The organism is Parahaliea aestuarii (assembly GCF_008064635.1).
Taxonomy (GTDB): domain Bacteria; phylum Pseudomonadota; class Gammaproteobacteria; order Pseudomonadales; family Halieaceae; genus Parahaliea; species Parahaliea aestuarii.
This window is the reverse complement of the sequence record NZ_VRYZ01000002.1, coordinates 400,430-631,115: the sequence shown is the minus strand read 5'-3', so window position 1 is coordinate 631,115 and position 230,686 is coordinate 400,430. Positions and strand designations below refer to the sequence as shown.

Here is a 230,686-nt window from a genome sequence, read left to right as displayed (position 1 = left end):
GGTGCGTGAGGTGTTGGGGGGCTTGCCCATAGCCAGCCTCGGGCACAGTGATGAACTGCCCGATGCCGAGCCCCTGGCGCAGCTCTACGAGGCGGGCGCCGGCGAGCCGGACATGAGTGACTTCAGCGCGGGTGACACCTGCGCGGTCCTGTGGACGTCGGGAACGACCGGGCGCTCCAAGGGCGTTATGCAGAGCCACAATGTCTGGTTCGACGCAGTGATTTCCGCCAACAACCAGTTCGGCATGGAAGCCGGCGATGTCATCTACTCGGTGCTGCCGCTGTACAACTCTGCCGCCTGGGTCACCTCGGTGTTTCGCGCCATGCTGGCGGGGGTGCCGCTGGCGATGGACTCCGCCTTCTCGGTGACCACCTTCTGGGACCGGGTGGACTATTATCGCGCCACCCAGAGCTTTACCCTCGGCGCCATGCACATGTTCCTGTGGAATGCCCCGTCCCGGCCCGATGACGCCGACCACTGTCTGAAAAAGCTGATGGCCGTGCCCATGCCACCGCAACTGGCTGGCCCCTTCAGTGAGCGCTTCGGTGTCGAGCTGATGCCCCAGGGGCTTGGCCAGAGCGAGGCCTTCACGGTGATCAACCAGGATGAGTGCGACCGCAGCGCGGTGCCCCCGGGCAGTTGCGGCACCCCGGTGTCGCGGGTGGAGGTGCGCCTGGTGGATGACGAGGGTCACGATGTCGCTGTCGGTGAGCAGGGTGAGCTGTGGGTCAGGCCGCGCCAGCCCCACTGCATTTTCAATGGCTATTTCGACGATCCCGAGGCCACCGCCGCCGCCTATAGCGGGGAGTGGTACCGCACCGGCGACCTGGCCCGGCGCGACGAGGCGGGCTACTACTACTTCTGCGATCGCAAGAAAGACGCCGTGCGCTACAAGGGGCGCAATATTTCCACCTTCGAAGTGGAGATGGCGGTGCGCAAGCATCCGGCCATTGCCGACTGCGCCGCCTACGGCATCCCCAGCGATGAACTGGAGGCCGAGAGCGAGATCAAGCTGGACGTCATCCTGAAGCCTGGCGAAAGCCTGGAACCGGCGACACTGGCGCGTTTTGTCAACGACAATGCCCCCTACTTTTTCGTGCCCCGCTATATTGAAACGGTAAAGCAGTTGCCCTATACACCTACCAACAAGGTGCAGAAGTTCCGCCTGCGGGAGCGGGGCCTTACCCCCCAAACGTGGGATGCGCGGGCCGCAGGGTTTGAAGTAAAACGATAGTTAGTGGCGGCATTCCGCCGCCCGATTCAACCGCCGCAAGGCTAGTACACAGAGGAGCAAGGCCGGACGCAATATCCAGAACATAACAAGGAGCGGTATCGCTGAACGGAACAGCAGATCGACGAAGTACGTTTCCAAACCCCAGAATAAAAGCATTGGAGCAACACTATGTCATATCTCGGTCGTAGTACCCGTAGCACCCTGACCCCTCTTGCCGCAGCCCTGACCCTGGCCGGCGCGAGCCAATCCCCCATCGCCCTCGGTCAGGAACTCATGCTGGAGGAAATCGTGGTCACCGCCCAGCGGCGCCAGACCATGTTGCAGGATACGCCCATCGCGGTAACTGCCTTCAACTCGGAAAAGATCGCCGACCTCGGCATTTACGACATTTCTGATATCGGTGGCATGGCGCCAAACACCAATATCCAGAAGCAACCCTCGTCCAACTCCAATATGTCCATCTATATCCGCGGGGTGGGCAGCGGCGAGACTTCGCTGATGGTGGACCCGAAAACCAGTTTCTACCTCGACGGCGTGTACATGAGTAAAACCGTGGGCGCGGTGTTCGACATCGTCGACCTCGAGAGCGTGGAGGTATTGCGCGGGCCCCAGGGTACGCTGTTCGGTCGCAACAGCACCGGCGGCGCCCTGAACGTGACCACGGTCAAGCCCGCAGGGGAGTTCGGTTTCAGGGTGGAGGGCAACTACGGTAACGACGGTTACCAGCGTGCCTCAGTGTCAGTCGATACACCGAAGATAGGTATGATGTCGGCGAAAATCTCCGGCATGACCATGCAGTATGACGGTTGGGCTGACAATGATTTCCCCGGTGGTGAAAGCGATCTGGGCAGCGAGGATAACGACGCCTACCGCATCGCCCTTCGCTTTGAGCCGACCGACAGCCTGACCGTCGATTACAGTTACGATCGCACCAAGAACGAAGGGGTTCCCACGCCCTTCCAGATCAGCAAGGTCAAGGACAGCATCTACAACGGCTTTACCACCACGCCCTTTCCCTACACCTTCCTGGGCGGCGAACTCTACCAGCAAATGGCCGCCTCGGTCGGCGACCCCGACAAGCGCCGGGAAGACTACACCCTCGACGGGGTGAGCAAGGAGTGGCTGGACGTGACCGGCCACACGCTGACCGTGAACTGGGAACTCGACCCCTTCACCATCAAGTACATCTTCGCCAACCGCGAAACCAGCTCGGGTTATGATTCCACCGACCTCGATGGCGGTGCCCTGACCGCTCGCGACCTGTTCTACGGTGGCGGCATGGAAGTTCCGACCCCGGGCTTTCACGCCACCATCGATGAGGGGTCGATCGACCTGACTACCAATGAGTTGCAACTGATTGGCGATGCTTTCGACGATCGCCTGCAGTACACCGTGGGTTACTACCAGTACCGGGAAGAGATCTACCAGAGCAACCCGCAGACCTTCTCCCTGCCGATCCAGTTCCTGCTCGGCGGCGCGCTCGATGGCGCCTATGCCGCGGCAGGCTTTTGCCCGGAAATTCCGGGTGTTGGACCGGTGTGCCAGGGCAGCCAGCGTCTGCCCCTGCCGTTCCCGTCTCCCGGCGCCGACCCCAACCTGAACGGCCAGGTGGACTTTATCTATGGCCAGACCACCGAATCCTGGGCGGTCTACAGCCAGGCGACCTTTTCCTTTACCGACAATCTCGACCTGACCGCCGGTGTTCGCTACACCGAGGATGACCGCGAGGGCTTCCTGTTCAACGAGAGCATCGGACAGAGCTCCTTCGACGAGCGCTTCACCAACGACGGTACCTGGGACAATGTCAGCTACCTGTTGACCCTGAACTACGCCGTTGCCGAAACGGTGAATGTCTACGGCACTTATTCCACCGGCTATAACAGCGGCGGCTTCAACTCGCGGGCCTCGACCCTCAGCGCCTGGGAAGATCCCTTCGATGAAGAGGAGCTGTTCTCCTACGAGCTGGGCATCAAGTCCGACTGGTTTGACAGCCGGGTGCGGTTGAACGCAGCCCTGTTCTACAACGACTACCAGGACATCCAGGTGGCCCAGTTCGAGGCCGGTTCCGGTGGGGCTTCCAGCCGGATTGTGAACGCCGGCGAGGCCACCTACCAGGGGCTCGAGATCGAGCTCACGGCACTTCTTACCCAGGGCCTGCTGATGGAGCTGACCTACGGTTACCTCGACGCCGAGTTCGACGAGTACCTGGCGCGCAATCCGGCCACTGACAGGGAGGAAGATATCTCCGATGTCACCAGCGTGACCCGGGCGCCGGAAAACAGCGGCAGTCTCGGTTTGCAGTATGACTTCGAGCCATTCAGCTGGGGCGCCCTGTCGGCCCGGGTCGATGCGGTTTACACCGACGGCTTTACTTTTCATCCCTTCCAGAACCAGTTCGACAGCGCCGATGACCGCACTATCGTCAATGCGCGGGTGAGTCTCAAGGACATCGCACTCGGCGACAGCGGCAACCTGCGGGTCGCCGCCTGGGTCAAGAACGCAACGGATGAAGAGTACCGGGAGTGGGGTATCGACTTCGCAACCCTGGGCTTTGCCGGCAACACCTACGGGCGGCCACGTACCTACGGCGTGGACGTGATCTACGAGTTCCGCTAGGCCGGCACCCGCAGGGCCGGCCCTCAGCTGTGCCGGCCCAGTCCACCCTGCGCATCGCGGCCCGCTGTATCGGGGCCGCGCTCTGCGGGGCTTGCCATGGCCCCGGCGAAGTGAATCGGGGTGCGACTACGCCTTTCAGGCGTGAAATCTCACCCATTCGACCGCTTTGTACATTGACCCTTCCGCTAATCATGACAATACTGTGTGGGCATAGAATGACCCGATAAATGGATTTTATAACGGGCACAGGTTCGGGTGCCCGGCAAACGGTGGACAGGGGAAGGGAAATGGGTGAGCGTGTTCCGTCCGCTTTGGCGGCGCTGATGGTGTTGGCAGGGGTTGTGGTCTCCGCCACGGTGGAGGCGGCCCCTGTCTCGGTCGCGCGGGACCAGGCGCTGGAGTTTGCCGACCCCGCCATCGTCCGCATCGAGGTCCTGGCCTCCCAGAATAACAACGGTGACCCGGCGGCGCTGCTCGCGCCGTTTACAGCCCAGGGGGCCTGCCTCTCTTACACATTCGACGATGCCGGCGACCTGAGCCAGGAAGTCCGCCTGGCGCTGTTCGACGCCAACGATAACGTCCTCGGCCTGCCTATCGTGCAGATCGACAACGGCTACTACAGCACGGTGGACAGCAGTTGCAGCGAGCTGGTCAACGAGGCGCCGATCGCGGTGGACGACAATTTCGGTACCGATTACGTCGGCGCCAATGTCCTGGCCAATGATATTGACCCCGAGGGCGACCCCCTGGTGGCCAACCTGTTGACCGCGCCAACCGCAGGTAGCGTGGTGCTGAACTCCAACGGTACTTTTGTCTACACCCCGCCCGCTGGGTTCAGCGGCAATGTCACGTTCACCTACGAGGCCTTCGACGGCGTCAATATCAGCACCAGTCCGGGTATTGTGAGCCTTACCGTCGAGGCATCCAACGAGGCGCCGGTAGCGGTGGATGACAACCTCGGCACCGGGTTTGCGGGCGCCAATGTCCTGGCGAATGACACGGACCCCGACGGGGACAGCCTGAGCGCCGTGCTGGTGTCCGGGCCCGCCAATGGCACCCTGGTCCTGAGTCCGGACGGCACTGTCCAGTACACCCCCAACCCCGACTATTTTGGCAGCGACAGTTTTACCTACCTGGCCAGTGACGGCGAACTCGACAGTAACGTGGCCACGGTTACCCTGTCGGTGGAGGAGCCTCCGAACGCCGGGCCCCAGGCGGTGGATGACAACTTTGGTGCAGACTACCAGGGTCGCAATGTGCTGGAAAATGATCTCGACGCCAATGGCGATACGCTCTCCGCCATCCTCGAGACCCAGCCGGCGAATGGTGTTGCGGAACTGAACGCCAACGGCACCTTCACCTATACGCCGAATATTGGCTATACCGGCCCGGACAGCTTTACCTACCGCGCCAGCGACGGCGAGCTGGTGAGTGATGTCGCCACAGTGTCCCTGGTAGCGCAACTACCCGAGAACAACCTGCCGCCGATTGCCAGCGACGATGATTTCGAAGGCGACTACGAGAACGGCAACCTGTTGATCAATGACCAGGACCCGAACAACGACAACCTGATTGCCATCCTTGTCACACCCCCTGAAAACGGTGAGTTGCAGCTGAACCAGGACGGTACCTTCCGCTACCGCCCTTTTGCCGGCTATTCCGGCCCCGACTCATTTACCTACAAGGTGCGCGACCGCCCGCTGGACGATCCCGAGGGCCTGGAGTCCGCGCCCGCCCTGGTACGGCTGCAGGTGGATGCCAGCCGGCAGGCCGACGGCGGTGTGACCAACAAGGTGGATGCCGATGGCACCTCCGTGCTCGCCAATGCCTCGGCCAACGAATTGCGCACGTCCCGTCGTATCGATGAGTTGTGTCCGTCACTGCAACCGGGTAACGCCGGGCAGCAGGACCTGCTGCAGCTATGTACCAACCTGCGCGCCCAGGGCACCACCGCCAAACAGGCCCTGGATGCCTTGCGCGCCATAACCCCGGAGGAGCTGAGCGCTATCAGCAAGGCCTTCCGCGTTCTCTCTTTCTCGCGCTTCCGCAATATCGGGGCGCGTATTTCCCGGATGCGCGAGGGCCAGGCGAAGGGCATCAGTATTGCAGGGCTCAACGTGCGCACAGGGGATACCCTGGTCAGCGGAGCTGACCTTGAGAAGGCTCTTGCCGAGGGGCTGTCCGCCATGGGGCTGGGTGCCAGTGCGGATGAAGGCGGTGAAGATCTGCTGCGCGAATACAGCCGCCTGGGCCTGTTCGTTCGCGGCGACCTGAACTTTGGCGATCAGGACAGGACAGAACTGGAATCCGGCTTTGATTTTGATGCCCAGTCCCTCACCGTGGGTGCGGACTACCGCATCACCGACAACATCTTCGCCGGCGCTTCGGTGAGCGTTGGGCAGTCCGATGTCGAGTTCGCCGACAACGGTGGTGAGACGCGTACCGACAACTACTCGCTGGCGCTCTATGGCAGCCTGTATTCGGGTAACGGTTATGTCGACGGTATCGTCAGCTACGGCTGGTCGGATGTTGAGACCGAGCGCAATATCTTCTACACCGATTTCGGTGGCACCGTGGACCGGGTGGCGGAAGGCTCCTCCGACGGTGACGAGTACTACATCAGCTTCAATGCCGGCTACAACTTCAACTGGGGCGGGCTCAATGTCGACCCCCTGGTGCGCTTCTTTTACCTCGACGGTTCGGTGGATCCTTTCAGCGAGCGTGGAGCGGGGGGCTGGAACCTGGATATCGACGAGCAGGCCTACGAGTCCATGAGCGTCAGTGCCGGCGGCCAGGTCAGTTATACCTTCCTGCCGAGCTGGGGGGTGATTACCCCCTACCTGCGGGTCGAGTACACCCGTGAGTTCGAAGATTCCGCCGGTGGCGTGCGCTATCGTTTCGCCAACGACCCATTGGGGGAATTCAACGATACCAACGGTATGATGATTGAGGCAGACGACCCGGACACTGGCTACATGGTGTACGGCGCCGGGGTTGCCGCGCAGTTCATTCACGGCATCAGCGCCTTCATCAACTACCAGACCCTGGGTAGCTACGACAATCTCAGCGGCGAAATCATCTCCGTTGGCGCGCGCTGGGAAGCGCGTTTCTAGCCCGGGCGGCGAAGACGACCACAGGTAAAACAGTATGGCTTCACTGACACTTTCAGATTCCGCTTTCGGCACCCTCGGGCTGACTATCACCGAGGCAATCGACCTCGCGGATATCGCCCAGCAACTTACCAGCCTGCTGGGCATGACCTTCACCTTCGAAAGTCTGGATGTTTCTCTGGTCACACTCACCGGCCTCACCGCGACCGGTGTCGGTGCGCCCGGCAGTCGCCTGGCGGTTGGCGACTACGATGTGTTCCAGCCGTCGTCGGCGGTGTCGGGTTTCACCAATCTCGAACTGACCGCGGCGACGATTGCGAGCCACGGCACAGTCTACGAGGTCGGGTCGGGCGGGCTGTTGACGGGCGAGGACGACAGCCTCGGCTTCGCCTTCGGACCGGAAATCTCGGTGCTCGACTTTTCCCGCACCGGCAGTGCGGAAATTAACGTGCGCCTGGCAACGGTTGCGCCCTTCGATGACGGCAATACCCTGTATGGCGGCTATGAGCTGATCGGCAACAGCGGCGACAATGTTTTCACTGGCTACGACACCTTTGACCAGGGGGTCAGCTATTTCGGCAGCAACGTGTTCCGTGGCGGAGACGGCGAAGACGCTATATTCGGCGGCCTAGGCCAGGAGCTGATCGAAGGCGGCGCCGACGATGACCTGTTGTTCGGCATGCTCTACCTCGGTTCAGGCTTCAGTGAAGATGACCCCGGCGACCGGATCTTCGGGGATTTCGAAAACCCGGAACCCGGTGCCGAGGGCGGGGATGACCTCCTGTTCGGGGGGGCGGGGGACGATGTGCTCAACGGCGGCGCGGGCAATGACCTGCTGTTCGCCAGCGAAGGTGCCGACAGCCTCACCGGTGGCGCGGGGCGGGATCGCTTTGTGCTGGCGGAAAGTTACGACATCCGGACCGGTGTATTCGTACCCGATGGCGAGGGCGGTGAATTCGAAAGAACGGTTTTCACGGGTTTTGGTGTCGCCGACCCCGACAGCCCCAACCGTATCGAGGATTTCAGCGCGGACGACCTGGTGGTGGTATACGGCTTCAGTGAAATGCTGGAGGACTCCGGCACAATCTTCGATATCCAGTTCGGTATCAACGGCGACAACCAGGCAACGGTCAACCTGCTGGGTGAGGCCGAGGGACTGTTCGATTTCAACTACGCGCTGGTGGATATCAGTGCCTCTATTAGCGAGCAGGATGTGATCGTCGCCATCGATCAGCGCGACCAGACCAACAACGACATGGACCTGGATTTCCGCTGGGACAGCCTGGCGGAGGGCCGGGAAGGTGAGATTTCTTTCGAAATTGTCTACGAGACGGTTGCCGATTCGGCCAATTTCGGTGACGGCCTGCTTTACGACGAGTTCTACGATCTGCAACTGACCCCCTTCCTCGACAATGGTGTAAGAGGTGGGCAGGACAAGTTCGATCTGACCGCCTTTGAGCTCGGTGAAGACAATGAGGCCGCCATAGAGGATATTCTGTTTACCACCATCGATGAGTACGGCGCTTTCACGGTCGAGAGCTTTGAGGATCCTTCGGACGAGGCCATCACCGATTTCTTCTTCGACACGGAGGCGCAGGTAGACCGTGCACTGAGCGTTGAATGGCGGCCCTCGAGCTTCTTCGACAACGTCATCGCGGTGTATGTCGATGCCAACGCCGATGGCGATTTCCACCCGGACGACGACCTCTTTTTCGCGATTAATGGGGTCGAAGATGGCAATGGCTTTGCGTATGACCTGGGGCGTGAACTGACCAAGGAAGATCTCTATGCCGACGCCAGTGCAGATGGCACCGGTACCGGAATATTCATATTCAATGACGATCAGTACGATTTCTGGTTCAACGATGAAGCGCCCTTACCCATCTGATAGCGTCGTGCATCCAGTGCGGGTAGTGTCATCGCCAAATCCGTGAAAGATCGCGTCGAGAGAGGCGAAGTCGGGCGGGCCCTGCAATTGTGCAGGGCCTCGTTGCTTGTGGTGCTGGTTTTCAGCCTCGCCAGCAATCTGCTGTTGCTGACCCCTGCCTTCTACATGTTGCAGGTCTACGACCGGGTTATTCCCAGCGCCAGCCTGCCCACCCTGCTGATGCTGACCCTGGTGGCCCTGTTGCTGTTCGCCACGATCGGCGCCCTGGAGTGGGTGCGCTCGCAGATACTGAGCCGCGTGGGCGCGCGATTCGACACGCTGCTGGAAGATCGCGCCTTCGAAGTGTCCTTTCGTCAGGCGCTGTATACCTCGGGCCAGTCTGCCCAGGCCCGCGCCCTGTCCGATCTTTCCGTGTTGCGCCAGTACCTGTCGGGTTCTGCGTTGCTGGCGTTTTTTGACGCTCCCTGGCTTCCGGTCTACCTGCTGGTTATGTACTGGTTTCACCCCCTGTTCGGTCTGGTGGGGTTAATTTCGGCATTGGTGTTGTTGGCGCTGGCGGTGGTGAATGCCAGGCTGGGCCGGGATCAGCAGGCGGAAACGGGTGAGGAGTCGGCTTCGCTGGAAGCCTTTGTGCTGAAGAACCTGCGCAATGCCGAGGTGATCGAAGCCATGGGCATGCTGGGGGATATCCGCGCGCGCTGGCAGCGGCGCTACCGTGCGCTGCTAGCCACCCAGTTGTCCCGTGCCGGGCGTACCGGTGTGATTGCTTCGCTGGCGCGGACCTTCCGGCTGGCGGTGCAATCGCTGGTGCTGGGGCTGGGTGCCTACCTGGTGATCGAGCAGCGACTGACCCCGGGGATGATGATCGCCGGCTCCATCCTGCTGGGGCGCGCGCTGGCGCCGGTCGACCAGATGATCGCCGGTTGGCGTCACTTTGTGCAGGCGCGGCTTGCCTATCGGCGTTTTGAACGGCTGTTGCAGCAGATACCGCCCCTGCCGGCGCGTATGAGTCTGCCGGCTCCCAGCGGGCAGATCAGTGCGGAGAAGGTCTCCCTCGCGCCGCCCGGCACCCGCAACCTGGTACTGCGCAACCTTAATTTCCGTATTGAGGCCGGCGACAGCGTGGCGCTGATCGGCCCCAGCGGCTCCGGCAAGACCAGCCTGGCGCGGGCGGTCCTCGGTATCTGGCCGGTAACCGGGGGCAACCTGCGCCTGGACGGCGCCGATGTGTTCACCTGGAATCGCGACGAACTGGGCCCCCATGTGGGCTATCTGCCACAGGATGTGGAGTTGTTCGAGGGCTCGGTCAGTGAAAATATTGCCCGCTTCGGCACGGTCGATGCCAGCGCTGTGGTCGAGGCGGCGCGACAGGCCGGCGTGCACGAGGCCATTCTGAGTCTTCCCGGCGGCTACGATATGCAGATCGGGCCAGGGGGCAGCGCACTCTCCGCCGGTCAACGGCAGCGACTGGCGCTGGCGCGGGCCCTTTACGGCAATCCCTGCCTGCTGGTGCTGGATGAACCCAATTCCAATCTTGACGACCGCGGGGAACTGGCCCTGATTGAGGCGTTGAAGGCGCAGAAGGCGCGCGGCGCCACCGTGCTGGTGATCTCTCACCGCAGGACCATCCTGTCCGCCGTGGACAAGTTGATGGTACTGGGTAATGGCGGAATAACCCGCTTCGGGCCCAAGGGTGAAGTGCTGGAGGCGCTGCAGGCGATGGCGCGCAGCGGCCGGCGCGACGCGGCAGTGGCTGAATGAATACCGACGCCCGGGCCAGTGTTGAACTGGATACCTCCGATACCCGCTATCGGCGGATTGGCGCCGTCATTCTGTTTCTTGTGTTCGTGGTGTTTGGCGGCTGGGCGGCCTTTGCCCCCCTCGACAGCGCCGCACTGGCGCCGGGCGTGGTCACGGTCAAGAACTATCGCAAGACCCTGCAGCATCTGGAGGGGGGGATTGTCGATGACATCCTGGTCCGGGAGGGCGATGCGGTGAAGGCCGGGGATGCGCTCATCGTGCTGGATGCCACCCAGTATCGCGCCGAAAGTGAAGTGCTGCGTGGGCAGTACATCGCACTCAGGGCCCTGGAATCGCGTCTGCTGGCGGAGCGCGACGGCCTTGCGGAGGTGGTTTACGCGCCCGATTTTCTCGCCCTGGAGGACCCGCGCGTCGCCGCCGCCATGGCCAGCCAGGATGAAATATTCAATGCCAGAATGAGCGCCAATGCCGGCGAACGCCAGGTGCTGGAACAGCGGGTGGAGCAACTGCAGTCGCAGATCGCCGGGGTGGAGGCTGTGCGCGACAGCAATGCCAGGTTGCTCGCCTCCTATGAATCTGAAATGAAAGACCTGCAGAGCCTGCAGGAAAGGGGCTTCACCGGGAAACAGCGCCTGACTGAAGTGCAGCGGGCCTACGCCAGCCTGGTGGGCGAAAACGCCGAAGCGCTGTCGGAAATCGCCGCCAACCGCATCCGCATCGGCGAAACCCAGTTGCAGATCATCCAGCTGGAACGCTACCAGCGCAGCGAGGTGGTCGACGAACTGGAGGGAATCCAGTCGAAACTGTTCGATGTGAATGAGCGTCTGCGAGCGGTGGAGGACAAGGTGGCGAGGGCAGTAATTCGCGCGCCGGTCAGCGGTGTGGTACTCGGCATGACGGTGCACACCGTGGGCGGCGTTGTGCGTCCCGGCACACCGCTGATGGACATTGTGCCGGAACAGCAGCAGTTGATGGTGGACGCGCAGATTTCCCCCATGGATATCGATCGGGTGCAGACCGGCGTGCGCGCGCGAATTCGCTTCAGTGCCTTCAAAAGCGCCACTACCCCGATCGCCGAGGGCAATGTGGTGAGTATCTCGGCCGATCGCCTGGTCAATACCAGCAGCGGCGAACCCTACTACCTGGCCCAGGTAGAAGTGGATCCGGACAGCATGGCGCGCATGGCCGGCCTGAGGCTGGTGCCCGGTATGCCGGCGGAAGTGCTGATCAACACTGGTTCGCGCACGTTGTTGCAGTACCTGATGCAACCCGCCAGCAATGTGATGGCGCGCTCCTTCATCGAGGATTGATGTTCACTCCATCTGGTCGAACAGGCGCGCCACGGTTTCCCCCAGTACCTCGCCGCCCATACGCCTGCGTTGCAGGGGCGGGTTGTCGAAGCGACCGCGGCGGGCCAATGCCAGTGCTGCATCCACTGCCGCGGCGTCCAGGGCATCGGCCCGGGCCCCCACCGCGCGACCGGCATCGACCATGCGCCGCACCGTGTAGAACTGTTCCAGTCCACGTGGAATGACCAGCAGTGGCACACCCGCCAGCCAGGCCTGGGCCGTGGTGGTGTGGTTGCCCATGGTTATTGCCAGCTCCGCCTCCGAGAAGGCCTGGTCCAGGTCTACCGGGGTGTCGGAAAATACCACACCCGGCACCGCCGGGCGCAGGGCGGGGGGGAGTTCCGGGCTGTAAACCAGGACACGTGCCCCTTCACTGCCCAGCCGTTGCAACAGCAGTTGCAGGCCGGGAAAGGGCTGCAGATAAGCAAATACCCTGAAGCCGGCGCCGTCTGGCCACTGCGGGGCTGCACCGCTGCCGGCGGCTGCGCTGATGCCCAGGTAGGGGGGATGCGGGCGCGTACCAAAGGGGTCGATTTCCGGCAGGGTCATCAACAACTGCTGATCGGCCTGGGTGAACAACTCGGCGGGGTGCGCAATCGCCAGCGGTTGCGCGGCATTCACCAGTGCCGCCAGTCGGGCTTCGGCGGCGGCCAGGATCGCCGCATTGTCTGGGGTGTTGCGAATGCGCGGAAACAGGCCGAAGTAGGGCAGGTCGGCGCGGGGCAGGGTATAGCCATTGCCGACTATCCATTTCTGCCACTGCCCACCTAGGCTGGCAATCAGTGCGGTCGGGGCAAACTCGTAAATTACGGTATCCGGCTGGACGGTCTCGAACAGCGATTGCCAGCGTTCGACCAGCGGCGTCACCCGGGCGGCATCGCCCAGGCTGTGGAGCATGATCTGGGTAAAGGACATTTGCCGACCGTCCGGCGGGCGGCCCGGTGGGGCGGAGCGGGGGGCGTCAACGATGTCGATGTCGAGATCGGCGAACCATTGCCTGGCGCGTTCCCTGGCAGGTGCCGCCAGGGTGATGCGATGCCCCCTGCGGGCGCCCTCACGCAGCCAGGGCGACAGGTTGGCGAGATGGCCGCTGGCGCCTCCCAGTTCCCAGATGAGGAGAATATTGGCCAACGGGCCGCCGTCAGTCAGGGCTGGATGGCGATGGTCAGGCTCACGTTCACCCGGTATTCGTTTTCGCCGCCCGCCACGGGTACCGAGTCCGCCATTGCCATTTCACTCATCCGGTACATCGGCGCCGGCGACGGGCCGCCGTGAAAGCTCTGCTCCTGGATTTCCAGAATACGCCCGGTTTTTACCCCGGCCGCTTCGGCCAGAACCCGGGCCCGCGACAGGGCGTCGCGCATGGCCTGCTGGCGGGCCCGGTCAATGGCCGCGGCGGGGTCGGCGTTGCCGAGGGTGATCTGCCCGCCCTCATTGACGCCCTGCTGCACAGCGCTATCGAGCAACTTGCCCACCAGGTTGATATCGCGCACACGCACGGTGAGGCCGTTGCGCACCTGGTAGCCGACAATTCTCGGCCCCTGGTCATCGTCTCCCGAGCGCGGGTCGACCCTGGAGTAGCGCGGCGAGATATTGAACTGGCTGGTTTGCAGGTCTTTGTCAGCCACCCCCGCTTTGCGCATGGCGGCCATGACCTGGCGCATGGCCTCGGTATTCGCGGCCAGGGCTTCACTGGCGGTGTCGCCCTCGCGAGTGACGGTCAGCGACAGGGTCGCCATGTCGGGGGCCAGGGCCGCACTGCCCTCGCCGGTAACGTGGATGCGCCCGGTATCGCTTTCGTCCGCCAGCGCGGGGAGGGAGACCGCGGCAGCGCAACACAGCAGCCAGCCGGCCAGTACTACACGCAGAGACATATCGTTACCCCTTTGGCCCGAACAGGAACCACAGAATCAGGCCTACCACTGGCAGTACCAGGATGACAACGATCCAGAGCACCTTCTTCAGGGTGTCTGCGCCGGATTGCAGTACGTTGACAATGGCCCAGATGTCAGCGATCAGGATCAGCAGGCCGAGTATGCCGGATACCTCTATATTCATGGTGTTCTCCTGTGAGTCAATTGTTCATGCCAGCCGTACCGGCAAGATACCGGCGGCGGGGTCCTGTTCAACTATAGTGGGGATCGGTTGAACTACAAGGGCGGGTTCAGTCGTGGCTGACCTTGCCGCGCAGGTTTTTGACCTGCCCGCGCTGGGTCTTCTGGTCCATGCGGCGTTTCTGCGAGGAACGGGTCGGGCGGGTAGGGCGTCGCGCTCTGGGCACGTGATTGGCATTGCGTATCATCTCCGTCAGGCGCTCCAGGGCGTCGGCGCGGTTTTTCTCCTGGGTGCGGTGGCGCTGGGCCTTGATCACCACACAGCCATCGCTGCTGATGCGGCGGTCTGACAGGGCCAGCAGCCGCTCTTTCAGCGCCTCCGGCAGGGAGGACGCGCGAATGTCGAAGCGCAGGTGTATCGCGGATGACACCTTGTTCACATTCTGCCCGCCGGCCCCCTGGGCGCGGATGGCGCTCAACTCGATTTCTTCGTCCGGGACGGAGAGCCCCGGGGCAATGGCTAACAACACACTCTCCCGTTGCCGATAAATGACTTCGTCACGGCTGCCCGGCAGCAAAGGTCAGGTACTTCAACTGCTGCGCGTTGATGTCCGTGGCTGCGCCGCTGCCGCCGGGGGTGTTGTCGGCGCCCGCGGTCCACAGCGTGTAGGGGGATTTGACCCGGCCCCAGGCCGGACCTTCATAGCGGTAGGGCTGTTGCCAGGGATCCACTGGCAGCTTGTCGAGATAGCCGCCCTCCGGGAAATTCGCCGCCGGCTGATTACCCGAGGGCTGCTTGATCAACACCTGTAGCCCCTGCTCGGTGGTGGGGTATCCGCCGTTAACCTCGTAATAGCGCTCCAGGGCTTCGGAGAGGGTGGTGAGGTCCGCGACGATGGCGGCGGTGTGCTTTGCCGTGTTGCCAGTGAGGGGGAGACCGAGGTCTTCTTCCACCACCTGACGCGGCGTCTCGCTGCAAAAGACCAGGCGATCCTGCTGGTTGGGCACTGTGTTGACCTCACCTTCGAAATAGATAAAGTGGCGTCTGCCAGTGCTCTCGCCCCAGCGATCGAAATTCTCGTAGCGCCCACACAGGACTCCGGAAGGGTATTCAACCGCTTCTGAAATTTCCGTAGTGCCCTTGATGCCAAGGGCTGCGTTCACCGCCTCCTGTGCCTCCTGTACCGGGTCACTGCAGGCAACGAGCAGGGCGGCCAATGGAGCAGTGGTCAGCAAGTATTTCAACATAAAGCGATTCTCTAAGCAGTGTGATTCTGTGACAGACAGCGAAGCAGGAAATTCCCTGCGCCGTCAGTTGGGGAACTCGCGGCCAACGTGCAGTATGCGGGTCGCCAGTTGTACCTCCTTCAGGAACAACACCAGGGCGATAATCAGCAGCAGCAGCGCGAGGATAAACAGGCTGATCACCACTTCCGCAATGTGCAGATCCCACAGGTGGCCCACAAACAGGCTGACGATAACGCTACACACCAGTAAGCCCGAGGCGGTGCACATGCCGATGGACCAGTTGATCAGGTGGACCCGCCGCCAAAGGGTCCTGAGCTCAATGCGGATCATCGACAGCCGCGGCTCCTCCTTGATGGTGCTCACCCGGACTTCTACGATGCGGGCGCGGTCAACAATGCGCCCCAGTCGACCCGACATGACATTGAGAAAGCCGGCGATGCCGGCCAGCAAAAATACGGGGGCCACCGCCAGCTGGATGATGGAGGCAAGTAACTGAACTGAATTTTCCATTCAGTTATTGTGCAGCAGCTTCACGGGCTGTACCAGATGGGTGAGCTGAAAGCGCGCTCCTGGATGCTGGTGGGCAGATTGTCCGGCACCGGCTCGCCCAGCGCGGCCGCATCGCGGGTGCTCCAGCGCGGCGTGGGAATCTCCAGGACCCGCACATAGTAAAAGGCGCGCTCATCCGGGGAGAAATCCGGATCCTGCCAGAAAGCGGCGAGTTGCGGGCTGCCGATGCTGTTGCTGTAGTCGCCGCTGTTGGTATCGACGGTATCACCCACAGGTGACAACTGACCGCGAGCGTCCGGCTGCCGGTCGCCACTCCAGGCGACGTTGTGGATTCTTTCCTGCTGCCGCCCCTCCCTGTCTACCCAGCCCTTGATAATCTGCACCCGGTCCAGGTTGCCGCTGGCGGGATCGCGGGCGGCCCACACCATAAAGGTGGGCGCCCCGGCGGATTCCGGCGCGCCCTGCAGGGTGCTGCCCATTGGCTGCCCCTTGCGGTAGCCGATCTGCGCGAAGTCGGCGCTGCTGGCATCGTCGGCACTGAACTGCCAGCCGCCGAAGAAACGCAGCTTGATGCGCGGGCCGGTGGTGCCGTAGGTTTCCCGGCGCTGCATGGCGCCAAAGATCGCCTCGCGGGTGTTGTCCTCTGCCCAGACAGCCGCCAGCCCGCCGGAGCTGAACTCGCGGATAGCCTGGGTCTGGGCCTCTGACTGCCCCGGGTGGCCGTGCAGGCGCTGGCGGGGGCTATTCTCCACGGCGAATTTGCCACTGTAGTTGTATTCCTCGAGGCTGGCGGCGGCGTTGTGCGTATCGCTGTCACCGATAAAGCCGTAGGCAAAGGGGTTGCCCTTGCCCTGGCCGGCGAGTTCGATGCCATCCAGCAGGGCCTGGCGGGCATAGCTGCCGCGGCGGTGCTCCGGGCGCGCGCCCTCGGTCGACAGCAGGTAGTCCCACAGTTCGAAACCTGCAAACTCGTCGTTGGGCGACAGTTCGGGGTGAGTTTCAGAGGTGCCCTTGATCTGGGTGATTTCGTACAGCGGTTCGTTGCGCTGGCGACGCGCGGAATAGTCGGCAGTCAGATCTTCGCCGTCAAAGGTCTGCAGGGAGAACATCAGTCCGTCGCTGGCGTTGGCGTTGTGGGGAATGGCCAGCAGGGTGGCACCGGCCTGCCGCTGGCTGTCCATCCAGTCCCACAGGTGCTCGGGGTCACTGGAGTCCTGGGAGGACAGGGGAGTAGCCGGTATGGCCTTTGAGTCCTGGAATACCACCACCCGGTGCAGGTTGCGGGTCTGGGGGTTGGAGGTCCACTCGAAGGCGGGAAAGGTGGTGAATTCGCCCGGCCGGTAGTAAGCGTCGGCGGTGCTGACGATGTCCTGCCACACGTTGTGGTTGATCTCGGGGTTGTCGAGACTGGCGTCGCGCTTGCCCTGGCTGAAGCTTTGCAGAATCTCGCCGAAGGCGCCCATGGCCACGGCCGGATCGTCGGAGGTGATACGGGAGGCCAGCGGGTGCCGGCTCATCGGGCTGTTGGGGTCTTCCATCAGCTTGAATACGCCCATCCACTCGGCGTGGTCGGACACGGCGTAAAAATCCAGTGGGGCGGCGATCTTGAGGTCGGGGCCGCCGCCACCGCCGGGGATGGCCTCACCTCGCGCCCAGCGATAGGCATCGGCGGGGGAGGCCAGAGTGCCGTTGGTAAAGGCATCGAAAGAGTAGTTGGTGTGTACGTGGACGGCGCCGAAGTAGACCTGGGTGTTCTCCTGTCCAGGCTGTGCCTGGGTTGTTGCAGACAGCAGTGCAGCGGTGAGTGCCAGGTTCAGGCAGGTGGTGTTGGGGCATCGGGCAGTCATGGCGGAACCTCGCTGTAGTCGGCGTCGTTATTATGCCGACAGTATAACGGGAGTCGCCGGCCAGCGGGCTACCGGGTTTTCGCGTCGCAGCTTGCCTGGTGCCGGGGGCAGCTGGTGCAGCTGGATTTGACCGCCTGGCAGCCCGCCCGGTGGGACTCTATGTCGAGGCAGCGAAATTCGCAGGCCGCCAGGCTGCGATCCTGCAGCAGGCGGCAAAGTACGGCCAGCGACAGTTCCAGCTGGACGGTCCGCGGCGTTGGCGGCGAGTCAGTGTAGTTGTCGCGCGGCACGGCGGGCCTGCATGTCGATGACACCCGGCGGCGGGCTGGTCAATGGGGCCAGTTGCTCGCAGGCCTCCACGGCGCCAACCTCGTGGAGGCCGGCCGCCAGGCAGCGCTGCAGGGTGTCGATTGCGCCGTGGGCGCAGTCCGCCGCCTGGGTGAAGGCTCCCTTGTGCTGTAACAGGCGCCCCAGCAGCAGCGTGCTGTGGGTGAAACGGGTTATATCGTCGCGCTCCGGGCTGAGGCGCCCGCAGAGCAGGATTTCCGCGGTTTCCATGGCGCAGCCTGCCTGGCGGATGGCCGCCCCCTGCTGCCCCTGCCGTTCCAGTCGCAGGCCCTGCTCGTAGCATTGCAGCCAGGTGTAGAGGGCGGCTGCGGGGTCGTTGCACAGCCAGCGGCGGTGTCGCACACAGAGAAATGACAGTTTCATTATCGGACTCTTTATCAGGCTCATTGGCAAGTGTTCGATAAAGGTAATGAGAACGATTATCAATTACAAGCTCGAAGGCGAACTCTCTGCAGCTGGAGGCGGGTTGCGCCCTGAATCCTGTGGAATTTGCACTTGCCGGGAACTGTGGTACCGGAGGAGACTCCAAACTGTGTCACGACTGCCGGAGTCTACCCGCCCTTGACCCGCCTGCTTTCCATCGTCCTGTTACTCACCTCACTCGGAATGGTGACGGCTCCGGCTGCCTCGCCGGCCGCGGATTGGGACGGCGGCCTGAATGCGATTGGCCAGGAGAGCAGCAACGGCAGCGGTTCCGGGGACATACCCGCGCTGGACGCCCCGCGGTCGCGTCCGGCAGAGGCAAGAGTCTTTCTGCCGCCAACCGTGGCCCCGGCGCCATCGCTTCTCAAGCGCGCGCTGGCGTGCCCCAATATCCGCGCACCTCCTCTTTTCACCGCCTGATTGCGACCCGGCGGGCGACTGCCCGTCACCCGAGGTCCCGGGGCGCTCCCCACAGGAAGGCGCCGTACCGGTGACAAGCGATGAGAACAAGGTGAAAACAATGAAAGTACTCGAACTAAAGCCCGTGAATGCAGTGGACCACCTGGTGCACCCGGAAGAGTTTGCTGATATTGACTGGGACTCCTCCGCCCTGGAAATTTTTACTGATTTCCGCTTCCACAAGCCCCAGGTGATTTTCCAGGGCGTATCAGTTGACGAGGCCGATCGTCGCATGCGGCGGGCCCACGTCAAGCTGATGCTGGTGGTGGACGACCGCGATGAATTCGTCGGCACCGTCAGCGCCGCCGACCTGGAGGAGCAGAACCTGATGCAGCACACCTCCAGGGACCAGGCTCGCAAGGATTTGCGGGTGGTGGATGTCATGCAGCCGCGGGGGCGAATCCAGGCACTGGAGTTCTCCCTGATCGCCGGCGCCCGTATCCGCGATGTGGTGGAGACCCTGCGCCAGCGGGGGCAGCAGCACTGCCTGGTGGTGGATACCGACAATCATCATATTCGCGGTGTGATTTCCTCCAGCGATATCGCTCGCCGGCTGCACATGCCGATTGAAATTACCCGCCACAGCAGCTTTGTGGAGCTGTTCAACACTATCCGCCACTGAGCGGGCTTCCCGCTGCGGGCCGGTGGCCCGCAGCGGCAGTTCAGTGTTTCCGCAGCCTGTGCTAGCATTCGGCCCCCAATTCGCTCCTCCCGCGTATGCCCGCATGCGCGAGCGCGATCTCTTTGCAAGTACGACGGATCCTGCCATGCACATCGAACCGCCCTTCATCGCCCACACCCATGAGGTGTTCAACCAGTCCAACCCGCTGGAGGGCTACAACAGCTACCGCGGAGACAGCGCCCTGCAGGCGCTGGTGCGGCACCACGGCGCAGGCTGGGCCGAGGCCGAGCTGGATGCCCACGGCGCACGCTGTGGCAGTGCCGAGGTCTACGAGTGGGGCTTTCAGGCGAATGCCCACAAGCCCCAGTTTGCCTCCCACGATCGCCAGGGCCACCGGGTGGATCTGGTCAGGTACCACGAGTCCTACCACCGGCTGATGGCGCTGGGGCTGGAGGCGGGCCTGCACAGCAAGCCCTGGACCGACCCCGGTCCCGGCGCCCATGTGGCGCGCGCCGCCCAGTATTACCTGCAGGCCCAGGTGGAGTCCGGCCACGGCTGCCCGCTGACCATGACCTTCGCCTCCGTGCCGAGCCTGCGCCTGACGCCGAACATCGGCGAGGCCTGGCTGCCGAAGATCCTCAATCGCGCCTACGATCCGCGCAATGTCCCCCACACTGAAAAGCAGGCCCTCACCATCGGCATGGGCATGACCGAGAAGCAGGGCGGCTCCGATGTGCGTGCCAACACCACCCGCGCCACGCCGCTGGCGGCGGGCGGCCCCGGTGAGCTCTATGAACTGGTCGGCCACAAGTGGTTTACCTCGGCGCCCATGTGCGACGCTTTCCTGGTATTGGCGCAGGCGCCCGGCGGATTGAGCTGCTTCCTGGTGCCGCGCTGGTGCGAGGACGGTAGCAAGAACCCTATCCAGGTGCAGCGCCTGAAGGACAAGATGGGCAACGTGTCCAACGCCTCCTCGGAAATCGAGCTGCGCGGTGCACTGGGCTGGATGATCGGCGATGAGGGCAGAGGGGTGCCCGCCATCATCGAGATGGTGTCGATGACGCGTTTCGACTGCATGATTGGCTCCAGCGCCGCCCAGCGCCAGGGGGTCGCCCAGGCGGTCAATCACGCTGCCGGCCGCGCCGCCTTCGGCAATACCCTGATCGACCAGCCGCTGATGCGCAATGTGCTGGCGGATCTGCAACTGGAGGTGGAGGGCTCCCTGGCCCTGACCCTGAGGATGGGCGAGGCGCTGGACAAGAGCCTGGCCCCCGGCGGCAACGAACACGAAAAACTGCTGCTGCGCCTGGGCCTGCCAACCGGCAAGTACTGGATCTGCAAGCGCACGCCGTTGCATACCTACGAGGCCATGGAGTGCCTGGGCGGCAACGGCGTGACCGAAGATTTTATTATGGCCCGCCTGTACCGCGATGCCCCGATCAACGCCATCTGGGAGGGCTCGGGCAATGTGCAGGCGCTGGACATGCTGCGTGCCCTGAGCCGCAGTCCGGAGACGCTGGAAACCTGGTTTGTCGAGCTGGCCACTACCCGCGGCGACGACCCCAGGCTGGACGCCGCCGTGCAGAATCTGCAGGCGGAGTTTGCCGACCTGGATGACGTCGAATACCGTGCCCGCCAGATTGTCGACCAGCTGGCGCTGACCCTGCAGGCCAGCCTGCTGTTGCGCGCCGGCAATGCCGCCGTGGCGGATGCCTTTATCGCCTCGCGTTTCGGCGGCAGCTTCCAGCGTAATTTCGGCGGTCTGCCCCGCGGACTGGATATCGACACCCTGATCGAACGCGCCAACCCCCACAGCTGAATCGCTGGCGCATCCGGCTGGATTGGCTAAGCTGTTGGGAAGCGCGGCCTGCGGGGGCCGGGAACAATGGCAGCAGCGGGGGCGGACCGATGGCGGGCAAGTTTGAACTCAGGCAGGGTGACAGCGGCAAATACAGCTTCAACCTCAAGTCCGGCAATGGCCAGGTGATCCTCACCAGCCAGGCCTACGAATCCCACGACAGCGCCGTCAACGGCATCGAGTCGGTGCGCCGCAATGCCGTCGACGATGCCCGTTTCCTGCGCAAAACCGCCAGCGATGGTTCGCCCTTTTTCGTGCTGACGGCCAGCAATGGCCAGACCATTGGCAAAAGCCAGATGTATGCCAGTGAAAGCGCCATGGAAAATGGCATCGCCTCGATCAGATCTCACGCCCCGGAGGCCGCCCTCAACGACCTCACCCGGAAGGGTTAGAACCTTTCGTTGACGTGGTGCCAGGCAGCTGTGATCAGGTTTCCGGAATCGGAGTGAGCGGAGACCGTTGCAGCTAGACTGGTTGCCGGCTAAGCCGGCCATGGGTGAAAACTTGGGTGGTTGGCGATAGTATGGAAACAACAACAAGGCCTATGGGGTGGGTAATGGGGTTGAAGGGCTTGCTATACGGCATTGGTGGCTTCTGCCGTAGACTGACTGCGCCGCTATTCCTTGTGGCGGCAGGCAGCTGCCTGATGGCCGGCACTGCCTTAGCGCAGACCGCCCCCGATCCCGAGTCCAGCAGCGACCCGCTCAACCTTGATCCGCTGATCGGCGAGCAGTTCTGCGTCGAAACCATCTTCAGCAATGGCCCCCTCGGTACTACGGGTACCAACGAGACCGGTTACGGTCCCTACCTGGTCGTGGTGCTGGATCCGGGGATTACCGATACATCGTCGGAATTTGTGGACATCCCCCCGGATACTGAATTCGTGGGCGAGGTGGACGCCAGTGGCAACTTTGTCGACCCCCTGTCCGGCCAGACCATCACTGGCCTGGACCCGGGCGCTGAGGTTTACATCCTGCGTTACCCCGTCGGGTCAGTGAACCAGGGCGACCCAGGCCTCCCGCTCCAGGCCTGTGCCAGATTGCTGCCCGGCGTGGAAATCGGTGTGGATCTGAATGCGCTGATTATCCCGGGCTTCGAATTTGGCGACACTGCCACCGGCGACAATGGCGCCATTCTCGACCCCGCAGATCGTACCGAAGTCGTGGTGACTCCCCAGCTGGCGCGAGTGGAGAAAACCAACACCGCGCCGGAAGACGAGCGCCCGCCCGGCCCGAGCCACCCCTTTGACTATGTCTGGAGCGTGGACATCTCGGATCAAATTACGCTGGACAATGTCCAGCTGAGCGACACTCTGCCTGCCGATATTCAGTGGACCGGTGACCCCATCGACATCAATGCGCCCCTGGGTGTCGGTTGCAGTGTTACCAGCAACCCGAACCTGCCCGATATACCTGGCGGCACCGCCAGCGTGAGTTGCACCTCCGCCACTGGCTCCACCAGCACGGAGGATATTGTTGTCTCGGTGCCGGTGTATATCACCGATATCCTGTCGAAAACCACGGTCAACAGTCAGCAGCCCATCACCAATACAGTACAGGTGGCTTACGATTATAACGGCCAGCCCGTAGCACCCCAGACTGACACCAGCAATGTGCTGGCACTGAATGCGGCTATCCAGAAATCCGCGAGTGGCGGTGACCTGCCCGGCGACACGATCACCTACACCATCAATTTCCAGGTAACGGACTACGTGCAGGGCGCCAGCGCCTTCACCATTGAAGATGTGCTGCCCGATGGCATGTTGTTCACCGGCACTGTCAGCCTGCTGGTCGACGGCGCCCCGGTAGCGATAACCGAAGTGCAGTCCGACAATGATCCCGGACCGGGCGAAACCTCCCTGACCTGGGACATCACCGCCGCCAATGGTGGCAGCATTCCCGCCGGCGCCGACGGCGTGCTGGTCTACCAGGCGGAAATTCTGGATGCCTACGACAGCGGGGCGCCGGTGCTGGCCAGCGATACCCTCACCAACACCGCCGGCCTCGACTATGCACTGGTCGATGGCGGCAGCGGCGATAACCCCAGTGCCGCCGATGTCGATGTTCGTCGCAATCTCCCGGACAAGAGCGTCATCGACCCGCCACCAGGCACCGAGATCATGCCCGGGCAGGATGTGACCTTCCGCCTGGAAATGGCCATCCCCGCGGGCAACACTGCCAATGTGGTGCTGGCGGATTACCTGCCGCGGCCGGTGTTCGACGTGGTGGCCTTTCCTCCCACCGCTGTTATTCCCGCCGGCCCTGGAATCTACCAGCCCCCTGGCGGCTTGCCGCCACTGGTGACCAATGCAGCCACCAACTCGGTCAGTTTCGATTTCGGCGACATCGACCTGGATGCCCCCACCACGCTGGTCGTCGAGCTGACCGCGACCGTGACCGATGCCCCCTTTGCCGACAACCTCAGGCTGACCAATATCCTGTCGGTAAATTATGATGGCACCGCTGGCCCGGTGGAGGTGAGTGTCGAGGCCGCCGCCCTGTTCGTGGGCGCGCCCAAGCTGGAAATCACCAAAGGTGTGCTGGAGGCGGACAATCCGGGCGCGGAACTGGTGGACGCGCAGGGGAACGTGGTGACGCCGCCGCTGGATCCGTCGATCACGCTGGTGGATACCGATGCCCGCGGCGTCGATGCCTTCGATCAGGTGACCTACGTGCTGACGGTGGAAAACACCGGGGGCCAGAATGCCTTTAATGTCACACTGACCGACCCGGCCGTCGCCAATCTGAACTGCGCGACCGACGCGGCGTCGGTGCAGGTCACCGATGGCACCGGGGCACCGCTGACGGCGACCGGTGACCTGGCTACTGGCCTGGTTCTGAATGATCCATTGGCGGGCAACGATGACAACCCGGCCGGTGGCGGTGCTCCCTTTGGTCCTGATACCGCACTGGTTTCCTACACCTGTACTCTCGACGCCGCGGTGGAAATTGGCAGCGCTATCACCAACACGGCCAGCGTGACCTGGACGTCGACGTCCTCCAACACCAATCCCTTCCCCGTGGTGGAAGACAGCGCCACGCTGGAAATCGCCGAACCGGTGGTGGTGAAGACGGTGACGGGCGTGCGCCCCGGCTATGCGCCCGCCGGCACTCGCCTGGTGCAGGTCGGTGAGGTGGTGGACTATCAGCTGGAGATCACCGTGCCAGAAGGTGTGTCTTCCCAGGCCCTGTTGCAGGACCTGTTGAATTCAGGACTCTCAGTGGCAGACCGTGACGGCAATGCCGCCAGTATCGATGCCGCCGATATCAGCCTGACACTACCTGGCGCCAATTTCACCACGGACAGCCAGATCATTACCGTCACCAGTGAGGGCGGCAGTGCCACCGGAGCCAACCGGCGCCTGAACATCGACTTCGGTGATATCAGTAACTCCAACAACAGCAACGGCACGCCGGAAACAATAACCGTTGTCTACAGCGCAAAGGTCAGCAACTCGACCAACAACGTTAACGGCGAGCAGCGGCACAACCGCGCCGAGTGGTTCTGGGTGGAGACCCAGGGCAATGCTGATCCTTCCGACGATGTCACCCAGTCGGTCGTGGCGTTCGCCCCCAACGTAACCGTCGTGGAACCGCAACTGGCGGTGGACAAACAGTTGTCGGTGACCAGTGGCATTGGCGGAACGGTCACCACGGTGAGCATTGTCATCCAGCATACCGGCGCCTCTGCGGGCAATGCCTTTGACCTGCAGATGGATGACATCATGCCGGTCTTTACCGATGCCGGTGGCACCGATTACCGGCTGCTCGACCTGAATCCGGCTACGCTGGCCACCAGCGGTTCCTGTGCAGGTTTTACTGTCCTGCAGAATGATGTGGACGGACTGGATGTTACCCTGAGTGAGTTACCCTTGGGCCAGAGCTGCACGGTGACCTTCGATGTCACGGTCATCGACAATTTCCCCTCGGGTGCCCAGCTCAACAACTGCGCCAACCTGGCCTGGCAGAGTATGCCGGACGGCGATGCCTCGCTACCTCTCGACCAGCAGCCCATCGGTTTTGAGCGCACCGGGGATGTGCCGATCGGCGCCCCCAATCCCAACGGTCAACTGAACGACTACAACGCTCGCAATTGTGCGAGCTTCAAGGCGCTGGATGTCGGTATCGCCAAGACGGTCGTCGCCACCAACCAGTCCCAGACCGACAGCCTGGTGGACAGCCCGGACGGCAGCGAATCGCTGACCATAGGCGAGGTCGTGGATTACACCCTGATTACCACGGTCCCGAAAAACAGCAGCGCGGTGGAGTTCGATATCGTCGACCTGCTGCCCGCCACTGCAGTGGTGATGGAGTTTTATCCGGCTTCCGGCCCGACAGTATCCATCGATATCGGCGCCAATCTCTATGCCGATCTGGCGGGCACGATTCCGCTGGATTCCGCTGTGACCCCGGTCTTTGCCGATACCAATGGCGACGGCATCCCGGACAAAATGACCCTGTCCTGGCCGCTGGTGGTCAATATCGACAATACCGGCACGCTGGATGCCGATGACCAGATTCGGGTGACCCTGCGCGCACGGGTACTCGATCTTGCCGCCAACGCCAACGACGACCAGGCGGAGAACACCGGCCAGGTCAGCTACAAGGTGGACCCCGATCCCAGTACCCCGCGCAGCGTGTTCAGTGATACCTCGGCGGTAGATATCGCCGAGCCCCTGCTGCGGGTGGACAAAACTGCAGACCTCAGCACCGTCGAGTCCGGACAGACGGTGACCTACACCCTCCGTGTCAGTCACACCGGGGCTTCCAGGGTCGACGCCGAAGATGTCAGCCTCAGCGATGTGTTGCCCGACAAGATGACTTACGTGGTCGGCTCCTTCCAATTGGGCCAGTGCGCCGCCGCACCTACCAGTAGCAAGGACCCGAATGATCCGGCCAATACGGTGTTTGCCAGCTGGGACAGCTTCCCGCTGGGCGCGGTCTGCGACCTGGTGTTCCAGGCGCAAGTGGACCAGGATGCGCTGACCGGCGAGACGCTGACCAATACCGCGGACCTGGCCTGGACTTCGCTGTCGGCTGCCACCAGCAGTGGTGCCGCCTTCGATGAAAGCGGGGAGCGCGACTACAGCACCAGCGATCTCTGGGACGTGGTCGTCAGCCTGCCGGGGCTGGGCAAGGCCATCGTCAATACCAGCAGCGTCGATACACCCTTTACCCTGGGTGAGCCGGTCACCCAGCTCACCATCGGCGAGCAGGTCACCTTCTGGATCAGCGCCGATTTGCCCGACGCAACCACGCGCGCTGTCGTGGTCACTGACCAGTTCCCCGCCGATACGGCCCTGCGCGTGGATTCCACCCGGGTGGTGAGTATCGGCAGCGACCTGACGCTCAGCAGTGGCCTGGCGGTGGGCGATGCCGCCGTCTGCACGCCAGCGCTGCCCGCGGCGCCGACCCTCGAGTGTGCCTGGACAGTGGGTGATGTGGTGAACCTGCCGGACAACCGCCCGCCCCAGGATATTCAGGACCGGATCGTATTCGAAGTTGTGGCCACGGTACTCAATGATGCCCTGAACTCCGGTGCGCCGGGGCAGGACGACCAGGTGCCCAACACCGCGCTGCTCAGCAGCCCGGATGCCAACCTGACCGCAATCGCCAACTACGATATCGTGGCGCCCCTGTTGCAGGTCGACAAGTTCACCCAGAACGGCAGCAAGGCGCAGGCGGAACTGCCGGGCAATCTCCACGACTTTACCCTGCGCATCAGCCACCAGGCGAACTCCACGGCAACGGCGCGCCAACTCGTCATCGAGGACACCCTGGCGCCTGACCTGATCTGGCCCAACACGGTGCTGCCGGGCACCACCGCGGACTTCACCAGCACCTGTCCCAATACGGTGTTCGACAGCGCCAGCGGTTCTACCGTGACCTTTGTGATCGACAGCCTGCCGACAGGTGTCAGCAGTTGCGACATCGTCCTGCAGGACGTCGAACTGGTCAGCGGAGCGCCGGTGCCGGGGACCTACCCCAACAGCGTTGAATTGACCTGGTCCTCCATGGAGGCCGGCGCCGACGCAGATGCCCGCAGCGGCCTGAATGACAGCGAGGCGCGGCTGTTTACCGTGCAGAACACCGCGGTAGTCAAAGAGGTGGTGGCAACGTCGGTCGCCGATACCGGCACGTCCCAGGGGGATGGCAGCCTTCCCGATGCCACCATCGGCGAAATCGTCGAGTACTCCATTACCGCCTTCCTCACCAGGGGCACCACCTTTGGCGTAATCATGACCGATGAACTGCAGCGGGACGGCAACGGTATTCTCGAGTTTATTTCCGGTGAGCTGCTCTACGTGGGCAACAACCTGAGCTATACCGGAGTGCCGTTGCCGGCAACCTGCTTCAGCGCGGGCTCCCCCGGCGGCGCACCCTGTACCTCGCTGCCGCCCGGAGACGAGCTTACCGTGTCCCGCATTGAAGTCGACTTTGGCGACATAACCAACAACGGCGGCAATACGCCGGTCGATCCGAACACGCCTGTGGTACCCACGGAGGAAGATTCCATCGTGTTCCGCATGCTGGCCAGGGTCGCTGAAGACAGTGCGCCCACCAACCAGACGGGCGGCACGCTGGTGAACAATGTGACACTGGACTACCAGCTGGTATCGGGTAACCCCGGCATTCCGCGCACGGATTTTGCGCTGGTGGATGTGGTTGAGCCGATACTGGCGCTGGACAAGCAGTTCACTGATTTCAGCGACGGTGTGGCGACGGTCGAGCTGGTGGTGACCAACACCGGTACCGCGCCCGCCTATGACCTGGTGGTTGGCGATGACTTCGATGAGACCCTGTGGCAGGCGGGCGAGTTCAGCGCGGGGGTCGTGCCGCCGGGCTTTGCCTTCACCGCGGCGAGCAGCGCAGGCAGCACCCGTGTCGAGTTTGCGGTAGATGCCGCGGACCCCGCGGTTCCGACGGCGGAGCAGGTATTGCTGCCGGGCGAAAGCGTGACCATGACATTCACCGCCAAACCGGTCATTCCCTACACCCAGGGCAGCCTGCCGAACACCGCCACGGCCGAGGCCTCGTCGCGTCCTGGTCCCGTGCCGCCGATACCCGGGCCGGTGGAGCGTAGCGCCACTGTAGACGGTGCAGACGTGCTTGAGCTGCCGGTGTTGGCGCTGGAGAAGTCGGTGTCCGCAACCTCGGCGGTACCGGGCGATGTCCTCACCTATACTCTGACGCTCGCCAATACGGGTGACGCTGCCGCCACCAATGTGGTCGTGGAAGACACGCCGGATGCCAAGGGCGAATTCCAGGCGGGTTCCGTTGCCGCGACGGGGACCGTGGCGACGACGACGGTAGAGCTTGGCAATGGCAGCACTGATACCGGCGTACGGGTGACGGTGCCGAGCCTGGCGGCGGGGGAGACCCTGACGGTCACCTTTGATGTGCGGGTGCCCTTGCCCTACCCGGATGGCAGTGTGGCTGCCGGTGAACAGTTGCTGCTTAACCAGGCCAGTGCCGACAGCGATGAAACCGAGCCCCTGCAATCCGATGGCGACACCAGCACGCCCGACGTTGCCGACCCGACTTCGGTAGCCATCATCGCTGACCCGGTTATGGCGGTGCGCAAGGACGACCAGCGAGTGGGGGTACTGCCCGGCGAAACCATCACCTACCTCATCACCTACGGCAATGCGGGCGACCAGGATGCCAGCGGCGTGGTGGTGACCGAAACAGTGCCCCTGTACACGGTGTTCAATGCCGCCGCCAGTTCTCCCGGCTGGAGTTGTTCCGGCATCGCCCCGGGTTCCACCTGCAGCTTCAGCGTGGGCGATCTGGCCGGGGCCGCCACGGGGACGGTGAACTTTGCGGTGGACGTCGATGCTGTAGTGCCGTCCGGGGTCGATCGCATTGTCAATGAAGTCGCGGACGCAGAGGACGGAAATGAGTTCAATGCGCCGAACGATACGCCTTCCACGGCAGCAGCTACGGCGGTGACAATACTCGACCCGATCCGCACCGGCCCGCAGCTGCAGGTAGTGAAGGATGACGGGGGCATTTCGGTGGTGCCTGGTCAGGTGTATTTCTACCAGATCAACTTCTTCAATGCGGGCAACCAGAACGCGACCGGGGTGGAACTCAGCGAGACGGTGCCGATGTACACCACCTTTAACGCTGCGGCCAGCACGCCGGGCTGGAGCTGTCCCAATGGCAGTGGCCCCGGTACCCCCTGTACCCTGAATATCGGCGAGTTACGGACGGATCAGACGGGGGTAGCCCGCTTCGGCCTGCAGGTGATGTCACCGCTGCCCGCGGGTGTCGATCTCACCAGTAACACCGTGATTATCACCGACGACGGTGCCAATTCAGTACAACCGCTGAGTGACACTGACAGTGACGACACGCCTATCGTTGCTGTGCCGGACATGGTGATCGGGAAGGCGACAGACACCCGGCAGGCGCGCCCTGACGAAGTCATTGTCTATACCATCGATTACCGCAATGCCGGCAACCAGGATGCCACTGGTGTGATTGTGCGCGAGCTTGTGCCCCCCGGCTCGACCTTCAGTGAAGCGGACAGCCAGCCCACCGTGTGGAGCTGCGCCGACGGCGCCGGACCGGGCACCGTGTGTACGGTGGCGATCGGCGGCCTTGCCGCCGGGGCGGGCGGCAGCCTCACCTTCGCCCTGCGGGCCAGCGAGTCGCCGGAGATAGGGCGCATTCTGAATGTGGTGGAAATCAATAACGACGGCAGCAACGGTATTGACCCCACGCCGGGCAACAATATCGCCCGGGTTTCCACGCCCTTCCCCGTGCCAGGCATCCCCACGCTGACCCCCTGGCAGTTGCTGCTGAGCGCCCTGGCGCTGCTGGCACTCGGCGCCCACGCCATGCGTTACAGCGCGACCGCGCGGGGGCGTCGATAGCGTTGAGGGCCACCAGCCGGCTATACTGCCCGCCCGGCCAGTGGTCGGGCCGGGCTCTATGCCCGTTACAAGCCCCTGTCAACGCGAGGTCGATGTGAAACGCTTACCGCCACTGATGGTCCTTGTTGCAGCCGCTGTTCTGGCGGGCTGCGTCTCGGCCCCTGTGGAGCCTGTCGCCGGAGAGACTCCCAAAGCGCCCGCCTGCCCACCGGTTGTTGTCGAGGAGTGCCCGGTGTGTGACGCCAGGGCCTGTCCGGGGCCACCGGTGGTGGAAAAGATTGTGACGCGCACGGTGCCGGCACCGGCGCCGGCAGCGCCTGCCCGCGCCGGCAAACTGAACCTGCCGGTGTATGGCTCGGAAGAGTGGGCAACGGTGGAACCGCCGGGACTGAAGTTGCGCGCGCGCATGGATACCGGGGTGGATACCACGTCGCTGGATGTCAGCAACCTGCGCCAGTTCGAGAAAGACGGCCAGAGCTATGTGATGTTTGAACTGACCGCCGCCGAGGGGGAGGGCACCCTTGAAGTGGAAGCCGCGGTGGAACGCCGTGTCACTCTCAAGCGCCGCGACGGCGGCAGCGAGCGCCGTTACATCGTGCAACTGTGGCTCAGCGTCGGTGACAGCCGCTCCCTGATTGACGTGGCCATAGCCGAACGGGAAAACAGTGAGTTCCCCCTGCAGGTGGGCCGCAACTTCCTTACCGATGTCGCCATTGTCGATGTCGGCCAACGCTACCTGGCCAACTAGGATAAGCGCACGGTGATTGCCTCCAAACTCAAGATCGGCCTGGTGGCCGCCTTCCTCATCATCTTCGGGCTCGGCCTGACGCTCTACAAGGCGACCCGCCTCGGTTTACCGCTGCTGCCGGGCGAATCCCGGGAAGTGTGGACGATCGAGTCCAAGATCAGTTTCAAGCCCGCCTCGGGACCGGTGGAGGTGGATCTGAAAACGCCCCAGGCCCTCGGCGGCTGGGTGATGCTGGACGAGCATTTTGCCTCCTCCGGTTTCGGCTTTACGGTGGAAAACGAGGTGGGCCGCCGCGAGGCGCGCTGGACGCGGCAGACTCTGGAGCACCCCACCACCCTCTATTACAAAATTCAGGCCTACCGCGCCAATGCCGACAACCTGCCGGACTATCCGGTCCAACTGGAATCTCCGCCGCGCCTGCAGGCGGACCAGCTCACCGCCATGGAGCGCCTGGTGGAGTTGCTGCGTGAAAAGTCCACTGGGCCTGAAACCCTGGCCCGGCTGCTGATCCAGGACCTCAATCGCGATGAGCCCGACCCGGATACCGCCTTTCTGATCGACAGTTACTCAGGCTCCACCCAGCAACTGATGCTGGACGCCATGACCTTCGCCGGCGTCCCGGCTCATCTGGTGCGCGGTATTCAGCTGGAGGATGGCCGCCGCCGCCAGACCCTCAGCGCCATGCTCGAAATTCACGATGGCAAACGCTGGGTCCTGCTGGACCCGGTCAGCGGCGAGGCCGGCCTGCCGGATGATTTCCTGGTCTGGCAGCGCGGCCCCGGTACGGTGCTGCGGGTGGTCGGGGCGCGGGATTCGCGACTGGAGTTTGCCCTGGTCAGCAACAACCTGCCGGCCAAGGCCGTGGTGTCGATGGAGCAGCAGAGCGAGCAGTTCGCCCTGCTGGACTTTTCCATCTACGCGCTGCCGGTGGAACAGCAGGGCATCTTCAAGGGCCTGCTGCTGATACCGGTAGCGACCTTCGTGGTGGTGCTGCTGCGGCTGTTGATCGGGGTGAAAACGTCGGGCACCTTCATGCCGGTGCTGATTGCCCTGGCCTTTATGCAAACCACCCTGTGGGTGGGGCTGGCCATTTTCCTGGTGATTGTCAGCGTCGGCCTGTGGATACGCTCCTGGCTGTCCCACCTCAACCTGTTGCTGGTGGCGCGGGTGTCGGCGGTAATTATCGTGGTCATCCTGCTGATGGCCACCATGGCGGTCATCGCCTACAAGACGGGCATAGACCAGGCCCTCACAGTGACCTTCTTCCCCATCATCATCCTGTCCTGGACGGTGGAGCGGATGTCCATCCTGTGGGAGGAAGAGGGTGGACACGAGGTGCTGATGCAGGGCGGCGGCAGCCTGCTGGTGGCGGTGCTGGCCTACCTTGTGATGTCGATTCCGCTGGTCGCTCACCTGACCTTCAACTTCCCCGAGCTGCTGTTCAGCCTGCTGGGCGTGGTGTTGTTGCTGGGTAAATACACAGGTTACCGCCTGTCCGAGCTGTACCGCTTCCGCGAAATGGTGAAGCCCCAGTGATTCACCTGGTCTCCCCGCGCACATTGCGCAAGCTCGGCATTCTCGGCATGAACCGCCGCAACGTGGGCTATATCGGGCGCTGCAACGACCGCCGCAACTACCGCCTGGTCGATGACAAACTCCTCACCAAGCACGCCGCCCTGGATCGAGGTGTACCCACGCCAGAGCTTTATGGCGTGATTGAATACCAGTTCGAAATTAACGATATGGTCGAGGAACTGGTGGAACGCGAGAGCTTCGTGATCAAGCCGGTGCAGGGCTCCGGCGGCAAGGGCATCCTGGTGATCGTGGGGCGCGAGGGGCAGGGTTTTGTAAAGTCCTCCGGCGTGGTGATCGATGCCGATGCCCTGCGTCGCCACGCCTCCAATATTCTCGCCGGTCTCTACAGCCTCGGCGGTCGCAACGACCAGGCCATGATCGAGGCGTTGCTGGATTTTGACCCGGTGATGGCACCCTACAGCCACGAGGGTGTACCCGACATCCGGGTGATCGTTTACCGCGGTGTGCCGGTGATGGCCATGATCCGCTGCGCCACCCACGCCTCCGACGGCAAGGCCAACCTGCACCAGGGCGCAGTGGGGGTGGGCATCGATATCGGCAGCGGCCGGCCGGTGGCGGCGGTGCAACAGGGGCGCCTGGTCACCCATCACCCCGATACCGGCGCCCTGTTTACCGAGCTGAAAATCCCCCAGTGGCAGAAGATTCTCGAACTGGCGGCCGGTTGCGCCGAGATGTGCGGCCTCGGCTATCTCGGCGCGGACATCGTGCTGGACCGGGTGCGCGGCCCGATGTTGCTGGAATTGAATGCCCGTCCTGGCCTGTCCATCCAGGTGGCCAACCAGGAGGGACTTATCGGCCGCCTGAAAAAGGCCGATGTCATTGCCGATACCTGCCACACGGACGGCGAACGCATCGCCGCCGCCATGGAGGCCTTCAGCGTGGACCGCATGGTGCCGCTGGCAGAGCAGGCCGCCGCGCTGTAGCGGGCCTGCGTAGTTACCCGCGCTGTGAGGAGAGGTTGCCGCCGTCCACCACCAGCTCGGTGGCGGTGATATAGCTGGCCTCGTCTGACATCAGGAAGCGCACCGCCGTGGCCACTTCCCGCGGCTCACCCAATCGCCCCAGCAGAATGCGACGCTCGAAGGCTTCCTTCTGGCCGGGGGCGTGCTCCAGGCCGCTCAGCAGCATGGGGGTGGCAATCTGTCCCGGAGATACCGAATTGATGCGCACACCGTAGTTGGCGAGTTCGTCCGCCAGCGCGCGGTTCATCGCCAGCATGCCGCCCTTGGTGGCGCTGTAGGTGGGGTTGAGGGCGTTGCCCTGGGTGGCATTGATGGAGGCGATGCCGACGACGGCGCTGCCGGGGCTGGCCTTCAGGTCGTCCAGCATAGCCTGGATGATGAAGGGCTGGGCGCGCAGGTTGATGTCCAGCACGCGCTGCCAGGTTTCTTCGGTCAATTGCTCGATGGTGGAAACGCCACTGACGCCGGCGGCGTGCACCAGCCCGCCCAGGGTGCCGAGGGCATTGCGGCTGGCTTCCACGCCACTGCGGATGGCGTCGAGGTTGCCGACATCCACCGCCAGACCGAGGGTCTGCACACCGTGCTCTTGGGCAATTGCCTCTGCCAGTGCCTCTGCAGCACCGGCATCCAGATCCCAGATGGCGACCGGGCGACCGGCTTCCGCCAGCAATTCGGCGCAGGCGCGGCCGATGCCGGAGGCACCGCCGGTGATGATGACGGGGCTGAGAGGGCTGGGTTGAGTTGTGGCCATGTGGGTCTCCCTGGGGCGTCGGCGGGCGCGCCGCTGTGTTGGTTGCTGTTCGCTGTCGCTGCCAAGTTGGCGATGGCAGCGCATACTGGTCGCTCGCCAGTCTACCTGCGTGCAGGTAGGAGGCAAGTCCCGGCGGCAGAGGGGGAGAGTGAAGAGCGCCACTGGTTTATTTTTGTGCTATCCCCAGCCGCGCTGTCCAATCCCGCGGCGGACTGGGCTATAGTGTTGGCCGCTTTTTACTGCTGTGCAGGGAGTGTTGTAACAGATGGAGTCGCGGGAGGCAGGCAGGACAGGCGCGGGTGCTGGCCAGCCGGAAACCGGGGAAGCCGGAAAATCGACCGGCGGCGCAATCGCAACCCCGCCCCGCCTGCACATCCTCACCTACAACGTGCACAAGGGATACTGCGCCGGCAATCGCCGCTTTATGCTGCAATCCATGCGCGAGCGTATCAATGAGACCGGCGCCGACGTGGTCTTCCTGCAGGAAATTCACGGCTACGCCGAAAAAAGCGCACGCAAACGCCGCCGCGCCTCCTATCCCGACCAGCCCCATTTCGAGTACCTGGCGGACCAGGCCTGGCCCCACTTCGCCTACGGCTGCAACGCCATCTACCGCAAGGGCGATCACGGCAATGCGATACTCAGCATGTACCCCTTCACGCGCTGGGAGAACATCGACGTCGCCCTGTTCCCGCGCTCCTCGCGCAGTATCCTGCACGGCGTTATCGACGTGCCGCACTTCGACAAGCCGGTGCACGTACTGTGCGTCCACCTGGGCCTGCTTGAGCGCGAGCGCCGGGCCCAGATCCGCACACTGGTAGAGCGCATCGAGGAGCACGTGCCCCGGGACGAGCCGATGATCATTGCCGGCGATTTCAACGACTGGCGCATGCAGGCCGAGCGCCACCTGCGCAGTGATCTCGGCCTGACCGAGCTGTTTGTCCACATGACCGGTCGCCACGCCCGCACTTTTCCGGTGTGGGCGCCGGTGTTCCCGGTGGATCGCATCTACTACCGCGGTCTGCGCCCGGTTTCCTGCGCCTGTCTGGGGGAGGGGAGTTGGCGGGCGCTGTCGGACCACGCGGCACTGCTTGGTGAATTCGAGCTGGTTGGTGGCTAATCTGACAGTTGAAGAATGCGTGGGCCATAAATGCCTGCGGTGTAGCGTGTCAGGTGCCAGGAGTCCTTCCGGGACCGTCAGCGGCCCGGATGGCCGCTGAAGAGCCCCCATGGATGGGTTCACGGCGTGTCCCGGAAGGACTCCTGGTGCCGGGTGCGCGGCGGAATGTACTGACAAACTCACCTTGCAACCACAGCCGAATCGCGTATAGTCAGCGCCCTTCGCACCCGCTGACAGTGCCAGAGTCTCTTGTCAGCCTTCCCTTCCTGTAATTCGAGAACGTTGACTATGAGCTTCCAAGACCTCGGCCTGTCCGAGGCCCTGCTGCGTGCTATTGCCGATCAGGGCTACAACACACCTTCCCCCGTCCAGTCCAAGGCCATCCCCCAGGTGCTGGCCGGACGCGACGTCATGGCCGCCGCCCAGACCGGCACCGGCAAGACCGCCGCCTTTACCCTGCCCCTGTTGCAGAACCTGTCCGGCGGCGCGCGCGCTCCGAAACGCGGCTGCCGCGCCCTGGTGCTGACCCCCACCCGCGAGCTGGCTGCCCAGGTGCACGAAAATGTGACGGAATACAGCCGCTACCTCGATCTGCGCTCTGCCTGCGTGTTCGGCGGCGTGAAAATCAATCCCCAGATCGACCGCCTGTCGCGCGGTGTCGACGTGCTGGTGGCCACGCCCGGTCGCCTGCTGGACCTGCAGGGCCAGGGCGCGGTGGACTTCAGCGCGCTGGAAATCCTGGTACTGGACGAAGCCGATCGCATGCTCGATATGGGCTTTATCCACGACATCCGCCGGGTGGTGCGACTGCTGCCCGAAAAGCGCCAGACCCTGATGTTCTCCGCCACCTTCTCCGGCGAGATCACCCGCCTGGCAGGCGGTTACCTGAATAACCCGGTGAAGGTGGAAGTGTCCCCCGCCAATGCCACCGCCGACACCGTCGAGCAGTGGGTCTATCCGGTGGACAAGAAGCAAAAGCCGGCCCTGCTCAGCTACCTGGTCAAGGCCAACGACTGGAGCCAGGTACTGGTGTTTACCCGCACCAAGCACGGCGCCAACCGCCTAAGCCAGCAGCTGGAGAAGTCCGGTATTCCGGCCGCGGCCATTCATGGCAACAAGAGCCAGAATGCCCGCACCCGCGCCCTGGGCGATTTCAAGCTGGGCAAGGTGCAGGCCCTGGTGGCCACCGATATCGCCGCCCGCGGCCTGGATATCGAGCAGCTGCCCCAGGTGGTGAACTTCGACCTGCCCAATGTGGCCGAAGACTATGTGCACCGCATCGGTCGCACCGGCCGCGCCGGCGCAGCCGGTCGCGCCTACTCCCTGGTGAGTGCCGATGAGGCGGATTACCTGCGCGACATCGAAAAGCTGATTCGCCAGAATCTGCCGCGGGAGGAAGTGGAAGGCTTCGTGCCGGATCACACCGTTCCGGATACCCCGCCGGCGCCCACCGGTCCGCGCCAGCCCAATCGCGGCCGCCGCTCCGGTGGCGGTCGTCCGGGCCAGAACGGCAGCGGCCAGCAGGCCCGTCAGCGCAGTGGCAATGGCGGCAATGGTGGCAATAGCTCCGGCAACGGCAATGGCAACGGTCGCCGTCGCGGTGGCCGCGGTCGTAGTGGCGGCGCCAGTCAGGGCGGCAATCGCAGCGCCAGCTGATCGCGATCCGGCGCCACTGTTTTATTGCTGTCACATTGGTGCCGCATACTGCGGCACAATGATCATCACCGCCGCACAGTTTCTTTCGTTACAGGTGGCAGGTAAGCGCCTGCCTTGAGGTCGCTGTGGCCATTCCGGCAAAAAGTTGCCGCTGCCCCCGCCGCGGCGGAAGTACTGTTCCTGCACCACGCCCCCCAGCGCCGTGTTGACCCCCGCTACCTCTCCTGGTCCATCGACATTTCCGTTTTCGCCGGTGGCCTGTGGTGGGAGGGGGCCGGTCGCGCGCGCCGCGGTGTCGGTACCCTGCCGGTGTCGCCGCTGGCGCTGGACAACAAATCCCTGAATCGACTGACCGCCGCCCTGGGCCCTGCCTATCTGCGCATTGGCGGCTCCGAGGCCGATCGCATCCATTATTTTGCTGCGCCTCCCGGCGAGAAGGATGCGCTGGTGCTGACACAGTCCCAGTGGGATGCGCTGCAGGATTTTATCGCCCGCCACGACCTCGGCCTGATTTTCACCTGCAAATACGGCCTGTTCCGGCGCAGCGAACACGGCAGCTGGGACGGCTCCGAACTGGAGCGCCTGCTGCAGCACGCCCGCGATCGCGGGCAGCGCATTGACGTGTTCGAGCTGGGCAATGAACTGAATGCCTACTGGGCCTTCCACGGCCTGCGCGCCCAGCCCGGGGCGCGGCGTTTGGCGCAGGACTACGACCGTTTCGCCGCACTGGTGCGACAGTACTTTCCCGGGGCACGCATCTCCGGCCCCGGCAGCGCTTTCTGGCCGCGCCTTGGCGAGGCCTTTCGGCCTTTCACCCGTATTACGCCGCGCTTTCTCGCCAGCCTGCAGCAATCGCTGGATATCGTCGACTGGCACTACTATCCCTTCCAGAGTGAGCGCAGCCCCCTGCGTACCCGCAGCGCGCGCCTGGAGTCCATGCTCGACCCACGGGCGCTGGATGACTTCGCCCGCTACAGCGCCCAGCTGGCGCGACTGCGGGACCGCTTCCAGCCCGGGGCGGAACTGTGGACCGGTGAGACCGGCTCCGCCCAGTGCGGTGGCCAGCCCTTTCTGTCGGATCGCTGGGCATCGAGTTTCTGGTGGGCCGACCAGCTTGGCCAGGGCGCGGTGCAGGGGCAGCGGGTGATGGTGCGCCAGGCGCTTATTGGCGGCGACTACGGCATGATCGACCGGCTCACCTTCAAGCCGCGCCCGGACTACTGGGTGAGCTGGCTGTGGCGGCGCCTGATGGGGGAAAAAGTGCTGCGGGTGCAGAGTTCAGACCCCTACCTGCGAGCCTACCTGCACGACCGGCCGGGCGGGGAGGGGCGCACTTTGCTGTTGATCAACCTGCACAGCCAGGCCCTGCCGCTGCGTCTGCGCGGCTTCGGCGGGGTGGAGGGTTGTTACATGCTCAGCGCCAAGCACCCGGGGGCGCGCAAACTGAAGATTAACGGCGTGCGCCCGCGGCTGCGCAAGGGCAGCCTCAGCCTGGACGACTTCCCGCTGGCGCCGCTGCCGGCACAGCTGCCTCCCCTCAGCATCACCTTCTGCCTGCTGTAAGGACGCACTGTCCGATTCGGTATAGTGAACTGTCGGTTCCAAGACTTATTCGCCGCGACAGCCTCTGGTAGTCTTGCTGGCGACCCCACCATCTTCCAAATAATCACAAGCAGGAGCTGCCATGTCGCTGGACACCATCCCCTCCCTTCTCAATCACTGGGCCGATACCCGCCCGGATACGGTCTGGATGCGCACCCTGGAGGGGGGCAGCGCGCGCGAGTGGACCTGGACCCAGGCCCGGGACGAGGCGATGGCGGTGGCCGCTGCCCTGGAGGAGCGCTTTGGCAGCGGTGTGAGCATGGCCATTCTCGCGCCCAATGGTCCCCACTGGTTTCTCGCCGACATGGCCGTTATCGCCTCGGGTAACGTGACGGTGGGCCTGTTTACCACCCTGCCGCCGGATACCGCCGGTTATATTCTCGACTTTGCCGAAGTGAAGGTGGTGTTTGTCGGCGCGGCCGGCAACTGGGAGGCGGTGAGCACGGTGCTGCCCGAGGGTGTGGTGCTGGTGGCGCTGCCGGGGGTCGAGCTGGCGCAGGAGCACCTGAAATGGGAGGACCTGCTGGCCAGCGCCGCCGGCCGCCGGCCCGATTACCCCTGCCGGCCGGATGATTTGATGTCGCTGGTATTCACCTCCGGCACCACCGGCAAGCCCAAGGGGGTGATGCAGACCCACGAGAGCAATCTCATTCCCATTCGCCGCTTTACCACCACCTTTGGCGCCGAAGACGGCACCCGCTACTTTTCCTATCTGCCCCTGTCCCACATCGCCGAGCGCCAGATCGTGGAGTTCTCCTCCCTGGTAGTCTGTGGCGAAGTGACCTTTAACAGTGGCCTGGAGAACCTGCTGCCCGAGCTGCAGCAGACCCGCCCGCATATTTTCTTTGGCCCACCGCGGATCTGGGAGCAGTTCCAGCAGGCTGTGATCGGCAAGTTCGGTGGCCAGGCGGCGCTGGACGCGGCGCTGGCCGCCGACCGCGAGGGCACCGGCCAACTGGTGGTGCAAACCATGGGGCTGGACGAGGTGCGCTACTGCCTTACCGCCGCCGCGCCAACGCCGCCACCGCTGATTCACTGGTTCGGCGAGTTGGGCCTGACCCTGATGGAGGGCTTCGGCCAGACCGAAGCGATGGGCCTCATAGTCAGCGGGCACGACTCCCGGCGTATCGGCTCGGTGGGCAAACCCCTGCCCGGTGTCGAGTACCGCATCACCGATGAGGGCGAACTGGTGGTGCGCTCCGAGGGCAATACCCCCGGGTACTACAAGGATCCGGCGAAAACCGCGGAGCTGCTGCGCGATGGCTGGCTGCATACCGGCGACAAAGCGCGAGTGGACGAGGACGGCTTTATCTACATCACCGGCCGGGTGAAGGACTACTTCAAGACCATCCAGGGCAAGTTCGTGGCGCCGCCGCCCATCGAAGGCGCCTTCGCCAAAAACCCCCACACCGAACAGCAGTGCCTGCTGGGGCGGGGCTATTCGAAAACGGTGATGGTGGCCGTGGTCACCGAGGAGGCGAAGTCGCTGCCGCGGGAGGAGGTGGAGGCTTCGGTGCGCGACATGGTGGACAGCGTGAACGACACGGTGGAGCACCACGCCCGCATCGGCGCGGTGATTCTCAGCGGCGAGCCCTGGAACATCGACAATGGCATTCTCACCCCGACCATGAAAATCCGTCGCGACCAGGTGGAGGCGCGCTTTGGCGAACTGGCCGAAAAACTGGCGCGGCAGTCGGCGGAACAGAAGCAGCTGCTGATTCACTGGCAGGCGGATTGACGCGGTGCATATCTGGGTGGATGCGGACGCGTGCCCGGGGGCGATCAAGGAGATCCTGTTCCGCGCCGCCCAGCGCACCGGCATCGGCCTGACCTTGGTGGCCAACCACGCCATGCAGGTGCCGAAGGCGCCCAACATTCGCTTTGTGCAGGTGGAGCGGGGCTTCGATGTGGCGGACAACCTGATTGTCGAGCGCGCCGAGGAAGGTGATCTGGTGATCACCGCGGATATCCCGCTGGCGGCGGAAGTGGTGGCAAGGGGCGCCAGCGGCCTCAGCCCCCGGGGTGAGCGCTATACCGCCGACAACATCCGCGCCCGCCTCAATATGCGCGACTTTATGGCGACCCTGCGCGACACCGGTGTGGAAACCGGGGGCGCGCCGCCCCTCGGCCAGGCGGACCGGCAACGGTTTGCCAGCTGCCTGGATCAAATGCTGGCGCAAGCCTCCCCCTAGAACTCCCGGTCTTCAGGCCCCAGCCGTATCGGCGCTGTTGACTGCGACGCAGCCTGCTCTTCGTCGTCGTCACTGCTGTAGATTGCCGGCTCGGCCTCTTCCGGTACCAGGTCTCCCACTTCATCCTCCAGCCCCCGCGGGTCGAGGTCGAAAGCCGTTGGCGCGGCTTCCATGCCCGCGGCCGAGAAGGGAGTTTGCTCTTCCACGGTGATCTGGCGGCGGCGGGTGCACTGGTAGCCCACGTAGAGGGCGAACAGGGCGCACAGGGCCGAGGACGCCCAGAACAGGGCTACTGGCGACAGCGCGGTCATCAATTGCCCCAGCAGCAGGGGGGCCGCGGCGGCGCACAGGGCGTTCAACATCAGTACCGAGGTACCGATTTCCACAAATTCACTGCTGCTGGAGTTGTCCGCCGCCATCGCCAGAGAGATGGCGTACATGGGCATGGTACAGGCGCCAAACAGGAACACAGCCCCCAGATGCCACGGCGTGCCGACGGTGGCGGCCACTGCGGCGGCGGTGAGTGCGCCGAAAAGACAGAGAGACAGCATCACCCGGCGCCGGTCCACCCGGTCCGAGAGCCAGCCGATGGGGTACTGGAACAGGGCGCCGCCGGCGATGGTGACAGTGATGAACAGCGTCACATCCGACAGCGAGGCGCTGTAGCGCTGTGCGAAGACCGCCCCCAGTGACCAGAAGCCGCCGACTACCAGTCCGGACAGAATGGCCCCGGCGAAAGCCGAAGGGGAGCGCTGGTAGAGCAGGCTGAAGCGGATCCTCGTGGATTCCAGGGGCGCCGGCGCAAGACGGCTGGTCAGCCCCACGGGCACGATGGCGAGGGCCAGGAACACTGCCGCCAGCATGAAGGGGGTGGCCTCACTGACCGGGCCGACGTTAATCAGGCCCTGGCCCGCGGCCATCGACATCAGCACGATGAAGGTATAGATGGCCAGCACCTGGCCGCGGGACTCCGGGGTGGCCTGGTTGTTGAGCCAGCTTTCGATCACTGTGTACAGGCCGCAGATCATCGCGCCGGTAATAAAGCGCAGCACCAGCCATGCGCCCCAGCTGTCCAGCATTTCCAGCCCCAGCAGGGCGGTAATGAAGATGGCCGTCAGCACCGCGAAACTGCGGATGTGGCCCACCTTGGCGATGATGCGCGGAATGACCAGAGCGCCGCCCACAAAACCCAGGAAGTAGGCGGAGGCGCTCATGCCCACCTGGAATTCCGAGAAACCGATAATGGACCCGCGCAGGGGCAGCAGGGTGATCTGTATACCGTGGCCGATCAGCAGCAGAGCCGTGGAAATCAGCAGGGAGGTTACGGTCATCAGTGTGCGCATGGTGTATCGCCATCGGTTGCCGTGGATTCGGGACAGGGCCAAGGGTACTAGGAATTGCCCGCCAGACAAGGGAATTGCTGCAGCTGAATCGCTTTGGCGCAACAGGGATGCGACCCGGATGGCTTGCGCGCAGGCTCGCTCAACGTGAGCGGGTGGCGGCGACGCTGCGCTTTACCGCTTCCAGGTGGTCGGCAAAGTCATCGCCCTTGCGCAGGGCGAGTGTGGTGACCAGCACGTCGATGATGACCAGCTGGGCGATACGCGAGGTCATGGGGGTGTAGAGATCGGTGTCTTCGCCGCCCTCGACACCGAGCACCATGGAGCAGGCTTTCGCCAGCGGAGAGCCGGGACTGGTGAGGCCGATCACGGTGGCACCGCTGTCCCGCGCCAGTTGCGCGACTTCGGTAATTGCCCGGGTGCGGCCGGTGTAGGAAATGCACAGCAGGCAGTCTTCGGGCCGCAGGCTGGCGGTGAGCATGCGCTGGTTGATGATGTCGGTATGGGCCACCACCGGGGTATCGAAGCGCAGCAGTTTGTGCTGGGCGTCCAGCGCCACCGAGGCGGAGGCGCCGAGGCCGCACAGCGCAATGGCGCGGGCGCGGTCAAGGGCTTCCACCGCCTGTTCGAGGGCGCCGGTATCCAGGGAGTTGTGGGCACTGCTGAGACTGGCCGCGGTGGCCTCGAATATCTTGGCCGCGACATGACTGCCGGAGTCCCCGGGTTCGATGTCGCGGGCCATACTCGGTCGTGCGCGGGCCAGTTCGCCGGCCAGGCGTAATTTGAAATCAGGGAAGCCCCTGGCGCCCATGGCGCGGCAAAAGCGGTTGACGGTGGGTTCGCTCACCCCGACCGCCGCGGCGAGGCGGGCGATAGGGGTGTTCAGTACCGCCTCCGGCTCGCCGAGGATATGGTCAATCAACTTGCGCTCGGCCTTGCTGCGCCGGGCTTCCGCGTCGCGCATTTCCGCCATCAGGCTCATGTCTGCTGTTCCAGCTGTTCGTCAGTATCTTAAATGTAATAAAACAACATCATGGCGCGCAAGTTAAGTATCGGGTTTATTGCTCGCTGACGACAAATCGGGGAGGAGGTATATGCCGGTTCTGCATTAATTAGCTGATTTTTTATAATTACTCGCCTTCTTTCATCGCGGGCCCGGATTTTGCGGTGTCGGCCGTTCCCGGCTTGCCAGCCCGGCGGTGATGGTCTACAGTGTCAAAAATGTAATAAAACAACTTTTTGAGGTCGAGGCTGATATGCAGTCATCCGAGATGAGGGGCGTTCTCAAGCCCTGTCGCGTGCTGCCGGTGATTACCGTGCAGGATGTGGCGCAAACCGTGACCCTGTCGCGCACCCTGCTGGAGGCCGGGATGCCGGCGGTGGAGCTGACCCTGCGTACACCCGCAGCGCTGGAGGGCATTGCCGCCGTCAAGGCGGAAGTGCCGGGGCTGCTGATCGCTGCCGGTACCGTCACCAGCGGCACCGAGCTGGACAGGGCCATGGCGGCCGGGGCGGACTTTGCCGTCAGCCCGGGCCTGACCAGCAGCCTGCTGGAGGCGGCCAGGCAGAGTGGGGTGGGGCTGGTGCCCGGCGTGGCTTCGCCCTCGGACATCATGCTCGGCCTCGATTACGGCCTCGATACCTTCAAGCTCTTCCCCGCCGGCGCGCTCGGCGGGATTCCCATGCTCAAGGCGCTCGGTGGACCCTTTCCCCAGGTCAGTTTCTGCCCCACCGGCGGCCTCAGTCCCGATAACTTCCGCGACTACCTGGCCCTGCCCAATGTGATCTGCTGCGGCGGTTCCTGGATGGTGGCGCCGGAACTGGTGGCGTCAGGGCAGTGGGACCAGATAGCGACCCTGGCGGCGGACGCCATGGCCACCGACAACAACTGAGACGGAGAAACGACGATGGCACAACACGCGCCCATCCGCGTCGGCATCATGGGCTTCGGCCAGACCGGCCGCCAGATCTACGACCTGGCCTCGCGCAGCGAGGATGTGGAGGTCGTGGCGATTGCGGACATCGGCAATGCCGACATCCTGCACTACCTGCTGTGCTCCGAGGTCAATGAGCCCGAACGCCATACCCTCGAGGGCAACTTCCTCGTCAATCCGCGATTCCGTTCGCGCCTGCTGCGCATCGACCGGCCGGCGGAAATGCCCTGGGACATGTTCGGGGTGGACGCGGTGATCGACTCCACCGGCAAGTACCGCTCGATGGCGGAGATGCGGGACCACCTCGACAACGGCGCTCCGCGGGTGCTGCTGCGCACCCTGCCACTGGACGGTATCGACCGCATCGTAGTGCCGGGCATCAACGGCGACACAATCGACGCCGGGGATCGCATGATCTCGGCTGGCTCCGCCACTACCACGGCGCTGGCCCTGTTGCTGCACATCCTCTCCCAGCGTTTTGAAATCGAGTGCGGCAGTATGACCACCGTGCACGCCTATACCTCTGACCAGGCGCTGCAGGATTACGCCGGCTCCGATTTCCGCCGCAGCCGCTCGGCGGCGGAGAACATCATTCCCAACAGCCACGAGGCGGGGCAGTGGCTCGGCCATATCCTGCCGGCGATGGAGGGCAAGATCATCACCGCTGCGCTCAATGTGCCCATTCACGAGGGCTGCCTGCTGGATCTCAACCTGGTGGTGAAAGACCCTGCAGTGACGCCCGAAGCAATTAACCAGGCGGTGCGCGATGCCGCAGGCAGCTACCCCGGCGTGGTCGCCGTGGCGGAGGATCCGATCGTATCGTCCGATGTGATCGGCAACCCCCATTCCCTGCTGTTCGATGCCGTCGGTACCATCAAGGCCGGGGACCACACCATCAAGTGCCTCAGCTGGTACGAAAACCTGGGGCACGCCGCCCGTCTGCTGGACGTGGTACGCCTCTACGCCGAACTGGACCGCAAGCAGGAGGCCGCGTAAATGAAAGTCGCCATCAATGGTTTTGGCCGCATCGGCCGCTCGGTATTCCGCATCCTGGAAAACGTCGAGGGGGTGGATGTCGTCGCCATCAATGACCTGTTCGACCCCGACGCGTTGCGCTACCTGCTCAATTACGACACCGTCATGGGGCCCTTCGGCAAGAGCCTGAAGCTGGAGGACGGCCATTTCGTCACCCCCAAGAGCCGGGTCAAGCTGCTCAGCGAGCGCAATCCCGCCGACCTGCCCTGGGCCGAAATGGGCGTGGATGCCGTGGTGGAGTCCACCGGCGTATTTCGCAAGCGCACACAGCTGCAGCAGCACCTGGAAGCCGGTGCCAGTCGGGTGGTGCTCACCGTTCCCGCTGCCGACCCGGTGGATTACACCGTGGTACTGGGGGTGAACGAGGACGGGTTGACCGCCGATCACCGTATTATTTCCAATGCCAGCTGTACCACCAACTGCCTGGCGCCCATGGCGCGGGTATTGAATGACGCCTTTGGTATAGACGAGGGCGTGATCAATACCGTGCATGCCTACACCAATGACCAGCGCCTGGCCGATGTGCCCCACTCGGACTGGCGCCGCAGTCGCGCTGCCGCCGAGAACATCATTCCCACCTCCACCGGCGCCGCCAAGGCCGTGGGTGAGGTACTGCCGCAATTGCAGGGCAAATTGCACGGCATTGCCGCCCGGGTGCCGGTGCCGGACGGTTCGGTGGTGGATCTCTTCGTCAAGCTGGGCAGGTCCGTCAGTGTCGACGATGTACACCAGGTGGTGCGCGAGGCGGCCGTATCGGAGCGTCTCCGCGGTATTTTGCAGTTCAGCGACCAGCCGATCGTATCTTCCGATATCATCGGCAACTCGCACTCGTCGATCTACGATTCGGGCTTTAGCGCCGTGACTGGCGGACGCTACCTGCGGGTGCTTAACTGGTATGACAATGAATGGGGCTATTCCAGCCGCGTCTGTGACCTGCTCTCCCGGGTAGGTAGCTGGTAAAGGGAACCGGGTATGGGAACTGTAGAAACAGCAGTAGAAAGTGAAGAGGGGCGGGCGGATTACAGCGGCCTGCGCAGCAATGTCAGTTTTCTCGGCCGCCTGCTGGGCGAGACCATTGCCGACGCCGAGGGCGATGACTTTCTCGCCCTGATCGAGAAAATCCGCGGCCTGTCCAAAACCGCCCGGCTCGCCTCGGGTGATGACTCCAGCGTCGAGCGCGAAGAGCTGCTGGCGGTGTTGCGCAACCTCGACAACGCCCAGCTGGTGCCAGTGGCCCGCGCCTTCTGCCAGTTTCTCAACCTCGCCAATATCGCCGACCAGCACCACACGGTGTCGCGGCAGATGGATCCGCTGTTCTCTGCCTCGCGCGCCCTGTCTTCCACGCTGGCGGAGCTGACCGAAGAGGGTGTTTCGCGGGAGCAGCTGGTCGACACCATCGATAAACTGCGCATCGAACTGGTGCTCACCGCCCACCCCACCGAGATCATGCGCCGCACCCTGATCCACAAGCACACGGAGATCGGTCGCTGCCTGTCCCAGCTCGAACTGGGCGGCCTGACCGAGCGCGAACAGCAGCGCCTGCACACCCGGCTCAGGGAGCTGATCGCCCAGATCTGGTACGGCGACGATTTTCGCCTGCAGCGTCCGACCCCGGTGGACGAGGCCAAGTGGGGCTTCGCTGTAGTGGAGGACTCCCTGTGGCGGGCTGTACCCGAGTATTTGCGGCGTTTGGACAGCGCTCTGCAGGAGGCCTGCGGCCAGGGCCTGCCGCTGCAGGCGGCGCCGGTACAGTTTGTGTCCTGGATTGGCGGCGACCGCGACGGTAACCCCAATGTCACCCACGAGGTGACCGCCGAGGTGATGTGGCTGAGCCGCTGGCAGGCCACCGACCTCTATCTGAAGGATGTGGAACAGCTGGTGGAAGAGCTGTCCATGACCCACTGCAATGAACACCTGCGAGCCCTGTCCGGCGCTGCCCACGAGCCCTACCGGGCGGTGCTGCGAGAACTGCGCAGCGAACTGCGTGGGCATCTGGCGGCTATCGAAGCAGTGCTGGCCAATGGCGGCCGCGGCGACCTGGCGCCGCTGGATGAAGCAGCCCTTTGGAAACCCCTGAAGGCCTGCTACGACTCCATGCTCGAGTGCGGCATGGACGCCATTGCCAACGCCGGCCTGCTCGACCTGTTGCGCCGGGTGCGCTGTTTCGGCGTACACCTGGTGCGGCACGACATTCGCCAGGACAGCGCCCGCCACACCCAGGTGCTGTCGGAGCTGACCAGCTACCTCGGTCTCGGTGACTATGCCGAGTGGGATGAAAAAGCCCGCTGCGCCTTCCTGCTGCAGGAACTGTCCAGTCGCCGGCCGCTGATTCCTGTCCGCTGGCAGCCCTCGGAGGACGCCGCGGAAGTGCTGGCCACCTGCGAAGTGGTGGCGCGCCAGCCGCAAGATTCCCTGGGTGCCTACGTCATCTCCATGGCACGTCAGGCCTCGGACATTCTCGCTGTACACCTGTTGCTGCGGGAGACCGGCTGTCCCTTCGACCTGCCGGTAGCGCCACTGTTTGAAACCCTGGATGACCTGTCGCGGGCGCGGGAAGTGATCGCCAGCCTGCTGGATAACGCCTGGTATCGGGGCCATATCGATGGCCGCCTGATGGTGATGATCGGCTACTCGGACTCGGCCAAGGACGCCGGTGTGCTGGCCGCTTCCTGGGCCCAGTACCGGGCCCAGGAAGAATTGCTGGCTATCTGCGACGAGCACAGTGTGAAGCTGACCCTGTTCCACGGCCGTGGCGGTACCATCGGCCGCGGCGGCGCACCGGCCCACGCAGCGCTGCTGTCACAACCGCCGGGCTCGCTCGAGAATGGCCTGCGGGTGACCGAGCAGGGCGAGATGATTCGCGCCAAGCTGGGCTGGACCTCGCTGGCAGTGAAAACCCTGGCCACTTATACCACGGCCATCTGCCGCGCCAACCTGTCCACCCCGCCGGCGCCGAAACCCGAGTGGCGCGAAGTGATGGAGGCCCTGTCGGAGGACTCCTGTGAAGCCTATCGGGCGGTGGTGCGCGGCGAGCCGGAGTTTGTCCCCTACTTTCGCTACGCCACACCGGAGCAGGAACTGGCCGGCCTGCCGCTGGGCTCGCGTCCCGCGCGGCGGGCGAAGGGCGGCGGCATCGAGAGTCTGCGCGCCATTCCCTGGATATTCTCCTGGTCGCAGAACCGTTTGATGTTGCCGGCCTGGCTGGGCGCGGGCAAGGCGCTGCAAGCAGCCATTGATCGCGGGCAACGCGGGGTACTGGAGGAAATGGCGGCCAACTGGCCTTTTTTCGCCACTCGCCTGTCGATGCTGGAAATGGTGTTTGCCAAGGCCGATGTGGGTCTGTCCGCCCACTATGATGACTGCCTTGTGCCGCAGGAACTGCGCCCGATCGGCGAAGATCTGCGCATCCAGCTGGCCCACGACAACGCCACGGTGCTGGCCCTGCATGGAGTGGACGCGCCGCTGGAGGACTCACCCTGGATTCGCCAGTCCATCCAGTTGCGCAATATCTACACCGACCCTCTCAACGTGCTGCAGGCGGAACTTTTGCAGCGCCAGCGGGCCGAACCTGAAGCGCTGCTGGAACAGGCCATTATGGTGACCTTTGCCGGCATCGCTGCTGGCATGCGTAACACCGGCTAGCTTTCTTGACCGATGGCAGTGCGCCACCCACAATGATTAGACCTTCGCCGGCGCTGGCCTGCGGGGTATTAGAAAAAGCGCTTTTCCACAACGTGACCTCAAGAGGCCCGCAATCATGAAGAACCTGATCAAATCCTTTGCCGTTCTGCTGGCAGTGACCTTCGGGGCCGCCACCGCGCAGGCCGACAGCTACAGCGAGGCGAAGGCATCGTTCCAGAACGCCGGTGAAAGCGGAGAGTTCTTCAAATCCGCCTATGGTTATGCCCTGTTTCCCACCATTGGCAAAGGCGGCATCGGCATTGGCGGGGCCCACGGCAAGGGCAAGGTCTATGTGCACGGCAATGCGGTCGGCGAGTCCACCATGACCCAGGTCACAGTTGGCTTCCAGCTCGGTGGCCAGGCCTACAGCCAGATTATTTTCTTCGAGGACCAGCGCGCTTTTGAGCAGTTCACCTCCGGCAACTTTGAATTCAGCGCCCAGGCGACGGCCGTAGCCATCACCGCCGGTGTCTCCGCTGAAGCCAACACTGGTGGGGGCACCGCGGCGGGTGCCAGCGGCGGCAGCAATAATGCCCAGACCTCCCACGGTGGCTACCGCAAAGGCATGGCCATCTTCACCATCGCCAAGGGCGGCCTGATGTACGAAGCGGCGCTGGGCGGCCAGAAGTTTACCTACAAACCGCTGTAATTCCTCGCCCTTGGCGGCCGGGAAGATGGAATCCGCGATGGCGGATCAATCCCCCGGCCCTCCATGATCAACACGGCTGATTCGCCACCGGGTCGCCCCTGCGCCGGCGGGGCCATTTTGATTTTACTTCTGTAATCCCCCCCGTCCCCCTTCTCCCCGCGCAATTGATGATTTCGGCCTACTGTTCGTTACACGGTAGTAGGGTGGCTCGCGCTGCGCATAGCGCATTGTGCAGATCAATTGCATCGCCACCAGGGTCATCACAGGAGAATAATCATGTTGATCAACCGCTATCGGCGCGCCATCGCGCCGCTGCTCATCGGCGCTGCAGGCGTCGCCCAGGCCGCGCCGGCCACTGAACAGGACGTGCGGACGTTTATCGACCGCGCCGGGGAGCGCAGCGCCGAGCTCGCAGTAGAGAACACCCGGGCGGAGTGGGTGTTCCAGAATTTCATCACCCACGATACCCAGGCCATGGCCGTTGCTTCCAAGAAGGCCCTGACCGTCCTCGGCGGCGAGCAGGCCCGCCAGGCGCGCGACCATATGGCGGTGCAGGGTCTGTCCGATAAAACCAGACGCGACCTGGAACTGATTCGCCACGATGTGTCGGTGCCGTCTCCGGCCGACGACGCCAGTACGGCCGAACTGGTGGAAATTGGCGCCGAGCTGAAGAGTATCTACTCCACGGGCAAGTACTGTAACGCCGCAGGTGAGTGCAGCGTACTGCGGGACATGGAACTGCGCATGGCCAACAGCCGCGATGCCGACGAATTGCTGGAATTGTGGCAGGGCTGGCGCGAGGTGTCTCCGCCCATGCGCAAACGCTATGCCCGGCAGGTGGAACTGGCCAACCGGGGCGCGCAGGATCTCGGCTACAGGGACCTCGGCGACTACTGGCGCAGTCGCTATGACATGAGTGGCGACGCCTTTGCCGCCGATATGGAGCGCTACTGGCAGGAGGTGAAACCCCTGTACGAATCCCTGCAGTGCCACGTTCGCCACCGCCTGGAAGACTTCTATGGCGATGAAGTGATGCCCGACGACGGCACCATTCCGGCTCACCTGCTGGGCAATATGTGGGCCCAGGGCTGGGGCAACATCGAGGACGTGGTGATGGGGGGCGCCTGGGAAGCCCCCTACGATTTGACCGCCATTCTCGAACAGCGCGACATGGACGCCCTGGACATTGTGAAAATGGCCGAGAGCTACTTCACCTCGCTGGGACTGGAGCCGCTGCCGGAGACCTTCTGGGAGCGCTCCCTGTTCACCCGTCCCGAGGACCGCGATGTGGTCTGCCACGCCAGCGCCTGGAATGTGGACGCGGTGGACGACCTGCGCATCAAGATGTGTATCCAGCGTACCGGTGAAGAGGTGAGGGTGGTACACCACGAGCTGGGGCACAACTACTACCAGCGCGCCTACAATGATCTGCCCTATTTTTACCGGGGCTCTGCCAACCCCGGTTTTCACGAGGCAGTGGGTGACGCGATAGCCCTGTCGGTGACGCCGTCCTACCTGGTAAACATCGGCCTGCTGGAACAAGAGCCCGCCACCAGTGAAGAGAACACCATTGCCCAGCTGATGCAGCTGGCCCTGGATAAAGTGGCTTTTCTGCCCTTCGGCTACATCATGGACAAGTGGCGCTGGCAGGTTTTCTCCGGTGAGTTGAGCGAAGCCGAATACAACGACGCCTGGTGGCAGCTGCGCCGGGAATACCAGGGTATTTCCAGCCCGGTGGCACGCGATGACGATGCCTTCGACCCTGGCGCCAAGTACCACATCCCGGCCAATGTCTCCTACAGCCGCTACTTCCTCGCCCACCTGCTGCAGTTCCAGTTTCACCGTGAAATGTGTGAACAGGCCGGCTTCAAGGGGCCGCTCTACGCTTGCTCCGCCTATGGCAGCGAACAGGCGGGCAAGGCCCTGAATGCCATGCTCAGTGCCGGCAAAAGCCTGCCCTGGCAGCAGACGCTGGAGAATTTCACCGGTAGCGATGACGTCGATGTCTCCGCCATGATGGACTACTTTGCCCCGCTGAAGGCGTGGCTGGACGAGCAGAATCGCGATCGCCAGTGTGGCTGGCAGAGCTGACGCTACTTGCAAGTGATAATGTTTATCATTACTGTTCCGCTCCTGTTGAACTGTCATCTCAGGAGTGTCCGTCATGCCTTGTGTTCCATCCCTGTCCCGCCGCCCCCTGGCCGTCGCTCTGGCCTTGCTCGGGAGCCAGGCCGCTTTGGCCCAGGAAGCCACCACCGGGGAAGCGGCTGACCCGCCGGGCGGGGCGGGGCTGGAGGAGGTGGTGGTGACCGGCCAGTACACCATCTCCGAGCGTATCGACACCGCTACCGGCCTCGGCCTGACCCTGGCGGAAACGCCCCAGTCGGTCAGTGTGGTCACCGCCCAGCGCATCATCGACCAGGATCTGCGCTCCCTCACCGATGTGGTGAACAACGCCGCCGGGGTCTCCGCCCGCGCCCAGGACAGCAGCCGCTATACCTACTCTGCGCGTGGCTTCGCCATCGATAACTACCAGATCGACGGCATCCCCATCAGCTGGGAGCCGGGCGCCAACGCCGGTGAAACCCAGACCGACACCACCCTGTTCGAGCGGGTGGAAGTGGTGCGCGGCGCCACCGGCCTGTTGACCGGTGCCGGCAATCCCTCCGCCTCCATCAACCTGGTGCGCAAGCACGCCGACAGCCGCGAGCTGACTGGCTACACCACGGTCAGCGCCGGGCGCTGGAACGCCTACCGGGCCATGGCCGATGTCAGCAGCCCGTTGAACGACAGCGGTAGCCTGCGCGGGCGCGTGGTGGCCAACGTCGAGGAGAGCGATTCCTTCCGCGATTATGCGGGCGATGAAAAATCCGTGTTCTACGGGGTGGTGGAGGCCGACCTCGGCCATGCCACCCTGCTGCGCCTAGGCGGCAGCTACCAGGACAACTCGCCCACCGCCTCCACCTGGGGCGGCCTGCCCGCATGGCTGGGAGATGGCAGCAGGGCCGACTGGAGTCGCTCGAAAACCGTCGCCGCGCGCTGGGCGAACTGGTCCTCCACGGTGGAAAACTACTACCTGGACCTGGTGCACGACTTCGGCGCCGACTGGCGCGCCAAGCTGAGCGTCAACCACAACACCAACGCATCCGACCAACTGTTGCTGTACCTTTCCGGCGCGCCGGACCCGGTCACCGGCCTCGGTATGCGCGCTTCGCCACGCAAGGCGGAGACCGAGCGCGAACAGCTCAATATCAGCGCCCAGTTGAACGGCAGCTACGACCTGTTCGGCCGCGAGCACGAGGTGACCTTCGGCGCCATCGACAGCGAGCAGGACGAGACTGCCTTCTCTCATGCCCGCAGCAATATCGCCGATCCCGGCAATTTCTTTGAGTGGGATGGCCGCTACCCGCAACCCGACTGGGGTGTCAAAGGTCAGGATACCGACATGACCACTGAGCAGCGCGGCGTCTATGCGGCCACCCGCCTGTCCCTGGCTGACCCGCTCAAGTTGATTCTCGGCGCCCGGGTGGCTGACTGGGAGCAGAGCGGCACTACCTATGGTATTCCCGTGGACTACGGCGACAGCGGGGTGGTGGTGCCCTATGCCGGCGTGCTTTACGACCTGACCGAAAACCACCGGGTGTACGCCAGTTACACCGAGATCTTCCAGCCCCAGGCACAGCGTGATCGCTCCGGTGATTTTCTCGACCCGATCACCGGCAAAAGCTACGAGATTGGCCTGAAGAGCCAGTTCCTGGACGGCGCCCTGCAAACCACCCTGGCCCTGTTCGATGTGGAACAGGACAACCTGGCCCAGGCCGACGGCGTGAATATTGTGCCGGGCACCGACAACGAACAGGCCTACTACGGCGCCGAAGGCGCCACCAGCACGGGCTATGAACTGGAAGTTACCGGCCTGTTGGCGGAGGGCTGGGATATCAGCGCCAGCTACACTGACTTCGATGCCGAGGACGCCGACGGCGAGGAGGTGAACACCGACATGCCTCACAGGCTGTTCAAGGTATTCACCACCTACCGCTTTCCCGGCGACTGGAGCCGGCTGACGGTATCCGGCGGTGTGAACTGGCAGGACAGCAACTACACCGACACTTTCAACGTGGTGACCAATGCGCCGGAGCGGTTGGAGCAGGACGATTTCGCCCTGGTCAGCCTGATGCTGCGCTATGACTTCACCGATCGGCTGTCCGGCCAGCTCAATGTGCAGAATGCTCTCGACGAAACCTATTACAGCCAGATCGGTTTCTACCGGCAGCTGGAGTACGGTACGCCGCGGGACTACCGCCTGTCCTTCAACTACCGCTTCTGAACGACGACAGGGGGTGACGGGGACGGATGGACAGCGCGCAATACCGCGGCGGTGCCGACGATGTCACCAAGCCGTAAGCGTATCCTCCTGGCGTCTCACGGCGCCATGTCGACCACCGGCGTAAAGCCTCCGAAAATCATCCGCTTGCCGTCGAAGGGCATGGGGTTTTTCTCCGGGTCCATCCTCGGGTCCGGCTGGCCGCTTTCCATCATGCTGTGCATTTTCTGCATGGCGTGCTCGCGGGTGGCCTTGTCCGGCCACTCCACCCAGGAGAACACCACGGCCTCCTCTTCGGTGGCCTGGACGGCGCGGCGAAAGTCGGTCTGTTTGCCGTCGGGCACGTCGTCCTCCCAGCATTCGATCACACGCAGGGCGCCCCATTCGAGGAAAATGCTGTCCGCCGTTTCGGCGTGGTGGCTGAATTTTTCCCGGTTGGCCCTGGGTACTGCGATGACAAATCCGTCGATATAGCTCATTGCGCTGTCCTCCTCTGGACTGATGCGGTTTTAGCTACACTGTAGTCGTTCGCAGCGGTGACGGATCGACAGGCGGGGAAACGAATTTCAGAAAAAACGCAGGGGCATCACAGCGCCACCACCACGGCAATTGCGCAGAGCGTACTCGCCAACACCGTGCCCGCTGCCAGCGCCAGTGGATGGCGCCCCTCCACCAGGCGCGCCAGCAGGTCCCACCGCCCCATACGCAGGCCGTGCTCCACCAGCGGCACGATGTTGTGTTGCAATGCAGCGGGTACAAAGGAGGGCAGGACCCGGGGGCCGGTGTAAACCAGTACGTCGTCTATCGCCAGGAACCAGCCGCGGTAAAAAATGCGGGCGTCGCGAGCGGTGTGATACACATTGCGGTGATCCACCAGCAGCAAGCGGTCACCCAGCACGGCGATATGTCCGGTGCTGCTGCGCAGATAGAGCCAGAGGGCCAGCGAGGGGCCGCCGAGGAATAGTATCAGGGCTGCCAGCGTCGACGGCGCAACCTGCAACAAGACCGCCAGCACCAGCAGCAGGCAGCTTGCGGGCAGGTAGAGGCGGGCCAGGCGTCGCAGCTGTGCCTCGCGCTGCGGCGGTTTGGCGACCCAGCTGGCCTGGCTTGCGGCATGGTCGACAGGGTCCGCGCCGCGCAGGCTGTCGGGCTGGAAAGCCTGTTGCCGCATCCTGTGCAGCAGGGCCATGGCGGCGCAGGCGATGAACGCCAGCCACAGCAGGGCGTGCAGGGCAGAGGTGAGCGCGACGTGGCGCTGCAGTGCGCTGCTGCGTTCGGTGATCAGGGCCTGTAGCAGATCCGACTTGAGGGGTGCCTCGGCTTGCCCCTCGGCGCTGAAGCGCAGCAGCCCGGCGCGCCGGGGGTCGAGCACCAGCAGTTTTTCTCCCCAGACGATGACTTGCTCGGCGACGAAGCCCTGGGGTAGCGGCAATTCGCGCTCAAAGCCGAAGCGACGTTCAAACTGGTACAGGCCGCGCTCCTTCGAATCGGGATGCTGCAACACCACCCACCAGCGGCTACTGTTGGCGGCGAAGGTATGCACCTGTTCGTAGCCGGCCTCCAGTGCCTGTGGCGCCATCAGGAATATCTCGTCCAGTTGCCGACCGAGGGCATCGTTCTCGTAGCGCAGAATACTGAGGGCCGGGCCCTCGGTGCTGTCGGTGTAGAGCAGGCCATCCCGGGGCAGCAGGGTCGGGTGAGGGCGGAAGGTGTGATCGCTCTCTGCCACGACCTTGCCGGCGGCGTCGAGCTTGCGCAGTACCGAGGTTCCGGGCAAGGCCTGCAGCATCATGCCGCTGTAGGGGTGCAGGGCAAAACTGGCCGGCAGAGTATCCTGCGGCCCGTGGGGCAAACAGGACAGTGTCGGCAGATGGCAGCGAAACAGGCCCCTGTTGCTTCCAGGAGCTTCCTCGCTAGCCACGGTTTGCGCCAGCAGGAAGAGTTCTTCGCTTGCGCTTCCCGTGGCAACCGCTTCGACAGAGGCCAGCCCCAACCCGGCAAGCGGCAGGGATTGCACACCGACGCCGGCGCGGTCGTGCAGCAGCAGGCGATCCGCCAGTACCAGTGCGAGTCCGCCCCCCCCGAGAGGTGCCGCGGCCAGGGCGCCTGCCGGAGCTGGCGGAGGCTGCAGTATCCTGCCGGCGATGCCGGCAATGACCAGCAGGGCGAGGGCGGCGATGGCCGCGGCCAGGTAACGGCGGGACAGCCAGCGGGCGCGAGTGGGTCGCTCGCGCAATGCCGTGGTGACCCGGAAGGGGATCAGGGCGTAGAGATTGGGGCAGGCGGTGGACCCCGTTGCCGGGGTTGCCTGTGCGCGGGCCAGGCGGGCTTTGGCCTGGGCTTTCTGTTCCCCGGCGAGTTTGCGCTCCAGTGCCCTGGCGCGCAGGCGGGCCTGCGCCCTGCGCTGTTCGGCGTCCTCGGCCTCTGCCTCGGCACCGGCGTCGTCGCTGAGCAGCTGCGTGATGGCACCGATCAGGTTGAGTCGGTGGTAGAGGTCGGCTGCGGTTTTGCGGTCCAGGTTGTTGCGCAGAACCACCGGCGTGCCGGTGAAGCAGTCCTCCAGATAGGACTCGTCCTCGATACCCAGAATCTCGGCGAACTGGCGTTTCACCTTGTCCAGGTCGCGACCCGTCTGTATGTCCCCATCGAACGTGAGGTTGAATCGATGCACCTCGCGTCACCAGCCCCTGAAGTGGTTAATTATGGGCTGAAAATGTACGGACTTTTGCCCGGCTTGGCCAGCGTCAGGCCGTGCCGGGCAGGGTGGGCGGCACTTTTATTGTGCCGGGCGGTGCAACTCGGCAAAGGCGGCGCAGAGGCGGATGGTTTCCAGGCTGTTGGCCAGGTAGCGCGGCCCGGACTCCAGCCCGTCGATGATGGGGGCGAAGGTGGCCTCCACCTGCCGGGCATCATCCTCGGAACAGAAAGTGTCGAAATAGGCGGGCAACTGCCCCTTGCGCCAGCTGTCCACCCGCCCCAGCAGTTCGTCGAGGTGGTTGCCGACCCAGTCGAACAGGGCGTCGCGGGTCTCCGCATGGGCCATCTGGTTGTCCAGGATGTCGAAGATCTCGTTGTCCCGCAGGTCGGGGGAGAGGATGCGCTCGCGCATTGCTGCGGCAATCTCCGGGTCGGTGCTCCAGGCCATGGCCCCCAGCAGGTACTCCCGCAGCAGGGCGTTGTCGGAGGCCTGGAAGTGTTGCCACAGCAGGTCCGTGAAAGGCTTGCCGTGGGCTTCGACGCCAGCCAGCAGGGCGATGTAGCGAATGTTGGCATCGATGGCGTCGGGGTGCAGCTGTTCATCGCCGCCGAAACCGGTAAAGGCCTCGCCAGCAGCCACCAGGCGGGCGTGAATCTCTGTGTCATTGGCGCCGAGGCCCAGGGTCGACAGCAGCAGCATGCGGAACTGCTGCTGGTCGGGGTTCAATTCCGGCAGTGCTTCAAGGTCCGCCAGTACCGGGCGGTACCAGTCGCGAATGCGGGCCTCAAGGCCCTCGCGGTCAGCCCCGGTCAGTACGTGGTCCTTCAGTTTGTAGAGGTCGGCGCGCGGCGCGATGGCCACCCGCCAGGAACTGGCGCGGGTGAGGGGTCCGACGGTGTCCAGGTATTGATCCAGGGACAGGCTGCCGTTGTTAAGGGCCGCACTGAGACTGCCGGCGACGGAAATCTGCTCGCTGGTAGTGAGTTCGTCGAAGCGCTCCAGCAGTGCCTGCCACTGCTCGCCGGGCAGTGACCAGCGGTAGTAGCTGGCGCCGCCGGTATTCGGCAACACCGCTTGTGGGCACTGTTCGCTGTTCAGTTCCACACGCTGCTGCGCTTCCTTGAGCAGGAAGCACTGGCTGGTCTCGCCGTCGGCCTGGAGGGCGCTGACGCAGGCCGGCACAATCCAGCGCTGGTCGCTGGAGCCGGTGGAGCCGGCCGGCAGGTAGCGCTGCTGGCTGATGTCCAGCCGCGGCGCGCCGTCGCCGCAGTCCAGAGCGGCGTTCAGCATCGGCAGTCCGGGCTGCTCGATAAAGCTGCGAAAGGCCGCTTTGAGATCCTCGCTATCCACCTGGGGGTTGGCCTCGGCGATGGCGCCGATAAAGTCGTGGGCGGTGGTGTTGCCAAAGGCGAAGGCCTGCATGTAGTGGCGAATGCCGTCGCGGAAGGAGTCGCGGCCGAGGAAGGCCTCGAACATGGACAATACGCCGCCGCCCTTCTGGTAGGTAATGCCGTTGAAGGCGGAACCGATGTCCTCGTGGCGGGTAATGGGCTCGCGAATCTGGCGGGCGCTGGCCAGGCTGTCGTTGACCATCACGTTGGCGCTGCTGTTGAGCAGGGACTCGCGGTAGTGCTGATCCGGGTACAGGCTGTCCAGAATGATATAGGCGTTCCAGGTGGCGAAGGATTCATTCAGCCAGATGTCGTCCCACCACACCGGGGTCACCAGGTTGCCGAACCAGTGGTGGGCCAGTTCGTGGGCATGGGTGACGAAAAAGCCACGCTTCTGGCTTACCGGCGCGCTGTCGTCCAGCAGGATGAGTTGCTCGCGGTAGGTGATGGCGCCGGCATTTTCCATGGCGCCGGCGGAGAAGTCCGGCACCGCGATGATGTCGAGTTTGGCGTAGGGGTAGGGAGTGGCGAAATAGTCCTCCATCGCCGCCACGATCGGCGCTGTATGCGCCAGGGCGTAGCGGATTTCATCGCCCTTGCCCTTGGTGGTAATGCCGCGCAGTGGCAGCGGCTGCTCGCGCTGGCCGGTGGCGGGGATGGGGTCGAACTCGACCACGTCAAAAGGCCCCACCGCGAAGGCGATCAGGTAGGTGGGCAGGGGTTTGGTGGTGGCGTAGGTGATGGTCTTGCTGCCGTCGCCATTGTCCACGACGCGCCGTTCGGGCGTATTGGTGATGGCGCTGAAGTCAGCCGGTACCGTCAGCTGAATGTCGAAGGGCACCTTGAACACCGGTTCGTCGAAGGAGGGGAAGGCCAGCCGGGCCGAGGTGGCCTCGAACTGGGTGAAGGCGTAGCTCTCGCCGCCGCTCTCTACCTTGTACAGGCCCTCCAGGCTGGTATTGAAAGGGGCGCTGTAGCTGAACGCCAGGGTCGCCGCGCCGTCGATGGCCTGTGGGGCGCTCACCTTTACGGTGCCGGTGGGCAGGGCCTGCTCCCAGGTCAGCGGCAGTTCCCGGCCATCCGCGAGGATGGCCCTGGCACTGCTGATCTCGAGGCCGTTGCCGTGCATCCAGAAACTGTCCCGCTGCGCGACGTTGACATCGATCTGCACAGTACCGCTGAAACTTTCCCCGCGGGGGTCGATGTTCAGATGGAGGTCGTAGTGGCTGGGTTGTACCCAGTCCTGCGGCAGGCGCGCCGAGGGTGGCTCGCCCGGGTTGTCTGCCCCGGCGGTTCGGGGGGCGCTGGTGGCCGGACTTTGCGCCGCTTCCGGTTGCTGCGCCTGCTCGGGGCTACAGGCCATCAGCAGGGCGGCAGCGCACAGTGCCGCAGTCAGGCGGATGATCAGGTAGAAAGGTTTCATGTGCTTCCCTCGGTCTGGGAGGTCAGGGGAAGGGCGCAGCCGGATCGGCCGCGCCCGGGAAGTCAGGGGGTATCGGTCGCTACCGCCACGGCGGGCCTGGTGTCCAGCCCTTCCCATTTTTTCGCTTTCAGGCTGATCAGGGCAATGATGATGCCGATACCGATGCTGAACAGGCTGATCTGCAGGTAGAGGTTGGGCAGTTCCTCGACATTGTTGGGGTCGAAGTTGCCGGCCAGCAGGCCGGAGATGATATTGCCGATAGAGTAGGTCAGCACGAACACGCCCATCATCTGGCCGGCAAAGCGTTTCGGGGACAGTTTACTGACCGCCGACAGGGCAACCGGGCTCAGGCACAGTTCGCCAACGGTGTGCAGGAAGTAGGTGGTGATCAGCCAGTAGGGCGCCACTTTCAGGCCCTGGGCAGCATATTGGGCGGCGAAGAACATGATGATGAAGCCGCTGGCCATGATGATCAGGCCGACAGCGCACTTCATGCCGTAGGAGGGCGAGACCATGCGCTTGCCCAGGTTGATCCACAGGGCGGCGAAGAAGGGGGACAGGATCACGATGAACATGGGGTTCACGTTCTGGAACCATGAGGCCGGCAGCTCGAAGGAGCCGATCAGGCGGTCGGTGTAGTCGCGACCGAACAGGTTGAGGGAAGAGCCGGCCTGTTCAAAGCCGGACCAGAAACAGGCGGAGGCCACACACACCAGGAACAGGGCCCACAGGCGCCTTTTCTCCACGTCTGTCAGGTTGCCCAAAAAGTAGATGAAGCCGTAGTAGGCGAAGAAAATCAGGGTGAAGACGATGGCAGTGTACTGGGCCAGGGCCACGGCGTTAATGGCGATTGTCCCGCTCAGTGACAACCAGGTGACCACTGCCACGAGGGCTACCACGGCCCAGATGCCGGTCCAGGCCTTGCGTGCTCCCGCCGGTGACAGCGGCTCTTCGGGCTCCAGGCTGGCGCCACCGAGATTATCGATGGTGCGGCGATACTGGATCAGGCCGATGGCCATGCCCACGGCGGCGGCGCCGAAGCCCCAGTGCCAGCCCACGTTTTCGCCGAAATAGCCACAGATGGTGTAGCCCAGCACCGAGCCGATGTTGATGCCCATGTAATAGAGGGCGTAGCCGCCGTCGCGGCGCACATCGTCTTCGGAGTAGAGTTGCCCCACCAGGGCGCTGATATTGGGTTTCAACAGGCCGGTGCCCGAGGCCACCAGAATCAGGCCGATAAAGAAGGTGCTGCTGTTGGGGATGGCCAGCACGATGTGGCCGCACATGATGATGACGCCGCCCCAGAACACCGTGCGCTGGCCGCCCAGCAGGCGGTCGGCGATCCAGCCCCCGGGCAGGCCCAGGAAGTAGACCGAGCCGGTGTACAGGCCGTAGATGGCGGTGGCGGTGGCCACGGTGAAGGCCAGGCCTTCCTGCTGCAGGCTGGCGGTCATGAACAGCACCAGCAGGGCGCGCATGCCGTAGTAACTCATCCGCTCCCACATTTCAGTGAAGAAGAGGGTGGAAAGGCCTTTGGGGTGACCAAAGAAGCCGCTGTCTGAGAGATTGGACGCGGGGGTGGCCGCGGCGCTTGTCGCATCTGTCATGCTGTGACGTTCCTTATTGGGTGATGGGCCTGGCTTGTGGCCGGTGGCGTCATTATAGGGATTATCGCTATATGACGAAAAAGTGACCGCTGTCCTCAAATGGGGTGCAGGAATCTGTCGACTTTGCCGTGCCGCCGGGTGCCGTGCGCGCCGCGGGAATACTGGGTATCATAGCGCCCTCGCCGCAATCGGCGAAAGTTTGAGCAGAAGAGGGCGGGCAGCCTACCGGCGCCCGCACTCTTTTTCCGGCGCTCCATCCCCGCGCCTTTACCAGAAAAATAGCAGGATCCTATGAATAAATTCCTTCTGGCCCCGCTTGCCGCCGCCCTGTTGGTGGCCTGTAACGACAGCAACTCTCCTGCGCCCACTGCCAGCGCGCCACCGCCGGCTGCCGCCGTGCAGGCCGAACCGGCGGTGGCGCCGGAGGCTCCCGCCGAGGAGTTCCGCTATATCATCGACCGTTTCGCCGATATCCAGGTGCTGGCCTATCAGGTGCCGGGCTTTGAGAGCCTCGACCTGAAGCAGAAGGAACTGCTGTACTACCTGTACCAGGCTGCCTATGCCGGCCGCGACATCATGTGGGACCAGAATTATCGCCACAACCTGCGCATCCGCCGCACCCTGGAGGCGGTGGTGCGCAACTACGCCGGCGATCGCAATACCGAGGCGTTCAGGCAGTTCATGACCTACGCCAAGCAGGTGTGGTTCGCCAACGGGATTCACCACCACTACTCCACCCTGAAGTTCCAGCCCGAATTCAGCGAGGAGGACTTCGCCAGCTACGTGAATGCCGTGGCCGAGGCCGGTGAATTGCCCCTGCGTGAAGGCCAGGATGCGGCGGGCCTGATTGCGGAGCTCACCCCCGTCATCTTCGACCCGAACATTGCACCGAAAAAGGTGAATACCGCGGCTGACGTGGACAAGGTGGCCGCGTCGGCGGTGAACTTCTACGGCGAGGACGTGACCGAGCAGGAAGTGCGCGACTTCTACGCCGCCCAGTCCGCCGACGACGGCGACGAGCCGGTGTCCCACGGCCTCAACTCGCGGCTGGTCAAGGGAGCTGACGGCAAGCTGCAGGAGCAGGTATGGAAGGTGGGCGGCCTGTACGGCGAGGCCATCGAGCAGATTGTGGTGTGGCTGAACAAGGCCATTGCCGTGGCCGAGAACGACAAACAGCGCAGGGCCCTGGAGCTGCTGGTCAAGTACTACGAGACGGGCGACCTGCATACCTTTGACGAATACAGCATCGCCTGGGTGGAGGACGCCGACTCCCGCATCGATGTGGTGAACGGCTTTATCGAGGTCTACAACGACCCCATCGCCTATCGCGGATCCTATGAGTCCGTCGTGTCCTTCCGCGATGTGGAAACCAGCAAGCGCATCGCCGCCATCGGTGCCCAGGCCCAGTGGTTCGAGGACAACTCGCCGATCATGGACGAGCACAAGCGCGCCAACGTGAAAGGCATCCTCGGCAAGGCGATTACCGTGGTGGCTGAAAGCGGCGACGCATCGCCCAGTACCCCCATCGGTATCAACCTGCCCAACGCCAACTGGATTCGCGCCAACCACGGCTCCAAGTCGGTGAACCTGTCCAATATCGTGTCCGCCTACGATGCGGTGCCCAGCAAGGCCCTGCACGAGTTCGCCTGGGACCAGGCAGAGATCGATCGCGGCGAGAAATACAAGGTGGTCACCAGTGCGCTGCACACCGACATGCACGAGGTAATTGGCCACGCCTCCGGCAAGATCAACCCCGGTGTCGGCACGCCCAAGGAAACGCTGAAGCAGTACTCGTCCACTCTGGAGGAGGGGCGCGCGGACCTGGTGGCCCTGTATTACATGATGGATCCCAAGCTGGTGGAACTCGGCGTCATGCCCAACCTCGAAGCGGGCCAGTCAGAGTACGACGGCTATATCCGCAACGGCATCATGACCCAGCTGTACCGCCTCAAGCCGGGTGAGCTGATCGAGGAAGCCCACATGCGCAACCGCGCCATGGTGGCCCGCTGGGCGATGGACATGGGCAAAGAGGACAGTGTCATTGAGCGCCGGGTGCGCGATGGCAAGACCTACTTCGTGATCAACGACTACCAGGCCCTGCGGGACATCTTCGGTCAGCAACTGCGTGAATTGCAGCGCATCAAGTCCGAAGGGGACTTCGAGGCCATCCAGCACCTGGTGGAAAACTTCGGCACCCAGGTGGATCCGGAGCTGCACGCGGAAGTGCTGGAGCGTTTCGCCAAACTGGACGTGGCGCCCTACAAGGGCTTCGTCAATCCCTACCTGGAGCCGGTAGTGGAGGATGGCAAGATTGTCGATGTGACCATCAGTTACCCGGAGACCTTTGAGGAGCAGATGCTGTACTACGCCGAGCACTACTCCTTCCTGCCCACCGACAACGACTGACGGATCAGCGGTCGCCCTTTACCAGGTCGGCCGCTGTACGCCGCAACTCGGCGCAAAAGGTATCAATCGCGCCGGGCAGCGTCCGATCGCGAAGGCGCACAATGCCCGGTTGCGAGCGAATGGGCCGGGTGAAACTCACCGGCAGCAATTGCAGCTTGCCCTCCTCGATGCTGCGCCGGAAAACTGATTCGGTTCCCACTGACAGATAGTCGGTGCTGGCGATCAGGTCCAGCAGCAGGTGGTAATTGTCGCTGCGCACACCGACAACCTGCTCGATAAACTCCTCCAGATGCCAGCCCTCCGGCATGAATTGCGCCAGGAAGGGAGCGGCGCGCCCGACCAGGCCCGGCAACGCCAGCTTGTAATGGAGCAGGTCCGGCTCGACCGCGCCGCTGCTTTTCAGCAGAGGGTGGCCGGTGCGGCAGACAAAGCAGAATTCCTCCGAGGGCAGTGCCTCGATGATGACGTCCCGGTCACCCTCGAGGGGCTCTGTGTCACCGATGAGTACGTGCAGGCTGCGATCCCGCAGTCTTGGCGCGAGATCGGCTGCCCGGCCAAAGACAATGTTGAATCGCACTTCCGGGTGTTCGCGATGCATCTCGGCGACCGCTTTGTGCAGGCCCCAGGCCCCGAGAATCGGGCCGCAACCGATCTGGATGCGACTCAGCGGCCGGCTCGATAACTCTGCCAGGCGGTTGCCGGCCTGATCCAGTTCATCAAAGATGCGCTCGGCATGTTCCAGCAGTACCAGGCAGTGCTCGGTGGGCCGCACGGTATCCGGGGCGCGGTCAAACAGCAGCACCTGCAGCTGGTCTTCCAGCTTGCGGATGCTCTTGGTCAGTGCTGGTTGGGTGATAAACAGGCTGTCTGCGGCGCGGTGAAAGTTGCCGTGGCGGGCCAGGGCTGCGAGGTGCAGCAGCTGGCGGGTCTCCAGATTGTGGTGCATGGGGCTGATTCCTCTGGGTTATCAGAGCATGAGCATAAACCATTATTCACGGCCCCGTTGTTCCCTTAGGCTTGCCCTCGCAACCCATAACCATAATGCGCCTACACTATGTACAAGTCTGCTCCTGCCAGTGCGAGCCACCGGCAATCACTGCGCCAGCGCCTTGCTCCCGTCATCGCGCTGTGTCTGGTGGTTCTCACGCCCCTGGCCCAGGCCGCCGGGCGCCCCAATATCCTGGTGATCTGGGGTGACGATATCGGCATCACCAACATCAGCCGCTACAGCCTGGGCATGATGGGCTACCAGACCCCCAATATTGACCGGCTGGCCCGGGAGGGCACGCTGTTCACTGACTATTATGGCGAACAGAGCTGCACCGCAGGCCGCTCGGCCTTTATCACCGGCCAGCACCCGGTGCGAACGGGGCTGACCAAGGTTGGCATGCCAGGCGCGGACATCGGACTGCAGCCCGAGGACCCGACCCTGGCGGAGCTGCTGAAGCCACTGGGCTATCACACCGGCCAGTTTGGCAAGAACCACCTGGGTGATCGCAACGAGTTTCTGCCCACCAATCACGGCTTCGATGAATTCTTCGGCAACCTCTATCACCTGAATGCGGAAGAGGAGCCGGAGGACCCGGATTATCCTTCCGCCTCCGGGTTCCACGAACGGTTTGGTCCTCGCGGGGTGATCCGCAGCTACGCCGACGGTCGCGTCCAGGACAGCGGCCCGCTGGACAGCAAACGCATGGAAACCGTGGACGAAGAATTTGCCGCCGCGGCCCTCGACTTTATGGATCGCGCCCACAGCGCCGAGAAGCCTTTCTTCGTCTGGTTCAACGCCACCCGCATGCACTTCTACACCCATATCACCGACGAGGAGAGCGGGCTGTCGGGCCAGGGCTTCTACAATGACGCCATGGTGGCCCACGATCAGCTGGTGGGCCGTTTGCTGGACAAGCTGGATACGCTGGGCATAGCCGACAACACCATCGTGCTGTATTCGACCGACAACGGTGTGCACTTCAATACCTGGCCGGATGCCGGTGTGACCCCTTTCCGCAGCGAAAAGAACACCAACTGGGAGGGCGGCTTCCGGGTGCCGGCGGTGCTGCGCTGGCCCGGGCAGATTCCCGCCGATCGTATTTCCAACGCGGTGATGTCCCACCTGGACTGGGTGCCGACCCTGATGGCGGCGACCGGTGACGACCGTATCAAGGAAAAACTGAAGTCCGGCTATCGCGTCGGCGACCGCGAGTTCCGGGTGCACCTGGACGGTTACAACTTCCTGCCTTACCTGAAAGGTGAAGTGGATGAGAGCCCGCGGAACGAGTTCTTCTACTTCAGTGACGACGGTGACCTGGTGGCCCTGCGTCACGGCGACTGGAAGCTGGTATTCGCCGAGCAGCGCGCCAAAGAGATGGGGGTGTGGCGCGAACCCTTTGTGCCGCTGCGTATTCCCAAACTGTTCAATCTGCGCCGCGATCCCTACGAGCGCGCCGACGAGCACTCCAACACCTATAATGAATGGTGGACGCGCAAGGCATCGCCCTACATGAAGCTCGGCGTGGTGGATGTGACCCGGTTCCTGCAAACCTTCGAGGAGTTTCCGCCACGCCAGCGCCCGGCCAGCTTTACCATCGACCAGGTCGTTGAGAAATACATGCCCTGGCGCTAGGGCCTCGCTCTGCCAATGAACACAAACCGATAACAACAGCGAAGAGTACCCCAGTTATGTTGCACCGAATTGCAGCCGCGCTTGCTGTGTCTGGCGCGGTGATGCTCTCTGCCTGTGACCCGGAAGCGGCGCCGGTAGAGATCGCAGCGCAGGCAAAGCCCGATGTGGAGTGGCGCCAGCACGGCCTCGACAATGCCGAAACCCGCTACAGTCCGCTGGCAGACATCGATAGCGGCAACGTCGATGAGCTGGGCCTCGACTGGTACTTCGACTACCCCACCAGCCGCGGACTCGAGGCGACGCCGCTGGTGGTGGACGGGGTGATCTACACCACGGGGTCGTGGAGCATGGTCTTTGCCCACGATGCGAAGACAGGCAAGCTGCTGTGGTTTTACGACCCGCAAGTCCCGCGCGAGTGGGCGGTGCATCTGTGCTGCGATGTGGTGAACCGGGGCGTGGCCTACCGCGACGGGAATCTCTATTTCGGTACCCTCGACGGGCGCCTTATCTCCCTGGAAGCGGCGAGCGGCACGCTGCGCTGGTCGGTGCAAACCACAGACCGGGAGCGGCCTTATTCCATTACCGGCGCGCCGCGGATTGTCGATGACAAGGTGATCATTGGCAACGGCGGCAGTGAACTGGGCGTGCGCGGTTACGTTTCCGCTTACCGCGTCGCCGACGGTGAAATGGCCTGGCGTTTCTACACGGTTCCAGGCAATCCGGAGGAGGGCTTCGAGTCGCCGGCCATGGCGAAAGCGGCCCAAACCTGGGGCGGTGGCGAGTGGTGGAAGATTGGCGGTGGCGGCACGGTGTGGGATTCGATGGCCTACGACCCGCAGCTGAACCTGCTTTACGTCGGTGTCGGCAATGGCTCGCCCTGGAACCAGCAGATCCGCTCTCCCGGCGGCGGCGACAATCTCTACCTGTCCTCCATAGTCGCCCTGAACCCGGACGATGGCAGCTACGTGTGGCACTACCAGACCACGCCCGGCGAGAGCTGGGACTACACCGCGACACAGCATATGATTCTCGCCGACCTCGAGATCGACGGGCAGCCGCGCAAGGTCATCATGCAGGCCCCCAAGAACGGCTTTTTCTATGTCCTGGACCGCGCCACCGGCGAGCTGTTGTCGGCCGAGCCCTACGCCACTGTCACCTGGGCCAGCCATATCGACATGGCGAGCGGGCGCCCGGTGGAGAACCCGGCGGCGCGCTACAAAGGCGAGACATCCGGCTTGCAATTGCCCGGCCCGATCGGCGGGCACAACTGGCATCCGATGAGCTACAGCCCGGACACCGGTCTGGTTTATATCCCCAGGCAGGATGTGCCCTGGGTCTATGCAACGGACGAGAATTTCAGGTTCAGAAAGGGTTACTGGAACACCGGCACCGATAACCTGGCCGCCTCCCTGCCGGATGACCCGGCGGTGCGCGGTGCCGTACTCGGTGCGGTGAAAGGCGGCATCCTGGCCTGGGATCCGGTGGCTGCAAAACCGCGCTGGGAAGTAGAGCACGCCGGCCCCTGGAATGGCGGCATGTTGTCCACCGCGGGTGACCTGTTGTTCCAGGGCAATGCCGAGGGGCAACTGGTGGCCTACCGCTCCGCGACCGGCGAGCGGCTGTGGGACTTCGACGCCCAGACCGGCATTGTGGCTCCGCCGGTGACCTACCGTCTCGACGGGGTGCAGTACGTGGCGGTGGTGGCGGGCTGGGGCGGCGCCCTGGCGCTGGTCGGCGGCGAGGCCCTGACCGCCGGTCCCATCCCCAATCGCAGCCGGCTCCTGGTCTTCAGGCTCGGCGGTAACGATACGTTGCCGCCAGTTGAGCAAGAAACACTGGTCTTTTCCCCGCCCGGGTTAAGCGGCGACGCGGCCCAGGTCGAGCAGGGCAAACAGCTCTACCTGACCTACTGCGTGTACTGCCACGGCGATGCAGCCGTCAGCGGTGGCGCGACCCCCGACCTGCGCACCCTGGATGCCGCGCGCCATGAGCAGTGGCTGGCGATTGTCCTCGGCGGCCTGCACTGGGAGAGCGGCATGGTGGGCTTCGCCGGTGAGCTGGAGCGGCCCCAGGCAGAGGCCATCCAGCAGTATGTGATTGAGCGTGCCCATCTTGCCAGCGACCGGCAGACCGGCCGCGATGCAGAGCAAGAAGCAGAGCAAAAAGCAGAGTAATCAGCAGCAAGTGAAGGCTCCCTACCGGAGCCGGAATAATAACCACAGTGCGTCACAAGGCGCCAAGGAGTAGTTCGATGACCCCGCAGAGACCCCTGAAATCCCTGCTCAGCCTGGCAGTGGCTGCCCTTGCGGCAGGCTCCGCCCAGGCGCAGCAACTGCAACTCGAAGAGGTGGTAGTCACCGCGCAGAAGCGCGTGGAGAGCCTGCAGGACGTACCGATCTCGGTGAGTGCCGTCAGCGGCCAGAGAATGCAGGACGCCTACATCACCAACCTGGAGAGCCTGACCACCTACGTGCCGAACTTCTCCATGAACCAGAGCGGCCTGTCCAACAATATTACCATTCGCGGTGTCAGCTCCGGCATCAACCCCGGCTTCGAGCAATCCACCGGCATGTACGTGGACGGCATTTACTACGGCCGCGGCCAGCTTTCGCGCCTGCCGATGTTCGATATGGAGCGGGTGGAAGTGCTGCGCGGCCCACAGCCGATCCTGTTCGGCAAGAACAGTATCGCCGGGGCGATCAGCATGATTACCGCCAAGCCTACCGACCAGTTCGAAGGCTCGGTCAGCGCGCTCTATGAATTCGAGGAAAACCAGCAGGATTACCGGGTGGTGCTATCCGGCCCCCTGAGCGACACCCTGTCGGGTCGTCTCGCGGTAATGTATCGCGAGCAGGACGGCTCCTTCGTCAACGTCAACACCGGCGACGACGAGAAGCAGGAGGAAGAAGGGCTGGTGCGCGGCGCATTGCGCTGGATGCCGACCGACAACCTGGATATCAATATCAAGTACGAGCACGCCGATTTCGATGACAACGGGCGCAACGTGGAACTGGCCCAGAGTCTTGTCCGCGAAGACCTGCAGGGAACCGGTGTCGGTATCGATTACGTGTCTGCCCTCAATAATTTTGTCGGTCTGGCCAACAATGTGCTGATGCTGGACCCTCCGGTAGACTTTGCCGGTGAAGACGGCAAGCTGAACCGGGTGCGTGGCGGTAACGGCGATTCCCACACCAATTCATCCGACGTGTTGGTGCTTGGCGTTGACTACGCCCTGGGTGACTACACGCTGACCTCCACAACCGGCTATCTGGAGTACGAGTTCGAGCAGGAGTGTGACTGCGACTTCTCCGGCGCCTCGGTTTTTGACGCTGTTCAGGACGAGTCTTTCGAGCAGTTCAGCCAGGAGTTTCGCATCACCTCTCCGGGCGGAGAAACCGTCGACTATATTGCCGGTGTTTTCTTCCAGAGCAACGAGCTCGACTTCAAGGACTCCATCGACGTTCCGGCGAACAGCCTGCTGCGCTTGCTGAATCCCAATTTCAACAGCATCAATACCGACCGCTTTGCCACGCAGGAAAGCGATATGTGGGCGGTATTCGGCCAGGCCACCTGGAATGTTACGGATACGCTGAGGCTGGTTGTTGGCGCGCGCTATACCGAGGAGAGCAAGGAGGCGACCAAGCAGCAGGTTCACTACGCCGGCGGAACCGCTTTCCCGGCCACGGATCCTTCCGGCGCCGTTCCCAATGTGTTCTTCGGCCTCAACCCCCTGTTTGGCTCCTTCGCCATCGAGCCCTACGACGAAATTCGCGGCGACCGCGACGAGCAGGCATTCAACCCCCTGTTCACTGTGCAGTACGACCTGGGCGATGCCACCATGCTGTATGCCACCTATACCGAGGGCTTCAAGGCCGGTGGCTTCGACATCCGCTCCAACGGCCATCCCGACCCGGCGGTGGTCAATGCCTGTACGCTCGATACCAGCACCACGCCGCCGAGCTGTGCCCGCGATATTGTCGGTGTGTTTGAGTTTGACGAGGAGGAGGCAGAGAGCTTCGAAATCGGCGCCAAGATGGGCCTGGGGAGTACCGCAGAGTTGAACATGGCGGCCTTCTACACCGAGTACACGAACCTCCAGACCAGCCAGTTTGACGGTATTCTCGGTTTCAATGTGACCAATGCCGGCGAAGCGGAGATCAAGGGTGTTGAACTTGACGGCCGCTGGCTGGTGAGTGAGGGGCTGACCCTGTCCGGCTCCGTCGCCTGGCTGGACTTCGAGTACACCGACTTCAGGAACAACCAGTGTTACTTCGGACAGCAGGTGATGGACCCGGGTGCGGTACAGCCCGGTGGTGTGACCTGCGATGCCACCGGCAAGCGCAAGGAGTACACGCCGGAGTACAGTGGCTCGGTCAGTGCCGAGTACATTCTGCCGCTGGGTGATTCGCTGGAACTGCGCACGGTCTTCGACCTGGTATTCAGCGACTCCTACCTGTTCAACCCGACCCTTGATCCGCGTTCGGAACAGGATGCCTATGCCCAGTACAACCTGCGGGTGGGCATCGGTGACCAGGCCGGCAACTGGGAGGTCGCCTTTATTGGCAAGAACCTCAGCGACGAGGATGTCGTGACCTACGGTGGTGAAGCGCCGCTGGCCGGCGCCCTGACCGGCGGTACCGGCACGGCCTACTACCAGTTCCTGGATCGTCCGCGCACGCTTGCCCTGCAGGCGCTGTACCGGTTCTAGTGCCAGTCGCTGCGGGGGCTCTGCTCCCGCGGCGGTTTTTCGACAGATTCGGCTGGCGCTGTCGCTGCCGTGCCATTATTCTCCGGCGCATGGAAACTGTCCTGACACTGGCTGCCGGGCGCCGCTCCGCGCTGCGTTTGGCGCTGTACATCCCTTTGCTGTTGCTGCTTTGCGCCTGTGCCCGGGAGCAGGAACCCCTGCGCCTGCACTCGATGGTCTATCAGCAGGTGGATATCGGGGCCCTGCAGGCGGCAGTCGCGGACGAGAGTGACTTTGATATCGTCCCGGACAAGTCCGCACCGGAGACCCCGCCGCTGGCAGCACTGGCCGCCGGTGACGCGGATCTCACCATCGTCGACAACAGTACGCCCTACCAGGACGGGGTGCGCACCGTTATCCCCCTCTATCGCAGCGTGCTGCACCTGCTGTTGCGCGACGGCGTAAGTCTTGACCAGAAACGCCAGTCGGGGGATGCAGTGACGGTGTATGTCGTCAACGGCTCCCACGCCGGGAAGACCTTCCTGCAACTGGCGGCGCAGCGCGCCGGCATTCTCACCGACAATCTGCGCGAGGTGAAACAACTGCAGCCCGGGGTGACCGACGCCATTGTCTATTTCGGCCCCATCAATCCCCAGTCCACCCTCTGGTACCGCGAGGGCTATTCACTGGTGTCGCTGGCGGATGCCGGTGAGGCGGAGTCGGCCTTCCTGCGCGAGGGCGTGAGTCTGCTGGTGCCACAACTCAGCGCCATGGAGATTCCCGCCTTGACGTACAATCTGCCGGGCAATGAACAGGCCCTGCAGTCTCTGTCGGTGGCGACTTTACTGGTGACCAGAAAGAGCATCGATGAAACCCGCATCTACGCCCTGACCCGCATGCTGGTCGAGCAGAAGCCGCTGTTCGCGGCGCTGGAACCGGATATCTTCAGCTGGATCAGCGAGCATTTTGATCGCGAGAAACTCAGTTTTCCCCTGCACCCCGGGGCCCGCCGCTACTTCGAGCGCGACGCGCCGACGCCTTTGGAGCGCTACGCTGACAGTATCAACCTGCTCATTTACCTCGGCATTCTGCTGGTGACCGGCGTGGCTGGCCTGCTGCGCTGGCGCAACCAGCGTAAAAAGAACCGCGTCGATACCTTCTACAGCCGTCTGCTGGTAATTCGCGAGCGTGCACCTCACGAACCGCGCGAGAATCTGCTGGGCGAGGTGCGGGAGCTGGAACTTGAAGCCTATCGCCTGTTGATCGACGAGAAGCTGGCAGCGGACGACAGTTTCCGGATCTTTACCGACCTGCTCGCCACGGTTCGCGCCGAACTACAGGCGCAGGAACCGAGCGCTTCACCGGTGAAAGCCTCACCGGTTTAACTTGTGCTGCCGGCCACGGCTTTCCTCCCGGCCGGGCCTGTCTTCCCCTCCCGCTACCGCTAGACTGCCGGTCTCGATTCGCTTTTACCGTCACCGGGGAGGTTTCATGCAACGATTCGACAACAAGGTCGCCTTTATTACCGGCGCGGCTTCCGGTATTGGCCTGGCTACCGCCAAGCGCCTCGGAGGGGAGGGGGCCAGCCTGTTCGCCTGCGACATCAATGCCGAGGGGCTGGAGCGCGAGATGTCGGCGTTGCGGGACAGCGGGGTGGATATCACTTACCGCGTGCTGGATGTCAGTGACGATGCCGCCTGTGCCGCGGCGGTGGCCGAGTGTGTGGCCACCTTTGGCAAGCTCGACATCCTCTGCAATATCGCCGGCATGGTGTGTACCGGCCACTTCACGGAACTCACCGCAGAGCGCTGGCGCAGGGTGATGGACGTCAATATCAATTCGGTGTTTGTGCTGAGCCTCGCCGCCATGCCGCACCTGCTCGAGAGCGGGGGAAATATTGTCAATATTGCTTCCACCGCGGGGATCGCCGGCCTGCCCTACAACTCCGCCTACTGTGCCAGCAAGGCGGCGGTCCTCAACTTTTCCCGGGCGCTGGCGACGGAGTATGCCAGTCGCGGCGTGCGGGTGAATGCGGTCTGCCCGGGCGGCGTGAATACGCCCCTTATCCAGAATGCCCAGGCGCCGGAGGGTGCCGACCTGGCCCTGTTCGGGCGCATGTCTCCCCTCACGCCCTATATGGCCGAGGCGGAAGAAATCGCCGGCGCGGTCGCCTACCTGGCCTCGGCAGAGGCGCGCTTTGTCACCGGTTCCGGCCTGGTAATCGACGGCGGCCAGACAGCGATCTGATCAGCCCTCAGGCCGCGGCGCGCATGCCCGTGGCCTGGGCCTTCAGCAACTGCACATGCAGCTCGGCAGGCTCTCGCAGTCGTTTCAGCTGTTCAAACAGCAGGGCCGCCTGGGGATAGTAGCTGCGCAGGTAGACCAGCCACTGTTTCAGGGGGTTGCCGACGCAGTGGGCATCGTAGTGTTGCAGGGTCAGCTCGAAGAACTGTAGCAGCAGGGCACAGATATCCGGCCACGCCATGGGCGTCAGTTCCCGGCCTTCGTCGGCGGCGCGCAGCAGGCGTGGCAGGTCGGGCCGGCACAGGGCGCCGCGCCCCAGCATCAGGTCGTCGCTGGCGCTGGCGGCGCGACAGCGGTGGGCGTCTTCCACACTCCACACCTCGCCGTTGGCGATCACCGGGATGCTCAGCCACTGGCGGGCGCGGGCAATTTCCTCCCAGTGGGCCGGCGGCCGGTAGCCCTGGCGCTTGGTGCGGGCATGGATGGTGAGTTCGCTGGGGCCGGCTGCGGCGATAGCCTCGATGTTCTCCCGGAACAGCCCAGGATCGTCGTAACCCAGGCGGATTTTCACCGTCACCGGCGTGGTCCGGGGCACCGCTGCGCGCACCGCGGCGACAAGGGCTCCGACGCGCTCGGGTTCGCGCAGCAGAATGGAGCCGCCGTCGGAGCGATTCACCGTCTTGGCCGGACAGCCGAAGTTGAGATCGATGCCCGGGGCGCCCAGTTCCGCCCCGCGAGCGGCGTTCTCCGCCAGAGGTTGCGGCTGACCGCCCAGCAATTGCAGGTAGACCGGGACTCCGGCGGGAGTGAGGCCCCCGCTGGCCAGCTCCGGGCAGATGCGGTGAAACACCCGCGGCGGCAGCAGCCGGTCCGAGACCCGCAGAAATTCGGTGACGCAGCGATCCAGCCCGCCCAGCGAGCTGAGCAGGTGGCGCATGGTGTGATCGATAACGCCCTCCATGGGGGCGAGCATCAGGCGCATGGCAGGTATCGGGCTGGTGTGTGGAGGTTTGCCCGCGGCGGACGCGGGCGCGACCCGCGATTATACGCTGCCCTGGCCGTCCTGCGGAATGCCACCCTGGCGTTATTGGTCAGGGGAGGCTGTCCTGCTTTATGATAGCCCCCTTGTTTCGGGCACAACGTTTCGGGCGCAGCGGGCAGAAGGGGACACAATGCAGGCCGGTATTATCGATCAGGGACTGGAGCTCATGCTCTACGGCATGGGCACCGTGGTCGTTTTCCTGGCCCTACTGGTGGTGGCCACGACCCTCATGTCCCGCTTCGTCGGGCGCTTCTTTCCCGAGCCGGAAGTGGAAGCCCCCGCCCCCCGCGCCACAGCCAGCGGCGCGCCGACCGGCGATGCCCAGTTGCTGGCCGTCATTTCCGCCGCTATTCACCAACACCGCAAACAGCGCTGATTCCGGCGCCCGCATGTATTCGCGTTAACGAGGTTCGCTGCTATGGAAGCCAATAAACGCCCCCTGGGCATCACCGATGTGGTTCTGCGGGATGCCTCCCAGTCGCTGCTGGCGACCCGGGTACGTCTCGACGATATGCTGCCGATCGCCGAACAGCTGGACAGCGTCGGCTTCTGGTCGCTGGAGTCCTGGGGCGGCGCCACCTTCGATGCCTGCATCCGCTACCTCGGGGAAGATCCCTGGGAGCGCATTCGCGAACTGAAGAAGGCCATGCCCAACACGCCCCAGCAGATGCTGTTCCGTGGCCAGAACATCCTCGGCTATCGCCACTACGCCGACGATGTGGTGGAAAAGTTTGTCGAGCGCGCCGCCAGCAACGGTGTGGATGTGTTCCGCGTGTTCGACGCCATGAACGACATGCGCAATATCGACGTGGCGCTCAAGGCGGTGAAAAAGGTGGGCAAGCACGCTCAGGGCACCATCTCCTACACCCTGAGCCCGGTGCACGACATCGACACCTGGGTGGAGCAGGGCAAGCGTATTGAGGACATGGGCGCCGACTCCATCGCCATCAAGGACATGGCCGGCCTGCTGCGCCCCTACGAGGGCTATGAACTGGTCAGGCGTCTCAAGGCCAGCTGCGACATCCCCATTCACATGCAGTGCCACGCCACCACCGGCCTGTCCACCTCCACCATTCTCAAGTGCGTGGAGGCCGGCATCGACAACGTCGATACCTCCATCTCTTCCATGTCCATGACCTACGGCCATTCGCCGACGGAAACCGTGGTGGCCATGCTCGAGGGCACCGACCGCGACACCGGGCTGGATATCACAAGGCTGGAATCCATTGCCGCCTATTTCCGCGAGGTGCGCAAGAAATACGCGAAATTTGAAGGCTCCCTGCGCGGGGTGGACTCGCGCATCCTGGTGGCGCAGGTGCCCGGCGGCATGCTCACCAATATGGAAAACCAGCTGCGCGAGCAGGGCGCGGCGGACCGCCTGGATGAGGTGCTGGAGGAAATTCCGCGGGTGCGGGAAGACCTCGGCTTCATTCCGCTGGTCACGCCAACCTCCCAGATTGTCGGCACCCAGGCGGTGCTGAACGTGCTCACCGGCGAGCGTTACAAGTCCATTTCGCGGGAGACGGCAGGCGTCCTCAAGGGCGAGTACGGCGCCACCCCGGCGTCGGTGAACGCGGAGCTGCAGCAGCGCGTACTGGAGGGCGGCGAGGCCATTACCTGCCGCCCGGCGGACCTGCTCAGTCCGGAGCTGGACAAACTCACCGCGGAACTGCGCGAGCTGGCAAAGGAGAAGGGCGTCAGGCTCAGCGGAGGCGAAGACGAAGTGGACGACGTGCTGACCTACGCCCTGTTTCCCCAGGTGGGGCTCAAGTTCCTCGAAAACCGCGGCAATCCCGATGCCTTTGAGCCCGCGCCGGGCAGCGAGCCCGCGCCGGCCCCGGCCCCGGCGCCGGCGGCTGCTCCGGTCCCTCAGGACGGGCCTGCAGTGTACACCGTGTCCGTTAATGGCCAGTCCTACGTAGTGGAAGTCGCCGAGGGTGGCGATGTGTCTTCGGTGCAGGCGGCCCCCGCTGCTGCACCGGCGCCTGCAGCAGCGCCGGCGGGCGGCGGTGAACCCCTGCCGGCGCCGCTGGCGGGCAACATCGTCAAGATCAATGTCGCTGCCGGCGACGCCATCGCTGCCGGTGATGTGGTGCTGGTGCTGGAGGCGATGAAGATGGAAACCGAAGTCCGCGCGCCGCGCGCAGGCACCGTGGGCGAAGTCTGCATCAAGGTTGGCGATGCGGTGAAAGTGGGCGACGCCCTGATCAAGCTGGGATAGGACCCGATGGAAAATCTGCTCACACTCTGGCACGCCTCCGGTCTGGTCCAGATGGAGGCGGGCCAGGCGGCGATGATTTTCATCGGTCTGCTGCTGCTCTTCCTGGCCATTCGCAAGGGCTTCGAGCCGTTGCTGCTGGTACCCATCGGCTTTGGCGGTATCCTCGCCAACATCCCTGGTGCGGGGCTGGCCTATTCGGCAGTGGAAAACGCCCTGCACCACGCCGATCCGCTGGTACTTGCGGAGATCACCGAGCTATTCAGTCTGCCCGCGGATGCGGGTATCAAGAGCCTCTTGGCCGCCGTTGATGGCGCCGGTCCGGTGGTGCAGCTGACCCTGCAGCGCCTGGCGGAGAGCGCCGGCTACAGCAACGGCATGCTCTACAACTTCTACAACGTGGCCATCGCCTCCGGCGTGGCGCCGCTGGTGATCTTCATGGGCGTGGGGGCGATGACTGACTTCGGCCCCCTGCTGGCCAACCCGCGCACCCTGTTCCTCGGGGCTGCCGCCCAGTTCGGTATTTTCGCCACCGTGCTCGGCGCGGTGGGCCTGACCGCCCTGGGCTGGATGGACTTCAGCATTGCCGACGCCGCTGCCATTGGTATTATCGGCGGCGCCGACGGGCCGACGGCTATCTATGTCTCCAGCGTACTGGCCCCGGATCTGCTCGGTGCCATCGCCGTGGCGGCCTACTCCTACATGGCCCTGGTGCCGATGATCCAGCCGCCCATCATGCGTGCCCTCACCACCAGGGAAGAGCGCGCCATCGAGATGAAGCAGCTGCGCCATGTATCGAAGCGGGAGAAGATCGTGTTCCCGCTGGTGCTGCTGATCCTGGTGGCCCTGCTGCTGCCGGATGCGGCGCCGCTGCTGGGTATGTTCTGCTTCGGCAACCTGATGAAGGAGTGCGGGGTGGTGGACCGACTGTCAGACACTGTGCAGAACTCCCTGATCAACATCACCACCATCTTCCTCGGCCTGTCGGTGGGCTCCAAGCTGGTGGCCAGCAAGTTCCTCGACGTGGAAACCCTGGGCATCCTCGGCCTCGGCATCGTCGCCTTTGGCATCGGCACCGCCTGCGGTGTGCTGATGGCGAAGCTGATGAATCGATTCAGCGCGGTGCCGCTGAACCCCCTGATCGGTTCCGCCGGGGTATCTGCAGTGCCGATGGCGGCCCGGGTATCGAACAAGCTGGGGCTGGAAGCCAACCCCCATAATTTCCTGCTGATGCACGCCATGGGCCCCAATGTAGCCGGTGTTATCGGCTCCGCAGTGGCCGCGGGGGTGATGATCAGCCTCGTCGGTTAAGCACTTTGTCCAGCGCGGGGCGGATGCTATTAGGTATCCGCCCCGTATTTTTTGTACACTGTGCGGCCAATGCGAATTGTCCGGACCCTGATCACGAATGAACCCCAACTATCTTGATTTTGAACAACCCATTGCCGAGCTGGAAGTAAAGATCGAGGAACTCCAGCACGTGGGCTCCGATGCTGATATCAATATCAGCGAAGAGATCGAGAAGCTGCGGGAAAAGAGCACCAAGCTCACCGAGAAAATTTACGGCAACCTCAGCGCCTGGGACATCGTCAAAGTGGCCCGCCACCCCCAGCGGCCCTACTCACTGGACTACATCCCCCGGGTTTTCACCGAGTTTGACGAGCTGCACGGCGACCGCCGTTTCGGCGATGACAGGGCCATCGTGGGCGGCGTGGCCCGCCTCGACGGGCAGCCGGTCATGGTTATCGGCCAGGAGAAGGGGCGGGCGGTGAAAGACAAGGTGCTGCGCAACTTCGGCATGCCCAAGCCCGAGGGCTACCGCAAGGCGCTGCGCCTGATGGAGATGGCCGAGCGTTTCAAGATGCCGGTGATTACCCTTATCGATACGCCCGGGGCCTACCCCGGTATCGACTCGGAGGAGCGCGGCATCAGTGAGGCCATCGCCCAGAACCTGGCGGTGATGTCGCGCCTGGCGACGCCCATCCTCTGCGTGGTGATCGGCGAGGGCAGCTCCGGTGGCGCCCTGGGTATCGGCGTCGGCGACCACCTGGCCATGCTGCAGTACGCCACCTATTTCGTCATCTCACCCGAGGGCTGCGCCAACATCATCTGGAAGAGCACCGAGCACGCCCCCGACGCCGCCCAGGCCATGGGGGTGACCTCCAGCGTGCTGCAGGACCTGGGCATTGTCGACGCCACTATCGCCGAACCTCTCGGCGGCGCCCACCGCAATGTCGGACTGATGGCGAGCCGCATCCAGGACCACCTGATCGGCCAGCTCGACCGCCTGCAGCAGATGCCGGTGGAGGCGATGCTGGAACAACGCTACGCCCGGTTGATGTCCTACGGCAACTAGCCCCGGGCCGGATGCCGGCCATGAATCACAGCCAACTCAGCGCCCGCCACCTCGCCGACACACTGTCGGCGCTGGCGGCTGCCCCGCGCTGGTGGCTGGCCTACAGCGGCGGGCTGGACTCCACCGTTCTACTGCATCTCTTGTGTGAAGCGCGCGCCCTGCGGCCGGAGCTGCCGCCCCTCACCGCCCTGCATATCAACCACCAGCTTCAGGCCGATGCCGACCAGTGGCAGGCCCACTGCGCAGCCTGCTGCGCCGATCTCGGTGTGCCCTTTGTCGCGCAAAGCGTGGATGTAGCGCTCGATGGCGAAGGCCTGGAAGCCGCCGCGCGCCGGGCGCGCCACCGGGTGTTTGAACGCTGTGTGCAAGCCGGGGAGGTGCTGTTCACCGCCCATCACCAGGACGATCAGGTGGAAACCCTGTTCCTGCGCCTGCTGCGCGGCGCCGGGGTGGCGGGCCTGGGGGCCATGGCTGACAGCCGGCCACTGGGGCGGGGGCTGCTGCACCGGCCCCTGCTGGACATTGCGCGCAGCGAGCTGGAGGCCTGGGCCCGGGAGCGTGGACTGCGCTGGATCGAGGACCCCTCCAATGCCGATACCGGTCTCGACCGCAATTACCTGCGCCAGCGGGTACTGCCCCTGATCGCCGAGCGCTGGCCGGCTTACCGTAAAACGGTGAGCCGCGCGGCCCGTGCCCAGGGCGATGCGCAGGCGACCCTGGTCGAGGCGCTGGGGCCGCTGCCGGAGCTGCGCAATGATTTCGGTGACCCCGGATTGGCGCTGGTGCCGGTACTGGCCCGCTCCGACAGGGTAGCGGCGGCCCTGCTGCGGCAGTGGCTGGCGCGGCTCGGCCTGCGCGCCCCGGAGCGCGCGGCTTTGCTGGAATTTCTGCGCCAGTTGCGTGACGGCGGCAGCGGTGAAGCGCAGCTGCAGGTGGACGGCGCTGTATTGCAGCAGTTTGGCGTGGCCCTGTATCGCCTGCCCGCGCTGGGCGCCACCAGCGGTGAGGGTGTAAAACTGGGCCCTGGGGACTCTGTGAGTATGGGCCCCCAGGGAACACTGACGCTGGTACCGGCCGCGGCCGGCGCGCCGGGCTTCGTCCTCGCGCCGGGAGAGTCCCTGACCCTGCGCTTTCGCCGCGGCGGCGAGCGCTGCCGGCCCGTCGGTCGCGGCGGCAGCTGCAGCCTGAAGAAATTCCTGCAGGAGCAGGGGGTGCCGCCCTGGTGGCGGTCGCGGTTGCCGCTGCTGCTCCGCAACGGTGAGTTGCTGGCTATCGGCGACCGCTGGTACTGCGAAAATGAGGCCCCGGACGAGGACAGAGACCACAGGGGAGGGCGCTGGCAAGTGCGCTGGGAGCGAAATTGTCCCGCCCCTGCGGATTGAGCCAGGTGGTGCTTTCTGCTAGTCTGGCTACCCATCTTTTCGCAGTACCCGCGCTCAGTCGATCGCCCCTGAAAGCGACTCCGAGTGCGGGTTTTGTGTGTCCCGAACAACAGCGTACAGCAGGCTTTTCATGACGCGATATGTCTTCGTCACCGGTGGTGTGGTTTCGTCTCTCGGCAAGGGGATCGCAGCCGCATCCCTGGCGGCGGTGCTTGAGGCACGGGGCCTCAAGGTCACCCTGCTCAAGCTCGACCCCTACATCAATGTCGACCCGGGCACTATGAGCCCCTTCCAGCACGGCGAGGTATTCGTCACCGAGGACGGCGCCGAAACCGACCTCGACCTCGGCCACTACGAGCGCTTCACCCACGCTACCATGCGCCGCAGCAACAACTTCACCACCGGCCGCGTGTACAACGCGGTGCTGCGCAAGGAGCGCCGCGGCGACTACCTCGGCGGTACGGTACAGGTCATTCCCCACATCACCGATGAAATCAAGCGCCGGGTCATCCTCGGCGCCGGCGATGCCGATGTGGCGGTGGTGGAGATCGGCGGCACGGTGGGCGACATCGAGAGCCAGCCCTTCCTCGAGGCCATTCGCCAGTTGCGCATCGAAGTCGGCGCCAGCCGCGCGCTGCTGATGCACCTGACCCTGGTGCCCTACATCGCCACCGCCGGCGAGACCAAGACCAAACCGACCCAGCACTCGGTGAAAGAGCTGCGCTCCATCGGCCTGCAGCCGGACATTCTGCTGTGCCGCAGCGAGGTGGAAATCGACGACAGCGCGCGCAAGAAAATCGCCCTGTTCACCAACGTGGAAGAGCGCGCGGTGATCGCCCTGCCGGACGCCGACTCCATCTACCGCATCCCCGGCATCCTGCACAAGGCGGGCCTCGACGACATCGTGGTGGAGCGCTTCAACCTGCAGTGCGACAAGGCCGACCTCTCCGAGTGGGACGAGGTGCTGCGCCGGGAATTCTCCGACACCCGGGGCAAGGTGCGCATCGCCATGGTCGGCAAGTACATGGACCTGCTGGACGCCTACAAGTCGCTTAACGAGGCGCTCAAGCACGCTGGCCTGCAGACCCTGGCGGATGTCGAGGTCGACTACATCGACGCCGAGGACATCGAGCGCGACGGCACCGGCGTACTGGAAGGCGCCGACGCCATCCTCGTCCCCGGCGGCTTTGGCGACCGCGGCGTGGAGGGCAAGATCACCGCCGTGCGTTACGCCCGCGAGAACAAGGTGCCCTTTCTCGGCATTTGCCTGGGCATGCACGTGGCGCTGATCGAGTACGCCCGCAACGTCTGCCACCTCGAGGGCGCCCACTCCACCGAGATGCAGCCGAACACGCCGCACCCCATCGTCGGCCTGATCACCGAGTGGCAGAATGTGGACGGCTCCACCGAGACCCGCGACGAGAACTCCGACCTCGGCGGCACCATGCGCCTGGGCGCCCAGCTCTGTCACCTGGAGCCGGGTTCGAAGGCGCGCGAGGTCTACGGCAGTGACACCGTGATGGAGCGCCACCGCCACCGCTACGAGATCAACAACAACTACATCCAGCAGTTGCAGGATGCCGGTGTGCGCATCGGCGGCTGGTCCGCCGACCGCTCCCTGGTGGAAATGATCGAGCTGCCGGATCACCCCTGGTTCCTGGCCTGCCAGTTCCATCCGGAATTCACTTCCCGGCCCCGCGGCGGCCACCCGTTGTTTACCGGTTATGTGGAAGCCGCCCTGGCCCACGCGGCCGCCAAGGCCTGAACGGACTGACCACCCGGGCCTGGCCCGGGTCGATTGAGGAATGCTAGCGGTGAGCACCGAGACCCTGACGCTGGGCGATATCACCATCGCCAATCACGCCCCCTTCGTACTGCTGGGAGGCATCAATGTGCTGGAGAGCCGCGAGCTGGCGCTCGCTGCCGCGGAGCACTACGTGGCGGTGTGCGAAAAGCTGGGCATTCCCTATGTTTTCAAGGCCTCCTTCGACAAGGCCAACCGCTCCTCCATTCACTCCTTTCGCGGCCCCGGCCTCGACGAGGGCCTGAAAATCCTGGAGGCGGTTAAAGCCGCCTTCGGCGTGCCGCTGATCACCGATGTGCACACCCCTGAGCAGGCGGCGCCGGCCGCCGCGGTCTGCGACATCATCCAGCTGCCGGCCTTCCTGGCCCGGCAGACTGACCTGGTGGCGGCGATGGCCGCTACCGGCGCCATTATCAATATCAAGAAGCCGCAGTTCCTGGCGCCGGGCCAGATGGCCAACGTGGCGGAGAAATTCCGCGAGTGCGGCAACGACAGACTGATGATATGCGAGCGCGGCAGCAACTTCGGCTACGACAACCTGGTGGTAGACATGCTGGGCTTCGGCGTGATGAAGCAGACCTGCGGCAATGTGCCGCTGATCTTTGACGTCACCCACGCGCTGCAGTGCCGCGACCCCGGCGGCGCGGCCTCGGGCGGGCGCCGCGGCCAGGTGGTGGACCTGGCCCGGGCCGGTATGGCCACCGGCCTCGCCGGCCTGTTCCTGGAAGCCCACCCCGACCCGGACAAGGCCCTCTGTGACGGCCCCAGCGCCCTGCCGCTGGACCTGCTGGAGCCCTTCCTGGCTCAGGTCAAGGCGGTGGACGACCTGGTCAAGAGCCTGCCACAACTGACTATTTCCTGATCCTTCTTCCCGACAACGCGAACACGGAGCACAGCATGAGCAATATCGCCAACATTCAGGCTTTCGAGGTAATGGATTCCCGGGGCAACCCCACGGTCATGGCCGAGGTCACCCTTGAATCCGGCCATGTTGGCGCCGCCTGTGCGCCCTCCGGTGCCTCCACCGGTTCCCGCGAAGCGCTGGAGTTGCGCGACGGCGACAAGGGCCGCTACCTGGGCAAGGGCGTGCTGAACGCCGTGGCCAATGTTAACGGCCCCATCCGCGACCTGCTGCTGGGCAAGGATGCGACCGGGCAGCGCGCCCTCGACGCCGCGATGATCGAGGCCGACGGTACTGACAACAAGGCGAAGTTCGGCGCCAATGCCATCCTCGCCGTGTCCCTGGCCGCCGCCAAGGCCGCCGCGGCCGCCAGGGGCGTGCCGCTGTACCAGCACATCGCCGACATTAACGGCAGCACCGGGTTCTCCATGCCGGTGCCGATGATGAACATCCTCAACGGGGGCGAGCACGCCGACAACAACGTCGACATCCAGGAGTTCATGGTGCAGCCGGTGGCGGCGCCCACCTTCGCCGAAGCCCTGCGTGTCGGCGCCGAGATTTTCCACCACCTGAAGAAGGTCCTGTCCGCCCGCGGCCTGAGCACCGCAGTGGGCGACGAGGGCGGTTTCGCCCCGAACCTGCCGTCCAACGAGGCGGCCCTGGAAGTGATCGCCGAGGCCGTGCAAAACGCCGGCTATGTGCTGGGCAAGGATGTGACCCTGGCCCTGGACTGTGCCGCCTCCGAGTTCTACAGGGACGGCGTCTACGACCTGGCAGGCGAGGGCAAGCAGTTCTCCAGCGCCGAGTTCTGCGACTACCTGGCGGCACTGGCCGCAGGCCACCCCATCATTTCCATCGAGGACGGCCTGGACGAGTCCGACTGGGACGGCTGGAAACTGCTGACCGACAAGATTGGCAGCAAGGTGCAACTGGTGGGCGACGACCTGTTCGTGACCAACACCAAAATTCTCAAGCAGGGCATCGAGCGCGGCGTGGGCAACTCCATCCTGATCAAGTTCAACCAGATCGGCAGCCTGTCCGAGACCCTCGATGCCATCGCCATGGCCAAGGCTGCCGGCTACACCGCAGTGATTTCCCACCGCTCCGGCGAAACCGAAGACACCACCATTGCCGACCTCGCCGTGGCCACCAGCGCCGGCCAGATCAAGACCGGTTCCCTGTGCCGGTCCGACCGGGTAGCCAAGTACAACCGCCTGCTGCGCATCGAAGCTGAATTGGGCGCCGCCGCCCCCTACCGCGGCCTGGCGGAGTTCAAGGCCTAGGCGCCGCTGCCGATGCGCTGGCTGCTCGCGGTTCTGGTCTTCCTGTTGCTGGTATTGCAATACCGGCTGTGGATTGCCGAGGGCAGCCTGGCGGAAAAGCATCGCCTGGAGTCGCAGGTGGTCGAGCAGAGCGCCATCAATGAAGAGCTGCGGGCCCGCAATGCGGTACTCGAACGCGAGGTGCTGGAGCTGCAGAGCGGCAACCGCAGCGTCGAGCAGCGCGCGCGGGAACAGCTCGGCCTGATCCGCGAGGGTGAAGTTTTCTACCAGTTTGTTGAGGAAGACGAGGCTCCGCGCAAGTTACCTGCCGCGGGGGGCAGTGACCAGCCGGAGGGCGAAGCCGCCGGCGAGCGCCAGTCCGGTGCCGACAACCGGGCGCCCGGCGAGACAGCTACCGGCTCTGATGTTGAAGGCGAAGACAGAGCCAGCAGCCCGGACGGCGAGGAGCAGGCAACTGCAGGGCAGCAGCCCTCGCCGCCTGCCGGAGCACCCGGCGCTTGAGCCAGATGGCGCTGTACGCTGTGATTCCCGCCGCCGGTATCGGTCGGCGCATGGGGGGAGGGCTGCCCAAGCAGTACCTGCCGCTGGCCGGCGAACCGTTGCTGGCCCACAGTCTGCGCGCCCTGCTGAACTGCGCCGACATCCGGCGGGTCGCCGTGGCCCTGCACCCTGAGGATGAGTGGGCCGGGTCCCTGCCGGCGCTGGCCGATCCGCGCGTGCTGCGGGTAACGGGAGGTGCCGAGCGGGCAGATTCGGTCCTCGCGGGGCTCGATGGCTTGCAAGAATTTGCATATGAGAAAGACTGGGTGCTGGTGCACGATGCGGCGCGCCCCTGCCTGGCTGCCCGGGATTTGCAGGCGCTGATCGATGCGGTCACCGCGGTGGACGAAGGTGGCATTCTCGCCCAGCCGGTGGTGGATACCCTGAAGCGCGCGGTCGACGGCCGACAGGTGGAGGCGACCGTGGACCGCCATCACTACTGGCGCGCCCAGACGCCGCAGATGTTCCGCCTCGGCGAATTGCGCGCGGCCCTGGTTGATGCACTGGCCGCCGGCGTTGCGGTTACCGACGAGGCCTCCGCCATGGAGTGGGCCGGTCATCCGGTGCAACTGGTCGAAGGCAGCCCTGCCAACCTCAAGGTGACAGTAGCGGCGGATCTGCCGCTGGCTGAATGGTACCTGCGAGCACTGAACACATGAGATGCAGCGACATGAGATGCAGCAAGAGCAGCGAGACGTACTGATGCGAATCGGCCACGGCTATGATGTCCACCGCTTTGGCCCCGGCGACCACGTGGTGCTGGGGGGCGAACACATTGCTTTCGAGGCGGGCCTGGTGGCCCACTCCGACGGCGATGTGCTGCTGCACGCCATTTGCGATGCCCTGCTGGGGGCCATCGGCGCCGGCGATATCGGCCGCCACTTCCCGGACTCCGATCCGGCCTTTGCCGGGGCTGACAGTCGCGGCCTGCTGCGGGCGGTGATGGCCCAGGTGACAGCGGCCGGCTGGCAGTTCGGGAACCTGGACGCCACCGTGATTGCCCAGGCGCCCAGGCTGGCGCCCCATATCGCTGCCATGCGGGCCAATATTGCCGCCGACCTGGAGGCCGCTGAGGCGCAGGTCAATGTCAAGGCCACCACTACCGAGGGGCTGGGCTTCACGGGGCGCAGGGAGGGCATTGCCGCCCACGCCGTGGTGCTGCTGCAACCGCGATGAACGAGACCTGGCCCACTGCCGGCCCGGCGCCCAGCGCCCGCGGCCTGATCCGCCAGTCCCCGGAGGACTTCATCGTCCGCGAGCAGTTGGGCTTTGAACCCGATGGTAGCGGCGAGCACGCCTTTCTCCACCTGCAAAAGCGCGGCCTGAACACCGCGGACCTGGCCCAGCGCATTTCGGAAATCTCGGGAGTGGCGCTGCGAGATATTGGTTTCAGCGGCATGAAGGACCGGCATGCGGTGACCAGCCAGTGGTTCAGCGTTGGCCTGGCGGGGCGTGCGGAGCCGGACTGGAGCCAACTGGAACGCAGTGGCGAGGTCAGTGTGCTGGCGGCCAGCCGGCATGGCCGCAAGTTGCGCCGGGGCGTGCACCGGGCCAATCAGTTCACACTGACCCTGCGTCAGGTCGAGGGCGAGCGCGAGGACCTGCTGGCGCGTCTGCAGGGGGTCAGGGATGGCGGCGTACCCAACTATTTTGGCGAACAGCGCTTTGGCCGCGCCGGCAACACTCTGGTGCAGGCCCGGCAATGGGCCGAGCGCCCCCGGCGCAAGCTGTCCCGCACGCGCCGCGGACTGTACCTGTCGGCGCTGCGCTCGCTGCTGTTCAATCGCCTGCTGGCCCGGCGGGTGGCAGAGGGCAGCTGGAATACGGTTTTGCCCGGCGATGTGTGCAGCCTGCAGGGCACCCGGAGCCGTTTCGCCTGCAATGAGGTGGACGCGGATATCGCCGCTCGCGCCGCAGCCGGCGACCTGCATCCGGCACTGCCGCTGTGGGGGCGTGGAGAGCCGTTGCAGGGGCCTGAACGGCTGGCGCAGCAGGCGCAAATACTGGCCCCGGAGAGCGGCATTTGCCGCTTTCTGGAGGACGCCGGCCTGAGCCTCGACTACCGCCCGGCGCGCGCCCTGCCGGATGACTTTTGCTGGCAGTTTTGTGATGATGGCAGCTTGCAGCTGGCGTTCAGCCTCGGGGCCGGGAGCTACGCCACCGCCGTACTGGCGCAGATAATAGACTATTCAACAGGGGACTTTGCGTTTGGTGACGGCAGTGAGTAGCGTCGACCTCAACGGTATTGGCATGACTTCCCGGCGCACCCGGGAGCGCCTGGTGCAGCGCCTGCGCGAACAGGGCATTCGCGACCAGCAGGTGCTGGACGTGATGAGCACCACACCGCGGCACCTCTTTCTCGATGAGGCCATGGCCCACCGGGCCTATGAAGATACCGCCCTGCCCATCGGTTACCAGCAAACCCTGTCCCAACCCTATATCGTCGCCCGCATGACCGAGCTGCTGCTGGCCGATGGCCCGCGCGCCAATGTACTGGAAATTGGCACCGGCTCGGGCTACCAGACGGCGGTACTGGCCCAGTTGGTGGACCAGGTGTACAGCGTGGAGCGCATCAAGGCCCTGCTGGACCGGGCCCGCCCCCGCATGCGCCAGCTCAAGCTGCGCAATGTGCAGTTGCGGCACAGCGATGGCACCCTGGGCTGGGCCGACAAGGGGCCCTTCGACGGCATTCTCAGCGCCGCGGCGCCGGAGGAAATCCCCCGCGAACTGCTGGCCCAACTGGCTCCGGGCGGGCGCCTGGTGATTCCGGTGGGCGGACGTACCCAGCACCTGCAGGTGGTTTGCCGCCGCCCCGAGGGTTTTGTTACCGAGATCGTCGAAGCCGTGCGCTTCGTTCCCCTGCGCCCCGGCACGGAGCGCTAGTCAGTGGGCTGGCTGGGCATCTACCTGCGCGGTGTGCTGATGGGCGCGGCCGACATCGTCCCCGGGGTGTCCGGGGGTACCATGGCATTTATTACCGGTATCTACGATCGCCTGCTCGGGGCCATCCGGGCCTTCGACCTGGCCCTGCTGGGGCTGGTGCTGAAAGGCCGGATCAAGGACGCCTGGCAGCATGTCGACGGCGCCTTCCTGCTGACACTGCTGGCGGGCATTGCCACCAGTATCCTGTCCCTGGCTCGGCTGATTGCCTGGCTCCTGGAAACCCACCCGGTGCCGCTGTGGGCTTTTTTCTTCGGCCTGATCCTGGCCTCGGCCCTGGTCCTGCTGCGGCAGGTCGGCGCGTGGAATCCGGCCCGCATAGCCTGCCTGCTGGCGGGCACGGGCTTCGCGCTGGCGGTGGCCCTCTCGCCGGCCCTGGGGCTGGAGAGTGCCGGCCTGCCGGCGGTGTTTGGCGCCGGCTTTATCGCCATCTGCGCGATGATCCTGCCCGGCATCTCCGGCAGCTTTATCCTGGTATTGCTGGGCATGTACGCGGTCGTGCTGAATGCCCTGAAATCCTTTGACCTGGAGTTCATCGCCGTATTTGCCGCCGGTGCCGCCTGCGGCCTGCTGTGCTTCTCGCGCCTGCTGCACTGGTTGCTCAGGCACCAGCGCCCGGGCACTCTGGCCCTGCTCACCGGCTTTCTGTTTGGCTCCCTGGCGGTGGTCTGGCCGTGGAAGGAAGCGCTCGACTGGGTAGAGGGTGCTGGCGGCGAGATGCGCCCGGTGCAGCAGGTGCCGATATTGCCCGGACGTTTTCTGCAACTCACCGGGGAAGATCCCCAACTGTGGCTGTGCATTGCCCTGGCGCTGGCCGGCGGCCTTGCGGTGTGGCTTATCGATACTCGCTGGAACCGGGCCTGAACCCGCGAGGGAGCATCACCTGAGGCAAAGGAGGGGCCGTGTCAGACAAGCTGTACTGTTGCCTTCTCCTGTGCTGCCTGACCGCCTGTGGCAGCCCGCCGCGGGCGCCGATTGAAGATCGCAACAGCCCGGCGCCGCGCCACAATCCACCGGTATACCGCTCATCTGAAGCGCCCGCGCCGGGCAGCTACCGGGTGCGCCGGGGCGACACCCTGTATTCCATCGCCTGGCGCAACGGCCTTGATTTTCGCGCGCTGGCGGCAGCCAATGGCATCGCCGCCCCCTACACCATTTATCCCGGCCAGCTGCTGCAGTTGAAGGCAGCGCCGGTCAGGACACCTGCGGCCTCCCGCAGCGAGTCGGCGCGCACGGTGCCTTCGACCTCCAAACCCTCTGCCACCAAACCTCCTGTCACACAACCTTCACCGGCTTCCGGTAAAAAGGTTATCGCCGTCGACGCATCGCCACCCCCGCCGCCGGCCCCGCCGCAAAAGGCGGTCGGCGCCTGGCGCTGGCCGGCGAGCGGCCCGCTGGTGCGACGCTATTCCAGCACGGTGCACAAGGGCATCGATATCGGCGGCAATCGTGGCGAGGAAGTAGTAGCGGTGGCGGAAGGTGTGGTGGTTTACGCGGGTACCGGCATCGCGGGTTTTGGCGAACTGCTGATCGTCAAGCACAACGATACCTACCTCAGCGCCTACGGCCACAATGACCGACTGCTGGTCAGGGAAGGGCAGAGTGTGAAAAGCGGGCAGAAAATTGCAGAGAAGGGCAGCTCCGGGACGGATACGGTCAAGCTGCATTTCGAAATCCGACGCAACGGGAAACCGGTCGATCCGCTGCAGTTGCTACCCGCTCGTTAGAGCTAGCGATAACTAGGAAAGTCGCAGTTACATTCCATATGGAATATCGTTGGCAAACAACAAACCGTAGCAGCGCGCTTGAACTGCCCGGGGTATTGGGAGTAATCTGGCTGACCGGCGAGAAATACTCTCAATCGTTCCGTTGGATGATAAAAGAGGTATAGCCCATGGATGTGGAAACGCCAAAGAAAAGCTCGAAACGGATGTCGCAAAAAAGCACGACCCGGGGCAGCAGCAGTACGCCTGAACCCTCATGCCCGGAGGGGAAGGTCGCCGGAACGGGGTTGGCTGGCAAGGCCAGAAAGCCCGCGCCGGCCAAACCCGCACCTGCCAAATTGGCCCAGCGCAACGACACTGACGAAGACGCAGCTTTCGAACGCGCCAAGTCCAGCCGCGCGGTCGACAAGTCCCTCGACCCCACCCAGCTCTATCTCAATGAAATCGGTTTTTCGCCGCTGCTGACCGCCGACGAGGAAAAATACTTCGCCCGGCTGGTACGCAAGGGCGATGTCGATGCCCGGCGCCGGATGATCGAGAGCAACCTGCGCCTGGTGGTGAAAATTTCCCGCCGCTACATCAATCGCGGACTGACCCTGCTGGACCTGATCGAAGAGGGCAACCTGGGGCTGATCCGGGCGGTGGAAAAGTTCGACCCGGAGCGCGGGTTTCGCTTCTCGACCTACGCCACCTGGTGGATTCGCCAGACCATCGAGCGGGCCATCATGAACCAGACCCGCACCATCCGCCTGCCGATCCATGTGGTGAAGGAGCTCAACGTCTACCTGCGCGCGGCGCGGGAACTGACCCAGAAGCTGGATCACGAGCCCAGTGCGGAAGAGATCGCCGACATGCTCGACAAGCCGCCGGAGGATGTGAAGCGGCTGCTCGGGCTGAACGAGCGGGTGACCTCTGTGGATCTCCCGGTGGGGCAGGACTCCGACAGGACCGTGGTCGATACCATCGCCGACCTGCAGGTCTCCGACCCCTCCCAGTTGCTGCAGGAAGACGACATCAACGACAACATTGCCCTGTGGCTGGAGGAATTGAGCGAGAAGCAGCGCGAAGTGGTGTCCCGCCGCTTCGGCCTGCGCGGCTACGAAAGCAGCACGCTGGAAGAGGTTGGCCGGGAAATTGGCCTCACCCGCGAGCGGGTGCGTCAGATCCAGGTAGAGGCCCTGCGCCGCCTGCGGGTGATCATGGAAACCCAGGGGCTGACCGGCGAATCCCTGTTCAGTTGATGACAGCCCGGTCCCCCCTGCGAAGGCGGGGGCCCATTTCAACTCACCCTAAACGAAAAACCCCGCTTTATGGCGGGGTTTTTTATGCTGTCCAGCTTGTTGCAGGCGCTCAGCGCTCCAGCAGCTCCAGCTTGTTCGGCTTGCCTTCCCACTCGGCGGCGTCCGCGGGAGATTCCTTCATCTCGGTGATGTTGGGCCACACCTCGGCCAGCTCGGCGTTCAGTTCCAGGAAGACCTGCTGGTCCTCCGGCAGTTCGTCCTCGGAGAAAATGGCGTCCACTGGACACTCCGGCTCACACAGGGCGCAGTCAATGCACTCGTCGGGGTGAATAACCAGGAAATTGGGACCTTCGTAGAAACAATCCACCGGGCACACCTCTACACAGTCTGTGTGCTTGCACTTGATACACTGTTCGCCAACAACGAATGTCATGCCGTTTCTGCCTCTGCTTCCGTGGGGCCGGTGTTGAAAGGGCGGCCATTCTAACTGTTAAGCAACTGTAATTGAAGCCTTTTTATCTCTCCGGCAGACGTGGAAAAAACGCTGCCGAAAGTCACCCTTTGTCGAGCAAGGCCCGCAGCTGGTAAAGGGTGTCCAGGGCCTGGCGCGGGCTCAGTTCATCCACTTCCAGGGCTTCCAGCGCGGTGACAGCCGGGTGGGGTTCCGCGCTGGCGAACAGCTCGGCCTGGGCCGGGAAGGGGGCGGATGGCGCGCTGGCCCCGGGGGCCGGCGCCGGCCCGCCGGGAGCGCCGCTTTCCAGTTCCGCCAGCTTGTCGCGGGCGGCGGCCAGCACCGGTGCCGGGATGCCCGCCAGCCTGGCCACCTGCAGGCCGAAGCTGCGATTGGCCGGCCCCTCCTGGATATGGTGCAGGAACACCACGTGATCCCGGTGCTCGGTGGCATCCAGGTGGACGTTGGCCATGGTCGGGCACTGCTCCGGCAGGGCGGTCATCTCAAAGTAGTGGGTGGCGAACAGGGTGAAGGCGCGCACCTGCCGGGCCAGTGCCACCGCCGCCGCCCAGGCCAGGCTGAGACCGTCGAAGGTGCTGGTGCCGCGGCCCACCTCGTCCATCAGCACCAGGCTGCGCGGCGTGGCGTTGTGCAGGATGTTGGCGGTCTCGGTCATTTCCACCATGAAGGTGGAGCGGCCGGAAGCCAGGTCGTCCGACGAGCCGATGCGGGTAAAGATGCGATCCAGCGGCGCCAGCCGGCAGGCAGTGGCGGGCACGAAACTGCCGATGTGGGCGAGCAGGGCGATCACCGCGTTCTGGCGCATGTAGGTCGATTTACCGCCCATGTTGGGGCCGGTGATCAGCAGCATGCGGCGCCGGTCGTTGAGTAGTGTGTCATTGGCGATAAAGGGCTCGTCCAGTACCTGCTCCACCACCAGGTGGCGGCCGGCGCTGACCTCAAACACCTGCTCTTCGCAGAATTCCGGCCGGCACAGGTCGAGTTGGTCGGCGCGCTCGGCGAGGTTGGCCAGCACATCGATCTCGGAGACCGCGGCGGCGGTGTCCTGCAGGGCAGCCAGTTCCGCGTTCAGCTGCTCCAGCAGCTCGTCGTAGAGGGCCTTTTCCCGGGCCAGGGCCCGGCTCTTGCTGGACAGGGCCTTGTCCTCGAAGCTTTTCAGCTCCGGGGTGATAAAGCGCTCGGCGTTTTTCAGGGTCTGGCGCCGCACATAGGCGTCCGGGGCCTGGTCCGACTGCGCCCGGCTGATCTCAATGTAGTAGCCGTGCACCCGGTTGTAACCCACCTTCAGGGTGGAGATGCCGGTGGCCTCGCGCTCGCGCCGTTCGATGTCCAGCAGGTAGTCGCCGGCGTTGCCGCTGATCTGGCGCAGGTCGTCCAGCTCGGCGTCATAGCCCTCGGCGATCACGCCGCCGTCGCGGATCACCACCGGCGGGTTGTCGATGATGGCCCGTTGCAGTAGGTCCACCAGCGCCGGGTAGTCGCCCGCCTGTTGCGTCAGTTGCCCTAGCAGTGGCGCTTCGCACCGGGCCAGTTCGCTGCGCAGCCGGGGCAGGGCGGCGAGGGAGGAACACAGGCGCGAGAGGTCCCGCGGCCGCGCCGAGCGCAGGGCCACCCGGGACAGGATGCGCTCCATGTCGCCGATCGGCTTGAGGGCTTCGCGCACCGTCTCAAAGTGATAGTTGTGACACAGGTCAGCGATGGCCTGCTGGCGCTCCCGCAGCACCGCCACGTCGGTCAGCGGGCGGTGCAGCCAGCGCCGCAGCAGGCGGCTGCCCATGGCGGTCACGCCTTTGTCCAGCACCGACAGCAGGGTATTGCTGTCGCCGCCGGCGAGATTGAGGTCGATTTCCAGGTTGCGCCGGGTGGCGGCATCCATGATCACGCTCTCGGCCCGGCTTTCGTGGCTGATAGAGCGGATGTGGGGCAGGCTGGAACGCTGGGTGTCCTTGACGTATTGCAGCAGGCAGCCCGCGGCACCGATGGCCAGGCCCAGGTCGTCGCAGCCAAAGCCCTTGAGGTCGTGGCTCTGGAACTGGCTGTTCAGCGCGCGGCGGGCACTGTCCAGGTCGAACTCCCACTCCGGCTGGCTGCGGGCGCCGCGGCGGCCGGTGACCACCGGCAGGTAGAGGCTTTCAATATACAGCGTCTCGGCGGGGTTGAGGCGTTGCAGTTCGCTGGCCAGCGCCTCTTCTCCCGCCACTTCCAGGGCGCGGAAACGGCCGCTGGCAAGGTCCAGGTAGGCGATCCCAAAGTGTTCGCTGCGGCTGTTCACTGCCAGCAGCAGGTTGTCCACGCGCTCCTGCAAGAGGGCTTCGTCGGACAGGGTGCCCGGTGTGACCACACGCACCACTTTGCGCTCCACCGGACCCTTGCTGGTGGCGGGGTCGCCGATCTGCTCGGCAATGGCTACCGACACCCCGGCTCTTACCAGGCGCCCGAGGTAGTTTTCCGCGGCGTGGTAGGGCACCCCGGCCATGGGAATGGGCTCACCGCCGGATTTGCCGCGGGCGGTCAGGGTGATGTCGAGAATCTCCGCGGCCTTCTTCGCATCGTCGTAGAACAGTTCGTAGAAATCGCCCATGCGGTAGAACACCAGGTCGTGGGGGTGCTCCGCCTTGATGCCGAAATATTGCTGCATCATCGGTGTGTGGCTAACAGGTTGATTCAACGGGAATAAATCTCTTTTCTGGGTGGCCGGATTGCGCCTTTGGCGAGGCGCTATGATAAGGAATGTGACTGCCTTAGGACAGGGGCGTTGCTCCGCGTGTACCCTGCTGGTCCATACTGTGGCCGGGACAACAGCAGTGAATGAACATGAATCAGCACATCAGCCAGCTTATCGAAACCCTATACCGCGAGGAATCCCGCCGGGTGCTGGCTACCCTGTTGCGCCTGCTGCACGGCAATTTTGAACTGGCGGAAGAGGCGCTGCAGGACGCCTTCGCCGCCGCCCTGAAGCAGTGGCCGGCACAGGGGGTGCCCGACAACCCGCGGGCCTGGCTGGTGTCCGCCGGGCGCTTCAAGGCCATCGACCAGTTGCGCAAGCGGGGTCGCCAGGATACCGCCATGGCCGAGCTGGCCCGCGAACTGGACGAGCAGGACGAGGAGGAGGCGCTGGACGAGGACGCCTTCGGCGACGATCGCCTGCGATTGATCTTCACCTGCTGCCATCCGGCCCTGTCCATGGAGGCGCGGGTGGCGCTGACCCTCCGGGAGGTGTGCGGTCTGACCACCGAAGCCATTGCCGCTGCTTTCCTGGTGCCGGTTCCGACCCTGGCCCAGCGCATTGTGCGGGCCAAGAACAAAATTCTCGACGCCGCGATTCCCTATGCCGTGCCGGAACCCGGGGCGCTCGCCGCGCGCCTGGACGGGGTACTGCAGACCATCTACCTGGTGTTCAACGAGGGTTATTCCGCCTCCAGTGGCGAGTCGCTGCTGCAGGCGGAGCTGTCGGCGGAGGCCATTCGCCTGGGGCGCCTGCTGCATACCCTGCTGCCGGAGCCCGAGGTCACTGGCCTGCTGGCGCTGATGCTCCTGCACGACGCCCGCGGCGCCTCCCGGGTCGATGCAGAGGGCGACCTGGTACCGCTGGAAGCGCAGGACCGCAGCCTGTGGCAGCGGCCCCAGATTGAGGAGGGCGCGGCGCTGGTGGTGGCGGCCCTGCACGGCCAGCGTCCCGGCCCTTTCGGCCTGCAGGCCGCTATTGCCGCCCTGCACGCCGAGGCGCCCGATGCGGACGCGACGGACTGGGCCGAGATCGCCGCGATTTATGCGCTGCTTCTGCAGTTGCAGCCCTCACCAGTAGTGGAGCTGAACCGGGCGGTGGCCGTGGCCATGCGTGACGGCCCCGCTGCGGGCCTGGCCTTGATTGAGCAACTCGAAGTGCGCGGTGAATTGCAGGATTACTACCTCCTCTACGCGGCCCGCGCCGATCTTTACCGCCGGGCGGGGCAGGTGGCGCTGGCGCGAGAGGCCTACCGCGCCGCCATCGAACGCACCCGGCAGGCGCCGGAGCGACGCTTTCTGGAGAAGCGACTGGCCGCGCTGGAAAAATAATCAGGGCGTTGTGGCCGGCCTTGTCGAATTTGCCGGTCGCGGCGCGACTACTGGCAGTAACGTCTGTAACCCGAGGAGAGCGAAGACATGGCCAACAAACACGGCGAGTTTATCTGGTATGAACTGTGCGCCGCCGACGCGGATCGCGCCCAGCAATTCTACAGCGAGGTGCTGGGCTGGGACATTGCGGACAGCCAGACGCCGGGAATGGACTACCGCATCGTCCACGCGGTTGACGAGGAAAGCGGCGAACGAACCCCCATCGGCGCCGTGATGCCGCTCAGCGCGGAGATGACCGCCGCCGGGGCCAGGCCAGTCTGGCTGGGGTATATCGCCGTGGATGATGTCGACAGCAGTGTCGCCAGCATTACCGCGCGTGGTGGCAGCGTGCACATGCCGGCGACGGATATCCCGGAGGTGGGCCGTATCGCCATGGTGACCGATCCCCAGGGTGTGCCCTTCTACCTGATGAGGGGTATCCAGGAAGCCCCCAGTGAAGCCTTTGCCTCCGAGTGCCCGCGGGTGGGGCACTGTGCCTGGAACGAATTGATGACCGCGGATCCCGAGGGCGCCAAGGACTTCTACTTCGGCGAATTTGGCTGGACCAAGGATGGCGAAATGCCCATCGGCCCGTTGGGTGTTTACGAGTTCATTCGTCACAACGGGGTGATTGGCGCGGTGATGCGCAAGCCGGAGGAAGCGCCGGGTTCCCTGTGGAACTTTTACTTTCGCGTGAAAGATATCGATGCCGCCATCGCGACCGTCGGCGCCTGCGGTGGCAACATCCTGCAGGGCCCGGACGAAATCCCCGGCGGCGACTTCACCGTGCTCGGGCTGGACCCCCAGGGCGCGCCCTTTGCGCTGGTTGGCTCACGAACTACCTGAAGGAGATTTGCATGAAATACCTGTGCCTGGTCTATTACGACGAAAAGAAAATGCAGCAACTGTCGCAGGCCGAGTGGGATGAACTGAACCGCGAGTGCATGGACTGTGTGGGTGGGCTGCAGGCCAGCGGCCACTTTCTCGAGGGGGCGCCGTTGTTGTCAACGGATACCGCCACCACCCTGCGCGTGCGCGACAGCAAGCCCCTGATCACTGACGGCCCCTTTGCCGAAACCAAGGAACAGCTGGCCGGCTTCTACATGCTGGAGGCGCGGGATATGAACGAGGCCCTGCGTCTGGCGGAAAAAATCCCCCCGGCACGCTATGGCTGTGTGGAGATTCGCCCGGTACGGGAATTGATGGACGAGGGCAACCAGCGCTGAAAATGGATTGGTGGAAGCGTTTCCCGACTTGACCTCAAGCTAGGTTCAGGTTCTACAGTGCGCTGCAGATTCAGTCATTGAAGGAGAAACTGCGATGCGCCAGATACAAGCTGATGTATGGGAAACCGCCACCGAGAGCCCCTTTCCGGGCCTGACGACCCACGCCTACCTGTTCCGGCGTGATCGGGGAAATGTGCTGTTTTACGCCACATCAATCCAGTCGGAGCTGGATGCAATGCAAGAACTGGGGGGCGTTTCCTACCATTTCCTGAGCCACAGGGATGAGTTTGGCGTGAGCCTGAGCCGTGTTCGCGAAAACTTCGGTGCGAAGCTCGGCTGTCATGAACTGGAAAAGGAGGATTGCGCAAAGTACTGCCAGCCCGACATCCTGTTCACCGGGCGTGAACAACTTCTGGATGACGTTGAGGTGGTGCCTGTACCGGGCCACTCACCGGGCAGCGTCTGTTTTCTGGTGACAGCCTCCGGCAAGCGGTATCTGTTCACCGGCGACACGATTTACTGCGCTGGAGAGGGGCACTGGCGCGCCGGTTACATCCCGGGATTCAGCACCGTCGAAGACGCCCGCGGCATGATCGATAGCCTGGCTGTCATACGCGGACTTGAACCCGATGTTGTGCTGTCCAGCGCATTTTCGGGCGATACAGGCTACCAGGCAATGTCGCCCGGGGACTGGCCGGGGTATGTTGACGATGCGCTGGCGGGCCTGCGCCTGGAAATTGAGGTCGCCTGATGCTTGTGGCAGGTTTCAACCTTTCGGTGGCGCTGCTACTCAATTACCCAGGCGATTGCCAGATGTCACCAGAAAGCCCTCCTGGTCGATGAAGGTCCCGTATTGACGCAGTGCGGGTAGCAGGGTGCTATCCGCGTACGCGCACCCGGTTTCTCCGGGGTCAATTTGCCGGGTCTTTCCGGCCTGCTCCGGGACATGGCCGCCCTGCTTTTGAAGTTGCTCCAGCATCGGTGCATAGCCCGGTCTCCACGCCGTCAGCCGGGGCAGGCTCTGGCGCAGTCCCTTCAGAATCCCCATCCCCGCGAAATCCAGGTCGCCCCAGAATGCGGCGGGGAGTTCATCACTTAACCATAAGCGCTCAAAACTCTCGCTGTCACTGCCGGGCAAAAAGGCGAAGCGGGTGTGTTCGCTGCCAAGGCGCTCGGCGCTGGCGCGGAAACCGCCGCTGTAGAGCAGGGCGTAGCCGGGGGGAGGGGCATCCGCGAGGCGCAGGAAACTGTCCTGGTTTTCCACGACCAGCAAGCGGGTGAAGCCCACCGGCGCCCAGGCGGTGAGCAGCAGTGGGCGGGGCAGTATCGCCAAGACGCGTTGGCCGTAGAGTTTGTGCAACAGCTCCAGGCGCTGGTCCAGGAACTTGGAGTCGCCCCGAAAACAGCGGGCCGCGATTTCTCGCAGCGTCAGTTTGCCAGTTAGGTGTTGGCCCACGCCGGCAAAAGCCGCTGCCAGGTCGGCGGGCTCCCAGCCGGGGTAAGCGGGTGGGTTGGCGAGCAGGGCGTCGCCGCCATCGGCGAAGGCGTCCGGGTGTTCGGCAAGGGCCGCTCGCCAGGCTTGCCGCAGCGGGTCCAGCAGGGGCCGCGCAAGCCACTCACGCAGCAGCGCTTCAGCCTCGGGATTGAGGCGCAGTTGCGCGTTTTCATAGCGCTCCTGGTGGCGGGCGATACGGTGATCGTAGTGGATACTGAAAACGGGGTAGTCGGAGGCGAGCTGTTCTATGAGGCGCCAGCGATAGCGGGTGTCTTCGGCGAAGCGAAACAGGGCGGGTACGGTGGACGGCTTGATGCGCCGGGTGACGGCACGCTCCCGCGGTTCCTCCAGGCGGTCGAGGAACCAGTGCAACAGGGTCTGCAGCCATTGTTCCTCAACCAGCCAGCCCGGCGCCTTCACGGGCTATACCTCCTCCATGAAATCCAGCGCGCCCTGCTGGCGAATAACCCGCCGGTGCTGGGCCCACAGCTCCGCGACCCGCTCTTTGTTCAGTTGCTGGCGGTCTACCAGCACCCGGGTATTGAGGTCGCCAATCGCGACCGGACTCGGCACCTTGCTGAATACAAACTGGTTGCTCACCAGGTCGAGGAAGGGGCCGGCCTTGGAAGTGGGCATGATGAAAATCAACTGCAGGCCCAGGGTCTGGGTGAGGTAGCCGATCACCTCCCGCGAGCGGGTTTCGTCCATGTGCATAAAGGCCTCGTCGACAATCACCATGCGCAGGTGGCTGTCGCCCTCGCTGAAGCGGAAGGCGCTGGTGATGGCGGCGGCGCGGATGATATAAGCCGGCGTTTCCAGCTGGCCGCCGGAGCCGGTGCCGTACTGGCTGAGGCGAATGGGTGCCTTGTTTTCCGGTGTCTTGAGGATGTCGTAGCGGCGGTAGCGACGGTAGTCGCTGATGCGCTCCAGCTCCCGCAGGGCCTGCTGCTCGTCGCCGTCCAGCAGCAGGGCCAGCAGGCGGTCACGCACCGCACCGGCCTTGTCCGACAGATTGGCGTCGAACAGGCTGCTGCCGTCGCCGAGGTTGGGAATATCGATGATCTCGCGGAAGAAGTCCCAGTACTCCTTGTACTCCGGCAGCCAGCTCCAGTCGAAGGCAAAGCGTTCGCGGTCGGCGCCGAAGCGATGGTGCTGCAGTTCATCGTTGAGATTCTTGAGGGTGCGTTCACCGTCGCGGATGGCCTGGTGGATTTCGTGGCAGAGATCGCTGACGAAGGTGGTGTTGAAGGTGTCGCGCAGGGTGCCCAGCTGCTCCTGCTTTTCCAGCAGTACGTTGTTGCGCAGCCGGTTGTGCAGGTTGTCGAGTTGCTGTTGCAGGCCGCGCACATGGCCGAAGAAGGGCGCGCTGTGCAGGGCTTCGGCGCTGTCGGAAAGCAGCTGGTCCGCCGGCTGGCCCTGTTCGTTGTAGCTGCGGATGGTTTGCTCCAGCGCTACCGCCTGCTGGGTCAGCCGGTCACTGAGCTGGCGCTCCTCGCTGGCAAAGTCGATATCCTCGTGGCTGGCCGCCAGGCGCTGTTCCATGGATTCCATGCGCGGTTGCACATCCAGGCCCGGCCAGTAACGCTCGCCGGCCAGCAGGGCGGCTTCGGCGTCGTCCCGGGCTGTCTCCAGGGCCTCGCTGCGGTCGGCAAAGTCCTTCAGGCGCTTTTCGGCGCCCTTCAGCTGCTCCTCGAGTTGCCCGCTGCGACTGTCCTGCTCGCGCTGCTCCTGTTCCAGTGCGCTGTAGCGCTGCTCTGCCTGTTCGCGTTCCTGCTCGAGATCGCGGTGGGCGCTGAGGTCCAGGTTCTCCAGTTGCTTTTCCAGATCCTGCAACTGGCGCTGACAGTCCAGCAGGGTACTGACGGTTGCCACCCACTGGAGGGGGCGGAAGCGGTTGACCTGTTGCTGTAACTGCTTCACTGCCTTGTAGGTCTCGGCGCCCTTCCGGTACTGCTCCTGGATGTGCGACAGCGCCTGCTGCTGGGCGCGCAGGTTGCGCTCCCGCGCCGCTTCGCCAAACACCAGCTCGCTGTCCTCCAGGTCGCAGCGGAACATGGCGTAGTTGCCGGAGGCGAGGCCGTCGGCGGTAATGCCGCGGCGGGTCAGGCGCAGCGCAGCGGCGTCGGGGACCCGCTGCACGCTGCCGTAGGAGGCCTTGAGGTAGTGTTCGGCGATGCCGTGGGAAAAACGCAGCACGTGAAAAATGGAGTCGTCCGGCAGCGACTGGCGCTCCGCGTCCCGGCGCGCCTGTTCCCCCTGGATGACCCGCGCCCGGTTGCGGCGTGCGCCGGCCAGGCGGCGCACAATGCGAATCGCCTCGGCCTCGTACTCCGGTTCCACCAGAATGCCGAAGCGGGCACCGCCCAGGTAACCCTCGATGGCCATTTGCCAGTCGGGATCACGAACCTCCACGTGATCACAAAGTACGCGTGGATCGGCCTTGGGACACTGTTCGCGAATGGCGGACAGCGCCTCTGAAACATCCCTCGGATAGCTGACCTGGTGGGCCTGCAGGGTGCGAATCTGCTGTTCAATGCGCTGCTGTTCCTGCTCGGTGTTGCGCAGTTCCCGCTCCCTGTCGGCCACCAGGCGATCCAGGCGCTGGGCCAGGCTGAGGGCATCGCTGTCGGCCTGTTCCTGATCACCGCCGTGAAGAATCGCCGCGAGCTGGTTGTGCAGGGGCTCTTCACTGCGGCTCTCATCCAGGCCGGCTTCCAGCGGCCGAAGGTCGATCCAGTCCCTGGCCAGCAGCTGGTTGAGGTCGGGCAGGTTCTGGTCGGCGCGACCGAGCAGCGCTTTTGCCGTATCGCGCCAGCCGCGCCCGGCCAGTTCCGGCAGGGCCAGCTCCAGGCTGTGGCGGTTGAGCAGGTCGCGTATGTTCTGCAGCGCACTCAGGTTGGCATTGCGCTGCTGGTCCTGTTCCAGCAGCGGGCGGGCGCCGGCGTGCAGTTGCCCGGTGAGGTCTTCGCGGCGGGTTTCCAGTTCCTGCTTGGTGCGCAGGGCGGGAACACCCTGGATACGCGCCTCCAGTGCCACCAGTTCCCGGTGCACTTGCTGTAGCCGCTTGTGGGTTTCCTCGCGCTCGGCAATGAGACTCTTCTGCTGTTGGCGCAGCTGCAGTTTCTGGTCCTGCTCGGCGACCAGCAGTTTCTGGTTGCGCTGCTGCTGTTGCGCCGCGGCGCCGTAGGCCACGGCCTTGTGTTGCAGCCAGGATTCCAGGTAGTCGTCGGCCCTGCCGCGGGCCTGCTCCAACAGCGCCACGCTGTCGCGCAACTGGCGCGCCTCGGCCTCCATGCCGTGCACTGTGCGCAGCAGGTCGCGAATGCGGCGAATGGTGTCGCCCAGCTCCCGGGCTTCCAGCACCTCGCCGGCCACGAACTGGTCGATGGAGTCTACCGGCTTGTAGGCCATGAAGCGGGCGAAGGTACGGGCGGCGTTGCTGCCCTCGCGCTGGGATACTGCGTCGCGCTTGCCGCGCAGGGCGCCGTACAGGCGCGCGAGGTAGGCGCCCTTGCGCTCGTAGACCTCCACCGCCTTTTTGCCGAATTCCTGGCGCAGCAGATTGGGCAGCTCGGTGACCGGAGTCACGTGGTCGCCGTCCGGGTAATTGCGGACAAAGTGCGATTTCAGCAGCATCTCGCCGGGCACGATCATCAACAGCAGGTCGTCCTGCCGCGCCTGGGCCGTCGTGCCGGCGCGGTCCAGGTGGGCACGCACGCCGATCACCGCGGTGAAGGGGTCGGCGGTTTCCCCCCGGGTGGGATGGAAAACCCCGGCGATATAGCCGTCGCAATCCCAGGGGCGTGCGAAGGCGCCGTCGTCGCAGCCGAGAATATAGGAGGCGAGGGTGCGCACCTGTTTGCCGCCGCGGCCGCGCTGGGTGGTCTCGTCCTGGCCGGGGTTGAAGGTGAACAGGTTGTCGCGGGCCGCGGTCATCAGGGTTTGCAGGGCGTCGGCGGCGGTGGTTTTGCCGGAGCCGTTGCCACCGGAAAACAGGTTTACCGGGCCGAATTCCAGTTCCTGCGGTGGCAGGTTGCCCCAGTTGACGGTAATGGCGCGTTTCAGATACATGTCTTGCGATTATTCCTGCTCTTCGTCTTCGGGGGCGGCTTCTTTCGTTTCTGCCGGGCCGAGCAGTTCCGCCAGTACCGCGTCGGTTACCAGGCTGGTGATATCGGGGCGGATGGTCAGCCAGGACTCGCCGTCCTCCAGCGCTTCGTCGCCGGCGCTGCGGATCAGCCGCAGCTGGCGCAGGCGGCGGAACAGCGCACGGCGTTCGGTGGCCGCCTCCGGCAGGGCCCTGCCCAGCAGGTTCTTGCTGGCCAGGCTCACCGCCTCCAGCGGCAGCACCGCCTGGCCCAGTTCGTCGATCTGTCCCTCGCGCAGGGCCTTGTCATACTCCGCCCGCAGCACCAGGATCAAGGCCACCTCCTGCTGGTTGAGGCGCTCGCGCAGGCCGCTGTTGAAACTGTCGCCAGTGTCGGCAAGGCCCGGTACCTCGGCGCCGGGCGGGAACAGGCGCAGGGAGTGAAAGCGCGGTTCGTGCAGCAGGCGCACCCGCAGCACTGCCAGGTAATCCTCTACCAGGTCGGGTACCTGCAGGTAGCGATCGTAGAGCTCTGCCTCGCGCTTGCTTTCGTCGCGGCACAGCACCCCGTGGTCCAGCAGGCGGATCATCAGTTCCGAGAATTGTTCGGCGCCGAGGCCGCGGGCCTCCAGCGCGTCGTCAAGGGCGTTGCGTATCGTCATCCTGTTCCAGTTCCAGCAGGAAGCCATCCCTGCGTTCAAAATAGTGTTCGCCGCTGATCGGCTCGGCCGGCTCCACCCGCAAGCGGAAACCCGTCTCGCCGTGATCGGCGCTGCCCAGTTCAATCACATGGCTGAGGGCCAGCAGGTCGGCGGCACTGTCGATGGGCAGGTCGCGGTTGTCGATGCGCCGGCTGGCGCCGAGGGCCGTACGCAGGTAGTCGCGCAAGGCGCCACCGTTGATGCTGAAGGCCTTGTCCAGCTGTTGCTGGATGTAGAGATCGCGCAGGGTGGCGGCATCCGGCGCCGCCATTTCCGCCACCAGGCTCTGTACCGGGCGCGGCTGGCGCCTTTCACGCAGACGGTTCTGGGCCGGGTCTACCAGGCCGACGCGCAGTCCGGCCATGACTTCGCCAGCCGCCGCCAGACGCCGGTTGCAATCCGCCTCTGGCAGTGTCGACAGTTCCCTGCACAGGCCGACAATGTCGTTGTGCTTCTGGCTGTGAATATAGCTGAGCTGGCGGATGATGATGTCGGCGCGCTTGGTAAACCCCTGCAGGGTACGGCGCAGGGCGGGCAGCATGATCTCCGAGGCGCTGCGCATGCGCTGCTCGATGCTGTCCAGCACCTGCCAGAGTACCGAGGCGTCGTCGCTGACCACCAGGTCCGGTGCCAGGCGGCGCAGCTCGCGCTCCGCCGCGGCCTTCCAGGTTTTCTGTTTGCGGCGGATTTTGCCAATGGTGTCCTGGATGCGTTCGCGGTGCTTTTCCACGCTGTCTGCCGACAGGCGAATGGCCACGTCGGGCTGGAAGCGCTTTTCCATGAAGTCGAAGAACTGGTCCGAGGCCTGTTGCACCAGTTGCTGGGCTTCCACTTCGCGCACCAGTTCCCGCTTGCGCTCCTCCAGTTCAGCAATGATGTCGGTGAAGTCGGCGATGATGCGTTCGGAGTGCTCGTAGGCGTCCAGCAGGTCGTAGACTTCGCCGCGTTCCAGAAAGGCCGCCAGCGAGTTGAGGGTATTGCGGGTGTTGCGGTGGCGGGTGCGCACGCTGCGGCCGTCCACTTCCGCCAGGGCCTGGGTAAACAGGCGCCCGCTGCGGCTGAACGGGTAGGTGGACTGGAAGGAGGCCTCGTCCTTGTCGCGCTTGAGCCAGCCGTAGTCCACCAGCTGGTTGAGAATCCAGCCGGCCTGCTCGCGGCTGTTGCCGAAGCGCCCCTCGTCCTCGCCCTCCAGCAGCGGCGCGCGCTCCAGGGCTTCGCAGAACAGGTCGATGATCTGCTCGCGGCGCAGGGACTCGCCGTAGTCCGCCTGGGAGCTGTAAAGGCGCTCGTGCAGCAGGCGCAGGCACTCGGCGATCTGCTCCCGGTACTTGCCGGTGAGCGGGCGAAAAAACTGGCTGCGTTCGTCGCTGAAGAACATGAATTCCGATGTGGCTGTATGGCTTGACGGCGGGCGGGCGGCTTGCGCGCGACAGGCGGAACATTACCAGAGTTGTCCCGGCGGCAGTAGCGGAAGGTACCTGGTCAGCCTTGTTTGGCCGCCTGTCGCCCCCGCCACAGCCACGTCACTACCAGCAGGGTGGCCAGGCCGAAGCCCACCAGAACCGGCGCAAAGCCGATGCGATCCGCCAGCGCGCCCATGACCAGGCTGCCGATGGCGGGGGAGCCCATGGTCAGTACCGTCCACAGGCTCAGTACCCGGCCGCGGTAGTTGTCCGGCACACCGAGCATGGTCAGTGCCTGGCAGCCGGTGCCGGCAACCGTGGTGACGAGGCTCAGCACCAGCACTATGGCCGCCACGCTGGCAATGCCGCCGGCCAGTGGTGCCGGCAACAGCACCAGGGCCGCCACGGTCAGGCAGCCGAAGACCAGCGGTGACAATACCGATTCGCTGCCGCTCAGGCGGGTCATCGCCAGGCCGCCGAGAATGGAGCCGGCGCCGGCGGCCGCGGTGAGCACCGCCAGGGTGGCGGCGTCGCCTGCCAGCAGGCGGCCCGACAGGGCCGGCAGCAGCTCGATCACTGTGCGTCCCAGCAGGCCGTTGACCAGGGTGAGCAGGAGGGTCAGGCGCACGACGGGCTGGGCGATGGAAAAGGAAAGTCCTTCCCTGAACTGCTGCCACACCGGTGACCTGGCCGGCGGGACTCGCTCATCGCGGCAGCGTACCCGGCGTATGGCCAGCGCACTACCGGCGAACAGTCCGGCACCGACCCCGAAAGTCACTGCGCCACCGGTGCCCGCCAGCAGCGCCCCGGCCAGCGCCGGGCCGAGGATGCGCGCCAGGTTGAATACCATGGCGGAAATGCCGATGGCCCCGGGCAGGGCGGAACGGCTCACCAGCAGGGGGATCAGGGTCAGGCGCAGGGGCGAGTGGGCGGCGGCAATGGCGCCGGTGGCCAGGGCAACGATCAGCAATGGCGTCAGGGAGAACAGGCCCAGTGCCATGGTCGTGGCCGCCAGCGCGCCCAGCAGAGCCTGGGACGTCAGGGTCACCATCAGGCCGTTGCGCGGGTTGATGCGATCCGCCAGTACCCCGAACACCGGCGAGAGGACAAAGGTCGGCAGCAACATCACCGCACTGGCGATGCCCACCCATAGGGCGGCGTGGGTGAGCTCCCAGGCACTCCAGCCGATCAGGAAGCGCGTCACCCAGGTGCCCATGGTGGAAAAGCACATCGCCAGGAAGTAGCGCCGGAACACCGGCTCGGCAAAGGGGCTTGTGCGGCCGGAGTGGGTGCTGGGCGGTTCGGGCGAGGTCATGCGTATTGTCTGTAGCCGGCGGCGGGCCACTTTAGCGTCTGCTGCCGGTACCCGCAAATGCCCGTGCGACTAGCGGGCACTTGCATCCCGCGCCGTCAGCACCATATCGGAGTTGGTGTTGGCGGCGGGTGAAATGCCTGCTGTAATGAAGACAAGCGGAGCGTGCGGAAGGGGCTATGGAATTCAAGGATTACTATGCCATTCTCGGTGTGGAGCCGGATGCGGAGAAGGCGGATATCAAGGCCGCCTATCGCAGGCTGGCGCGCAAGTACCACCCGGACCTGAACCCGGGTGAGGATGCCGAGGAGAAGTTCAAGGAGGTGGCGGAAGCCTGGGAAGTGCTGGGCGACGATACCCGCCGCGCCGAATTCGACGAACTGCGACGCTACGGCAGTGCCGGTGGCGGCCGCGGGTTCGAACCGCCGCCGGGCTGGCAGTCCCGGGCGGGTGCCGGCGGCCACCACTTCAGCGGTGACTTTTCCGACTTCTTTAACAGCATTTTCGGCGCGGACTTCGAATCCGCTGGCGCCGGGGGCGGTGCCCCGCGGGGCCGGCGCGGCCAGGATGTGGAAATCGAAATGCCGGTGTTCCTGGAAGAGACCCTGGCAGACACGCAAAAGCCGGTGGAATACGCGTTGCCAGTCATAGAGAACGGCCGCCGGGTCAGCCGTCGCAAATCGCTGAAGGTGACCATTCCCGCGGGAGTCACAGAAGGTGAACGCATCCGGCTGCGCGGGCAGGGCGTACCCGGTGAGGGTGGCGCCCCCGACGGGGACCTCTACCTGCATATCCGCCTGGTACCCCACCCGCTGTTCGACGTGCAGGGCCACGACCTGCTGGTGACCGTGCCGCTTGCGCCCTGGGAAGCAGCCCTGGGCGCCAGGGTGACAGTGCCTACCCTCGATGGCAGGGTGACGGTGACTGTGGCGCCAAACAGCCAGGCCGGACGCAAGCTGCGCATCAAGGGCAAGGGCCTGGTGAGCAAGGCGGGCAGAGGTGATCTCTACGCGGTACTGAAGGTGACCATGCCCACAACGTCCAGCGACAGGGCCCGGGAGTTGTGGCAGTCCCTGTCCGAGGAGCTGGACTTCGATGCGCGGGCCGAGTGGAGGGCGTCGACATGAGTACCAGCATTATGCGCATCACGGCGCGCGAGTTCTGTGAACGCGAGGGCGTCACCGAAGAGCAGGTAATAACCATTGTCGAGCAGGGCATCGCCCGACCGGCCGCCGGTGGCCGGGCCCGCGACTGGGAGTTCGATACTACCTCGGCCCTGTGGATGCAGAAGGCAGTGCGGCTGCATCGCGATCTGGACCTGGACTGGGTGGCGACGGCGATGCTGGTCGATCTGCTGCGCCAGCGCGACCGCCTGCGTCGCGAGAACAGGCAGCTGCGGCAGCAGTTACAGCGCTTCCTGGCGCAGGATTGAGCGGCCGGTTGAACTCACAGGACGTAGTGGGCCTGGCTACTTTCGTCACGAAGCGAACATTTATGCCCCGGCCGAAGGTCGCCGTAATATGCGCAGCTCATTACCTACCTACACGCAAATGCCAAGCGTATTGCAGGTCGCTGAATATATACGGGCACGCTTTTGTTGCTTATCAAAGAGCTCGCAAAGTAAGAGCCCATGTCCGTACCAAGCTGCGCAGGTAACAACGATTGGCCGGGTTGCGGTCACATTCAGCTTGAATTGAGACGCCTGTCATCTCCACTCCAAAGCCAGTTTCTTATCCAACCATACCTGCTCCAGTTGGTAAAAGATTTCACTGAGTTCAGTCGGCGGGCAGGGAGTGCCTTCGCTATCCATGCAACCTACGAACTGTAGACCGCAACGTGTCATCGACTTGTCTTGCCGCACAATCAGTCCGCGCAGTTCTACTCTGCTACCGCCAAATTCTATTTCCAGGTCAATGTGCTCGCCTGTCTCACCGACGGGAAGTGGCGCATGAATGAACATACCCGTGAGCGAAATATCGATCGGAGTAACTACCTGCTCGACTTCGCCAGAGAGAATGGTGATTCGCAGCTGGTCTGCCTCAGTGTCACGGAGACTCGATAGGGGCAGTCGCCAGCTGGATCGCCTGTTGGCGCTTTCATTCAGGTGCTTCTTTAGAAAATCAATAAGTACAGGAATATCGGAAGTTTCGATGTCGGCAGTCTCGCCGTAGTTTATCCTGAACGCTATACCTGCATCACGATCAGATACAGCGAAGTGGCCGAACTTGATGGTTTCCACTCTTCGCTCCTCTTATACCCACTTGCTTTCGCTGGTTGATTTCTCACCTGTTGATTTGTTGAGCTTGGAGGGTCGACTTTTCTGCCCCCTCCCCCGCTGAGACCTGAATATATTCTGATATTTGCAAACCGAATAGGAACTGAATCACATAATTCCTCCTGCATATAACAGGAGAATATTTATTGCGTACTCAATCGCAGTTTCGACCGCTTTGAGGTGTGGGTTCAAGCTGCCCTGAGTTGTATCAAGGCCGTTCACGGTTTCTGGCAAAAGTTGTCCAATCCCGACTTTATCTTGTAAACGACACGTCATGTTGCGAGTCGGTGGGCGAGGGCGGGCCGCTGTAGCGCCGGCGGCGGGTGGTGGCAAATGCCGGGCGGGCAAGGTGGTATCGCAATCCGCGCGTCATGGAGTTGTCATAAATCTGTCTTATGCTGGCGTTTTGTTTGCGGTACCCAAGGCCTGTGTCTCTGTTCCCGCCCATCCCGCTTGCCCGGCGCCATCCGCGACACTGGTTGCCTGCGCTGCTGATCGCCCTGTGTGCCGCCGCCGCGAGTACGCTGCTCAGCCTGCCGCGCCTGGCGCCGCTGCCGCTGAGTGACTACCAGAGTTTTGCCTGCAGCACCCCGGACCCGGCCGGCAAGCCGACCCTGCAGTTGTTGAGCCTGACCGATGCCTATGCCGAGGACCTGGCCAGCCTGAGCTGCCAAGGTCGAACGGTGGCGGAGCGTTTCGCCGGTGCCGAGATCCGCTGGCGGCCGCGCAGTTTTCTCTCAGCCCGCGATATCCTGGAGGGGCGTTACGACCTGTTCTGGAATCGACGCCATCTGGTGGAAGGCATGGTTCCGGAGTTCTTCGAGTACTACCAAGCGCTGCTGCAAACCCCGAACTATCCGCTTTACTGGCTGAGCAACGGGGCGGCGCCGGCAATGAGTCAGCAGTACCTGGAAGGCAGGGTGGTGGGACTGCTCGCCGATACCACCAGCCAGACCTACTACCAGCGACCGATGAACGCCCTCAACCGCGCCGGTCTCCAACTGGGCAGGGACCAGCTGCGACTGTTCCCCGACCCCCAGGCGTTGTACCGCGCCTTTGCCACCGGGGAAGTGGACCTGATCAGCAGCCCGCTGTTTGTCGTCGACGGCTTTGGCCTGCCCTACGAGCACCATTTACTGATCGACAATAATGTGCCCTCGGGCACCTGGTATGTGCGCAAATCGCTGGTGGGCAGCGGCGTCGACTGCGACCTGCTGGCGGCGCTCGAAGCGACCTCCGCCCTGTTTCCCGCGGGTGGCAGGGTCGCCGACGGGATTCACTGCCCGTGAGGCGCCTGCGCTGGCCACACCTGACGCTGGGAGCCGGCGCCTGGCTGCTGCTGATGGTGTGCAGTGTGGGCTTGTCGGACTGGTCAATACGTCACCAGGTGCACAGCGAGCTCGGCAGGCAACTGCCGGAGCTATTGGCGGACGCCATTCCCGGCTGGGAGGGCGAGAGTTTTTCCTGGCGTCACCTGGCCATGGAGATTGACCGGGATCTGGTGAATTTACAGCTGCGCCAGCCGGGCCCGCTGGCCCATTGCAGCGCGCGCGTGCTCAGTTTGCAGGGCGAACAGATTGCACGCGCCGGGGCAGGGGAGCAACGCCTGGCGCTCGCCTGGCGGCAGGGCGAGATGGGCCGTCAGCTCGAGCTGGGCCTGCAGTGCCAGCGCAACTGGCCCTGGCTGCTGGCGAGCCAGGGCGCGCTGACAGGCCTGGTCGCGGCCCTGCTGCTGGCGTTGCCCGCACCCCTGTCGGCGCGGCGAAGAGCCTATGTTGACGCCCTGCGCACGGCGGGGGCGAGCCGGCGCCAGGCACTGCGGGCGACTGCCGCAGTGGATGATCTCTCCGACAGTCAAATACAGCTACTCGATGCTCTGCTGGCGCAAGCTGGAGATGGCGGCCTCAACCCGCAGATGCAGGCCTTTCGCTGGGCAGGCTCGGTGCGCGCACAGGCACTGACCGCAGCGCAACTACCCTGGTTTCTTCGCGCCCTGCAGCTTTTCGAGGGCGATGCGGAGCGGGCGCTGGCGGTGGCGCTGGCCCCGGCGCAACTGGTATTCCATCCGCGGGATTGCCGCGTTAGTGTTCACGGCCTCGACCTGCGTCTGCCCAGCACGCCCTTTATCTATTACCTCTGGTACGCCAGGCGCCGCCTGCGCGACGGCGCCGGCGACGCCGGGGGCTGGTTCGCCAATCCGCCCTCCAACCGGGCAGACCACGAGGGGGCGGCGGAAGTGCTGGCGTTGATGGAGGCCTACGAAGGGCACGGCAAGGCGGCCCGCGATCTGCGTGAGAAGGGGCTGCGGTCGCGCACCCTGGACCAGAACCGCAGCAAGGTGAAGGAACACCTCACCGGCCTGCTGGGTGAGGAACTGGCGGCCGACTTTCTATTCGAGGGTGAGCGCGATGCGCGCACCGCCCGCTCCCGTTACCGGATTGTGACAGACGCGGCGCAGATTCGGGTGGACGAGGGTCCGCAATGCGCTGCAGCAGGCGCCATAGACATCCCCGCAACACCTGCCTCGTATTCATAAGGCACTGAAGATAAAGAAAAAAACATTTAGAGACATCTCCAGCGCGGGTTTCCCCCCACCTGTAACAAAACCCTCATATTTACTCTCGATACTCCTCCCCATCGAACGCATCCAGTGCATTTTTCGACCCTCAGGAGTACAGCGAAATGAGTATGCAATGTAGCCAAATGTTATCCCGCCGCCTGCCGCTGGCACTGGCGGTGGCTGCCGCCATCGGCGCGCCGGCCATGGCCCAGGACACCGTTAAACTGGAGGAGGTGCTGGTAACGGCCACTCCCATCCGCGACAGCCAGCAGGCCTCACTCGACGCCAAGCGCCTGGCCGACAACTACGTGGACATCGTCTCCGCCGATACCATTGGCCAGTTCCCGGACCAGAACCTGGCGGACTCCCTCGGCCGTTTGCCGGGCCTCGCCATCGAGCGCGACCAGGGCCAGGCGCGCTACATCAACCTGCGCGGTGCGCCGTTCCGCTACACCACCATCGCCTTTGACGGTATCGATGTGCCCGGCGCCGAGAATGGCCGCATCCCGCGTTTCGACAGCTTCCCCTCGGTGATTACCCGCCGCATCGAGGCCAACAAGGCGGTGTTGCCCAGCATGCCCGGCGAATCGGTGGCTGGCTTTATCAACATCCATACCTTCAGCCCTTTCGACAGTGAGGGTTTTTCCATGGCGGCGGATGTGGGCACCGGCCAGCAGGAACTGGGCGACGGCGACATCGAGAAGTACGCCCTGCGCGGCTCCTGGTCCAACGACAACTTCGGGGTGATGGCCTTCGGTTCCGAGAACAGCCGCGAGCAGGTGACCGACAACCGCGAGTACGACCTGGACCGCGACGCCAACGGCCAGTTGCTGGTGAACGAACTCGACTTCCGCAGCTACAGGATCAAGCGCGAAGACAAAAGCTATGGCGGGCGCCTCGAATTCCGTGGTGACGGTGCGATTCAGCGCGTGTTTGCCTCCACCCTGTACAGCGAGTTCCAGGACCACGAAGAGCGCAACCAGTTCGCGTTTTCCCCGCTGGAGCAGGCTGTCGGGACCACCGGGGAGAACGTCGCGATGCTGGTAGCGCGCAACCTGGAAGAGGGGCTCTACGAGAACTCCACCGAGACCTCCACCCTTGGCGCAGACATGCAGGCCGGGAACTGGTTCCTGGAAGGCCGCGTAAACTACACCGAAACCTCGTCCAATATGGATCTGCCCATCCCCTACAGCGTGGGCGGCTTCACCATGGCGGACTACGACCTCAGCGATATACAGGACCCGAAGGTTTTCCTGCCCGGAAACCTGTCGGACATCCAGTACGCCCAGACCTTCGGCCTGCACTATGTGCAGTCGCTGGATATCGAGGCTACCCAGTACAAGGTCGACGCCAGCCGCGACCTCACCCTGTTCGGCCTGTCCTCCACCCTGTCACTCGGCGCCAAGTGGGATGACCGGGAAGCCGATGGTTTTATTGCCCAGCCGGTATTGGGCGCTTTCCCCGCCGGGATCAACATTGAGGACTACAACACCGGCGAGCTGTGGGATGCCAACACCAGCAACACCATCGGCGGCACCTATTACAACAACGCCGGTCTCTACTATGCCTGGGCCAGCGCGGCGGACCTCTCCACCGACGGCCTGATCGCCCCGGAGAACAGGATCGCCATCGAAGAGGACATCCTGGCCGTGTACGGCATGCTGCGCTCGGAGTTCAGCTGGGGCAATGTGGTCGCCGGCCTGCGGGTGGAACAGACGGACTACAGCAGCAGTGGCACCCTCAACGAGGTACCGCTGAAGGTAGAGGATGACTTCACCCACTATCTGCCCAGTGTCCACGTCAATGTCGACCTGGCGGAAGACCTGAAGTGGCGTATTTCCGCTTCTACCGGTGTCAACCGCCCCACCTACAACGAGTGGCGCGCCGCGGCCAGCGTGGATGTGACCGAGCAGACCGTCACCGGCGGCAACCCGACGCTTGATGCGGAAGATGCCATTGGTTTTGACACTTCCATCGAGTGGTACTTCGCCCCGGCCAGTATCCTGTCCGCCGGCGCCTTCTACCGCGAGATTGACAACGTCATCTACACCGACGTGTCCACCATCGACGGGGGTATCTACTTCCCGGCGGCGGCCGGTGAGCAGTGGGAATTCCAGGGGGCGGTGAACGGCAGGGACGGCATGATGCAGGGGCTGGAACTGAACGCCATCGCCCTGGCGGAAGAGGTGCTGCCGGCGCCCTTCGACGGCCTGGGTATCAGCGCCAACGTCACCGTGATGGAGTCCGAGTTCAAGACCCTGGACGGGCGCACCCTCGACCTGCCCGGCACTTCGGACCTGGTCTACAACGCCTCCCTGTTTTACGAGAAGTACGATGTGTCGGTACGCCTGAACTACCAGTACCGCGACGAGTGGATCTCGCCCATCGAGGACCCGAGTGAATACTGGGGCGAGCAGGAGCGGGTTGACCTCTCCGTGGTTTACACCCTGCCGATCAACTGGGACCAGACGGCGATCTCCCTCTATGCCAACGCCAACAACCTGACCGACGAAACCGATGTGCGCTACGCCGGCAACGGCACCATCAACCAGAGCGAGAGCTTCGGCCGCCGCTACCTGGTGGGTGTGCGCGTCAACTTCTGATCAGGGACTTGCACAAGGAATACCTTATGAAACCGTTGAAAATACTCGCATTGGCCGTGAGCCTTGTGACTCCGGTCGCCGCCCGGGCGGATATCGCCGAGGCACAGACCCTGCAGGCGCAAACCGGCGCCCTGGACACCTACCGCAACGTGCTGCCCCTGGAGGGCGGTTCCAACTTCCGCGACCTCGGCGGCTACGTCAACGAAGACGGCAAAACCGTGCGCCGGGGCCTGCTCTATCGCTCCGGCGTGATGACCGGCCTCACCGACAGGGATGAGGGCTACCTCGCCGGCTTCGGCTTTGAGACCGTGGTGGATTTGCGCAGCTCTGAGGAGCGCGAGCTCTATCCCAACCGCTGGGTGAAGGACGCCGGTGTCGACTACATCAGTGTCGACTACAGCATGATGGACATGATGAAGGCCGGCATGCAGGGCGGTGGGCGCCCGGATATGGCGACCCTCTACAAGAGCCTGCCCTACAGCATCCAGCCGCAGCTCAAGCAGTATTTCGCCCAGGCGGTGGCCGGCCACGCGCCGCTGGTGGTGAACTGCTCCGCCGGCCAGGACCGCACGGGGATCGCCTCGGCCCTGATGCTGACCGCGCTGGATGTACCGCGCTCGCGCATCGTGCAGGACTATGTGCTGTCCACCGAGTACCGCCGCCCCGCCGTGGAGCGCGGCAGCGTGGATCTGGGCGAAGCCGCCGAAACCAACGCCTTCGCCAAAATGATGCTGCGCTATGCAGACCGGGAACACAGCATGGCGGCGCCGCTGATCACCGAGGAGGGGGTGCCCTACCTGGTGTTCGCCCTGCAGCAGATCGAGGCGGATTACGGCTCGGTGCTGGCCTTTATGGACGAGGAGCTGGGCGTGGGCGAGAAGGAGATTGCGGCGCTGAAGCAGCAGTATCTGCGCTAGCCGCCGTCATTTTCCGCCCCCGGGCGGGCCGCTGTCCGGTGATTCTCGCCAGCGGTTCCGCCCACCTGTCGCCCAGACGCACAGGTCTTTCCCGGCGAGCGCTTTTCATGGAAATTGGTGCTTGCAATTTCCGGACTGACCACTGAGTATATATACAGTAGTTTTACTGTATGACTTTGTGAGCACCGGAGACCCAAATGGACGCCAACAAACAGAAAGCACTGGACGCCGCCCTGACCCAGATCGAACGCCAGTTCGGCAAGGGCACGGTAATGCGCATGGGCGACAACGAGCGCGTCGCCATCCCCGCCATCTCCACCGGCTCCCTGGGCCTGGACATCGCCCTCGGCATCGGCGGACTGCCCAAGGGCCGTATCTGCGAGATCTACGGCCCGGAATCCTCCGGTAAAACCACCCTCACCCTGCAGGTGATCGCCGAGGCCCAGAAGGGCGGCGGCACGGCGGCCTTTATCGACGCCGAGCACGCACTCGACCCCATCTATGCCGAAAAGCTGGGGGTGCAGGTGGACGACCTCATCCTGTCCCAGCCCGATACCGGTGAACAGGCCCTGGAAGTGGCGGAGATGCTGGTGCGCTCCGGCGCGGTAGACGTGCTGGTCATCGACTCGGTGGCGGCCCTGACCCCGAAGGCGGAAATCGAGGGCGAGATGGGGGACTCCCATGTCGGCCTGCAGGCCCGCCTGCTCAGCCAGGCCATGCGCAAGCTCACCGCCACCATCAAGCAGACCAACTGCCTGGTGATCTTCATCAACCAGATCCGCATGAAGATCGGCGTGATGTTCGGCAACCCGGAAACCACCACTGGCGGTAACGCCCTCAAGTTCTACTCCTCAGTGCGCCTGGACATCCGCCGCATCGGCGCGGTCAAGGATGGCGACGAGGTGGTGGGCAACGAGACCCGGGTCAAGGTGGTCAAGAACAAGGTGTCGCCCCCCTTCAAGCAGGCCGAGTTCCAGATCATGTACGGCAGGGGCATCTACCACATGGGCGAGGTCATCGACTGGGGTGTCAAACTGAACCTGGTGGACAAGTCCGGCGCCTGGTATTCCTACAAGGGCGACAAGATCGGCCAGGGCAAGGCCAATGCCGCCAAGTTCCTCGAGGACAACCCGGCGGTCGCCAACGAGATTGAAACCGAGATTCGCAGCCAGACCATGGCGGCGGCAGCCCCGGCCAAGAAGGCCGTCGAGGCCGATGCCGAGGAATCCGCGGCGGATTGAGGCGACGCCCGCCCCGGCGGGCCATTCGTAGCAACGTGATTTTTTCGTTTTCCCCCCTTGGCGCCGGGTCCACTGAACCCACTCTCGCTCCCGGCGCCATTTTTAATTTTCCCGCCTGCGGCCTGGCGCTGTGAGTCGAGTCGATGACATCCCGGTACCGGGCGAGTCGGCGCCCGAACAAGGCGCCGCCGTGGACCGGGCAGCCATACGCCGCGCCGCCATGGACCTGCTGGCCCGGCGCGAGCACTCCCTGCAGGAATTGCGGCAGAAGCTGCACCGGCGCTTTGGCGGGGCTTCTGAACTGGCGGTGGAACTGCAGCGCCTGCAGGAGGAAAACCTGCAGAGCGACAGCCGCTACGCCGAGAGCTTTGCCCGCCAGCGCATGCTGCGCGGCTACGGTCCTCTGCGTCTGCGCCAGGAAATGCGCCAGAAGGGGATTCCCGAGGCCGAAGCCAGCCTGGCCCTGGAAGCGCTGGATATCGACTGGTACAGCCATGCCCAGGCCGTATGCGACAGGAAGTTCGGCACCGGACCCGCGGCGGACCTGAAGGAAAAAGGCCGTCGCCAGCGGTTTCTTCAGTATCGGGGCTTCAGCCAGGACCATATCTCCGCCTGCCTCCATTCCTGAGCGCTTTTGCTAAGCTTCACGAATCTTCGGCGCCTGCGCTAAAGTGATCTTCGCTGCACTGACAACGCCCTGACAATAAGAGGAAGCACTATGTCGATCCTGACAGATTCGCGCACTGGCGCGGCGCCCTGGCACCTGTGGCTGGTGGGGATTCTATCCCTGCTGTGGAATGCGGTGGGGGCCCTGGACTTCGTGATGACCCAGACTCGCAATGAACAGTACATGAGCGCCTTTAACGAGGAGCAACTGGCCTACTTTTATGGTTTGCCGATGTGGGTAGTCATCTGCTGGGGGGTTGCGGTGTGGGGCGCTGTGCTGGGCTCGATATTGCTGCTGTTGCGAAAGCGCCTGGCGGTGGCAGTGTTTCTCGTTTCATTGCTCGGCATGATACTGACCACAGTACACAGTTACCTGCTGGCCAACGGCCTCGAGGTGATGAACGATCCCTTCGCCGTGTGGTTCTCCGGCGCTATCTTTGTTATCGCGGTGGTTCTTTTTGTCTATGCGGGCAGCCTGAGTCGGCGCAATATCCTGCGCTGAGCGGACTTTCCCCCTTTCGGTGCGGGGCTGCACCAGCCTGAGGCCCGTTTTTGGGGCAGGGCGCTGGTGCAATCCCGAAAAACCCGGTCTCCAGCCGGTAAATACAGGTGTTTCGAAAAGTTGGCCCGGCGCTTGCATTAGGTAGTGCAGTACCACCAGGTCTACAATTTTTCGGCAACGAAGCCTGCACCTCACCGCGTCTAACCACGCGCTGGAGTGCAGGTTTTTTTTTGATGGGAGAAAAGTGATGGGCAGGCAGAAGCGTTTTGGCGCGTGGGGCAGCGCGGCAGTACTGGGGGCGACCGCGCTGGTCTCCGCGGCGGTACAGGCAGAAGAGAATACCGATGCGGGTGCCGCATCCATCGGCGAGATGTTGACCCGCGGCGACCTGGAAATGGATCTTCGCTATCGCTTTGAATACGTGGACCAGGATAACTTCGACGACAATGCAGAGGCATCGACCCTGCGTACACGCGTCGGTTTCACCACCGCTGCCTGGAAGGGCCTGAGTCTGATGGCAGAGGTGGACAATGTCACCGCCATCGGCGACGACGACTACAACTCCACCGAGAACGGCGAGACCGGATTCCCGGTAGTGGCCGACCCGGAGGGCACCGATATCAACCAGGTGTGGGTGAAGTACGCGATGGATGACGCCTCGGGTGTCTACGGTCGCCAGCGCATTGTGCACGGCAACCAGCGCTTTGTCGGCGGTGTGGCCTGGCGTCAGAACGAACAGACTTACGACGGGGTGCGCTTCCAGTGGAGCACCGATGTGCTGACAGTGGATTATTCCTATGTCTACAACGTCCACCGTATCTTCGGCCCGGACGACGGCGCGCAACCTGCTGACTGGCACGGCCAGAACCACTTCCTGCGGCTCAACTACAGCCCCTGGCAGGGACACAGCCTGGTCGCTTTCGGCTATGTACTGGATATCGATCCCCAGTCCGGTTACAGCGACAACCTGACCCGCAATAATGGCTCCGACACCTGGGGCCTGGAATACGCCGGTAAACTCGGCCCGGTAGCCGCCCGCGCTGCCTATGCCTACCAGGGCGACGGCGGCGACAGCCAGCTGGACTACAGCGCCAACTACTACCTGCTGGAGGGTGGCATGGGACTCGGTCCGCTCACTGCCCTGCTGGGTTACGAGGTGCTGGGAGCCGGCGACGGCGTCGGCTTCAAGACCCCGCTGGCCACCATGCACATGTTCCAGGGTTGGGCGGACATGTTCCTTACCACACCGGGTGACGGCATCGAGGATCTCTACCTGACCGTCAGCGGTGCTGTCGGTCCGGTCAAGCTGGCCGGTACCTGGCACGAATTCGAGGCCGAGGACGGTGGCGCTGACTTTGGCAGCGAACTGGACCTGATTGCCACCTGGCCAATCAATCCCAGGTTGAGTTTGCAGCTCAAGTATGCAAATTTCTCTTCCGACGACACCAGCCGCTATGCCGACACCGAGAAGGCCTGGATGACGGTGCAATTCAAGATCTGATGTGGTGACGACAACGAAACAAGCTGCCCCCAGCGCTCCACTGCGGGTCATTCTGGTGGATGACAATGCCGAGCGCGCCAGCGCCGTAGCCGCAGGTCTGGCGCTCCCCGGCCTGGAGATCATTTCCGTGATTCCCACGGCGTCCGGCCTGCTGTACCAGATGGCGCAGCAGGAGCCCGACGTGGTGGTGATCGCCCTCGATTCCCCTGACCGTGACGTGCTGGAGAGTCTTTCCATCGCCTCCAGCCACAATCCACGGCCGGTGGTCATGTTTTCCGGCAGCGGTGATTCCGGCTTCATAGGCGACGCCATTCGCGCCGGGGTAACGGCCTATCAGGCCGAGGATATTCAGCCCGAGCGGGTGAAGGCGGTGATCGACGTAGCCATGGCCCAGTTCTCCGCCTTCAGTGATCTGCGCCAGGAACTGGATCGCACCCGCGCCCAGCTGGCGGATCGCAAGCTGGTGGAGAAGGCCAAGGGCCTGATCAGCGCCATCCATGGCGTCGATGAGGAGGAGGCCTTCCGCACCCTGCGCAAGCTGGCCATGGATCAGAACCAGACCCTGGGTGAAGTGGCGCGAAATGTAATAGCAGTACTGGAAAAATCCCGACCGGAGCGGAAATAGCCAATGACTGACACACTGCGCCTGCCCGTGGCGGAAAAAGCCGAACTGCGTCTGGGTTACCTGCGCCTGAATGACAGTGCGCCCCTGGTCATGGCCCGGGAACTGGGCCTGTACGAGCGCTATGGCCTGGCGGTCAGCCTGGAACGGGAGATCTCCTGGGCCAACCTGCGCGACAAGCTGGTGGCCGGTGAGCTGGATGCGGCGCAGATGCTTGCGCCCCTGCCGCTGGCGACCTCCATGGGAGCTGGCGGCATGCGGGTGGAAGTGATCTCCGGACTGGCCCTCAGCCTGAATGGCAATGCCATCACCGTGAGCCGGGAACTGGCGACGGAGCTGGCGCAACGCGGTGGCCTGGTCGCGGACGGGGCGCAGGCGACGGCGCGGGCCATGGGCGACTACTTCCACAGCGCCGCGCGCAAGCCGGAGCTGACCTTTGCCGCGGCCCACTCCTTTTCCTGCCACATCTTCCTGCTGCGTCTGTGGCTGCAGTGCGGTGGTATCGACCCGGAGCGGGATGTGCGCATTATCGTGCTGCCGCCGGAGCAGATGGTGGACAGCCTTGCCCGCGGCATTATCGACGGTTACTGCGTCGGTGAGCCCTGGAACAGCATGGCGGTACACCAGGGCGTGGGGGCCATCCAGGCCACCGGCTACCAGTTGTGGAATAACAGCCTGGAAAAAGTGCTCGCAGTGACCGGGCCCTGGCATCGCCAGCATACGGCAACCCATCTGCGCCTGCGGCTGGCCCTGATGGAGGCCTGTCGCTGGCTGTCCGATCCGGCCCATCGCCTGCAGGCCGCCGAGGTGTTGGCGCGACCGGAGTACCTGAATCTGCCGGTGGAAATTCTGCGTCCGGCCCTGGCCGGCGAACTGGTAACCAGCCGCGGCCAGGCGCCGATGGCGATGCCGGACTTCCACGTCTTCGGCCGCTACCAGGCCGGCTTTCCCTGGCGCTCCGACGGCGAGTGGCTGGCGGACCAGACCAGCGCGCTGCTCGGCAAGACGCTGGATACCGAGCGCTGCAAGTCCCTGGTGCAGCAGACCTATCGCACCGACCTCTACCGCGAGGCGGCCCGCCATCTCGGTATGCCGGCTCCGGCGACTGACTACCGGCCGGTGAATGCGCATGAGGGGAGCTGGGAACTGAGCCCCGGCATACTGCTGGGGGCGGATCAGCGCCTGGTACCACCGCAGTGACACCGAAGCGGTGACACGCGGTTCGGGCTAGTCCAGCAGCAGGGCCAGGGTGACCAGTTCCAGCAGGGCGAGGGCGATGGCGATGGCCTTCCAGGTACGCAGCGGGTCGCGCTCGATCAGCGGGCGCTGGTGGAAGGCGAGGTAGCTGGCGTTGGGGTGCTGTAGTTCGTAGGCAAATTCGGAGACATCCCCGTGGCGGCGTTCCGGGTGGAATCTCATCGCCCTGCGCAGGGCGCCGTCGATCCACTGCGGTACCAGGGGGTTGATGCGGTAGCTGGGAGTGTAGGTGGTGGAGAGGAATTCGCGCTGGCTGCTGCATTGCTCCAGCTTGCCCTGGAAGGGCAGGGTGCCGGTGAACATCTCGTAGCAGATCACCGCCAGTGAAAACAGATCGGCGCGAGCGTCGACCGACGAGCCCAGGCGGCATTCCGGGGCGGCGTAGGTAGCGGTGCCCAGTACCTGGTCGCGCTGCAGGGGGCTGGCGATCTCGTTGATGCCGGCCACGGCGCAGGAACCAAAGTCGATCAGTTTCACCTGCCCCTGGCTGTCGATCAGGATGTTGTCCGGCTTCAGGTCCTGGTGCAGGGTTTCCCGCCGGTGCATGGCGCGCAGCCCCTTGGCGATCTGGCCGGCGAGGTAGACCACTTCCTCCACTGCCGGGCGCGGGTGCTCCCGCATCCAGCGCGTAAGCGACAGGCCGTCCACGTATTCCGTCAGGTAGTAAAGGCAGGAGCGCGGCTGTGGTGGCTCCACTACCCGCACCACGTAGGGGCTGTGAATACGCGAGCCGATCCAGCTTTCCATCACAAAGCGCTCGATATAGGCCGGGTCGTCCTCGAAATTGACCGAGGGCGTTTTCATGCAGTACATCTGGCCTGAAATAGCTTCGCTGACCAGGTAGACCTGGCTGCGATTGCTGGCGTAAAGCTCGCGCTCGACCTTCAGCCCGTCGAGTGTGTCGCCCACCTTGAGAAAGGGCGGAAAGCGCAGTTCGGTGAGGCGGCCAACCACGTCGTCGATTTCCGGCTGTGGCAGGGCGAGTACCCGCAGCAGCTGGCAACTCAGGTTGTCCTGGCTGCCGGCGGCCAGGGCGCTGCTGTTCAATTGCAGGCAGCGCTGCTCCAGGCTGCGTGTCTCGTCGCTGATGCCGGCCTGCAACTGTTCCAGGTCCAGCGCATCGTGCACGCCATCGGTGCTGAGCAGAAACAGGTCGCCTTCCTCCAGTGCGAGGCACTGGTAGTCGACCTCCAGGCGCACATCCAGCCCCAGGGCGCGGGACAGGTAGGTCTGCCCATGGCCCACCGGCACGGCGTGGTCGGTGGTGAGCTGTTCCAGTTTGCCCTGGCGGTACAGGTAGATGCGGCTGTCGCCGGCGTGAAACAGGTGAGCGTGCTGGCTTTTCAGTACCAGCGCGCTCATGGTGGTAATAAAGCCCTTGTTGCTGTCCGGCAGGTGGGTACCGTTGCGATAGAGCCAGCGATTGAGAGAGGTCAGTACCTGCTGCACCGAATGGCGCACCGTCCAGGACTCGGGTGTGGAGAAGTAATCCGACAGGAACCCGGTGACACAACTCTGGCTGGCCTCGCGGCCCGCCTCCGCGGCGCTGACCCCGTCGGCGATCACCGCGGCGGCTCCCTTGGTGGTCAGCAGGGCGTCGTCGGGGATGCGGATGCCTATGGCATCCTCGTTCATGGCCTTGGCGCCGGCACTGCTGGCCTGACCCACCTCCAGCAGCAGGCGCTCCTCGAGGTGGCTGGCGTGGTGGCTCGTCGCTGTCGCCGGTGCCGAACTCATCAGGCGACGTCGATCAACTGGACACTGCCATCGGGAAGCGTTTCCTGCATCTGGCCCCGGGGTTCCTCGATAAACTGCACGATAAAGAAACACACTGCGGCGCTGCCGGCAATGATCAGGAAGAAGGTGGAGGCGTCGACGAAGGTGAGGGCGGTCAGGTAGACCACGGCGCCGACGTTGCCAAAGGCGCCGACCATGCCGGCGATCTGCCCGGTCATGCGGCGCTTGATCAGGGGCACCATGGCGAAGACCGCGCCTTCGCCGGCCTGGACAAAGAAGGAGCAGGCCATGGTGGCGATCACCGCCGCCGGCAGCCACCAGCCGCCGTCGACCTGGGCCAGTACCAGGTAACCCACGGCGAGACCGGCGATCAATACCGACAGGGAGCGCTTGCGCCCAAAAGTGTCGCTGAAAAAGCCGCCGGAGGGCCGCGCCACCAGGTTCATAAAGGCGAAGCCGGAGGCCAGCAGTCCCGCGGTCACCGCGCTCAGTGCGAAGGTTTCCATGAAGAACAGGGGCAGCATCGAGACCACCGCCAGCTCCGAACCAAAGGTGACGAAGTAGGCCCAGTCCAGCGCGGCGACCTGTTTGAACTTGTAGCGATCGATCTCCGGCACCCCGCTGTTCAGGTGCTCGCGGTTGACGCGCCAGATCTGGCTGACCTGGAACACGAACAGTACCACCAGCACGATGTACATGCTGAGGGTCGCGGTCTCGCTCAGCAGTGCGAGGTTGCCCGGTGACAGCCGCCAGCTCATCACCGCCAGGGCAATATAGAGGGGCAGGGTCATGGCGATGTAAAGGTAGAAGTCGCGCCAGCTGCTGACTTCCAGGCCGCCGCTGCGTTTGGGTTTGAAGTAGGTAGAGCCCTTGGGCGTGTTGCGCGCCTTGATGTAGAAAAACACGCCGTAGAAAAGCGCGAGCACACCGGTGCTGGCGATGGCGTAGCGCCAGCCGTCGTCGCCCCCGTAGACGAGAGCGAGGCTCGGCAGGGTCATGGCGGCAGCGGCGGAGCCAAAGTTGCCCCAGCCGCCGTAGATGCCCTGGGCCATGCCCACCTGGCGGGCCGGAAACCACTCGCCAATCAGGCGAATGCCGATGACGAAGCCGGCGCCGACGAAGCCGCCGAGGAAACGGAACAGGGCCAGCATCTCGTAGCTGGTGGCGAAGGCGAAGCCCCAGCAGAAAAAGGCGCTGAGCACCAGCAGCCAGCTGAACACCAGGCGCGGGCCAAAGCGATCCACCAGCATGCCCACCACGATCCGCGCGGGGATGGTCAGGGCGACGTTGAGGATCAGCAGGGCCTTCAGTTGCTGGTCGCTGAGATCGAAGGCCTCGCGGATGTGGGCCATTAGCGGGGCGTGGCTGAACCACACCACAAAGGTAATGAAAAAGGCCACCCAGGCGAGGTGGAGGGTACGGATAGGCGGACGCGACAGGTCCAGCACGTTGACCGGGCTACTCATCGATAGATTCGCTCTTGGAGAATAACAGGTGAGGTCCGAGCGCGCCGTTACGCCCTTGCTTGAGCCAATGCAAGCGGTGTGCCAATAGCGGGCAGGGGCCAGGTACTGTAAATACAGGCCTTTCCGCGATGGAATGGTGCCCCGGCGTATCGCCCGGGTGCGCACTTGCACTCTTGTGAAGCGCGAATCTGCCGGGGTTGCCCCAAATTGCTGCACCCAGCGCCCGCCGCCAAGGGCCGCCTGCCGAGCGTTTTTTCATGCCGGCGCGGCGATTGGCGCCGGCTCATGACGCCGCGTCGGTGGCGGCGGCGCACCAAAACAGTTCGGCTGCGGTGCAATTGCACTGTCCTGATTCAGTTTAGCGCGCTTGCGCCGTGGTTCTCCGCACGGAATAAATCGCTAACATGTTGAAAAGTAAAAGCTAATTATTTTATGGCACAGGGATTGTATCTGTCCGGGTGCACATCCCCACATCGCTGTTTCCCTTCACGAGCAACGTCGCTCCTGTTACCCGCCTGGCGGGTCGCGGAGGCAACGTTGTGCGTGGACTCGAGGTGAGCGCGCCCCGGCGCGGACAGAACAAGCGGAGTAGGAAGTACGATGAGCACACGCAAAATCCTGGTAGTCGGCAACGGTATGGTGGGGCACCACTTTGTGGAGAGCCTCGTTGGCCTGGACACGGATGTCGACATCACCGTGATCGGCGAGGAGCCGCGCCCGGCCTACGACCGCGTTCACCTGTCCGAGGTATTCTCCGGCCGCGAGCCCGCCGACCTGGCCATGGCCACCCGCGAAACCTATGAAAATTGGGGCGTCAAAGCCCACTTCGGCGATCCGGTGGTCAGGATCGAGCGCGCCCGCAGGGAAGTGGTCACGCAGGGCGGTCGCCGCTTCAGCTATGACAAGATGGTGCTGGCCACCGGTTCCTTTCCTTTTGTGCCTCCGGTCAAGGGCGCCGACAACAAGCGCTGCCTCGTCTACCGCACCATCGATGACCTCGGCCATATCAAGGCCACGGCAAAGGACAGCGAAATCGGCGTGGTGGTGGGCGGAGGCCTGCTCGGCCTCGAGTGCGCCAACGCCCTGCGCAATCTCGGCCTGCAAACCCACGTGGTGGAGTTTGCCCCGGGCCTGATGGGCGTGCAGCTCGATGACGGTGGTTCGAAAATGCTGCGCCGCAAGATCGAGGCCCTGGGGGTCTCCGTCCACACCGGCAAAAACACCCAGCAGATTGTGACCGACGAAGCCACCGCCCTGCGCATGGACTTCGCCGACGAAAGCGCTCTCGGCACTGACATGATCGTGTTCTCCGCGGGTATCCGCCCCCGCGACCAACTGGCCCGGGACAGCGAACTGGCGGTGGGAGAGCGCGGCGGCATCGTGGTCGACTACAAGTGCAAGACCTCCGACTCCGACATCTTCGCCATCGGTGAATGCGCGCTGTTCGGCGGGCGTATCTACGGCCTTGTCGCTCCCGGCTATCGCATGGCGGAAGTGGTGGCCAGCCAGCTGGCCGGTCAGGCAGAGGCCACCTTCCAGGGCGCCGACATGAGCACCAAGCTGAAACTGCTGGGTGTTGATGTGGGCTCCATCGGCGACGCCCACGGTCGCACCGAGGGCAGCATCTCCTACGTATTCAGCGACGAGCGCGCCGAGGTCTACAAGCGCATCATCACCAGCGGCGACGGCAAGACCCTGCTGGGCGCGGTGCTGGTGGGCGACTGCGAGGATTACGACACCCTGCTGCAGTACTTCCTCAACGGTATCGAGTTGCCGGCGGAACCGGAGAGCCTGATCGTGCCCGCCGCCGGCGACAAGCCGCTGTTGGGCGCGGCGGCACTGCCGATGACCGCCACCGTGTGTTCCTGCCACAACGTCACCAAGGGCTGCATCATCGACGCGCTCGACGGCGGTTGCTGCAGCCTGGGTGACGTCAAGGGCGAGACCAAAGCCAGCACCGGCTGCGGCGGCTGTGCCGCGATGCTGAAAAACGTCGTGGAAACCGAACTCTCCGCCCGTGGCGTGGTGGTGGACAAAAGCATCTGCGAGCACTTTCCCTATACCCGCCAGGAGTTGTTCCACCTGGCGCAGGTCGGCGAGATAAAAACGTTTCAGGACATGCTCGGCCAGCACGGCAGTGGACGCGGCTGCGATATCTGCAAGCCGGCCATCGCCTCCATCATGGCCTCCCTGTGGAATGAGCACGTGCTGGAACTGCCCCACGTTGGTCTGCAGGACACCAACGATACCTTCCTCGCCAATATGCAGAAGGACGGCACCTATTCCGTCGTGCCGCGGGTGGCCGGCGGCGAAATCACCCCGGACAAGCTCATCGTACTGGGCGAGGTGGCGAAGGAGTACGGCCTTTACACCAAGATCACCGGCGGCCAGCGCATCGACCTGTTCGGCGCGCGCCAGCACCAGTTGCCGGAGATCTGGCGCAAGCTGGTGGAGGCCGGCTTCGAGACCGGCCACGCCTACGGCAAATCCCTGCGCACGGTGAAATCCTGTGTCGGCAGCACCTGGTGCCGCTACGGCGTGCAGGACAGCGTCGGCATGGCCATTCTGCTGGAGAACCGCTACAAGGGCCTGCGCTCGCCGCACAAACTGAAGAGCGCGGTATCGGGCTGCACCCGCGAGTGCGCCGAGGCCCAGTCCAAGGACTTCGGCGTGATCGCCACTGAGAATGGCTGGAACCTCTACCTCTGCGGCAACGGCGGCATGAAGCCGCGCCACGCCGACCTGTTCGCCACCGACCTCGACGACGAGACCCTGATCAGGTACATCGATCGCTTCCTCATGTTTTACGTGCGCACCGCCGACCGGCTGCAGCGCACCTCGGTGTGGATGGACAACCTGGAGGGCGGCCTCGACTACCTGCGGGAAGTGATCATCGACGACAGCCTCGGTATCTGCGCGGAACTGGAACAGCAGATGGCGGCGGTGGTGGGCACCTACCAGTGCGAGTGGACTACCACCATCAACGATCCGGAGAAGCTCAAGCGTTTCCGCACCTTCGTCAATTCCGACGAAGAGGACAGCGGTGTGGTCTTCGTACAGGAGCGCGAACAGATCCGCCCGGCGCGCGCCGAGGAAAAAATCCGTCTCGTGGCCAGCAGCAAGTAAGTCGCGGGAGCGCAGCAATGACAGGAGTGAAGGGGATGGAAGCGGTGAAGCAGGATCAATGGGAAGTGGTATGCACCCGGAGCGATCTGGTGGTGAATTCGGGCGTGTGTGCGTTGGTGAACGGGGAGCAGGTGGCCATCTACTACCTGCCCGACACCGAGCGCAAGGTCTACGCCCTGGGCAATCGCGACCCGATCGGCAAGGCCAATGTCATGTCGCGGGGGATTGTCGGCGACCTGGGCGGCAAGCTGGTGGTGGCGTCACCCCTGTACAAGCAGCACTACGCGCTGGAAACCGGTGCCTGCCTGGAAGAGGAGGGCGTTTTCATTCCCTGCTATGACGTCCAGCTGGATGGCGATGAAGTACACGTCAGGGCGGCGGGCTGAGGCGGGATAGAAGGCGATGCTGTTTGGAAGACGCAAGAAAAACCCTATCATTCTGCGCGACAAGGGCGTAGTGGACTGGAAGTACGCCACCTGCGGCTACTGTTCCACCGGCTGCGCCATGGAAGTGGGGCTGGACAAGGACGGCAAGGCCGTGACCACCCGCGGGGTTGCAGACGCACCGGTCAATCGCGGCAAGCTCTGTATCAAGGGCATCACCGAGGCGGGGATTCTCGACGCGGCGGGTCGCGGCACCGAGCCCCTGCTGCGCGGCCATACCTACGATCCCTGGCAAACCGTGAGCTGGGATGCGGCGCTGGATAAAACCGCCGCCGAGTTCCAGCGCATCCAGGAAAAGTACGGCCGCGACTCGGTGGCAGTGGTGTCCACCGGGCAGATACTGACTGAGGAATTCTACACCCTCGGCAAGCTGGTACGCGGCATCATTGGCACCAACAACTACGACGGCAACACCACCCTGTGCATGGCGTCGGCAGTATCGGGCTACAAGCGCTCCTTCGGCTCTGACGGCCCGCCCGGCTGCTACGACGATTTCTCCCACACGGACTGCCTGCTGGCCTTCGGCTCCAATCTGCCGGAGCAGCACCCGGTTATTTACTGGCGCCTGAAAGAAGCGCTGGAAGAACGCAAATTTCCGATTATCGTGGTCGACCCGCGGGTGACCATGTTCGCCCAGTTCGCCGACATCCACCTGCCGATCACGCCCGGCACTGACCTGGTGCTGCTGAACAGCCTGTGCCATGTGATTCTCAAGGAAGGCCTGGCGGACGAGGATTTCATCGCTGCCCACACTAATGGCCGCGAAGCGTTCGCCGCCCTGGTGGACGAGTACAACCCGGGCATGGCGGCGAAGATCACCGGCATCGACGAGGACACCATCCGTCACGTTGCGCGGCTGTATGCCAGTGCCGGCGCGGCCATGAGCATCTGGACCATGGGTATCAACCAGAGCACCCACGGTTCCGACGGCGTCTGCGCCATCAACAACCTGAACCTGATTACCGGCAATATCGGCAAGCCCGGCGGTACGTCGCTGTCCATTACCGGCCAGTGCAACGCCATGGGTACGCGGGAGTGGTCGTCCTGCTCCGGCCTGCCCGGTTACCGGGCGCTGGAAAATCCGGCCCACCGCGAGGAGATCGGACAGTTCTGGGGCGTGGACCCGGAATTCTTCCCGAAACAGCGCGGCCGCTTCATGACCGATATTTTCCCTGCCATCGAGACCGGCGAGATCAAGGCCCTGTGGCTGGTGGCCACCAACCCCATGACCTCCATGCCCAACACCGGGCGTATCCGCAAAATCCTGGAAAAACTGGAGTTCTGCGTGGTACAGGACGCCTACCAGGACGTGGAAGCCACCCAGTACGCTCACGCCTATTTCCCGGCCAGCGTGTGGGCCGAGAAGGACGGCTGCTTTACCAACACCGAGCGCCGCGTCAATCGCGTCACGCCGGTGACCGCGCCGCTGGCCAATTCCAAACCGGATCTGTGGATCTTCAACCAGCTGGCCAAGCGCTGGGAGCAGGGCGCGAGGATGAACTTTCCCGAATCTGCCTCGGATGTTTTCGAAGAGATGAAACTGCTCTCCGTGGGGACCGGTGCCAACGGCGCGCCGCGCATGCTGGATATCTCCGGCATGAACCACGCGCTGATCGAGCAGCAGCGCGGCATCCAGTGGCCGATGCGCGCCGGCGATGAGACCGGCGCCGCGCGACTCTACAGCGACGGTGTGTTCCAGTTTCCGGACGGGCGGGCCAAACTGTTGGCCCTGCCCTGGACCGACAACAATGAAAAGCCCGATACGGACTTTCCCTTCTGGCTCAACAGCGGCCGGGTGGTGGAGCACTTCCACACCCGCACCCGCACCGGCAAGGTGGGCAACTGCAACAAATTCAGCCCCACCGCCTACATGGAAATGAACCCGGACGCGGCGCGCGAGATCGGCGTTGAACACATGCAGTACGTGCGGCTGGTATCCCGGCGCGGCGATGCGATTGTGCTGGCCCAGCTCACCCAGCGGGTGCCGCGCAACATGGTCTTTGTTCCCTTCCATTTTCACGATTGCGTCAACCGGGTGTCGCTGGGACTGCTCGACCCGCACTCGCGCCAGCCGGCCTTCAAGCAGGCCGCGGTGCGTATCGAGCAGGTGGACCAGGCGGAGGCGGCGCGACTCAACCGCGAAATGAGAGCTTATTGATGACGGTAAAACTGTTCGAACCCATTGCCAGCTCGCGGCCTTCCCAGTCGTTGTTTCCGCTCAGGGACAACGAGCCGGACTATGCCCTGTTAAAAGATCCGCAGAGCGCCGAGCGCAATCGCTACGGTAATCCCATTGCCCTGATCGACCTGGTAGACGAGGCCTCGTCGCTCAATATCAACGGCGTTAGCGAAAAAGGTTTCAATCCCAATCGCAACAAGCAGCACGCCTTTCACTTTACCGCCGACAACTGCATTGGCTGCCACGCCTGCGAATCCGCCTGCAGTGAAAAGAACGATCTTCCGCCGCACCTGAGCTTCCGCAGCGTGGGTTACGTGGAAGGGGGCACCTACCCCAACTTCGTGCGCATGAACATCTCCATGGCCTGCAACCACTGCGACGACCCGGTGTGCCTGAAGGGCTGCCCGACCCGCGCCTACACCAAGCACCCGGAATATGGCGCCGTGATCCAGGACCCGGACATCTGCTTCGGTTGCGGCTACTGCACCTGGGTCTGCCCCTACAATGCGCCACAGCTCGACCCGGTGGCCGGGCAGGTCGAGAAGTGCAACATGTGCGTCGACCGGCTGGAAGTCGGGTTGAAACCGGCCTGCGTGTCCGCCTGCCTGGGCAACGCCCTCAACTTTGGCGTGGTGGAAAACACCCCGGAACGGCGCGAGCAGATCGACACCCGCATTCCCGGTTTCCCCGATCCGGAAATTACCAAGCCGAATATTCGCTTCCAGCAGACCCGCAACATGCCGCGGGAGCTGACCCGCACCGATTCCGCGCCGATCAAGTATCGCCGCGATGATGCCGCCGGCCACTACCGCCCGGCGGTGGACAAAAAGAGCGGCAGCGCCAGGTTCTGGAACCTGCCGCGCCTGTCCAGTCGCGAGAATCCGCTGGTCCTGTTTACCCTGGCGGCCCAGGCCGCGATCGGCCTGTTCGCCATGCTCTTCATTGGCAGCATGACCGGCAATGACGTCGTCTCGTCCATTGGTGTGTCGGTAGTCTATCCCGCTGCGGTGGCGCTGTGCCTGGGGCTGGTGGCCTTTGGCCTGTTCATGTCCACCGTGCATCTGGGCAAACCCATTCGCTTCTACCGCGGTTTCAACAACCTGCGCCACTCACCGGTGGCGCGGGAAGGTGCCGGGGTGGCCGGTTTCATGGCCTTTGCCGGGCTGCATATGGTGGCGGTGCTCGGGCAGCAGGCCTGGCTGCAGGACTACTTGCCTGCACTGGCGCAGTTCAATGGCTCACTGGCCGCAGCCGCTGCAGCAAGCGGTGTGCTCGCCATCGCCAGCTCCGCCATCGGCCTGTACTACATGTACCGCTGCTACCGCATCAAGGCGCGCCCCTTCTGGGACAACAGGCAGACCGCGTTTTCCTTCGTTGGCTGCAGTCTCTATCTCGGCGGCCTTGCGCTGGCCGCGGTGGGCAGTGTGGCGCTGTTACTGGAAGGCGCGTCGATTGCACCACTGCTGTCACTCTGTGGCGTACTGATGGGAACGGGCCTGGCGCTGGAGGGGCTGGGTCTGTACCTGCACGCCCGCGATATGGACGCGGCGAACAATGAAGGTACTGTGTCCCATTACGTGCAGTGCACAACCTTTGGCAAAACCTATCTGCTGCGCAACGCCCTGCTTGTATTGTGCGCCGCAGGCCTGCTGCTGGCGCCGCTGTATGTTGCAGCAACGGCCGGTGTGGCGTTCTGGCTTGTGCTGGCCCTGGCCGCGGTTGTCGTTGCGGTTATTGGCCGCGCGCTGTTCTATGTGCTGGTGGTGCCGACCACCATGCCCGGCGCCTTCTTCTGGAAAAACAAGGGTTTCGAGCAGCACGCCCGGGACATCGGCCTCGCCGCCATGCCCCAGGTCGGTGTGGTGCCGGACCTCCACTGATTTTACAGCTCCTTGTTCGCGTCGGGGGCTGACCTGCTCTCCGGCGCGTTTTTTACCGTTGTGCGGCCCTGCCAGCGACAGGCGGCTTTCATACACGCTCTCGGCACGTATGTCACCGAGCAATTAGAATCAGTACAGGCAGAGGCGACTGGTTGAATCCACACCTCAAAGCGGTCATTGGCCCCAGTCGACGCCTGAGGTAGATTGGCACCGCCCGTTTGAGTAGAGGCTTATGCTTTCTGTAGCAGCCAGGTTGGAGTTATTCCCACGATGGCGGAGTTAGCCATTCGTTATTGTTTTCCCATAGCCACTGCGTCGCTAATCGCTGGGTGTGGGCGATTCTGTTGAACTCGTGCAGATCCAGCCCAGCCATTCATGCCGGGCTGTTCGATTGAAACGCTAAATGTAGGCCTTCTGCGTTGGCTTGCCCGGTTGGATATAGATCAGCACAGTTTTTAACCAATATTCCGGGATGCTTTATTCTGCTTGGTGCAGAGGACGGTGAAAACAGTCCGTCCCTTCATTACCATTATTATGACGAGTTGCTTGAAACCGGTTCGGATTATTGGGTTAATCTGGACAGGATACTGCTTGGGTAAGTTTATTCCGGTTCCTTTGTGACAAGTGTCAACCAGTCATTTGCAAAACTGTCAGATGGCAGCCAGGTCGTGTCTTCCTTACGTACATCTTCTTCACGACCAAGGGTATGGTTATAAATATTACCGACAGTTCCCATATCTTCGTTCACCGGTTTTAAAGCCTTATAGCCTATTGCACCATCGGTCATGCGAAGCTTCATCACGGCTTCATAGTAAGAAACGGCAAGGTCACGACTACCGGCGACGTCGTGTGCTACCCCCTTTTCTTCGGCAAGAGTCCAAAGAGCACCGGCGCGCCGATTGGTCAGGTACATGCCTTTAATCATAGTGTTACGGCTTGGCAAATCTTCAAGCCCAATCACATAAAGCCCGGGTGTTTGCCGTGTCGCTTCCGGCGGGACGGATGAATAATAATAACCGCCCTTGTTTACCACATAGGCAATGACCCGTTCCGGTATCCATGATGCGATTTCGTGGTTTATTTGGCCGCCGGCAGACATTCCCCAAAGCAGGAAGGGCGCGTAGGAAAGCTCCTCATGTCCGCTTTCCTTGGCAATTGTATCAATGGCGCTAATGAAGGCCTTACCACTGCCTCTGCTTACCTGAATATACTCTTCGATCATCATGTTTGGATGCACGTGGTCGGTAAAGTATGTTCCCATGAGGGCAAAATGATGCTTGTTGGCAAATTCCTGCCAGTATGCGTCATCAACCTGACCGCGCCCGTCACCGTTCGATCCGGGGTTAAGCATTAAAATACCACGAATTTTTTCATGCTTCGGGTTCATCCAGATTTTAAACGCAGCCATGTTATAAACATTGCCCGGCTCCACAACGGTTTCGTATGTTTCGCTGTGCGCGATACCTGTGGATAACAGGAAAAAAGTCAGTGTTAAACAAATCTCTTTGAATGACATTTTTATCCCATTGATTATTTTGACAGTATAAAACTATGCGCCCGGCGGCAGGGGCCTGCCGCCGGGGAATCGCGACTCACGTTTCCGATGAATTGAGGTAGTCCACCGCCAGTGTGGTCAGTGCTTCCACCCCCAGCTTGAGTGCGTCTTCGTTGACGAAAAAGTGAGGAGAATGGTTCATGGCCGCTTCGGCGATACCAACACCGTCCTTGTTGACACCCAAAATGAATATCAGGCCGGGGATTTCCTCCTGGTAGAGAGAGAAATCTTCGGCGCCCATGACAGGATCGGTTTCCAGCAAGCGCTGCTGCCCGACCACCTTTTGTAGTGACGGCACGGCAAACTGGGTCAAGGCCGGATCATTGTAGGTAACGGGATAACCGCGATTCACGGTCACTTCCGCAGTGGCGCCCGCCGCTTCGGCAATGTTGCTGGCGGTGATTTGCAGGCGGCGGTGAAGGTCATCCTGCATAGCGCTATCAAAGGTGCGTATGGTGCCGATCATGGTGACCTTGTCCGGGATGATATTGCCGCGTACGCCGCCTCGAATGGAGCCGATGGAGATCACCGCCGGAGCTCGCGTGATGTTCAGTTGTCGCGCCGGAATCAACTGGATAGCGTTGGCAATCTGGCCCGCCACTACAATCGGGTCGATGCCTGTCCAGGGGGACGAACCGTGGGTCTGTTTGCCTTTTACGGTAATCTCGAACATATCTGATGCAGCCATGATCCCCTTGGCTCGATAGCCGATAAACCCTGTCGGGAAAGGGCCGACATGCAGACCGAAAATGGCCTCCGGTTTGGGATCGCCTGATAGAACGCCATTTTCTATCATCAGTTCGGCGCCGCCTTCTTCCCCTTCCGGCGCACCTTCCTCGGCAGGCTGGAATATGAATTTAACGGTGCCCGCCAGTTGCTCGCGATGCCTGGCGAGAACCTCGGCCACACCCATCAGAATGGCGGTGTGGGCATCGTGCCCGCAAGCGTGCATGACCCCCACTTCCTCGCCGCGATACTGGGTTTTGACCTTTGAGGCAAAGGGCAGGTCCACCTGTTCGGTGACCGGCAGGGCGTCCATGTCGGCCCTCAGGGCAACGGTGCGGCCGGGTTTGCCGCCTTTCAGGACGGCTACTACGCCCGTGTGGGCGACACCGGTCTGTACCTCCAGGCCGAGATCCTTCAAATGCTTGGCAACCAGTTGGGCTGTGCGGAACTCGCGATTGCCCAGTTCCGGGTGCTGGTGTATATCGCGGCGCCAGGCAATGACTTTGTCATCGACGGCGCGTGCCGCTTCCGACCATTCTCCAGCGAAACTGGATGGAACGACGACGGACGCGAGGCCCAGGCCGAAGATCAACGCTTGCATCAGTGTGTTATTCATCATAGTTGTACCCTGTATAGCCTTGGCAGGCTCACTCATCATGCTGTTAGTAGTGGTAGTTGCTGGTCGCCATTAGTCGGGCTTCCAAAACGGCAAAGGGTGAGAAGCCGAAAAGCACCGTTGATGCCGATAGCAGGCCGCTGACCATACGAGCTCGCCGGGATGCAAAAGCCGGTCGCTAACCGGCAGCGGATGCCAGCGAAGCATATACCACAACCCGAACATCCTCGCTCACAGTAAGCGCCTTCCGTTTGAGCAGGGTTTCACGCGCCTCGGCACTGGTGCGGTAGTGGTGAGGGGGCATGGCCAGCAGTGCGCGACGCATGTTTACACTCCTTCCGGGGCGGCGGCTGTTGTCGCCCGGCTGTCCGCTTCGCTGTTGGGCTGACCGCAGGACGCATCGCAGTGAATATTATCCACCACCTTGCCGGCGGCGAGGTCGCGAACCCAGTCCAGGGCGCGCACGCCACTGGTCTCGCGGCTGTACAGTTCCGGGTAGCGCAGCAGGGTATGAAAGGTACCCGGCGCGGTGTAGCTGCGGAAATGGGGTAGCGCTTTTTCCAGTTCAGCGCGGTTCGCGTCGAGGCCCGGCAACAGGGGCGCCGGGTAGCCCAGCAGGCCCTGGAACATGTCCTGTACCTGGTCGTAGGCATTGTCGTACTGGTGGAAGCGAATCGCGGGATAGGCGGCTGCCGCCGCCAGATACCAGTCGACAAGGCCGGTGGTGTCCTCGCGATAGTCCTGCGCCTGCAGCCACTCCGGCAGATCCCGGAACACGCTCCAGTTGCGCCACAGCGATTCAGGCGGGGGCATGCGGTAGCCGCCTCCGCCGCCGGCAAACTGGATCACCTGTGCATCGGGATAGTGCCCGGCGACTTCCGCGGCAAAATAGGGCGAGGAGATGGCCCCGGCACTGGCGCCGGACACCAGCAGGGTCCGCGCAGCTGGAAATGCGCCGTAGGTATACTCCAGCACCGCCTGCGCATTGATGCGGCCGCGGTGGGCTATTACCAGTTCCCCGCCATCGGCGGTGGTGTAGGTGTGGTCCGCGGTACCCAGGTGGACATCGCCGGTGCAGTAGGCAGCGAATACCTGGGTCCAGTCGCGGAAGGGGTTTTCCGGGTTGTCCAGGTCAAAGGCACCGCCCAGCTGGCGCGGGTCATTACCCCAGTCGGCACCGGCGGCCATGCGGTAGAGAAAGCGCCCGTCGGCCGGGTTGGCGGCCGGGTCACAGGTCTCGGCCGACCAGCAGGCGCCACCACCGTTGAAAAACAGCATGACCCGCTCACTGTCGGCCCGGCGCACATAGAAGCGGTAGGGACTGCCGTCGGCGCAGCGGGTTTCTCCACCCGGCTGGACGGTTTCCCAGCCGCTGCCCGATTCTGCAACCACCGGTATAGACAGCGCACCGCACAGCCCCAGCAGCGCAGCCGCGGTTGTGGTACGCATCACCGCGACGCTTCGGGATAGGCGGCGATGCATTCCACCTCGACCCGACCACCCAGGCCGATACCGCTGGCACCGAAGGCGCTGCGCGCCGGGAACGGGGCTTCGAAGAACTGGCGATACACGGCGTTGAACTGTTGCCACTCCGCCATATCCACCAGCATCACCGTGCACTTCACCACATTGCCCATATCCAGTCCGTTGCGCTGCAGTACGGCACGGATATTCTCCATGGTCTGCCGCGCTTCGGCCTCGATGCCACCCGGTACCCGGGTCAGGGTGCCGGGTTTGACCCCGAGCTGGCCGGACAGGTACAGGGTGTCGTCCACCCGCACCGCCTCGGAAAACGGCAGTTCAGTGGCGGCGCCCTCCTGGTTCAGGAATTGCACTTCGGCGGCGAAGGCGGGGGAACCGGCCAGGCAGAGCCCGACCAGCGCCCAGCGCCATACGTCGTGGAACCTGTGTTGTCGGCGCATGGCCACCTCAGTCAAAGGTATAGGCCACTTCAATGCCGTAGGTCCGCGGATCACCGGGCATTTGCACGATGGTGCCGAGGAAGTCGGCGGAATCGTTGTCGAAGTACTCTTCATCCAGCAGGTTGCGCGCCCACAGGTACACCGACCACTTGCCCATGTCCTCGAGGCCCACGCGCGCGTTGAGAATGTCGTAGCTGTCTACATAGCCATAGGGAATGCTGCCCCCGGGCGTTGAGACCTTGATGTTGTCCTCGGTGGTGAAGGCGGCGTCGGTGTAGCTCCAGTCCACCCGGGTGACCAGGTCGGCGCCCAGGCTGGCAATGGGGTAGTTGTACTGGGCAGTAAAGGCCGCACTCCACTCGGGCGCCATCGGCAGGGTGTTGCCGGACAGGTCCGCACCCAGGCCGGCTGGGTTGCGGGCGGAACCGCCACCGGGGAAGTCCTCGAATTCCGCCTTGTTGTAACCCACGGCGCCCTGCAGCAGCAGTTCCGGGGTGGCGTACCAGGTAGCCTCCGCCTCGAAGCCGCGGGACTGCACTTCGGCCGCGTTGCGGATGGTGATGGCGGAGATGTTATTGCCCAGGTCCACAAACTGGTTCAGCTGGTAATCTTCAAAGTCCATCTGGAAGGCAGACAGGGCAAAGCGCAGCTTGTCATCCAGTGCCGTGCCCTTGTAGCCGATCTCGTAGGCGTCGACGGTTTCCGGGTCGAAATCCAGGCCGTTGTCGAACACCTGCTGAGGCACGAAATCGACGTTGAAACCGCCGGCCTTGAAGGCCGACGAGTAGCGCAGGTAGATGTTGCTGTTGTCGCTGATGGCATAGGTCAGGCTGACAGTGGGGGAAAAGTCATTGTAGGACTTGTCGTCCTCGTACACCGCCACGGTTTGACCGTCGACAATCGGCCCCGCCGCTACGCCGAAGAGCTGCGCCACGGTGACGGGAACCACCCCGCCCACCATAACGACATCGCCGGCGATGGTGTAGTCGACGGTCTTCTTCTCGTCGGTATAGCGGGCGCCAAAGCCCAGGGTCAGGCGATCCGTCAGGTCGTAGGTACCGTTGAGGAAGACCGCCCAGCTTTCGGTATCCACCTGGCCGCCGGTACCGACCTGGCTTTCAGTGAACTGGTCGCCAAAAGGTGCCAGCGGCGGCGCGAGGACGGCGAACAGGGTGCCGGTTTCGCTGCCGAGCGTGGACGATCGCTGGGTCTTGGCCTGTTCATCGTAGAGGTACAGCCCGGCGACGTACTGCAGGCGCTCGCCGGCGGGGGAGATCAGCTGGAATTCCTGCGACCACTGCTCGTACTGGTCGGGAAAATCCACCCGAATGATGTCGATGGCGGAGTGGTCGGTATCCTGGATGCGATCAGACTCGGTATCGCGGTAGGCAGTGATGGAGCGCAGGCTGTAGTCGTTGCCCAGTTCCAGGTCGAGGGTACCGGAAATGCCCCAGATCTCGCGCTCTTCATAGTTGTCCACGTTGTTGGAGATTTCGAAGCGCTTGGGTGCCAGGGGGTCGGGGTAGACGGTACCTGACCAGTCGGTCTGGGCTTCGCCCATGAAGGACACCCGCTCGGATTCGAGGTAGTCGGCGGCAAGGTTGAAGTCCAGGCGGTCGGTCTCGTAGCGCAGCTGGCCGCGGAAGGAGGTGCCGTCGCGCTCGTTGAACTCGGTGCCGGTGGTGATGTTGTCGATGTAGCCGTCGCGGTGGTTGTCGCTGACCGAGAAACGGGCGGCGAGGCTGTCGGTGAGGGGCGTGTTGACGATGGCCGACACGCGGTGCGAGTTATAGTTGCCGTACTCACCGCGCAATTCCGTCATGAATTCCTGGTCCGGGCGCGCGGTGATCAGGTTGATGGCCCCGGCCACCGTGTTCTTGCCGAACAGGGTGCCCTGGGGGCCGCGGGCGATTTCCACCCGCTCCAGGTCGAGGATGTCCATGTTCTGGGCCGGGGACTGACCGAGGTAGACGCCATCCAGGTACATGCCGACGCGGGTGTCGAAACCGATGTTGCGGGTATTGGCGCCGACGCCGCGAATGCGCACGGCGGTATTGTTGTCGTTGCCGGAACTCAGGGTGACATTGGGCACAAACTCCGCCAGTTCGCGCATCTGGCGCACACCGGTTTTGTTCATCGCATCGCTGCTCATCACCGCCATGGAGATGGGCACATCTTCCAGGCTTTCGCTGCGCTTCTGGGCGGTGACTACCACTTCCTCCAGCAGGCCGGTGGACTGGGCAAAAGACTGGGTGGGCAGCAGGGTGGCGGAGGCCAGGCCGACGGCCAGGGTCAGAATACGTCTGTGCATATCAGTGGTTTCCTTATCTGTTTGTGTGCGATCACGCAACGCGACGGCTACAAATTATTCAGTTTTGCGGGCCGGCGTGGTTGACACGAGAGGACAAAAGCAAGACATTATAGGACTCGTCAGCGCCCGAACCCCGCTAATGCCCACCCAGCCCACACTTTTGGCCAGCAGTACGATCCTGTCCGGCATGGACGGTGCCGCGAGAGAGCTGGGTTTTGACCTCGACGCCGCCTTTCTGCGACACGGCATCGACCCGGTCACGGCGCGCACGCCCAACGGCTTCATCTCCCGCCAGTGCTTCCGCAATTGCCTGGAATCTCTGGCACAGGAGCTGAACTGCCCCCATCTGGCGCTGGTCGTTGCCCGCCACCCGGCGGCGGTCGTCTCCAGCGCGCTACACCAGTACATCCGTGCCAGCGCCACCCTGCGCCAGGCGCTGGGGCAGGGTTACGTCTACCTGTGCAATCTCAACGGCACCCTGTGGCGCCTGCAGCCGGACGGCAGCGACGTCAAGCTGATACGCACCGTACCCCGGGGCGAGGACGGCAAGAGCCCGCAGATGCAGGCCCTGTCGGTGGCCCGTCATTTCAGGCTGCTGCAGGACATTCTGGGTGAGAGCTGGACGCCCCAATCGGTGTCTTTCACTTTTGAACCGGCGCGCGGCATCCGCCAGCACTTCACCCGCTTTTTCCAGGCTCCGGTGTACTACGCCCAGGAGTATGACGGATTGCGCCTGACCGGGGACGAAATGGATCGCCCCATTGCCACCCACGACCCGGAATTGCTGGCTATCCTCCAGCAGTACCTGGCCAGCCGGCCCCAGCAGACACCGGACAACCTGACCGGCCGCGTTTCCACCCTGATCCGCCAGCACCTGGGCGAGGGCGATTGCCGCGCGACAACGGTGGCCAGCCAGCTGGGGTTGCACAGCAAGAGCCTGCAGCGGGCGCTGCGCCGAGAAAACACCAGCTTTCGCGCCCTGCTCCAGGAGGCGCGCCTGGATATTGCCGCCCACCACCTATCCACCTCCAGTATAGAACTGGCGCGCCTGGCCGACATGCTCGGCTACAGCTGTGCCAGCGCCTTGTCGCGGGCCTTCAAACAACGCCACGGTGTGTCGCCGCGACACTGGCGCAGCGAGCCTGGTCAGGCACCCACGGAAGGCGGCGGCTGAGGCTCTGCCGCAAATCGACAAAGCCTTTGCCAGGGGCGAGAGCAGCTATTCCAGGGTCCTCACCATGACCCGGGTGGCCACGGCAGACAACGAGGATTACCTGCTGATGGTTGCCCGCCATGGCACGGCCAGTCACATGGAAAAGCTGGTGGGCAAGTTTGACCGGGTGCAGAAGCGACAGTCTGAAATCTGGAGGACAATCACACAGCCGTCATTGTTGGGAGTTCGAACACCAGCAGTGGCTCAGTCCCGATACCGCCCCGCGACCTTCATACCGGATCGTAACCCCGCCCGGAAGACGTCACGCTCTCCCTTGGTGCCTGCGCACCGATAACGCCCTTGAAGTTGCACCACCGCGGCCAGCTTTATTCAGCAAAATGGCCCCCCATCGCCAAGCTGGAAAACCCGAAACCCATTAACTAATTGAAAATAAAGAGTTTCCATTTTTCTGGCACGCGACTTGTAGTACCCATGCCGCACTATCAATCCACCGCTACTCCTCTTGTAACGGGCAACGACGCCTTTGCACATCACTCCCAGACAGTGATGGCAGGGGAGTCGCTTGATTGCTTTTCGTGTGGCCCTGATGGCTACACCGTACAAGGGGAATGTAAAAATGCAGCGCAGCTGGAAAACTCTCGCAAACTGGCGCAGGTTGCCACAGGTTCTTCTGACCGCCGGTGCCATGCTGTTCAACGCGGCCGTTCAGGCTGAATTGGGCGCAGCGGAAAAAGACGAGCTCAAATTCGGCTTTATCAAACTCACCGACATGGCCCCCCTGGCCATTGCCTACGAGAAAGGCTACTTCGAGGACGAGGGCCTCTACGTCACGCTGGAAGCCCAGGCCAACTGGAAGGTGCTACTGGACGGCGTGATCGACGGCCAGCTCGACGGTGCCCACATGCTGGCCGGCCAGCCGCTCGCCGCCACCATCGGCTTCGGCACCAAGGCCCACATCGTTACCCCCTTTTCCATGGACCTCAACGGTAACGGCATTACTGTATCCAACGCGGTCTGGGAAGAAATGAAGACCCACGTACCGATGGATGGCGGCAAGCCGGTGCACCCGATCAAGGCCGATGCCCTGAAGCCGGTCGTTGAGAAGTACAAGGCCGAAGGCAAGTCCTTCAACATGGGCATGGTGTTCCCGGTGTCCACCCATAACTACGAACTGCGCTACTGGCTGGCGTCGGGGGGAATCCATCCGGGCTATTACGCGCCGCACAAGGGCGATACGTCCGGCCAGATCAACGCCGACGCGCTGCTGTCGGTGACACCGCCACCGCAGATGCCGGCCACCCTGGAGGCGGGCACGATCTACGGCTACTGCGTGGGCGAGCCCTGGAACCAGCAGGCGGTGTTCAAGGGTATCGGCGTGCCGGTGATTACCGATTACGAGATCTGGAAAAACAATCCCGAAAAGGTTTTCGGCCTGACCGAGACCTTTACCGAGCAGTACCCGAATACCACCGTGCGCGTGGTCAAGGCCCTGCTACGCGCTGCCAAATGGCTGGATGAGAACAATAATGCCAACCGTCCCGAGGCGGTGGATATCCTGTCCTGGCCGGAGTACGTCGGCGCAGACGCGGAGGTCATCGCCAACTCCATGACCGGCACCTTCGAGTACGAGAAGGGCGACAAGCGCGAAGTGCCCGACTTCAACGTGTTCTTCCGCTACAACGCCACCTACCCCTACTACTCCGACGCCATCTGGTACCTGACCCAGATGCGCCGCTGGGGCCAGATAGCCGAGCCCAAATCCGACGACTGGTACAAGCAGGTGGCGCAGAGCGTGTATCGCCCCGACCTGTACCGCAAAGCGGCCGAGGAACTGATCGCCGAGGGCGAGATGGAGGCGAGCGACTTTCCCGACTTTGCCAGTGAAAGCGGTTACAAGCCGGTGCAGGACGAATTCATCGACGGCGTGAGCTACGACGGTCGCTCCCCCAACGCCTATCTCGAGAAGTTTTCGATCGGCCTGAAGGGCGCTGACGTCCTGTAAGGACATCCGGATATCCAGTCACTGCAACGCCAGGAGGTGGAACATGGCTGACGCAATCGCAAGTGAACGCGGCGCGGAAACGCTGGCGCTGGACCAGCGTTTCGAGCAGATCATCGAACGTATTCATCCGCAGCGGCTGGTGAAGGCGCTACTGCCGCCGCTGCTGGGCATCTGTGTTTTTCTCGGGCTGTGGCAGGCGGCCGCCGAGCGTATCGATACTTCGCTGGGCCAGTTCCCCGGTCCGGTGCAGGTGTGGCAGCAGGTAGAGGGGCTCGCCGCCGAGCACCAGCGCGCCCGCGATAAGGAGGCTGCTTTCTACCAGCGACAGGAGGATCGCAACGCAAAAAAGCGGGCGGCCAATCCGGACGCCACGGTGAAGTGGCGGGATTACACCGGCAAGCCGGTGTTTCTGGACCAGGTGCAAACGAGCCTGGTGACCGTGGCCGCAGGCTTCGTACTGGCCAACCTGGTGGCGATTCCCCTGGGCATCGTCTGCGGCCTGTCCAGTGGGGTGTACCGGGCGGTCAACCCGATCATCCAGACCTTCAAGCCGGTCTCGCCGCTGGCCTGGTTGCCGCTGGTGACGATGGTGGTGAGTGCCACCTATACCAGTACCGAGCCGCTCTTCGACAAGTCCTTTCTCACCTCCGCGATCACCGTTGCCCTGTGCTGCTTGTGGCCGACCTTGATCAATACCACGGTGGGCGTGGCGGGTATCGATCGTGACCTGGTCAATGCCAGCCGGGTGATGTCCCTGTCGCCGATGCTGCATGTGCGCAAGATCGTGTTGCCGGCGGCCATGCCGATGATCTTCACCGGACTGCGACTGTCGCTGGCCACCGGCTGGATGGTGTTGATCGCGGCGGAGATGCTGGCCCAGAACCCCGGGCTCGGCAAATTCGTGTGGGATGAATTCCAGAACGGCAGTTCCGACTCTCTCGGCCGCATCATGGTGGCGGTGCTGGTGATCGGCTTTATCGGCTTTCTGCTGGACCGGCTGATGCTGGCCCTGCAGGGCCGCTTCAACTGGGACAAACAGGCGGTGCTGCGCTAGGCGCTGCGAGGAGATGACGATGAAAGCGAACTACCTGGAACTGAGCGGCGTCGGTATCGAGTTCGAAACCGGCGGCAAGACCCCGTTCCGCGCCCTGCAGAACGTGAACCTGAAGATGGCCGAGGGGGAGTTTGTCTCGCTCATTGGTCACTCGGGTTGTGGCAAGTCCACGGTGCTGAACATCATCGCCGGGCTGCATCAGGCCACCGAGGGTGGCGTTATCCTGGAGGGCAGGGAGGTGGTGAAGCCGGGGCCGGACCGGGCGGTGGTGTTCCAGAACCACTCGCTGATGCCCTGGCTGACGGTCTATGACAACGTGGCGCTGGCGGTGGACCAGGTGTTTCGGCACAGCAAGAGCCGGGCCGAACGGCGGGAATGGATCGAGCACAACCTGGCACTGGTGAATATGGACCACGCCCTGCACAAGTTGCCGTCGGAAATTTCCGGCGGCATGAAACAGCGCGTGGGCATCGCCCGCTGCCTCGCCATGCAACCCAAGGTGCTGCTGATGGACGAGCCCTTCGGCGCGCTGGACGCCCTGACCCGGGCCCAGTTGCAGGATTCACTGATGCAGATCCAGGCGGACCTCGGCAATACCGTGGTGATGATCACCCACGATGTGGACGAGGCGGTACTGCTGTCGGATCGCATCGTGATGATGAGCAACGGCCCGGCGGCGACCATTGGCGACATTCTCACCGTCGACCTGCCGCGCCCCCGGGACCGGTTGGCGCTGGCGGAGGACGCGCGCTTTGTGCATTTGCGCCATCAGGTGCTGGAGTTTCTGTATGCCCGTCACGGTGTTGCCGCAGCGACCGATACAGGCGCGAAGCCAGTGAGCGCCGCACGGGTGTTGGCCGTGGAAGGGTGTGACAGGACGGACCCGGTCGGGCGCAGCGCCGGTGACAGCCGCGCCGCCTGACGGGCGCCCCCTGCTTTATCGGCGGTGTTGGGCGCCGAGTATTCACGGTCACGGCTAGGTCACAATCGAATCGCTTATGGGACCTTCAATGCGTATATTGGTGCCCTCTACGGATAGAGGATAATCAATTTCCAACGCCAGCGGGACTAATGGCAGGACAATGCCATCGCCGTTTTTTCCAGCAAGGCACTCGCGCTCTGCGCTGTCCCAGGTATCCGTCCAGGCCTTGCGTGAAGCGCTCTCCACCGGGTCAGGGATATACAGCTGTGCGCCGGCTCCAACCACAAGCGGTAGCGGCCTATCCGGCCCGACTACTGCGCCGAAGGCCGGCCCCGAGGTCTGTAGAATCAGCGAAGGCGCTTCAACAGACGAGCATGTTGCATTGGTATATCCCAGATTATTTTTTGAATTGGCTACCTTGACCATCATGCTGCCATCAAACTCAAGCTGAAGAAGGTAGTGTTGTGCATAGCCCTTTAGACGAATGTTAATGCCCTTCCAGTTCGTCCAGTTGCTCGGCTCCAGCCCCTCGCCGGGTTCAATCGTTCCGATGAACCGGCCACGTGCGTCGGTAACGCGCGGATTAGCGTCCTGAAAGGGCTGTAGCACGGCCTGTTCCTTGCTTCCTATGCGTTCAAAGCGCGGAACGAGATAGAAAGCGGCATCCGATTCAATGATCGACATCAGTGCGGGATTGTCGGCAAAGTTCTCCGTGCTCAGGGCACAGGCTTCTGACATGCCGCCGCACAGGTAGCGGGGGCCGGATTGCCACTCTTTGAAGCGGTAATTGGGATGGGATGCTACCCCCGAAAAGCGATCAAGGAAGTAAATATCGAGAACGTCAAACTCACAGAGCTCACCCGCCGGGCAGTTCCGGTTCGTGGATTCTGACGCGACCCCTCCTACGTTATGAGACAGCACAACAATCTTGCAGCCTGCCAACAGATAGACGCCAAGGGCTATCAGTAGCCATTTTGCAGAACGGAAATTTGTCATGAACGCTCTCCCGGACGACTTTATGATTTATAGCACTTACTCGTCGCGGCAAACCACTATTCGCCCCGGTTAGCCCGCCACTTCCAGACTAAAGCGCGCCCGTGGGAAGTGCACATGAACCACACCTGCTTCGGCGGTTTCCCGGCGCAGGATGAATCGTTGCGGCAGGCTCGCCACCAGGGTGCCCCTCACTGCCGCCAGGCCGTAGTCCGAGGGGGCGATGCTGACCGGCTGGCCCAGCAGGGCATCACTGTCGCTGGAGTCCGGCAGTGCGCGGGGCTCGCTGTCGCGGGCGGCGGCGATGCAGCTGTCTGCGCTGATGTCCCGCCATTTGGTGCTGTGCAGGTGGGCGAGGCGCTGGAACCAGTCCCGGGTTTGCGGGTGTGCCGGTAACAGCGACTTGCCGCCGACCTCGATGGCGAACCACAGCCCGTGCCAGGCGCTGAAATCGATCAGGCCGGGTTGCTCGCCGTTCAGGAAAGGGGACGTCAGGCGCACCTCCAGGTCGTCCAGGTAGGCCTGCACCACCGTAGTGCCATCCTGCGGCGGGCGCGCGTCGGGGCTCATCCCCTCGCGCATGCCCTTGCGGTCCCGGAGCAGGCGCAGCAGGCCGAGTGGACCGACATCCGCCACCACCTTACGCACCAGTGGCCAACCGGTAGCCGCGCCCACGAGAGAGAAAAACACCCCCATCTCCGCCCGATCGACGAAAGCCCGCTGAGTACCGTCGAGTGATTGCGGCGACAGTTCCGGGCGGCCAGCCAGTGCCGCGATCTCCTCGCAGATCACCCGCGAGTCACAGAAGATGTCGGCCCCGATCTGCGCCACCGGAATACGCCGGTAGCCGCCGGCGAGGGTGTCCACCAGCGGGCGCGGGGGCATCGGTGTGGTGCGGGCCGAAAGCCAGGGCAGTTCGCAGTAACCGAGCATGGCGCGGATCTTGGCGGCGAAGGGGGATATTTCGTAGTGGTGCAGGATGAAATCGGGCACGCGTGAACTCCGGCATACAGGTGAATGGCTGGTCGCAGTGATGGTAGCACTTCCCCCTGCATCGCTCTGCATTGGGCGGCGAAGAGTCGGCGCGTGGTCTACGCTCAGCAAGTGTGGTTGGTGACCATTCTCCGGGGGAGAGTCTATGTATCGTCGTCAGTTTATCGGTGCCGGCCTGGGCGTGTGGCTGGCGGGGCAGGGGCTATCTGGCAGGGCGCTGGCTGGTGTCTATGCCGGCCTGCAGCAGGTGGATACGGATGTGCAGGCGCTGACCCTGGACAACAGCCAGCAGGTGATTCCCCGTGCGGCAGTGCAGGAACTCGCCGACAGCCTGCGCGGGCGCCTGCTGCTGCCCGGCAAGGCGGGCTACGACCTGGCGCGGCAGGTACTCAACCCCGCCATCGACAAACATCCGGCCCTCATCGTGCAGCCCAGCGGCGCCAGTGATGTGCAGTCGGCGGTGCAGTTCGCCACCGCCAATAACCTGGTGATTGCGGTGAAGTGCGGCGGCCACAGCTTTTCCGGCAAGTCCACCTGTGACGGCGGCCTGCAGATCGACCTGTCCAGCTATCGCAACGTGCAGGTGGACAGCGCTCGCAAGCTGGCCTATGTCACCGGCGGCAGCCTGTTGGGGGCGATCGATCACGAGTGCATGGCCCGGGGGCTGGTGACCACCGCCGGCACTGTGTCCCACACCGGTGTGGGTGGCCTCGCCACTGGCGGCGGGTTTGGCCGGGTGGCGCGCCGCTTCGGGCTGGCGCTGGACAACATTCACGCGGTCGACGTGGTCAGCGCCGATGGCCGCCTGCACCACGCCAGCGCTGAACAGAACCCGGAACTGTACTGGGGCGTGCGCGGCGGGGGCGGCAACTTCGGGGTGGTGACCCACTTTGCGTTCCGGCTCCACCCGATGCAGCGCCAGGTGATCGGCGGATCGCGCACCTACTCCCTCGATCAGGCGCGCCGCGCGCTGGAACTGTACGCCGAGCACTCCACGCAGGCGCCGCGGGAACTCTATCTGGATTGCAGCGTGGGTTATCCGCCGGGAGGAGGCCCCGGTTTTGTCTCTCTCGATCTCTGCTTCAGCGGCCCGACGGCGGATTTCGAGCGGGCGATGCAGCCTTTTGCGGCGCTGGGGACTCCGCTGAAGGACACGGTGCGCAGCATCGACTACGTTGCCCTGCAGCGCAGCACCGACATGTCCGACCCGCGGGCCATGGTGTCCTACGTCAAGGACGGCTTTGTCGAGGGCATCACGCCGGCGCTGATCGACAGTATTCTCAATGGCCTCGAGGGGGGCCCGACGCGCTTCACCCAGTGCTACTTCCAGCATGCCGGCGGCGCGATCGGCGATGTCGACCCCGCGGCCACGGCTTTTGTGCAGCGCTACGCCAGTCACGACCTGATGGTCATTCTGGCCTGGCCGCCGCAGGCCGACGCGGCGGCACACACTGCCTACATCCGCCGCTACTGGAGCGAGCTGGAACCCCATACCCGCGGCTACTACTCGGTGGTGGCAGAAGACAAGGTGGGCACCGCGGCGCTGCGGGACAATTTCGAGGGCAATTTCCAGCGCATGGTGGCGCTCAAGAACCGCTACGACCCGCGCAATCATTTCCGCTTGAACGCAAATATCAAACCGACCGCATCGACTTGACGGCAGGGCGTTCCGTTGCGTCGCAGATTGCTATACAGTCGTACAGTGACAATCTGGCAGATACCATAACAACAGCGGAGGCCCACCATGCTCAGTCGCCTGGACGATTACCCCATCCACCAGACCGCCGAACCCGTCGCCCTCACCGCCAGTAGCGATCGCTGCGCCTACGACCGCTACTGGTACAACGGCCATGACCGGGACGGCGAACTCTATTTCGGCATCGTGCTGGCTCGCTACCCGAATCTCGGCATCATGGATTGCAGTCTCAGCATGGTGGTCGATGGCCGTCAGTACGCCTTTCACGGTTCGCGCCGGGCGCCTGTGGAGCCGACGGAAACGGAAGTTGGCCCTTTCAAGCTGGAGATTCTGGAACCCATGGGGCGCCACCGGGTCACCATCGGCGACAACGATACCGGTATCTCCTGTGACCTCACCTTTACCCCGCGCACCGCCTGTATCGAGGAGGGGCGCCAGACCCTGCGCAATGAGCGCCACTTGATCATGGATGCCACGCGCCTCGACCAGTTCGGTTTCTGGCAGGGCTGGATCCGCTTTGATGGTCGCGAGGTCAAGGTGGATGGGCGTAATACGCTGGGACTGAAAGACCGGTCCTGGGGCATTCGACCCGTGGGAGAGGCTTATCCTGGCGGTGCGCCGATTGACAGTTTCAAGGCGACTCACTTTTGCTGGTTGCCGTTACACTGGGAGGACGAGTGCAGTCTGGTCGGTTGGTTCGAGGATGATGCCGGCAACCAGTGGCATTCCGATCAGTGCATCCTGCCCCACTATGCACAGATGAGCGATATACCTGGAACCACCGACCCTGCGGCGAAGGTCTGGCAGGGCCAGGTTGGTTACCAGCTGGAATTCATCCCCGGCACCCGCCGCGCCCGCCGCGCCACCATCACCATGCGCGATCGCACGGGCGAAAGTCGGGAGATCAGCGTGGAGCCGCTGATGGTGCACCGCATGAAGGGGCTGGGTTACCAGCACCCGGCGTGGGGCCACGGCAAGTGGCACGGTGAACTGGTGATCGCCGGCGAGAGCTGGACCGAGGCCGACCTCGACCCCCTGGCGCTGGAAAACATTCATGTGCAGCAGGTGGTGCGTGCCACCTGTAACGGCAAGGTGGGGTACGGGGTGCTGGAACAGATGCATATCGGACCGTCCAGCAGTTACGGTTTTCACGACTGGTTCGACGGGGCCGCCTGAAGCGGGCCCCGCAGCCACAACAACAATAAGGATTTGCAATGGCGGTCAATGTCCTGCGCGTTTACAAGTGGCTGCTGATCACCCTGGTGGTGCTGGCACTGGCCGCTCTGTTGTTTGTCTATGCGATAGGCGCCTGGAATGTGCTGTTTCCGAGTGCGGACCACGACAGCGTGCCACCGACCCTGCCCGAGGATTTGGGCTCACCGGCGGTGCTGGTGTTCAGCAAGACCAATGGTTTTCGCCACCGCGACGGGATCAGCGGGGGGCGGGAGGTGATCGAGGAGATCGCCGCGCGCAGGGGGTGGTCGGTCTTTGCCACCGAGAACGGCGCGGTGTTCAGCCCCGACGAACTGCGTCACTTCCAGGCGGTGGTGTTTCTCAATGCCACCGGCGACATGCTCAGCCTTGAACAGCAGGGGGTATTCAGCAGATGGTTCCAGCGCGGCGGCGGCTGGGTCGGCGTGCACGCCGCCGGCGACAGTTCCCACCGCTTCTGGGGCTGGTACCTGGAACACCTGGTAGGCGCTGAGTTTACCGCCCACATTCTGGGGCCGCAGTTCCAGGTGGCCACCGTGGAAACGGAAAACCCCGACCACCCGGTCAATCGCGGTCTGCCGGCCCAGTGGGAGCATGAAGAGGAGTGGTATTCCTGGGTGCGCAGCCCGCGCGTCAAGGGCTTCACAGTGCTCGCCACGGTGGACGAGGACAGCTATCAGCCGGTGCAGAAGTTTTTCAGCCACGAGCGCGATCTGCGCATGATTGACCACCCGGTGGTATGGGCCAACTGTGAACGCAGCGGGCGGGCGGTGTATATGGCCATGGGCCACCGCTCGGAGGCCTTCGAAGTGCCCAACGTCCAGCGCCTGCTGGAAAACGCGCTGGACTGGACCCTGGGGTTGACCGAGGGCGGCTGCTGAAACCGCCGTCTTCCGGCGACAATGGCGGGGTCAGGACCCGCCGAAGGGGGGGCGCATTCCGCTGCACAACACGTCGGTGACGTGCTCGGTATCCATGTATTCCTTCAGCTTCATCAGCTTGCCGTCACTGAATTCAAACAGGAAGTGGTAGTCGTTTTCGTAGCTCTGCCCGGAGACGTGCTCGCCCTGGCTGGAGGCTTCCACCGCGACTTTTTCGCCCTCTGCCACCATACCGTGAACAGTAAAACGCAGGCCGTCGGGAAACACGGTAAAGATCTTGCCGATGGCGTCGTGCAATTCGCTGTAGCCGGCCTCGCCGGAAATCAGGGTGTTGCCCATGGTGTGCACGCTGCCGTCCGGGGAATAGGTGTTCACCACGCTGTTGACGTCGCCGGCATTCAGCGCGTCAAAGAATTGGGTGACGATGGTTTTATTGGTTTGTTCTTTGCTCATGCTGCTGCGCCCCTGTCCTTCCGGACCCCCGTTGACTCATTGCATGATAGCCCCCGGGGGCGGCACTGCCACGCCCGGGGGTTCAGCATTCTGAGCCGTACCGCAGCTTGTTTTTGTCAGCGGTTGCGCCCCAGTCGCTCGTGGGCGTCGACCCACTCGTTGCGGCGGGTGGTTTTGTCGACACGGCTGGCGGCGCCGAGGGAGAGTTCGCCCGCCATCACCAGCGCGGCGGCGATTTCCGCCAGCTTCAGGGCCTTGCCGGGACCGTAGCAGTCCATGATTTCAAGGCATTCGCGCTGGGTGGGCAGGGCGGTGCCGCCGCCGTAGGTGGCGACGATCAGGGCCGGCAGGGTGATGGAGAAGTGGTAGTCGCCATCACGCGTCACCTTGTTATAGGTGGTGCACTGGTTGGACTCGCCGATATTGGCGATGTCCTGGCCAGTGGCGAGGTAGAGTGCCGCCAGGCCGTTGGCCGGGTGGGCGGCGTTGTTGGAGGAACTGGTGAGGAAGGCGCTGAGGGTGCTGATACCCTGGCCGTAGTGCATCTGTTCCGGGGTGATGCGCAGGTTGTCGATCAGCACCTGGCGCGGGATGGTGATTTCCGCGGTGACGCGGCGGCCGCGCCCCTTCAGCAGGTTGACCGAGGAGGTTTTTTTCTCGGTGTCGAAATTGCCCGACAGCAGGTAGTGGGACAGGGCCGGGTACTCGCTGTTGATCCACTCGCAGGCGGCGAAGGTCGCCTTGCTGGTCATGTTCTGTCCGGCGGCGTCCCCGGTGCTGTAGTCGAAGCGGGTAAAAACCATATTGTGGGCAATGTAATGCTCGATTTCCCGCAGCTTGCCGACGCTGGTGGTGCCCTCGGCCACGGCGCGCACGCGCTCGGTGTTCTCCACCAGCCACAGTTCAAAGTCGCGGGCGTCGCGGGCGTTTTTGAACACGAAAACCGGGGCCCGCTGCATCGCCTCGCCGCACACCGTGGTCATCACGCCGCCGCTCTCGCGGATCACTTTCATGCCGCGGTTGTAGCTGGCCAGCATGGTGCCCTCGACCGTGGCCATGGGCACGTAGAAGTCGCCCTGGGCGTGCTCGCCGTTGACGCGCAGGGGACCGGCCAGTCCCACCGGAATCTGCGCCACGCCGAACAGGTTCTCGATATTGCCGGACATGACTTCCGGGTCGAAGGAGTAGCGCCGGCTGTGCTCGAGCCTGGCGGGGGTGTTGTCTTCGATGAATTGCTGGCGCTCGGCCACCACTTCGGCGCTGTAATCATTGTCCGGGGAACGGGGAATGGATTTGCTCACGGTTGACTCCACTGTTTGCGGGCGGTGCCCGTTTTGTCAGTTTTAGAATAATGGGTATGGGCGAAGCCGGACAAGTTACCCCGGCTGGCGGTGTCGGTCAATGCCCGGGTTTGTCCGCAACCGGGCGAATCAGGCGGTACCGGGGCTCAGGTGGCCGCGAATCACGTTGAGAAAGTCGCTGCCGTACTTGTCCAGTTTACGCTCGCCGACACCGGATATGTGGGCCATTTCGCTGAGGTTTTGCGGCAGTGCCTCGCACATTTCCTGCAGGGTGCGGTCGTTGAAGATGATGTAGGGCGGTACGCCCTGTTCCTCGGCGAGGCCGCGGCGGCAGTCCCGCAGGGCCTCCCACAGGGCGACATCGATGTAGTCGGGCAGGGGGCCCTTGGTGTGGCGCTGGGCGGTTTTCTGCGGCAGGTCGCGGCGCAGGTCCAGGCGCTCTTCGCCGCGCAGCAGGGGGCGGCACTTCTCCTGCAGGCGCAGGGCGCCGTAGGCCATGTCCACGCTGAGATAGCCGCGTGCCACCAGTTGCCGGAAGACCGAGCGCCACTGGTTGCCGTCGAGGTCCTTGCCGACCCCGAAGGTGGGCAGTTCCCGATGGCCCAGTTGCACGATGCGCTCACTCTCGCTGCCGCGCAGGACATCGATCAGGTGGCTGACTCCGAAGCGCTGGCCGGTGCGGTAGGCTGCCGACAGGGCCTTCTGGGCCGCCTCGGTGCCGTCCCAGGTATTGACCGGGTTGAGACAGGTATCGCAGTTGCCGCAGGGCCCCGGCAGGTTGTCGCCGAAATAGTGCAGCAGGGCCTGGCGTCGACAGCTGGTGATCTCGCACAGGCCGAGCATGGCATTGAGTCGCTGTTGCTCGGCGCGCTTGTGCTCCTCGCTGCCCTCGGAGCCCTCCATCATCTGCCGCAGTTTCATCACGTCCTGCAGGCCGTAGACCATCCAGGCGTCGGCGGGCTGGCCGTCGCGGCCGGCGCGGCCGGTCTCCTGGTAGTAGGCCTCGATGGTCTTGGGCATGTCGAGGTGGGCGACGAAGCGCACGTCGGGCTTGTCGATACCCATGCCGAAGGCGATGGTGGCCACCATGATCAGCCCGTCCTCGCGCAGGAAGCGGGACTGGTGGGTGGCGCGCAGGCGGGCGTCCAGGCCGGCGTGGTAGGGCAGGGCGTTGAAGCCCTGCTGCACCAGCCAGGCGGCCGTTTCGTCCACCTTGTTGCGCGACAGGCAGTAGACAATGCCGGCATCACCCGGGTGTTCCTCCCGCAGAAAGCGCAGCAGCTGCTGGCGCGGGCTCTGTTTGAGGGCGATGCGGTAGCAGATATTGGGGCGGTCGAACCCGGCGATAAACTGCCGCGCTTCGCCCAGGTCCAGCCGCTGCACGATCTCCGCCCGGGTGCGCGCGTCGGCGGTGGCGGTGAGCGCGATGCGCGGCACATTCGGGAAGCGCTCGTGCAGCAGGCTCAGTTGCAGGTAGTCGGCGCGGAAGTCGTGACCCCACTGGGACACGCAGTGCGCCTCGTCGATGGCGAACAGGGCCAGTTCGGCGCGCTCCAGCAGGGACTGGGTGCGGTCCTGGATCAGCCGTTCGGGCGCGATGTAGAGCAGGTCCAGCTCGCCGCTCAGCAGGGCGCGCTCCACCGCTACCACTTCGTCCTGCGGCAGGGTGGAGTTGAGGAAGCTGGCGCGTACCCCGAGCTGGCGCAGGCTGTCGACCTGGTCCTGCATCAGGGCGATCAGCGGTGACACCACCAACGCGCAACCCGGGCGCACCAGCGCCGGCACCTGGTAGCAGAGGGACTTGCCGCCGCCGGTGGGCATCAGCACCAGGGCGTCGCCGCCGGCGATCACGGTGTCGACAATGTCCCGCTGGTGGGCGCGGAAATTCTCGTAGCCGAAGACGGATTGCAGGGTGTGGAGGGCGGTGCCGGTATCGCTCATGGCGCGCAGTATACCGGAGCGGCGGCGCCCCGCCGATGGTCGATTGTGGTCAGTTGCCCGCGGATATCGCCAGCGCCGCGATGATCTCGTTGCGCAGCTGGCGCGGGTCGATCACCTTGTCGAAGGCCATCGCGTCCGCCGGTACCCAGGCGCCGGCCTGCAGGGCCGCCATCTGCTCTGCCTCACCGGCGTCGGCGCCACTCGCCGCGGCCCCGCCGATGGCGGGTACGCCACCCAGGCTGACACAGGGCAGGGCCAGGCTCACGGTCTGGTGGTCGAAGGGGTTCATGCCCATCACCGAGCTGCCAAAGCCGAAAGCCTTGCGCAGGGTCACCACCACCTTGCGGCCGCGGTGACGGCGCTGGGCCAGGAACATGTGCCCGGCGGCGCGCAGTACGCCGCTCTGTTCCGAGGCGGGGCCCGGCATCACGCCCGGGTTGTCCACCAGGCTCACCAGGGGCAGGCCGAAGGCCGCCGCCACCGCCAGGAAATGGCTGGCCTTTTCCGCCGCCTCGGCGGTGATGGCCCCCGCCTGTACCGCCGGCTGGTTGGCCAGTAGCAGACAGGGCGTGCCGCCGATGCGGGCCAGGGCGGTGATGATGTTGCGGCCGTAGTCCGGCTGCAGCTCCAGCAGCGAATCCGCATCCGCCAGCGCTGCCAGCACCCGTTGCATGTTGTAGGCCTGTTGCGGGACCGGCGGGATGATATCCAGCAGTTCCTCCAACTCACGTTCCTCGGCGCTGTGCTCAAGGGTTGGCAGCGCGGCGCCGGCGCGCGCGGGCAGGTAGCCGAGAAAGCGCCGGGCCAGTGCCAGGGCCTCGGCGTCGCCGGCGCAGAGGTTGTGCGCCACTCCGCTCTGGCGCGTATGCATCTGCGCACTGCCGAGCTCCTCCGGGGTGACTTCCCGCCCCAGGGCGGCAGCCACCAGCGGGGGGCCGGCGCTGAACATTGTGGCGCCCTCACTCATGATGATGAGGTCGGCAAACATGCCGGTGAGGGCACCGTGGCCGGCGGAGCTGCCCAGCACCAGTGACACCACCGGCACTCGCCCCTTCAGGTCCGCCACCAGTTGCAGGTCGCCGGGGGCGTGGGGATAGCGCTCGCCCTGGTTACTGGCGCGCTCACCGGCGCCGTCCAGCAACAGCACAAGGGGCAACTGCCGTTCCAGCGCCAGCCTGACCAGGCGCGCTCGCTTGGCGGCGTTGGGGTGGCCGATGGAGCCGCCCTTGACGGTGAAGTCCTCGGCAATGACCACCACGCTGCGGCCGTCGATGCGTCCGGTGCCGCCCACCAGGGCGTCGGCCGGCACCGGCGGCTCGCCGCCGGGGTGATTGCCGCCAGCCAGGGCGCCGTACTCGCTGAAGCTGCCGGCGTCCAGCAGTTGCGCAATGCGTTCCCGCGCGGTGAGGCGGCCGCGCGTGTGCTGGCGTTCGATCTTTTCCGGGCCACCCATGGCCTGCGCGATGGTGTGGCGCTCATCGAGCTGTTGCAGCAGGGCCTGCCAGAGCGTGCGTGAGTCAGTCATGGGGTTTCCTGTTGAATATCGGTGGCTCAGGCTTCGTCGGGCACATTGTAGCGCTGCTGGTAATTGGCGAAGTAGCGGCGCTCTGCGCTGCGCGACCTATCCACCTGGTAGCGGTGCTGGCCGAACTTGCCCTTCGGCTTGGCTGCCAGGTAGGCGAGCATGGCCGCTTTGGTGCTATCGGCAAGCGGCATCCCGAAATGCCGGTAGATGTTCTCGATGCAGTCCATCGGCGCATCCATCAGGTCCTGGTAGCGGGAGTCGGTAATGCTGGCTGCGGGAACAATACCGTTATCGCGTTGCGCCATGACGTGCTCGAGGCGGGCGGCGGTGGCCTCGCCCATGATGATGTTTTCGAACAGCGCCGCGTTGAAGGGCTGGTCGCTGCGCATCCGGTACAGGGTGCCCATCAGGCTGGTGGCCGAGGCCATGCACTTGATCGGGTCGCGGTGGGTTTGCACGATGCGCGCATCCGGGTAGGTCGCGAGGAGAGTGTCCAGGTGCACCTGGTGTTCCGGGGCCTTCAGCAGCCAGCGCCGGCGCGGGTGCTTCCACTGCAGGATCTGCAGGATGCGCTTGTGCCAGGCGTACACCCGGGCGAAGTCGGCCCCCGCGCACCAGGCGGCGTAGCTGGGTGTCTGGTGCAGAGAGGCGATGTGGTCGCTGACAAAACTGCCGGCCATCAGCAGGCCGCACTCCGCGGGGATGTCGCCGCGCATCTCGTGCATGCGGGCAAAGTCCGGCGCCACGCGGCTCCACTGGGTAAACAGCCTGTCGGCCCAGGGGATGCGCGGGTCGCTGGCGTAAGTGGCGGCCTCCGGCGGCGGGCAGGGTTGCAGGGCCTCCCACATCTGCGGCACGCCGACGTCGGGATCCTGCGACAGCAGTTCGAACAGGATGGAGGTGCCGGAGCGCGGCAGGCCAACGATTACCATCGGTGCGCTGATCTGCTCGTCCAGAATTTCCGGGTGACGGGCGAGCAGGTCGGTCACCATCAGCCGCGTGCGCAGCCACAGGAAAATATCGTGGCGCGCCATCAGGCGGCCCATCAGGGTCAGTTGGGCCTCTTCCTCCAGCGCCTTGAGTAGGACCCGGAAGGGTTCGCGCCAGCCGTCGTCGCCGAAATCCCCAAGGCCGGTGGAGCGCCGCGCGGCGGCGACCAGGGAGTCCTCGTCCAGTGGTACCGTGGCCGGCAGGTCGAAATAGCTGCCCTCGGCATTCACGGCCGCCAGCCAGGGGGGCGGCGGTGCTGCGGCCCAGGCGGGCGCGTTCTGCTCACTCATGGCTGCCTCCCGCGCATCAGACAGGAAAACGCTTGTGGATACCGCGACGCCGGCCCGCCAGTTGCGCAAGCCGGTCTTCCGCGCTGATGCGCTGCACGCCGGCCGGCAGGTGCTGTTCCAGTGCAGCCAGCTTCACCTGCTGGCATTCCGGCACCGGGTAATGGCTGGCGCCCATCCAGCGGGTGGTGATATAGCCCTCTACATGGCCCGAGGGGTCGAGCCAGTTGGGCAGGCCGGGATCGCTGTGCGCCACCACCAGCAGCAACTCGCCGCTGTCCTCCAGCCGCGCGTGGTGACAGTTGGTGCTGCACAGGCGGTAGCGGTAGTCCATGGTCTCCCACCAGTAGTTGCCGAACTCCACCGCCCAGTAGTCCGCGTCGGGTGGCGTGACCCGGACGATCAGCGCCTCATCCCGCGGCACCTTCCAGTAGCAGATCAGCGGTTCACCGCCGGGGGTGGCGTCGATCTGGTTGTCGTCGAGCTGGCGGTAGGACAAAAAGCGGTTGGGCTGGCACTGCCACTTGTCCAGCATGTTCGCCCAGTAGTGGGTGGAGTCCTTCACCCAGGCGGCGCTGGCGGCGAGGCCGCGCTGCAGGGTATCGATATCGAATTCGGGGGAGGGCAGGGCTTCGCCGTGACGATCGATGCGTGCGTCCATCGGCGCTTCGTTTTCCCAGTCGGCGAAGAACTGGCGGACGGTGACACGCCAGGCCCCGGGGGTGGTCCTGATCCAGTTGCCGGGCATCGGCTCAGGGCCCAGGTGCACCTCGAAGTAGCCCCTGTCATCGACCTCGATCTGCTGATCGATCAGGTTGCCCACCACGCCGCCGCCCCAGGGCGTAGCGCCGTCTTCCAGCACAGTGATGGCGAAGAATCTGGCGTCGCCGCGATAGCCGCTGATGGTGTAGCTGTGTTCGCCGTTGACCGGAGCGCCGAGGTAGAGGGCGTCGGTGTTGTCGCCGCCCTGTTTGCGCAGGGGGTCGAAGTAGTGCAACAGCTCGGGAAAATCCGGGTTGTTGTTCTCCAGGTTGAATTGCAGGCCGAGGGCGATATTGCGCGCCAGCAGGCGCAGGCCCTTGGCGCGGTCGATGTCGTGGGCGGGGGTGGTGTCGCGGAAGATGATGTCGCCCGCGGCTTTCAGTTCATCGCAGAATGCGGCCCAGCTCTGCCGCAGAGCCGGGTCGTTGGGGTTGTCGCCGAACATGCTGGCCTGCCTCCGGTGTCGATTGCCTGGCCGGCATCATACTGCCGGGGGCGGCGGGCAGGGCAAGCGCGAAGGGAGCGGAGGGCGGCCGCCCCCCGTTTCGGTTCAAGTATTCGCCGCAACCGCTGCCGAAAGGCCGAAGGCCTCCCACTTCGGCGCTGCCATTTCCTGCACGAAGCGCTGGTAGTTCCAGGGCCAGCTGGAGGGAATCCCGTCCTTGTCCAGGTACCAGCTGTTGCAGCCGCCCTTGAACCAGACCGTCTGCTTTGCGGCCTCTACGCGGGCCGCTTCGTAGTCCTGCATGGCCTGCATGGTGGGGGCGATCTCCGGGCACTCGCCGGAACGGATGCGCTCCATCAGTTGCTCGATATAGCCCCACTGGTTCTCCGCGATGTCGATCAGGGAGAAATTCCCCACCGGGCCGGAGGGACCATTGAGCATGAACAGGTTGGGAAAGTCCGGCATGGACACCGCCAGGTAGGCGAGCGGGCGCTCCTGCCACAGCTTGTCGAGGCTGGCGCCGTTGCGTCCGCTGATGGCCATCGGCCGCATGAAGCAGTCCGGGTGGAATCCGGTGGCGAAGACAATGATGTCCAGCTCGTGCAACTGGCCGTCGCGGGTGCGGATACCCTCGGGTTCGATGCACTCGATGCCGCTGTCCACCAGTTCGCTGTCGGGGTGCTGGATGGCCTGGTAGTAGTCCGGGGAAAAAATCAGGCGTTTGCACAGGGGAGCGTGATCCGGGCGCAGGCGCTCGCGCAGCTCGGGATCGGTCACGCTCTCTTCCAGGTTCTGCAGGCAGGCCGCCGCCATGTGCTGCGAACCGGGAGAGTCCGAGTCGGTGATGGCCTGGGTGTACTGCTCCACCGCCTCCATGTAACCCTTCACATCCATAACTTCTTCCAGTACCGCTGGATCGCGGAAGGCGGCGCGCTCCTCCTCGCTGAAATAGCCGTTCTCCACCGGCATGATCCACTGGGCGGTGCGCTGGTAGTGCTCCAGCTTCGCCACCTTGCCGGCCAGGGCGGAGATGATCTGCACGCCGGTGGAGCCGTTGCCAATGACGCCGATACGCTTGCCTTCCAGAGGCACGCTGTGATCCCAGCGGGCGGAGTGGAAGAGGTGGCCCTCGAAACTGTCGGCGCCCTTGATGTCGGGGAAGCGCGGCTTGTGCAGCACGCCGGTGGCGGCGATCAGCACGTCCGCCACGTCCTCGCGGCCGCTGTGGAAGCCGAGGTGCCAGCGCCCGTCGCGCCACTCGGCGCTGCTGGCTTCCTCGTTGAAGCGGATCACCTCATTGAGGCCGTATTTTTCTGTGGTGCGCTCGAAATAGCCCTGGATTTCAGCCCCCGGAGGCAGGTGCCGGGTCCAGTCCGGGTTGCGCTCGAAGGAGTAGGTGTAGTGGTGCGAAGGCACGTCGCAGGTCAGCCCCGGGTAGGTGTTCTCCCGCCAGGTGCCGCCAACGCGGTCGGCCTTCTCGTAAATGTTGATATCGCGATAGCCGCGCTCCAGCAGCTTGATGCCGGCGAGGATGCCGGCCATACCGGCGCCGAGTACGACGACGCGAAGATCCTGCTCTGCCATGGTTCTGTCTTCCTGTTGCAAGTCAGCCCCTAGCTTAGTGTGCATTGGCGCAACAATGCATATCAGAAGTGATAATTCGCCATGACATTATTGTTCGCTGTTCCGGCTCCGTTGTAAGCTCCGCCCATGTCTGCCTCGACGCCCACTGATACCGCCGGCACGGCCTTTGATACCGTGCATGCCTCCTTCATGCCGCTGGTGAGCCTGCTGCGCGGCGAGCTGCACGCGGGGCTCGCCGAGGTCGGCCCGGCGCCGCGCAATCTGGGCGAGTTCACGCGCTGGTACCTGCAGGTGGTGCAGCGACTGGAAGCCGAGGTCGCACAGGATTTCGAGCGCCCTTCCATGGCGCGTGAGGCCGTGGAGCTGATGTGCCGCGGCGCCATCAGCGCCGCCACCGTGGCGGAGGCCATCGACCTGTGCCGTCGTTTCATGGCCCTGCTGCATCCGCGGGCCGGTGCCCTGGCCCTGAAACTGAAGGGTGATACCGCCAGCCTGCAACTGGATTCCCTGCGCCCGCGAACGACCACCGCCAGCAGCCTGGTGGACATCACCGGCCTGTTCGCCTTCCGCCAGTTGCTGCAGTGGCTGGCGGGCCGTGAACTGCCGCTGCGGCAGGTGTGTATCGGCCCGATCCAGCGCGATGACGTGCTGCCCTTCCTCAAACTGTTCCGCGCCCCCGTGCTGGCCGGCGGTGACCGCTATTCCCTGGACTTCGACAGTACCGCCCTCAACTGGCCCTGCGTGCGCGGCCGCACGGAGTTTGATGCCTTCTTCGAGCTGTTCCCCTGCGCGGTATTCGGCGTGCGCGCACAGGATATTGGCGCCCAGGTCAGCGCCATGATGGTGGCGGCGCTGGAGCGCGGCGAAGGTATCCCCTCTCAGGAGCAGTTGGCGGGCATTCTGGAAGTCCCCCTGTCCACCCTGCGCCGCCGCCTGCGGGAGAGCGGCGCGGGCTACCGGGAGCTGCGCGAGCAGTGCCTGTCGGAAGTGGCGGCGCAGTTGCTGCAGCGCGGTGACCTCGGCGTGGCCCAGGTAGCCGCGCAACTGGGCTTCAGCGATGCCGGGGCCTTCCGCCGCGCCTTCCACCAGTGGTTCGGCTGTTCCCCCCGGGCCTGGCTGGCCGCGGCTCAGTCGACCCGCACGACCTGAGGCATGGCGTAGCGGCCGTCGATCAGCGGCGCCATGGGGCCGTAGAAGCGGGCCGCGAACTGGAAGCCACCCGCGGCCGGCAGGGGCAGCCAGTTGCGCTGCTGGTCGGGGTCGGTGGGCGCCTCCCGCTGCAGGTAGAACACCAGTTTGCCGTCCTCCACGTGGTAGTCCCCGGCCTGGTACTGGTAGCTGGTGGCGTTGTAGCGGTCGATGGCGTTGTCCACCAGGTAGCCCTGGGCGTCGTACACCGGCAGTTCCCAGAACTCGGTGACCGGCGGCAGCTGGTCGACATCGAAGCTCAGGGTGTAGCGGTGGTCGCTGTCCAGGGGGCGGCCTTCGCTGTCGTCAAACAGGTAGGCGATGCTGTGTGACTGGTAGTGCACCGGGCTGCCCCAGGCCACGTCCTGGGCGCCGGCGCGGCCGCGGTAATCGAGATCGTCGTAGAACAGACTGGACTGCAGTTGCCAGCCGTTCATGTCCACCAGGGCCGCTGCCATCGCCGCGCGCGCCACCGGGCGGGCGTCGCGATAGCCGGCATTCACCGCGTCGCGCTGGGCGGCGCTGAGAGTCGATGGGTCGAAGCGCTTGCCGGGCGCGATGCCCAGGGCGGCGAGGCGCTTCAGGGTGCTGGTTTCCCGCTGCGAATCCCGCTGCAGGGTCATGGCGCTGTCGTTGACCGCCAGGCTCAGCAGTTGCAACAGGTCCACCCCGGTCATCGATTTGCCGATGTCGCCAATCATGGCCATGCGCGGGAAGCTGCGGTAGTCCGCGCGAATTTTCGGTTGCTCTGCCAGCGGCGGAAACGCGCCGCCGTGTTCCCGCCACAGCGACAGCGGGCCGGCACTGAAACTGTCCACCACCTGCCGCGCCCCCGCCAGGTCTTCGGGGTCGTTGCGATCGAGGACTGCCACCCGCAGGGTGGCGGAGAAGGCCGCCGAGGGCGCCTGGATAATCTGGGTGGAGGCAAATTCCGGTGGTAGCGCACCCTGCCAGTCGGGGCCGACAATCAGGTAGCGCTGGGCGTGACTGCCGGTGAACTGCGGGCCGGCCAGCAGGAACCAGCGGGCGTACTGGTCCACGGTCTGCAGGCTCCAGTAACGGCCCGGGGCAATGGCTGTGGTTTCCAGCACCACCGGCTCCTGCGATACGTCGAACATGCCGCCCGAGTACAGCGTCGAGGCATTGACCGTGGTGGCATAGCGGTCCCTGGCATCCATCAACTTGTACAGGGGGTTCAGGCGGTTGATACCGGTGTAGATGGGATTGCGCTCGTCGGCGAGCTGGGTATAGAGATAGCGCAGCTCATAGAAACCGGCGATATTGAGACCCCAGTAGTAGGCCTCGGCAGTGAGTTCGCTGATCTGTGCCGGCGTCAGGTCGGCGCTGATGCCGCTGGCGCTGAGGTCGCCGTGCGCCGCCTTCAGCGGGGCGGCCGCGACGGCGAGGCAAAGTGCAGTGACAGCGATCCATAGCGTGCAGGTGGCGCGGAAGTGGTGGCAGAGCATGTTCGGGCGTTTCCTGTCCTTATGTTGTGCTGGAGTATCCCCGGCGATCTCCGGCATGAACAGGACGCATGTGTCCAGCAACCCCCTCCCGAGTGTTCAATGGTTGTCGATTCAATTGTCTGAACCAGGGCTGCCGCCTGCGGCTGCCGGCCTTTACCCCCGCTGCAAGCGGGCGCAGTATCAGCCGCATCGATAACAGGGAGATGGGCGATGATTGAAGGCATGACGGTGAGTTCGGATGTGGTGGAGATCGACGCTCCGGCTGCCCTGGTGTGGCAGGTGCTGGTGGACTTTGAGCGCTACGGCGAGTGGAACACCTTCTGCCCGGTGGCCGAGGCGGAACTGGTGCTGGATACGCCCATTCGCATGCAGGTGGACCTCGGCTTCGGCCTGCAGGAACAGGTGGAGTATATCTGCCGCATTGAACCGGAGCGCGTGGTCGCCTGGCGCATGGAGAACCGGCCGGAAGACCCTATTCACGCTGTGCGCACCCAGGTCATCACGCCGCTGGGCGAGCACCGCTGTTCCTACGTATCTTTTGACGAATTCGGCGGCCCGGAGGCCGCCGGGATGATGGAGGCAATGGCGAAGCCGGTGGAGCAGGGCTTCAATCGCTGCGCCTATGATTTGAAGGCGCGCTGCGAGGCCCTGTACGCCTCCGGCTGAGGCATCAGTCGGCGCCCAGTGACTGGGCGATGTCCTGGAGGTAGTCGATGTAGGCCAGCTTGTATCGGGGGTCGAAGTTCTTCTGGTCCGCCGCCAGTTTGACGATCACTACCCGGTTGCCAGGATGAACGTAGATATTCTGGCCCCAGATGCCCCGGGCGAGGTAGTCGCCATCCCAGTTCCTGGGTGTCCACCACTGGTACTGGTAGCCCGATACGCTGGACGAGGCGGGGTTCTCTCCCGGCATCAGGTGGGGCTCGTTTGGCGTGACTGAGGCCTGCACCCAGCCCTCGGGCAGGATGCGCTGGTCGCCGCGCTTGCCGTCATTGAGATAGAGCAGGCCGAGCTTGGCGTAATCCCGCGCGCTGGCGGCCAGGCCGCCCATCGCCAGTTCCTGCCCCTCGCCATCCAGCGTCCACAGGCCCCTGTTTTCCATGCCAAGTGGCTGCCAAAGGCGGCTGTTCATATATTCGGTGAGACTTTCGCCGGTCACCCGTACCAGCAGAATGCCCAGCAACTGGGTATTGATACTGGCGTAGTGGTTGTAGGTACCGGGCGGGTGCTCCCTGTCGAGGGTGTTGATGTACTCCAGGTAGGTCATCGGCGGCACGAGGGTAGTCATGCGGTTGATGTCCGATTCCGGGTCGGTATAGGTCTCGTCAAAGCGTACCCCGGAGGACATCTGCAGCACATGCTTGATCGTCACGTTGTCGAAGGTCGGGCTGTCCAGTTGCGGCAGGTACTTGCGGATTGGGTCGTCCAGGCTGTCGATTTTTCCCTCAGCCAGGGCGATGCCCAGCAGTGCGGAGGTGAAGGATTTGGCGACGGAAAACGAGGTGTGCAGGCTGTCGACGCTGTCGCCGTGGCGATACTGTTCATAGATGACTTTGCCGTCCTTGATGACCAGCAGGGCCGAAGTGTCGGAGAGCTCAATGAAGTCCTCCAGCGACGTATCCTCGCCGAGGAAATCGCCGCTGTAGCTGAGCGAGTTGTCGGCTGCGCCAAGTCGCCAGGGATTCGATGACGGCGGCATGACCGAGGTCGGGACAAAGCGCTCCATGTGGCGGAAGTTCTCGAAGCGGTCGCCGGCAAACAGGGCGGTAAATCCCGCTGCCTGCTCGCCGGAGTCGGTGCCGCCGATGGTGACACCCGCGGCCTGGGCGAAGGCGCTGCCCAGTGCCGCCGTCAGTAGCAGGGGGCGAAGGAATGACGGTGTGTTCTTCATGTTATGTACCCGTAGTTGCCGGTGTTTAAAGAGAAGCGACGCTCATCGCGCTATGCGAACAGGTCCCGGGCCATTCTAGGGGCGACGACAGCGTTCTGCCAGCAAGGCTTCCTGTATGATGTGCCGTTTTGCCTGCAGGGAGCTTTGACCTTGTCTTCACCATTCCTCACCCTTGAACCCACCGGCAACAAAACCCGCTGGCGCATGCCGGTTACCGCCGATGTCTGTGTGGGCGCCAGCCCCCATGTATTCATGTTCGGCGGTGTCGGGCTCGGCGCCGCGGCGCTGGCGGCGGAATTGACCACCGGGCGCGAGACGGTGTGGGTCAGCGCCCAGTTCCTGTCCTACGCGCGTATCGGCGATACCCTGGAACTCGAGGTCGAGGAACTCAATCGCGGTTTTCATGTGAGCCAGGTACGGGTGATGGCGAAAGTGGCCGGCAACCCGATTCTTACCGCCACCGCCGCCCTCGGTGAGCGCGAGGGTATCCCTGAAGACCAGTGGTCCGTCATGCCGTCAATGCCGGCGCCGGAGGACTGCGTGGCGCAGCCGGCCTGGCCCACCGATGAGGCGAAGTTAATGGATCGTCTGGATATCCGGGTCGCGCCGGACAGCTTCGCCGCATTGCCCATGAAGGGCCGGCGCAGTGATGACGGCCGCACCCTGATGTGGGCGCGTGCCCGCGAGGGCGCGGCATTGAACACGGATTTTCTCGGGGTGCTGGAGGACTTTGTACCGTCCTGCCTGAGCGCCGCTTTCGGTATGGGCTGGGGCGGCACCAGTCTCGACAATACCCTGCGCGTGCTGCGCCGGGTGCCATCCGAATGGGTGCTGTGCGATGTGCGTATCAGCGGCTCCGCGCGCGGTTTCGCCCACGGCTCGATCTACATGTACGCCGAGGACGGCAGCCTGGTTGCCAGCGGCAGCCAATCCATGATCCAGCGCTATTTCGATATCGAGTTACGCCGGTAGGTAGAAGCGCTCGTACCAGCGTCGCAACTTGTTGATCGGCCCGTCGCCATCGCAGAGGATGGGATCTTCCCGGTACATCTTGTCCTGCCAGATCAACACGTCCTGCCCGAAGGCGGCGTGGGCCACCGACGGGTAGAGCCGGGTGAACTCCTCTGGCAGTGGATCGTCCGTCAGGCTGCTCATGATCACCGCGGAGCAGAGGTCCACTTCGCTGTCGTTGACCGGGGTGTGGTAGTTCACCCACCAGCTCTTGAAGCTGATGTCGGGGCTGCGTGACTCCGTGTAGTAATACATGATCGACGGCCCGTGGTAGGTGGCGTCGCCCCAGGCGTCCGCCTCCATGCCGGCGCCCTGGTTGCGTGCGTCCACCAGGTCGAAGGGCAGGCCCGGCGGGGTGATCATGCCCGCCTCAGGATCGCGCTTGACCTTGGAAATCTGTGTCACGGTGACATCGCCAAAGTGGTTCTCGAAGGACTGTACCTTGCCGCCGTGCACGTGAGGGAAGTGGGCGATGTCGACGATATTCTCGATCACATCGCAGGGTTTGGCGCGGATGCGCGAGCGCTGGAACTGCCAGTCGCCCCAGTTGTCGGCGCCCCAGTCGTCGATGGCCGGAAGATAGTCCAGCGGGGCGGAATCCTCGGGGCAGTACCAGATGGCGATGAAGCCGTTGCGCTCGGTCACCGGCCAGCTTTTCAGGGCGTGTTTCGCCCGCGGCGGAATCTGTTTGGCGTAGGGAATTTCCGTACATTCGCCGCTGCCCTGGAACACCCAGCCGTGAAAGGGGCAGGCGATGGCATCGCCGCAGATGCGGCCGCCGTCGCTGGCCAGGTGGGCGCCGAGGTGGGGGCAGTAGGCGTCCAGCACAAAGGCCTCGCCCGATGCGCCGCGCCAGGCGACAAACTCGTGGTCGAAGTAGTGAAAGCTCTTCATTTCACCGTGTACCAGCTCCGAGGAGAACAGCACGATGTGCCAGCCGCGCGCATAGCGGCCCGCTTCCAGGTAGGCGTATTTGCTGCCGCTGCTTGTATCGGTGCTCATGGTGATTCCTTTGCGGTGGCGCCCAGGGCGTGTTGGGCGGCGATGTAGGCGAAGGTCATGGCGGAGCCAATGGTGGAGCCGGCGCCGGGATAGGTATCGCCCATGACGGCGGCGCTGGCGTTGCCGGCGGCGTAGAGCCCGGGAATGACCTCGCCGCTCCTGTCCAGCACCTGCGCGTGTTCATTGCAGAGCAGGCCGCCCTTGGTGTCGAGGTCGCCGGGTTCGCAGCGCAGGGCATAGTAGGGCCCTTTTTCCAGCGGTGCCAGCGAGGGGTTGGGCTGCACCTTCGGGTCGGCGTAGTAGCGGTCGTGCAGGCTGTCCCCGCGGCCGAACAGCGGGTCCTTGCCGAGGCGGGCATGGTGGTTGAAATCCGCCACCGTCTGCTCCAGGGCGTGGCCGTCCATGCCCAGCTGCGCCCCCAGTTCGAACAGGGTATTGGCGCGGCTCAGCAGGCCGTTTTCAAAGTACGTCTGTGGCAGCCGGCTGTCGGGGGTGATCTTCGAAGGTTTGATATGCCCGGCGGTATATTTCTCGCGGAAGGTCGCATCGAACACCAGGTAGCAGGGCACGGCGCCTTCGCCGCGCTGCTCGGAGGCATACTGGTCCTTGACCACATCCTCGTAGGGCTGGGCTTCATTGGTAAAGCGCCTGCCCTGGCGGTTGACCATGATCGAGCCGGGATTGGATTTGCCGGAGATCAGCGCCAGGCTGCGGCCGTCTGGCAGGAGGTAGGTGGGCGACCACCAGGCGCTGCCCATGAAACCCAGCGCGGCATCCACTTTTTCCCCGAGGGCAATGCCGTCGCCGGTAGCGCCCGGCGCGGCCGCCGTCCAGCGATCGCTGGAGGGCTGGGGCTGGTACTGTTTGCGCAGGCCGGCGTTGCGGGCAAAGCCGCCGGTACACAGCAGCACGCCGCGCTTTGCGCGCACGGTGACCGGCTGGCCCTCGCGTGTCACCCGGGCCCCGCACACGCGGCCGTTTTCATACAGCAATTCCGCCACCGGTGTGTTCAGCCACAGGGGAATGTCGCGATCCAGCAGCGAGCGGCGCAAGCGGGCCACCAGCGCCGGGCCGAGGGTGAGGCGGTCATCGCCGCGCTTTGCCAGGCGGGCGGGCAGGTCCAGGTAGTAGCGCGCCGCCAGTCTGGCGCCGAGCAGGTAGGCGCCGAAATCCATTTCCTGCAGGCGCCGGCCTTCCACCACCGATACATTGAAGGGCAGCAGCAGGCCGGTGTAGTGATCCCGGCTCATGCTGCTGGCCGCCGCGCCCAGAGCGCGGATGTGGATGGGCGCCGGATCCATGGAGCGGCCGCCGGACTGGTAGCCGGGCACGCTGTCGTAGTAGTCCATGTAGGCGGGTAGCGGTGTGTAGTGCACGTGACTGTGCTGCATCATGAAGCGCAGCATTTCGCTGGCGCGCTCGGCGTAGGCCCGTATCCGCGGGGCCGGCACGCTGTTGCCGATCAGGCCGTGCAGATACTGGTAGGCATCTTCGCTGCTGTCGTCGATGCCGAATTCCGGCAGGCGGTGGTTGGCCGGTATCCAGGCCACGCCGCCGGACTTTGCGGTGGTGCCGCCGTAGACGGCTTCCTTCTCCACCAGCAGCACACTGCCGCCGAGCTGGTGGGCCACGACGGCGCCGGTCATGCCGCCGGCTCCGGCGCCAGCTACCAGCCAGTCAACCTCGTGTTCTTTCTCTGTCATCTTATCGTTATGGGCCTTGCGTCTGTTGGCGCCCATGGAAGCACGGTGGCGCGGGTGTGAACACGCGTTGCAAAAACAATCCTTTCGCCAGTTTAACTTTCCGGCCCTGCTGATTGACGGGTATTGCCGGCGGCCCTATGGTCGGCTCAGGTCACACATACAAGGAATAACAAGGTGAATAGTCAGTTCAGTCGCACTGCGATCACAGGCGCCGCGCGCACAGGGAAAATGCTGTGAAAGCGCCAGTTGCGGCGCTGCTGGCGCTGCTGGCGGCACCGTCATTGGCGGCACCTGACTACAGCGAGCAGCGCCAGCCCTGCAGCGACTACCAGACACAGAAGCAGGCCTTTTTCGGCGATCTGCACGTGCACACCCGCTATTCGCTGGATGCCAGCACCCAGGGTACTCGCACCACCCCGGCCCAGGCCTACGCCTTCGCCCGTGGTGAGAAACTGCCGATACAGCCCTGGACCGATGAGGGGGAGGGGCGGCGCTCCCTGCAACTGCGCCGGCCGCTGGATTTTGCCATGGTGTCCGATCACTCGGAGCTGATTGGCGAAGTCGCCATGTGCAACACGCCGGGCATGGAGGGCTACAACAGCTGGCAGTGCCTGGTGTATCGCCACTGGCCGCGGGGTGCCTTCTACCTGTTCAATGCCTGGGCTTCCATTCAGGCCTCTCATCTCGGCTTGTGTGGCGAGAACGACGAACTGTGCCTGGAGGCAGCCAAGGGACCCTGGCGGGAAATGCAGGAGGCCGCGGAAGCCCACTACGATCGCAGTGCTGACTGCTCCTTCACTACCTTTGTCGGTTACGAGTGGACCGGTGGCGAAGCGGAGAGCGGCGGCAACCTGCATCGCAATGTCGTGTTCCGCAATGCGGAGGTGCCGCCGCGCCCGATCAGCTTTATCGATGGCCCGGCGGCCTCCAGCCTGTGGCACAGCCTGGACCAGCAGTGCAACAGCGCCGACGGCGCCTGCGACTCTCTGGTGATACCGCACAACGCCAACCTCAGCGCCGGCTACATGTACAGTGGCCTGAAGGACGACGGGAGTCCGATGGATGCGGATTACGCGCGCCTGCGCAAGCAATTCGAGCCGCTGGCGGAGATCATGCAGCACAAGGGAGCATCGGAGTGCTTCTACCAGGCCGGCGTCACCCAGGACGAACTCTGCGCCTTCGAGCAGCAGCCCATCGACAATATTTCCGGCTTTGACAATCCGCCCGGTCCGGAAACCGGCTTCCTGCGCGAGGCGCTGGGGGAGGGCATGCAGATTGAGCGCCAACTGGGGGTCAATCCCTATCAGCAGGGTTTTATCGCCAGCACTGACACTCACCTCGGCTCACCGGGTGCGGTGGAGGAGGATCGTTTTCTCGGCCACGGCGGCGCGGGAGTGCCCGCCGCCAAAGAAATTCCACCCGGCCTGCCGGACAAGCTGGAGTACAACCCCGGCGGACTGGCGGTACTGTGGGCGGAAGAAAACAGCCGCGATGCCCTGTTCCGGGCCATGCGCCGCCGCGAGGCCTACGGTACCAGCGGCCCGCGCATCGAGGCGCGCTTCTTTGCCGGCTGGGACTACCCCGAAAACCTGTGTGACCAGCAGGATCGCATAGAACAGGCCTATGCCGGCGGGGTGCCGATGGGCGGGGAGTTGGCGGCACCACCGTCTGCCGCCGCCCGGCCAACCTTCCTGCTGGCGGCGCGCCAGGATAGCGGTACCGCGGATCATCCGGGTATGCCGCTGCAACGCCTGCAGATGGTGAAAAGCTGGCTGGATGCCGACGGCGAGCGTCACGAGACGGTGCTGGATGTGGCGGGCGATGGCGGCAACGGCGCCGGGGTGGACACCGCGACCTGCGCCACTCACGGCGAAGGTTTCGCCGAGTTGTGCACGGTGTGGCAGGATGCCGACTTCAATCCGCAGCAGCCAGCCTATTACTACTCACGCGTGGTGGAAAATCCCAGTTGCCGCTGGAGCCAGCGCCAGTGTATTGCCGCGGGGGTGAGCTGCGACGATCCCGACAGTGTGCCCGAGGCCTTCGCCAACTGCTGTGCCGCCGAGCACCGCCCGGTGGTGCAGGAGCGGGCCTGGACCTCGCCGGTCTGGTATACGCCCGCCAGCTAGCGTCCCAGGGCTTCCTGGGCAAAGGCGAGCGCCGCGGCGGCGTCGACCCGGCTGCTGTAGGCCTCGATGAACAATTTGCCGACCACCTTGCCGGCCGGGTCGATGATGATCATGCCGGGGTGCGGGATGCCGTACTGGGTGTCCTCCGGCTGGTACTGCTCATTGAGAATGCCCAGCGTCTTGAAGCTCATGGCGTCGATGTCCGAGAGCAGCGGGATGGTGATGCCGTGCTTGTCGGCAAAGGCCTGCTGCTCGGCGGGGCTGTCGTAGGTGATCGCCACCAGGCTGATACCGGCGGCATCAAAGGCCGCCTTGTGTTGTTGTAGCTGCACCATCTGCTTCATGCAGTAGGGGCACCAGGCCAGGGAGCGACTGGCGACGAAGGCGGTGCCCTGCGGCCCGGCGAAGTCCGTCAGCAGGCGCACGGTGTCCCCGCGATAGCGGGCGTAGATGCCGGGGAATTGTGAGCCGACGGCGGGGCCGGGATCGAAACTGTCGGTGTCCGCCGCGACAAACATGTTCTCGGTGAGCTTGTTGTAGGCGGCCTCCTTCACCCTGTCCTGGTTGCTGTACAGCAGGGCGATGGCGAGCAGCAGGATGGCGGCAAAAATGATCAGGACACGTTGCATGTTGGTTGGCCGTTATTAGCTTATGCGAATTTGGTTAGTGTATCCGTGCTGGCCTCGCTTGTCCCTGTGTCGGCCGATTGCGTATCCTTGCGTGTTTCCGGCCTCGGCCCAAGAGCCCTTTCTATGATCGACCAGTTACTGATTTCGGCTGTATTCCTGTTTCTGTTGGGCAGCCTGATCTTCACTGACTGGCCGGCGTCGCGCATTTTTGTCGGCGCCATGCTGGCGAGTTACTTTGCCGGCCTGGTGGACACCGCCGAGATTCTCGACAAGGCATCCAACACGGGTCTGATCACCCTCATTCTGTTGCTGCTGGTCTCGGTCGGGCTGGAGCGCCTGTCCTGGCTCAATCGCCTGTCCGGCAAGTTGATTACCCCGGGGCTGGGGATGAGCCTGCTGCGGCTGGGCGGGGTGACCGCGCTGTTTTCCGCCTTCGTCAACAACACGGCGGTAGTGGCGACGCTGGCGCAGACGGTGCGCAACAATCGCCACCACCCGGCCTCGCGCCTGCTGATCCCCCTGTCCTACGCCGCGATTCTAGGCGGTACCATGACGCTCATCGGTACCAGTACCAACCTTATTGTCAGCAGCTTTCTGGAAGACGCCACCGGGCAGGGCCTGTCTTTCTTCGCCTTCTTTGTCGTGGGCGGCTGCGCCACGCTGGTGGGGCTTACGGTCATGATGCTGTCGGTGCGATTGCTGCCCGCCGACAGCCGCGAGCGACTCGACATCAACGAGTACCTGATCGAGGCGGAGGTCACGGCGGGTTCAAGCCTGATCGGCAAGACCATCGCCGACAACCAACTGCGGGACCTGGACGACCTGTTCCTGGTGGAGATCGTGCGCGATGAGCACCTGATATCCCCGGTGGCGCCAAGCGAATACATCGAAGCCGGCGACAAGCTGATCTTCTCCGGTGATATCAAACAGGTGGGCGTGCTCGACGCGCTGGACGGCCTGCAGTTGTTTGCGGTGGAAGAGGGGCTGTTGCGGGAGAACATGATGGAAGTGATTGTCATGCCCAATGCCAGTATCGAAGGCAAGACCATCAAGGACAGCGGCTTTCGCTCGCTCTTTGACGCAGCGGTGGTGGGCATGCGCCGGGGGGGCAAGCGACTGTCGGGCAAGCTGGGCAATATCGCCATCCAGGCCGGCGACAACCTGATGCTGGCGACCGGCCCCGATTTTCACGATCGCAACAACCTCGGCAAGAACTTTGTGGTGGTGGATGATGCGGTGAACGGTACCAACACCTCGCCGCTGCAGAACTGGGTGGTGAGTCTCGGCCTGATTGCCATTGTGACCCTGTCGGTGATGGAAATTCTGCCGCTGATCAAGGGCCTGTGCATGCTGCTGGTGGCGATGCTGGTGTTGCGCCTGGTGCGGGCCTCGGAACTGCGCCGCCGCTTTCCCTTTGAGATTTGGCTGATCATCGGTTCGGCCCTGACCCTGTCCCAGGCGCTGACCAATTCCGGCCTGGTGGCGCTGCTGACCGGCGCCCTGCACAGCGAGCTGTCCAGCCTCGGTCCCTACGCAGCCCTGATCGGCGTGTACCTGGGTACCCTGTTGCTGACCGAGTTGATGACCAACAATGCCGCGGCCGCACTGAGTTTCCCCATCGCCTTCGGCCTGGCGGAGAGTTACGGCCTGAGTCCCATGCCCTTTGTGATGGCTGTGGCCTTTGGCGCCAGCGCCAGCTTCCTGACCCCCTACGGCTATACCACCAACCTGATGGTGCAGAACCTCGGCGGCTACACGCTGCGGGATTACGTGCGCGCCGGACTGCCGGTGTCGATTGCCTACTCCCTGGTGGTGCTGGTCCTGCTGCCGATCGTATTTCCTTTCTGAAGCACGCATTCGCGATAAGTTCGCAAATATTAACGAGAATCGTTTGCAATAGAGGTTGGCCTGGGCTAACTTAAGCCCTGCAGACCCCCGGCGACACTACCGGATGCCGGGAATGCGGCAGCATTGCGGGCGCCCTCCGGGCGCCCGCCTTTTTATCACTCCTGCAATCGCTTAATCTTCCCTCAGCCCGTCGCCCTGACGTATTGACCGTTCACTGATGAGGAAGCCATGACACGCCTGCGTGCCTGCAATCCGCGCCGTCCCTTGGGGCCGTGTGCTTTCCTGGTAGTACTCATCGCGCTGGCGGCGGGCGCTTCGCGGGCTGACGATACCGCCGCCCCCTACGGCGAGCGGGTGGTGCGCAACGGGCAGCAGTGGAGTGACGGCGCCTCGGCGGCGCCGGGCCTGGTGCCCGAGGCACCGCTACCCGAGGATGCCGCCGCCTCGCTGGCGGCCTATACCCGGGCGGTGGAAGACCTGCAGCGCCAGGGCGGCCCCTATGCCGCCGGCCTCGCGGAAAACCTGGAGGCCATGGCGGACCTGCAGGCCCGTCGCGGCGACCTCGCCGGCGCCGAGTCCCTCTATACCCGCGCCCTGCACATCATGCGCATTAACGAGGGACTGCGCAGTGAGCGCCAGTTGAGCCTGCTGCAGAGCATGATCGGGCTGGCGCGACAGACCGGCGACCTGGAACAGCTCGACGACCGCTACGACTATCTCTACTTTCTGCAGGGCGCCGGACAGCTGCCCAGGGATGAAGCCGCGGTGACCGTCCAGCTGGCCTATTTGCGCTGGCAGCGCGAAGCGTTGCGACTGGGGGTGCGTTCGGCCCAGGGCCGCAGCCGTCTGCTGGGGTTGTTGGATATCAATGACCGACTGCTGGAGGGCAGCGCGGCGGACGGGGGGCATCCATTGCCGCCGGACCTGCGCTGGCCGCTGGTGCAGAGCCAGCTGCGCAATCTCTACCTGTTGCAGGACTCCCTGCCGGCGGCCTTGGACGAGCCCGGTTTCCGTGTGCAAAGCCAGTATCGCTCCCTGGGCAGCGCCGAGCTGGACCGGGAGCGGGAGCGCCTGGAACAACAGCGCCGCAGCGGCATGGTGCGCGGGCGCAAACTGCTACAGGACTATATTGAAGCGTCGCCGCCGAACGCCGCAGATACCCGCGCCGCGCAACTGGCGCTGGCGGACTGGTACCAGTGGCACGGCAGCAGCCGTCGCGCCGCGGCCTTTTACTCGGCCCTGGGGCAGGACCTGCTGGACGCCGGCGCAGAAGAGCAGTGGCAGGCCTGGTTCGGGGAGCCGGTGGAACTGCCGGATAATGGCGCCTTCTGGCAGATACCGTCGCCCGGGGACGGTGTGGCTGGCCCGGTCGGGTTCCGCTTCGAGGTCACCGCCGAGGGCCGGGTGCGGGGCGCGGAGGTGGTCAGCGTGCCGGAGTCGGCCGAGAATGCGCAGTACGTGATGCTGCGTGAACTGCGCGACGTTCGCTTCCGGCCGCGCCTGGATCGCCAGGGGCAGGCCCAGGCGACCACGGTACAGCGGGATTACCTGTGGCTGCCGCTCAGGCGTTCTCAATGGCCATGATTGCCCCGCGAGCCTCCACATTGCCGCGGGTTTTCCACTCGATCAGATCGGCGCAGTGACGGTCGGCACAACGCTCCGCCATTTCCAGGAAGGTGGAGCGCTCCGGATCGGCGATATAGATGTGTTTCACGCCGGCCTTGACCGCCCGGTTCACCATGTTGGTGACCGGTTTGACCAGTTCGTCCCAGAAACAGATGTCGGCGGCGATCAGCATGTCGTATTTGCTGAGTTGCTTGACCGTTAGCTGCTCGAAGCGCCGGGCCAGTGTCTTCACCTCGACGCCGTTGATGGCGGCGACCTCATGGAGGTAGGGGAACACGTCCGGGTCGGCGTCGACCGCTGTCACTTTGGCCCCGAGTTTCTTCGCGCACCAGATACCGCCAATGCCCCAGCCGCAGCCGACGTCGATCACCCGTTTGCAGTGTTCCGGCGGATGCTTTTTCAGGTAGTCGATCAGCAGTGCGCTGGACTTCCAGAATTTGTTGCCGTGGATGGAGGGCACCGTGCCCTGGCGTCGCACCTTGCGGATGGACGGGTGACTGGACGTGGGGATACTGACCCCGCGAAACTTTCTTGCAATCACGGGTTTCGATGCGGGCAAGGGACTGTCCTTTTCGTCAGATTTTGCTAGAGGAGGACTGGCCATTGTGGCATTTTGCGGTGAAGGAATACCAGTCGTACCTTGCTCAATATAGGGACGACAGCGGGAGAAAGTCATGAGTCGAATGCGAGCCCCGGTCGAGCTGCTGGAAAAGAACCGGCCGCGCCAGGCGCGGGCCAAGCGCACCTACGAAAATATTCTGATGGCCGCGGCGGAACTGCTGGTGGAAGTCGGCGTAGAGCGTATATCCACCAACCTGATCGCCGAGAACGCGGGTATTACAGTGCCGGCGCTATACCGCTATTTTCCCAACAAGTACGCCGTACTGTATGCCCTGGGGGCGGTGCTGATGGATCGCCAGAATGTGATCTTCGAGCAGTGGCACGAGCGTCACTACCCCGCCGGGGGCGTCGCGGCCCTGATGGACAATGTCGAAGAGTTGCTGCGGGAAACCTACCAGGCGACACGCGACCAGGTGGGCGGCCACGAGATCACCCAGGCCCTGCGCGCGGTGCAGCCGCTGCAGGAACTGCGCATGGAGTCCCACGAGATCGTGGCGCGCAGCTTCGCCGGTCTGATCGCGGAGGTACTCGGTATCGAGGCGGATGAAGAGATCGTCATTCAGGCCCGCATTACCGTCGATACCTTCTACGGTGTGGTGGAACTGGCCCTGGGCGACAACGACCTGCCGACCGAGGTGGTGCTTCATTGTGGTGCCGGCATGATCAGCGCCTACTGGATGGACCTGATCAGCCGGCTGGACAGCAGCGCCTGACGCTGCCGTTCCCTGTCAGTCGAGGGCGACGACGTCTTCGGCCTGCGGGCCCTTGGCGCTGTTGCCCACCACAAAGTCGACCCGCTGGCCGTCCCTGAGGCTGCGCCGTCCGTCACCGCGGATAGAGCGGAAGTGAACGAAGATCTCTTCGCCACCCTCCCGGATGATGAAACCAAAGCCCTTGGAAACATTGAACCACTTGACCGCGCCTTCCTCCCGGGATGCGCCGGCCGGCACCCGGGATTGCTTTTCGCTACTGTCGTTGTCACGCGCGACGCTGTTCGTTGTGCCCGCCCGCCCCGCGGCCGGTAACAGGGCCGTTAATGCCGTGGCCGCCACAAAGCAGAGTAGCAGGGGAATATTGCTGAAGTCAGCGCCTGCCAGCAGGGTGGCCGCAGCGTAGGCGAGGGCGGCAATCAGCAGGCTGAGAATCAGTCGGATGGTGGTTGTCATGGTGGTCCTCTGTTGGAAGTCAGTTGTCATTGCTTGTGTCAGTGGGCGGCGCAATACCGCCTGTTGGGGTGGTTCCCGTGGCAAATGTTTCGGCGTCCGTCACCCATGGCCGGAAAAAACCGGAGCGTCGGCAACAGCAGGCCCTGCCGTTACCGTGGTCGCGGGATGTGCAACGATGAGTGGGGCCGCACTACGGGCGGGGAAGCGCTGCGCTGCCCAGGCTCTCCCCCTGCGGCGACGCCTCGGTCTACAGCTTCAACACATCCTCAGCCTGCAGACCTTTCGGGCCTTCGACGAGTTTGAACTCGACCGTCTGGCCTTCATTGAGTGTGCGGTAGCCATCACCCTGGATGGAGCGAAAGTGTACGAATACATCATCGTCACCTTCCTCGCGGGTGATAAAGCCAAACCCCTTGGCATTGTTAAACCATTTTACTGTGCCATGGACACGATCACTCATACCACTTTCCCTCGGTTACCACTTCTTATTATTCCCCGCCGCCCAATGCGCCGGGGCCTTGAAACCTTACCTACCGAGGTTGATGCTGCCGCGGCTGTACCGCTGCCTTACATCTGCGCTATACGCTGCTCCTGTTCCCGGAGCTTGCCGAGCGCCATTTGCTGGGCCTGCTGTTTTTCGCGTTCCTTGGCCACTACCGCTTCGGGGGCCTTGTCGATGAAGGCTGAATTACTCAGCTTGCCTTCGATGCGCGACAGCTCTTTTTCCAGCTTTTCAATTTCCTTGGCGAGACGCTGTAACTCGGCGTCCTTGTCAATCAGGTCCGCCATCGGCACCAGGATTTCCAGATCCCCCACCAGTGCCGTTGCTGCTACCGGCGCTTCCTCGCCATCGGCCACAAAGCGGATGTCATCCAGCCGGGCCAGTTTTTTCAGGGCGGTGGCATTGTGTTCCAGCCTGGTTTTATCGCTTTCGCCGCCATTCCTGAGCAGTGCCGTGAGCGCCTTGCCGGGTGGAATATTCATTTCACCGCGAATGTTTCTCAGGCCCACGATCACACCTTTGAGCCATTCTATATCTGCGTTCGCGGCGCTGTCCACGCTTTCACCCTCGCTGACGGGATAGGGTTGCAGCATGATGGTGGCGCCGGATTTGCCGGCCAGCGGCGCGACCGCCTGCCACACCTCTTCGGTAATGAAGGGCATGAAGGGGTGCAGCAGGCGCAGGGCCGCTTCCAGAACGCGGATCAGGGTGCGGCGGGTGCCGCGCTTGGCGGCCTCGCTCGCGTTGTCGTCCCACAGCACCGGCTTGGACAATTCCAGGTACCAGTCGCAGTACTGGTTCCAGATAAATTCGTACAGCGCCTGCGAGGCGTGATCGAAGCGGTAGGCCTCCACAGCCCTGGCCACCGCGGCTTCGGTCTGCTGCAACTCGCCGATGATCCAGCGGTCCGCCAGTGACAGTTCCACCTCGCCGCTGTTGTTCTGGTCACAGTCCTGGCCTTCGCAATTCATCATCACGTAGCGGGCGGCGTTCCAGATCTTGTTGCAGAAATTGCGGAAGCCTTCGATACGGCCGATATCAAAGCGGATATCGCGGCCGGTGGAGGCCAGCGAGTAATAGGTAAAGCGCAGGGCGTCGGTACCGTAGGCGGCGATGCCCTCGGGGAACTGCTTGCGGGTGGCCTTTTCGATCTTCGCCGCCAGCTGGGGCTGCATCATGCCGGCGGTGCGCTTGGACACCAGGGACTCCAGTTCGATGCCGTCGATCAGGTCGATGGGGTCCAGCACATTGCCCTTGGACTTGGACATTTTCTGGCCTTCCGCATCGCGTACCAGGCCGTGTACGTAGACGGTGTGGAAGGGCACTTCCTTGCGGAAGTGCAGGGTCATCATGATCATCCGGGCGACCCAGAAGAAGATGATGTCAAAGCCGGTCACCAGCACCGAACTGGGGTGGAAGGTGGCCAGTTCCGGCGTTTCTTCCGGCCAGCCCAGGGTGGAGAAGGTCCACAGGGCGGAGCTGAACCAGGTGTCCAGCACGTCCTCGTCCTGCTGCAGGCTGACATCGTCGCCCAGCTTGTTGTCGGCGCGCACGGCGGCTTCGTTCTCGCCGACGTAGATATTGCCGGCCCCGTCGTACCAGGCGGGGATGCGGTGGCCCCACCACAGCTGGCGGCTGATGCACCAGTCCTGGATGTCGCGCATCCAGGCGTAGTAGGTGTTTTCCCACTGCTTGGGCACAAACTGGATGTCGCCGTTTTCCACCGCCTCGATAGCGGGTTTGGCCAGGGTTTTAGCGTCCACGTACCACTGGTCGGTGAGGTAGGGCTCGATCACCACGCCGGAGCGGTCGCCGCGGGGCACCTTGAGGGTGTGGGGCTCGATCTTGTCCACCAGGCCCAGGGCTTCCAGGTCGGCCACCACCTGCTTGCGCGCGTCGAAACGATCGAGGCCGCGGTAGGGTGCGGGCACCTCGCCGTTGAGGGCGGCGTTGTCGTCGAGGATGTTGATCACGGGCAGGTTGTGACGCTTGCCCATCTCGTAGTCGTTGAAGTCGTGGGCGGGCGTGATCTTCACGCAGCCGGTGCCGAACTCGCGGTCGACGTAGTCGTCGGCAATGATCGGGATTTCACGGCCGGTGAGGGGCAGGGCGATGGTCTGCCCGACCAGGTGGGCGTAGCGCTCGTCCTCCGGGTGGACGGCCACCGCGGTGTCGCCGAGCATGGTTTCCGGGCGGGTGGTGGCGACGGTGAGGTGGCCTTCGCCGCTGGACAGTGGATAGCGGAAGTGCCACAGGGAGCCCTGCTCCTCTTCCGACAGCACTTCCAGGTCGGACACCGCAGTGTGCAGGGCCGGGTCCCAGTTCACCAGGCGCTTGCCGCGGTAGATCAGCCCTTCGCGATACAGGCGGATGAACACTTCCTGTACCGCCTTGCTCAGGCCCTCGTCCATGGTGAAGCGCTCCCGGGACCAGTCCGGGGAGGCGCCGAGGCGGCGCAGCTGCTGGGTGATCTGGCCGCCGGATTGTTCTTTCCACTCCCAGACTTTCTCGATGAACCTGTCGCGGCCGAGGTCGTGACGGCTCAGCCCCTGGGCCTCGAGCTGGCGCTCCACCACCATCTGGGTGGCGATGCCTGCGTGGTCGGTGCCGGGCTGCCACAGGGTGTTGTAGCCACGCATGCGGTGGTAGCGGATCAGGGCGTCCATGATGGCTTCCTGGAAGCCGTGGCCCATGTGCAGGCTGCCGGTCACATTGGGCGGCGGGATCATGATGCTATAAGCGGGCTCGCCGCCCTGGGGCTGGAAGTAACCCTTGCTCTCCCACTGCTGGTACCAGCGGGTTTCGATATCGGCGGGTTGGAAGGTCTTGTCCATGGAGAAGAAGTCCGGAAGAAAGCGTAACTGGCTGAAAAAAGAGCGGAATTATACGCGCTGGGCCGGTGCTGGGCCAGCGCGGAAGACTAGCCCTGGGCGGGCAGGTCGTGCTTTTCGAGCTGGTAGCCGCGCTCGCGGTAGAAGCGCCAGGACTCGCGCAGGGCCTGCAGGCTGCGGGGTTCCTGGGTGACCACTTCGGCTACGCGCTGGAAGCGGCCAAAAAAGCCGGGGATGTCCAGTTGCAGATTGATCAGCAGGTCATCGTGACCGGCGGGGTCCGCCTGGCCCCAGCCAATGGCGATGTGCTCGGCGCCGGCGCTGCCGGTCAGGCCGTGGGGCAGGAAACTGGCCGGGCGAAAGCTCCACAGCAGCTCATCGAGCTGCTGTGCCTGGGCTTCGCCGGTGGCGTTGATATAGATGCGGTGACCGCGAGCGAAGGCCTTGTCCGCCAGCCGCGCGGCGACACGCAGGCGCTCCAGCTCGCCGCTGGCCTGGACCACATAGAAGCCGACCCGGGTCACTGTCGCCTCAGCCCGCCCGCTGCTGCAGGTAGCGGGTCAGCAGCGCCACCGGCCGCCCGGTGGCGCCCTTGGGTGCGCTGTCCCAGGCGGAGCCGGCGATGTCGAGGTGGGCCCAGTCGTACTTCTCGGCAAAGCGCGACAGGAAGCAGGCCGCGGTAATGCTGCCGCCGCCCGGGCCGCCGATGTTGGCCATGTCGGCGAAGGGGGTGGACAACTGCTTCTGGTAGTCATCCCACAGGGGCATGCGCCAGGCGCGATCAAAGGTTTGCTGGCCGGCCTCCAGTAACTGTTCGGCCAGTTCGTCCTTGTTGGCGTAGAGGCCGGAGGCGTGGGAACCGAGGGCCACCACGCAGGCGCCGGTGAGGGTGGCGATGTCCACCACCGCGGCGGGCTTGAAGCGCTCGGCGTAGGTGAGGGCGTCGCACAGTACCAGGCGGCCCTCGGCGTCGGTGTTGAGCACCTCGATGGTCTTGCCGGACATGCTGGTCACCACATCGCCGGGCTTGGTGGCGCGGCCGCTGGGCATGTTTTCCGCCGCAGCGACAATGCCTACTACATTGAGCGGCAGCTGCAGGTCGCGCACCGCCTGCATCGTGCCGAATACCGACGCGGCGCCACCCATGTCGAATTTCATCTCGTCCATCTTGGCGCCGGGCTTGAGGGAAATGCCGCCGGTGTCGAAGGTGATGCCCTTGCCCACCAGTACATAGGGCTGGTCCTTGGCCTTGCCGCCCTTGTATTCCATCACAATCAGCTTGGCGGGCTGGTCGCTGCCGGCGGAGACCGACAGCAGGGAGCCCATGCCCAGTTCCTGCATTTTCTTTTCGTCCAGGATGCGCGCGGTCAGGTTCTTGTGGCCGCGGCACAGGCTGCGAGCCTGCTGGGCGAGGTAGGTGGGGGTGCAGATATTGCCCGGCAGGTTGGCGAGGTTGCGTGCCAGGTTGACCCCCGCACCGATGTGGGCGCCGCGCTCCAGCGCCGCCTGGGCCTTGCTCGCGGACAGGGCCTTGCCCGGATTGACCGTGAGCTTCTTCAGGGCCAGGGCCTTGCGCGGCTTGGAGACGGTTTCGGTGTAGCGGTAGGCCGCGGCGGTGAGCAGGCGGGCGAATTGCTCCAGCGCCTCTTCCAGATCGATCTCGCTGTCGACCAGATCGCCAAGATGCAGCACGGCATCGGTGGCGCCGCATTTGTTCAGGCGCCGGTACAGGGCGTCGGTGACTTCCCGCGCGGTGGCCAGGTTGAACTTGTCGAGGGCGCCGAAGCCCAGCAGCAGCACGCGCCTGGCATTGCCGATGTGGGTGAGCATGCTGCTCTGGCCGGGCTTGCCCTCGAAGTCGCCGAGGGCCATGACGGCGTTGGCGAGGCCGTCGCCGACCTTGTCGAAATCCAGCGCCGCGCTGGACAGGTGTTTGCCAAACACGGGCACAATGGCGCACTGGGTTTTCGCCTTGCTGGCATCGGCGCTCTGGCGCACGTTGAAAGTGATCGCGGTCATGGGGTTTCCTTGCTTCGCATCGAGTCGCGGTAGTGTATGATGTCGAGCGCCCAAACTGAACCGAAACGCGCTTTTCTCCCACTAAGTCCGCCATCTGATGAAAATCCTGCGCTACCTCACACGCGACGTTCTCACGCACATGCTCGCGGTGAGCTTCGTCCTGTTGGTGGTGATTTTCAGCGGCCGTTTTGTGAAGTACCTGGCGGAAGCAGCGGTGGGTGACCTGGCCGCGGACATCCTGTTGCCGGTGATGTTTTACCGCCTGCCGGGCTTTCTCGAATTGATTGTGCCCCTGGGCCTGTTCATCGGCATCCTGATGTCCTACGGCCGGCTCTATGTAGAAAGCGAAATGGTGGTGCTCAGCGCCTGTGGCGTCAGCCCGGTCAAACTGGCGGGCTATACCATGGTGCCGGCGCTGGTGGTCGCCCTGCTGGTGGGCCTGCTCAGCCTGCTGGTAACGCCGCTGGGCGCGGCCCGCTCCGCCGAGCTGCTGCAGGACCCGAGTTCGTCCCAGGGTCTGCAGACCCTGGCCGCCGGGCGTTTCCAGACCCGCCGGGGCAGCGATATGGTCAGCTACGCCCGCGATATCGACCCGGAAACCGGCGCCATGCAATCGGTATTCCTGTCCCAGGGCGGTGGCCGCGACAGCGACCCGCGGATGGTGCTGACGGTGGCCCAGGAGGGGGAGGTGCGCATGGACCCGGACAGCGGCGCCCGCTACCTGGAGTTGCGCAAGGGCTATCGCTACGAGGGTGTGCCGGGGGATCTCGATTACCGCGTTACCCGCTTCGAGCGTTTCGGCGAACTGATACCGGAACCCGAGGGCGGCATTCGCACAGCCGCGCCGGTGGACGGCCGGCCCACCACCGAGCTGCTGGCGTCGCAGGCGCCCCAGGATATCGCCGCCCTGCACTGGCGCCTTTCCCTGCCGGTGATGGTGCCCATTGTGGCGCTGATCGCCCTGTGCATGAGCCGCACCGATCACCGCCGCGGACGCTATATCAAGATGGCCCCCGCCTTCCTCATCTACCTCGGCTACCTGATGCTGCTGGCCAACGCCCGCTCCGCCGTGGAAGAGGGCAAAATGGCCATGCTCGGCGGTTTCTGGGGTGTCCACCTGCTGTTCCTGCTGCTGGGGCTGGCGCTGCTGTTTGGCCCCGACTGGCTGGCGCGCCTGCGCTACTGGAGGCTGCGCCGTGCGCGGGCTTGATCGCTACCTCGCCCGCACCGTGGTGCTGGCGACCGCGCTGGTGCTGGCGATCATTGTCGGCCTCGACGCGGTCACCGTGTTCATCGATGAATCCGAAGACATCTCCGAGAGCTACACCGCCTTCGAGGTGTTTGTCTATGTGGCCCTGACTCTGCCCGGGAGCCTGTACGAGTACACCCCCTTCGCCACCATGATCGGCTGCCTGGTGGGGCTGGGGCAGCTGGCCTCCAGCAGTGAGCTGGTGGTCATGCGCAGCGCCGGCGTGTCCATCGCGCGCATTGTGTGGATTGTAATGAAGCCGACCCTGGTGATCGCCCTGGCCGCCTTCCTGCTGGGGGAGTATGTGGCGCCGCGGGCCGAGCAACTGGCCCAGAGTCGCCGCGCCATCGTGCAGAACCCCGGCGAGGGTGTGGCGGGCCGCCACGGCCTGTGGAACCGCGAGGGGGATACCTTCCTGCACTTCAACGCCCTCGACCCGGACGGCGAGGTGTTTGGCATCATCCTGCTGCAATTTGACGAGCGCCTGCAGTTGCAGTCGGCACTGCGCGCCCAGAGCGCCACCTTCGCCGGCGATCACTGGATGATGCACCAGGCGGTGCGCACCGATTTCAGCAGCTGGCAGACCGAGCGCACGCCCTACGACACCCTGCGCTGGGACACCGCCATCACCCCGGAGCTGTTGACCATGGAAGTGGTGGCCCCGGACAAGCTGCCGCTGGCGGATCTCTATCGCTACAGTCGCTACCTGTCCCAGCAGGGGCTGGAAGCGGAGGATTTCGAACTGGCCATGTGGCGCAAACTGCTGCAGCCGCTGACGGTGGCCGGCCTGGTGCTGGTGGCCATCTCTTTTATCTTCGGCCCGCTGCGGGACGGCACCCTGGGCTTTCGCATCTTTGCCGGCGTTCTGGTCGGGATCGTGTTTCGCACCAGCCAGGACCTGCTGGGCCCGGCCAGCCTGGTGTTTGGCTTCTCGCCGCTGTACGCCGCGCTGGTGCCGGTGTTGCTGTGTATGGGTTTCGGCCTGGTGCTGCTGCGCCGGGCGCAGTAGTCAGCTCAGCTGCCCGGGGGCGCGGCTGCCGGCGTTTTCTTTTTGTTTTTCTTCGCGGCTTTTTCCACCAGCACCAGCTCGGTGCCGGAGAGGTAGTCGTGCCAGCAGCGACCGCGCCGGTCAAACAGGCACCACCAGTAACCCAGCCCCAGGCAGGCCGCGGACAGCAGGGCCGCCAGGCAACGGCGCAGGGCCTGCAGGACCGTGGGGGATTCCCCTTCGCTGCTCACCAGCTTGATGCGCCAGGCCTGCATGCCGAGGGTCTGGCCGCTCTTCAGCCAGAACGCGCTGAAAAAGCCGAACACGGTGAGCAGGGCGATCAGCTGCACCAGTTGCGGGTGCAGGGGTTCGGCGTTGCCGCCGGCAATGGCGCTGTGCAGGCCCATGCCGATGGCCACGGCGAGCATGATTAGCGGCAACACCAGGAAAGTGTCGTAGAGCATGGCCATCAGGCGGCGGGGCAGGGCGGGGGCAGGTGATGTCGGCATGGCGCGATTCTAGCAGGGCGGATTACCGATTTGTAAATTGAGGCGCTTTCCGGCCCCGTGCTACATTCGCCAGCGATGAGAGGAAGGGTGCATGAAGGTTCTGCTAGTTGAAGACGATCCCTCGGTGGGGAGTTTTATCGCCGGTGAACTGAGTGCCGCCGGCTACGATTGCCTGCTGCAGGACGACGGCAAGCTGGGCCTGGAAGCGGCCCGCGAGGGCCAGTTCGATGTGCTGGTGGTGGACCGCATGCTGCCGGGTATCGACGGCCTCTCCATCGTGCAGGCGCTGCGCCAGGAGGGCGACACCACGCCGGTGCTGGTGCTCAGCGCGCTGGGTGACGTAGAGGACCGGGTCGAGGGCCTGCACTGCGGCGCCGACGACTACCTGACCAAACCCTTTTCCATGGCCGAGTTGCAGGCCCGTCTCGAAGTGCTGCACCGCCGCGCCAGCACGTCGGCGTTGGAATCGCCCATCCGCCTGCAGGTGGCCGACCTGGAGATGGACCTGCTGAGCCAGGAAGTGCGGCGCCAGCAGACCCCCATCAACCTGCAGCCGCGCGAATACAAGCTGCTGGAATACCTGATGCGGCACGCCGGCCAGGTGGTGACCCGGGCCATGCTGCTGGAGCATGTGTGGGGCTACCACTTCGATCCCCAGACCAACGTCATCGATGTACACGTGTCGCGCCTGCGGCAGAAAATTGACCGCGATTTCGAGCCGCCGCTGCTGACCACCGTGCGCGGCGCGGGTTACCGCCTCGGCGGCGATTGAGCCGGGCCCGCCGCCGTGCGCATCCTGCGGGTCGTCAATTCCCTTACCTTTCGCTTCATACTGCGCTATGTGATTGTGCTGGTGGCGTCGGTATGCGCCGTATTGAGCCTGCTTTATACCTACCTCAGCTACAGCTATTTCACCGGCCTGATCGACAGCATCGGCGACGAGCTGGACACCCTGGAACTGGTGTATCGCGGCCAGTCACTGCCCGGCCTGCGCCAGTATGTGGAGGACCAGGTGCGGGCCCCCGCCGGCGCCAGCTTTTCCTACCTGTTGACCGATGCCGGCGGTACCCGGCTGGCCGGCGACCTGCCGGCCGTGCCGCGCTACAGCGACTTCGGCGAGGGCTGGTGGGCCTTCCAGATGTCCCTGCTGCGGCGGGATGCAAGCAGCGACGTGGACTTTATCGCCCGCTCCCGGGAGTTCCAGGGGGGCGTGGAGGCGCTGGTGGCCTACAACTTCGCCGCGGTGTCAGAGAGCGGCTCGGTGGTGATTGGCACCCTGCTGTGGGCGATGACCGCCACCCTGATCCTGGGCATCATCGGCGGCTACTTCACCGCCTCGATGGCGGTGCAACGGCTGGAGGAATTCAGCCAGCGCCTGTCGCGTATCGCCCGGGAAAATCCCGGGGAGCGCATGCCGACCAAGGGCGAAGAGGGCTACCTGAGAGACCTGTCGCAGGTCACCAATAGCATGCTGGACCAGATGAGTCAGCTGATGCAGGCCATCAAGCTGGTGTCGGACAATATCGCCCACGACCTGCGCACCCCGCTCACCCGGGTGCGCAACAACCTCAACCAGCTGCGCGACAGCCTGGAACCCTCACGCCAGGAAGCGGTGGACCGGGTGATCGAGGACTGCGACGACCTGCTGGCGACCTTCAACGCCCTGCTGCGCATTTCCACGCTGGAGAGCGGCAGCCGCAGTGCGCCGGAAACCGAGGTGGACCTGGCCGCCCTGCTGGCGGATGTGGTCGAGCTCTACGAGCCCCTGGCCATTGACAAGGAGATCAGCCTGGGTCTGCAGGCCGCGGGCCCCCACATTATTCGCGGTGACAACGACCTGTTATTCCAGCTGTTCGCCAACCTGGTGGACAACGCCATCAAGTACACCCCCGCCGGTGGCGACATCGCCGTTGAACTGGAAGCCAGCGGCAGTGGTCGGCGCGTGGTGGTGAAGGACAGCGGGCCGGGTATTCCGGTGGCCGATCGCAAGAACGTGTTTCGCCGCTTCTACCGGCTGGAGGCCAGTCGCGGCAAAGAGCCGGGGCACGGGCTGGGGCTCAGCCTGGTGCAGGCCATCGCGCACTACCATCGCGGCAGCGTGCGTCTGGCCGGCAACCGGCCGGGTCTGCGGGTAGAAGTGGAGCTGCCCTGACCCCGGCCCGGTTCAGGGTTTTTCCAGCGCCAGGTGGCTGGTGTCCGGCGCCGCGGCCGCCGCGCTGCTGCGGTATTTGCCGTCCAGCAGGTCACTGCCGCTGGGGGCGAGATCCAGTCCGGCGAGGTCCAGTGCCGGCGCTGGCGCGGGCGGCGGGGCGCAGTCGCTGAAGTCGCTGCCCGCGGGCGCCAGGTCGATGGCGCTGGTATCGGGGTTCAGCGGCGCTGCGTAGCGGGGCAGGTTGGGGATGGTTTCGCCGCTGGCGGCCACACTGAGGTGGCCGGTGTCCGGGGCCGGAGGTGGCTCCGGCTCCGGGTCTGACAGCCGCGTACCGCTGCCGGTCAGCGACAGGGCCGAAGTGTCCACGTCGCGCGGCACAAATTGCCGGCGCTCTTGCGGGCGCAACACCTCGCTGCGGGGCGGGCTCAATGCCAGGCCCTTGTCACCGCTGTCATCATCGCTGGCCGCCGGCGCGGCGGCGGAGGGCGGTGCAGTACGCCCGGCCTGTGAAGGCGCTGCCGACGCCAGCGCGGCAACGCGCTCGGCCATGGTCCGGGGGCGCTGTTCCTGAGCCGGCGCCGATGTGCGTTGCGCTGGCGCTGGCTCGGCGGCGTGGCGCCGGATCACCGGCTTGGCGCCGGCTTTTTCCATGGCCTGCTTGTACTTGAGGGCGGTGGCCTTGTCGCATTCGCGCTTGATCAGCTGTGGCTTGCCGCTGAACAGGCGCTGCAGGGTGGCCTCGTCCGCCTTGAACAGGCCCTGCAGGCGCTGGCGCACGGCGTTTTCGTCCTGCCCGGGAAGCGCTTCCCCGGCGAAATACACGTTGTAGAGTTGCTCCATCCCTCGGCTTCCCGTGCTGCTGGCTCGGGCCAGTATAACGCGCCGCCGGCGGCTCACAACGCGCGCCGAGGTCTGCTAGTATGGGCGCCCCTTGCACACAGGATAGCCTGCCCTGAATGAGTGACCGGGTTCCAACACGCTTTGTGCGCAGCCTGCTGCGCCAGGTCTACGATCACGGCCACGACTTCTCTGCAGTATTGGCAGATGCCGGCCTGGATTTCGATCCCACTGACGAAAGCGCACCGGGCTATCGCGCGGAAGTCAGCGCCATGCAGTATTCCCGCGTTTACCAGCAGGTACTGCGCCGGCTGCAAGACGAAACCTTCGGCGTGGTCGGCAACGGCCTGGCTACCCCCGGCGCCTTTCGCATGATGTGCTACTGCATTATCGCCTGCGATACCCTCGGCCAGGCGATCCAGCGGGCGGCGGAGTTCTACCGCACCTTCTTCGACGAGCGCAGCCAGCTCTACACCAACTTCTCCGAGCAGGTAACGCGGGTCGGTTATCGCACCCTCCAGCCCGCCACATCGCCGGGGCAGGTGGGCGCGCTGGAGGCCTACGGCCTGTCCGTGTGGCACCGTTTCTTTGGCTGGTTGTGCGGCCGTACCATCGAACTCAAGCGGGTCGACTTCAAGGGCGCCGCGCCGCAGCGGCTGGAAAAGTACGAGACCCTGTTCCACGCGCCGCTGTACTTCAACCAGAGCTCGGATCTGCTCTACTTCGACAGTGCCTGCCTGTCCTGGCCGGTGGTGCATACCGAACACTCCCTGCAGGAGTTCCTGCGCACTGCGCCCTACCAGTTGCTGATCATGGATATAGACCCCGATCGCAACAACCTCGCGGCCCAGGTCAAAGCCATGATCGGTCACGATTTCAGCGAAGGCTTCCCCAGCTTCGAGGCGATCAGCTCGGCCCTGCACATGTCGGCACCGACCCTGCGCCGGCGGCTGAAGCGCGAGGGCACCACCTTCCAGCAGATCAAGGACGAGGCGCGCTGCGACGCCGCCCGCCTGCACCTGGGGCGGCCCGAACTGTCGATCAACGAAGTGGCTCTGCAACTGGGCTTTACCGACCCCAGCGCCTTTCACCGCTCCTTCAAGAAGTGGACCGGGCAGACCCCCGGACAATTCCGCGCCGGCCAGCGCAAGCTGGCGTGAGTGTCGGCAGCGGGGTGACTGCGCTATAATTCCGCCCCGTTTTTTCAGCCCCGGAGCGTCCCATGCCCGTACAGGCGCAGATCGAAAGCACCCTGAACGAAGCCCTGGCCCCCACCTTCCTGGATGTGGCCAATGAAAGCCATATGCACAGCGTGCCGCCCAATTCCGAGACCCACTTCCGGGTAGTGGCGGTGAGCGATGCCTTTGCCGGCCAGCGCAAAGTGGCCCGCCACCAGCGCATCTACGGCCTGCTGGCCGAGCAGCTCGCCGGCCCGGTGCACGCCCTGGCCCTGCAACTCTACACCCCCGAAGAGTGGCGCGAACGCGAAGAGCAGGTGCGCCCCTCGCCGGACTGCCTCGGCGGCAGCAAGGCGGAGTCCTGACGCATGGATACCGTGGTCGCCGCCCTCTACAAATTCGTTTCCCTGCCCGACTTTCACGAACTGCGCGAACCCCTGCTGGACGCCTGCGTGCAGGCCGGCGTGAAGGGCACCCTGCTGCTCGCCCACGAGGGCATCAACGGCACCATCGCCGGCAGCCGTGAAGGCATCGACGCCGTGCTCGCCTTCCTGCGCGCCGACCCGCGCCTGGCGGATGTCGAGCACAAGGAATCCTTCGACGACCACATTCCCTTCTACCGCATGAAAGTGAAGCTGAAGAAGGAAATCGTCACCATGGGCGTGGAGGGCATCGACCCCAACGACTGCGTTGGCACCTACGTGGCGCCGAAGGACTGGAACGCCATCGTCAACGACCCGGATGTCGTTCTCATCGATACCCGCAACGACTACGAATACGGCATCGGCACCTTCCGCGGCGCCCGCGACCCCCACACCACCACCTTCCGCGAGTTTCCCGACTATGTGCGGCGCGAACTCGACCCGAAGAAACAGCGCAAGGTGGCCATGTTCTGCACCGGCGGCATCCGCTGTGAAAAAGCCTCGGCCTTTATGCTGAAGGAGGGCTTCGAGGAGGTCTATCACCTGCAGGGCGGCATTCTGAAGTACCTGGAGGAGGTGCCCCAGGCCGAGAGTACCTGGGAGGGGGAGTGCTTTGTGTTCGACAATCGCGTGGCGGTGAATCACCAGCTGGAGAAGGGACAGTACGATCAGTGTTTTGGCTGTCGCCACCCGATTACGGAAGCGGACAAGTTGTCGCCGAAGTATGAGAAGGGTGTGTGCTGTCCGGGCTGCTATGACAGCCTGAGCGATGACCAGAAGGCGCGATTTGCGGAGCGGCAGAAGCAGATTGAGCTCGCCAAAGCGCGGGGCGAGGTGCATGTGGGTGCAGCGCCGCCGGCCCGGCAGGAACCGCATCCGGAGGAGGCTGAGGGGTACTAGGTTTTTGTACTTTGGCGCTATGTTGTGCGGGACGTTTCGATGCTTTGCTGCCGGTAGCGGTTGGTGCGGCGTTTTTTTGCCGGCAGCGGCGCCGGGGTAAGTCCCTCGGGGACACGCCGTGAATACATCCATGTAGTCTCTTCAGCGGCCGTCCAGGCCGCTGACGGTCCCCTCGGGACTTCCCCCGACACCGCCGCCTCCTTGGGTGGCCGGGAATATTTCTTCACTCCGTAAGTGAGATAATTGAAATCAAAGTCACCCTGGCGAAGGCACGCTACTTCAATAACGCGCCTAGCGGAGGTGTCTGTGCCGGGGAATGCCTGAAGCGACCGTCATCGCCCTGGACGGGCGATGAAGAGACTACAAGGATGTATTCACGGCGTGTCGCGGAAGGCATTCCCCGGTGCAGACACCGAATGGCGAAGTACAGTGAATTAAAGCGCCCAAGCTTGGTTCGCTACAAATACCCAAGCAGTGTTCGCCGAAAAATCCCAACCGGAATATAGCGACTCAAGCCCTCGCCATCCCCCTGGGAAATCACTCCCGTCAGCTCCGGCGTGCCATCGCTGTCGAGTTGAATCACCGCGCCCCCCGACGCCCCCTTGTAAGCCCGGCAGTTACTGTCGCTGAACAACGCCTCCTCGCGGGTAATCTCGCAGGCCGGGTCGTAACTCAACTGCCGGCCCGCCATCCCGATGCCCGAATCGCGACTGAAACCCGCCATAACCAGAGAAGAAACGCTGGTAGCCTCGCTGACCGCCAGTGCCGGTACCGCAGCGGCAGGTACCGCCTGTTGCAGTCGCATAATCGCCCAGTCTGCGTCGATATCGCCGCCGTCCGCCAGGTGCCGCGCTTCAATTTCCAGCAGCTGCCCCTCGCTGTCGGTGAGCTGGAACAGAATGCGCTGGCTCAGGTCCTCGTAGTACTCCAGGCAGTGCCAGGCGGTGACGATGGTGTCGGCCTGCTGCCCGCGGTGGCTCTGGATCAGGGTGGCGCTGCAGCGTTCAGTGTGATGGCGGCGGCGCCCGTCCTCCAGTTTGATGCCGGGCACTACCAGGCGGCCCACGGCGCGCAGCCAGTCGGGGGATTCGCCGGCGGTGAAGCTGCGGCGCGGGTCCGGCTCGGCGACGCTGGGGCCCGGTAAAAGCAGGGCAACGAGCAGGCAAAGGGAGTGTAAGTATCGGATTGGCAAGGTATTTCCGCGGCTGGCTCAATATGTTGTGCCCCCGGCGGCGGGGGTGGCTTGGCCCCTTTGGGGCGGGGCTTTAGGATGGCCCGGATACTAGAGTAGCGCCCGGCGCGGGTAAAGCGCCTGTTGTCGGGAGAGACGGGAGAGAAGATGACAGAACAACATCGTGTGGCCGTGGTGACCGGCGCCAGTCGCGGCGCGGGCAAGGGGATTGCCGAGGCGCTGGGGGCCACCGGGGCCACGGTGTATGTCACCGGTCGCACGGTGGAAGAGGGCGCGGCGCCGCTGCCCGGTACGGTGGCTGCCACGGCGGAGGCAGTGACCGCGGCGGGCGGCAAGGGCATCGCGGTGGCCTGCGACCACAGCGACGACGCACAGGTAGAGGCGCTGTTTGCCCGGGTGGCGCAGGAGCAGGGCCACCTGGACATCCTGGTCAACAACGCCACCTACGTGCACGACGCCCTGGTGCAGACCGGCCCCTTCTGGGAAAAGCCCCTGTCGCTGACGGAAATCTGGGACGTGGGCATGCGCTCCCACTACGTTTCGACCTATTACGCCGCGCCGCTGCTGCTGAAAAGCCAGGGGGGGCTGGTGGTGAACACCAGTTCCTTCGGCGGCCGCATTTACATGCACGGCCCGGCCTACGGCGCCGGCAAGGCGGCGGCGGACAAGATGGCCCACGACATGGCGGTGGATTTCAAGCCCTATAACGTGGCGGTGGTGTCCATCTGGATGGGCCTGCTGCTCACCGAGCGCACCCGCCGCGTGTTCGAGGCGGAGCCGGACAAGTACGCCGACCTGGCCGGCACCGCCGAGCACCCGCAGTTCACCGGGCGGGTGATCGACGCCCTGGCCCGCGACCCGCAGCGCATGGCAAAAAGCGGCCGCGTGCTGATCGGTGCGGAACTGGGCGAGGAGTACGGCGTCAGCGATATCGATGGCAAGCAGCCCCCCTCGCACCGCGCCTTTTTCGGCCCGCCGACCGAGTTCGGTGACGCGGTGGTGGAGTAAAGTCGATAGCCCAAATAGAGGATGTGCGTGACACCACAGCGCGCTTTAATCAACCTCGGAATGACCCGCAAGGGCCGGCCGGTCCACAACCGGCCGTGAACAACAACCAGACACAAGGTGCTGCCATGAATGCCTACGGACTCGAATCCCCCCGCGCCCAGCAACTGATTGACGCCGCGCGTGAACTTGGCCCGGTGCTGCGCGAGCGCGCCGCCCAGTGTCGCGCCGAGCGCAAGGTGCCGGCGGAAACCATCGCCGACTTTGAAAAAGCCGGCTTCTTCAAGATTCTGCAACCCGAGCAGTGGGGCGGCTACGCCATGGACCCGCAGGTGTTCTACTGCGTGGGCCTGGAAGTTGCCAAACACTGCATGTCCAGCGCCTGGGTGCTGGGCGTGGTGGCGGTGCACAACTGGCAACTGGCGGTGTTCGACGACCAGGCCGCCCAGGATGTGTGGGCGGATGACCCCACGGTGCTGATCTCCTCGTCCTACGCCCCGGTGGGCAAGGTGGAGGTAGTGGACGGCGGCTTCCGCCTGAGCGGCCAGTGGAGCTTCTCCTCCGGCTCCGAGCACTGCGACTGGGCCTTCCTCGGCGCCGTGGTGCCGACCCCGGACGCGCCCTTCGACATGGCCAACTACCGCACCTTCCTGGTGCCCCGCAGCGACTATGAAATTGTCGACAACTGGGACGTGGTGGGCCTGCAGGGCACCGGCAGCCACGATGTGCGTGTGGACGGCGCCTTTGTGCCAGAGCACCGCACCCACAAGTCGATGGACGGCTTCCTCTGCGACAACCCCGGCAATGCCGTGAACAGCGCGCCCCTTTACCGCCTGCCCTTTATGCAGGTGTTTGTGCGCGCGGTCTGCACCGCGACCCTGGGCGCCCTGCAGGGCTCCCTGGAGGATTACATCGAGGTGGCCAAAACCCGCCGCGTCGGCCCTATGAAGATGAGCGACGATCCCTTTGCCCGCCGCCTGGCGGCCGAGGTGAAGGCCTCCATCGAGGAAATGAAATTGACCATGGTGCGCAACTTCGATGCCATGATGGAATGCACTCGCGCCGGCGTGCCGATTCCGGTGGAAGACCGGGTGCGCTACCGCTACGATTCGGCAGTGGTGGCCGATCGTTGTGTTGAACTGTCCGGCAAGATGCTGAAGGCGGCCGGCAGCGGCGGTATCCGCAATGGCAGCGAGCTGCTGGCCCGGCACCTGGATATCCTCGCCAGCCAGGCGCACGTGGCCAACAACGTGAACCCGTTCGCTGTAAACTTCGGCGGCGTATTGTTCGGTGCGGATAACGCCGACTACGCCATCTGACTGAAAGGCTTATAAGGAGAACAATATGTCTATGATCGGACGCTTGCCGGAAGGCAACTACGCAGACTGCGCCAACGGCTATCGCATTCATTACCTGGACGAGGGCCAGGGCGAGGTCGTGGTGTTCCTGCACGGTTCCGGCCCCGGCGCCAGCGGCTACAGCAACTTCAAGGGTAACTACCCGGTACTGGTGGAAGCCGGCTACCGCTGCATTGTTCCCGATCATATCGGCTACGGCTTCTCCGACAAGCCCAACGACGTCGACCACCCCCTGTCCTTCTTCGTCGAGTGCATCAAGCAGACCCTCGACGTGGCCGGCGTGGAGCGCTGCACGGTGGTCGGCAACTCCCTCGGCGGCGCCGTCGCCATCGGCCTGGCGCTGGAGCACCCGGCGCTGGTGGAAAAACTCATCCTGATGGCCCCTGGCGGGCTCAGTGAAATGCCGGAGTACCAGGCCATGCCCGGTATGCAAAAGGTGTTCAAGGTGTTCGGCTCCGGCGAGCCGGTGACCCCCGAGGTGATGAAGGACCTGTTCGCCACCGGCCTGATGTACGACGGCCGCCACGCCACCGATGAACTGGTGGAAGAGCGCATGCAGATCATGCAGATCATGAACGGGCATGTGATGGCGACCATGAAGATTCCGGTACTGGTGGAGCGCCTGCAGGAGCTGCAGTGCCCGGTGCTCGGTTTCTGGGGCATGGACGAGCAGATGATGCCCGAGAACGGCATCATGGCGATGGCCAAAAACATCAAGCACCTGCGCCTGATCCTGGTGACCGAGTGTGGCCACTGGGTGATGGTGGAGCACGAGGACATGTTCAACCGCGCCTGTCTCGATTTTGTACAGCATGGATAAGGCATAACGTGGATAAGCAACGCATAGCCGAACTCGGCGACGAACTCTACCGCGCCCTGCGCGAGGGCCGCACCCTGGCGCCGCTGACTGACCGCGAGGCGGACATCAGCATCGACGACGCCTATCACATCAGCCTGCACATGGTGAACCAGCGGGTGGAGCGCGACGGCGAGCGCATCGTCGGCAAGAAGATCGGCGTGACCAGCAAGCCGGTGCAGGACATGCTGGGCGTGTTCCAGCCCGACTTCGGCTTTCTCACCGACGCCATGGTTTACGCGGATAACGCCGACATTCCGGTGGCGGGCAACCTGATCCAGCCGCGCGCGGAAGGGGAAATCGCCTTTCGCCTGAAGAAGGACCTGCAGGGCCCCGGCGTGACCGAGCAGGATGTGCTCGACGCCACCGAATCCATCATGCCCTGTTTCGAGATCGTGGATTCGCGCATCGACGACTGGAAGATCAAGATCCAGGACACCGTGGCCGACAACGCCTCCTGCGGCGTCTACGTACTGGGCGAGAACGAAGTCGACCCGCGCGACTTCGACCTGCCCAACCTCAAGATGACCATCTGGAAAAACGGCGAATTCCACAGCGAGGGCCTGGGCAGCGCGGTGCAGGGCAACCCGCTTACCGCCGTCGCCTGGCTGGCCAACACCCTGGGCGAGTTCGGTATTCCCTTCAAGGCGGGGGAGGTCATCCTCTCCGGCTCCCTGGCGCCCCTGATCCCGGTAGTGGCCGGCGATGAAATGCGCCTGGAAATCGACGGCATCGGCGGCTGCGCCTGCCGCTTTGTCTGAGCCCAACTTCAAGCATCAACTGCCGGGCGTTCGCGCCCGCACAGAGGAAAGCCAACACCATGAGTAAGAAAATCAAAGCCGCCATCATTGGCCCCGGCAACATCGGCACCGACCTGCTGATGAAGGCCATGCGCTCGGAGGTCATCGAGCCGGTGTGGATGGTGGGCGTGGTGCCCGATTCCCCCGGCCTGGCCCGCGCCGCCGAGATGGGCCTGAAAACCACTGCCGACGGCGTGGACGGCATGCTGCCGACCATGAAGGAAGACGGCGTGCAGATCTGCTTCGACGCCACCTCCGCCTACGTGCACGCGGAAAACAGCCGCAAGGTGAACGAGCAGGGCGCGGTGATGATCGACCTCACTCCCGCCGCCATCGGCCCCTTCTGCGTACCGCCGGTGAACCTGTCCACCGCGGTGGCTGAGCAGAAGATGAACGTGAACATGGTCACCTGCGGCGGCCAGGCCACCATTCCCATGGTGGCCGCGGTGAGCCGCGTACAGCCGGTGTCCTACGCCGAGATTGTGGCCACCGTGAGCAGCAAGTCCGCCGGCCCCGGCACCCGCAAGAACATCGACGAGTTCACCCGCACCACCTCCCGCGGCATCGAACTGGTGGGCGGCGCCGAGAAGGGCAAGGCGATCATCATCATCAACCCGGCGGAGCCGCCGCTGATCATGCGCGACACCATTCACTGCCTGACCGTGGACACGCCGGACGAGGACGCCATCCGCAAGTCGGTGGACGAGATGATCCTGGAGGTACAGAAGTACGTGCCGGGTTACACGCTGAAGAACGGCCCGGTGTTCGACGGCAAGCGCGTGTCCATTTACATGGAGGTGGAGGGCCTGGGTGACTTCCTGCCGAAGTACGCGGGCAACCTGGACATCATGACGGCGGCGGGTTTGCGCACGGCGGAGATGTACGCGGAGGAAATCCTGGCGGGCAAGTTCGTGCCAACGGCGGCATAGTTTCAACCGCGATACTGCGGCACTTCGCAAGTCGACGTCCGCACCGGGTAACGCCTGCCGCGACTCGCCGTAAATACATCCATGTAGGCTCTTCAGCGGCATCCATGCCGCTGACGGTCGCTTCAGGCATTCCCCGGTCCAGACGTCTATGATGGGTGCGTAAATTGAAGGCAATGCTTCCGGCAGCGAATGGCTGGCTTGGCTTTCTTAGTTAACGAAGCACAAAGCAGATTACCTGCCATCGCAGGAGGTAGCGGTGGCGGGGTAAAGCCCGAAGGGACCGTCAGCGGCCTGGACGGCCGCTGTCGAGCCCCCATGGATGGGTTCACGGCGTGTCCCCGAGGGCTTTACCCCGGCGCCGCTGCCGGTTGAGAGATGACAATGACCGCCATGCCCGAGCATGAAATCGGCTGGGTCAGTAAACCAACACAGCTATAGAGAACCGACACCATGGATCTGAAAGGCAAGAAAATCACCGTTCACGACATGTGCCTGCGCGACGGCATGCACCCCAAGCAGCACCAGATCACCGTGGACGAAATGGTCACCGTCGCCAAGGCGATGGACGCGGCCGGCATCCCGCTGATTGAAGTCACCCACGGCGACGGCCTGGGCGGCGCGTCGGTGAACTACGGCTTCCCCGCCAACAGCGACGAAGAATACCTGAGCGCCGTGTGCGGCGCGGTGAAGAACAGCAAGGTCTCAGCCCTGCTGCTGCCCGGTATCGGCACCGTCGACCACCTGAAAATGGCGGTAGACTGCGGTATCGGCACCATCCGCGTGGCCACCCACTGCACCGAGGCCGACGTGTCCGAGCAGCACCTGACCATGGCCGCCAAATACGACGGCCTGGACGTGGTGGGCTTTTTGATGATGGCGCACATGATCGAGCCGCAAGCGCTGCTCGAGCAGCTGAAGATGATGGAAGACTTCGGCGCCAACTGTGTGTACATCACCGACTCCGCCGGCTACATGCTGCCGGACGACGTCACCGCCCGCGTGGCCCTGGCCCGTGAAAAGCTGAACCCGGACACCGAGATCGGCTTCCACGGCCACCACAACCTGGGCATGGGCATCGCCAACTCCCTGGCGGCGGTGGAAGCGGGCGCGAGCCGTATCGACGGCTCCCTGGCGGGCCTCGGCGCCGGCGCCGGCAACACCCCGCTGGAAGTGTTCCTGGCGGTGTGCGACCGCATGGGCGTGGAGACCGGGGTGGACCTGTTCAAGGCCATGGACGTGGCGGAAGACCTGATCGTGCCGATGATGGACGACATCGTGCGGGTGGACCGGGATTCCCTGACCCTGGGCTGGGCCGGCGTGTACTCCTCCTTCCTGCTGTTTGCCAAGCGCGCGGCGAAGAAGTACAACCTGTCGGCGCGGGACATCCTGGTGGAACTGGGACGTCGCCGCACTGTGGGTGGCCAGGAAGACATGATCGAGGACCTGGCGCTGGACATGGCCAAAGCGCGCGACAAGATCGGCGCCTGATCGCCAGCCGGCCCCTGCACCCTGTCGTCAGGGGCCGCTTTCCTCCCCGCGCCGGAACTCCTCCCAGCGCAACTGCAACACGGCGTAATCCTGCTCGTTGTCCACGTCGATGGCGCAGCCGCCCTGCGTGGTCTCAACAATTCCCGCCCGCGTCTGCAGCACGCTGGAGGCGATGGCCTCCACATCCCGCCGCGTTACCTTGCTACGAAAATAGTCCCACCACCGGGGCCAGCCCCGCTGGTGCCCCAGCTCCGCCAGTTGCAGCATCAGGTAGAGCCGCAGCGCACGCCAGCCGACGCCTTCCTGGCCGAGCAGGTCGCGGGCGGTGCGCAGCATATTGCCGATGTCGCGCTGGTAGCGGAAACCGTAGACCTCGTCGATGTAATCCCGGTTTTGCACCCGCCGCGGGCGCACCAGGTGCAGGTTGTTGAGGCGCAGGCTGGCCTCGGCCAGGTGCAGGTAGCGCATGTGGATGCCGGGTAGCGAAGCCGTCGGGTAGAAGCGCCGCAGGGCGGCTTCGGCGCTCATGCCCACGCAGTAGTCCAGGTCGCGCCGGGCGCAGTTGTGCAGGAACTCGCGCAGCTCCCCGGCGCTCACCAGCGGCATATCCGCGCCCGTGACCAGTACCTGGCGGTCTATGCGCTCGCCGTCGCTGCTCTGCTCCAGGTGGGTAAAGGCGCGCCAGAAGTTGGCGTAGGCGGTGTCGGCCTGCTCCAGCAGCTCGATACGCCCGGGGGGCTCAATGCCGGCCACCACCGGGCGCAGCAGGTGCTCCGGCCCCACCACCACAATGCGACCCACGGCCTCTACCTGTAACAGTGCCAGCAGCACCCGCTCCAGCAGGCTGTGGCCGCCGACAGGCAGCAGGGATTTATTGGCGACGCCGCCCACGGCGCGTGCCGCGCCGCGATCGCCGGCGAGCACGATGGCATCCACGCTGGCGACCATCGCGCTCAGGTCACCGGCTTACACCCCGCTCAGGCGGTTGAGGCCGTTCAGTGCCGCGATGCGGTAGGCCTCCGCCATGGTGGGGTAGTTGAAGGTGGTGGTGATGAAGTAGCGCAGGGTGTTGCCCTTGCCCTCCTGCTTCATGATGGCCTGGCCGATGTGGATGATCTCGGTGGCCTCGGCGCCGAAGCAGTGGATGCCGAGAATGGCCAGGGTGTCGGGGCAGAACAGGATTTTCAGCATGCCCACGTCCTCCCCGGAGATCTGCCCGCGGGCGGTGTCCTTGAAGAAGGCGCGGCCCACCTCGAAGGGGATCCTGGCGTCGGTCAGCTCCCGCTCGGTGCGGCCCACCGAGCTGATCTCGGGGATGGTATAGATGCCGGTCGGCACGTCATCCACGTAGCGCGTGGTCTCCTTGCCGCGCGAGACGGCGGCGGCGGAGCGGCCCTGGTCATAGGCGGCGCTGGCGAGCGAGGGCCAGCCGATCACGTCACCCACGGCGTAGATGTTGGGCGTGCTGGTCTGGTACTGCTGGTTGACCTGCAACTGGCCGCGGCTGTCCGCCTCCAGCTTGACCGCCGGCAGGTTCAGCAGGTCGGTGTTGCCGGTGCGGCCGTTACACCACAGCAGGGCATCGCCGCGCAGGCGCTTGCCGGACTTCAGGTGCAGGATTACCCCTTCCTCGGTCGCCTCCACCCGCTCGTACACCTCCCGGTGGCGCACCATCACGCCGAGGTCCCGCAGGTGGTAGTTGAGGGCCACTGAAATCTCGTCGTCGAGGAAGGCCAGCAGGTAGTCGAAGCTGTTGATCAGCTCCACCTTGATGCCCAGGCCGCTGAAGATGGAGGCGTACTCACAGCCGATCACGCCGGCGCCGACGATCAGGATCTTGCGCGGAGTGTGCTTGAGGTCGAGGATGGTGTCGCTGTCGTACACGCGCGGGTGGTTGAAGTCCACGTCTGCCGGGCGGTAGGGCCGGGAGCCGGTGGCGATCACAATGTCGCGCCCGGTCACCTTCTCGATAATGCCGTCGGCCTGGCGAATGGCCAGGGTGTGCTCGTCGACAAAGCTGGCCTGGCCGGGGTGGAGGTCGATGCCGTTGCGGGCATAGAAGCGGCTGCGCATCTCCACCTGCTTTTCGATCACGCCGCTGGCGACGGACAGCGCCGTGGGGTAGGGAATCTGGCGGCTGTGGCCGATTTCGCGGAACAGGCGGCCGGTGTTGAAGCGCATCAGTTGTTTGACGGCGTGGCGCAGGGCTTTGGAGGGGATGGTGCCGCGGTGGGTGCAGCCGCCGCCCACCAGGGGGCGGTCTTCAATCACGGCGGCGCGCTTGTTGTGCTTGGCCGCGTTCAGTGCAGCGCTTTCGCCCGACGGGCCGCTGCCGATTACCAGGACATCGTAATCGTAAATCGTCATGCTGAGGGTTCCTTACCGGGTGTGGGGCCCGGGATCACCGGTCCGCCAGAGGGGCGTATTGTAGTCGCGCGAAAAGGTCAGGTAAATTTGCAGGATTTCACAGACGGAGCAGGACAATGGCGGCAATTAAACTGGTGATCGGCAACCGTAACTATTCTTCCTGGTCCCTGCGCGCCTGGCTCTGCCTGCGCAAGAGCGGCGCGGCCTTCACGGAGGAGCTGCTGCCCCTGGACACCCCGGAGTTTGCCCGGCGCATCGGCGACCTGTCCCCCTCGCGCACGGTGCCGGTGCTGTGGCACGGCGAGCGCTGCGTGTGGGATTCCCTCGCCATCTGCGAATACATCAACGAAACCTTCGCCGACGGCCAGCTGTGGCCGCGGGATGCCGGCCTGCGCGCCCTGGGCCGCTCGCTGGTGGCGGAAATGCACAGCGGCTACGGCGCCCTGCGCGCGGCCATGCCGATGAACTTCCGCGCCCGCCAGCGCCGGGTGCCCACCTCGCCGGCCCTGGAGGCCGACATCGCCCGCATCTTCCAGCGCTGGACCCTGGCGCGCCAGCAGGGCGCCGGTGAGGGCCCCTGGCTGCTGGGCACGTTCAGCATTGCCGACGCCTTCTTCGCCCCGGTGGCGGTGCGCTTTGGCGGCTACGGAGTGGCACTGCCCGCCGGGCCGGTGGCGGACTACGTGGCCCACCTGCGCGCGGACGAGGCCATGCAGGAATGGGAGCGCGGCGCCGCCGCGGAAAGCTGGATTGTTGAGGCCGACGAGGCCGGTGAGGAAACGGCGGCGCCGGAGTAGGGCGGGTGGGCGAATACCTGCTGCTGCCGATCGCCTTTTTCACCTCGGCCCTGGCCGGCGCCATCGGCATGGGCGGCGGCGTGCTGCTGCTGACCCTGATGCCGGGCCTGGTGCCTGCGCCGGCCATCCTGCCCCTGCACGCCCTGACCCAGCTGGCCAGCAACCTGTCGCGGGCCGTGTTCGGCTGGCGCCATATCGACTGGACACTAACCCCGGCTATTGCCGCGGGCGGGGTGCTGGGCGCGGTGGCGGGCGGGGGTATCTATCGCACGCTGGCGCTGGACTGGCTGCCCGCGGTAATCGGGGTACTGATCCTGCTGCTCACCTGGCTGCCCCTGCCGCAGCCGAAGGGACGCGGGCAGTTCGCCCTGGCCTTCCTCGGCTTCTACCAGACCGGGCTCGGTATGGTGGCGGGCGCCACCGGCCCGCTGGGGGCAGCGGTACTGGCCCGCTATTCCGTGCAGCGCGACTGGCTGGTAGTGAACACCGCGGTGTACATGAGCATCAGCCACCTGCTGCGCGGCGCTGCCTTCGGCCTGATGGGCTTCAGCCTCGGCCCCTGGTTGGGCCTGCTGGCAGGCATGGTAGCCGCCAGCGTGCTCGGCTCCTGGGTGGGCACCCGCCTGCGGGGCTACCTGCCCCAGGCCAACTTTCAGTGGTGGTTCCGGATTCTGGTGAGCGTGCTGGCACTGCGGATGATTGCGATGGTGGTGTGGAACGCTCCCTGACTACCTGTCGTACTCGTCGTGGCGGCGGTTCCACGTGTAGGGCGGGGTTTGTGGCCAGCCTTCCGGCGAGTCCTCCCAGGTCTCCTGGCGGCCAAAGGGCGTGAGATCCAGGTAGGTCCAGTGGCTGCCGAGGTATTCCACGCCGCGCGCGCCAGTGAAGTAGGTACGGTAAATGTCGTCGCCGTCACGCAGGAACACGCTCGCACCGTGCCGTTCGCCATTTTCAGTGGTGGCGCCGAAATCCACGTTAAAGTCGCTCCCCAGCGACGAGTACCACGGAATCGTCCAGCCCATGCGTGACTGGTAGCGCTGGAGTTTGTCCAGCGCTGCTCGCGACACCATCACCAGTGAGGTATCGCGCGCGTGGAGGTGGGCGGGATGGGACATGGCATCCGCCACCCAGGAGCAACCGTCGCAGCCGGCCTTCCAGTCCGGCCCGAACATGAAGTGGTAGACAATCAGCTGGCGGCGGCCCTCGAACAGGTCGAGCAGGGTGACCTCGCCCTCTGTGCCCTGGAGTGTGTAGGGCTTCTCCACCTTGACCATGGGCAACCTGCGCCGCTCCGCGTTCAGGGCGTCGCGTGCGCGGGTTAATTCCTTCTCCTTGATCAGGAGTTGGTCGAGGGCTGTTTGCCATTCGGCGGCAGAGACGGATTTTGGGAGTGGCGGTTTGGTAGGCATGTGGTGGTCTTCCCGAAAGTGGTGGGTGCTGATTGCCTAATCTACGCCTGATTTCAGTGGTACAAAACTCGCTTCGGCTTTCTTTCACTTCAATGGTCGGCTAGGTATCAGATTCGCCACTACGCCTATTCTTCTTTGAACGAAGCAGAATGAAGGAAATTGGAGTAAGGGCGCAGAGAAAAACAAGGAAACCAATGATTGCAGAAGTTCGTGCTTTGTCGTTTTGTTCATTGGTTGGCATGAATTCGAGAGAGCCCTGAAAAAAATAAATAGCAAATGCCACTGACTCTGCTAGTGCGACTACAAATAAAAATCTCAAAAACATAGCGTTAATGGGGTAGAGCCCTTTTTAAATATGTCTGGTCGGCATAAAGTTTCGCCGAAAAGGGCTCTGACCCCGTATTCCCCAGAATGCGACTTTATTCCGATTTCCAACGAAACCACGCTGGTCTCGCTCGGTAACTCCAGCTTGGAAAAGCCCAAATTTCTAAAACTCATAACGCTAAACGAAGCGGCGGCTGAAAGCCGTCCGCCTTCCGTGACTTGTTACATGATCTATCCTTCGATTGCTTCCTGCACCCTCTTTGCGGAAACAACTGAAAACGTCTGGGACAATAGAAACATCCCAAATACTATTAAAAATAGAGAAACTCCAATCACAACAAAAATTCCAACTATAGATTGTGATTGAATAGCATTGGTCATTGCCAGAAACGGGAAACCAATTAACAACAATAAAATACCAGCTATCATATTGTACCAATAGCCAATCCTATCGAAGGTCGATATTTTTACCTCTAATTTACCATCCCTTATCTCTAAATGGCTTCTTGCTCTTATAAAATGAGAGATCGAAAGCTCTCTATTCAGTCTTGCATACCAATCAATGCATGCATCCCTAACAACCTTTTCCATCTTCACTTTATGGGCCAATCTAAAATACTCATTTTCTATTTCATCTTCGAAATGAACCTTCAGATTCCCATTTATCGAATCTACGGACACAGCTTCCTTCAGTAGTTCTATCCTTCTTTTTTTATAGGTATCTGCGAAGGACAAGATATTTTTTAGGTTAAACAAAATCCCCAAAACAATCGCGATGGAAAACGCGGCGTACTCTCCCTGAGAAATGAACTCAAATGCCTTGTCAAACACTCTTATACTTCCTTTTCATGTAACGCCGCGCACTGGGGCGGTTTACCCAAAGCGAAGCGGCGGGTAAACCGTCCCAGCCCGGCGGCTTTTTGCCGGGCGACTGCTGCGCCTTGTTATGTGTATGTTTTGCCATGTTTAGCTATTGATACCCGGTGTGGGAATAAGGCACATAATAATGTTTAGAGCCTTGGGAAATATGTACCCCAATATAGCCGCACCAGCCCCAAAACTGATCATATATGGCAGAAATTGGCTGCCGATTGTTTCACCGCCGCCAAGGGTTATAGTGCCGCCAGCGAATAAACGAACAACGGCACCTATAATGGCGAACATCATGAAAGAATAAATGGCAGTACAGATCCGCTCCGCCTTGTTGTACTCGCTATTTTTCTTTTTAAATACCTTCATGTGCCAGCATCTATTTACACATAACGCCCACATCACAGGAGCCAATGGAGCAGAGCCAATTGTGGTAGAGTGCGCGAAGCGCACCACAATTGGCGGCGCGTAATTGGCTTCCTGTGCATGTGATTGTTAAATGATTACACTGCCTGCATAAACTCATTTCTACCGTACGCAGTAGTTAGACGCCTTGATATTCCGCTAATTACCGACTTACAGCAAGCTATAAACTCTTGATATTCTCTATCCTCAATCCCCTGCTTCCTTTTTCCGTGAGAAATATCATTCCTAACGTTTAACAGTCGATTTAATGGAGAGTAAATATCTCTCAAATCTTTGTACTCCAAACCAACTTGGAATAAGAGCTTTTCCAAAACCTGTTGACCAACATTATTTTCAGTATTGACATATCCTTCAGGTATTGTAACCGGGTGATTTTGTATAAGAGCTATATTTTCGACAAACTCTACTTGCCTCGATAGCTTATGTAGGGAAGTGTCATCTGGTAACGTACGGCGAAAAATTGCACTTTTTTTATCTTTGTTATTGAGAGCAATAAATTCACGGTGCAATGTTGCAGCTGCAATCACTGGCTTTACATCTGAGCACTTCAATCCTTTTTTATTAATCTCATCGATATATAAGGTGAAAGCAAATTGGACAAAGCCTTCTATATGAGCATAAACAAGACAAAGTATTGATCGTCGAATTTTTTTTTGATCATCTTCAGATGCTATATCTCTCTGGGTATTATCAAGAAATCTAATTTCGTCTTCTCGCCACTCTCGCTCAGACTCTATTTGTAACTGAAAGTACTCTAAGCTCATAGCTGCAACTCATCCAGCTTATCAATAACTATCTGAATTCTCTTATTAAGTGGGCCTGGCGAGTTTTTTCCACCACCGGTTGTTACGCTAATGAATTCCTCGTCGGCTTTTATTTTCTCTATACTTTCTTTTAGTGCATCTATATGAGCTTGATTTTCAGGATCGATTTCATCGAGCTTGCTAAGCAGGCCTGTGCAGATACCTTCATAATGATAAACGGAAAAATTAGACTGCACTCCGCCCCTACCGGCTCGACCAAAGGACTTATCACCAAGGGCCTTATTTAAAACTAAAAAAAGCTTTTCAAAAACCACGTCTTCTTGAGCGTAATCGAATGTTATTTCACCATTCTCTGGATCTGAAACGGCCTCCATGTATTCAGTCAAAAAATCAGCCACATCGTGAACAAATTTGTCTTTATAGTTTTTTAGTGCGAAATATCTCAAAACCAACTCTTGATCAAAAGACCCCAATCCTTGCTGCTTCGAGATATTAGAAATACATGCCTTAAAATTTTCTGATCGACTTTTATCTATAACGAAATCAATAAAAGTTGAATCGAGCATCCGGATTGTGCAGTTCCTAAGCTGCTGGCTTGTTAGCGCTTCGCCACCAGTATTTAAGCGTTTAAACATATGATAACGAAATTTACTGTCACTCCCTTTTCTAACCACCTCAACGCGGACAAATGCTCGCTTTAGTCTTATTTTTAAAGAAGTTGGCAGGTCATCATATTTGTAGCCATTTAAATCAGGAACGATATCGCACTCCTGTAATTCCAAAAAATCGCCATCTACAATTGCTGGCTCCAGGTGATCTGCTACCAACTTTCCCCGCAAATGAAGATATGAAGAAAACCGCTGCAATCCATCGATAAGCTGATATTTCCCAGTCTCAGACTCCACAACATAAATTGGTGGTACCGGCATTTCCAGGAGCAGAGATTCTATAAATCTTGATTGCGCACCCTGACTCCATCTAAAAAGGCGTTGATAATCTGGGTTGATATCCAGCTCTCCATCGATATACATGTCCAACAGTTCATTAAATGACAAATCCAAACTCTGCGTATGGACTTTTTCTACACTTTGTTCGAGAGATAGAATTAAATCATCACTGCCCATATTATTCTCCTTTATCAAAAATCAGCACTGACTCAAACGCTGAACTTTTGCTTCGATATTTTTTGGATTTTATATTTAAGTTGGCCATATTTCGTCTGCTCTCAAACTCTATACTTTCTCGTAGCTTTAATTTACGAGATTCTGCCATTTCTGAAATAATTTCAGGTAGGTTGCAATGTATATCTTTATAATATGAATCTTGAACGACGCAAACAAAAACGGAACCGGGCTTCATAACCCGCTCAATTTCATTTATAGACGCACCCAAAGATAAAAAATATTGAGAAAGATTTTTATAGTAATAAGTCTCTGACGCTTTCGAGCTGTGTGTCCTGACAGATTCAAGAAATGCAACACATTTTCCTGTTAACTTTTCAACACCAGAATTAGCCTCTTTCGGTACCGTAGTAGTTCCCATCAATCGCCTTCTAACTAAATCTATTTCCTTTTCTCCATCTATACATAGAATAGATAGCTCTGGCAAAGTAGCAATTCCATAATCAATTCTCGTGCAATATGGTGGAGAGGTTAAAACAAAATCAATCGAAGCATTTTCTAATGGCAATTGGGATGAAGAAGCTATTCTGATGTCGGCAGTACCTTTCGGCCATTGATGATCAGAAATTGATATCCCTTTTACCATGTCTCTAACATGCCTGATGTACTGTTTTTTTAATTCGCCCCATGAAACACTAATTTTATCTTCGTCAATTTTGGGCTTCTTTACCCAAGTGGGATTCGAGGGGATAAATTCGGATAGATAGCTTCGAACACAATTAAATAGGCCGGTATACATTAAACATTGAACATTTGTTAGCGCGTCGACCTTATCTACTGTCGATTCGTATTCCGCCTCTCCTGTGATGCAGCGTTCAATCTTACGTATACTATTTACAGTTAAGGGATCAAACCATGCATTTAAATGATCGTCATTCCTCGATGACGGCTCAATCTTTGTAGTGATTTCGTTTATTTTCTGATTGATGATTTCTATATCACTTTTTACAGTTTGCTTCGCCGATGCTATTACCTTCATCACCGGATTAAGGTCTACCCCTATGGAACTAAACCCATTAACTGATGCCATTAAAGTAGTAGTCCCACCACCGTTCCATGGGTCTAATAAGAGCGCAGCAGCTGGAAGATTGGCCGTTTCGATAATCTTTTGAGTAAAAGTATGTGAATAACCTGCGTAATAGTTATACCAGTACGGCTTCACTTCAATTGATTCATTTTCTCTTTTTGGATTAACAATTAACAAAGTAGTCCTACCATAATCTTAATAGTTCCTGGCTTAGGGGCCCGGCCATTTAACGCCAACCGCAGCGGGAGCCGAAATGGAGCGCCTTTTGTGCTAATGTTTGAGCGCCAGCGAGTAGCACAAAAGGCGCGGAGTTTTGGCTGTCCGACTGCCGGTTTTTGTTAGGCGACTCACGCGCCAATTGAAATCTGATGGTTCCGTATAGGATCATGTAAAGTTCCATTTACTGATTCGGTTTCTAGCTCAATACGCGCGACTATCATTGTGACTGCCACTATAAAATGGCCTTTAGGACTTGCATAGGGGCATTCAAGTAACCCCGGCCCGTATGTCTTCAGCTCTAAAGCTTCAATAATATTCTCTACACGAGATTGGCAGGAATTCTCTTCAAAACTGAATTCTTCGCGGTGTGCCGCATCATTGCGGATATCGCGAATCCAATCTAAAGAGCGTGAAACTTCTTCTGCGACTAAATTTAGTCTTCGAGCAAGTTCAATTCGAGCTGAAAATGATTCAACCGCTCTTCCACGGCCAAGAAGGCGATCTTCTTTCTCATTTTTTGGCGGAAGTAGAAATTTCTTAATCAGCTTCGCAAGCCTGTCATCTAGGACCGCTCCACCAAGCACGGCGCAAGAACGATCACTTCCCTCCAGTTCAATATTCAATTGTTGGAGCCATACCCCATTTAGCGTGATGCTCATGAAATTCGCCTAACAGCTACTTAATTTGAAAAATTCTGATATCACCTTTTCCCCTTACTTAAAACGATATCCATTCCACTGAAGCCGTCCACCCGCATAATCTGTAGCTTCTACACAATCTGAGTGGTATTGATCACCGGGGCTCACTGAAAAATTCAGTGTTCACACCGATGATGCTGGCCCATTGTTAAAAGCGAAAAGCCACCACGCTCCAGCCATTGCGCTGGTTACAGTAGTCTGCCCCAAGGATAAATGGAATTTGTCCCATTAAAAACGATCCCTGCGTGCGATGTGAGCCGCGCACAGGGGAATTTCCGAATAATGTGAACTGGATAGGATTGACACAGGGATGGCGTCAAGGGAGGGCAGCCCCACCGCGAGCAAACTACGCGGCCGAGGCTGTTTTTCAGAAAGGTGTAGTGCCTACAGCGTCAAACTCTCCAACCCCAAACGCTCAGCCACATCCGCCTGACTGGCCCCAGTAATCACCGCAATACTGGCCTTCTCCGGCTGCAGGTAGCTCTCCGCCACCCGCCGCAAATCTTCCAACCGCACATCCAGAATCCGCTGCCGGAAGGCAACACGCTGGGCGTGGTCGCGGCCGAACAGGCGGTTGTGGAAGTGTTGCTTGGCTTCGCCGGCGGGGGAGCTGGGTTTGTCCATGCTGCCGATCACGCCGAGGATGGCTTCTTCCAGTGCGCGCTCGTCGTGTTGGGTGTCCAGTAGCCAGCGCACGGAGGCGTCAAAGTCCTCCAGGGTGCCGGCCAGGCGCGGGTCGCGGTAGGAGTAGAAGCGGAAGGCGGCCACGCCGCTGTCCTGTGCCGCGCCGCCGCCGTAGGCGCCGCCTTTTTCGCGGATGGCGCGGTGCAAAAAGCCGTTGCGCAAAAAGCCGCCGAGGACGATCAGTGGCGCGGCGTCGGGGTGGCCCACGGGCACGGTGGGAAAGGCCTGGGCACAGAAGTTCACCTGGGTGTTGGCAATCCACAGTTGCTTGACCGCTTCGCGGCGGGGCGGCAACTGGAAGGGCTCGCCGCCGCTGCCGGCGGGCAGGGCGCTCCAGGCGGCCAGGCTGGTGCTGGCGAAGGCCTCAATGTGGGGTTCGTCGGCAATGTTCAGCAACTGGCGCGGCATGGCGGTGATGCGCGCGTGCACGTCGGCCAGTTGCCCGGCGAAGGCGGCCAGCGCTTCGGGCGCCTTCAGTGATGCATCCAGTTCCCGCAGGGATTTGATGCCCGCCAGGCCGGACAGGCGGTGGTTCATGGCGGCCAGCGGGCTCATGCCGGCGCAGGCGGCGGCCATGGCCAGGCCGTGGCCGTTGCCGGTCACGGCCTGCTCGCGGCGCGCGCGCTGCTGGCTGATCAGTTCACGGATGCGGTTGTGCTCGCCAAAGCCGGGGCTGGCCAGGGTGTCCTGCATCAGTTGGGTCTGGGCCGCGGCGTTGCGCGCCAGGGCCTTGGAGGACAGCACGAAGTTGCCGTCCAGTTGCTGTTCGTCGTCCACTCGCCCGCGAATGGAGGTAAAGGCGTTGAGGGAGCCCACGGTGGCCGAGTGGCGCTGCTGGGTGGCCAGGTAGTCCTCGCCGCCCACGCCGAGTTCGGTGAGGATGTTGGTGTACAGGGGCAGTAGCTGCAGCTGCTCGTCGGCCAGCGCCGGCAGGGGCGAAATCACCTGCTGGTACACCAGGCCGTTGGTGCCCTGGGTGTAGCGGGTCTGGCGCAGGCCGTTACTTTCTGCCTCGTTGTAGTCGAGTTCCGGCAGGCTGGCGGGAATGTCGCTGCGCTCCACCCGCGGCAGTACGTCCGGGTCGTCCACCTGCAACTGGCGCTGTTCCAGGGCGGCGGCGCGCTGGATGATGCGCTCGGCCTCGCCCTCGTCAAGACCGGCCTTGATCTGTGCCAGGCGCGCGGCCTCGGCTTCGGCGCGGCGGGCGGACAGCGCCTTGTCCGGGTGCATCACCAGGGTGACCCGGTGGGGGTTGTCCAGCAGCAGGCGGCGCGCCAGGCCCTTGATGAAGTCGGGGTCGGCGATGTCGTCGCGCAGTTGTGCGATCACCGGTTCCAGGTCCAGCACGCCGATGGGGTCGGCGTAGTGGGTGGCGCAGCCCAGGGCCTGCAGGATGAGCTGCAGGCCGTAGGGGTAGGAGTCGCCGCTGATTTCCCGCTGGTGCAGTTCCAGCTGGTGCAGCACTGCTTCCAGCCGCTCGCGGGCGATGCCCTCGTCCGCCAGTTTGCCGATCACCTCCAGTACCAGGGCTTCCACCGCGTCGGCGTGTTCCGCCTCGGAGCCTTCCAGCCCGCAGCAGAACACCATCTGGCGCATGGAGTCCTCCAGCCCGCACAGGGGCGAGGGGGCCTGGCCGAGTTCGGTGGTTTCCAGGGCCTGCATCAGCGGCGAGGCGCTGTTGTCCAGCAGCACGCTGGCCAGCAACTGGGCGCGCAGCATCTGCAGCAGGTCGGTGCTCTCGCCCAGTATCCAGCCCAGCACGATGTGGGTCTTGTTGTCGCTGGGGCCGCTGTCGTCGAAGGCGTAGGGCTTCTGCACGCGCAGGGGCGCGGGCAGGGGGGCCTCTGGCGGTACTTCGATGCGCAGGTCCTGCCTGTCGAAGCGGCTCAGGGCGCGTTGCTCGAAGGCGGCCTGGTGTTCGTTGGCGGGAATGTCGCCAAAGGTCATGAAGATGGCGTTGCTGGGGTGGTAGTGGCTCTTGTAGAAGGCCCTGAGCTGGTCGTAGCTGAGGTCCGGGATGTGCTCCGGGTCGCCGCCGCTGTTGTAGTGGTAGGTGGTGGTGGGGAACAGGTGCTCGCTCAGGGTCTGCCACAGGGTGCTGCTCACCGAGCTCATGGCGCCCTTCATTTCGTTGAACACCACGCCCTTGTACACCAGCGGGCTGTTGCTGTCGCCGGCTTCCTCGAATTCCACCCGGTGGCCTTCCTGGGCGAAGTCCAGCTCGTCCAGCTTGGAGAAGAACACCGCGTCCAGGTACACGTCCAGCAGGTTGTTGAAGTCCTTGCGGTTCTGGCTGGCGAAGGGGTAGGCGGTCCAGTCGGAGCTGGTAAAGGCGTTCATGAAGGTGTTGAGGGAGCGCCGCAGCATCATGAAGAAGGGGTCGCGCACCGGGTAGCGCTCGGAGCCGCACAGGGCGGTGTGCTCCAGGATGTGGGCCACGCCGGTGGAGTCCATGGGCACGGTGCGCAGGGCCACCAGGAACACGTTCTCGCTGTTGTCCGCCGCCAGGTGGTAGTGCACCGCGCCAGTCGCCCGGTGGCGAAACTCCTGCACCCGCAGGTTGAGGGAGTCGATCTCCACCTCGCGCACGGCGTCGAAGGCGGGGTGGGTGGCGGGGCTGTTACTGCTTTGGCTCATGGCATTCCTGGCAGGGCGCGCGCTGGCGCGCCGGTTGATGATGGATGATGGTATTGGTGGTTCAGTTGCTGGCGCTGCTGGCGCGGGGTTGTACCTCGATGCGGAACAGCCAGGGCCAGCGCTTGCCGGTGACCCAGATGCCGCCGTCCGCGGGATTGACGGCGATGCCGTTGAGCACATCGGTGCCGCGCTGCCTGTCACTGTCCGGCAGCAGGCCCGTAAGGTCAAGGCGCGCATCCACCCGGCCGCTGGCGGGGTCAATGATAACAATGTCGTCGCTCTGCCACACGTTGGCCCACACGCGGCCGTCTATCCACTCCAGCTCGTTGAGCTGGGAGACCGGCCGGCCGCCGGCGGTGACCGGCAGCACGCGGGTGATCTTGCCGTCGCCGGCGTTCATGAAGAAGAGCTGGTGGCTGCCGTCGGAGTAGATCAGCTGTTTGCCGTTCCAGGTCAGGCCCCAGCCCTGGCCGGGAATGCGCCACTGGCGCTTCGGGGCCAGGCTGGCGCGGTCGTAAACCAGCACCAGGCCGGCGCGCCAGGTGAGCTGGAATACTTCGTCGCCCACCACGGTCAGCCCTTCGGCGAACAGGCGCTGGTCGAGGCGGCGGCCGTCCAGCAGCTCGCCGCTGGCGAAGTCGTAGCGCAGCAGGCGCGACTCGCCGTAGCCGCCGGCGCTCAGGTAGAGCTGGCCGTCGACAATCTGCAAACCCTGCACAAAGTTGTCGCGCGAGTGGGCCTTGCGTTCCAGTACCCGGTAGTCCAGCACCTGGTAATTCAGCACCGGCTGGGCGCTGCTGTGGGAGGCGATCAGCAGCGCCAGCAGCGCGCTGCACAGCACGATGGAGCGCTTCATCGCTTGTTGCGGCCCAGGTCGCGGATCAGAAAACGCGCCGGTGCCAGGGCCCGGCTCAAATAGCGCGGCAGGGGCGGGGGCTCGTGGCAGGCCTGGCTGGCGATGAGTTCGGCGCACAGTGGCGCCGAGCTGAGGCCGCGGGAGCCGTGTCCGGTGTTCAGGTAAAGTCCTGGCATGTAGGGGCCATCGCTGGCAATGGTCAAGCGGGCATTCTGGCGCAGTGCGGCGTAGGTGGCCAGCAGGGCGGGCGCATCCGGCACCGGGCCGGCCAGGGGCAGGTAGTCCGGGGTGGTGCAGCGAAAGGCCGCGCGGCCCGGCAAATCGCTGTTTTCCAGCGCCGCCAGGGCATCGCCCCAGGCGGGGATGGCGGCGGCCAGGCGCTGCAGGTTCTGGCGCTGGTCCCGGGGGTTCAGCGCAGCGCTGTCCTCGTTCAGGTTGAAGGTGGCGCCCATGCAGTGCCCCTCCGCACCGGCCGGTGCCATGTAGCCCGCGTGGCAGAAGGCGGCCCGCAGGGTGTCGAAGGGCGGCCCCGGGGGCAGGGTGGTGGTCTGGCCGCGGATCGGCTGCAGGGGCAGCCAGTCCAGCCCGCTGTGGCGCAGGCTGTCGTTGCCGCAGGCGATCACCGCGCAGTCGGCAGCGGCCACGGTCTCTCCCCCTTCATTCACGGCCAGCCAGCGCTGGCCCTCGCGCTGCAGGCGCAGGGGGCCGCAGTGTTCCTGCAGGATTACACCGTCGCGCCGGCTCCAGTAGCGGCACAGGGCCGGCGGCGACAGCCAGCCGGAGCCCGGGAACCAGTAGCCGGGGGCGCTTTGTTCCACGCCCAGCAGGGTATTGGCTTCCGTGGGGTCCAGCACCCGGGCCAGTTCCGGTATTTCTGCCAGCCGTGCGGCCATGTCGGCCAGTTCGTCCGCCTTGTGGTGCTGGTGAAAGCAGCCGCACAAGTCGCCGTCTATGCCCTGGTTCAGTTCCCCTGCGTCGAACAGTTGCCGGTACAGGCGGCTGGCATCGCTGAAGCTGGCGAGGGCAAAGTCGCTGAGGGCGGAGTGGTGGCGGGACAGGCGCGTATACAGCACGCCCTGGGCGTTGCCCGATGCGGCCCCGGCCAGTTTGCCCACCTCCAGCAATTGCACGGTGATGCCGCGGCGGGCCAGGGCCGCGGCAGTGGCGCAGCCGGCCAGGCCGGCGCCCAGTACCAGGGCGGTGCGCGGCGCGGGCTGGGGGGCGCGGGGAATATCCCAGGGGGTGTCGGTGGGCGGCGGCGCGGGCGTGGGGGTGGGAGCTGGAGTTATATCCGCTGCCGCCAGGTTGCCCAGCAGGCGCTCGCGCTTGCGGCCAAAGCCCGGCCCCTTGCGCATGTCGAAGCCGGCCGCCTGCAGGCTGCGGCGCACGGCGCCCACGGCGGTAAAGGTGGCGAGGGTGGCGCCGGGGCGGCTCAGGGCGCCGATGTGGCCGAGCACGGCGTCTGACCACATACCGGCGTTGCGGGCGGGGGCAAAGCCGTCCAGGTACCAGGCGTCTATCCAGCGCCGGCGCTGGCTGGCCAGGTCCGCCAGTGCTTCCTCTGCGTCGGCCCACCACAGGTCCAGGGTCACCTGGCCCCCGGCCAGCAGCAGGCGGTGACAGCCGGGCACCGGCGCGGGGTAGTGGGCCAGCAGTTCCGCGGCGAGGCCCGCCAGGGTGGGCCAGGCTGTCAGGGCCCGCTCCAGGTCCTCCCGCCGCAGGGGGTACTGCTCTACAGACAGGTAGTGCAGGCGCGGTTTGGGGGCGGGGCAGGCGGCCCAGGCCTGCCAGGTCAGCAGGAAGTTGAGGCCGGTGCCAAAGCCGGTTTCGCCGATGGCGAAGGAATCTTGCGGGTGTGCGCGCCAGCGCTGCGGCAGGTGGTTGCCGTCCAGGAACACAAAGCGGCTCTCCGCCAGGCCGTCGTCGCGCGAGAAGTAGATGTCGCCGAATTCACTGGAACCCGGTACGCCGCTCTCGCTCCAGTCGAGGCGAGGGGCGGGCATGGCTTGCCAGGGCTGGTTGTCGCGCTGCATTCAGGGCCGGTCTGCTGGTGGGTGGAAGCGCGGCAAACGGGGCGCCGCGGCGGCCCGGCGATGATAGCAGATGGCCCGCGGCGCGGAACCGGGGCGCCGGTTCGCGCTTGCGCCGGGCGGCTGGTTTTTGCCCGGCCCAGGTATTAGACTTGCGGCCCTTTGTCGCTACAGATAGCCTGAATTCCCCATGGCGCGAGAACAAACCCAGACCATCCCGCGGGACAAATTCCTGACGATGTCCGTCAACCTGCTGCACAAGGCCTTTCTCGAGGCCAGTCGCACCCAGGCCAAGAACCTCTTCCGCGATGTGGCGGAAGGCCGCACCGCGGCGCTGACCAAGGTGCAGATGGAAGACAAGTCGCTGGTGCGCTTCGACCTGGCACTGGATCACAGCGAATACCGCGGCAAACTGAATTTCGGCAGCTTCCGCGAATCCCTGACCGCCCTGATCGCGCAGTTGAGCGACGCCCTGCGGCAGGAGCGGGACATTACCGTGTTCTCGGCGGAGAACGACCCCAACGTGATGATTTTCGGGGCCACCGGCGTGACCTACGAAAAAGGCGAGCCCAGCGTGCTGGTGCTCAGCGCCGATGCCGGCCGCGGCCAGCCGGCAGTGACGCTCAAGCTGATGTACCTCGACCCCAGGCAGTTCGCCGCCACGGGCGCGGAGTCCGGGGCGGCGGCCGACAAGGCCTGAGCCGGGCGTCAGTCGTCCAGGCTGAAGCGCGGCTCCGGCGGCAGGTCCAGCGTGGCTTTTTCCGCCGGCGCCATCACTTCGGCGCTGCCGCTGGCAACGATTTTGTCGTGCTGGTTGCGCACGGTGCAATCCAGGCTGACCCACTGCCGCCGCTCGCGCAATTCGCTGACCACCAGTTCCACGGTAAGGGTGTCGCCAACCTTTACCGGCGCGCGAAAGCGCAGGGACTGGCCGAGATACACCGTGCCCGGCCCCGGCAGTTCCAAAGCCAGGGCGGCTGACACCAGCGCCCCGGTCAGCATGCCGTGGGCGATGGGCTCGCCGAAGGGCGTACCGGCGGCGAAGGCCGCATCCAGGTGGACCGGGTTGGTGTCGCCGCAGGCCGCTGCAAAAAGCTGGATATGCCGCATGTCGATGCGGCGCTGGTAGCGGGCGCTCTGGCCAATGCTGAGTTCATCGAAGGTATAGTTAGTGCGTGTGCTCATGGGGGCCTCCTGGTAGCGGCGCCCATCATAGCCCAGCCGGCCATCAAGCGGGGCCGGCGCAAATCAAAACTGTGGTAGCAGAGAAGTCAATCAAAGGAGTCCGCAAGATGTCCGAACAGGTGCTGGAACAACAGGCGCAACTCTACGCCAGACTCGATGCTGAACTCGGCATCGACAGCCATTGTGACCTCGGGCGCTTCGAGCACCTGGTGGCCATGGCCGAGCACAGCTTCGCCGAGTTCCCCGATCGCCCCGCGTTCTCCAGCCTTGGCCACACCCTCAGCTACCGCGACCTGGATCGCCTGTCGCGGCAGTTCGCCGGCTGGGTGCAGCACTGTACGGATCTGGAGCCCGGCGACCGCATCGCGGTGCAGATGCCCAACCTGATCCAGTACCCGGTGGTGACCCTGGGCGCCATGCGCGCCGGGCTGGTGATCGTCAACACCAACCCGCTGTACAGCGAACGCGAGATCGCGCACCAGTTCAACGACGCCGAAGTAAAGGCGCTGGTGGTGCAGGCCAACGTGGCCCAGACCGCCGCCAAAGTGCTGCCGCGCACCGGGGTGAAGTACACCATTGTCACCGAGCTGGCCGACCTGCACTCGCCCTTCAAGCGTTTCCTGATCAACAACGTGGCCAAGCACGTCAAGAAAATGGTGCCACCCTTCGACATTCCCGGCGCCATCCCCCTCAACGACGCGCTCAAAGCCGGCACCGACCGGCCGCTGTTGCCGGTACAGACGGCCCGCGACGACCTGGCCCTGCTGCAGTACACCGGCGGCACCACCGGGGTGGCGAAGGGCGCGATGTTGAGCCACGGCAACGTGGTGGCCAACGTGCTGCAGGTGGACAACATGCTGGAAACCCAGCCGCTGGACAGGGATCACTCGGTCACCGTGCAGCCCCTGCCGGTCTACCATATCTACGCCTTCATGACCGCCATGTACTCCATGCTGAACGGGGCACACATGGTGTTCATCCCCAATCCCCGGGATTTGCCCTCGGTGGTGAAGACCCTGCGCGACTACAAGCCGGATATCTTCTGCGGCCTGAATACGCTGTTCATGGGGCTGTGCAACAACGAGGCCTTTCGCGCGCTGGACTTCTCCAACCTCAAACTGACCCTGTCCGGCGGCATGGCCCTGACCCACGCCGCCGCCGAGCGCTGGCAGGAGATTACCGGCTGCCCGGTGTCCGAGGGATACGGCCTGACGGAGACCTCCCCGGTGGTGTCCATGAACCCGGGCAACCGCATTGTCATCGGCAGCATCGGGTTGCCGCTGCCGGGCACCCTGGTCAAGGTGGTGGACGACGACGGCAACGCGCTGCCCCCCGAGCAGCCCGGCGAACTGTGCGTGAAGGGCCCGCAGGTAATGCAGGGCTACTGGCAGCGGGCGGATGAAACCGCCAAGGTGATGGATGCCGAGGGCTACTTCCGCACCGGCGATATCGCCAAGATCCGCGAGGACGGCTTTATCCAGATCGTGGATCGCAAGAAGGACATGATCGTGGTGTCCGGCTTCAATGTGTACCCCAACGAACTGGAAGATGTGCTCTACGAGCACCCCGACGTGCTGGAGTGCGCCGCGGTGGGCGTGCCCGACGAGACCTCCGGCGAGGTGATCAAGATGTACGTGGTGAGCAAGTCCGGCAAGCTCACCGCCGAGGAAGTGCGCGAGTTCTGCCGCCGCAGCCTCACCGCCTACAAGGTGCCCAAGCTGGTGGAGTTCCGCAGCGAACTGCCCAAGACCAACGTCGGTAAAATCCTGCGCCGGGAACTGCGTGACGGCGAGGCCTGAGGGTTTCCGCGCGCGGTATGCAGGACAGCGAGACCAGCGAACGGCGTATTCCGCCCATCCGCTTTCCGGCCGATCTTCCGGTGGCGGAGCGGCGGGAGGAAATCATGGCCGCCATCCGCGACCACCAGGTGGTGGTGGTGGCGGGGGAGACCGGCTCCGGTAAAACCACCCAGCTACCCAAGATCTGCCTGGAGCTGGGCCGCGGCCGGCGCCAGCGTATCGGCCATACCCAGCCCCGGCGGCTGGCGGCGCGCACGGTGGCCCAGCGTATCGCGGCGGAGCTGGACACTTCCCTGGGGGAGACCGTCGGCTACCAGGTGCGCTTCAACGACCAGGTGAGCGAGGCCAGCGCGGTCAAGCTGATGACCGACGGCATCCTGCTGGCGGAGATCCAGCGCGACCGCCTGCTGCGCCAGTACGACACCCTGATCATCGACGAGGCCCATGAGCGCAGCCTCAATATCGATTTCCTGCTGGGTTACCTGAAGAACATCCTGCCCAGGCGCCCCGACCTCAAGCTGATCATCACCTCCGCGACCATCGACCTGGAGAGTTTTTCCCGCCACTTCGACGACGCCCCGGTGATCGAAGTGTCCGGTCGCACCTACCCGGTGGAAACGGTCTACCTGGACCCGGTGGAAGACCGCGACCAGGGCGTGCAGGAGCAGATTGTGCAGGTCGTGCAGGAGATCGCCGCCGGCCACTACGGCGAACGCGGCGATACGCTGGTGTTTCTGCCCGGCGAGCGCGATATCCGCGAACTGGCCAAGGCCCTGCGGCGCGACACCGAACTGGACATCCTGCCGCTCTACGCCCGCCTCAGCCAGGGCGAGCAGCAGCGCGTGTTCGACACCTCCGGGCGCCGCGGCCTGCGCGTGGTGCTGGCCACCAACGTGGCGGAAACCTCGGTGACGGTGCCCGGCATTCGCTATGTGATCGATCCCGGCGAGGCGCGCATCAGCCGCTACAGTTACCGCACCAAGGTGCAGCGCCTGCCCATCGAGCCGATTTCCCAGGCCAGCGCCAACCAGCGCCAGGGGCGCTGCGGCCGGGTGGCGGCGGGGGTCTGTATCCGGCTGTACAGCCGCGAGGACTTTGAGCGCCGGCCGGAATTTACCGACCCGGAGATTCGCCGCACCAACCTGGCGGCGGTGATCCTGCAGATGCTCAACCTGCGGCTCGGCGACCTCAAGCACTTCCCCTTTATCGACCCGCCGGACCCGCGCATGGTGCGCGACGGCTACAAGCTGCTGGAAGAGCTGGGCGCGGTCACCCCGGCCGGCAAGCTCACCGACACCGGCCGCCAGATGAGCCGCCTGCCGCTGGACCCGCGCCTGGGGCGCATGATTCTGGCGGCCGCCGGCCAGCAGTGCCTGGGGGAGATGCTGGTGATTGCCAGCGCCCTGTCCATCCAGGACCCGCGCGAGCGGCCGGCGGACAGGCAGCAGCAGTCGGACCAGAGCCACGCCCGCTTCAAGCACGAGAAGTCGGACTTCATGGCCTGGCTGAACCTGTGGCGCTACTACGAGGAACAGCGCCAGACCCTGAGCCAGAACCAGCTGCGCAAGCTGTGCCAGAAGGAGTTCCTGTCCTTTTTGCGCCTGCGCGAGTGGCGCGATACTCACTACCAGCTCACCGTGGCCTGCCGCCAGCAGGGGCTGAAGCCGCCGCGGGAACTGCCGCAAGAGGAAAACTACAACGGCGTGCACCAGGCCCTGCTGGCCGGCCTGCTCGGCAACATCGCCCAGTTCCAGGAGGGTAGGGATTACCTGGGCGCGCGCAACCGCAAGCTGCAGATCTTCCCCGGCTCGTCCCAGGCGCGGAAAAAACCCAAGTGGCTGGTAGCGGCGGAAATCGTGGAAACCTCGAACGTGTTCGCCCGGGTGGTGGGCGGCATCGATCCGCGCTGGGCGCTGACGGTCAACCCCGACCTGCTCAAGCATCACTACTACGAGCCGCGCTGGCAGCCCCGCGGCGGCCGCGCCGTGGCCTATGAGCGCATCACGCTTTACGGCCTGACCCTGAGCGACAAGCAGACGGTGAATTACGGCCCCATCGACCCGGTAGAGTCGCGCGAGCTGCTGATCCGCGAGGGTCTGGTGGCGGGGCGCATGCAACCGCCGCCGGCCTTCCTCAAGCACAACCAGCGCCTGCTGCGGGAGTTGCAGGACCTGGAGTCGCGCACCCGGCGCCGCGACATCGTGGCCGATGAAGAGGTGCTGTTCCGCTTCTACGACGAGCGCCTGCCGGCCGACATCACCACCCTGCGCCACCTCAACAGCTGGGTGAAAAGGCAGCCGGATGCCGAGGGCGTCTTACAAGTGCCGCGGGAACTGCTGCTGGCGCGCGACCCGGGGCAACTGGAGAACCAGTTTCCCAACCACCTGGCATGGGACGGCCTGGAACTGAAGCTCAGCTACCAGTTCGAGCCCGGCGGCGAGGCCGACGGTGTGACCGTGACGGTGCCGGTGGCGCTGCTGAACCGGGTGCCGCGCCACCTGTTCGACTACCTGGTGCCGGGGCTGCTGCGCGACAAGTGCATCGCACTGGTGAAGGCGCTGCCCAAGTCCCTGCGCAAGCAGCTGGTGCCGGTGCCGGACTATGTCGATCGCGCGCTGGCGCAGATCGCACCGGGTGAGGCGCCCCTGTTGCAGGCGCTGGCGCAGACCCTGTCAAAGCAGTCCGGTCAGCGGCTCAGCGCCGACGACTGGCAGGGGGTGGCGCTGGAGGACTTCTACCGGATGAATATCCGCGTGGTGGACAGCCGCGGCAAGGTCATGGCCCAGGGGCGCGACCTGGACGAACTGGTGGCCCGCTTCCGCCAGGACACGAAAGAAAGTGTCGGCAGTGCGGGCAGGAATTCGCCGGCGCGTGACAAGGTCACGCAGTGGGACATGGGCAATCTGCCGCGGGAGTGGCGCTTCCGCCAGGCCGGGGTGGAGATTGTGTCCTACCCGGCGCTGGTGGATCGCGGCGAGCACGCCGCGGTGGAACTGCTGGACTACCCGGGCCAGGCCACGCTCGCCCACCGCCAGGGCGTGCTGCGGCTGCTGCGCCTGCACAATGCCAAGCAGGTGAAATTCCTGCGCAAGGAAATCCTGCGCAGCAATGCCGACCAGCTGGCCCTGGCCGGGGCCGGACTGGAGCGCGAGGCCCTGGTGGACGACCTGATCGATGCCGCCTATGTGCAGGCCCTGGACCTGCAGCAGGCGCCGCGCAGCGAGGGCGAGTTCAACGCGCTGCTGCAGCGTGCCGGCGCCCCGGTGGTGCAGGCCGCCAATGAACTGGAAACCCTGCTGCGCAATGCGCTCACGCCCTTGAGCAGCGCCCGCCAGGGCCTGGCGAAATTGAAAGGCGGGCAGTTCGACACGGCGCGGCGGGATATTGACGCGCAGTTACAGGTGCTGCTGGCACCGGGTTTCCTGCGCGATACCCCCGGCAACTGGTTGGCCCAGTACCCGCGCTACATGAAGGCACTGGCACAGCGGGTGGAGCGCCTGAATGGCCAGCTCGACAAGGACCAGCGCAACAGCGGCCTGCTGTCGGCGCTGTGGCAGCCGCTGGCAGAGGCCATGGCGGCGCGCCCGGGCCTGCTGTTGCTGTGCGCTGCCGCCAGTGAGTATCGCTGGATGCACGAGGAGTTCCGGGTGTCCCTGTTCGCCCAGCAACTGGGCACCCGGCTGCCGGTGTCGCAGAAGCGCCTGGAGAGCCAGTGGCAGGCGGTTGAGCAGTGGCTGGCGCAGCATCCGCGCTGATGTGAGCGCTGTCACGTTTGTAAAATATTACCGCTCCCCCGGCGGGCACAATGCAACTTCAGCGGCAATACTGGGTCTGAGCACTTGCGAGGGCTGGCAACCTGCCACCTGCCGGGGCGGTCAGCTTTCTTTGTGTCGTGTGTGATCCAGACACAACCATCAAGAGTAAATAAAGTAACTCAAGATCAACTACAGGGAATTCATCATGGCTCAGATCAAGAAACCTCTCAGCGCAGCACTGGGCGCCGCCTTCCTGGCCAGCGCTATCGCCCCCATGGCCTCTGCCGACAGCAACCCCTTCTCCGCCCAGCAGCTCTCCGGCGGCTACGATCTCGCCAGCTACGACAAGCACGAAGAAGGCAAGTGCGGTGAAGGCAAATGTGGCGACAAGAAAGCCGAGGGTAAATGCGGCGAAGGCAAGTGCGGTGAAGGCAAGTGCGGCGACAAGAAAGCCGAAGGTAAATGCGGCGAAGGCAAGTGCGGCGACAAAAAAGCCGAAGGTAAGTGTGGCGAAGGCAAGTGCGGCGACAAAAAAGCCGCGGAAGGCTCCTGCGGTAGCTGATGCCGAACCCAGCACGTGAGATCCGCGGCGCGGGTCTCGGATTGAGGCGGGCCCTGTTGGGCCCGCTTCTGTCTCGCCCGGCGGGCGACATGGATTTTCTGGAGGTGGCGCCGGAGAACTGGATCGGCGTCGGCGGCCGCTTCGGGCGCCAGTTACGCGAAATTGCCGAGCGCTATCCGCTGGTGTTCCACGGCCTGTCGCTGGATATCGGCGGCCCCGATGCCCTCGACCTCGACCTGCTGCGCGCGGTGCGCGCGATGATGGATGACTTCCAGGTCGGCTTTTACAGCGAGCACCTCACCTACTGCGCCGCCGAGGGCCATCTCTACGACCTGCTGCCCATCCCCTTCACCGCCGAGGCGGTGGACCATGTGGTGGCGCGCATCCAGCAGGCGCAGGACATTATCGGCCAGCCGCTGGTGCTGGAAAATGCCAGCTATTATGCCCAGGCTCACCGCGAGATGAGCGAGGCAGAATTTATCGGCGCGGTGCTGAAAGGCTCCGGCGCCGAGCTGTTGCTGGACGTGAACAACATCTACGTCAACAGCATCAATCACCAGTACGACCCGCTCACCTTCCTTGAGAGCCTGCCGCTTGAGAAGGTGCGCTACCTGCATATCGCCGGTCACTACGACGAGGCGGACGACCTCAAGGTCGACACCCACGGCGCCGATGTGATCGACCCGGTGTGGAATCTGCTGTCCCGGGCCTACGATCTGCTGGGTCCGGTGCCGACCCTGCTGGAGCGGGATTTCAACCTGCCGCCACTGGATACCCTGCTGCTGGAAGTGAGTGAGGTGCGGCGGCGTCAGGCGCTGGCGCTGCCGAGCGGGCGCGCCGCGGCGGGAGAGAGCGCCCGATGAGCGAACTGCGTTGCGCGCAACTGGCAATGGGCCGCTACCTGCGCGACCCGCAGCCGGCCACTGCGCCGGCAGGTATCGAGGAGCGCCGGCTCAAGGTCTACCGGGAGCTGGTGTACAACAACATCGAGGGCTTTATCAGCAGCGGCTTCCCGGTCCTGCGCAGTCTCTACGACGACGTGCAGTGGCACGCGCTGGTGCGCGACTTTGTCGCCGTTCACCGCTGCGCCACGCCGTACTTTCTGGAGATCAGCCAGGAGTTCATCCGCTTTCTCAGCGAGGACTTTCAGCCCCGCGACTGCGATCCGCCCTTTATTGTCGAACTGGCCCACTACGAGTGGGTGGAACTGGCGCTGGATATCGCCGAGGACAGCCCGCCGCCAGCGCCGCGGGATCTCGACCCCCTGCGCGCGGTGCCGCGCTGGTCGCCGCTGGCCTGGTTGCTCAGCTACGCCTGGCCGGTGCACCGTATCGGCCCGGCCCTGCGGCCCAGCGAGCCGGGTGATCCGGTATTCCTGCTGGTGTACCGGGATCGCGAGGAGAACGTCGGCTTTATGGAATTGAATCCCGCCACTGCCCGTCTGGCGGAACTGCTGCGCGACAACGACAGTGACAGCGGCGAGGCGCTACTGTCGCGCCTGGCGGCTGAGCTGGGTGGCGACGCGGCCAGCATTCGCGGCTTCGGGGCAGAGCAATTGAACCAGTTCGCCCGCCGCGCCATCATCGGCCTGGAACCGCTGCCCGCGGCGACAGCCGGAGTTGTCCCTGGACCGACAGGGGCGTAACATCTGCGACCGGTTTTGGAACTGCTTTCTATGCTTCGCCAATTTTCCCTGCTGCTGACACTCTTCACTCTGCTGGCTGCGCCCGTGCGCGCCCAGGAAGTGCTGACGGACGATTCCGACCGGGATCCCTTCGAATCCTGGAACCGCGCTGTGTTCACCTTCAACGACGGGCTCGACACCTGGTTCATGCGGCCGGTGGCCAAGGGCTACCACTTCATCATGCCGGACTTCGCCGAGCGCGGCGTGACCAACTTCTTCGCCAACCTCTACGACGCCAATTCGGTGGTGAACGCCACCCTGCAGGGCCGCTTCAACCACGCCGCCCGCGGCAGCGGCCGCTTCCTGGTCAACACCGTGTTCGGGGTGGCCGGGGTGTTCGATGTGGCGACGCGCATGGGGCTGACCCCCTATCCGACGGATTTCGGCCACACCCTCGCCATCTGGGGCGCCCCCTCCGGCCCCTACCTGATGGTGCCCCTGTTCGGTCCGCGCACCGTGCGCAGCGGCGCGGGCTCGATCGTGGACGTGTACGGCCTGCCCCAGACCTACGTGGACAACGTGGCCCTGCGCAACTCGCTCTATGGCCTGGAGCTGATCGAGGCGCGGGCTCGTTTGCTGGATGTGGATAAATTGACCTCCGGTGATCGTTATATCTTCATCAGGGACGCTTATTTGCAGCAGCGCGAGGTACTGGTGAATGACGGCAAGATCCAGGACGATTTCTCCGACTACGGGGCCGATGGCGATTGGGAAGAGGACTTCTGAGCCCGGCGCCGCCCCCGGCGCCCGGCGTTGGGGCAAAACTGTGAAATCCTGCCCAAAGCCTGTCGTCCACTGTTGCCCCGCGCATACAAGGGGCGTAGTGTCACGCCCAAATATCCACCTGAAATGACATGATGGCCAGCAACGGTAACGTGCTAGTAATCGACGATGACCCGGGCCGCGCAGAGGGGCTTGCAGGTATCGTGGAATCCGCTGGTTTTCACGTCGACGTGGTAAGCGATGTCACCAATTCCACCTATTCACTGGCCGGCAGCTCGGACCTCGATGTGATTCTCTGCGAGATGGAGATGAACGGCGTGTCCTGGGGCGAGGCGCGTCGCACCCTGCGCGAGATGGACATCCAGGTGCCCGCCATCATGCTGTCCGACCAGGCCGAGGCCACCCAGATGATGACCGCCCTGCGTCTTGGGGCCAGCGACTTTTTTGTGCGCCCGGTGGAAGACGCCGGCGCCCTGATCAAGTCCATCGAACGCTGCGTGCGCCAGCGCCAGCTGCACCGCGAACTGGACGAGTCGCGCAGGCGGCTGGAGGCCGCCAACACGGAACTGCGCGGCACGGTGAAGGTGCTGGAGCAGGACCAGCAGGCCGGGCGCCGGGTGCAGCTCTCCATGCTGCCCGCTACCCCCCTGATTCTCGACAAGTACAGCTTCAGCCACAGCGTTATCCCCTCTCTTTTTCTCAGCGGCGACTTCACCGACTATTTCACCGTGGGCACCCGCCACGTGGTGTTCTTCATGGCGGATGTGTCCGGCCACGGTTCGTCCTCGGCCTTTGCCACCGTGCTGCTGAAAAACCTGTTTGCCCGCAAACGCTCGGATTACAGTCGCAAGAGCGACGACACCGTGCTGAGTCCGGTGGCCATGTTGCACCGGGCCAACCAGGAGCTGCTGCGGCTGGATGTCGGCAAGTTCGCCACCATGGTGGTGGGCCTGCTGGATATGGAACTCAACACCCTTCGCTACAGCATCGCCGGCCACCTGCCGCAGCCGGTTCTGGTGTCAGCTGAAGGTGCCCGCTATCTCGACGGCAGCGGTTCCGCCGTGGGGCTGATGGAGGAGGCCGAGTATCAGGAGCACGATATAAACCTGCCCGATACCTTCACCATGGCCCTGTTCTCGGACGGTATTCTTGAGATCCTGCCCTGTCAGGATCTGATCGAAAAGGAGGCCTATCTGCTCAAGGCCTTCGACGACGTCGCCGACACCCCGGAAGCCATGGTCGATCGCCTCGGCCTGCACCAGGTGGATGTGGCGCCAGACGATATTGCGGCTCTCTTCATCAGCAAGCGGAGTTGAAGTGTCTGAAGGCCGGATTCTAGCTGCCAGCCAGGATGGCGCCTATGTCGTACGCATGGAAGGCGATGTGCGACTCACCCTGTGCACCACCATCGATGAATTCATGCAGCGCATGTTCGCCGACCCGGAGTTCGCCAGCGTGTGGGTTGATCTCTGTGATACCGAGGGCATGGACAGTACCACCCTTGGCCTGCTGGCCAAGCTGGCGCTGGAAGTGCACGAGCGCTACGGCTTTCGCCCCGCCATCTACTGCTGCAACCCGGGCATCAACCGCCTGCTGACCAGCATGGGCTTCCAGCAGCTGTTCGACCTGCACGACGAAATTTGCGAGCGCGCCCCGAGCATCGAGGAAATCCCCCACGTCGAAGGCAGCGAGCAGGCGGTCAAGGACAAGGTCATCGAGGCCCACCGGGTGTTGATGGGCCTGTCGGAAGACAACCGCGACCGCTTCCGGGACCTGATGGCGGTACTGGAGTGCGGTTGATCCCCTAGCTGGCGTTTGCCGCCTGCTGCGCGCCGAGCTTGGCGCGAATGTAATCGGCGTGGGGCACGTAGGTGAGCTCCGCCACCTGCCGGATCAGCGCCTCCTCGTATTTATCCAGATCGCCGTCGGCCCAGGCCACCTGCCACATGGCCTCGATCAGCTGCTGCTTGTTGGCGGGGCTGAAGTGGTCGTTGACCAGGCGGGTGAACTCATACAGCGAGGTGGCCTCGCTGGCCTGCTGTTCCGCCTGGGCCAGCAGCGCTTCCACTTCCTGCGCCGACAGCTTCAGCGCCTGTTCCAGCAAGGCCGCCATGGTGCGGCGCTCCTGCTCGTCGGCGCCGAAGTCGGCGCGGGCGGTTTCCACCAGCAGGGCCGCGGCGGCCAGTCGCAGGCGGTGCTGCAGCTGCGTCTCGCTCTCCCGTTCCGGGGTTTCGAACAGTGCCTTGAGTGCGCGAATCATGCCTGGCTGATGACCTGTTCCAGCTTCACCTGGTCGGCAATGAAATTGCGAATACCCTCGGCCAGTTTTTCCGTGGCCATGGCGTCCTGGTTGAGGTCGAGGCGGAATTCGCTCTCGCCGGGGCCGTGGGCGGGCAGGTCGCTGCTGGCGCTGTCCGGGTCGAGGCAGCGCGGCAGCTCGCCGCTGTCGGCGGCCAGTTCCTCCAGCAGGGCGGGGCTGATGGTGAGGCGGTCGCAGCCCGCCAGCGCTTCAATCTCGCCGGTGTTGCGAAAGCTCGCACCCATCACCACAGTGTTGTAGTTGTGCTGCTTGTAGTAGTGGTAGATCTGCCTGACCGACTGCACGCCGGGGTCATCCCCGGGTTTTTCGACCACCAGATCGGTATTGGCCTTGTACCAGTCGAGGATGCGGCCGACGAAGGGCGAGATCAGGAACACGCCGGCGTCGGCGCAGGCCGCGGCCTGGGCAAAGCCGAACAGCAGGGTCAGGTTGCAGTTGATGCCTTCTTTTTCCAGTTGCTGGGCGGCGCGGATGCCCTCCCAGGTGGAGGCGGTCTTGATCAGGATGCGATCGCGCTGGATGCCGGCCTCCTCGTACATGCCGATCAGCTTGCGCGCGCGGGCCAGCGTGGCGTCCACATCGAAGGACAGGCGGGCGTCCACCTCGGTGGAGATGCGCCCGGGAATTATGTCGAGAATCTCGCGCCCCACATCGACGGCGAAGCGGTCGCAGGCGTTGGCCAGTTGTTCGGCGCTGGAGCCGCCCTGTTGCGCGGCCCAGCCGCGGGCCTGGAGCAGCAGCTCGGCGTAGTGGGGCAGGCCGGCGGCCTTGAGCAGGAGAGAGGGGTTGGTGGTGGCATCCAGGGGCTGGAAGCGGCGAATCGCCTCGATGTCGCCAGTGTCGGCCACTACATCGGTCATTGCCTTCAGGCGTTCGAGTTTGTTGCTCATGGGCTCTCTCTGTCAGGCGGCGGAATCGGCGGGCGCGCGAACCAGCTCAAAGGCCTGGCGCAGCACCTCGATGCCCGCATCGGGTTTATAGGCGTTTTCACTCAGGTGACGGCGGAAGCGGCGGGCGCCGGGGACGCCCTGGTACAGCCCGAGAATATGCCGGGTAACATGGTTCAACCGGGCACCGCGGGCCAGCTGCTGTTCCACATAGGGCAGCAACGCTTCAATGACATCATCACGCGCACTGGCGGGTTTGTCCATCCCGAACAGCACACTGTCCACCTCGGCCAGGCACCAGGGGTTCTGGTAGGCCTCGCGGCCCAGCATCACGCCGTCCACCTGCTGCAGGTGGCGCTGGCAATCCTCGAGGCTCTGGATGCCGCCGTTGATAACCACCGTCAGCCCGGGCATGTCGCGCTTGAGGCGGTACACCCAGGGGTAGTTGAGCGGCGGGATTTCGCGGTTCTCCTTGGGCGACAGGCCCTGCAGCCAGGCCTTGCGGGCGTGCACGATGAAGACCTCACAGCCCGCTTCCGCCACCGGCGCGACGAAGTCCAGCATCTGCTGGTAGCTCTCCATGTCGTCGATGCCGATGCGGTGCTTGACCGTCACCGGGATATCGCAGGCTTCGCGCATGGCGCGCACACCCGCGGCCACCACGTCCGGCTGTGCCATCAGGCAGGCGCCGAACATGCCCGACTGCACCCGGTCCGAGGGGCAGCCACAGTTGAGATTGACCTCGTCGTAGCCCCATTCCTCGGCCCAGCGCGCGCACCGGGCCAGGTCCGCCGGATTGGAGCCGCCCAGTTGCAGGGCCACCGGGTGCTCTTCCGCGTTGTAGTGCAAAAAGCGCTCGCGGTCGCCGTGGATCAACGCGCCGGTGGTGACCATCTCGGTGTACAGCCGCGCCTGTTTGCTGATCAGACGCCAGAAGAAGCGGCAGTTGTGGTCTGACCAGTCCAGCATGGGGGCAATGCTGAAGCGGAAGGGGCTCGGTTGCGTTGTCGGCTGTGGTGTCTGTTGCGGGAACATCGGTCGTTTCGCTGGCGGTGGGTGGGCGCTCGCGCGCCGCTGTTTCAGGCGCTATTGTGCCAGTAATGGCCGCGGGCTGTCCTGTTGCGCGCGGCGTGGAGGTACTATGCACTTTATTTTCGAAGTCCACATCAAGCCCGGCTACAGCGCCGAGCAGTACGCCGATGCCTGGTTGCGGGCCAGCCGCCTGATCCAGCAGGCGCCCGGTGCGCTGGGCACCCGCCTGCACCGGAAGATCGGCGACCCCGATGTGCTGCTGGCCATCGCCACCTGGGAGAGCAAGGCGCAGCGGGACGCGATGGAGACTCACCCCTCGCAGCAGGTGCAGGACATCATCGCCGCCGAGGCGCCCTTTGTGGAAGTGCGGGTGATCGGCGAGTTTGAGGCGCCGGAGTGGGAGGTCATACCGGGGCGCGATTGCTGAAGGCCTGGGGTATGATGTCGCCTCATTGCAGTCGCTGTTTTACGAGGATTGTCATGCGTCGATTACTGATTCTGCTGCTCGGCCTGAGCCTGCTGCCCGCAGCGCACGCCGGGACCCTGCTGGTGGCCAACAAGGCGGAGGGCTCGGTCACCCTGCTGCGCACCCCTGGCTTTGAGCGCATAGTTACCCTGCCGGTGGGCGAGGGGCCCCACGAAATCGCGGTGTCGCCGGAGGGCCTGCGGGCGCTGGTCAGCAACTACGGTAACGCGCAGCGGCCCGGCAACACCCTGACCCTGATTGACCTCGCCCAGTTGCGGCCGGTGGCGACCATCGAACTGCCCGCCGGCGCCCGGCCCCACGGCATCGCCTGGATGAAGGCGGATACCGCGGTGGTGACCACCGAGGGCAATCGCAGTGTGCTGCTGGTGGATATGAACGAACTGGAGGTGCGCGACAGCATCGCGGTGGACCAGGATGTCGCCCACATGCTGGCGGCCTCGCGCGATGGCAGCGGCGCCTGGGTGGCCAGTATCGGCTCCGGCTCGGTCAGCGAGCTGGCACTGGACAGCGGCGAGCTGAGCGGCGTGGCCGCTTCCGGCGCCGGCAGCGAGGGCATTGCCCTGGTGAACAAGGGCAGCGAGGTGTGGGTGAGCAACCGCGAGGCGGGGACGATTTCGGTCTTCTCGGTGCGGCCCCTGCGCAAACTGGCGGAGATCGAGGTGGGCGGCTTTCCCATTCGGGTGGCGGCCGACGACTCCCGCGGGCGGGTATTTGCCACCCTGGCCATGGACGATGCCATGGTGGTGATCGACAGCGAGAGCCGCGAGGTGAGCCGCCGTATCGACTTTGACATCCCGGTGCCGGAAAACGCCGACTCCATCCTCGCCGGGGAGGGCGTCAGCGGTTCCATTCCGGTTGGACTGCTGGTGTCCCGGGATTACGAAATGATCTTTGTCGCCCACACCCAGGCGGACGTGATCTCCGTGCGCGAGGCGCACGACCTGGAGCAGGTCGCGGTATTCAGGGCCGGCAAGGAGCCCGACGGCATGGCCTGGACCTGGATGGACCTGCCGCTCAAGTAGCCGCGTTTTCCGCGGCGTCAAACACCACCACGTGCTGCAGGTTGAAGCGCACCGGCAGGTGGCCGCCGACGGCCACGTCGACATGGCTCGGCGCCAGGCAGGGGGCGTGCTGGCCGTCGGGCAGTTGCAGGTCGTAGAGATAGTGGGCGCCGCGGAAGGACTTGCCGCATACCGCCAGGCTCAACTGGCTGAGTTCGTCGAACTCGATGTCGTCGGGGCGTACCAGTAGCCGCAGTTGCTCGCCGGCGCGCCAGTGGCGATGCCCCATGTCGAGCCTGCCCAGGCCGTCGTTCAGTTCACCGGCCTCGTTCACCGTCACCGATACAATATTCCCCTGGCCGATGAACTCGGCCACAAATTCGCTGGCCGGGTTGTGGTAGAGGTTGTAGGGCGTGTCCAGTTGCGCCACCCGGCCGCTGCGCAGCAGGGCGATGCGGTCGGCCATGGCGAAGGCCTCGTGCTGGTCGTGGGTGACCAGGATGGCGGTGACGCCGTTGCGCTTGAGCAACTCCCGCACCTCGCCCGCCAGTTGTTCGCGCAGCTCGCTGTCGAGGCTGGAAAAGGGTTCGTCCAGCAGCAGGATTTCCGGCGCCGGCGCCAGCGCGCGGGCCAGGGCGACACGCTGCTGCTGGCCGCCTGACAGCTCGTGGGGATAGGCGTCGGCGTAGTCGGCCAGCGCCACCAGTTCCAGCATTTCCTGCACCCGCGCCTGTCGTTCGCCGGCCCCCAGCGCCGACAGGCCAAAGCCGATATTGCGGCGCACCGAGAGGTGGGGGAAGAGGGCGAAGTCCTGAAACACCATGCCCACCCGGCGCTGCTCCGGTGGCAGCAGGCCGCCGGGCTGGCTGATGGTGTGGCCGCGCAGGTTGATGTGCCCTTCGGACACCGGCTCGAAGCCGGCAATGGCGCGCAGCAGAGTGGTTTTGCCGCAGCCGGAAGGGCCCAGCAGGCAGCCGATTTCCCCGGCTTCCAGGGACAGTGAAACGCCGCTGACCGCGGTGAAACTGCCGTAGCGGACGGCGACCTTTTCCAATGCCAGTTGGCTGCTCATGGGCTGTTCTGCTCGTGGGTTCGCGGTGGGGGTTCAGCGCTGCCGGCGGTGCGGTTCATCAGGATCACCGGCAGCAGGCCGATCGCCACAATGGCGAGGGCGGGCAGGGCGGCGTCGGCCAGGCGCTCGTCCGAGGCCAGCTCGTGGGCGCGCACCGCCAGGGTGTTGAAATTGAAGGGCCGCAGGATGAGGGTCGTGGGCAGTTCCTTGAGGACATCCACGAAGACCAGCAGCAGTGCCGTGGCGAGGGAGCCGCGCAGCATCGGCAGGTGTACCCGGCGCAGTACCGCCAGCGGCTTCAGGCCGAGGGAGCGCGCCGACTCGTCGATGCTGGGCCGGATGCGCGCCAGCCCGGATTCCACGCTCTGCAGCGATACCGACAGGAAACGCACCACATAGGCGAAGACCAGGGCGGCGACGGTGCCCGACAGTAGCAGGCCGGTGGAGTAGTCGAAGTGGGAGCGCGCGAAATCGTCGATGCGGTTGTCCAGCCAGGCGAAGGGAATCAGCACCCCCACCGCGATTACCGTGCCCGGCACCGCGTAGCCCATGGCGGCGATACGCGTGGCCTGCTGTTCTACCTGCCCGGGGTGCAGGCGTTTGCCGTAACCCAGCAGCAGGGCGATCAGCAGGCAGGCGATGGCCGCCATGGCGGCCAGGCTGAAGCTGGAGCGAATCAGTTGCCAGAACAGGGCGAGGTCCGTCTCGGCCCAGCGCTCGATGGCCCAGCTGCCCAGTTGCAGGGCCGGCAGCACAAAGCCCGCCGCCAGGATCAGGCTGGCCACGGCGCAGGCCAGCAGCCCGCGCCAGCCGCGCAGCGGGATGCGCCGGGGTTGCTGGCGGGCGGAATTGTGGTGGAAGCGCAGGCGCCGGCGGGACAGCTGCTCCAGCAAAAACAGGCTGAACACGAACAGCAGCAGGAAGGCGGCGAGCTGGGCGGCGGTCTGCAGCTCCCCCAGGCCGTACCAGGTGCGGAAGATACCGGTGGTAAAGGCACTCACGCCAAAGTAGGCCACCGTGCCGTAGTCCGCCAGGGTTTCCATCAGCGCCAGGCTGATGCCGGCCACCAGGGCCGGGCGTGCCATCGGCAGGGCGACCTGGAACAGCGTCTGCCAGGGGCCTTTTCCAAGGCTGCGGCTGGCTTCCAGTACGGCGGTACTCTGTTCGCGGAAGGCAACCCGCACCAGCAGGTAGACGTAGGGGTAGAGCACCAGCGACAGCATGCATACCGCGCCGCCGAGGGAGCGGATGGCGGGGAAGTAGTAGTCGCCGTAGTTCCAGCCAAAGGTCTCGCGCAGGGCACTCTGCACCGGGCCGGCGTAGTCCAGCATGCCGGTGTAGGTATAGGCGATGATGTAGGCGGGGATAGCCATTGGCAGCAGCAGCGCCCAGTTGAAAAAGCGCCGGCCGGGGAAGTCGCACATGGCGGTTAGCCAGGCGCCGGTGACGCCGAGCACCAGGGTGCCGGCGCCGACGCCGAGCATCAGCAGCAGCGAGTTGACAATGTAATCCTGCAGCACGGTTTGCAGCAGGTGCTCCCAGACCGGGCTGAAGCCGCTGAACAGGCTGGCGGCGATCACCAGCACCGGCACCGCGATCACCGCGGTGGCCAACAACATGCCAGCGCGCCAGCCGGGGCTGGCGCGTCGTTGGTGACTTGGCGTGGGAGGGTTTGAGGGGCTGCCTATTTCCAATTGGCCCGATCCATGATCATGACTGCCTGCGCATTCAAGCGCCCGAGCTCGGTCACGTCAACTGAATCGGCTTTGAATTCGCCCCAGGAACTGAGGCGTGCGCTGGGTTCGATGTCCTCGCGCACCGGGTACTCGTTGTTGGTTTCCGCGTACCAGTGCTGGGCTTCCTCGCCAGCCAGGAACTCGATCAGCGCCTTGGCCTGTTCCACATGGGTGGCGGCCGTGGTGATGCCCGCGCCGCTGACATTCACGTGGGTGCCGCGGCCGTCCTGGTTGGGGAAGAACAGGGCGACATTGGCGGCCGCTGCCTCTTCCTCACCGCCGGACTGCAGCATGGCGCCATAGTAGTAGCTGTTGACCAGGGCCAGGTCGCACTGGCCGGCGCCAACCGCCTTGATCTGGTCGCGGTCGCCGCCCTGGGGCGGGCGGGCGAAGTTGGCGACCACGCCTTTGGCCCATGCGCCGGCGGCGTCGGCGCCCTCGGTGGCGATCATGCCGGCCACCAGCGACTGGTTATAGATGTTGCTGGAGGAGCGGACACACAGGCGGCCGCGCCATTTCGGGTCGGTGAGGTCCTCGTAGGTGCTGAGTTCGGCGGGGTCGATGCGGTCTTTGGCGTAGGCGATCACCCGCGCCCGCACCGACAGGCCGTACCAGTAGTCCTCGTTGTCGCGCAGGTGGGCGGGGACCACTTTTTTCAGGAAGTCCGAGTGCAGCGGCTGCAGCACACCGGCTTCCCGTGCCCGGTACAGGCGGCCCGCATCAACGGTCAGCAGCAGGTCGGCGGGGCTGTTGCGGCCCTCGCTGCGCAGGCGGGTGAGCAGGGCGTCGCCATCGCCGGTAATGAGGTTGACCTTGATGCCGCTCTCTTCGGTGAAGCGTTCGAGGATGGGTTTGATCAGGGCTTCCTGGCGGGCGGAGTAAACATTCACGACCTCGGCGGCCAGGCTGGCGGGAGCAATCAGGGTAGCGGCGAAAAAAGCCGCCGCGCGGCACAGGGCCGAACGGGAAAAACGCATGGTGACCTCGCGGTAGATTGTAGGCGCCTGCAAATGCAAGCAATTCTCATTCAGTAGAACACAGTCCGACCGGCGATACTACTCGAAGTTCCCGCTGAGGCTCTTCGAAGTTCCCGCTGAGGCTCCTCGAAGTTCCCGCTGAAGCTCTTCGAAGTTCCCGTCATAGCTCCACGCCGGCCCCTTAGTCGGGCAGGGAGAAAGCGACCAGGGCGTCGCCGGTTTTGGAGCCCATCATCTCGAACAGGCCCTTGCCGCCAGCGGCGATG

The 230,686-nt window shown here is 63.8% G+C and carries 184 protein-coding genes and 1 pseudogene (2 of these 185 cut by a window edge); 107 read left to right on the top strand and 78 right to left on the bottom strand.

Annotated elements, in window-relative coordinates; translation table 11 throughout:
• The 6 genes from FVW59_RS06960 to FVW59_RS06935 all read left to right on the top strand — a co-directional run.
• Window positions 1–1,234, top strand: the 3' portion of a protein-coding gene (locus tag FVW59_RS06960) for an AMP-binding protein (RefSeq protein WP_187275805.1). Its footprint begins 374 nt before the window's first position; 1,234 of the gene's 1,608 nt are visible here — the last part of the coding sequence; its start codon lies beyond the left edge, outside the window; its stop codon occupies window positions 1,232–1,234.
• Window positions 1,235–1,402: 168 nt separating this feature from the next.
• Window positions 1,403–3,850 carry a TonB-dependent receptor gene (locus FVW59_RS06955; protein ID WP_148063491.1) on the top strand — a complete coding sequence of 816 codons (2,448 nt, stop codon included), beginning with the start codon at window positions 1,403–1,405 and terminating at the stop codon, window positions 3,848–3,850.
• Window positions 3,851–4,137: 287 nt separating this feature from the next.
• A complete protein-coding gene (locus FVW59_RS06950) occupies window positions 4,138–6,963 on the top strand; it encodes an autotransporter family protein (RefSeq protein ID WP_187275804.1) in 2,826 nt (941 codons plus the stop codon).
• A gap of 34 nt (window positions 6,964–6,997) precedes the next feature.
• A complete protein-coding gene (locus FVW59_RS06945; RefSeq protein WP_148063489.1) occupies window positions 6,998–8,848 on the top strand; it encodes a calcium-binding protein in 1,851 nt (616 codons plus the stop codon).
• 42 nt (window positions 8,849–8,890) lie between these two features.
• Complete coding sequence (locus FVW59_RS06940; RefSeq protein WP_148063488.1) at window positions 8,891–10,609, top strand: type I secretion system permease/ATPase; 1,719 nt, start codon at window positions 8,891–8,893, stop codon at window positions 10,607–10,609.
• A complete protein-coding gene (locus FVW59_RS06935; RefSeq protein WP_148063487.1) occupies window positions 10,606–11,919 on the top strand; it encodes an HlyD family type I secretion periplasmic adaptor subunit in 1,314 nt (437 codons plus the stop codon). Before FVW59_RS06940 ends, FVW59_RS06935 begins: the two co-directional genes overlap by 4 nt.
• Before the next feature lie 3 nt (window positions 11,920–11,922).
• On the opposite strand, the gene FVW59_RS06930 is transcribed toward FVW59_RS06935, so the two are convergent.
• The 9 genes from FVW59_RS06930 to FVW59_RS06890 all read right to left on the bottom strand — a co-directional run bounded on the left by FVW59_RS06930 (window position 11,923) and on the right by FVW59_RS06890 (window position 18,328).
• The gene (locus tag FVW59_RS06930; RefSeq protein ID WP_148063486.1) at window positions 11,923–13,089 is read right to left on the bottom strand and encodes a hypothetical protein; all 1,167 of its coding nucleotides are present in this window, start codon (window positions 13,087–13,089) and stop codon (window positions 11,923–11,925) included.
• Between the two features lie 14 nt (window positions 13,090–13,103).
• Complete coding sequence (locus tag FVW59_RS06925) at window positions 13,104–13,832, bottom strand: SIMPL domain-containing protein (protein ID WP_148063485.1); 729 nt, start codon at window positions 13,830–13,832, stop codon at window positions 13,104–13,106.
• A 4-nt stretch (window positions 13,833–13,836) separates the two neighbouring features.
• Window positions 13,837–14,016 (bottom strand): PLDc N-terminal domain-containing protein, encoded by a 180-nt coding sequence (locus FVW59_RS06920; RefSeq protein WP_148063484.1) that lies wholly within the window; start codon window positions 14,014–14,016, stop codon window positions 13,837–13,839.
• Between the two features lie 106 nt (window positions 14,017–14,122).
• Window positions 14,123–14,539, bottom strand: a complete 417-nt coding sequence (arfB, locus tag FVW59_RS06915; protein WP_148063483.1) for an alternative ribosome rescue aminoacyl-tRNA hydrolase ArfB — start codon at window positions 14,537–14,539, stop codon at window positions 14,123–14,125.
• A 31-nt stretch (window positions 14,540–14,570) separates the two neighbouring features.
• The gene (locus FVW59_RS06910) at window positions 14,571–15,260 is read right to left on the bottom strand and encodes a type II secretion system protein GspG (RefSeq protein ID WP_148063482.1); all 690 of its coding nucleotides are present in this window, start codon (window positions 15,258–15,260) and stop codon (window positions 14,571–14,573) included.
• Window positions 15,261–15,323: 63 nt separating this feature from the next.
• Window positions 15,324–15,770, bottom strand: coding sequence for a DUF2721 domain-containing protein (locus FVW59_RS06905; protein ID WP_148063481.1), 447 nt, complete (start codon window positions 15,768–15,770; stop codon window positions 15,324–15,326).
• A gap of 20 nt (window positions 15,771–15,790) precedes the next feature.
• Complete coding sequence (locus FVW59_RS06900; RefSeq protein WP_148063480.1) at window positions 15,791–17,617, bottom strand: DUF3604 domain-containing protein; 1,827 nt, start codon at window positions 17,615–17,617, stop codon at window positions 15,791–15,793.
• Window positions 17,618–17,685: 68 nt separating this feature from the next.
• Window positions 17,686–17,907 (bottom strand): hypothetical protein, encoded by a 222-nt coding sequence (locus FVW59_RS06895; RefSeq protein ID WP_148063479.1) that lies wholly within the window; start codon window positions 17,905–17,907, stop codon window positions 17,686–17,688.
• Window positions 17,885–18,328 (bottom strand): hypothetical protein, encoded by a 444-nt coding sequence (locus FVW59_RS06890; RefSeq protein WP_148063478.1) that lies wholly within the window; start codon window positions 18,326–18,328, stop codon window positions 17,885–17,887. Before FVW59_RS06890 ends, FVW59_RS06895 begins: the two co-directional genes overlap by 23 nt.
• Window positions 18,329–18,908: 580 nt before the next feature.
• Between FVW59_RS06890 and FVW59_RS06885 the strand changes: the two genes are divergently transcribed.
• From FVW59_RS06885 to FVW59_RS06855, 7 genes are all read left to right on the top strand, one after another.
• Window positions 18,909–19,469, top strand: coding sequence for a CBS domain-containing protein (locus FVW59_RS06885; RefSeq protein ID WP_187275803.1), 561 nt, complete (start codon window positions 18,909–18,911; stop codon window positions 19,467–19,469).
• A 145-nt stretch (window positions 19,470–19,614) separates the two neighbouring features.
• Window positions 19,615–21,288, top strand: a complete 1,674-nt coding sequence (locus FVW59_RS06880; RefSeq protein ID WP_148063476.1) for an acyl-CoA dehydrogenase family protein — start codon at window positions 19,615–19,617, stop codon at window positions 21,286–21,288.
• 89 nt (window positions 21,289–21,377) lie between these two features.
• A complete protein-coding gene (locus tag FVW59_RS06875) occupies window positions 21,378–21,719 on the top strand; it encodes a YegP family protein (RefSeq protein ID WP_148063475.1) in 342 nt (113 codons plus the stop codon).
• A gap of 254 nt (window positions 21,720–21,973) precedes the next feature.
• Window positions 21,974–30,208: an isopeptide-forming domain-containing fimbrial protein gene (locus FVW59_RS06870; protein WP_187275802.1), complete on the top strand. Its 8,235-nt coding sequence runs from the start codon at window positions 21,974–21,976 to the stop codon at window positions 30,206–30,208.
• 232 nt (window positions 30,209–30,440) lie between these two features.
• Window positions 30,441–30,956, top strand: coding sequence for an ATP-dependent zinc protease family protein (locus FVW59_RS06865; RefSeq protein WP_187275801.1), 516 nt, complete (start codon window positions 30,441–30,443; stop codon window positions 30,954–30,956).
• Window positions 30,957–30,968: 12 nt separating this feature from the next.
• The gene (locus FVW59_RS06860; RefSeq protein WP_187275800.1) at window positions 30,969–32,492 is read left to right on the top strand and encodes an inactive transglutaminase family protein; all 1,524 of its coding nucleotides are present in this window, start codon (window positions 30,969–30,971) and stop codon (window positions 32,490–32,492) included.
• Window positions 32,492–33,475, top strand: coding sequence for an alpha-L-glutamate ligase-like protein (locus tag FVW59_RS06855; RefSeq protein WP_148063583.1), 984 nt, complete (start codon window positions 32,492–32,494; stop codon window positions 33,473–33,475). The genes FVW59_RS06860 and FVW59_RS06855 overlap by 1 nt, the downstream gene beginning before the upstream one ends.
• Before the next feature lie 13 nt (window positions 33,476–33,488).
• On the opposite strand, the gene FVW59_RS06850 is transcribed toward FVW59_RS06855, so the two are convergent.
• Complete coding sequence (locus FVW59_RS06850; protein ID WP_148063472.1) at window positions 33,489–34,265, bottom strand: SDR family NAD(P)-dependent oxidoreductase; 777 nt, start codon at window positions 34,263–34,265, stop codon at window positions 33,489–33,491.
• Window positions 34,266–34,530: 265 nt separating this feature from the next.
• On the opposite strand from FVW59_RS06850, the gene FVW59_RS06845 reads away from it, so the two are divergent.
• The 5 genes from FVW59_RS06845 (at window position 34,531) to FVW59_RS06825 (ending at window position 40,835) form a co-directional block, all read left to right on the top strand.
• A complete protein-coding gene (locus tag FVW59_RS06845) occupies window positions 34,531–35,385 on the top strand; it encodes an endonuclease/exonuclease/phosphatase family protein (protein WP_148063471.1) in 855 nt (284 codons plus the stop codon).
• Window positions 35,386–35,673: 288 nt separating this feature from the next.
• Complete coding sequence (locus tag FVW59_RS06840) at window positions 35,674–37,041, top strand: DEAD/DEAH box helicase (RefSeq protein WP_148063470.1); 1,368 nt, start codon at window positions 35,674–35,676, stop codon at window positions 37,039–37,041.
• A gap of 114 nt (window positions 37,042–37,155) precedes the next feature.
• A complete protein-coding gene (locus tag FVW59_RS06835; RefSeq protein WP_246139658.1) occupies window positions 37,156–38,604 on the top strand; it encodes a glycosyl hydrolase family 79 N-terminal domain-containing protein in 1,449 nt (482 codons plus the stop codon).
• 121 nt (window positions 38,605–38,725) lie between these two features.
• Window positions 38,726–40,381, top strand: a complete 1,656-nt coding sequence (locus FVW59_RS06830; RefSeq protein ID WP_148063469.1) for an AMP-binding protein — start codon at window positions 38,726–38,728, stop codon at window positions 40,379–40,381.
• Between the two features lie 4 nt (window positions 40,382–40,385).
• Window positions 40,386–40,835 carry a YaiI/YqxD family protein gene (locus tag FVW59_RS06825; RefSeq protein WP_148063468.1) on the top strand — a complete coding sequence of 150 codons (450 nt, stop codon included), beginning with the start codon at window positions 40,386–40,388 and terminating at the stop codon, window positions 40,833–40,835.
• Here the strand turns inward: FVW59_RS06825 and FVW59_RS06820 are convergent.
• Window positions 40,832–42,178, bottom strand: coding sequence for an MFS transporter (locus FVW59_RS06820; protein WP_148063467.1), 1,347 nt, complete (start codon window positions 42,176–42,178; stop codon window positions 40,832–40,834). The two genes, FVW59_RS06825 and FVW59_RS06820, sit on opposite strands and share 4 nt — an antisense overlap.
• Before the next feature lie 139 nt (window positions 42,179–42,317).
• A complete protein-coding gene (gene hexR, locus FVW59_RS06815; protein ID WP_148063466.1) occupies window positions 42,318–43,157 on the bottom strand; it encodes a transcriptional regulator HexR in 840 nt (279 codons plus the stop codon).
• A gap of 274 nt (window positions 43,158–43,431) precedes the next feature.
• On the opposite strand from hexR, the gene FVW59_RS06810 reads away from it, so the two are divergent.
• From FVW59_RS06810 to FVW59_RS06780, 7 genes are all read left to right on the top strand, one after another.
• Window positions 43,432–44,067, top strand: a complete 636-nt coding sequence (locus FVW59_RS06810) for a bifunctional 4-hydroxy-2-oxoglutarate aldolase/2-dehydro-3-deoxy-phosphogluconate aldolase (RefSeq protein WP_187275798.1) — start codon at window positions 43,432–43,434, stop codon at window positions 44,065–44,067.
• 15 nt (window positions 44,068–44,082) lie between these two features.
• On the top strand, window positions 44,083–45,105 hold the full coding sequence (locus FVW59_RS06805) for a type I glyceraldehyde-3-phosphate dehydrogenase (protein WP_148063465.1): 1,023 nt from the start codon (window positions 44,083–44,085) through the stop codon (window positions 45,103–45,105).
• Complete coding sequence (gene gap, locus FVW59_RS06800) at window positions 45,106–46,104, top strand: type I glyceraldehyde-3-phosphate dehydrogenase (protein WP_148063464.1); 999 nt, start codon at window positions 45,106–45,108, stop codon at window positions 46,102–46,104.
• A gap of 12 nt (window positions 46,105–46,116) precedes the next feature.
• Window positions 46,117–48,786, top strand: a complete 2,670-nt coding sequence (gene ppc / locus FVW59_RS06795) for a phosphoenolpyruvate carboxylase (protein ID WP_148063463.1) — start codon at window positions 46,117–46,119, stop codon at window positions 48,784–48,786.
• 115 nt (window positions 48,787–48,901) lie between these two features.
• Complete coding sequence (locus FVW59_RS06790) at window positions 48,902–49,474, top strand: YSC84-related protein (protein ID WP_148063462.1); 573 nt, start codon at window positions 48,902–48,904, stop codon at window positions 49,472–49,474.
• A 276-nt stretch (window positions 49,475–49,750) separates the two neighbouring features.
• The gene (locus FVW59_RS06785; protein WP_148063461.1) at window positions 49,751–51,565 is read left to right on the top strand and encodes a M2 family metallopeptidase; all 1,815 of its coding nucleotides are present in this window, start codon (window positions 49,751–49,753) and stop codon (window positions 51,563–51,565) included.
• 73 nt (window positions 51,566–51,638) lie between these two features.
• A complete protein-coding gene (locus FVW59_RS06780) occupies window positions 51,639–53,801 on the top strand; it encodes a TonB-dependent siderophore receptor (RefSeq protein WP_148063460.1) in 2,163 nt (720 codons plus the stop codon).
• Window positions 53,802–53,896: 95 nt separating this feature from the next.
• Here FVW59_RS06780 and FVW59_RS06775 read toward each other — a convergent pair whose 3' ends face one another.
• The 4 genes from FVW59_RS06775 to FVW59_RS06760 all read right to left on the bottom strand — a co-directional run bounded on the left by FVW59_RS06775 (window position 53,897) and on the right by FVW59_RS06760 (window position 60,917).
• On the bottom strand, window positions 53,897–54,277 hold the full coding sequence (locus tag FVW59_RS06775) for a DUF1428 domain-containing protein (RefSeq protein ID WP_148063459.1): 381 nt from the start codon (window positions 54,275–54,277) through the stop codon (window positions 53,897–53,899).
• A 107-nt stretch (window positions 54,278–54,384) separates the two neighbouring features.
• Complete coding sequence (locus tag FVW59_RS06770; protein WP_148063458.1) at window positions 54,385–56,469, bottom strand: hypothetical protein; 2,085 nt, start codon at window positions 56,467–56,469, stop codon at window positions 54,385–54,387.
• A gap of 105 nt (window positions 56,470–56,574) precedes the next feature.
• A complete protein-coding gene (locus FVW59_RS06765; RefSeq protein ID WP_187275797.1) occupies window positions 56,575–59,310 on the bottom strand; it encodes a M1 family metallopeptidase in 2,736 nt (911 codons plus the stop codon).
• Window positions 59,311–59,372: 62 nt separating this feature from the next.
• Window positions 59,373–60,917, bottom strand: a complete 1,545-nt coding sequence (locus FVW59_RS06760; RefSeq protein WP_148063456.1) for a peptide MFS transporter — start codon at window positions 60,915–60,917, stop codon at window positions 59,373–59,375.
• 291 nt (window positions 60,918–61,208) lie between these two features.
• Between FVW59_RS06760 and FVW59_RS06755 the strand changes: the two genes are divergently transcribed.
• Window positions 61,209–63,323, top strand: coding sequence for a dipeptidyl-peptidase 3 family protein (locus FVW59_RS06755; RefSeq protein WP_148063455.1), 2,115 nt, complete (start codon window positions 61,209–61,211; stop codon window positions 63,321–63,323).
• A 4-nt stretch (window positions 63,324–63,327) separates the two neighbouring features.
• Here the strand turns inward: FVW59_RS06755 and FVW59_RS06750 are convergent, their stop codons facing one another.
• Complete coding sequence (locus FVW59_RS06750; RefSeq protein WP_148063454.1) at window positions 63,328–64,269, bottom strand: LysR family transcriptional regulator; 942 nt, start codon at window positions 64,267–64,269, stop codon at window positions 63,328–63,330.
• A 108-nt stretch (window positions 64,270–64,377) separates the two neighbouring features.
• Between FVW59_RS06750 and FVW59_RS06745 the strand changes: the two genes are divergently transcribed.
• The 5 genes from FVW59_RS06745 (at window position 64,378) to FVW59_RS06725 (ending at window position 72,880) form a co-directional block, all read left to right on the top strand.
• Window positions 64,378–65,946 (top strand): arylsulfatase, encoded by a 1,569-nt coding sequence (locus tag FVW59_RS06745; protein WP_148063453.1) that lies wholly within the window; start codon window positions 64,378–64,380, stop codon window positions 65,944–65,946.
• A 56-nt stretch (window positions 65,947–66,002) separates the two neighbouring features.
• Window positions 66,003–68,120: a PQQ-dependent dehydrogenase, methanol/ethanol family gene (locus tag FVW59_RS06740; RefSeq protein ID WP_148063452.1), complete on the top strand. Its 2,118-nt coding sequence runs from the start codon at window positions 66,003–66,005 to the stop codon at window positions 68,118–68,120.
• A 77-nt stretch (window positions 68,121–68,197) separates the two neighbouring features.
• Window positions 68,198–70,654, top strand: coding sequence for a TonB-dependent receptor (locus FVW59_RS06735; RefSeq protein WP_148063451.1), 2,457 nt, complete (start codon window positions 68,198–68,200; stop codon window positions 70,652–70,654).
• An 89-nt stretch (window positions 70,655–70,743) separates the two neighbouring features.
• Window positions 70,744–72,018: a TAXI family TRAP transporter solute-binding subunit gene (locus tag FVW59_RS06730; protein WP_148063450.1), complete on the top strand. Its 1,275-nt coding sequence runs from the start codon at window positions 70,744–70,746 to the stop codon at window positions 72,016–72,018.
• Window positions 72,019–72,124: 106 nt separating this feature from the next.
• A complete protein-coding gene (locus tag FVW59_RS06725) occupies window positions 72,125–72,880 on the top strand; it encodes an SDR family NAD(P)-dependent oxidoreductase (RefSeq protein ID WP_148063449.1) in 756 nt (251 codons plus the stop codon).
• 7 nt (window positions 72,881–72,887) lie between these two features.
• Here the strand turns inward: FVW59_RS06725 and FVW59_RS06720 are convergent, their stop codons facing one another.
• On the bottom strand, window positions 72,888–73,859 hold the full coding sequence (locus FVW59_RS06720) for a tRNA dihydrouridine synthase (protein WP_148063448.1): 972 nt from the start codon (window positions 73,857–73,859) through the stop codon (window positions 72,888–72,890).
• A gap of 190 nt (window positions 73,860–74,049) precedes the next feature.
• Here FVW59_RS06720 and FVW59_RS06715 point away from each other — a divergent pair, with 190 nt between their 5' ends.
• From FVW59_RS06715 to rpoS, 16 genes are all read left to right on the top strand, one after another.
• The gene (locus FVW59_RS06715) at window positions 74,050–74,295 is read left to right on the top strand and encodes an OadG family protein (protein ID WP_148063447.1); all 246 of its coding nucleotides are present in this window, start codon (window positions 74,050–74,052) and stop codon (window positions 74,293–74,295) included.
• Window positions 74,296–74,337: 42 nt separating this feature from the next.
• Window positions 74,338–76,140 (top strand): sodium-extruding oxaloacetate decarboxylase subunit alpha, encoded by a 1,803-nt coding sequence (gene oadA, locus FVW59_RS06710; protein ID WP_148063446.1) that lies wholly within the window; start codon window positions 74,338–74,340, stop codon window positions 76,138–76,140.
• A 6-nt stretch (window positions 76,141–76,146) separates the two neighbouring features.
• The gene (locus FVW59_RS06705; RefSeq protein ID WP_148063445.1) at window positions 76,147–77,448 is read left to right on the top strand and encodes a sodium ion-translocating decarboxylase subunit beta; all 1,302 of its coding nucleotides are present in this window, start codon (window positions 76,147–76,149) and stop codon (window positions 77,446–77,448) included.
• A 97-nt stretch (window positions 77,449–77,545) separates the two neighbouring features.
• Window positions 77,546–78,493, top strand: a complete 948-nt coding sequence (accA, locus tag FVW59_RS06700; protein WP_148063444.1) for an acetyl-CoA carboxylase carboxyl transferase subunit alpha — start codon at window positions 77,546–77,548, stop codon at window positions 78,491–78,493.
• A 20-nt stretch (window positions 78,494–78,513) separates the two neighbouring features.
• Window positions 78,514–79,875, top strand: coding sequence for a tRNA lysidine(34) synthetase TilS (gene tilS / locus FVW59_RS06695; protein WP_187275796.1), 1,362 nt, complete (start codon window positions 78,514–78,516; stop codon window positions 79,873–79,875).
• 130 nt (window positions 79,876–80,005) lie between these two features.
• Window positions 80,006–81,640 (top strand): CTP synthase, encoded by a 1,635-nt coding sequence (locus FVW59_RS06690; protein WP_148063442.1) that lies wholly within the window; start codon window positions 80,006–80,008, stop codon window positions 81,638–81,640.
• Window positions 81,641–81,689: 49 nt separating this feature from the next.
• Complete coding sequence (kdsA, locus tag FVW59_RS06685; protein WP_148063441.1) at window positions 81,690–82,541, top strand: 3-deoxy-8-phosphooctulonate synthase; 852 nt, start codon at window positions 81,690–81,692, stop codon at window positions 82,539–82,541.
• A gap of 35 nt (window positions 82,542–82,576) precedes the next feature.
• On the top strand, window positions 82,577–83,863 hold the full coding sequence (eno, locus tag FVW59_RS06680) for a phosphopyruvate hydratase (protein WP_148063440.1): 1,287 nt from the start codon (window positions 82,577–82,579) through the stop codon (window positions 83,861–83,863).
• Between the two features lie 12 nt (window positions 83,864–83,875).
• Window positions 83,876–84,364 (top strand): cell division protein FtsB, encoded by a 489-nt coding sequence (gene ftsB, locus FVW59_RS06675; RefSeq protein ID WP_148063439.1) that lies wholly within the window; start codon window positions 83,876–83,878, stop codon window positions 84,362–84,364.
• 5 nt (window positions 84,365–84,369) lie between these two features.
• Window positions 84,370–85,062: a 2-C-methyl-D-erythritol 4-phosphate cytidylyltransferase gene (ispD, locus tag FVW59_RS06670; RefSeq protein ID WP_148063580.1), complete on the top strand. Its 693-nt coding sequence runs from the start codon at window positions 84,370–84,372 to the stop codon at window positions 85,060–85,062.
• A gap of 43 nt (window positions 85,063–85,105) precedes the next feature.
• Window positions 85,106–85,579, top strand: coding sequence for a 2-C-methyl-D-erythritol 2,4-cyclodiphosphate synthase (gene ispF, locus FVW59_RS06665; RefSeq protein ID WP_148063579.1), 474 nt, complete (start codon window positions 85,106–85,108; stop codon window positions 85,577–85,579).
• Window positions 85,576–86,631 carry a tRNA pseudouridine(13) synthase TruD gene (truD, locus tag FVW59_RS06660; protein WP_148063438.1) on the top strand — a complete coding sequence of 352 codons (1,056 nt, stop codon included), beginning with the start codon at window positions 85,576–85,578 and terminating at the stop codon, window positions 86,629–86,631. Before ispF ends, truD begins: the two co-directional genes overlap by 4 nt.
• Complete coding sequence (locus FVW59_RS06655; protein WP_246139657.1) at window positions 86,624–87,286, top strand: protein-L-isoaspartate(D-aspartate) O-methyltransferase; 663 nt, start codon at window positions 86,624–86,626, stop codon at window positions 87,284–87,286. The genes truD and FVW59_RS06655 overlap by 8 nt, the downstream gene beginning before the upstream one ends.
• A gap of 3 nt (window positions 87,287–87,289) precedes the next feature.
• Window positions 87,290–88,207 (top strand): DUF368 domain-containing protein, encoded by a 918-nt coding sequence (locus FVW59_RS06650; protein WP_222711440.1) that lies wholly within the window; start codon window positions 87,290–87,292, stop codon window positions 88,205–88,207.
• 38 nt (window positions 88,208–88,245) lie between these two features.
• Window positions 88,246–89,070 (top strand): peptidoglycan DD-metalloendopeptidase family protein, encoded by an 825-nt coding sequence (locus tag FVW59_RS06645; RefSeq protein ID WP_246139656.1) that lies wholly within the window; start codon window positions 88,246–88,248, stop codon window positions 89,068–89,070.
• A 284-nt stretch (window positions 89,071–89,354) separates the two neighbouring features.
• The gene (gene rpoS / locus FVW59_RS06640; RefSeq protein ID WP_148063437.1) at window positions 89,355–90,308 is read left to right on the top strand and encodes an RNA polymerase sigma factor RpoS; all 954 of its coding nucleotides are present in this window, start codon (window positions 89,355–89,357) and stop codon (window positions 90,306–90,308) included.
• A gap of 109 nt (window positions 90,309–90,417) precedes the next feature.
• Here the strand turns inward: rpoS and fdxA are convergent, their stop codons facing one another.
• Both fdxA and mutS read right to left on the bottom strand, forming a co-directional pair.
• Window positions 90,418–90,741: a ferredoxin FdxA gene (gene fdxA / locus FVW59_RS06635; RefSeq protein ID WP_148063436.1), complete on the bottom strand. Its 324-nt coding sequence runs from the start codon at window positions 90,739–90,741 to the stop codon at window positions 90,418–90,420.
• A 121-nt stretch (window positions 90,742–90,862) separates the two neighbouring features.
• Window positions 90,863–93,421: a DNA mismatch repair protein MutS gene (mutS, locus tag FVW59_RS06630; protein WP_148063575.1), complete on the bottom strand. Its 2,559-nt coding sequence runs from the start codon at window positions 93,419–93,421 to the stop codon at window positions 90,863–90,865.
• 173 nt (window positions 93,422–93,594) lie between these two features.
• Here mutS and FVW59_RS06625 point away from each other — a divergent pair, with 173 nt between their 5' ends.
• The 4 genes from FVW59_RS06625 to FVW59_RS06610 all read left to right on the top strand — a co-directional run bounded on the left by FVW59_RS06625 (window position 93,595) and on the right by FVW59_RS06610 (window position 96,852).
• Window positions 93,595–94,836 (top strand): RNA polymerase sigma factor, encoded by a 1,242-nt coding sequence (locus tag FVW59_RS06625; protein ID WP_148063435.1) that lies wholly within the window; start codon window positions 93,595–93,597, stop codon window positions 94,834–94,836.
• Between the two features lie 87 nt (window positions 94,837–94,923).
• A complete protein-coding gene (locus tag FVW59_RS06620; RefSeq protein WP_148063434.1) occupies window positions 94,924–95,721 on the top strand; it encodes a VOC family protein in 798 nt (265 codons plus the stop codon).
• An 11-nt stretch (window positions 95,722–95,732) separates the two neighbouring features.
• A complete protein-coding gene (locus FVW59_RS06615) occupies window positions 95,733–96,101 on the top strand; it encodes a YciI family protein (protein WP_148063433.1) in 369 nt (122 codons plus the stop codon).
• Between the two features lie 94 nt (window positions 96,102–96,195).
• Window positions 96,196–96,852 (top strand): MBL fold metallo-hydrolase, encoded by a 657-nt coding sequence (locus tag FVW59_RS06610; RefSeq protein ID WP_148063432.1) that lies wholly within the window; start codon window positions 96,196–96,198, stop codon window positions 96,850–96,852.
• 39 nt (window positions 96,853–96,891) lie between these two features.
• Here FVW59_RS06610 and FVW59_RS06605 read toward each other — a convergent pair whose 3' ends face one another.
• From FVW59_RS06605 to FVW59_RS06585, 5 genes are all read right to left on the bottom strand, one after another.
• Window positions 96,892–98,016: a Wadjet anti-phage system protein JetD domain-containing protein gene (locus tag FVW59_RS06605; RefSeq protein ID WP_148063431.1), complete on the bottom strand. Its 1,125-nt coding sequence runs from the start codon at window positions 98,014–98,016 to the stop codon at window positions 96,892–96,894.
• A 3-nt stretch (window positions 98,017–98,019) separates the two neighbouring features.
• Entirely contained in the window at window positions 98,020–101,667 is a 3,648-nt protein-coding gene (locus FVW59_RS06600; RefSeq protein WP_148063430.1) for an ATP-binding protein, read from the bottom strand.
• 9 nt (window positions 101,668–101,676) lie between these two features.
• A complete protein-coding gene (locus tag FVW59_RS06595; RefSeq protein ID WP_148063429.1) occupies window positions 101,677–102,345 on the bottom strand; it encodes a DUF4194 domain-containing protein in 669 nt (222 codons plus the stop codon).
• A complete protein-coding gene (locus tag FVW59_RS06590) occupies window positions 102,323–103,762 on the bottom strand; it encodes a Wadjet anti-phage system protein JetA family protein (RefSeq protein WP_148063428.1) in 1,440 nt (479 codons plus the stop codon). The genes FVW59_RS06595 and FVW59_RS06590 overlap by 23 nt, the downstream gene beginning before the upstream one ends.
• A gap of 104 nt (window positions 103,763–103,866) precedes the next feature.
• A complete protein-coding gene (locus tag FVW59_RS06585) occupies window positions 103,867–105,102 on the bottom strand; it encodes an MFS transporter (protein ID WP_148063427.1) in 1,236 nt (411 codons plus the stop codon).
• Window positions 105,103–105,278: 176 nt separating this feature from the next.
• Here FVW59_RS06585 and FVW59_RS06580 point away from each other — a divergent pair, with 176 nt between their 5' ends.
• Both FVW59_RS06580 and FVW59_RS06575 read left to right on the top strand, forming a co-directional pair.
• A complete protein-coding gene (locus FVW59_RS06580; RefSeq protein ID WP_148063426.1) occupies window positions 105,279–106,226 on the top strand; it encodes a DnaJ C-terminal domain-containing protein in 948 nt (315 codons plus the stop codon).
• Window positions 106,223–106,531: a chaperone modulator CbpM gene (locus tag FVW59_RS06575; protein WP_148063425.1), complete on the top strand. Its 309-nt coding sequence runs from the start codon at window positions 106,223–106,225 to the stop codon at window positions 106,529–106,531. Before FVW59_RS06580 ends, FVW59_RS06575 begins: the two co-directional genes overlap by 4 nt.
• Window positions 106,532–106,804: 273 nt before the next feature.
• Here the strand turns inward: FVW59_RS06575 and FVW59_RS06570 are convergent, their stop codons facing one another.
• Entirely contained in the window at window positions 106,805–107,338 is a 534-nt protein-coding gene (locus FVW59_RS06570) for a PilZ domain-containing protein (protein WP_148063424.1), read from the bottom strand.
• 464 nt (window positions 107,339–107,802) lie between these two features.
• Between FVW59_RS06570 and FVW59_RS06565 the strand changes: the two genes are divergently transcribed.
• From FVW59_RS06565 to FVW59_RS06520, 10 genes are all read left to right on the top strand, one after another.
• Complete coding sequence (locus FVW59_RS06565) at window positions 107,803–108,663, top strand: type 2 periplasmic-binding domain-containing protein (protein ID WP_148063423.1); 861 nt, start codon at window positions 107,803–107,805, stop codon at window positions 108,661–108,663.
• Entirely contained in the window at window positions 108,660–109,910 is a 1,251-nt protein-coding gene (locus tag FVW59_RS06560; protein ID WP_148063422.1) for a hypothetical protein, read from the top strand. Before FVW59_RS06565 ends, FVW59_RS06560 begins: the two co-directional genes overlap by 4 nt.
• A gap of 146 nt (window positions 109,911–110,056) precedes the next feature.
• Window positions 110,057–112,537 carry a TonB-dependent receptor gene (locus tag FVW59_RS06555; RefSeq protein WP_148063421.1) on the top strand — a complete coding sequence of 827 codons (2,481 nt, stop codon included), beginning with the start codon at window positions 110,057–110,059 and terminating at the stop codon, window positions 112,535–112,537.
• 26 nt (window positions 112,538–112,563) lie between these two features.
• The gene (locus FVW59_RS06550; RefSeq protein ID WP_148063420.1) at window positions 112,564–113,454 is read left to right on the top strand and encodes a tyrosine-protein phosphatase; all 891 of its coding nucleotides are present in this window, start codon (window positions 112,564–112,566) and stop codon (window positions 113,452–113,454) included.
• A 197-nt stretch (window positions 113,455–113,651) separates the two neighbouring features.
• Window positions 113,652–114,695 (top strand): recombinase RecA, encoded by a 1,044-nt coding sequence (gene recA / locus FVW59_RS06545; protein ID WP_148063419.1) that lies wholly within the window; start codon window positions 113,652–113,654, stop codon window positions 114,693–114,695.
• Between the two features lie 130 nt (window positions 114,696–114,825).
• A complete protein-coding gene (locus FVW59_RS06540; RefSeq protein ID WP_246139655.1) occupies window positions 114,826–115,323 on the top strand; it encodes a regulatory protein RecX in 498 nt (165 codons plus the stop codon).
• A 90-nt stretch (window positions 115,324–115,413) separates the two neighbouring features.
• Window positions 115,414–115,863, top strand: a complete 450-nt coding sequence (locus FVW59_RS06535; RefSeq protein ID WP_148063418.1) for a hypothetical protein — start codon at window positions 115,414–115,416, stop codon at window positions 115,861–115,863.
• Between the two features lie 247 nt (window positions 115,864–116,110).
• Window positions 116,111–117,364, top strand: a complete 1,254-nt coding sequence (locus tag FVW59_RS06530) for an alginate export family protein (protein WP_148063417.1) — start codon at window positions 116,111–116,113, stop codon at window positions 117,362–117,364.
• A 4-nt stretch (window positions 117,365–117,368) separates the two neighbouring features.
• Window positions 117,369–117,989: an ANTAR domain-containing response regulator gene (locus FVW59_RS06525; RefSeq protein WP_187275795.1), complete on the top strand. Its 621-nt coding sequence runs from the start codon at window positions 117,369–117,371 to the stop codon at window positions 117,987–117,989.
• 3 nt (window positions 117,990–117,992) lie between these two features.
• Window positions 117,993–119,186, top strand: coding sequence for a CmpA/NrtA family ABC transporter substrate-binding protein (locus tag FVW59_RS06520; protein WP_148063415.1), 1,194 nt, complete (start codon window positions 117,993–117,995; stop codon window positions 119,184–119,186).
• Between the two features lie 27 nt (window positions 119,187–119,213).
• Here the strand turns inward: FVW59_RS06520 and FVW59_RS06515 are convergent, their stop codons facing one another.
• Both FVW59_RS06515 and FVW59_RS06510 read right to left on the bottom strand, forming a co-directional pair.
• Window positions 119,214–120,980 carry a bifunctional protein-serine/threonine kinase/phosphatase gene (locus FVW59_RS06515; protein WP_148063414.1) on the bottom strand — a complete coding sequence of 589 codons (1,767 nt, stop codon included), beginning with the start codon at window positions 120,978–120,980 and terminating at the stop codon, window positions 119,214–119,216.
• On the bottom strand, window positions 120,980–122,446 hold the full coding sequence (locus tag FVW59_RS06510; RefSeq protein WP_148063413.1) for a NarK family nitrate/nitrite MFS transporter: 1,467 nt from the start codon (window positions 122,444–122,446) through the stop codon (window positions 120,980–120,982). The genes FVW59_RS06515 and FVW59_RS06510 overlap by 1 nt, the downstream gene beginning before the upstream one ends.
• Before the next feature lie 600 nt (window positions 122,447–123,046).
• On the opposite strand from FVW59_RS06510, the gene nirB reads away from it, so the two are divergent.
• The 4 genes from nirB to FVW59_RS06490 are packed head-to-tail and all read left to right on the top strand — an operon-like array spanning window position 123,047 to window position 130,074.
• Window positions 123,047–125,572, top strand: a complete 2,526-nt coding sequence (gene nirB / locus FVW59_RS06505) for a nitrite reductase large subunit NirB (protein WP_148063412.1) — start codon at window positions 123,047–123,049, stop codon at window positions 125,570–125,572.
• Between the two features lie 17 nt (window positions 125,573–125,589).
• Window positions 125,590–125,958 (top strand): nitrite reductase small subunit NirD, encoded by a 369-nt coding sequence (gene nirD / locus FVW59_RS06500; RefSeq protein ID WP_246139654.1) that lies wholly within the window; start codon window positions 125,590–125,592, stop codon window positions 125,956–125,958.
• Window positions 125,959–125,974: 16 nt separating this feature from the next.
• Complete coding sequence (locus FVW59_RS06495; RefSeq protein ID WP_148063411.1) at window positions 125,975–128,173, top strand: molybdopterin oxidoreductase family protein; 2,199 nt, start codon at window positions 125,975–125,977, stop codon at window positions 128,171–128,173.
• Window positions 128,173–130,074, top strand: a complete 1,902-nt coding sequence (locus FVW59_RS06490) for a DmsC/YnfH family molybdoenzyme membrane anchor subunit (protein ID WP_148063410.1) — start codon at window positions 128,173–128,175, stop codon at window positions 130,072–130,074. Before FVW59_RS06495 ends, FVW59_RS06490 begins: the two co-directional genes overlap by 1 nt.
• A gap of 230 nt (window positions 130,075–130,304) precedes the next feature.
• Here the strand turns inward: FVW59_RS06490 and FVW59_RS06485 are convergent.
• The 7 genes and pseudogenes from FVW59_RS06485 to FVW59_RS06460 form a co-directional block, all read right to left on the bottom strand.
• A pseudogene (locus FVW59_RS06485) lies at window positions 130,305–130,530 on the bottom strand (integrase core domain-containing protein); the annotation flags it as partial.
• Between the two features lie 145 nt (window positions 130,531–130,675).
• Entirely contained in the window at window positions 130,676–131,590 is a 915-nt protein-coding gene (locus FVW59_RS06480) for a hypothetical protein (protein WP_148063409.1), read from the bottom strand.
• Between the two features lie 76 nt (window positions 131,591–131,666).
• Window positions 131,667–132,974, bottom strand: coding sequence for an amidohydrolase (locus FVW59_RS06475; RefSeq protein WP_246139653.1), 1,308 nt, complete (start codon window positions 132,972–132,974; stop codon window positions 131,667–131,669).
• 175 nt (window positions 132,975–133,149) lie between these two features.
• On the bottom strand, window positions 133,150–133,296 hold the full coding sequence (locus tag FVW59_RS19605) for a hypothetical protein (protein WP_187275794.1): 147 nt from the start codon (window positions 133,294–133,296) through the stop codon (window positions 133,150–133,152).
• Window positions 133,297–133,298: 2 nt separating this feature from the next.
• Window positions 133,299–134,420, bottom strand: a complete 1,122-nt coding sequence (locus FVW59_RS06470) for a pectin acetylesterase-family hydrolase (RefSeq protein ID WP_187275793.1) — start codon at window positions 134,418–134,420, stop codon at window positions 133,299–133,301.
• Window positions 134,420–134,893 (bottom strand): RidA family protein, encoded by a 474-nt coding sequence (locus FVW59_RS06465; RefSeq protein ID WP_148063407.1) that lies wholly within the window; start codon window positions 134,891–134,893, stop codon window positions 134,420–134,422. Before FVW59_RS06465 ends, FVW59_RS06470 begins: the two co-directional genes overlap by 1 nt.
• Window positions 134,894–134,900: 7 nt before the next feature.
• Entirely contained in the window at window positions 134,901–137,204 is a 2,304-nt protein-coding gene (locus FVW59_RS06460; RefSeq protein WP_148063406.1) for a TonB-dependent receptor, read from the bottom strand.
• A 160-nt stretch (window positions 137,205–137,364) separates the two neighbouring features.
• Between FVW59_RS06460 and FVW59_RS06455 the strand changes: the two genes are divergently transcribed.
• The 4 genes from FVW59_RS06455 (at window position 137,365) to FVW59_RS06440 (ending at window position 142,356) form a co-directional block, all read left to right on the top strand.
• Window positions 137,365–138,378: an AraC family transcriptional regulator gene (locus FVW59_RS06455; RefSeq protein ID WP_187275792.1), complete on the top strand. Its 1,014-nt coding sequence runs from the start codon at window positions 137,365–137,367 to the stop codon at window positions 138,376–138,378.
• A gap of 685 nt (window positions 138,379–139,063) precedes the next feature.
• Window positions 139,064–140,380, top strand: a complete 1,317-nt coding sequence (locus tag FVW59_RS06450; protein WP_246139664.1) for a CmpA/NrtA family ABC transporter substrate-binding protein — start codon at window positions 139,064–139,066, stop codon at window positions 140,378–140,380.
• A gap of 43 nt (window positions 140,381–140,423) precedes the next feature.
• Window positions 140,424–141,434 carry an ABC transporter permease gene (locus FVW59_RS06445; RefSeq protein WP_148063404.1) on the top strand — a complete coding sequence of 337 codons (1,011 nt, stop codon included), beginning with the start codon at window positions 140,424–140,426 and terminating at the stop codon, window positions 141,432–141,434.
• A 19-nt stretch (window positions 141,435–141,453) separates the two neighbouring features.
• Window positions 141,454–142,356: an ABC transporter ATP-binding protein gene (locus tag FVW59_RS06440; protein ID WP_148063403.1), complete on the top strand. Its 903-nt coding sequence runs from the start codon at window positions 141,454–141,456 to the stop codon at window positions 142,354–142,356.
• A gap of 54 nt (window positions 142,357–142,410) precedes the next feature.
• Here the strand turns inward: FVW59_RS06440 and FVW59_RS06435 are convergent, their stop codons facing one another.
• Both FVW59_RS06435 and FVW59_RS06430 read right to left on the bottom strand, forming a co-directional pair.
• Complete coding sequence (locus FVW59_RS06435; RefSeq protein ID WP_148063402.1) at window positions 142,411–143,352, bottom strand: hypothetical protein; 942 nt, start codon at window positions 143,350–143,352, stop codon at window positions 142,411–142,413.
• A gap of 69 nt (window positions 143,353–143,421) precedes the next feature.
• Window positions 143,422–144,342 carry a glutathione S-transferase family protein gene (locus FVW59_RS06430; protein WP_187275791.1) on the bottom strand — a complete coding sequence of 307 codons (921 nt, stop codon included), beginning with the start codon at window positions 144,340–144,342 and terminating at the stop codon, window positions 143,422–143,424.
• A 145-nt stretch (window positions 144,343–144,487) separates the two neighbouring features.
• Between FVW59_RS06430 and FVW59_RS06425 the strand changes: the two genes are divergently transcribed.
• From FVW59_RS06425 to FVW59_RS06415, 3 genes are all read left to right on the top strand, one after another.
• Window positions 144,488–145,999, top strand: a complete 1,512-nt coding sequence (locus FVW59_RS06425) for an FAD-binding oxidoreductase (RefSeq protein WP_148063400.1) — start codon at window positions 144,488–144,490, stop codon at window positions 145,997–145,999.
• Window positions 146,000–146,086: 87 nt separating this feature from the next.
• Window positions 146,087–147,214 carry an Rv3169 family protein gene (locus FVW59_RS06420; protein WP_148063399.1) on the top strand — a complete coding sequence of 376 codons (1,128 nt, stop codon included), beginning with the start codon at window positions 146,087–146,089 and terminating at the stop codon, window positions 147,212–147,214.
• Window positions 147,215–147,252: 38 nt separating this feature from the next.
• On the top strand, window positions 147,253–148,131 hold the full coding sequence (locus FVW59_RS06415) for a ThuA domain-containing protein (protein ID WP_148063398.1): 879 nt from the start codon (window positions 147,253–147,255) through the stop codon (window positions 148,129–148,131).
• A gap of 30 nt (window positions 148,132–148,161) precedes the next feature.
• Here the strand turns inward: FVW59_RS06415 and FVW59_RS06410 are convergent, their stop codons facing one another.
• From FVW59_RS06410 to FVW59_RS06380, 7 genes are all read right to left on the bottom strand, one after another.
• Window positions 148,162–148,584 (bottom strand): nuclear transport factor 2 family protein, encoded by a 423-nt coding sequence (locus tag FVW59_RS06410; RefSeq protein WP_148063397.1) that lies wholly within the window; start codon window positions 148,582–148,584, stop codon window positions 148,162–148,164.
• Window positions 148,585–148,700: 116 nt separating this feature from the next.
• Window positions 148,701–149,885 carry a hydroxymethylglutaryl-CoA reductase gene (locus tag FVW59_RS06405; protein WP_148063396.1) on the bottom strand — a complete coding sequence of 395 codons (1,185 nt, stop codon included), beginning with the start codon at window positions 149,883–149,885 and terminating at the stop codon, window positions 148,701–148,703.
• A gap of 129 nt (window positions 149,886–150,014) precedes the next feature.
• The gene (recQ, locus tag FVW59_RS06400; protein ID WP_148063395.1) at window positions 150,015–151,826 is read right to left on the bottom strand and encodes a DNA helicase RecQ; all 1,812 of its coding nucleotides are present in this window, start codon (window positions 151,824–151,826) and stop codon (window positions 150,015–150,017) included.
• A 49-nt stretch (window positions 151,827–151,875) separates the two neighbouring features.
• On the bottom strand, window positions 151,876–153,351 hold the full coding sequence (locus FVW59_RS06395) for an acyl-CoA carboxylase subunit beta (protein WP_148063394.1): 1,476 nt from the start codon (window positions 153,349–153,351) through the stop codon (window positions 151,876–151,878).
• Window positions 153,352–153,377: 26 nt separating this feature from the next.
• Entirely contained in the window at window positions 153,378–154,631 is a 1,254-nt protein-coding gene (locus FVW59_RS06390) for a sulfotransferase family protein (RefSeq protein WP_148063393.1), read from the bottom strand.
• 16 nt (window positions 154,632–154,647) lie between these two features.
• On the bottom strand, window positions 154,648–155,835 hold the full coding sequence (locus tag FVW59_RS06385) for a DUF1214 domain-containing protein (protein ID WP_148063392.1): 1,188 nt from the start codon (window positions 155,833–155,835) through the stop codon (window positions 154,648–154,650).
• A gap of 105 nt (window positions 155,836–155,940) precedes the next feature.
• On the bottom strand, window positions 155,941–157,419 hold the full coding sequence (locus tag FVW59_RS06380; protein WP_148063391.1) for a flavin-containing monooxygenase: 1,479 nt from the start codon (window positions 157,417–157,419) through the stop codon (window positions 155,941–155,943).
• 126 nt (window positions 157,420–157,545) lie between these two features.
• Here FVW59_RS06380 and FVW59_RS06375 point away from each other — a divergent pair, with 126 nt between their 5' ends.
• Window positions 157,546–158,568, top strand: coding sequence for a helix-turn-helix transcriptional regulator (locus FVW59_RS06375; RefSeq protein WP_148063390.1), 1,023 nt, complete (start codon window positions 157,546–157,548; stop codon window positions 158,566–158,568).
• On the opposite strand, the gene FVW59_RS06370 is transcribed toward FVW59_RS06375, so the two are convergent.
• Window positions 158,547–160,073, bottom strand: a complete 1,527-nt coding sequence (locus tag FVW59_RS06370) for a DUF1214 domain-containing protein (protein ID WP_148063389.1) — start codon at window positions 160,071–160,073, stop codon at window positions 158,547–158,549. The genes FVW59_RS06375 and FVW59_RS06370 overlap by 22 nt on opposite strands.
• A gap of 210 nt (window positions 160,074–160,283) precedes the next feature.
• On the opposite strand from FVW59_RS06370, the gene FVW59_RS06365 reads away from it, so the two are divergent.
• Window positions 160,284–160,739: an SRPBCC domain-containing protein gene (locus tag FVW59_RS06365; protein WP_148063388.1), complete on the top strand. Its 456-nt coding sequence runs from the start codon at window positions 160,284–160,286 to the stop codon at window positions 160,737–160,739.
• Between the two features lie 4 nt (window positions 160,740–160,743).
• Here FVW59_RS06365 and FVW59_RS06360 read toward each other — a convergent pair whose 3' ends face one another.
• The gene (locus FVW59_RS06360) at window positions 160,744–161,964 is read right to left on the bottom strand and encodes a serine hydrolase domain-containing protein (RefSeq protein WP_148063387.1); all 1,221 of its coding nucleotides are present in this window, start codon (window positions 161,962–161,964) and stop codon (window positions 160,744–160,746) included.
• A 150-nt stretch (window positions 161,965–162,114) separates the two neighbouring features.
• Here FVW59_RS06360 and FVW59_RS06355 point away from each other — a divergent pair, with 150 nt between their 5' ends.
• Window positions 162,115–162,936 carry an acyl-CoA thioesterase gene (locus FVW59_RS06355; protein ID WP_148063386.1) on the top strand — a complete coding sequence of 274 codons (822 nt, stop codon included), beginning with the start codon at window positions 162,115–162,117 and terminating at the stop codon, window positions 162,934–162,936.
• Here FVW59_RS06355 and FVW59_RS06350 read toward each other — a convergent pair.
• Window positions 162,925–163,977, bottom strand: a complete 1,053-nt coding sequence (locus tag FVW59_RS06350) for a 3-ketosteroid-9-alpha-monooxygenase, oxygenase component (RefSeq protein WP_148063385.1) — start codon at window positions 163,975–163,977, stop codon at window positions 162,925–162,927. The genes FVW59_RS06355 and FVW59_RS06350 overlap by 12 nt on opposite strands.
• Window positions 163,974–165,680: an FAD-binding protein gene (locus tag FVW59_RS06345; protein ID WP_187275790.1), complete on the bottom strand. Its 1,707-nt coding sequence runs from the start codon at window positions 165,678–165,680 to the stop codon at window positions 163,974–163,976. The genes FVW59_RS06350 and FVW59_RS06345 overlap by 4 nt, the downstream gene beginning before the upstream one ends.
• 233 nt (window positions 165,681–165,913) lie before the next feature.
• Here FVW59_RS06345 and FVW59_RS06340 point away from each other — a divergent pair, with 233 nt between their 5' ends.
• On the top strand, window positions 165,914–167,806 hold the full coding sequence (locus FVW59_RS06340; RefSeq protein ID WP_148063383.1) for a DUF3604 domain-containing protein: 1,893 nt from the start codon (window positions 165,914–165,916) through the stop codon (window positions 167,804–167,806).
• Here FVW59_RS06340 and FVW59_RS06335 read toward each other — a convergent pair.
• Entirely contained in the window at window positions 167,803–168,435 is a 633-nt protein-coding gene (locus FVW59_RS06335) for a peroxiredoxin family protein (RefSeq protein ID WP_148063382.1), read from the bottom strand. The genes FVW59_RS06340 and FVW59_RS06335 overlap by 4 nt on opposite strands.
• 123 nt (window positions 168,436–168,558) lie before the next feature.
• Between FVW59_RS06335 and FVW59_RS06330 the strand changes: the two genes are divergently transcribed.
• Window positions 168,559–170,283 (top strand): SLC13 family permease, encoded by a 1,725-nt coding sequence (locus FVW59_RS06330; RefSeq protein WP_148063381.1) that lies wholly within the window; start codon window positions 168,559–168,561, stop codon window positions 170,281–170,283.
• 228 nt (window positions 170,284–170,511) lie between these two features.
• Window positions 170,512–171,867, top strand: a complete 1,356-nt coding sequence (locus FVW59_RS06325; RefSeq protein WP_148063380.1) for a tetratricopeptide repeat protein — start codon at window positions 170,512–170,514, stop codon at window positions 171,865–171,867.
• Here the strand turns inward: FVW59_RS06325 and FVW59_RS06320 are convergent.
• On the bottom strand, window positions 171,845–172,468 hold the full coding sequence (locus tag FVW59_RS06320) for a class I SAM-dependent methyltransferase (RefSeq protein ID WP_246139652.1): 624 nt from the start codon (window positions 172,466–172,468) through the stop codon (window positions 171,845–171,847). The genes FVW59_RS06325 and FVW59_RS06320 overlap by 23 nt on opposite strands.
• 115 nt (window positions 172,469–172,583) lie before the next feature.
• On the opposite strand from FVW59_RS06320, the gene FVW59_RS06315 reads away from it, so the two are divergent.
• Window positions 172,584–173,243 (top strand): TetR/AcrR family transcriptional regulator, encoded by a 660-nt coding sequence (locus FVW59_RS06315; RefSeq protein ID WP_148063379.1) that lies wholly within the window; start codon window positions 172,584–172,586, stop codon window positions 173,241–173,243.
• Between the two features lie 15 nt (window positions 173,244–173,258).
• On the opposite strand, the gene FVW59_RS19745 is transcribed toward FVW59_RS06315, so the two are convergent.
• From FVW59_RS19745 to FVW59_RS06290, 5 genes are all read right to left on the bottom strand, one after another.
• Window positions 173,259–173,480 carry a cold-shock protein gene (locus tag FVW59_RS19745; protein ID WP_246139663.1) on the bottom strand — a complete coding sequence of 74 codons (222 nt, stop codon included), beginning with the start codon at window positions 173,478–173,480 and terminating at the stop codon, window positions 173,259–173,261.
• Between the two features lie 463 nt (window positions 173,481–173,943).
• A complete protein-coding gene (locus tag FVW59_RS06305; protein ID WP_148063377.1) occupies window positions 173,944–174,156 on the bottom strand; it encodes a cold-shock protein in 213 nt (70 codons plus the stop codon).
• Window positions 174,157–174,263: 107 nt separating this feature from the next.
• On the bottom strand, window positions 174,264–177,032 hold the full coding sequence (locus tag FVW59_RS06300; protein WP_148063376.1) for a valine--tRNA ligase: 2,769 nt from the start codon (window positions 177,030–177,032) through the stop codon (window positions 174,264–174,266).
• 86 nt (window positions 177,033–177,118) lie between these two features.
• The gene (locus FVW59_RS06295; protein WP_148063375.1) at window positions 177,119–177,553 is read right to left on the bottom strand and encodes a DNA polymerase III subunit chi; all 435 of its coding nucleotides are present in this window, start codon (window positions 177,551–177,553) and stop codon (window positions 177,119–177,121) included.
• A 7-nt stretch (window positions 177,554–177,560) separates the two neighbouring features.
• Entirely contained in the window at window positions 177,561–179,048 is a 1,488-nt protein-coding gene (locus tag FVW59_RS06290; protein ID WP_148063374.1) for a leucyl aminopeptidase, read from the bottom strand.
• 97 nt (window positions 179,049–179,145) lie between these two features.
• Here FVW59_RS06290 and lptF point away from each other — a divergent pair, with 97 nt between their 5' ends.
• Together lptF and lptG are read left to right on the top strand one after the other, a co-directional pair.
• On the top strand, window positions 179,146–180,258 hold the full coding sequence (lptF, locus tag FVW59_RS06285) for an LPS export ABC transporter permease LptF (RefSeq protein WP_148063373.1): 1,113 nt from the start codon (window positions 179,146–179,148) through the stop codon (window positions 180,256–180,258).
• On the top strand, window positions 180,245–181,306 hold the full coding sequence (gene lptG / locus FVW59_RS06280) for an LPS export ABC transporter permease LptG (protein WP_148063372.1): 1,062 nt from the start codon (window positions 180,245–180,247) through the stop codon (window positions 181,304–181,306). Before lptF ends, lptG begins: the two co-directional genes overlap by 14 nt.
• Before the next feature lie 5 nt (window positions 181,307–181,311).
• On the opposite strand, the gene FVW59_RS06275 is transcribed toward lptG, so the two are convergent.
• Window positions 181,312–181,794, bottom strand: coding sequence for an RDD family protein (locus FVW59_RS06275; protein WP_148063371.1), 483 nt, complete (start codon window positions 181,792–181,794; stop codon window positions 181,312–181,314).
• A 91-nt stretch (window positions 181,795–181,885) separates the two neighbouring features.
• On the opposite strand from FVW59_RS06275, the gene FVW59_RS06270 reads away from it, so the two are divergent.
• Both FVW59_RS06270 and FVW59_RS06265 read left to right on the top strand, forming a co-directional pair.
• Window positions 181,886–182,566 carry a response regulator transcription factor gene (locus FVW59_RS06270; protein ID WP_148063370.1) on the top strand — a complete coding sequence of 227 codons (681 nt, stop codon included), beginning with the start codon at window positions 181,886–181,888 and terminating at the stop codon, window positions 182,564–182,566.
• Between the two features lie 15 nt (window positions 182,567–182,581).
• Window positions 182,582–183,946: a sensor histidine kinase gene (locus tag FVW59_RS06265; protein ID WP_148063369.1), complete on the top strand. Its 1,365-nt coding sequence runs from the start codon at window positions 182,582–182,584 to the stop codon at window positions 183,944–183,946.
• A 12-nt stretch (window positions 183,947–183,958) separates the two neighbouring features.
• Here FVW59_RS06265 and FVW59_RS06260 read toward each other — a convergent pair whose 3' ends face one another.
• Window positions 183,959–184,786 (bottom strand): hypothetical protein, encoded by an 828-nt coding sequence (locus FVW59_RS06260; protein WP_148063368.1) that lies wholly within the window; start codon window positions 184,784–184,786, stop codon window positions 183,959–183,961.
• A 116-nt stretch (window positions 184,787–184,902) separates the two neighbouring features.
• On the opposite strand from FVW59_RS06260, the gene FVW59_RS06255 reads away from it, so the two are divergent.
• From FVW59_RS06255 to trhO, 3 genes are all read left to right on the top strand, one after another.
• The gene (locus FVW59_RS06255) at window positions 184,903–185,943 is read left to right on the top strand and encodes an AraC family transcriptional regulator (protein WP_246139651.1); all 1,041 of its coding nucleotides are present in this window, start codon (window positions 184,903–184,905) and stop codon (window positions 185,941–185,943) included.
• Between the two features lie 62 nt (window positions 185,944–186,005).
• The gene (locus tag FVW59_RS06250) at window positions 186,006–186,326 is read left to right on the top strand and encodes a BolA family protein (RefSeq protein WP_148063367.1); all 321 of its coding nucleotides are present in this window, start codon (window positions 186,006–186,008) and stop codon (window positions 186,324–186,326) included.
• Between the two features lie 3 nt (window positions 186,327–186,329).
• A complete protein-coding gene (gene trhO, locus FVW59_RS06245) occupies window positions 186,330–187,283 on the top strand; it encodes an oxygen-dependent tRNA uridine(34) hydroxylase TrhO (RefSeq protein ID WP_148063366.1) in 954 nt (317 codons plus the stop codon).
• Window positions 187,284–187,740: 457 nt separating this feature from the next.
• Here the strand turns inward: trhO and FVW59_RS06240 are convergent, their stop codons facing one another.
• A complete protein-coding gene (locus tag FVW59_RS06240) occupies window positions 187,741–188,475 on the bottom strand; it encodes a trypsin-like serine peptidase (RefSeq protein WP_148063365.1) in 735 nt (244 codons plus the stop codon).
• Window positions 188,476–188,622: 147 nt separating this feature from the next.
• Here FVW59_RS06240 and FVW59_RS06235 point away from each other — a divergent pair, with 147 nt between their 5' ends.
• The 6 genes from FVW59_RS06235 to dmpG all read left to right on the top strand — a co-directional run bounded on the left by FVW59_RS06235 (window position 188,623) and on the right by dmpG (window position 194,911).
• Window positions 188,623–189,483: an SDR family NAD(P)-dependent oxidoreductase gene (locus FVW59_RS06235; RefSeq protein WP_148063364.1), complete on the top strand. Its 861-nt coding sequence runs from the start codon at window positions 188,623–188,625 to the stop codon at window positions 189,481–189,483.
• 125 nt (window positions 189,484–189,608) lie between these two features.
• Window positions 189,609–190,799: an acyl-CoA dehydrogenase family protein gene (locus tag FVW59_RS06230; protein ID WP_148063363.1), complete on the top strand. Its 1,191-nt coding sequence runs from the start codon at window positions 189,609–189,611 to the stop codon at window positions 190,797–190,799.
• 25 nt (window positions 190,800–190,824) lie between these two features.
• Window positions 190,825–191,658, top strand: coding sequence for an alpha/beta fold hydrolase (locus tag FVW59_RS06225; protein WP_148063362.1), 834 nt, complete (start codon window positions 190,825–190,827; stop codon window positions 191,656–191,658).
• Window positions 191,659–191,666: 8 nt separating this feature from the next.
• A complete protein-coding gene (locus FVW59_RS06220) occupies window positions 191,667–192,455 on the top strand; it encodes a fumarylacetoacetate hydrolase family protein (protein ID WP_148063361.1) in 789 nt (262 codons plus the stop codon).
• 59 nt (window positions 192,456–192,514) lie between these two features.
• Window positions 192,515–193,423: an acetaldehyde dehydrogenase (acetylating) gene (locus tag FVW59_RS06215; protein ID WP_148063360.1), complete on the top strand. Its 909-nt coding sequence runs from the start codon at window positions 192,515–192,517 to the stop codon at window positions 193,421–193,423.
• Between the two features lie 450 nt (window positions 193,424–193,873).
• A complete protein-coding gene (dmpG, locus tag FVW59_RS06210) occupies window positions 193,874–194,911 on the top strand; it encodes a 4-hydroxy-2-oxovalerate aldolase (RefSeq protein ID WP_148063359.1) in 1,038 nt (345 codons plus the stop codon).
• Window positions 194,912–194,938: 27 nt separating this feature from the next.
• On the opposite strand, the gene FVW59_RS06205 is transcribed toward dmpG, so the two are convergent.
• Both FVW59_RS06205 and sthA read right to left on the bottom strand, forming a co-directional pair.
• Window positions 194,939–195,859, bottom strand: coding sequence for an NTP transferase domain-containing protein (locus FVW59_RS06205; protein ID WP_148063358.1), 921 nt, complete (start codon window positions 195,857–195,859; stop codon window positions 194,939–194,941).
• Window positions 195,860–195,877: 18 nt separating this feature from the next.
• Entirely contained in the window at window positions 195,878–197,278 is a 1,401-nt protein-coding gene (sthA, locus tag FVW59_RS06200; RefSeq protein WP_148063357.1) for a Si-specific NAD(P)(+) transhydrogenase, read from the bottom strand.
• 116 nt (window positions 197,279–197,394) lie between these two features.
• On the opposite strand from sthA, the gene FVW59_RS06195 reads away from it, so the two are divergent.
• Together FVW59_RS06195 and FVW59_RS06190 are read left to right on the top strand one after the other, a co-directional pair.
• Complete coding sequence (locus tag FVW59_RS06195) at window positions 197,395–198,075, top strand: glutathione S-transferase family protein (protein ID WP_148063356.1); 681 nt, start codon at window positions 197,395–197,397, stop codon at window positions 198,073–198,075.
• Window positions 198,076–198,080: 5 nt separating this feature from the next.
• A complete protein-coding gene (locus tag FVW59_RS06190) occupies window positions 198,081–198,803 on the top strand; it encodes a sulfite exporter TauE/SafE family protein (RefSeq protein ID WP_148063355.1) in 723 nt (240 codons plus the stop codon).
• On the opposite strand, the gene FVW59_RS06185 is transcribed toward FVW59_RS06190, so the two are convergent.
• From FVW59_RS06185 to mnmC, 10 genes are all read right to left on the bottom strand, one after another.
• Window positions 198,804–199,484: a DUF899 domain-containing protein gene (locus FVW59_RS06185; protein ID WP_148063354.1), complete on the bottom strand. Its 681-nt coding sequence runs from the start codon at window positions 199,482–199,484 to the stop codon at window positions 198,804–198,806.
• A 555-nt stretch (window positions 199,485–200,039) separates the two neighbouring features.
• Entirely contained in the window at window positions 200,040–200,639 is a 600-nt protein-coding gene (locus tag FVW59_RS06180; protein WP_148063353.1) for a hypothetical protein, read from the bottom strand.
• A 135-nt stretch (window positions 200,640–200,774) separates the two neighbouring features.
• Window positions 200,775–201,047, bottom strand: coding sequence for a hypothetical protein (locus FVW59_RS06175; protein ID WP_148063352.1), 273 nt, complete (start codon window positions 201,045–201,047; stop codon window positions 200,775–200,777).
• A gap of 134 nt (window positions 201,048–201,181) precedes the next feature.
• Entirely contained in the window at window positions 201,182–201,868 is a 687-nt protein-coding gene (locus FVW59_RS06170; protein WP_148063351.1) for an MAE_28990/MAE_18760 family HEPN-like nuclease, read from the bottom strand.
• Complete coding sequence (locus FVW59_RS06165) at window positions 201,865–202,992, bottom strand: DUF262 domain-containing protein (RefSeq protein WP_148063350.1); 1,128 nt, start codon at window positions 202,990–202,992, stop codon at window positions 201,865–201,867. The genes FVW59_RS06170 and FVW59_RS06165 overlap by 4 nt, the downstream gene beginning before the upstream one ends.
• 1 nt (window position 202,993) lies before the next feature.
• Complete coding sequence (locus FVW59_RS06160; protein ID WP_148063349.1) at window positions 202,994–204,253, bottom strand: DNA methyltransferase; 1,260 nt, start codon at window positions 204,251–204,253, stop codon at window positions 202,994–202,996.
• A gap of 170 nt (window positions 204,254–204,423) precedes the next feature.
• Window positions 204,424–204,954 carry a DUF4145 domain-containing protein gene (locus FVW59_RS06155; RefSeq protein ID WP_148063348.1) on the bottom strand — a complete coding sequence of 177 codons (531 nt, stop codon included), beginning with the start codon at window positions 204,952–204,954 and terminating at the stop codon, window positions 204,424–204,426.
• A 423-nt stretch (window positions 204,955–205,377) separates the two neighbouring features.
• Window positions 205,378–208,314, bottom strand: a complete 2,937-nt coding sequence (locus FVW59_RS06150; protein WP_148063347.1) for an insulinase family protein — start codon at window positions 208,312–208,314, stop codon at window positions 205,378–205,380.
• A 61-nt stretch (window positions 208,315–208,375) separates the two neighbouring features.
• On the bottom strand, window positions 208,376–209,170 hold the full coding sequence (locus tag FVW59_RS06145) for a glutaminyl-peptide cyclotransferase (protein WP_148063346.1): 795 nt from the start codon (window positions 209,168–209,170) through the stop codon (window positions 208,376–208,378).
• Complete coding sequence (mnmC, locus tag FVW59_RS06140; RefSeq protein WP_148063345.1) at window positions 209,167–211,203, bottom strand: bifunctional tRNA (5-methylaminomethyl-2-thiouridine)(34)-methyltransferase MnmC2/FAD-dependent 5-carboxymethylaminomethyl-2-thiouridine(34) oxidoreductase MnmC1; 2,037 nt, start codon at window positions 211,201–211,203, stop codon at window positions 209,167–209,169. The genes FVW59_RS06145 and mnmC overlap by 4 nt, the downstream gene beginning before the upstream one ends.
• 187 nt (window positions 211,204–211,390) lie before the next feature.
• On the opposite strand from mnmC, the gene FVW59_RS06135 reads away from it, so the two are divergent.
• Window positions 211,391–211,900, top strand: coding sequence for a hypothetical protein (locus tag FVW59_RS06135; RefSeq protein ID WP_148063344.1), 510 nt, complete (start codon window positions 211,391–211,393; stop codon window positions 211,898–211,900).
• Between the two features lie 8 nt (window positions 211,901–211,908).
• Here the strand turns inward: FVW59_RS06135 and FVW59_RS06130 are convergent, their stop codons facing one another.
• Window positions 211,909–212,385 carry a MaoC family dehydratase gene (locus FVW59_RS06130; protein WP_148063343.1) on the bottom strand — a complete coding sequence of 159 codons (477 nt, stop codon included), beginning with the start codon at window positions 212,383–212,385 and terminating at the stop codon, window positions 211,909–211,911.
• Between the two features lie 107 nt (window positions 212,386–212,492).
• On the opposite strand from FVW59_RS06130, the gene FVW59_RS06125 reads away from it, so the two are divergent.
• The 8 genes from FVW59_RS06125 to FVW59_RS06090 all read left to right on the top strand — a co-directional run bounded on the left by FVW59_RS06125 (window position 212,493) and on the right by FVW59_RS06090 (window position 222,708).
• Window positions 212,493–214,184 carry an AMP-binding protein gene (locus FVW59_RS06125; protein ID WP_148063342.1) on the top strand — a complete coding sequence of 564 codons (1,692 nt, stop codon included), beginning with the start codon at window positions 212,493–212,495 and terminating at the stop codon, window positions 214,182–214,184.
• A gap of 17 nt (window positions 214,185–214,201) precedes the next feature.
• Window positions 214,202–217,939 carry an ATP-dependent RNA helicase HrpA gene (gene hrpA, locus FVW59_RS06120; RefSeq protein ID WP_148063341.1) on the top strand — a complete coding sequence of 1,246 codons (3,738 nt, stop codon included), beginning with the start codon at window positions 214,202–214,204 and terminating at the stop codon, window positions 217,937–217,939.
• 205 nt (window positions 217,940–218,144) lie between these two features.
• The gene (locus FVW59_RS06115; RefSeq protein WP_116364497.1) at window positions 218,145–218,501 is read left to right on the top strand and encodes an HvfA family oxazolone/thioamide-modified RiPP metallophore; all 357 of its coding nucleotides are present in this window, start codon (window positions 218,145–218,147) and stop codon (window positions 218,499–218,501) included.
• Window positions 218,501–219,364, top strand: a complete 864-nt coding sequence (locus tag FVW59_RS06110; RefSeq protein ID WP_148063340.1) for an HvfB family MNIO-type RiPP peptide maturase — start codon at window positions 218,501–218,503, stop codon at window positions 219,362–219,364. The genes FVW59_RS06115 and FVW59_RS06110 overlap by 1 nt, the downstream gene beginning before the upstream one ends.
• Entirely contained in the window at window positions 219,361–220,146 is a 786-nt protein-coding gene (locus FVW59_RS06105) for an HvfC family RiPP maturation protein (protein ID WP_148063339.1), read from the top strand. The genes FVW59_RS06110 and FVW59_RS06105 overlap by 4 nt, the downstream gene beginning before the upstream one ends.
• A 30-nt stretch (window positions 220,147–220,176) precedes the next feature.
• On the top strand, window positions 220,177–220,911 hold the full coding sequence (locus FVW59_RS06100; RefSeq protein ID WP_148063338.1) for an MlaA family lipoprotein: 735 nt from the start codon (window positions 220,177–220,179) through the stop codon (window positions 220,909–220,911).
• A 149-nt stretch (window positions 220,912–221,060) separates the two neighbouring features.
• Window positions 221,061–222,224 (top strand): SpoIIE family protein phosphatase, encoded by a 1,164-nt coding sequence (locus FVW59_RS06095; RefSeq protein WP_246139650.1) that lies wholly within the window; start codon window positions 221,061–221,063, stop codon window positions 222,222–222,224.
• A 1-nt stretch (window position 222,225) separates the two neighbouring features.
• Window positions 222,226–222,708: an STAS domain-containing protein gene (locus FVW59_RS06090; protein WP_148063337.1), complete on the top strand. Its 483-nt coding sequence runs from the start codon at window positions 222,226–222,228 to the stop codon at window positions 222,706–222,708.
• A 4-nt stretch (window positions 222,709–222,712) separates the two neighbouring features.
• Here FVW59_RS06090 and FVW59_RS06085 read toward each other — a convergent pair whose 3' ends face one another.
• Genes FVW59_RS06085 through dusA form a run of 3 tightly spaced genes read right to left on the bottom strand, consistent with a single transcriptional unit; the run spans window position 222,713 to window position 225,084 of the window.
• Complete coding sequence (locus FVW59_RS06085; RefSeq protein WP_148063336.1) at window positions 222,713–223,168, bottom strand: tellurite resistance TerB family protein; 456 nt, start codon at window positions 223,166–223,168, stop codon at window positions 222,713–222,715.
• Window positions 223,165–224,118 (bottom strand): transaldolase, encoded by a 954-nt coding sequence (gene tal / locus FVW59_RS06080; RefSeq protein WP_148063335.1) that lies wholly within the window; start codon window positions 224,116–224,118, stop codon window positions 223,165–223,167. The genes FVW59_RS06085 and tal overlap by 4 nt, the downstream gene beginning before the upstream one ends.
• A 12-nt stretch (window positions 224,119–224,130) precedes the next feature.
• Window positions 224,131–225,084, bottom strand: a complete 954-nt coding sequence (gene dusA, locus FVW59_RS06075) for a tRNA dihydrouridine(20/20a) synthase DusA (protein WP_246139649.1) — start codon at window positions 225,082–225,084, stop codon at window positions 224,131–224,133.
• A 172-nt stretch (window positions 225,085–225,256) separates the two neighbouring features.
• Here dusA and FVW59_RS06070 point away from each other — a divergent pair, with 172 nt between their 5' ends.
• On the top strand, window positions 225,257–225,574 hold the full coding sequence (locus FVW59_RS06070; protein ID WP_148063333.1) for an antibiotic biosynthesis monooxygenase family protein: 318 nt from the start codon (window positions 225,257–225,259) through the stop codon (window positions 225,572–225,574).
• Between the two features lie 53 nt (window positions 225,575–225,627).
• A complete protein-coding gene (locus tag FVW59_RS06065) occupies window positions 225,628–226,656 on the top strand; it encodes a YncE family protein (protein WP_148063332.1) in 1,029 nt (342 codons plus the stop codon).
• On the opposite strand, the gene FVW59_RS06060 is transcribed toward FVW59_RS06065, so the two are convergent.
• The 4 genes from FVW59_RS06060 to FVW59_RS06045 form a co-directional block, all read right to left on the bottom strand.
• Window positions 226,649–227,707, bottom strand: coding sequence for an ABC transporter ATP-binding protein (locus tag FVW59_RS06060; protein ID WP_148063331.1), 1,059 nt, complete (start codon window positions 227,705–227,707; stop codon window positions 226,649–226,651). The two genes, FVW59_RS06065 and FVW59_RS06060, sit on opposite strands and share 8 nt — an antisense overlap.
• Window positions 227,704–229,326: an ABC transporter permease gene (locus tag FVW59_RS06055; protein ID WP_148063330.1), complete on the bottom strand. Its 1,623-nt coding sequence runs from the start codon at window positions 229,324–229,326 to the stop codon at window positions 227,704–227,706. Before FVW59_RS06055 ends, FVW59_RS06060 begins: the two co-directional genes overlap by 4 nt.
• 65 nt (window positions 229,327–229,391) lie before the next feature.
• On the bottom strand, window positions 229,392–230,420 hold the full coding sequence (locus FVW59_RS06050) for a Fe(3+) ABC transporter substrate-binding protein (RefSeq protein ID WP_148063329.1): 1,029 nt from the start codon (window positions 230,418–230,420) through the stop codon (window positions 229,392–229,394).
• Window positions 230,421–230,601: 181 nt separating this feature from the next.
• Window positions 230,602–230,686, bottom strand: partial view of a pyrroloquinoline quinone-dependent dehydrogenase gene (locus FVW59_RS06045; RefSeq protein ID WP_148063328.1) — the final stretch only. 1,871 nt of this gene lie beyond the right edge of the window; 85 of the gene's 1,956 nt are visible here — the last part of the coding sequence; its start codon lies off the right edge, out of view; the stop codon is at window positions 230,602–230,604.

Excerpts from the sequence above, each read along its gene's own strand:
- tilS (WP_187275796.1), top strand. The coding sequence starts at position 78,514 with ATGAATCACAGCCAACTCAGCGCCCGCCACCTCGCCGACACACTGTCG.
- FVW59_RS06530 (WP_148063417.1), top strand. The coding sequence starts at position 116,111 with ATGGGCAGGCAGAAGCGTTTTGGCGCGTGGGGCAGCGCGGCAGTACTG.
- FVW59_RS06110 (WP_148063340.1), top strand. The coding sequence starts at position 218,501 with ATGCCGAACCCAGCACGTGAGATCCGCGGCGCGGGTCTCGGATTGAGG.
- FVW59_RS06215 (WP_148063360.1), top strand. The coding sequence starts at position 192,515 with ATGAGTAAGAAAATCAAAGCCGCCATCATTGGCCCCGGCAACATCGGC.
- FVW59_RS06585 (WP_148063427.1), bottom strand. The coding sequence starts at position 105,102 with ATGACCTCGCCCGAACCGCCCAGCACCCACTCCGGCCGCACAAGCCCC.
- FVW59_RS06125 (WP_148063342.1), top strand. The coding sequence starts at position 212,493 with ATGTCCGAACAGGTGCTGGAACAACAGGCGCAACTCTACGCCAGACTC.
- FVW59_RS06150 (WP_148063347.1), bottom strand. The coding sequence starts at position 208,314 with ATGAGCCAAAGCAGTAACAGCCCCGCCACCCACCCCGCCTTCGACGCC.
- FVW59_RS06490 (WP_148063410.1), top strand. The coding sequence starts at position 128,173 with ATGACGGTAAAACTGTTCGAACCCATTGCCAGCTCGCGGCCTTCCCAG.
- FVW59_RS06170 (WP_148063351.1), bottom strand. The coding sequence starts at position 201,868 with ATGAGCTTAGAGTACTTTCAGTTACAAATAGAGTCTGAGCGAGAGTGG.
- trhO (WP_148063366.1), top strand. The coding sequence starts at position 186,330 with ATGGATACCGTGGTCGCCGCCCTCTACAAATTCGTTTCCCTGCCCGAC.
- FVW59_RS06740 (WP_148063452.1), top strand. The coding sequence starts at position 66,003 with ATGTTGCACCGAATTGCAGCCGCGCTTGCTGTGTCTGGCGCGGTGATG.
- hexR (WP_148063466.1), bottom strand. The coding sequence starts at position 43,157 with ATGAGCCTGATGGCGGAAATGCGCGACGCGGAAGCCCGGCGCAGCAAG.
- FVW59_RS06745 (WP_148063453.1), top strand. The coding sequence starts at position 64,378 with ATGTACAAGTCTGCTCCTGCCAGTGCGAGCCACCGGCAATCACTGCGC.
- FVW59_RS06875 (WP_148063475.1), top strand. The coding sequence starts at position 21,378 with ATGGCGGGCAAGTTTGAACTCAGGCAGGGTGACAGCGGCAAATACAGC.
- FVW59_RS06115 (WP_116364497.1), top strand. The coding sequence starts at position 218,145 with ATGGCTCAGATCAAGAAACCTCTCAGCGCAGCACTGGGCGCCGCCTTC.
- FVW59_RS06230 (WP_148063363.1), top strand. The coding sequence starts at position 189,609 with ATGAATGCCTACGGACTCGAATCCCCCCGCGCCCAGCAACTGATTGAC.
- FVW59_RS06610 (WP_148063432.1), top strand. The coding sequence starts at position 96,196 with ATGCGCCAGATACAAGCTGATGTATGGGAAACCGCCACCGAGAGCCCC.
- FVW59_RS06175 (WP_148063352.1), bottom strand. The coding sequence starts at position 201,047 with ATGAAGGTATTTAAAAAGAAAAATAGCGAGTACAACAAGGCGGAGCGG.
- oadA (WP_148063446.1), top strand. The coding sequence starts at position 74,338 with ATGGAAGCCAATAAACGCCCCCTGGGCATCACCGATGTGGTTCTGCGG.
- FVW59_RS06735 (WP_148063451.1), top strand. The coding sequence starts at position 68,198 with ATGACCCCGCAGAGACCCCTGAAATCCCTGCTCAGCCTGGCAGTGGCT.
- FVW59_RS06375 (WP_148063390.1), top strand. The coding sequence starts at position 157,546 with ATGTCTGCCTCGACGCCCACTGATACCGCCGGCACGGCCTTTGATACC.
- ppc (WP_148063463.1), top strand. The coding sequence starts at position 46,117 with ATGGGAACTGTAGAAACAGCAGTAGAAAGTGAAGAGGGGCGGGCGGAT.
- FVW59_RS06235 (WP_148063364.1), top strand. The coding sequence starts at position 188,623 with ATGACAGAACAACATCGTGTGGCCGTGGTGACCGGCGCCAGTCGCGGC.
- lptF (WP_148063373.1), top strand. The coding sequence starts at position 179,146 with ATGAAAATCCTGCGCTACCTCACACGCGACGTTCTCACGCACATGCTC.
- FVW59_RS06050 (WP_148063329.1), bottom strand. The coding sequence starts at position 230,420 with ATGCGTTTTTCCCGTTCGGCCCTGTGCCGCGCGGCGGCTTTTTTCGCC.
- truD (WP_148063438.1), top strand. The coding sequence starts at position 85,576 with ATGAACGAGACCTGGCCCACTGCCGGCCCGGCGCCCAGCGCCCGCGGC.
- tal (WP_148063335.1), bottom strand. The coding sequence starts at position 224,118 with ATGAGCAACAAACTCGAACGCCTGAAGGCAATGACCGATGTAGTGGCC.
- FVW59_RS06435 (WP_148063402.1), bottom strand. The coding sequence starts at position 143,352 with ATGACAAATTTCCGTTCTGCAAAATGGCTACTGATAGCCCTTGGCGTC.
- FVW59_RS06465 (WP_148063407.1), bottom strand. The coding sequence starts at position 134,893 with ATGCGCCGACAACACAGGTTCCACGACGTATGGCGCTGGGCGCTGGTC.
- FVW59_RS06750 (WP_148063454.1), bottom strand. The coding sequence starts at position 64,269 with ATGCACCACAATCTGGAGACCCGCCAGCTGCTGCACCTCGCAGCCCTG.
- FVW59_RS06495 (WP_148063411.1), top strand. The coding sequence starts at position 125,975 with ATGCTGTTTGGAAGACGCAAGAAAAACCCTATCATTCTGCGCGACAAG.
- FVW59_RS06590 (WP_148063428.1), bottom strand. The coding sequence starts at position 103,762 with ATGTTCTTCAGCGACGAACGCAGCCAGTTTTTTCGCCCGCTCACCGGC.
- FVW59_RS06760 (WP_148063456.1), bottom strand. The coding sequence starts at position 60,917 with ATGACAGATGCGACAAGCGCCGCGGCCACCCCCGCGTCCAATCTCTCA.
- FVW59_RS06810 (WP_187275798.1), top strand. The coding sequence starts at position 43,432 with ATGCAGTCATCCGAGATGAGGGGCGTTCTCAAGCCCTGTCGCGTGCTG.
- FVW59_RS06380 (WP_148063391.1), bottom strand. The coding sequence starts at position 157,419 with ATGGCAGAGCAGGATCTTCGCGTCGTCGTACTCGGCGCCGGTATGGCC.
- FVW59_RS06395 (WP_148063394.1), bottom strand. The coding sequence starts at position 153,351 with ATGACTGACTCACGCACGCTCTGGCAGGCCCTGCTGCAACAGCTCGAT.
- FVW59_RS06765 (WP_187275797.1), bottom strand. The coding sequence starts at position 59,310 with ATGAAACCTTTCTACCTGATCATCCGCCTGACTGCGGCACTGTGCGCT.
- FVW59_RS06885 (WP_187275803.1), top strand. The coding sequence starts at position 18,909 with ATGAAAGTACTCGAACTAAAGCCCGTGAATGCAGTGGACCACCTGGTG.
- dmpG (WP_148063359.1), top strand. The coding sequence starts at position 193,874 with ATGGATCTGAAAGGCAAGAAAATCACCGTTCACGACATGTGCCTGCGC.
- FVW59_RS06425 (WP_148063400.1), top strand. The coding sequence starts at position 144,488 with ATGTATCGTCGTCAGTTTATCGGTGCCGGCCTGGGCGTGTGGCTGGCG.
- FVW59_RS06365 (WP_148063388.1), top strand. The coding sequence starts at position 160,284 with ATGATTGAAGGCATGACGGTGAGTTCGGATGTGGTGGAGATCGACGCT.
- FVW59_RS06470 (WP_187275793.1), bottom strand. The coding sequence starts at position 134,420 with ATGCGTACCACAACCGCGGCTGCGCTGCTGGGGCTGTGCGGTGCGCTG.
- FVW59_RS06345 (WP_187275790.1), bottom strand. The coding sequence starts at position 165,680 with ATGACAGAGAAAGAACACGAGGTTGACTGGCTGGTAGCTGGCGCCGGA.
- FVW59_RS06290 (WP_148063374.1), bottom strand. The coding sequence starts at position 179,048 with ATGACCGCGATCACTTTCAACGTGCGCCAGAGCGCCGATGCCAGCAAG.
- FVW59_RS06575 (WP_148063425.1), top strand. The coding sequence starts at position 106,223 with ATGAGTACCAGCATTATGCGCATCACGGCGCGCGAGTTCTGTGAACGC.
- FVW59_RS06255 (WP_246139651.1), top strand. The coding sequence starts at position 184,903 with ATGAGTGACCGGGTTCCAACACGCTTTGTGCGCAGCCTGCTGCGCCAG.
- FVW59_RS06715 (WP_148063447.1), top strand. The coding sequence starts at position 74,050 with ATGCAGGCCGGTATTATCGATCAGGGACTGGAGCTCATGCTCTACGGC.
- ftsB (WP_148063439.1), top strand. The coding sequence starts at position 83,876 with ATGCGCTGGCTGCTCGCGGTTCTGGTCTTCCTGTTGCTGGTATTGCAA.
- mnmC (WP_148063345.1), bottom strand. The coding sequence starts at position 211,203 with ATGCAGCGCGACAACCAGCCCTGGCAAGCCATGCCCGCCCCTCGCCTC.
- FVW59_RS06720 (WP_148063448.1), bottom strand. The coding sequence starts at position 73,859 with ATGCGCCTGATGCTCGCCCCCATGGAGGGCGTTATCGATCACACCATG.
- FVW59_RS06060 (WP_148063331.1), bottom strand. The coding sequence starts at position 227,707 with ATGAGCAGCCAACTGGCATTGGAAAAGGTCGCCGTCCGCTACGGCAGT.
- FVW59_RS06935 (WP_148063487.1), top strand. The coding sequence starts at position 10,606 with ATGAATACCGACGCCCGGGCCAGTGTTGAACTGGATACCTCCGATACC.
- FVW59_RS06070 (WP_148063333.1), top strand. The coding sequence starts at position 225,257 with ATGCACTTTATTTTCGAAGTCCACATCAAGCCCGGCTACAGCGCCGAG.
- FVW59_RS06870 (WP_187275802.1), top strand. The coding sequence starts at position 21,974 with ATGGCCGGCACTGCCTTAGCGCAGACCGCCCCCGATCCCGAGTCCAGC.
- FVW59_RS06275 (WP_148063371.1), bottom strand. The coding sequence starts at position 181,794 with ATGCCGACATCACCTGCCCCCGCCCTGCCCCGCCGCCTGATGGCCATG.
- FVW59_RS06475 (WP_246139653.1), bottom strand. The coding sequence starts at position 132,974 with ATGATGAATAACACACTGATGCAAGCGTTGATCTTCGGCCTGGGCCTC.
- FVW59_RS06335 (WP_148063382.1), bottom strand. The coding sequence starts at position 168,435 with ATGCAACGTGTCCTGATCATTTTTGCCGCCATCCTGCTGCTCGCCATC.
- FVW59_RS06105 (WP_148063339.1), top strand. The coding sequence starts at position 219,361 with ATGAGCGAACTGCGTTGCGCGCAACTGGCAATGGGCCGCTACCTGCGC.
- FVW59_RS06195 (WP_148063356.1), top strand. The coding sequence starts at position 197,395 with ATGGCGGCAATTAAACTGGTGATCGGCAACCGTAACTATTCTTCCTGG.
- nirD (WP_246139654.1), top strand. The coding sequence starts at position 125,590 with ATGACAGGAGTGAAGGGGATGGAAGCGGTGAAGCAGGATCAATGGGAA.
- FVW59_RS06130 (WP_148063343.1), bottom strand. The coding sequence starts at position 212,385 with ATGAGCACACGCACTAACTATACCTTCGATGAACTCAGCATTGGCCAG.
- FVW59_RS06925 (WP_148063485.1), bottom strand. The coding sequence starts at position 13,832 with ATGTCTCTGCGTGTAGTACTGGCCGGCTGGCTGCTGTGTTGCGCTGCC.
- FVW59_RS06830 (WP_148063469.1), top strand. The coding sequence starts at position 38,726 with ATGTCGCTGGACACCATCCCCTCCCTTCTCAATCACTGGGCCGATACC.
- gap (WP_148063464.1), top strand. The coding sequence starts at position 45,106 with ATGAAAGTCGCCATCAATGGTTTTGGCCGCATCGGCCGCTCGGTATTC.
- fdxA (WP_148063436.1), bottom strand. The coding sequence starts at position 90,741 with ATGACATTCGTTGTTGGCGAACAGTGTATCAAGTGCAAGCACACAGAC.
- FVW59_RS06905 (WP_148063481.1), bottom strand. The coding sequence starts at position 15,770 with ATGGAAAATTCAGTTCAGTTACTTGCCTCCATCATCCAGCTGGCGGTG.
- recQ (WP_148063395.1), bottom strand. The coding sequence starts at position 151,826 with ATGAGCGATACCGGCACCGCCCTCCACACCCTGCAATCCGTCTTCGGC.
- FVW59_RS06370 (WP_148063389.1), bottom strand. The coding sequence starts at position 160,073 with ATGCTCTGCCACCACTTCCGCGCCACCTGCACGCTATGGATCGCTGTC.
- FVW59_RS06270 (WP_148063370.1), top strand. The coding sequence starts at position 181,886 with ATGAAGGTTCTGCTAGTTGAAGACGATCCCTCGGTGGGGAGTTTTATC.
- FVW59_RS06305 (WP_148063377.1), bottom strand. The coding sequence starts at position 174,156 with ATGAGTGATCGTGTCCATGGCACAGTAAAATGGTTTAACAATGCCAAG.
- FVW59_RS06250 (WP_148063367.1), top strand. The coding sequence starts at position 186,006 with ATGCCCGTACAGGCGCAGATCGAAAGCACCCTGAACGAAGCCCTGGCC.
- FVW59_RS06450 (WP_246139664.1), top strand. The coding sequence starts at position 139,064 with ATGCTGTTCAACGCGGCCGTTCAGGCTGAATTGGGCGCAGCGGAAAAA.
- FVW59_RS06705 (WP_148063445.1), top strand. The coding sequence starts at position 76,147 with ATGGAAAATCTGCTCACACTCTGGCACGCCTCCGGTCTGGTCCAGATG.
- FVW59_RS06880 (WP_148063476.1), top strand. The coding sequence starts at position 19,615 with ATGCACATCGAACCGCCCTTCATCGCCCACACCCATGAGGTGTTCAAC.
- FVW59_RS06900 (WP_148063480.1), bottom strand. The coding sequence starts at position 17,617 with ATGACTGCCCGATGCCCCAACACCACCTGCCTGAACCTGGCACTCACC.
- FVW59_RS06410 (WP_148063397.1), bottom strand. The coding sequence starts at position 148,584 with ATGAGCAAAGAACAAACCAATAAAACCATCGTCACCCAATTCTTTGAC.
- FVW59_RS06955 (WP_148063491.1), top strand. The coding sequence starts at position 1,403 with ATGTCATATCTCGGTCGTAGTACCCGTAGCACCCTGACCCCTCTTGCC.
- FVW59_RS06135 (WP_148063344.1), top strand. The coding sequence starts at position 211,391 with ATGGCGCGAGAACAAACCCAGACCATCCCGCGGGACAAATTCCTGACG.
- FVW59_RS06520 (WP_148063415.1), top strand. The coding sequence starts at position 117,993 with ATGACTGACACACTGCGCCTGCCCGTGGCGGAAAAAGCCGAACTGCGT.
- FVW59_RS06550 (WP_148063420.1), top strand. The coding sequence starts at position 112,564 with ATGAAACCGTTGAAAATACTCGCATTGGCCGTGAGCCTTGTGACTCCG.
- FVW59_RS06315 (WP_148063379.1), top strand. The coding sequence starts at position 172,584 with ATGAGTCGAATGCGAGCCCCGGTCGAGCTGCTGGAAAAGAACCGGCCG.
- FVW59_RS06690 (WP_148063442.1), top strand. The coding sequence starts at position 80,006 with ATGACGCGATATGTCTTCGTCACCGGTGGTGTGGTTTCGTCTCTCGGC.
- FVW59_RS06910 (WP_148063482.1), bottom strand. The coding sequence starts at position 15,260 with ATGTTGAAATACTTGCTGACCACTGCTCCATTGGCCGCCCTGCTCGTT.
- FVW59_RS06145 (WP_148063346.1), bottom strand. The coding sequence starts at position 209,170 with ATGAAGCGCTCCATCGTGCTGTGCAGCGCGCTGCTGGCGCTGCTGATC.
- FVW59_RS06725 (WP_148063449.1), top strand. The coding sequence starts at position 72,125 with ATGCAACGATTCGACAACAAGGTCGCCTTTATTACCGGCGCGGCTTCC.
- FVW59_RS06350 (WP_148063385.1), bottom strand. The coding sequence starts at position 163,977 with ATGAGCACCGATACAAGCAGCGGCAGCAAATACGCCTACCTGGAAGCG.
- FVW59_RS06165 (WP_148063350.1), bottom strand. The coding sequence starts at position 202,992 with ATGGGCAGTGATGATTTAATTCTATCTCTCGAACAAAGTGTAGAAAAA.
- FVW59_RS06510 (WP_148063413.1), bottom strand. The coding sequence starts at position 122,446 with ATGAGTAGCCCGGTCAACGTGCTGGACCTGTCGCGTCCGCCTATCCGT.
- FVW59_RS06325 (WP_148063380.1), top strand. The coding sequence starts at position 170,512 with ATGACACGCCTGCGTGCCTGCAATCCGCGCCGTCCCTTGGGGCCGTGT.
- FVW59_RS06845 (WP_148063471.1), top strand. The coding sequence starts at position 34,531 with ATGGAGTCGCGGGAGGCAGGCAGGACAGGCGCGGGTGCTGGCCAGCCG.
- FVW59_RS06445 (WP_148063404.1), top strand. The coding sequence starts at position 140,424 with ATGGCTGACGCAATCGCAAGTGAACGCGGCGCGGAAACGCTGGCGCTG.
- FVW59_RS06730 (WP_148063450.1), top strand. The coding sequence starts at position 70,744 with ATGGAAACTGTCCTGACACTGGCTGCCGGGCGCCGCTCCGCGCTGCGT.
- FVW59_RS06055 (WP_148063330.1), bottom strand. The coding sequence starts at position 229,326 with ATGTTGTTGGCCACCGCGGTGATCGCGGTGCCGGTGCTGGTGATCGCC.
- FVW59_RS06390 (WP_148063393.1), bottom strand. The coding sequence starts at position 154,631 with ATGAGTGAGCAGAACGCGCCCGCCTGGGCCGCAGCACCGCCGCCCCCC.
- FVW59_RS06065 (WP_148063332.1), top strand. The coding sequence starts at position 225,628 with ATGCGTCGATTACTGATTCTGCTGCTCGGCCTGAGCCTGCTGCCCGCA.
- FVW59_RS06625 (WP_148063435.1), top strand. The coding sequence starts at position 93,595 with ATGAATCAGCACATCAGCCAGCTTATCGAAACCCTATACCGCGAGGAA.
- dusA (WP_246139649.1), bottom strand. The coding sequence starts at position 225,084 with ATGCTGGACTGGTCAGACCACAACTGCCGCTTCTTCTGGCGTCTGATC.
- FVW59_RS06330 (WP_148063381.1), top strand. The coding sequence starts at position 168,559 with ATGATCGACCAGTTACTGATTTCGGCTGTATTCCTGTTTCTGTTGGGC.
- eno (WP_148063440.1), top strand. The coding sequence starts at position 82,577 with ATGAGCAATATCGCCAACATTCAGGCTTTCGAGGTAATGGATTCCCGG.
- ispF (WP_148063579.1), top strand. The coding sequence starts at position 85,106 with ATGCGAATCGGCCACGGCTATGATGTCCACCGCTTTGGCCCCGGCGAC.
- FVW59_RS06890 (WP_148063478.1), bottom strand. The coding sequence starts at position 18,328 with ATGAAACTGTCATTTCTCTGTGTGCGACACCGCCGCTGGCTGTGCAAC.
- FVW59_RS06950 (WP_187275804.1), top strand. The coding sequence starts at position 4,138 with ATGGGTGAGCGTGTTCCGTCCGCTTTGGCGGCGCTGATGGTGTTGGCA.
- FVW59_RS06300 (WP_148063376.1), bottom strand. The coding sequence starts at position 177,032 with ATGGACAAGACCTTCCAACCCGCCGATATCGAAACCCGCTGGTACCAG.
- FVW59_RS06535 (WP_148063418.1), top strand. The coding sequence starts at position 115,414 with ATGTCGATCCTGACAGATTCGCGCACTGGCGCGGCGCCCTGGCACCTG.
- ispD (WP_148063580.1), top strand. The coding sequence starts at position 84,370 with ATGGCGCTGTACGCTGTGATTCCCGCCGCCGGTATCGGTCGGCGCATG.
- recA (WP_148063419.1), top strand. The coding sequence starts at position 113,652 with ATGGACGCCAACAAACAGAAAGCACTGGACGCCGCCCTGACCCAGATC.
- nirB (WP_148063412.1), top strand. The coding sequence starts at position 123,047 with ATGAGCACACGCAAAATCCTGGTAGTCGGCAACGGTATGGTGGGGCAC.
- FVW59_RS06225 (WP_148063362.1), top strand. The coding sequence starts at position 190,825 with ATGTCTATGATCGGACGCTTGCCGGAAGGCAACTACGCAGACTGCGCC.
- FVW59_RS06615 (WP_148063433.1), top strand. The coding sequence starts at position 95,733 with ATGAAATACCTGTGCCTGGTCTATTACGACGAAAAGAAAATGCAGCAA.
- FVW59_RS06100 (WP_148063338.1), top strand. The coding sequence starts at position 220,177 with ATGCTTCGCCAATTTTCCCTGCTGCTGACACTCTTCACTCTGCTGGCT.
- FVW59_RS06580 (WP_148063426.1), top strand. The coding sequence starts at position 105,279 with ATGGAATTCAAGGATTACTATGCCATTCTCGGTGTGGAGCCGGATGCG.
- FVW59_RS06460 (WP_148063406.1), bottom strand. The coding sequence starts at position 137,204 with ATGCACAGACGTATTCTGACCCTGGCCGTCGGCCTGGCCTCCGCCACC.
- FVW59_RS06420 (WP_148063399.1), top strand. The coding sequence starts at position 146,087 with ATGCTCAGTCGCCTGGACGATTACCCCATCCACCAGACCGCCGAACCC.
- FVW59_RS06840 (WP_148063470.1), top strand. The coding sequence starts at position 35,674 with ATGAGCTTCCAAGACCTCGGCCTGTCCGAGGCCCTGCTGCGTGCTATT.
- FVW59_RS06775 (WP_148063459.1), bottom strand. The coding sequence starts at position 54,277 with ATGAGCTATATCGACGGATTTGTCATCGCAGTACCCAGGGCCAACCGG.
- FVW59_RS06360 (WP_148063387.1), bottom strand. The coding sequence starts at position 161,964 with ATGAAGAACACACCGTCATTCCTTCGCCCCCTGCTACTGACGGCGGCA.
- FVW59_RS06385 (WP_148063392.1), bottom strand. The coding sequence starts at position 155,835 with ATGTTCGGCGACAACCCCAACGACCCGGCTCTGCGGCAGAGCTGGGCC.
- FVW59_RS06790 (WP_148063462.1), top strand. The coding sequence starts at position 48,902 with ATGAAGAACCTGATCAAATCCTTTGCCGTTCTGCTGGCAGTGACCTTC.
- FVW59_RS06920 (WP_148063484.1), bottom strand. The coding sequence starts at position 14,016 with ATGAATATAGAGGTATCCGGCATACTCGGCCTGCTGATCCTGATCGCT.
- FVW59_RS06185 (WP_148063354.1), bottom strand. The coding sequence starts at position 199,484 with ATGCCTACCAAACCGCCACTCCCAAAATCCGTCTCTGCCGCCGAATGG.
- mutS (WP_148063575.1), bottom strand. The coding sequence starts at position 93,421 with ATGATGCAGCAATATTTCGGCATCAAGGCGGAGCACCCCCACGACCTG.
- accA (WP_148063444.1), top strand. The coding sequence starts at position 77,546 with ATGAACCCCAACTATCTTGATTTTGAACAACCCATTGCCGAGCTGGAA.
- FVW59_RS06805 (WP_148063465.1), top strand. The coding sequence starts at position 44,083 with ATGGCACAACACGCGCCCATCCGCGTCGGCATCATGGGCTTCGGCCAG.
- FVW59_RS06515 (WP_148063414.1), bottom strand. The coding sequence starts at position 120,980 with ATGAGTTCGGCACCGGCGACAGCGACGAGCCACCACGCCAGCCACCTC.
- sthA (WP_148063357.1), bottom strand. The coding sequence starts at position 197,278 with ATGACGATTTACGATTACGATGTCCTGGTAATCGGCAGCGGCCCGTCG.
- FVW59_RS06555 (WP_148063421.1), top strand. The coding sequence starts at position 110,057 with ATGAGTATGCAATGTAGCCAAATGTTATCCCGCCGCCTGCCGCTGGCA.
- FVW59_RS06755 (WP_148063455.1), top strand. The coding sequence starts at position 61,209 with ATGAATAAATTCCTTCTGGCCCCGCTTGCCGCCGCCCTGTTGGTGGCC.
- FVW59_RS19605 (WP_187275794.1), bottom strand. The coding sequence starts at position 133,296 with ATGCGTCGCGCACTGCTGGCCATGCCCCCTCACCACTACCGCACCAGT.
- FVW59_RS06085 (WP_148063336.1), bottom strand. The coding sequence starts at position 223,168 with ATGATTCGCGCACTCAAGGCACTGTTCGAAACCCCGGAACGGGAGAGC.
- FVW59_RS06260 (WP_148063368.1), bottom strand. The coding sequence starts at position 184,786 with ATGGAGCAACTCTACAACGTGTATTTCGCCGGGGAAGCGCTTCCCGGG.
- FVW59_RS06155 (WP_148063348.1), bottom strand. The coding sequence starts at position 204,954 with ATGAGCATCACGCTAAATGGGGTATGGCTCCAACAATTGAATATTGAA.
- FVW59_RS06440 (WP_148063403.1), top strand. The coding sequence starts at position 141,454 with ATGAAAGCGAACTACCTGGAACTGAGCGGCGTCGGTATCGAGTTCGAA.
- hrpA (WP_148063341.1), top strand. The coding sequence starts at position 214,202 with ATGCAGGACAGCGAGACCAGCGAACGGCGTATTCCGCCCATCCGCTTT.
- FVW59_RS06620 (WP_148063434.1), top strand. The coding sequence starts at position 94,924 with ATGGCCAACAAACACGGCGAGTTTATCTGGTATGAACTGTGCGCCGCC.
- FVW59_RS06850 (WP_148063472.1), bottom strand. The coding sequence starts at position 34,265 with ATGGCCACAACTCAACCCAGCCCTCTCAGCCCCGTCATCATCACCGGC.
- FVW59_RS06205 (WP_148063358.1), bottom strand. The coding sequence starts at position 195,859 with ATGGTCGCCAGCGTGGATGCCATCGTGCTCGCCGGCGATCGCGGCGCG.
- FVW59_RS06785 (WP_148063461.1), top strand. The coding sequence starts at position 49,751 with ATGTTGATCAACCGCTATCGGCGCGCCATCGCGCCGCTGCTCATCGGC.
- FVW59_RS06780 (WP_148063460.1), top strand. The coding sequence starts at position 51,639 with ATGCCTTGTGTTCCATCCCTGTCCCGCCGCCCCCTGGCCGTCGCTCTG.
- FVW59_RS06480 (WP_148063409.1), bottom strand. The coding sequence starts at position 131,590 with ATGTCATTCAAAGAGATTTGTTTAACACTGACTTTTTTCCTGTTATCC.
- FVW59_RS06820 (WP_148063467.1), bottom strand. The coding sequence starts at position 42,178 with ATGCGCACACTGATGACCGTAACCTCCCTGCTGATTTCCACGGCTCTG.
- FVW59_RS06600 (WP_148063430.1), bottom strand. The coding sequence starts at position 101,667 with ATGTATCTGAAACGCGCCATTACCGTCAACTGGGGCAACCTGCCACCG.
- FVW59_RS06945 (WP_148063489.1), top strand. The coding sequence starts at position 6,998 with ATGGCTTCACTGACACTTTCAGATTCCGCTTTCGGCACCCTCGGGCTG.
- FVW59_RS06415 (WP_148063398.1), top strand. The coding sequence starts at position 147,253 with ATGGCGGTCAATGTCCTGCGCGTTTACAAGTGGCTGCTGATCACCCTG.
- FVW59_RS06595 (WP_148063429.1), bottom strand. The coding sequence starts at position 102,345 with ATGACGATACGCAACGCCCTTGACGACGCGCTGGAGGCCCGCGGCCTC.